Annotated in this window: 216 protein-coding genes and 1 pseudogene (1 of these 217 only partly in view); 116 read left to right on the top strand and 101 right to left on the bottom strand. The window is 65.0% G+C overall.

All coding sequences use genetic code 11. The features are described from left to right. Positions 1 to 451, top strand: partial view of a xanthine phosphoribosyltransferase gene (locus P7A97_RS01085; RefSeq protein WP_277688076.1) — the 3' portion only. It extends 122 nt beyond the left edge of the window; 451 of the gene's 573 nt are visible here — the last part of the coding sequence; the start codon falls outside the window, past its left edge; its stop codon occupies positions 449 to 451. 65 nt (positions 452 to 516) lie between these two features. On the opposite strand, the gene P7A97_RS01080 is transcribed toward P7A97_RS01085, so the two are convergent. The 5 genes from P7A97_RS01080 to dadA form a co-directional block, all read right to left on the bottom strand. Beyond that, positions 517 to 939, bottom strand: coding sequence for a c-type cytochrome (locus P7A97_RS01080; RefSeq protein ID WP_347177302.1), 423 nt, complete (start codon positions 937 to 939; stop codon positions 517 to 519). 131 nt (positions 940 to 1,070) lie between these two features. After that, positions 1,071 to 1,619 carry a cupin domain-containing protein gene (locus P7A97_RS01075; protein ID WP_277688075.1) on the bottom strand — a complete coding sequence of 183 codons (549 nt, stop codon included), beginning with the start codon at positions 1,617 to 1,619 and terminating at the stop codon, positions 1,071 to 1,073. Between the two features lie 105 nt (positions 1,620 to 1,724). After that, complete coding sequence (gene alr / locus P7A97_RS01070; RefSeq protein WP_277688074.1) at positions 1,725 to 2,798, bottom strand: alanine racemase; 1,074 nt, start codon at positions 2,796 to 2,798, stop codon at positions 1,725 to 1,727. A 60-nt stretch (positions 2,799 to 2,858) separates the two neighbouring features. Then, positions 2,859 to 3,209 (bottom strand): RidA family protein, encoded by a 351-nt coding sequence (locus tag P7A97_RS01065; protein ID WP_277688073.1) that lies wholly within the window; start codon positions 3,207 to 3,209, stop codon positions 2,859 to 2,861. Beyond that, positions 3,184 to 4,482 carry a D-amino acid dehydrogenase gene (gene dadA, locus P7A97_RS01060; RefSeq protein ID WP_277688072.1) on the bottom strand — a complete coding sequence of 433 codons (1,299 nt, stop codon included), beginning with the start codon at positions 4,480 to 4,482 and terminating at the stop codon, positions 3,184 to 3,186. Before dadA ends, P7A97_RS01065 begins: the two co-directional genes overlap by 26 nt. Positions 4,483 to 4,803: 321 nt before the next feature. Between dadA and dadR the strand changes: the two genes are divergently transcribed. Then, on the top strand, positions 4,804 to 5,292 hold the full coding sequence (gene dadR, locus P7A97_RS01055; protein WP_277688071.1) for a transcriptional regulator DadR: 489 nt from the start codon (positions 4,804 to 4,806) through the stop codon (positions 5,290 to 5,292). A 14-nt stretch (positions 5,293 to 5,306) separates the two neighbouring features. Here the strand turns inward: dadR and P7A97_RS01050 are convergent, their stop codons facing one another. After that, on the bottom strand, positions 5,307 to 5,660 hold the full coding sequence (locus P7A97_RS01050) for a YkgJ family cysteine cluster protein (RefSeq protein WP_277688070.1): 354 nt from the start codon (positions 5,658 to 5,660) through the stop codon (positions 5,307 to 5,309). A gap of 160 nt (positions 5,661 to 5,820) precedes the next feature. Between P7A97_RS01050 and P7A97_RS01045 the strand changes: the two genes are divergently transcribed. Then, entirely contained in the window at positions 5,821 to 7,143 is a 1,323-nt protein-coding gene (locus P7A97_RS01045) for an FAD-binding oxidoreductase (protein ID WP_277688069.1), read from the top strand. A gap of 3 nt (positions 7,144 to 7,146) precedes the next feature. On the opposite strand, the gene P7A97_RS01040 is transcribed toward P7A97_RS01045, so the two are convergent. Beyond that, positions 7,147 to 7,383, bottom strand: coding sequence for a DUF1127 domain-containing protein (locus P7A97_RS01040; RefSeq protein WP_277688068.1), 237 nt, complete (start codon positions 7,381 to 7,383; stop codon positions 7,147 to 7,149). A 158-nt stretch (positions 7,384 to 7,541) separates the two neighbouring features. Here P7A97_RS01040 and P7A97_RS01035 point away from each other — a divergent pair, with 158 nt between their 5' ends. Further along, on the top strand, positions 7,542 to 8,960 hold the full coding sequence (locus P7A97_RS01035; RefSeq protein WP_277688067.1) for a PLP-dependent aminotransferase family protein: 1,419 nt from the start codon (positions 7,542 to 7,544) through the stop codon (positions 8,958 to 8,960). Here the strand turns inward: P7A97_RS01035 and P7A97_RS01030 are convergent. Next, positions 8,957 to 10,108, bottom strand: a complete 1,152-nt coding sequence (locus P7A97_RS01030) for an MFS transporter (protein ID WP_277688066.1) — start codon at positions 10,106 to 10,108, stop codon at positions 8,957 to 8,959. The two genes, P7A97_RS01035 and P7A97_RS01030, sit on opposite strands and share 4 nt — an antisense overlap. 129 nt (positions 10,109 to 10,237) lie before the next feature. Next, on the bottom strand, positions 10,238 to 11,731 hold the full coding sequence (locus tag P7A97_RS01025; protein ID WP_277688065.1) for an aldehyde dehydrogenase: 1,494 nt from the start codon (positions 11,729 to 11,731) through the stop codon (positions 10,238 to 10,240). A 215-nt stretch (positions 11,732 to 11,946) separates the two neighbouring features. Here P7A97_RS01025 and P7A97_RS01020 point away from each other — a divergent pair, with 215 nt between their 5' ends. After that, positions 11,947 to 12,312: a cupin domain-containing protein gene (locus P7A97_RS01020; protein WP_277688064.1), complete on the top strand. Its 366-nt coding sequence runs from the start codon at positions 11,947 to 11,949 to the stop codon at positions 12,310 to 12,312. Between the two features lie 128 nt (positions 12,313 to 12,440). On the opposite strand, the gene rpmG is transcribed toward P7A97_RS01020, so the two are convergent. Beyond that, positions 12,441 to 12,596, bottom strand: a complete 156-nt coding sequence (gene rpmG, locus P7A97_RS01015) for a 50S ribosomal protein L33 (RefSeq protein WP_021702025.1) — start codon at positions 12,594 to 12,596, stop codon at positions 12,441 to 12,443. A 10-nt stretch (positions 12,597 to 12,606) separates the two neighbouring features. Further along, complete coding sequence (rpmB, locus tag P7A97_RS01010; protein ID WP_039806568.1) at positions 12,607 to 12,843, bottom strand: 50S ribosomal protein L28; 237 nt, start codon at positions 12,841 to 12,843, stop codon at positions 12,607 to 12,609. A gap of 321 nt (positions 12,844 to 13,164) precedes the next feature. On the opposite strand from rpmB, the gene P7A97_RS01005 reads away from it, so the two are divergent. Beyond that, positions 13,165 to 14,739 carry an ABC transporter substrate-binding protein gene (locus tag P7A97_RS01005; RefSeq protein WP_277688063.1) on the top strand — a complete coding sequence of 525 codons (1,575 nt, stop codon included), beginning with the start codon at positions 13,165 to 13,167 and terminating at the stop codon, positions 14,737 to 14,739. Here P7A97_RS01005 and radC read toward each other — a convergent pair. Continuing rightward, positions 14,736 to 15,410 carry a DNA repair protein RadC gene (radC, locus tag P7A97_RS01000; protein WP_277688062.1) on the bottom strand — a complete coding sequence of 225 codons (675 nt, stop codon included), beginning with the start codon at positions 15,408 to 15,410 and terminating at the stop codon, positions 14,736 to 14,738. The genes P7A97_RS01005 and radC overlap by 4 nt on opposite strands. A gap of 137 nt (positions 15,411 to 15,547) precedes the next feature. Between radC and coaBC the strand changes: the two genes are divergently transcribed. The 4 genes from coaBC (at position 15,548) to argB (ending at position 20,785) form a co-directional block, all read left to right on the top strand. After that, complete coding sequence (gene coaBC, locus P7A97_RS00995; protein ID WP_277688061.1) at positions 15,548 to 16,756, top strand: bifunctional phosphopantothenoylcysteine decarboxylase/phosphopantothenate--cysteine ligase CoaBC; 1,209 nt, start codon at positions 15,548 to 15,550, stop codon at positions 16,754 to 16,756. A 23-nt stretch (positions 16,757 to 16,779) separates the two neighbouring features. Further along, positions 16,780 to 17,235 carry a dUTP diphosphatase gene (dut, locus tag P7A97_RS00990; protein WP_277688060.1) on the top strand — a complete coding sequence of 152 codons (456 nt, stop codon included), beginning with the start codon at positions 16,780 to 16,782 and terminating at the stop codon, positions 17,233 to 17,235. A gap of 1,214 nt (positions 17,236 to 18,449) precedes the next feature. Then, positions 18,450 to 19,853 carry a phosphomannomutase/phosphoglucomutase gene (gene algC, locus P7A97_RS00985; RefSeq protein WP_277688364.1) on the top strand — a complete coding sequence of 468 codons (1,404 nt, stop codon included), beginning with the start codon at positions 18,450 to 18,452 and terminating at the stop codon, positions 19,851 to 19,853. A gap of 23 nt (positions 19,854 to 19,876) precedes the next feature. After that, positions 19,877 to 20,785: an acetylglutamate kinase gene (gene argB, locus P7A97_RS00980; RefSeq protein WP_277688059.1), complete on the top strand. Its 909-nt coding sequence runs from the start codon at positions 19,877 to 19,879 to the stop codon at positions 20,783 to 20,785. 21 nt (positions 20,786 to 20,806) lie between these two features. On the opposite strand, the gene P7A97_RS00975 is transcribed toward argB, so the two are convergent. Both P7A97_RS00975 and pyrE read right to left on the bottom strand, forming a co-directional pair. Continuing rightward, complete coding sequence (locus P7A97_RS00975; protein WP_277688058.1) at positions 20,807 to 21,394, bottom strand: DUF4124 domain-containing protein; 588 nt, start codon at positions 21,392 to 21,394, stop codon at positions 20,807 to 20,809. 23 nt (positions 21,395 to 21,417) lie between these two features. Further along, a complete protein-coding gene (gene pyrE, locus P7A97_RS00970) occupies positions 21,418 to 22,059 on the bottom strand; it encodes an orotate phosphoribosyltransferase (RefSeq protein ID WP_277688057.1) in 642 nt (213 codons plus the stop codon). A 92-nt stretch (positions 22,060 to 22,151) separates the two neighbouring features. Here pyrE and P7A97_RS00965 point away from each other — a divergent pair, with 92 nt between their 5' ends. Then, positions 22,152 to 22,931: an exodeoxyribonuclease III gene (locus tag P7A97_RS00965; RefSeq protein WP_277688056.1), complete on the top strand. Its 780-nt coding sequence runs from the start codon at positions 22,152 to 22,154 to the stop codon at positions 22,929 to 22,931. Between the two features lie 19 nt (positions 22,932 to 22,950). Here the strand turns inward: P7A97_RS00965 and P7A97_RS00960 are convergent, their stop codons facing one another. The 3 genes from P7A97_RS00960 to rph are packed head-to-tail and all read right to left on the bottom strand — an operon-like array spanning position 22,951 to position 25,051. Continuing rightward, complete coding sequence (locus P7A97_RS00960; RefSeq protein ID WP_277688054.1) at positions 22,951 to 23,886, bottom strand: DUF808 domain-containing protein; 936 nt, start codon at positions 23,884 to 23,886, stop codon at positions 22,951 to 22,953. Between the two features lie 55 nt (positions 23,887 to 23,941). Beyond that, positions 23,942 to 24,307: a DUF4870 domain-containing protein gene (locus P7A97_RS00955; protein ID WP_277688052.1), complete on the bottom strand. Its 366-nt coding sequence runs from the start codon at positions 24,305 to 24,307 to the stop codon at positions 23,942 to 23,944. A 24-nt stretch (positions 24,308 to 24,331) separates the two neighbouring features. Beyond that, positions 24,332 to 25,051, bottom strand: a complete 720-nt coding sequence (gene rph / locus P7A97_RS00950) for a ribonuclease PH (RefSeq protein ID WP_277688051.1) — start codon at positions 25,049 to 25,051, stop codon at positions 24,332 to 24,334. Between the two features lie 149 nt (positions 25,052 to 25,200). Between rph and P7A97_RS00945 the strand changes: the two genes are divergently transcribed. The 6 genes from P7A97_RS00945 (at position 25,201) to P7A97_RS00920 (ending at position 30,433) form a co-directional block, all read left to right on the top strand. Further along, positions 25,201 to 26,064, top strand: coding sequence for a YicC/YloC family endoribonuclease (locus P7A97_RS00945; RefSeq protein WP_277688049.1), 864 nt, complete (start codon positions 25,201 to 25,203; stop codon positions 26,062 to 26,064). 41 nt (positions 26,065 to 26,105) lie between these two features. Then, positions 26,106 to 26,726, top strand: coding sequence for a guanylate kinase (gene gmk / locus P7A97_RS00940; protein ID WP_277688048.1), 621 nt, complete (start codon positions 26,106 to 26,108; stop codon positions 26,724 to 26,726). 105 nt (positions 26,727 to 26,831) lie between these two features. Beyond that, a complete protein-coding gene (gene rpoZ, locus P7A97_RS00935) occupies positions 26,832 to 27,095 on the top strand; it encodes a DNA-directed RNA polymerase subunit omega (protein ID WP_068825230.1) in 264 nt (87 codons plus the stop codon). Positions 27,096 to 27,158: 63 nt separating this feature from the next. Next, positions 27,159 to 29,267 (top strand): bifunctional GTP diphosphokinase/guanosine-3',5'-bis pyrophosphate 3'-pyrophosphohydrolase, encoded by a 2,109-nt coding sequence (spoT, locus tag P7A97_RS00930; RefSeq protein ID WP_277688047.1) that lies wholly within the window; start codon positions 27,159 to 27,161, stop codon positions 29,265 to 29,267. A 47-nt stretch (positions 29,268 to 29,314) separates the two neighbouring features. Beyond that, entirely contained in the window at positions 29,315 to 29,695 is a 381-nt protein-coding gene (locus P7A97_RS00925; protein WP_277688046.1) for a RidA family protein, read from the top strand. 3 nt (positions 29,696 to 29,698) lie between these two features. Then, on the top strand, positions 29,699 to 30,433 hold the full coding sequence (locus tag P7A97_RS00920; RefSeq protein WP_277688045.1) for a hypothetical protein: 735 nt from the start codon (positions 29,699 to 29,701) through the stop codon (positions 30,431 to 30,433). A 9-nt stretch (positions 30,434 to 30,442) separates the two neighbouring features. Here the strand turns inward: P7A97_RS00920 and P7A97_RS00915 are convergent, their stop codons facing one another. Next, positions 30,443 to 31,018, bottom strand: coding sequence for a DUF6436 domain-containing protein (locus P7A97_RS00915; protein ID WP_277688044.1), 576 nt, complete (start codon positions 31,016 to 31,018; stop codon positions 30,443 to 30,445). A 99-nt stretch (positions 31,019 to 31,117) separates the two neighbouring features. On the opposite strand from P7A97_RS00915, the gene P7A97_RS00910 reads away from it, so the two are divergent. Beyond that, on the top strand, positions 31,118 to 32,056 hold the full coding sequence (locus P7A97_RS00910) for an alpha/beta hydrolase (protein WP_277688363.1): 939 nt from the start codon (positions 31,118 to 31,120) through the stop codon (positions 32,054 to 32,056). Here the strand turns inward: P7A97_RS00910 and P7A97_RS00905 are convergent, their stop codons facing one another. Further along, on the bottom strand, positions 32,057 to 32,824 hold the full coding sequence (locus P7A97_RS00905; RefSeq protein WP_277688043.1) for a DUF2059 domain-containing protein: 768 nt from the start codon (positions 32,822 to 32,824) through the stop codon (positions 32,057 to 32,059). Positions 32,825 to 32,887: 63 nt separating this feature from the next. Here P7A97_RS00905 and P7A97_RS00900 point away from each other — a divergent pair, with 63 nt between their 5' ends. Genes P7A97_RS00900 through P7A97_RS00890 form a run of 3 tightly spaced genes read left to right on the top strand, consistent with a single transcriptional unit; the run spans position 32,888 to position 34,503 of the window. Further along, a complete protein-coding gene (locus tag P7A97_RS00900) occupies positions 32,888 to 33,499 on the top strand; it encodes a 2OG-Fe(II) oxygenase (RefSeq protein WP_277688042.1) in 612 nt (203 codons plus the stop codon). Between the two features lie 2 nt (positions 33,500 to 33,501). Then, the gene (locus P7A97_RS00895) at positions 33,502 to 33,999 is read left to right on the top strand and encodes a DUF523 domain-containing protein (RefSeq protein ID WP_277688041.1); all 498 of its coding nucleotides are present in this window, start codon (positions 33,502 to 33,504) and stop codon (positions 33,997 to 33,999) included. A gap of 60 nt (positions 34,000 to 34,059) precedes the next feature. Continuing rightward, positions 34,060 to 34,503, top strand: a complete 444-nt coding sequence (locus tag P7A97_RS00890) for a DUF4399 domain-containing protein (RefSeq protein WP_277688040.1) — start codon at positions 34,060 to 34,062, stop codon at positions 34,501 to 34,503. A 72-nt stretch (positions 34,504 to 34,575) separates the two neighbouring features. Here P7A97_RS00890 and serA read toward each other — a convergent pair whose 3' ends face one another. After that, on the bottom strand, positions 34,576 to 35,805 hold the full coding sequence (serA, locus tag P7A97_RS00885) for a phosphoglycerate dehydrogenase (RefSeq protein WP_277688039.1): 1,230 nt from the start codon (positions 35,803 to 35,805) through the stop codon (positions 34,576 to 34,578). A gap of 175 nt (positions 35,806 to 35,980) precedes the next feature. Here serA and P7A97_RS00880 point away from each other — a divergent pair, with 175 nt between their 5' ends. The 4 genes from P7A97_RS00880 (at position 35,981) to P7A97_RS00865 (ending at position 40,187) form a co-directional block, all read left to right on the top strand. Further along, entirely contained in the window at positions 35,981 to 37,375 is a 1,395-nt protein-coding gene (locus P7A97_RS00880; protein WP_277688038.1) for an FAD-binding oxidoreductase, read from the top strand. A 139-nt stretch (positions 37,376 to 37,514) separates the two neighbouring features. After that, on the top strand, positions 37,515 to 38,180 hold the full coding sequence (locus P7A97_RS00875; protein WP_277688037.1) for a fumarylacetoacetate hydrolase family protein: 666 nt from the start codon (positions 37,515 to 37,517) through the stop codon (positions 38,178 to 38,180). A 90-nt stretch (positions 38,181 to 38,270) separates the two neighbouring features. After that, complete coding sequence (locus tag P7A97_RS00870) at positions 38,271 to 39,173, top strand: SdiA-regulated domain-containing protein (RefSeq protein ID WP_277688036.1); 903 nt, start codon at positions 38,271 to 38,273, stop codon at positions 39,171 to 39,173. A 90-nt stretch (positions 39,174 to 39,263) separates the two neighbouring features. Next, entirely contained in the window at positions 39,264 to 40,187 is a 924-nt protein-coding gene (locus P7A97_RS00865) for an SdiA-regulated domain-containing protein (RefSeq protein ID WP_277688035.1), read from the top strand. A 2-nt stretch (positions 40,188 to 40,189) separates the two neighbouring features. On the opposite strand, the gene P7A97_RS00860 is transcribed toward P7A97_RS00865, so the two are convergent. Further along, entirely contained in the window at positions 40,190 to 40,522 is a 333-nt protein-coding gene (locus tag P7A97_RS00860; RefSeq protein ID WP_277688034.1) for a YegP family protein, read from the bottom strand. Positions 40,523 to 40,584: 62 nt separating this feature from the next. Beyond that, positions 40,585 to 41,478, bottom strand: a complete 894-nt coding sequence (locus P7A97_RS00855) for a LysR family transcriptional regulator (protein ID WP_277688033.1) — start codon at positions 41,476 to 41,478, stop codon at positions 40,585 to 40,587. Between the two features lie 186 nt (positions 41,479 to 41,664). On the opposite strand from P7A97_RS00855, the gene speB reads away from it, so the two are divergent. From speB to P7A97_RS00830, 5 genes are all read left to right on the top strand, one after another. Further along, positions 41,665 to 42,624, top strand: coding sequence for an agmatinase (gene speB / locus P7A97_RS00850; RefSeq protein ID WP_277688032.1), 960 nt, complete (start codon positions 41,665 to 41,667; stop codon positions 42,622 to 42,624). A gap of 73 nt (positions 42,625 to 42,697) precedes the next feature. Next, the gene (locus tag P7A97_RS00845) at positions 42,698 to 44,092 is read left to right on the top strand and encodes a YjiH family protein (RefSeq protein WP_277688031.1); all 1,395 of its coding nucleotides are present in this window, start codon (positions 42,698 to 42,700) and stop codon (positions 44,090 to 44,092) included. A 63-nt stretch (positions 44,093 to 44,155) separates the two neighbouring features. Next, positions 44,156 to 45,757 carry a 5-guanidino-2-oxopentanoate decarboxylase gene (locus tag P7A97_RS00840; protein ID WP_277688030.1) on the top strand — a complete coding sequence of 534 codons (1,602 nt, stop codon included), beginning with the start codon at positions 44,156 to 44,158 and terminating at the stop codon, positions 45,755 to 45,757. 97 nt (positions 45,758 to 45,854) lie between these two features. Next, the gene (locus tag P7A97_RS00835; RefSeq protein ID WP_277688029.1) at positions 45,855 to 47,195 is read left to right on the top strand and encodes a cytosine permease; all 1,341 of its coding nucleotides are present in this window, start codon (positions 45,855 to 45,857) and stop codon (positions 47,193 to 47,195) included. A 62-nt stretch (positions 47,196 to 47,257) separates the two neighbouring features. Continuing rightward, the gene (locus tag P7A97_RS00830) at positions 47,258 to 47,983 is read left to right on the top strand and encodes an MBL fold metallo-hydrolase (RefSeq protein WP_277688028.1); all 726 of its coding nucleotides are present in this window, start codon (positions 47,258 to 47,260) and stop codon (positions 47,981 to 47,983) included. Between the two features lie 165 nt (positions 47,984 to 48,148). On the opposite strand, the gene rpiA is transcribed toward P7A97_RS00830, so the two are convergent. Next, the gene (gene rpiA, locus P7A97_RS00825) at positions 48,149 to 48,820 is read right to left on the bottom strand and encodes a ribose-5-phosphate isomerase RpiA (protein WP_277688027.1); all 672 of its coding nucleotides are present in this window, start codon (positions 48,818 to 48,820) and stop codon (positions 48,149 to 48,151) included. Positions 48,821 to 48,958: 138 nt separating this feature from the next. Between rpiA and ilvA the strand changes: the two genes are divergently transcribed. From ilvA to P7A97_RS00810, 3 genes are read left to right on the top strand one after another with little or no spacing between them, the layout of a single operon-like run. Beyond that, positions 48,959 to 50,473, top strand: coding sequence for a threonine ammonia-lyase, biosynthetic (ilvA, locus tag P7A97_RS00820; protein ID WP_277688026.1), 1,515 nt, complete (start codon positions 48,959 to 48,961; stop codon positions 50,471 to 50,473). 11 nt (positions 50,474 to 50,484) lie between these two features. Next, positions 50,485 to 50,928, top strand: coding sequence for a DUF2269 family protein (locus tag P7A97_RS00815; protein ID WP_277688025.1), 444 nt, complete (start codon positions 50,485 to 50,487; stop codon positions 50,926 to 50,928). A 31-nt stretch (positions 50,929 to 50,959) separates the two neighbouring features. Beyond that, positions 50,960 to 51,427: a DUF2269 domain-containing protein gene (locus P7A97_RS00810; protein ID WP_277688024.1), complete on the top strand. Its 468-nt coding sequence runs from the start codon at positions 50,960 to 50,962 to the stop codon at positions 51,425 to 51,427. A 1-nt stretch (position 51,428) separates the two neighbouring features. Here the strand turns inward: P7A97_RS00810 and P7A97_RS00805 are convergent, their stop codons facing one another. Then, positions 51,429 to 52,085, bottom strand: coding sequence for an HAD family hydrolase (locus P7A97_RS00805; RefSeq protein WP_277688023.1), 657 nt, complete (start codon positions 52,083 to 52,085; stop codon positions 51,429 to 51,431). A 144-nt stretch (positions 52,086 to 52,229) separates the two neighbouring features. Between P7A97_RS00805 and P7A97_RS00800 the strand changes: the two genes are divergently transcribed. Together P7A97_RS00800 and ptsP are read left to right on the top strand one after the other, a co-directional pair. Then, the gene (locus P7A97_RS00800) at positions 52,230 to 52,709 is read left to right on the top strand and encodes an RNA pyrophosphohydrolase (RefSeq protein ID WP_277688022.1); all 480 of its coding nucleotides are present in this window, start codon (positions 52,230 to 52,232) and stop codon (positions 52,707 to 52,709) included. A gap of 11 nt (positions 52,710 to 52,720) precedes the next feature. Further along, the gene (gene ptsP / locus P7A97_RS00795; protein ID WP_277688021.1) at positions 52,721 to 55,000 is read left to right on the top strand and encodes a phosphoenolpyruvate--protein phosphotransferase; all 2,280 of its coding nucleotides are present in this window, start codon (positions 52,721 to 52,723) and stop codon (positions 54,998 to 55,000) included. Between the two features lie 6 nt (positions 55,001 to 55,006). On the opposite strand, the gene P7A97_RS00790 is transcribed toward ptsP, so the two are convergent. Then, on the bottom strand, positions 55,007 to 56,035 hold the full coding sequence (locus P7A97_RS00790; protein WP_277688020.1) for an AraC family transcriptional regulator: 1,029 nt from the start codon (positions 56,033 to 56,035) through the stop codon (positions 55,007 to 55,009). Positions 56,036 to 56,139: 104 nt separating this feature from the next. Between P7A97_RS00790 and P7A97_RS00785 the strand changes: the two genes are divergently transcribed. Beyond that, entirely contained in the window at positions 56,140 to 58,521 is a 2,382-nt protein-coding gene (locus P7A97_RS00785; RefSeq protein WP_277688019.1) for a penicillin acylase family protein, read from the top strand. Between the two features lie 253 nt (positions 58,522 to 58,774). Further along, positions 58,775 to 61,177, top strand: a complete 2,403-nt coding sequence (locus P7A97_RS00780) for a sugar-binding protein (RefSeq protein ID WP_277688018.1) — start codon at positions 58,775 to 58,777, stop codon at positions 61,175 to 61,177. A 105-nt stretch (positions 61,178 to 61,282) separates the two neighbouring features. Here P7A97_RS00780 and P7A97_RS00775 read toward each other — a convergent pair whose 3' ends face one another. The 8 genes from P7A97_RS00775 to P7A97_RS00740 form a co-directional block, all read right to left on the bottom strand. After that, a complete protein-coding gene (locus P7A97_RS00775) occupies positions 61,283 to 62,161 on the bottom strand; it encodes an ABC transporter permease subunit (RefSeq protein ID WP_277688017.1) in 879 nt (292 codons plus the stop codon). Continuing rightward, complete coding sequence (locus P7A97_RS00770) at positions 62,158 to 63,039, bottom strand: ABC transporter permease subunit (RefSeq protein WP_277688362.1); 882 nt, start codon at positions 63,037 to 63,039, stop codon at positions 62,158 to 62,160. The genes P7A97_RS00775 and P7A97_RS00770 overlap by 4 nt, the downstream gene beginning before the upstream one ends. Before the next feature lie 23 nt (positions 63,040 to 63,062). After that, a complete protein-coding gene (gene potA, locus P7A97_RS00765) occupies positions 63,063 to 64,217 on the bottom strand; it encodes a polyamine ABC transporter ATP-binding protein (RefSeq protein ID WP_277688016.1) in 1,155 nt (384 codons plus the stop codon). Positions 64,218 to 64,332: 115 nt separating this feature from the next. Continuing rightward, on the bottom strand, positions 64,333 to 65,382 hold the full coding sequence (locus P7A97_RS00760) for a polyamine ABC transporter substrate-binding protein (protein WP_277688361.1): 1,050 nt from the start codon (positions 65,380 to 65,382) through the stop codon (positions 64,333 to 64,335). A 260-nt stretch (positions 65,383 to 65,642) separates the two neighbouring features. Then, positions 65,643 to 66,743, bottom strand: a complete 1,101-nt coding sequence (locus tag P7A97_RS00755) for a polyamine ABC transporter substrate-binding protein (protein ID WP_277688015.1) — start codon at positions 66,741 to 66,743, stop codon at positions 65,643 to 65,645. Between the two features lie 119 nt (positions 66,744 to 66,862). Beyond that, the gene (locus P7A97_RS00750; RefSeq protein ID WP_277688014.1) at positions 66,863 to 68,236 is read right to left on the bottom strand and encodes an aspartate aminotransferase family protein; all 1,374 of its coding nucleotides are present in this window, start codon (positions 68,234 to 68,236) and stop codon (positions 66,863 to 66,865) included. 83 nt (positions 68,237 to 68,319) lie between these two features. Next, entirely contained in the window at positions 68,320 to 69,678 is a 1,359-nt protein-coding gene (locus tag P7A97_RS00745; protein ID WP_277688013.1) for a glutamine synthetase family protein, read from the bottom strand. Between the two features lie 87 nt (positions 69,679 to 69,765). Continuing rightward, on the bottom strand, positions 69,766 to 70,518 hold the full coding sequence (locus P7A97_RS00740; protein WP_277688012.1) for a gamma-glutamyl-gamma-aminobutyrate hydrolase family protein: 753 nt from the start codon (positions 70,516 to 70,518) through the stop codon (positions 69,766 to 69,768). A gap of 277 nt (positions 70,519 to 70,795) precedes the next feature. Here P7A97_RS00740 and P7A97_RS00735 point away from each other — a divergent pair, with 277 nt between their 5' ends. The 4 genes from P7A97_RS00735 (at position 70,796) to aguA (ending at position 75,449) form a co-directional block, all read left to right on the top strand. Continuing rightward, positions 70,796 to 72,175, top strand: a complete 1,380-nt coding sequence (locus P7A97_RS00735) for a glutamine synthetase family protein (protein WP_277688011.1) — start codon at positions 70,796 to 70,798, stop codon at positions 72,173 to 72,175. 115 nt (positions 72,176 to 72,290) lie between these two features. Continuing rightward, the gene (locus P7A97_RS00730; RefSeq protein WP_277688010.1) at positions 72,291 to 73,367 is read left to right on the top strand and encodes an extracellular solute-binding protein; all 1,077 of its coding nucleotides are present in this window, start codon (positions 72,291 to 72,293) and stop codon (positions 73,365 to 73,367) included. A gap of 63 nt (positions 73,368 to 73,430) precedes the next feature. Next, on the top strand, positions 73,431 to 74,072 hold the full coding sequence (locus P7A97_RS00725) for a TetR/AcrR family transcriptional regulator (RefSeq protein WP_277688009.1): 642 nt from the start codon (positions 73,431 to 73,433) through the stop codon (positions 74,070 to 74,072). Positions 74,073 to 74,345: 273 nt separating this feature from the next. Further along, positions 74,346 to 75,449, top strand: a complete 1,104-nt coding sequence (aguA, locus tag P7A97_RS00720) for an agmatine deiminase (protein ID WP_277688008.1) — start codon at positions 74,346 to 74,348, stop codon at positions 75,447 to 75,449. A 92-nt stretch (positions 75,450 to 75,541) separates the two neighbouring features. Here aguA and desA read toward each other — a convergent pair whose 3' ends face one another. Further along, the gene (desA, locus tag P7A97_RS00715; RefSeq protein ID WP_277688007.1) at positions 75,542 to 76,726 is read right to left on the bottom strand and encodes a delta-9 fatty acid desaturase DesA; all 1,185 of its coding nucleotides are present in this window, start codon (positions 76,724 to 76,726) and stop codon (positions 75,542 to 75,544) included. A 166-nt stretch (positions 76,727 to 76,892) separates the two neighbouring features. Between desA and dibA the strand changes: the two genes are divergently transcribed. Next, the gene (gene dibA, locus P7A97_RS00710) at positions 76,893 to 79,175 is read left to right on the top strand and encodes a phosphodiesterase DibA (RefSeq protein ID WP_277688006.1); all 2,283 of its coding nucleotides are present in this window, start codon (positions 76,893 to 76,895) and stop codon (positions 79,173 to 79,175) included. A gap of 67 nt (positions 79,176 to 79,242) precedes the next feature. Here dibA and P7A97_RS00705 read toward each other — a convergent pair whose 3' ends face one another. Both P7A97_RS00705 and P7A97_RS00700 read right to left on the bottom strand, forming a co-directional pair. Beyond that, on the bottom strand, positions 79,243 to 79,824 hold the full coding sequence (locus P7A97_RS00705; RefSeq protein ID WP_277688005.1) for an alpha/beta hydrolase: 582 nt from the start codon (positions 79,822 to 79,824) through the stop codon (positions 79,243 to 79,245). A 95-nt stretch (positions 79,825 to 79,919) separates the two neighbouring features. Then, on the bottom strand, positions 79,920 to 80,888 hold the full coding sequence (locus P7A97_RS00700; RefSeq protein WP_277688004.1) for a sensor domain-containing diguanylate cyclase: 969 nt from the start codon (positions 80,886 to 80,888) through the stop codon (positions 79,920 to 79,922). A 286-nt stretch (positions 80,889 to 81,174) separates the two neighbouring features. On the opposite strand from P7A97_RS00700, the gene oscA reads away from it, so the two are divergent. From oscA to P7A97_RS00670, 6 genes are all read left to right on the top strand, one after another. Next, the gene (oscA, locus tag P7A97_RS00695) at positions 81,175 to 81,348 is read left to right on the top strand and encodes a sulfur starvation response protein OscA (protein ID WP_277688003.1); all 174 of its coding nucleotides are present in this window, start codon (positions 81,175 to 81,177) and stop codon (positions 81,346 to 81,348) included. A 105-nt stretch (positions 81,349 to 81,453) separates the two neighbouring features. Further along, positions 81,454 to 82,452, top strand: coding sequence for a sulfate ABC transporter substrate-binding protein (locus tag P7A97_RS00690; RefSeq protein WP_277688002.1), 999 nt, complete (start codon positions 81,454 to 81,456; stop codon positions 82,450 to 82,452). A gap of 153 nt (positions 82,453 to 82,605) precedes the next feature. Further along, positions 82,606 to 83,424 carry a sulfate ABC transporter permease subunit CysT gene (gene cysT, locus P7A97_RS00685; RefSeq protein WP_277688001.1) on the top strand — a complete coding sequence of 273 codons (819 nt, stop codon included), beginning with the start codon at positions 82,606 to 82,608 and terminating at the stop codon, positions 83,422 to 83,424. 10 nt (positions 83,425 to 83,434) lie between these two features. Continuing rightward, positions 83,435 to 84,307, top strand: a complete 873-nt coding sequence (cysW, locus tag P7A97_RS00680) for a sulfate ABC transporter permease subunit CysW (protein WP_277688000.1) — start codon at positions 83,435 to 83,437, stop codon at positions 84,305 to 84,307. A 3-nt stretch (positions 84,308 to 84,310) separates the two neighbouring features. Continuing rightward, positions 84,311 to 85,279, top strand: coding sequence for a sulfate ABC transporter ATP-binding protein (locus P7A97_RS00675; protein ID WP_277687999.1), 969 nt, complete (start codon positions 84,311 to 84,313; stop codon positions 85,277 to 85,279). A 201-nt stretch (positions 85,280 to 85,480) separates the two neighbouring features. After that, on the top strand, positions 85,481 to 86,245 hold the full coding sequence (locus tag P7A97_RS00670) for a hypothetical protein (protein ID WP_277687998.1): 765 nt from the start codon (positions 85,481 to 85,483) through the stop codon (positions 86,243 to 86,245). 52 nt (positions 86,246 to 86,297) lie between these two features. Here P7A97_RS00670 and P7A97_RS00665 read toward each other — a convergent pair whose 3' ends face one another. Both P7A97_RS00665 and P7A97_RS00660 read right to left on the bottom strand, forming a co-directional pair. Continuing rightward, positions 86,298 to 86,891 carry a 2-hydroxychromene-2-carboxylate isomerase gene (locus P7A97_RS00665; RefSeq protein ID WP_277687997.1) on the bottom strand — a complete coding sequence of 198 codons (594 nt, stop codon included), beginning with the start codon at positions 86,889 to 86,891 and terminating at the stop codon, positions 86,298 to 86,300. A gap of 166 nt (positions 86,892 to 87,057) precedes the next feature. Continuing rightward, the gene (locus P7A97_RS00660; RefSeq protein WP_277687996.1) at positions 87,058 to 87,789 is read right to left on the bottom strand and encodes an SDR family oxidoreductase; all 732 of its coding nucleotides are present in this window, start codon (positions 87,787 to 87,789) and stop codon (positions 87,058 to 87,060) included. A 79-nt stretch (positions 87,790 to 87,868) separates the two neighbouring features. Between P7A97_RS00660 and P7A97_RS00655 the strand changes: the two genes are divergently transcribed. Further along, positions 87,869 to 88,420, top strand: a complete 552-nt coding sequence (locus P7A97_RS00655; protein ID WP_277687995.1) for a TetR/AcrR family transcriptional regulator — start codon at positions 87,869 to 87,871, stop codon at positions 88,418 to 88,420. 155 nt (positions 88,421 to 88,575) lie between these two features. Beyond that, positions 88,576 to 89,793: an HDOD domain-containing protein gene (locus P7A97_RS00650; RefSeq protein ID WP_277687994.1), complete on the top strand. Its 1,218-nt coding sequence runs from the start codon at positions 88,576 to 88,578 to the stop codon at positions 89,791 to 89,793. Here P7A97_RS00650 and P7A97_RS00645 read toward each other — a convergent pair. Continuing rightward, complete coding sequence (locus P7A97_RS00645) at positions 89,790 to 90,482, bottom strand: Crp/Fnr family transcriptional regulator (RefSeq protein ID WP_277687993.1); 693 nt, start codon at positions 90,480 to 90,482, stop codon at positions 89,790 to 89,792. The two genes, P7A97_RS00650 and P7A97_RS00645, sit on opposite strands and share 4 nt — an antisense overlap. Positions 90,483 to 90,564: 82 nt before the next feature. Between P7A97_RS00645 and P7A97_RS00640 the strand changes: the two genes are divergently transcribed. The 6 genes from P7A97_RS00640 to P7A97_RS00615 all read left to right on the top strand — a co-directional run bounded on the left by P7A97_RS00640 (position 90,565) and on the right by P7A97_RS00615 (position 96,777). Next, positions 90,565 to 91,089 carry an Mpo1-like protein gene (locus tag P7A97_RS00640; RefSeq protein WP_277687992.1) on the top strand — a complete coding sequence of 175 codons (525 nt, stop codon included), beginning with the start codon at positions 90,565 to 90,567 and terminating at the stop codon, positions 91,087 to 91,089. A gap of 387 nt (positions 91,090 to 91,476) precedes the next feature. Continuing rightward, the gene (locus P7A97_RS00635; protein WP_277687991.1) at positions 91,477 to 92,598 is read left to right on the top strand and encodes a Re/Si-specific NAD(P)(+) transhydrogenase subunit alpha; all 1,122 of its coding nucleotides are present in this window, start codon (positions 91,477 to 91,479) and stop codon (positions 92,596 to 92,598) included. A gap of 11 nt (positions 92,599 to 92,609) precedes the next feature. Next, entirely contained in the window at positions 92,610 to 92,924 is a 315-nt protein-coding gene (locus P7A97_RS00630) for an NAD(P) transhydrogenase subunit alpha (RefSeq protein WP_021700956.1), read from the top strand. A gap of 1 nt (position 92,925) precedes the next feature. Then, a complete protein-coding gene (locus tag P7A97_RS00625) occupies positions 92,926 to 94,374 on the top strand; it encodes an NAD(P)(+) transhydrogenase (Re/Si-specific) subunit beta (RefSeq protein ID WP_277687990.1) in 1,449 nt (482 codons plus the stop codon). 130 nt (positions 94,375 to 94,504) lie between these two features. After that, a complete protein-coding gene (locus P7A97_RS00620; RefSeq protein WP_277687989.1) occupies positions 94,505 to 94,825 on the top strand; it encodes a DUF2388 domain-containing protein in 321 nt (106 codons plus the stop codon). A gap of 2 nt (positions 94,826 to 94,827) precedes the next feature. Next, entirely contained in the window at positions 94,828 to 96,777 is a 1,950-nt protein-coding gene (locus P7A97_RS00615; RefSeq protein ID WP_277687988.1) for a DUF4105 domain-containing protein, read from the top strand. Position 96,778: 1 nt separating this feature from the next. Here the strand turns inward: P7A97_RS00615 and P7A97_RS00610 are convergent. Beyond that, positions 96,779 to 97,180, bottom strand: a pseudogene (locus tag P7A97_RS00610) (GFA family protein). Between the two features lie 55 nt (positions 97,181 to 97,235). Between P7A97_RS00610 and P7A97_RS00605 the strand changes: the two are divergent. Both P7A97_RS00605 and P7A97_RS00600 read left to right on the top strand, forming a co-directional pair. Further along, positions 97,236 to 98,171, top strand: a complete 936-nt coding sequence (locus tag P7A97_RS00605) for an AEC family transporter (protein WP_277687987.1) — start codon at positions 97,236 to 97,238, stop codon at positions 98,169 to 98,171. Between the two features lie 103 nt (positions 98,172 to 98,274). After that, a complete protein-coding gene (locus tag P7A97_RS00600; RefSeq protein ID WP_277687986.1) occupies positions 98,275 to 99,036 on the top strand; it encodes a TerC family protein in 762 nt (253 codons plus the stop codon). 109 nt (positions 99,037 to 99,145) lie between these two features. Here the strand turns inward: P7A97_RS00600 and recD are convergent, their stop codons facing one another. The 3 genes from recD to recC form a co-directional block, all read right to left on the bottom strand. Next, positions 99,146 to 100,975: an exodeoxyribonuclease V subunit alpha gene (gene recD / locus P7A97_RS00595; protein ID WP_277687985.1), complete on the bottom strand. Its 1,830-nt coding sequence runs from the start codon at positions 100,973 to 100,975 to the stop codon at positions 99,146 to 99,148. Positions 100,976 to 101,189: 214 nt separating this feature from the next. Further along, the gene (gene recB, locus P7A97_RS00590; protein ID WP_277687984.1) at positions 101,190 to 104,735 is read right to left on the bottom strand and encodes an exodeoxyribonuclease V subunit beta; all 3,546 of its coding nucleotides are present in this window, start codon (positions 104,733 to 104,735) and stop codon (positions 101,190 to 101,192) included. Continuing rightward, positions 104,732 to 108,070: an exodeoxyribonuclease V subunit gamma gene (recC, locus tag P7A97_RS00585; protein ID WP_277687983.1), complete on the bottom strand. Its 3,339-nt coding sequence runs from the start codon at positions 108,068 to 108,070 to the stop codon at positions 104,732 to 104,734. The genes recB and recC overlap by 4 nt, the downstream gene beginning before the upstream one ends. 191 nt (positions 108,071 to 108,261) lie before the next feature. Between recC and P7A97_RS00580 the strand changes: the two genes are divergently transcribed. Both P7A97_RS00580 and P7A97_RS00575 read left to right on the top strand, forming a co-directional pair. Beyond that, complete coding sequence (locus P7A97_RS00580; protein ID WP_277687982.1) at positions 108,262 to 109,947, top strand: Na/Pi cotransporter family protein; 1,686 nt, start codon at positions 108,262 to 108,264, stop codon at positions 109,945 to 109,947. Positions 109,948 to 110,030: 83 nt separating this feature from the next. Next, positions 110,031 to 111,038, top strand: coding sequence for a DUF5924 family protein (locus P7A97_RS00575; RefSeq protein WP_277687981.1), 1,008 nt, complete (start codon positions 110,031 to 110,033; stop codon positions 111,036 to 111,038). A 154-nt stretch (positions 111,039 to 111,192) separates the two neighbouring features. On the opposite strand, the gene P7A97_RS00570 is transcribed toward P7A97_RS00575, so the two are convergent. Together P7A97_RS00570 and P7A97_RS00565 are read right to left on the bottom strand one after the other, a co-directional pair. Next, positions 111,193 to 112,803, bottom strand: coding sequence for a methyl-accepting chemotaxis protein (locus P7A97_RS00570; protein ID WP_277687980.1), 1,611 nt, complete (start codon positions 112,801 to 112,803; stop codon positions 111,193 to 111,195). A 101-nt stretch (positions 112,804 to 112,904) separates the two neighbouring features. Beyond that, on the bottom strand, positions 112,905 to 114,131 hold the full coding sequence (locus tag P7A97_RS00565) for a spore maturation protein (RefSeq protein ID WP_277687979.1): 1,227 nt from the start codon (positions 114,129 to 114,131) through the stop codon (positions 112,905 to 112,907). A gap of 164 nt (positions 114,132 to 114,295) precedes the next feature. Here P7A97_RS00565 and P7A97_RS00560 point away from each other — a divergent pair, with 164 nt between their 5' ends. Beyond that, positions 114,296 to 114,523: a hypothetical protein gene (locus tag P7A97_RS00560; protein ID WP_277687978.1), complete on the top strand. Its 228-nt coding sequence runs from the start codon at positions 114,296 to 114,298 to the stop codon at positions 114,521 to 114,523. Between the two features lie 74 nt (positions 114,524 to 114,597). Here the strand turns inward: P7A97_RS00560 and P7A97_RS00555 are convergent, their stop codons facing one another. Beyond that, a complete protein-coding gene (locus P7A97_RS00555; RefSeq protein ID WP_277687977.1) occupies positions 114,598 to 115,503 on the bottom strand; it encodes a LysR substrate-binding domain-containing protein in 906 nt (301 codons plus the stop codon). 174 nt (positions 115,504 to 115,677) lie between these two features. Here P7A97_RS00555 and P7A97_RS00550 point away from each other — a divergent pair, with 174 nt between their 5' ends. After that, entirely contained in the window at positions 115,678 to 117,102 is a 1,425-nt protein-coding gene (locus tag P7A97_RS00550) for an aspartate ammonia-lyase (RefSeq protein WP_277687976.1), read from the top strand. A 132-nt stretch (positions 117,103 to 117,234) separates the two neighbouring features. Here the strand turns inward: P7A97_RS00550 and P7A97_RS00545 are convergent, their stop codons facing one another. From P7A97_RS00545 to P7A97_RS00530, 4 genes are read right to left on the bottom strand one after another with little or no spacing between them, the layout of a single operon-like run. Beyond that, positions 117,235 to 117,537, bottom strand: a complete 303-nt coding sequence (locus P7A97_RS00545; RefSeq protein ID WP_277687974.1) for a transcriptional regulator — start codon at positions 117,535 to 117,537, stop codon at positions 117,235 to 117,237. Between the two features lies 1 nt (position 117,538). After that, on the bottom strand, positions 117,539 to 118,477 hold the full coding sequence (locus P7A97_RS00540) for a sodium-dependent bicarbonate transport family permease (RefSeq protein WP_277687973.1): 939 nt from the start codon (positions 118,475 to 118,477) through the stop codon (positions 117,539 to 117,541). Positions 118,478 to 118,529: 52 nt separating this feature from the next. Then, a complete protein-coding gene (gene oadA, locus P7A97_RS00535) occupies positions 118,530 to 120,338 on the bottom strand; it encodes a sodium-extruding oxaloacetate decarboxylase subunit alpha (protein ID WP_277687972.1) in 1,809 nt (602 codons plus the stop codon). Positions 120,339 to 120,354: 16 nt separating this feature from the next. Further along, positions 120,355 to 121,770 carry an acetyl-CoA carboxylase biotin carboxylase subunit gene (locus P7A97_RS00530; RefSeq protein ID WP_277687971.1) on the bottom strand — a complete coding sequence of 472 codons (1,416 nt, stop codon included), beginning with the start codon at positions 121,768 to 121,770 and terminating at the stop codon, positions 120,355 to 120,357. A gap of 189 nt (positions 121,771 to 121,959) precedes the next feature. Between P7A97_RS00530 and P7A97_RS00525 the strand changes: the two genes are divergently transcribed. Continuing rightward, positions 121,960 to 122,907, top strand: a complete 948-nt coding sequence (locus P7A97_RS00525) for a LysR family transcriptional regulator (RefSeq protein ID WP_277687970.1) — start codon at positions 121,960 to 121,962, stop codon at positions 122,905 to 122,907. Here the strand turns inward: P7A97_RS00525 and P7A97_RS00520 are convergent. Both P7A97_RS00520 and hexR read right to left on the bottom strand, forming a co-directional pair. After that, positions 122,904 to 123,104 (bottom strand): transcriptional regulator, encoded by a 201-nt coding sequence (locus P7A97_RS00520; protein WP_277687969.1) that lies wholly within the window; start codon positions 123,102 to 123,104, stop codon positions 122,904 to 122,906. The genes P7A97_RS00525 and P7A97_RS00520 overlap by 4 nt on opposite strands. A gap of 101 nt (positions 123,105 to 123,205) precedes the next feature. Next, complete coding sequence (gene hexR / locus P7A97_RS00515) at positions 123,206 to 124,072, bottom strand: transcriptional regulator HexR (RefSeq protein WP_277687968.1); 867 nt, start codon at positions 124,070 to 124,072, stop codon at positions 123,206 to 123,208. A 117-nt stretch (positions 124,073 to 124,189) separates the two neighbouring features. On the opposite strand from hexR, the gene zwf reads away from it, so the two are divergent. Further along, a complete protein-coding gene (gene zwf / locus P7A97_RS00510; protein ID WP_277687967.1) occupies positions 124,190 to 125,680 on the top strand; it encodes a glucose-6-phosphate dehydrogenase in 1,491 nt (496 codons plus the stop codon). 53 nt (positions 125,681 to 125,733) lie between these two features. Here zwf and P7A97_RS00505 read toward each other — a convergent pair whose 3' ends face one another. Continuing rightward, positions 125,734 to 126,840 (bottom strand): TRAP transporter substrate-binding protein, encoded by a 1,107-nt coding sequence (locus tag P7A97_RS00505; RefSeq protein WP_277687966.1) that lies wholly within the window; start codon positions 126,838 to 126,840, stop codon positions 125,734 to 125,736. Between the two features lie 265 nt (positions 126,841 to 127,105). Here P7A97_RS00505 and P7A97_RS00500 point away from each other — a divergent pair, with 265 nt between their 5' ends. Continuing rightward, positions 127,106 to 127,651: a TRAP transporter small permease subunit gene (locus P7A97_RS00500; protein WP_277687965.1), complete on the top strand. Its 546-nt coding sequence runs from the start codon at positions 127,106 to 127,108 to the stop codon at positions 127,649 to 127,651. Further along, positions 127,644 to 129,020: a TRAP transporter large permease subunit gene (locus P7A97_RS00495; RefSeq protein WP_277687964.1), complete on the top strand. Its 1,377-nt coding sequence runs from the start codon at positions 127,644 to 127,646 to the stop codon at positions 129,018 to 129,020. Before P7A97_RS00500 ends, P7A97_RS00495 begins: the two co-directional genes overlap by 8 nt. Before the next feature lie 50 nt (positions 129,021 to 129,070). Here the strand turns inward: P7A97_RS00495 and P7A97_RS00490 are convergent, their stop codons facing one another. The 10 genes from P7A97_RS00490 to P7A97_RS00445 form a co-directional block, all read right to left on the bottom strand. Beyond that, on the bottom strand, positions 129,071 to 129,604 hold the full coding sequence (locus P7A97_RS00490; protein ID WP_277687963.1) for a DUF3299 domain-containing protein: 534 nt from the start codon (positions 129,602 to 129,604) through the stop codon (positions 129,071 to 129,073). 60 nt (positions 129,605 to 129,664) lie between these two features. Then, on the bottom strand, positions 129,665 to 129,910 hold the full coding sequence (locus tag P7A97_RS00485) for a GlsB/YeaQ/YmgE family stress response membrane protein (RefSeq protein ID WP_277687962.1): 246 nt from the start codon (positions 129,908 to 129,910) through the stop codon (positions 129,665 to 129,667). A gap of 82 nt (positions 129,911 to 129,992) precedes the next feature. Then, complete coding sequence (locus tag P7A97_RS00480; protein WP_277687961.1) at positions 129,993 to 131,075, bottom strand: 5-(carboxyamino)imidazole ribonucleotide synthase; 1,083 nt, start codon at positions 131,073 to 131,075, stop codon at positions 129,993 to 129,995. A 17-nt stretch (positions 131,076 to 131,092) separates the two neighbouring features. Then, a complete protein-coding gene (purE, locus tag P7A97_RS00475) occupies positions 131,093 to 131,584 on the bottom strand; it encodes a 5-(carboxyamino)imidazole ribonucleotide mutase (RefSeq protein ID WP_277687960.1) in 492 nt (163 codons plus the stop codon). 194 nt (positions 131,585 to 131,778) lie between these two features. After that, positions 131,779 to 132,240: an inhibitor of vertebrate lysozyme family protein gene (locus P7A97_RS00470; protein ID WP_277687959.1), complete on the bottom strand. Its 462-nt coding sequence runs from the start codon at positions 132,238 to 132,240 to the stop codon at positions 131,779 to 131,781. A 10-nt stretch (positions 132,241 to 132,250) separates the two neighbouring features. Continuing rightward, positions 132,251 to 132,415, bottom strand: coding sequence for a DUF1328 domain-containing protein (locus tag P7A97_RS00465; RefSeq protein WP_277687958.1), 165 nt, complete (start codon positions 132,413 to 132,415; stop codon positions 132,251 to 132,253). A gap of 10 nt (positions 132,416 to 132,425) precedes the next feature. Then, positions 132,426 to 132,599, bottom strand: coding sequence for a hypothetical protein (locus P7A97_RS00460; protein WP_277687957.1), 174 nt, complete (start codon positions 132,597 to 132,599; stop codon positions 132,426 to 132,428). Positions 132,600 to 132,612: 13 nt separating this feature from the next. Beyond that, positions 132,613 to 132,798, bottom strand: a complete 186-nt coding sequence (locus tag P7A97_RS00455; RefSeq protein ID WP_277687956.1) for a hypothetical protein — start codon at positions 132,796 to 132,798, stop codon at positions 132,613 to 132,615. 50 nt (positions 132,799 to 132,848) lie between these two features. Further along, positions 132,849 to 133,280 carry a PA2169 family four-helix-bundle protein gene (locus P7A97_RS00450; RefSeq protein WP_277687955.1) on the bottom strand — a complete coding sequence of 144 codons (432 nt, stop codon included), beginning with the start codon at positions 133,278 to 133,280 and terminating at the stop codon, positions 132,849 to 132,851. Between the two features lie 65 nt (positions 133,281 to 133,345). Beyond that, complete coding sequence (locus P7A97_RS00445; protein WP_277687954.1) at positions 133,346 to 134,179, bottom strand: BON domain-containing protein; 834 nt, start codon at positions 134,177 to 134,179, stop codon at positions 133,346 to 133,348. Between the two features lie 230 nt (positions 134,180 to 134,409). Between P7A97_RS00445 and algB the strand changes: the two genes are divergently transcribed. Both algB and P7A97_RS00435 read left to right on the top strand, forming a co-directional pair. After that, positions 134,410 to 135,756 carry a sigma-54-dependent response regulator transcription factor AlgB gene (algB, locus tag P7A97_RS00440; RefSeq protein WP_277687953.1) on the top strand — a complete coding sequence of 449 codons (1,347 nt, stop codon included), beginning with the start codon at positions 134,410 to 134,412 and terminating at the stop codon, positions 135,754 to 135,756. After that, positions 135,753 to 137,525, top strand: coding sequence for a KinB sensor domain-containing domain (locus P7A97_RS00435; RefSeq protein WP_277687952.1), 1,773 nt, complete (start codon positions 135,753 to 135,755; stop codon positions 137,523 to 137,525). Before algB ends, P7A97_RS00435 begins: the two co-directional genes overlap by 4 nt. A gap of 214 nt (positions 137,526 to 137,739) precedes the next feature. Here the strand turns inward: P7A97_RS00435 and P7A97_RS00430 are convergent, their stop codons facing one another. From P7A97_RS00430 to P7A97_RS00405, 6 genes are all read right to left on the bottom strand, one after another. Beyond that, positions 137,740 to 137,925, bottom strand: coding sequence for a PA3371 family protein (locus P7A97_RS00430; RefSeq protein ID WP_277687951.1), 186 nt, complete (start codon positions 137,923 to 137,925; stop codon positions 137,740 to 137,742). Positions 137,926 to 137,939: 14 nt separating this feature from the next. Further along, the gene (locus P7A97_RS00425; protein ID WP_277687950.1) at positions 137,940 to 138,230 is read right to left on the bottom strand and encodes a hypothetical protein; all 291 of its coding nucleotides are present in this window, start codon (positions 138,228 to 138,230) and stop codon (positions 137,940 to 137,942) included. Positions 138,231 to 138,401: 171 nt separating this feature from the next. Beyond that, entirely contained in the window at positions 138,402 to 139,589 is a 1,188-nt protein-coding gene (locus tag P7A97_RS00420; protein ID WP_277687949.1) for a hybrid sensor histidine kinase/response regulator, read from the bottom strand. Further along, positions 139,583 to 140,197 carry a chemotaxis protein CheB gene (locus P7A97_RS00415; RefSeq protein WP_277687948.1) on the bottom strand — a complete coding sequence of 205 codons (615 nt, stop codon included), beginning with the start codon at positions 140,195 to 140,197 and terminating at the stop codon, positions 139,583 to 139,585. The genes P7A97_RS00420 and P7A97_RS00415 overlap by 7 nt, the downstream gene beginning before the upstream one ends. Further along, on the bottom strand, positions 140,194 to 141,003 hold the full coding sequence (locus tag P7A97_RS00410; RefSeq protein ID WP_277687947.1) for a protein-glutamate O-methyltransferase CheR: 810 nt from the start codon (positions 141,001 to 141,003) through the stop codon (positions 140,194 to 140,196). Before P7A97_RS00410 ends, P7A97_RS00415 begins: the two co-directional genes overlap by 4 nt. Beyond that, complete coding sequence (locus P7A97_RS00405) at positions 141,004 to 144,501, bottom strand: response regulator (RefSeq protein WP_277687946.1); 3,498 nt, start codon at positions 144,499 to 144,501, stop codon at positions 141,004 to 141,006. It abuts the gene before it with no gap. A gap of 118 nt (positions 144,502 to 144,619) precedes the next feature. Here P7A97_RS00405 and P7A97_RS00400 point away from each other — a divergent pair, with 118 nt between their 5' ends. The 3 genes from P7A97_RS00400 to P7A97_RS00390 all read left to right on the top strand — a co-directional run bounded on the left by P7A97_RS00400 (position 144,620) and on the right by P7A97_RS00390 (position 146,311). Further along, positions 144,620 to 145,015 carry a response regulator gene (locus P7A97_RS00400; RefSeq protein WP_277687945.1) on the top strand — a complete coding sequence of 132 codons (396 nt, stop codon included), beginning with the start codon at positions 144,620 to 144,622 and terminating at the stop codon, positions 145,013 to 145,015. A gap of 147 nt (positions 145,016 to 145,162) precedes the next feature. Beyond that, the gene (locus P7A97_RS00395) at positions 145,163 to 145,819 is read left to right on the top strand and encodes a DUF3313 domain-containing protein (protein WP_277687944.1); all 657 of its coding nucleotides are present in this window, start codon (positions 145,163 to 145,165) and stop codon (positions 145,817 to 145,819) included. Between the two features lie 84 nt (positions 145,820 to 145,903). Then, positions 145,904 to 146,311 carry a DUF1330 domain-containing protein gene (locus P7A97_RS00390; RefSeq protein ID WP_277687943.1) on the top strand — a complete coding sequence of 136 codons (408 nt, stop codon included), beginning with the start codon at positions 145,904 to 145,906 and terminating at the stop codon, positions 146,309 to 146,311. Positions 146,312 to 146,398: 87 nt separating this feature from the next. Here the strand turns inward: P7A97_RS00390 and P7A97_RS00385 are convergent, their stop codons facing one another. Together P7A97_RS00385 and P7A97_RS00380 are read right to left on the bottom strand one after the other, a co-directional pair. After that, the gene (locus tag P7A97_RS00385) at positions 146,399 to 147,178 is read right to left on the bottom strand and encodes an N-acetylmuramoyl-L-alanine amidase (protein ID WP_277687942.1); all 780 of its coding nucleotides are present in this window, start codon (positions 147,176 to 147,178) and stop codon (positions 146,399 to 146,401) included. 16 nt (positions 147,179 to 147,194) lie between these two features. Beyond that, a complete protein-coding gene (locus tag P7A97_RS00380) occupies positions 147,195 to 147,788 on the bottom strand; it encodes a MarC family protein (RefSeq protein WP_277687941.1) in 594 nt (197 codons plus the stop codon). 176 nt (positions 147,789 to 147,964) lie between these two features. Between P7A97_RS00380 and P7A97_RS00375 the strand changes: the two genes are divergently transcribed. Beyond that, positions 147,965 to 149,407, top strand: a complete 1,443-nt coding sequence (locus tag P7A97_RS00375) for a DASH family cryptochrome (RefSeq protein WP_277687940.1) — start codon at positions 147,965 to 147,967, stop codon at positions 149,405 to 149,407. Positions 149,408 to 149,413: 6 nt separating this feature from the next. Here P7A97_RS00375 and P7A97_RS00370 read toward each other — a convergent pair whose 3' ends face one another. The 5 genes from P7A97_RS00370 to P7A97_RS00350 all read right to left on the bottom strand — a co-directional run bounded on the left by P7A97_RS00370 (position 149,414) and on the right by P7A97_RS00350 (position 153,928). After that, positions 149,414 to 151,321, bottom strand: coding sequence for a GGDEF domain-containing protein (locus P7A97_RS00370; RefSeq protein ID WP_277687939.1), 1,908 nt, complete (start codon positions 151,319 to 151,321; stop codon positions 149,414 to 149,416). Between the two features lie 24 nt (positions 151,322 to 151,345). Further along, on the bottom strand, positions 151,346 to 152,191 hold the full coding sequence (locus P7A97_RS00365) for an endonuclease/exonuclease/phosphatase family protein (RefSeq protein ID WP_277687938.1): 846 nt from the start codon (positions 152,189 to 152,191) through the stop codon (positions 151,346 to 151,348). A gap of 10 nt (positions 152,192 to 152,201) precedes the next feature. Continuing rightward, positions 152,202 to 152,831 (bottom strand): thiol:disulfide interchange protein DsbA/DsbL, encoded by a 630-nt coding sequence (locus P7A97_RS00360; protein ID WP_277687937.1) that lies wholly within the window; start codon positions 152,829 to 152,831, stop codon positions 152,202 to 152,204. Between the two features lie 140 nt (positions 152,832 to 152,971). Continuing rightward, a complete protein-coding gene (locus P7A97_RS00355; RefSeq protein ID WP_277687936.1) occupies positions 152,972 to 153,589 on the bottom strand; it encodes a c-type cytochrome in 618 nt (205 codons plus the stop codon). Between the two features lie 45 nt (positions 153,590 to 153,634). Continuing rightward, entirely contained in the window at positions 153,635 to 153,928 is a 294-nt protein-coding gene (locus P7A97_RS00350) for a c-type cytochrome (RefSeq protein ID WP_277687935.1), read from the bottom strand. Positions 153,929 to 154,127: 199 nt separating this feature from the next. Here P7A97_RS00350 and yihA point away from each other — a divergent pair, with 199 nt between their 5' ends. Continuing rightward, on the top strand, positions 154,128 to 154,778 hold the full coding sequence (yihA, locus tag P7A97_RS00345) for a ribosome biogenesis GTP-binding protein YihA/YsxC (RefSeq protein WP_277687934.1): 651 nt from the start codon (positions 154,128 to 154,130) through the stop codon (positions 154,776 to 154,778). A gap of 310 nt (positions 154,779 to 155,088) precedes the next feature. Here the strand turns inward: yihA and polA are convergent, their stop codons facing one another. Next, positions 155,089 to 157,881: a DNA polymerase I gene (polA, locus tag P7A97_RS00340; protein ID WP_277687933.1), complete on the bottom strand. Its 2,793-nt coding sequence runs from the start codon at positions 157,879 to 157,881 to the stop codon at positions 155,089 to 155,091. A 74-nt stretch (positions 157,882 to 157,955) separates the two neighbouring features. Between polA and P7A97_RS00335 the strand changes: the two genes are divergently transcribed. Further along, on the top strand, positions 157,956 to 158,240 hold the full coding sequence (locus P7A97_RS00335) for a DUF2782 domain-containing protein (RefSeq protein ID WP_277687932.1): 285 nt from the start codon (positions 157,956 to 157,958) through the stop codon (positions 158,238 to 158,240). A 6-nt stretch (positions 158,241 to 158,246) separates the two neighbouring features. Continuing rightward, positions 158,247 to 159,197 (top strand): homoserine kinase, encoded by a 951-nt coding sequence (locus P7A97_RS00330; protein WP_277687931.1) that lies wholly within the window; start codon positions 158,247 to 158,249, stop codon positions 159,195 to 159,197. Positions 159,198 to 159,234: 37 nt separating this feature from the next. On the opposite strand, the gene P7A97_RS00325 is transcribed toward P7A97_RS00330, so the two are convergent. Continuing rightward, positions 159,235 to 160,134, bottom strand: a complete 900-nt coding sequence (locus tag P7A97_RS00325) for a zinc ABC transporter substrate-binding protein (protein ID WP_277687930.1) — start codon at positions 160,132 to 160,134, stop codon at positions 159,235 to 159,237. 64 nt (positions 160,135 to 160,198) lie between these two features. Here P7A97_RS00325 and P7A97_RS00320 point away from each other — a divergent pair, with 64 nt between their 5' ends. From P7A97_RS00320 to P7A97_RS00290, 7 genes are all read left to right on the top strand, one after another. Further along, the gene (locus P7A97_RS00320; RefSeq protein WP_277687929.1) at positions 160,199 to 160,699 is read left to right on the top strand and encodes a Fur family transcriptional regulator; all 501 of its coding nucleotides are present in this window, start codon (positions 160,199 to 160,201) and stop codon (positions 160,697 to 160,699) included. Next, entirely contained in the window at positions 160,696 to 161,490 is a 795-nt protein-coding gene (znuC, locus tag P7A97_RS00315) for a zinc ABC transporter ATP-binding protein ZnuC (RefSeq protein WP_277687928.1), read from the top strand. Before P7A97_RS00320 ends, znuC begins: the two co-directional genes overlap by 4 nt. Then, the gene (gene znuB, locus P7A97_RS00310; RefSeq protein WP_277687927.1) at positions 161,490 to 162,278 is read left to right on the top strand and encodes a zinc ABC transporter permease subunit ZnuB; all 789 of its coding nucleotides are present in this window, start codon (positions 161,490 to 161,492) and stop codon (positions 162,276 to 162,278) included. Before znuC ends, znuB begins: the two co-directional genes overlap by 1 nt. A 53-nt stretch (positions 162,279 to 162,331) precedes the next feature. Next, positions 162,332 to 163,198: a hypothetical protein gene (locus P7A97_RS00305; protein WP_277687926.1), complete on the top strand. Its 867-nt coding sequence runs from the start codon at positions 162,332 to 162,334 to the stop codon at positions 163,196 to 163,198. Between the two features lie 220 nt (positions 163,199 to 163,418). Next, positions 163,419 to 164,426, top strand: a complete 1,008-nt coding sequence (locus P7A97_RS00300) for a methionine ABC transporter ATP-binding protein (protein ID WP_277687925.1) — start codon at positions 163,419 to 163,421, stop codon at positions 164,424 to 164,426. Further along, positions 164,426 to 165,094, top strand: a complete 669-nt coding sequence (locus P7A97_RS00295; protein ID WP_277687924.1) for a methionine ABC transporter permease — start codon at positions 164,426 to 164,428, stop codon at positions 165,092 to 165,094. The genes P7A97_RS00300 and P7A97_RS00295 overlap by 1 nt, the downstream gene beginning before the upstream one ends. Positions 165,095 to 165,158: 64 nt before the next feature. Beyond that, positions 165,159 to 165,938 carry a MetQ/NlpA family ABC transporter substrate-binding protein gene (locus tag P7A97_RS00290; RefSeq protein ID WP_277687923.1) on the top strand — a complete coding sequence of 260 codons (780 nt, stop codon included), beginning with the start codon at positions 165,159 to 165,161 and terminating at the stop codon, positions 165,936 to 165,938. A 160-nt stretch (positions 165,939 to 166,098) separates the two neighbouring features. On the opposite strand, the gene P7A97_RS00285 is transcribed toward P7A97_RS00290, so the two are convergent. Further along, positions 166,099 to 166,956, bottom strand: coding sequence for a LysR substrate-binding domain-containing protein (locus tag P7A97_RS00285; protein WP_277687922.1), 858 nt, complete (start codon positions 166,954 to 166,956; stop codon positions 166,099 to 166,101). 94 nt (positions 166,957 to 167,050) lie between these two features. Here P7A97_RS00285 and P7A97_RS00280 point away from each other — a divergent pair, with 94 nt between their 5' ends. Then, complete coding sequence (locus P7A97_RS00280) at positions 167,051 to 167,473, top strand: VOC family protein (RefSeq protein ID WP_277687921.1); 423 nt, start codon at positions 167,051 to 167,053, stop codon at positions 167,471 to 167,473. A 4-nt stretch (positions 167,474 to 167,477) separates the two neighbouring features. Here the strand turns inward: P7A97_RS00280 and P7A97_RS00275 are convergent, their stop codons facing one another. The 5 genes from P7A97_RS00275 to P7A97_RS00255 form a co-directional block, all read right to left on the bottom strand. Continuing rightward, positions 167,478 to 168,113 (bottom strand): SCO family protein, encoded by a 636-nt coding sequence (locus P7A97_RS00275; RefSeq protein ID WP_277687920.1) that lies wholly within the window; start codon positions 168,111 to 168,113, stop codon positions 167,478 to 167,480. A 26-nt stretch (positions 168,114 to 168,139) separates the two neighbouring features. Continuing rightward, the gene (cyoE, locus tag P7A97_RS00270) at positions 168,140 to 169,039 is read right to left on the bottom strand and encodes a heme o synthase (protein ID WP_277687919.1); all 900 of its coding nucleotides are present in this window, start codon (positions 169,037 to 169,039) and stop codon (positions 168,140 to 168,142) included. Between the two features lie 16 nt (positions 169,040 to 169,055). Then, positions 169,056 to 170,108 (bottom strand): COX15/CtaA family protein, encoded by a 1,053-nt coding sequence (locus P7A97_RS00265; RefSeq protein WP_277687918.1) that lies wholly within the window; start codon positions 170,106 to 170,108, stop codon positions 169,056 to 169,058. 114 nt (positions 170,109 to 170,222) lie between these two features. Continuing rightward, positions 170,223 to 170,813 carry a hypothetical protein gene (locus tag P7A97_RS00260; protein WP_277687917.1) on the bottom strand — a complete coding sequence of 197 codons (591 nt, stop codon included), beginning with the start codon at positions 170,811 to 170,813 and terminating at the stop codon, positions 170,223 to 170,225. After that, positions 170,810 to 171,538: an SURF1 family protein gene (locus P7A97_RS00255; protein ID WP_277687916.1), complete on the bottom strand. Its 729-nt coding sequence runs from the start codon at positions 171,536 to 171,538 to the stop codon at positions 170,810 to 170,812. Before P7A97_RS00255 ends, P7A97_RS00260 begins: the two co-directional genes overlap by 4 nt. 77 nt (positions 171,539 to 171,615) lie before the next feature. On the opposite strand from P7A97_RS00255, the gene P7A97_RS00250 reads away from it, so the two are divergent. Beyond that, a complete protein-coding gene (locus tag P7A97_RS00250) occupies positions 171,616 to 171,819 on the top strand; it encodes a twin transmembrane helix small protein (protein WP_277687915.1) in 204 nt (67 codons plus the stop codon). Positions 171,820 to 171,825: 6 nt separating this feature from the next. On the opposite strand, the gene P7A97_RS00245 is transcribed toward P7A97_RS00250, so the two are convergent. Genes P7A97_RS00245 through coxB form a run of 4 tightly spaced genes read right to left on the bottom strand, consistent with a single transcriptional unit; the run spans position 171,826 to position 176,021 of the window. Further along, entirely contained in the window at positions 171,826 to 172,713 is an 888-nt protein-coding gene (locus P7A97_RS00245) for a cytochrome c oxidase subunit 3 (RefSeq protein ID WP_277687914.1), read from the bottom strand. A 12-nt stretch (positions 172,714 to 172,725) separates the two neighbouring features. Beyond that, complete coding sequence (locus tag P7A97_RS00240) at positions 172,726 to 173,280, bottom strand: cytochrome c oxidase assembly protein (RefSeq protein WP_277687913.1); 555 nt, start codon at positions 173,278 to 173,280, stop codon at positions 172,726 to 172,728. Between the two features lie 10 nt (positions 173,281 to 173,290). After that, positions 173,291 to 174,892 (bottom strand): cytochrome c oxidase subunit I, encoded by a 1,602-nt coding sequence (gene ctaD, locus P7A97_RS00235; protein WP_277687912.1) that lies wholly within the window; start codon positions 174,890 to 174,892, stop codon positions 173,291 to 173,293. Position 174,893: 1 nt separating this feature from the next. Next, complete coding sequence (gene coxB / locus P7A97_RS00230; RefSeq protein ID WP_277687911.1) at positions 174,894 to 176,021, bottom strand: cytochrome c oxidase subunit II; 1,128 nt, start codon at positions 176,019 to 176,021, stop codon at positions 174,894 to 174,896. A gap of 371 nt (positions 176,022 to 176,392) precedes the next feature. On the opposite strand from coxB, the gene P7A97_RS00225 reads away from it, so the two are divergent. The 25 genes from P7A97_RS00225 (at position 176,393) to P7A97_RS00105 (ending at position 204,140) form a co-directional block, all read left to right on the top strand. Then, the gene (locus tag P7A97_RS00225; RefSeq protein WP_277687910.1) at positions 176,393 to 177,034 is read left to right on the top strand and encodes a hypothetical protein; all 642 of its coding nucleotides are present in this window, start codon (positions 176,393 to 176,395) and stop codon (positions 177,032 to 177,034) included. A gap of 314 nt (positions 177,035 to 177,348) precedes the next feature. Beyond that, positions 177,349 to 177,852 (top strand): transcription/translation regulatory transformer protein RfaH, encoded by a 504-nt coding sequence (gene rfaH / locus P7A97_RS00220; RefSeq protein WP_277687909.1) that lies wholly within the window; start codon positions 177,349 to 177,351, stop codon positions 177,850 to 177,852. 152 nt (positions 177,853 to 178,004) lie between these two features. After that, positions 178,005 to 178,532, top strand: a complete 528-nt coding sequence (locus P7A97_RS00215) for a hypothetical protein (RefSeq protein WP_277687908.1) — start codon at positions 178,005 to 178,007, stop codon at positions 178,530 to 178,532. Positions 178,533 to 178,564: 32 nt separating this feature from the next. Next, entirely contained in the window at positions 178,565 to 179,716 is a 1,152-nt protein-coding gene (locus P7A97_RS00210) for an outer membrane beta-barrel protein (protein WP_277687907.1), read from the top strand. A gap of 23 nt (positions 179,717 to 179,739) precedes the next feature. Next, a complete protein-coding gene (locus P7A97_RS00205) occupies positions 179,740 to 180,270 on the top strand; it encodes a polysaccharide biosynthesis/export family protein (RefSeq protein WP_277687906.1) in 531 nt (176 codons plus the stop codon). A 3-nt stretch (positions 180,271 to 180,273) separates the two neighbouring features. Next, positions 180,274 to 182,517 carry a polysaccharide biosynthesis tyrosine autokinase gene (locus P7A97_RS00200; protein ID WP_277687905.1) on the top strand — a complete coding sequence of 748 codons (2,244 nt, stop codon included), beginning with the start codon at positions 180,274 to 180,276 and terminating at the stop codon, positions 182,515 to 182,517. Further along, entirely contained in the window at positions 182,517 to 183,254 is a 738-nt protein-coding gene (locus P7A97_RS00195) for a CpsB/CapC family capsule biosynthesis tyrosine phosphatase (protein WP_277687904.1), read from the top strand. Before P7A97_RS00200 ends, P7A97_RS00195 begins: the two co-directional genes overlap by 1 nt. Next, positions 183,212 to 183,991, top strand: a complete 780-nt coding sequence (locus P7A97_RS00190; RefSeq protein ID WP_277687903.1) for a hypothetical protein — start codon at positions 183,212 to 183,214, stop codon at positions 183,989 to 183,991. Before P7A97_RS00195 ends, P7A97_RS00190 begins: the two co-directional genes overlap by 43 nt. Beyond that, positions 183,988 to 185,379 carry an undecaprenyl-phosphate glucose phosphotransferase gene (locus tag P7A97_RS00185; RefSeq protein WP_277687902.1) on the top strand — a complete coding sequence of 464 codons (1,392 nt, stop codon included), beginning with the start codon at positions 183,988 to 183,990 and terminating at the stop codon, positions 185,377 to 185,379. The genes P7A97_RS00190 and P7A97_RS00185 overlap by 4 nt, the downstream gene beginning before the upstream one ends. Positions 185,380 to 185,397: 18 nt before the next feature. Further along, the gene (locus P7A97_RS00180; RefSeq protein ID WP_277687901.1) at positions 185,398 to 186,855 is read left to right on the top strand and encodes a hypothetical protein; all 1,458 of its coding nucleotides are present in this window, start codon (positions 185,398 to 185,400) and stop codon (positions 186,853 to 186,855) included. Continuing rightward, the gene (locus P7A97_RS00175) at positions 186,852 to 188,120 is read left to right on the top strand and encodes an oligosaccharide flippase family protein (protein ID WP_277687900.1); all 1,269 of its coding nucleotides are present in this window, start codon (positions 186,852 to 186,854) and stop codon (positions 188,118 to 188,120) included. The genes P7A97_RS00180 and P7A97_RS00175 overlap by 4 nt, the downstream gene beginning before the upstream one ends. Before the next feature lie 10 nt (positions 188,121 to 188,130). Beyond that, on the top strand, positions 188,131 to 189,048 hold the full coding sequence (locus tag P7A97_RS00170) for a hypothetical protein (protein WP_277687899.1): 918 nt from the start codon (positions 188,131 to 188,133) through the stop codon (positions 189,046 to 189,048). Between the two features lie 76 nt (positions 189,049 to 189,124). Next, positions 189,125 to 190,264, top strand: coding sequence for a glycosyltransferase family 1 protein (locus P7A97_RS00165; RefSeq protein WP_277687898.1), 1,140 nt, complete (start codon positions 189,125 to 189,127; stop codon positions 190,262 to 190,264). A 45-nt stretch (positions 190,265 to 190,309) separates the two neighbouring features. Beyond that, positions 190,310 to 191,608, top strand: a complete 1,299-nt coding sequence (locus P7A97_RS00160; protein WP_277687897.1) for a polysaccharide pyruvyl transferase family protein — start codon at positions 190,310 to 190,312, stop codon at positions 191,606 to 191,608. 14 nt (positions 191,609 to 191,622) lie between these two features. Continuing rightward, positions 191,623 to 192,669 carry a glycosyltransferase family 1 protein gene (locus P7A97_RS00155; protein ID WP_277687896.1) on the top strand — a complete coding sequence of 349 codons (1,047 nt, stop codon included), beginning with the start codon at positions 191,623 to 191,625 and terminating at the stop codon, positions 192,667 to 192,669. Then, on the top strand, positions 192,666 to 193,820 hold the full coding sequence (locus P7A97_RS00150) for a glycosyltransferase (protein WP_277687895.1): 1,155 nt from the start codon (positions 192,666 to 192,668) through the stop codon (positions 193,818 to 193,820). Before P7A97_RS00155 ends, P7A97_RS00150 begins: the two co-directional genes overlap by 4 nt. 21 nt (positions 193,821 to 193,841) lie before the next feature. Further along, on the top strand, positions 193,842 to 195,284 hold the full coding sequence (locus P7A97_RS00145) for a mannose-1-phosphate guanylyltransferase/mannose-6-phosphate isomerase (protein WP_277687894.1): 1,443 nt from the start codon (positions 193,842 to 193,844) through the stop codon (positions 195,282 to 195,284). A 32-nt stretch (positions 195,285 to 195,316) separates the two neighbouring features. Further along, positions 195,317 to 196,336, top strand: coding sequence for an NAD(P)-dependent oxidoreductase (locus tag P7A97_RS00140; protein ID WP_277687893.1), 1,020 nt, complete (start codon positions 195,317 to 195,319; stop codon positions 196,334 to 196,336). A 44-nt stretch (positions 196,337 to 196,380) separates the two neighbouring features. Then, positions 196,381 to 197,397, top strand: a complete 1,017-nt coding sequence (gene galE / locus P7A97_RS00135; RefSeq protein WP_277688360.1) for a UDP-glucose 4-epimerase GalE — start codon at positions 196,381 to 196,383, stop codon at positions 197,395 to 197,397. A 61-nt stretch (positions 197,398 to 197,458) separates the two neighbouring features. Continuing rightward, complete coding sequence (locus tag P7A97_RS00130; RefSeq protein ID WP_277687892.1) at positions 197,459 to 198,463, top strand: acyltransferase; 1,005 nt, start codon at positions 197,459 to 197,461, stop codon at positions 198,461 to 198,463. Between the two features lie 37 nt (positions 198,464 to 198,500). Further along, on the top strand, positions 198,501 to 199,328 hold the full coding sequence (gene galU, locus P7A97_RS00125; protein ID WP_277687891.1) for a UTP--glucose-1-phosphate uridylyltransferase GalU: 828 nt from the start codon (positions 198,501 to 198,503) through the stop codon (positions 199,326 to 199,328). Between the two features lie 47 nt (positions 199,329 to 199,375). Further along, positions 199,376 to 201,412 (top strand): acyltransferase family protein, encoded by a 2,037-nt coding sequence (locus P7A97_RS00120; protein ID WP_277687890.1) that lies wholly within the window; start codon positions 199,376 to 199,378, stop codon positions 201,410 to 201,412. Next, positions 201,409 to 202,596: an acyltransferase gene (locus tag P7A97_RS00115; protein WP_277687889.1), complete on the top strand. Its 1,188-nt coding sequence runs from the start codon at positions 201,409 to 201,411 to the stop codon at positions 202,594 to 202,596. The genes P7A97_RS00120 and P7A97_RS00115 overlap by 4 nt, the downstream gene beginning before the upstream one ends. Continuing rightward, positions 202,593 to 203,735, top strand: a complete 1,143-nt coding sequence (locus P7A97_RS00110; RefSeq protein WP_277687888.1) for a glycosyltransferase — start codon at positions 202,593 to 202,595, stop codon at positions 203,733 to 203,735. Before P7A97_RS00115 ends, P7A97_RS00110 begins: the two co-directional genes overlap by 4 nt. 42 nt (positions 203,736 to 203,777) lie before the next feature. Next, a complete protein-coding gene (locus tag P7A97_RS00105) occupies positions 203,778 to 204,140 on the top strand; it encodes a VanZ family protein (protein WP_277687887.1) in 363 nt (120 codons plus the stop codon). A gap of 3 nt (positions 204,141 to 204,143) precedes the next feature. On the opposite strand, the gene P7A97_RS00100 is transcribed toward P7A97_RS00105, so the two are convergent. The 4 genes from P7A97_RS00100 to P7A97_RS00085 form a co-directional block, all read right to left on the bottom strand. Continuing rightward, positions 204,144 to 205,493, bottom strand: a complete 1,350-nt coding sequence (locus tag P7A97_RS00100; protein WP_277687886.1) for an O-antigen ligase family protein — start codon at positions 205,491 to 205,493, stop codon at positions 204,144 to 204,146. A gap of 266 nt (positions 205,494 to 205,759) precedes the next feature. Continuing rightward, positions 205,760 to 206,485, bottom strand: coding sequence for a carbonic anhydrase (locus P7A97_RS00095; protein ID WP_277687885.1), 726 nt, complete (start codon positions 206,483 to 206,485; stop codon positions 205,760 to 205,762). Between the two features lie 94 nt (positions 206,486 to 206,579). Continuing rightward, positions 206,580 to 207,638 (bottom strand): PA0069 family radical SAM protein, encoded by a 1,059-nt coding sequence (locus P7A97_RS00090; RefSeq protein WP_277687884.1) that lies wholly within the window; start codon positions 207,636 to 207,638, stop codon positions 206,580 to 206,582. 79 nt (positions 207,639 to 207,717) lie between these two features. After that, entirely contained in the window at positions 207,718 to 208,713 is a 996-nt protein-coding gene (locus P7A97_RS00085; RefSeq protein WP_277687883.1) for a bile acid:sodium symporter family protein, read from the bottom strand. Positions 208,714 to 208,793: 80 nt separating this feature from the next. On the opposite strand from P7A97_RS00085, the gene P7A97_RS00080 reads away from it, so the two are divergent. After that, the gene (locus tag P7A97_RS00080) at positions 208,794 to 209,594 is read left to right on the top strand and encodes a helix-turn-helix transcriptional regulator (RefSeq protein WP_277687882.1); all 801 of its coding nucleotides are present in this window, start codon (positions 208,794 to 208,796) and stop codon (positions 209,592 to 209,594) included. A gap of 62 nt (positions 209,595 to 209,656) precedes the next feature. Here the strand turns inward: P7A97_RS00080 and P7A97_RS00075 are convergent, their stop codons facing one another. The 3 genes from P7A97_RS00075 to P7A97_RS00065 all read right to left on the bottom strand — a co-directional run bounded on the left by P7A97_RS00075 (position 209,657) and on the right by P7A97_RS00065 (position 213,762). Next, positions 209,657 to 209,929, bottom strand: coding sequence for a YheV family putative zinc ribbon protein (locus P7A97_RS00075; protein ID WP_277687881.1), 273 nt, complete (start codon positions 209,927 to 209,929; stop codon positions 209,657 to 209,659). Beyond that, complete coding sequence (gene prlC / locus P7A97_RS00070) at positions 209,926 to 211,974, bottom strand: oligopeptidase A (protein WP_277687880.1); 2,049 nt, start codon at positions 211,972 to 211,974, stop codon at positions 209,926 to 209,928. The genes P7A97_RS00075 and prlC overlap by 4 nt, the downstream gene beginning before the upstream one ends. Positions 211,975 to 212,046: 72 nt before the next feature. Further along, positions 212,047 to 213,762, bottom strand: coding sequence for a diguanylate cyclase (locus P7A97_RS00065; RefSeq protein WP_277687879.1), 1,716 nt, complete (start codon positions 213,760 to 213,762; stop codon positions 212,047 to 212,049). 125 nt (positions 213,763 to 213,887) lie between these two features. On the opposite strand from P7A97_RS00065, the gene P7A97_RS00060 reads away from it, so the two are divergent. Together P7A97_RS00060 and P7A97_RS00055 are read left to right on the top strand one after the other, a co-directional pair. Beyond that, positions 213,888 to 214,439, top strand: coding sequence for a gamma carbonic anhydrase family protein (locus tag P7A97_RS00060; protein ID WP_277687878.1), 552 nt, complete (start codon positions 213,888 to 213,890; stop codon positions 214,437 to 214,439). Positions 214,440 to 214,444: 5 nt separating this feature from the next. Further along, the gene (locus tag P7A97_RS00055) at positions 214,445 to 215,089 is read left to right on the top strand and encodes an HAD family hydrolase (protein WP_277688359.1); all 645 of its coding nucleotides are present in this window, start codon (positions 214,445 to 214,447) and stop codon (positions 215,087 to 215,089) included. Here the strand turns inward: P7A97_RS00055 and P7A97_RS00050 are convergent. Both P7A97_RS00050 and P7A97_RS00045 read right to left on the bottom strand, forming a co-directional pair. After that, entirely contained in the window at positions 215,086 to 215,316 is a 231-nt protein-coding gene (locus P7A97_RS00050) for a DUF1161 domain-containing protein (protein ID WP_277687877.1), read from the bottom strand. The genes P7A97_RS00055 and P7A97_RS00050 overlap by 4 nt on opposite strands. 53 nt (positions 215,317 to 215,369) lie before the next feature. Further along, on the bottom strand, positions 215,370 to 216,434 hold the full coding sequence (locus P7A97_RS00045; RefSeq protein WP_277687876.1) for an aminopeptidase: 1,065 nt from the start codon (positions 216,432 to 216,434) through the stop codon (positions 215,370 to 215,372). 59 nt (positions 216,435 to 216,493) lie between these two features. On the opposite strand from P7A97_RS00045, the gene P7A97_RS00040 reads away from it, so the two are divergent. From P7A97_RS00040 to P7A97_RS00030, 3 genes are all read left to right on the top strand, one after another. Continuing rightward, the gene (locus P7A97_RS00040; protein ID WP_277687875.1) at positions 216,494 to 216,910 is read left to right on the top strand and encodes a hypothetical protein; all 417 of its coding nucleotides are present in this window, start codon (positions 216,494 to 216,496) and stop codon (positions 216,908 to 216,910) included. Between the two features lie 40 nt (positions 216,911 to 216,950). Continuing rightward, a complete protein-coding gene (locus P7A97_RS00035; RefSeq protein WP_277687874.1) occupies positions 216,951 to 217,367 on the top strand; it encodes a hypothetical protein in 417 nt (138 codons plus the stop codon). Positions 217,368 to 217,444: 77 nt separating this feature from the next. Beyond that, positions 217,445 to 217,852 carry an SMI1/KNR4 family protein gene (locus P7A97_RS00030; protein ID WP_277687873.1) on the top strand — a complete coding sequence of 136 codons (408 nt, stop codon included), beginning with the start codon at positions 217,445 to 217,447 and terminating at the stop codon, positions 217,850 to 217,852. Between the two features lie 132 nt (positions 217,853 to 217,984). On the opposite strand, the gene P7A97_RS00025 is transcribed toward P7A97_RS00030, so the two are convergent. The 4 genes from P7A97_RS00025 to P7A97_RS00010 form a co-directional block, all read right to left on the bottom strand. Further along, a complete protein-coding gene (locus P7A97_RS00025; protein ID WP_277687872.1) occupies positions 217,985 to 218,665 on the bottom strand; it encodes a HAMP domain-containing sensor histidine kinase in 681 nt (226 codons plus the stop codon). Further along, entirely contained in the window at positions 218,662 to 220,263 is a 1,602-nt protein-coding gene (locus P7A97_RS00020; RefSeq protein ID WP_277687871.1) for a tetratricopeptide repeat-containing response regulator, read from the bottom strand. The genes P7A97_RS00025 and P7A97_RS00020 overlap by 4 nt, the downstream gene beginning before the upstream one ends. A gap of 66 nt (positions 220,264 to 220,329) precedes the next feature. After that, entirely contained in the window at positions 220,330 to 221,016 is a 687-nt protein-coding gene (locus P7A97_RS00015; protein ID WP_277687870.1) for a GntR family transcriptional regulator, read from the bottom strand. Between the two features lie 122 nt (positions 221,017 to 221,138). Continuing rightward, positions 221,139 to 221,909, bottom strand: coding sequence for an SDR family NAD(P)-dependent oxidoreductase (locus P7A97_RS00010; protein ID WP_277687869.1), 771 nt, complete (start codon positions 221,907 to 221,909; stop codon positions 221,139 to 221,141). A 122-nt stretch (positions 221,910 to 222,031) separates the two neighbouring features. Here P7A97_RS00010 and P7A97_RS00005 point away from each other — a divergent pair, with 122 nt between their 5' ends. Next, complete coding sequence (locus tag P7A97_RS00005; protein WP_277687868.1) at positions 222,032 to 223,423, top strand: aspartate aminotransferase family protein; 1,392 nt, start codon at positions 222,032 to 222,034, stop codon at positions 223,421 to 223,423. Positions 223,424 to 223,458 lie beyond the last annotated feature (35 nt).

Raw genomic sequence — 223,458 nt, 5'->3', positions numbered from 1 at the left:
GTTCGCCGAGCGCTACCGCGCCCAGGGCGTGACCAAGATCGTCACCATCGAGGCCTCCGGCATCGCACCGGCGATCATGGCCGGCCTGGAACTGGGCGTACCGGTAATTTTCGCTCGCAAGTTCCAGTCGCTGACGCTGAAGAGCGAACTGCTGATCTCCAAGGTGTTCTCCTTCACCAAGCAGACCGAGAGCACCATTGCCATCTCCGCCAAACACCTGAGCGCGGCAGATCATGTGCTCATCATCGATGACTTCCTTGCCAACGGCCACGCCGCCAAGGCGCTGATCGACCTGATCCAGCAGGCCGGAGCAAGCATCGCGGGTCTCGGCATCGTCATCGAAAAGTCCTTCCAGGACGGCCGCAAGCTGCTGGAAAACGAAGGCTATCGCGTTGAGTCGCTGGCCCGCGTCGCCTCGCTGGAGGGCGGCCAGGTACACTTCCTCGACTGAACCGCCACACGCAGAAACGACAAAGCCGCCCGCAGGCGGCTTTGCAATGAACAGCGCTGGCGCCGTTAGAGTCCCGACATCTTCTTGATGGCGGCCATCAGCTCGTCGTCCGAGCAATCGGCACAGGTGCCTTTCGGCGGCATGGCGTTGATGCCGGAAATAGCCTTGGCCAGCAGGCCATCCAGACCACCCTGCTCGTCGGCGCGCTTCTTCCAGTCGGCAGTATCGCCAACCTTCGGCGCACCCAGCACACCGGCGTTGTGGCAGGCGCCACAGTGAGCGGTGATCACGTCGTCGGCCGACTTGGCACCACCACCAGCGGCAACGGCTACGGCACCGACGCCTTTGCATTCCTCACCCTGGATGCAGACCTCACCCACCGGCTTGATGCGCTCGGCGATGTCGTCGTTGGTCGCAGCCTGAGCGCTCACAGCCCACAGGGCCAATACGGCAGCTTGAGCCGCCAGGATCTTTTTGATCAGAGTCACGGTACACCCTCATTGGCTATTCACGCCCGCGGCCACGGTTTCGCAGGCGGGCGCCAGTATAACGGTTAGGTCGCCAGGCCGAAACAACCCAACTTGTCGCAGGGGCATCGCCTGCGACAGGCGACGTATTGTCAGAAATTGGCCGGCGTGGTGGCACTGATCAGCCGCGCCGGCTTGTCATAGGGATTACGGAAGCGGTGCGGCTTGGTGCTATCAAAGTAATAGCTGTCGCCCGGCTCCAGCACGAACACCTCGCTGCCCACGGTCAGCTCGAGGCGCCCGTCGACCAGCATGCCGGCCTCCTCGCCATCATGATTAAGCATCTCGTCGCCGGTATCGGTGCCCGGCGGATAGATCTCGTCAAGGAAGGTGATCGTGCGATTGGGATGCGCCTTGCCAATCAGCTTCATGGTCACGGCGCCACTGGAAAGGTCGGTCAGCTCGTTGGCCCGATAGACCACTTGAGTCTGGTTGTCCTGCTCCAGGTCAAGTGAGAAAAACTCCACCAGCGACATGGGAATGCCGCCAAGCACCTTTTTCAGCGAGCTGATCGAGGGGCTCACGCTGTTCTTCTCGATCATCGAAATGGTGCTATTGGTGACGCCCGCCCGCTTGGCGAGCTCACGCTGGGATAGGCCTTTGAGTTTGCGTATAGATTGCAGTCGAACACCGACGTCCAATGCGGGAATCCTCCTTGGGGAACAGGCACGGTTGGTTCGCCGTATCATGGCAACAGTGTTCAGTATTTACAACACAACGTCCGCAATTAGCTTGCAGACGGGCCGCTAGCCCCCGGAATAGAGGCGTGGCACCCGCTTCAGATTGCAGAACAACTGGTAGGGGATGCTGCCGCAACCATAAGCCACATCGCTGGCCAGCACCTCACGCCCCCACAATTCGACCCGGCTGCCGAGCCCAGCCTGGGGCAGATCGGTAAGGTCGACGGTGAGCATGTCCATCGATACCCGGCCAATCAGGCGCGTGCGCACACCGTCGACCAGGACAGGCGTGCCAGTCGCAGCATGCCGCGGGTAGCCGTCGGCATAGCCCATGGCGACCACGCCGACGCGGGTTGGGCGCTCGGCGACGAAGCGTGCGCCATAACCCACCGGCTCCCCGGCCGGCAGCTCGCGCACACTGATGATTTTCGACTCAAGGGTCATTACCGGCTTGAGCCGCGCCGCCTGCGCCTGGGGCTGCTCGAAGGGGGTAGCACCGTAGAGCATGATGCCCGGGCGCACCCAGTCACTGGGCACGCTCGGCCAGCCGAGGATGGCCGGCGAGTTGCGCAGGCTGACCTCGGCCTGCAGCTCGCCGCGCGCCTGCTGAAAAATGTCCAGCTGCTCGGCGCTGCGCGGGCAGTCCAGCTCGTCGGCACGGGCGAAATGGCTCATCAGCACGATCTTCTCGACCTTACCACTGGCCTGCAGACGGGCATGAGCGTCGCGGTACTCAGCCGGATGCAGGCCGACACGGTGCATGCCCGAATCCAGCTTGAGCCACACCCGCAACGGGCGCGACAGGCGGGCCTGCTCGATAGCCTCGACCTGCCAGGGCGCGTGCACCACGCACCACAGCTGGTGCTGATCGATCAGGCTCAGTTCGCTGGCTTCGAAGAAGCCTTCGAGCAGCAGGATCGGTGCACGAATGCCGGCATAACGCAGCTCCAGCGCCTCTTCGATGCAGGCCACGGCGAATCCGTCAGCTTCTGCCTCGAGCGCCTGGGCGCAGCGCACCGCGCCGTGGCCATAGGCGTCGGCCTTGACCACCGCCAGGGCCCTGGCGCCGCTGACCTCACGGGCGAGGCGATAGTTGTGACGCAGGGCTTCGAGGTCGATCAGGGCTCGGGCGGGACGCATGGCGGCTACTTCATTCGGTTAAAAAAAGCCCGGCGGGGGTGCCGGGCAAGTCAGGGTTGCTCAGTTCTGCGCGGCGACGACCATCATCTCCACCAGCACGCGCGGGTCGTACAGCTTGGCTTCGACGCAGGCACGGGCCGGGGCTGCGCCCTCGGCGACCCAGGCATCGTAGACCTCGTTCATGCCGGCATAGTCGGCCATGTCCTTGAGGTAGATGGTCACCGACAAGATCTTCGACTTGTCGCTGCCGGCCTCGGCCAGGAAACGGTCGATGTTGGCCAGGGTCTGGCGGGTCTGCTCACGGATATCGCCGTCGTAGTCGTCAGCCAGCTGGCCGGCCAGGTGGACCACGCCGTTGTGGATGACGATTTCGCTGAAGCGCTTCTCAGTGCGCAGGCGCTGGATGGACATGCTTGTGAGTCTCCTTGGTCTTGCCGTAACGGGAAATATCCAGGCCTTCAGCGCTGATCTGCGGGCGCTTGTTGGCCATCAGGTCGGCGAGGAAGCGGCCGGAGCCGCAGGCCATGGTCCAGCCAAGGGTACCGTGCCCGGTATTGAGGAACAGGTTGCGATAGGCGGTACCGCCCACGATCGGCGTGCCGTCCGGGGTGGCCGGTCGCAGGCCGGTCCAGAACTCGGCCTGCTTGAGGTCGCCACCCTGGGGATAGAGATCGCCAGTGATCATCTCCAGGGTTTCGCGACGAGCCGGATTGAGGCTCAGGTCGAAACCGGCGATCTCGGCCATGCCGCCGACACGGATGCGGTTGTCGAAACGGGTGATGGCGACCTTGTAGGTCTCGTCGAGGATGGTCGAGCTCGGTGCCATATCCGGGTTGGTGATCGGCACGGTCAGCGAGTAGCCCTTGAGCGGGTAGACCGGCGCCTTGATGCCCAGCGGCTTGAGCAGTTGCGGGCTGTAGCTACCGAGGGCCAGCACGTAGCGGTCGGCCGTTTCCAGCTTGCCGTCGATCCACACGCCGTTGATACGGTCACCGGCGGCATCCAGACGCTCGATGTTCTGCCCGAAGCGGAACTCGACGCCCAGCGCCTGGGCCATGTCGGCCAGCTTGCGGGTGAACATCTGGCAGTCGCCGGTCTGGTCGTTGGGCAGACGCAACGCGCCGGCCAGCTTATGCTTGACGCTGGCCAGGGCCGGCTCGACACGGGCGATGGCGTCACGATCGAGCAGCTCGAACGGCACGCCGGAGGCTTCCAGCACAGCGATGTCCTTGCCCGCGTTGTCGACCTGAGCCTGGGTGCGGAACAGCTGAGTGGTGCCGAGCTGGCGGCCTTCGTAGGCGATGCCGGTCTCGGCGCGCAGCTCGTCGAGGCAGTCGCGGCTGTACTCGGACAGCCGCACCATGCGCTCCTTGTTCACCGCGTAGCGGGCGGCGGTGCAGTTGCGCAGCATCTGTGCCATCCACAGGTACTGGTCGATATCGGCAGTGGCCTTGATCGCCAGGGGTGCGTGCTTCTGCAGCAGCCACTTGATGGCCTTCAGCGGCACGCCTGGGGCGGCCCAGGGCGAGGCGTAGCCCGGCGACACCTGGCCGGCGTTGGCAAAGCTGGTTTCCAGGGCCGGACCGTTCTGGCGGTCGACCACCACAACCTCGAAGCCGGCACGAGCCAGATAGTAGGCACTGGCGGTACCGATCACACCGCTGCCGAGCACCAGAACACGCATCTTTGCCTCCCCGCCGCAGGCTAGCCTGCGAGCGTTTGTTATTTTGACCATAGATGGGCGAAGTATAGAAACTCGGCGACAGAAATATTCACTATATAAATGTCTAATTTCGGCGTTTGATCTTGATTCAGAGCCATTAAACAGGACTCAAGCAGACGATATGGCTGGAATTAAAGCCTATTGGCAGTGAATTATCCCGCCACTTAACGACACTGAAGAAGGACAGACGGAGCCGATCTGCCGCAGTGTTTTTCGCCATACCCGACGCTATATTGGCCGATGAACTCCGGCGCATGCTGCGCCCAACCAGAGACTTTCCCTATGCGCACCCAACATCAAAGCCGCCGCGAACTGGACAAGATCGACCGCAACATCCTGCGCATCCTGCAGGAGGATGGCCGCATCAGCTTCACCGAACTGGGCGAGCGGGTTGGCCTGTCCACCACGCCCTGCACCGAGCGGGTCCGGCGCCTGGAGCGCGAGGGGATCATCATGGGCTACCACGCCCGCCTCAATCCGCAGCAGCTCAAGGCCAGCCTGCTGGTGTTCGTCGAGATCAGCCTGGACTACAAGTCCGGCGATACCTTCGAGGAGTTCCGCCGCGCCGTACTCAAGCTGCCGCACGTGCTGGAGTGCCACCTGGTGTCCGGCGACTTCGACTATCTGGTAAAGGCGCGCATCAACGAAATGGCCAGCTACCGCAAGCTGCTTGGTGACATCCTGCTCAAGCTGCCACATGTACGTGAGTCGAAGAGCTATATCGTCATGGAGGAAGTGAAGGAGTCGCTGACCCTGCCGCTGCCCGAGTGAGGCTCGCAGCCTGGCTAGACCAGGCGCTGGCGGGTACTGGCAATCAAGCGGTGCACCTGCTGTTCGACCTCAGCCGCCACCGGCTCCTCAGGTCCGCGCCCGCGCGGGCAAGGCAAGCTCGGCGTAGTGCCGAACAGGCGACAGATCAGCGGACGCTCCTCATACACCGTGCATCCCTGCGGCCCGAGGTGCACACAGTTGAATTCGGCCAGCGCAGCATCGTGCTCGGCCTCGCTCTTGACCGGCAGCCGCGCCAGCTCCTCCGCGGAGGCCGTGACCGGACCGCAACAATCGTGACAGCCTGGCTCACAGGCGAAACCCGGGATCTGCCGGCGCAGGTAACTGATCTGGCGATTGATGCAACTCATGTGTAGCTCCGACACGGCTTGTGCACAGTGTATTCGAGGGCTCCAGCGCTCGCCCGCGAGCAGAGGAGGAACAGTTTTTCCCGCCAGCCTCTTGGCGAGCCCCGCGGGCCGCGCTTATCCTGCGTTAAATTTTAACAACACCTCACTCAGGATTTCGCACATGAACGCCCGGCTCAACCAGCCCGTACACAGTGACCAACATGCCGCCTCCTACTACGCGGCCACGGTCAACCGTCAGCTGGCGCAGCCGCCCCTGAGTGGCGAACAGATCGCCGATGTGTGCATCGTCGGTGGCGGTTTCACCGGCCTCAATACCGCCATCGAACTGGCCAAAAAGGGCCTGTCGGTCGTCCTGCTGGAGGCCCACCTGATTGGCTGGGGCGCCAGCGGTCGCAACGGCGGCCAGCTGATTCGCGGCGTCGGCCATGGTGTCGAACAGTTCGAGAATGTGATCGGTAGCGACGGCGTGCGTCAGCTCAAGCTGATGGGCCTGGAGGCAGTGGAGATGGTTCGCCAGCGCGTCGAGGAGTTCCAGATCGACTGCGACCTGACCTGGGGCTACTGCGACCTGGCCAACAAGCCGGCCCACCTGGAAGGCTTCGCCGAAGACAAGGCCGAACTGGAAAGCCTGGGCTATCGCCACGAGTTGCGCCTGCTGCAACCCGGCCAGATGCACGAAGTGGTCGGCTCCAACCAGTACTGCGGCGGCATGATCGACATGGGCTCCGGCCACCTGCACCCGCTCAATCTGGCCCTCGGCGAAGCGACCGCCGCGCTGTCGCTGGGCGTGAAGCTGTTCGAGCATTCGCCTGTCACTCGCATCGACCACGGCCCCGAGGTCAAGGTACATACCGCCCAGGGCGTGGTGCGGGCGAAGAACCTGGTGCTGGCCTGCAATGCCTACCTCAACGGCCTCGACCCGACCCTGGGTGGCAAGGTGCTGCCGGCCGGCAGCTATGTGATCGCCACCGAGCCGCTGGGCGCGGAGCGCGCACGCAAGCTGATCCCGCAGAACATGGCGCTGTGCGACCAGCGTGTGGCACTGGACTATTACCGCCTGTCCGCCGACAACCGCCTGCTGTTCGGCGGTGCCTGCCACTATTCCGGGCGCGATCCGGCAGACATTGCCGCCTATATGCGCCCGAAAATGCTGAAAGTCTTCCCGGAACTGGCCGATGTGCGCATCGACTTCCAGTGGGGCGGCATGATCGGCATCGGCGCCAACCGCCTGCCGCAAATCGGTCGCCTGAAAGACAAGCCCAACGTGTTCCACGCCCAGGCCTACGCCGGCCACGGCGTCAACGCCACCCACCTGGCCGGCAAACTGCTGGCCGAGGCCATTGCCGGCCAGAGCGGCGGCCAGTTCGAACTGTTCGACAAGGTGCCGCACATGACCTTCCCCGGCGGCCGTTACTTCCGCTCGCCACTGCTGGCGCTGGGCATGGGCTGGTATCGCCTCAAGGAAGCACTCGGCCTGGTCTGACGCTCAATCGCGCCACAGGGTCCAGAACGGGCGCTCGGCCTCGCCGAGCGCCTGCGCCCGGGTCAGGCCGATATCGCGCAGCTGCTCGTCGCTCAGGCGCAGCAACTCCCTGCGAGAACTCAGCCGCCGGGAGAAGGCGCGCCAATGCCCCAGCAGCATCAACGCACTGGCCAGCAGGCTCGCCTTGCCTGCGCCAAGCTGCGGCACCAACTCCTCATTACGCTCGTAGGGGGGCGACATGACTCTCTCCTTGCAGCTACCTGGATGGAGAGCCATGATGCAGAACGCTGAAATCAGGATACAGATTCAAGAAATGGTCTTTTCAGCCATACAGATTGCATAGAACCCCATCTGAATCCTGATTTTTCTCTGCATCTGTATGGCCAACGGAACCGGACATGCTTTATCGCCATCTCGCCGAGATACTCGGCGAGCGCATCGAACAGGGGCTGTATCGCCCCGGCGACCGCCTGCCCTCGGTACGCGCCCTCAGCCAGGAGCACGGCGTCAGTCTGAGCACCGTGCAGCAGGCCTATCGCCAACTGGAAGATCAGGGCCTGGTCACACCACGCCCCAAATCCGGCTATTTCGTCCCGGCCAGCCGCCACGCCCCCGCACTGCCCGAGGTCAATCACACCGTGCAGCGCCCGGTCGAGATCTCCCAGTGGGATCAGGTGCTGGAACAGATCGGCAGCGCCCCGGACGAGCGCATGATCCAGCTGGGCCGCGGCCGCCCGGATATCAGCAGTCCGACCCTCAAGCCTCTGCTGCGCGCGCTGTCGCGCCTGAGCCGACGCCAGGACCTGCGCGGCCTGACTTACGGCAGCATCTATGGCGACCGCGGCCTGCGCGAGCAGATCTCGCGCCTGCTGCTGGACTCCGGCTGCCATATCGGTGCCGATGAGATTGTCATCACCACCGGTTGCCACGAAGCGCTGTCGGCGGCGATCCGCGCCATCTGCGAGCCTGGCGACATCGTCGCAGTGGACTCGCCGAGCTTTCACGGGGTGATGCAGGCGCTCAAGGGCTTTGGCATGAAGGCCCTGGAACTGCCCAGCGACCCGCTCACCGGCATCAACCTGCAAGCCCTGCAGCTGGCCCTGGAGCAGTGGCCGATCAAGGCCATCCAGCTCACCCCGACCTGCAACAACCCGCTCGGCTACATCATGCCGGAGGCCAACAAGCGCGCCCTGCTGACCCTGGCCCAACGCTATGACGTGGCGATCATCGAGGACGATGTGTATGGCGAGCTGGCCTACCGCTACCCGCGCCCGCGCACCATCAAGTCGTTCGACGAGGATGGCCGCGTACTGCTGTGCAGCTCCTTTTCCAAGACCCTGGCGCCCGGCCTGCGCATCGGCTGGATCGCCCCCGGCCGCTACCGCGAGCGGGTGCTGCACATGAAGTACATGGGCACCGGCTCCACCGCCCAGCTGCCGCAGCTGGCGCTGGCCGAGTTCATCGCCGGCGGCCACTACGAGCCGCACCTGCGGCGCATGCGCGCGCAGTATCAGCGTGGCCGCGACCTGATGATCGACTGGGTGACCCGCTACTTCCCGAACTCAGTGAAGATCAGCCAGCCGCAGGGCAGCTTCATGCTCTGGCTGGAGCTGCCCGAACACTTCGACAGCCACCGTCTCAACCGCGAGCTGCAGCCACAGGGTGTGCAAGTGGCCACCGGCAGCATCTTTTCCGCCTCCGGCAAGTTCCGTAACTGCCTGCGCCTGAACTACGCCGCGCCGCCCGACGCCAGCATCGAACACGCCGTGCGCCTGGTCGGCGAGACCGCCAGGCGCCTGCTGGAAAAGGCGAACTAGCCGCCCTGCACCTGAGGGTCGGCCGCGATATCGGGCCGTCGATAGGTCAACCAGACAAAAACGGCCGCACCCACCGCCATCAGCAGCGGCAGAGCATGCCCAGTCAGCCACTGGCTCAGCGCCCCGGTGAGCAGCGGGCCAATCAGGCAACCAAGCCCCCAGAGCTGCGAAACATGGGCATTGGCCCGAACCAGCTCATCGTCACGGTACAGCTCGCCAATCAGAATCAGCGACAAGGTGAACAGGCCGCCCGCGCTAGCCCCGAACAGCACCCACAGCGGCCAGATCAGTGGCGTATGCAGCAGCAGTGGTATTGCCAGGCTGGAAACCAGCAGCACCAGGCCGCAACTGCGGAACAGGGTTCGCCGCGACATATGGTCCGCCAGCCAGCCAATCGGCAGTTGCAGTACGGCATCGCCCACCACCACCACACTGACCATCAGCAACGCCACTTCCTGGGTGAAGCCTTCACGCAAGCCGTAGATCGGCAGCAAAGTCAGCATCATCGCCTCGAAGGCCGCGAACAGCATCACCGCCCAGGCGATGGTCGGCAAACGCGTACAAAACCCCCACAGCCCCCGCCCGGAAGCGCTATGTGCATCGACCCGGGGCGCCCCGCTGCGCCCCAGCAGCACCAGGGAACCGAAGATCAGCAGGCCCGTACCCGTCCAGAAACCCAGGTCATTGCCGGTTCCCAGCACACTGAGCAACAGCGGCCCGGAGAGCTGACTCAGCGCATAGCCCGTGCCATACAGCGCCACCAGACGGCCCCGCCACTGTTCCACCGCCAACTGGTTGATCCAGCTTTCGCCAAGGATGAACACCACCGTTAACGCCACACCGAGGAACAGGCGCAGCCCCAGCCAAACCGGGTAGTGCTGCACCAGCGCCAGCAGCGCCACCGACACCGCACCGAGCAGCAGACACAACTGCATCACCAGGGTGGTACCAAAACGCCCAGCCAGGCGCCCCGCCAGCAGGGCGCCGAGCAGTACGCCAATCGCCGGGGTCGCCGCCATGACACCGATCGCGAAGTTGCCATAGCCCCAGCTTTCCAGGCGCAACGACACCAATGGCATGGTCACGCCCAATGCCAGACCGATACTGATCACCGCGGCACAAACCGCGAAATAGGTACCCCAACGCATAGCCAGAATCCTTTGCGGCAAAGCAAAACGGCCGGGCTTCCCCAAGGAAACCCGGCCGCAGGTGTGGCTCACAGGGAGCCGGCCCCGAAGGGCGGACCTTCAGGCGCCGCAGCGCCCGTCAATCGATGCTTACAGCTTGATCCAGGTGGACTTGATCTCGGTGTACTTGTCGAAGGCGTGCAGCGACTTGTCGCGGCCGTTGCCGGACTGCTTGAAGCCGCCGAACGGCGCGGTCATATCGCCCATGTCGTACTGGTTGATCCACACGCTGCCGGCACGCAGGGCCTTGCCAACCAGGTGCGCCTTGGACAGGTTGCTGGTCCACACGCCGGCGGCCAGACCGTAGATGGTGTCGTTGGCGATGGCCACGGCTTCTTCGGTGGTGTCAAAGCCGATGACCGACAGCACCGGGCCGAAGATCTCTTCGCTGGCGATGCGCATGGCGTTGGTCACGCCGTCGAAGATGGTCGGCTCGACGTAGGTCCCGCCGGTCTCTTCCAGCACGCGCTTGCCGCCAGCCACCAGCTTGGCGCCGTCTTCGTGACCGGCCTGGATGTAGGCCAGTACATTGTTCATCTGGGTGGTGTCGACCAGGGCACCGACGTTGGTCGCCGGGTCCAGCGGGTTGCCCGGCTTCCAGGCCTTGATCGCCTCGACCACCATCGGTACGAACTTGTCCTTGATGGAGTTTTCCACCAGCAGGCGCGAGCCGGCGGTGCACACTTCGCCCTGGTTGAAGGCGATGGCGCCAGCGGCGCCTTCGGCAGCGGCCTGCAGGTCCGGGGCGTCGGCGAAGACGATGTTCGGGCTCTTGCCGCCGGCTTCCAGCCACACGCGCTTCATGTTCGATTCGCCGGCGTAGACCATCAGCTGCTTGGCGATCTTGGTCGAACCGGTGAACACCAGGGTGTCGACGTCCATATGCAGAGCCAGGGCCTTGCCCACGGTATGGCCGAAGCCCGGCAGCACGTTGAACACGCCTGCCGGAATGCCAGCCTCGATGGCCAGCTGAGCAATACGGATACCGGTCAGCGGCGACTTCTCGGACGGTTTGAGGATGACCGAGTTGCCGGTGGACAGGGCCGGGCCCAGCTTCCAGCAGGTCATCAGCAGGGGGAAGTTCCACGGCACGATGGCGGCGACCACGCCAACCGGCTCGCGGGTCACCAGACCCAGTTCGTCGTGGGCAGTGGCGGCCACTTCGTCGTAGATCTTGTCGATCGCTTCACCGCTCCAGCGGATGGCACGCGAAGCTGCCGGCACGTCGACGCTCAGCGAGTCGCTGATCGGCTTGCCCATGTCCAGGGTTTCCAGCAGCGCCAGCTCTTCGGCATGCGCGTCGATCAGGTCAGCGAAACGGATCATGATCTCCTTGCGCTTGACCGGCGCCAGGCGCGACCACACGCCGGACTCGAAAGTAGCGCGGGCGTCCTTGACCGCCAGTTCGGCGTCAGCGCTGTCGCAGCTGGCGACCAGACCGAGCAGGCGGCCATCGACCGGGCTGATGCATTCGAAGGTGTCAGCGGCGACCGCCTCGGTGTATTCGCCATGGATGAAGGCACGGCCTTCAATCTGCAGGCTCTTGGCGCGCTGTTCCCAGTCGGCACGGGTCAGGGTGGTCATGCGGGAGATCCTCGGTGAAAGCGTGTGGCAAATAGACAACACGCACTGTCAATTATTCTGCCAGGCCGATAGCCGGCCTTCGTGCAGGCAACACTAAACCAGAGCAGGCTGAATTTTCAATATTTTTGACACAAGCGCCGAAGCGCGCCTTGAATGTTCGTTTTATCAAACATAGACTGCGGCACAAACCTGCCTCACAACAACAGGATATCGCCATGCACATCGACCAGATCGTCGACTTCGCCACCGCCGGCAGCGCGCCGGAGCACTATCGCCCCGCCGCCGAGAAAATCCTCAAGGGCGATCCCGAGCAGAGCGTACGCAACCACTATGGCAGCCCGTGCGGACAGTTCAACGTCGGCATCTGGGAAGGCGCTGTGGGCCAGTGGACCATCAACTACACAGAACACGAGTACTGCGAGATTCTCCAGGGCGTGTCGGTGATTCGCGATGCCGACGGCAATGCCAAGACCGTGCGCGCCGGCGACCGCTTCGTCATCCCTGCCGGCCTCACGGGCACCTGGGAAGTACTGGAGCCTTGCCGCAAGGTCTACGTGATCTTCGAAGCCAAGACCGAGTAACCCCGGAACGTCTTGATCCTGCGTCACCCTGTTGGCCCGCCTATTAGCGGGCCTTTTTTTGCCTTCTCTTTTCCGCAGGCAAGAAAAAACCCGCCGAAGCGGGTTCTCTCGCACAAGGGCTAGATCAATTACTTGATCTTGGCTTCCTTGTAAGTCACGTGCTTACGGACGACCGGATCGTATTTCTTGATCTCGATCTTGTCCGGGGTGGTGCGCTTGTTCTTGTCGGTGGTGTAGAAGTGGCCGGTACCGGCGCTGGACACCAAACGGATCAGTTCACGCATGATTGACTCCTTAAACCTTTTCGCCGCGAGCGCGCAGTTCGGACAGAACTACGTCGATGCCGCGCTTGTCGATGATACGCATGCCCTTGGCGGAAACGCGCAGACGCACGAAGCGCTTCTCGGACTCGACCCAGAAGCGATGGTGCTGCAGGTTCGGCAGGAAACGACGACGGGTTTTGTTGTTTGCGTGGGAAATGTTGTTCCCGGTTACCGGACCCTTACCGGTAACTTGACAGACTCTCGACATGCCTCAGCCCTCTAAACCACATGCCCAACCCGGCATGGGTTGGCCGCTTGAACTCAATAGTCATTTGGCGCTCAGCGCCGCGTTTCTTGGAGGTCTTACCAGCGTTTTGCGTTACCGCAGAGCCGGGCCCCTAGAAAAGAGCGCTGCTTTATACCAGAACACCTACCCCCTAGCAAGGACAGATAGAGAACCGAAAAGGCCTGCGCGCCAGGAGCAGCGTCGTTCCGGCCCGCGGAGAGAAAGACCGCTCGTCGCCGGATTTCATTGTCCGCGCCAGCATCGTGGTCTAGGGTAGGCCTCTCGATGATCGGAGGACTCGCGATGCGCCTAGCCACCCTACCCCTGCTGCTCGCCCCGCTACTGAGCCAGGCCGCCACCCTCAGCGTGTGCAGCGAAGCCAGTCCGGATGGTTTCGACGTGGTGCAGTACAACTCCCTGACCACCACCAACGCCTCGGCCGATGTACTGATGAACCGCCTGGTGGACTACGACGCCACAGCTGGCCAGCTGGCGCCCAGCCTGGCTGAACGCTGGGAAGCCTCCGCCGACGGCCTGAGCTGGACCTTCCAGCTGCGCCCCGGCGTCAAGTTCCAGCGCACTGAATGGTTCACCCCGAGCCGCGAGCTGAATGCCGACGACGTGCTGTTCAGCTTCCAGCGCATGCTCGATGCGAACCACCCCTGGCACAAGGTGGCAACCAGCGGCTACCCGCACGCCCAGTCGATGCAGTGGCCCAGCCTGATCGAGCGCATCGAGGCACCTACACCGATGAGCGTGCGCTTCGTCCTCAAGCACCCCGACGCCACCTTCCTCGCCACCCTGAGTATGGGGTTCGCCTCTATATATTCCGCCGAATACGCCGACCAGCTGCTGGCCGCCGGCACACCGGAAAAGCTCAACAGCCAGCCCGTGGGCACCGGCCCCTTCGTACTCAAGCGCTTCCAGAAGGATGCAGTCATTCGCTACACGGCCAACCCGGACTATTTCGCCGGCAAGCCCGGCGTCGACAACCTGGTGTTCGCCATCACCCCGGACGCCAACGTGCGTCTGCAAAAGATAAAGCGTGGCGAATGCCATATCGCGCTGTCGCCCAAGCCACTGGACGTGCAGGCGGCGCGCCAGGATGACGCCTTGCAGGTCAGAGAGACGCCGGCCTTCATGACCGCCTTCGTCGCCCTCAACAGCCAGCATCCGCCGCTGGATAAGCCGCAGGTGCGCCAGGCGATCAACCTGGCCTTCGACAAGGCCAGCTACCTGCAAGCCGTGTTCGAAGGCAGCGCCAGCGCCGCCAACGGCCCGTACCCACCTAACACCTGGAGCTATGCCAAGGAGCTACCCGGCTACGCCCACGACCCATCCAAGGCCAAAGCGCTGCTAGCCGAAGTCGGCCTCGCGAATGGTTTCAAGACCACCATCTGGACCCGCCCCTCGGGCAGCCTGCTCAACCCCAACCCAACCCTGGGCGCCCAACTGCTGCAGGCCGACTTGGCCAAAGTGGGCATTCAGGCCGAGATCCGCGTGATCGAATGGGGCGAACTGATCCGCCGCGCCAAAGCCGGCGAGCATGACCTGCTGTTCATGGGCTGGGCTGGCGACAATGGCGACCCGGACAATTTCCTCACCCCACAATTCGCCTGCGCCTCGCTGCAGTCCGGTCTGAACTTCGCCCGCTACTGCAACGACAAGCTGGACCAGTTGATCGCCGGGGGTAAACGCACCAGCGACCAGACCCAGCGCACGGCCCTGTATCAGCAGGCCCAGACCATCATCCAGCAGCAGGCATTATGGCTGCCACTGGCCCACCCCACCGCCTTTGTCCTGCTGCGCCAGGGCGTCGAGGGTTACCAGGCCAATCCGTTCGGCCGCCAGGACTTCTCGAAAGTCCGGCTGGACTAGCACCAGCCGTACTCGGCCATGGACAGCGGCTCACCGTCGCCGACGATGAAGTGATCGAGCACCCGCACCTCGATCAGGCCGAGCGCCTCCTTCAGGCGCTCGGTCAGCAAACGATCCGCCTGACTCGGCTCGGCGATCCCGGATGGATGGTTGTGCACCAGAATCGCCGCCGCCGCATTGTGAAAAAGTGCGCGCTTGACCACCTGGCGCGGATAGACGCTGGCACCGTCGATGGAGCCAAAGAACAGCGCTTCGAAGCAGATCACCCGGTGCTTGGCATCGAGAAACAGGCAACCAAACACCTCATGCGGCTCATGGCGAAGGCGCGCCTTGAGGTAGTCGCGCACCGCCTGAGGGCTCTCCAGGGCAGAGTCTCGACGCAGGCGCTCGGCCAGATGACGCCGCGCCATCTCGAGCACCGCCTGCAGCTGGGCAAATTTGGCCGGTCCCAGGCCAAGACGCTGGCTGAAGGAGTCCAGATCCGCTTCCATTAGTGCGCGCAGGCTGCCGAAATCGCTAAGCAGGTGGCGCGCCAGGTCTACCGCACTTTGCCCGGCAACGCCGGTACGCAGGAAAATCGCCAGCAACTCGGCGTCGCTCAGCGTCGCCGCCCCCTGCTCCAATAGCTTTTCCCGCGGACGTTCCGCCGCGGGCCAATCGCGTATGCTCATGACATCTCCCTGTCTGTCGGCCCGCTGTTCCGGCGCAGGCCCTGTGCTATCTTAGCCCGGCTTTTTTGCCGCGATGGCTGGCCTGGGGAGGTGTCGCATCGCGTTGCTATCCACACCACATTATTAAAGGCAGGCCTATGCAGCGGCTGTATCGGAAACGCATCGTCCTGGGCGTCGGCGGCGGCATCGCCGCTTACAAAAGCGCGGAACTGGTTCGCCGCCTGCGCGACCAAGGGGCCGATGTCCACGTGGTCATGACCCGCGGCGGCCGCGAATTCATCACACCGCTGACCCTCCAGGCCCTGTCCGGCCACCCCGTCCACCTCGACCTGCTCGATCCGGCTGCCGAAGCCGCGATGGGCCATATCGAGCTGGCCAAGTGGGCCGATCTGGTACTGATCGCCCCCGCCACCGCTGACATCATGGCGCGCCTGGCTCAGGGCGTGGCCGACGACCTGCTGAGCACCCTGGTACTGGCCACGGACGCCCAGGTCGCCCTGGCGCCAGCGATGAACCAGGCCATGTGGCGCGATGCGGCCACACAAGCCAACGCCGAGACCCTGGCCAAGCGCGGCTACCACCTGTTCGGCCCCGCTGCCGGCAGCCAGGCCTGCGGCGACGTTGGCCCGGGGCGCATGCTGGAGGCCGACGAACTGGCGCAGCGCGCCGCCGACTGCTTCCAGTGGCAAGCGCTGACCGGCAAGCATGTATTGATCACCGCCGGCCCGACCCAGGAAAACATCGACCCGGTGCGCTACATCACCAACCATAGCTCCGGCAAGATGGGCTTCGCCCTGGCCGAGGCCGCCGTTGAAGCGGGCGCCAAGGTGACCCTGGTCACCGGTCCGGTGCACCTGCCGACACCGGATCGGGTCAACCGTATCGATGTGGTCAGCGCCCGCGACATGCTCGCCGCCTGCGAAGCGGCCATGCCCTGCGACCTGCTGATCGCCTCCGCCGCTGTCGCTGACTACCGTCCGGAAGTGGTCGCCCCACAGAAGATGAAGAAAGACCCCACTACAGGTGACGGCCTGTTACTGCAGCTGGTGCGCAACCCGGACATCCTCGCCACCATTGCCGGGCGCGCAGATCGTCCGTTCAGCGTGGGCTTTGCCGCAGAAACCGAGCATCTGCTGGACTATGCTGCGCGCAAGCTGAAGGACAAGAACCTCGACCTGATCGTCGCCAACGACGTGGCCAACCCGACCATCGGCTTTAACAGCGAAGAGAACGCCATCACCGTGATCGACCGCGCGTTGCAAGCCAGCCCCTTCGCCCAGACCAGCAAGAGCAAGATCGCCCGCCAACTGGTGGCATTCATTGCCGAGCGCCTCGCGCGCACCTGATCCACTGACGCCAAAGGCCTTACATGCACGCACTGCAAGCCAAGATTCTCGACCCTCGCCTGGGCAGCGACTTCCCCCTGCCACAGTACGCCACCCCTGGCTCGGCCGGCCTCGACCTGCGCGCCATGCTCAAGGAAGACACCGTACTGGAACCAGGGCAGACCCTGCTGATTCCTACCGGCCTGTCCATCTTCATCGCCGACCCCGGCCTGGCCGCGCTGATCCTGCCGCGCTCGGGACTGGGCCACAAGCATGGCGTGGTACTCGGCAACCTGGTCGGCCTGATCGACTCCGACTACCAGGGCGAGCTGATGGTGTCGTGCTGGAACCGCGGCCAGACTGCCTTCAACATCGCGGTGGGAGAACGCATTGCCCAACTGGTGCTGGTACCGGTGGTGCAGGCACATTTTGAGCTGGTCGAAGAGTTCGACGCCAGCGAGCGCGGTGCCGGCGGATTTGGCCATTCCGGCAGCCACTGAGTCACGGAACGCATTGCCCAGGGAGACCACGCGTGAAACTGTCGAAGCGCAGCAAGGAAAAACAGCAGCCGATTTCCGCCCCGGTAGAGCAGCCAACCAGCAAAACCGGTAATGACCAGCAGGCGCTGTTGCCTGGCACCCTGGCGGCCCTTGGCGGGATAGTGCTTGCCGGGGTACTGCTAGCCATCACCCTCGGTGGCCATGAGCAGCAACAGCAGCAGGCACTGGTGCAGGCCTGGGGCAGCAGCCAGGCCAATGCCCTGCAGCAGGCCCAGCAGCAACTGCAGGCCGACACCCAGGCAGCCGCCAGCAATCCTGCGCTGCTGGCCGCCTTGCAAAGCGCTGATCGCGAGCAAATTGTCGCCGCCGAGCGCAGCCTGCAGCACTGGCAGGGTGTGGTCGACGCCCATTTGAATGGCCCGGGGCGCGCCGTGCTGGACGTCGGCCGCAGCGGGCCGATGAACTTCGCCGCCCTTGACATGCTCCGCCGCCTGGAAAACGGCCAGGCGCCAGCCATGGAGGCTTACAAAATCGGTGAGCGCTGGCTGGTCTACAGCGCCGCGCCCCTGCGCAGCCCGGGCAGCGATCGCGCCCAAGGCACCCTGCTGTTGGTGGTCGACCTGCAACGCCTGCTCAACACCCTGCCTCCACTGCCCGAACAGATCGGCCAAATACGCCTGAGCCAGCAGTTCGCCTCGGCGGCACCGCAAGTCCTGATGCAACAGGGCACTGCCAGTGATGCCACAGCGCAGCGCTTCGATACGGGCAATGCCAACTGGCAACTGGAGTTCACGCCCGGCCCGGAGCTGAGCAGCAGAGCACCCTCGCTCATGATCCTGGCGATCGCCGGCCTGCTGGCACTGGCCGGCGCCCTGCTTGGCCTGATGATGACCCGCAACCACTTGGTCGCCCGCCTGCGCGGCGACGTGCAGCAACTGGCCGGGCTGGTTCAGGAGCTTTCCGTTGGAAAGTCGGTCAAACCCTTCAGTCTGCACTTTGCCGCCCTCGACGGCCTGGCGCAGAACCTGGCGCGCCTGTCGCGCCCCAAACAAGAAGCCTCCAGGCAGGAGGCCGGCAGTCCCACCGCACCTGCCAAACCGGTAACAGCGCCCCAGCCAGCCCCTCTGGCGGACCCGCTGTTCCAGGCCACCGATATCCTCGATATCGACATACTCGACGAAGACCAGGATCTCCTGGGACTGGAGCAAACTTCCATGGATAGCCCCGTTCAGCAACAGACCCCACCGACACTCCCCGCCACCATCTTCCGCGCCTACGACATCCGCGGCGTGGTCGGCGACACCCTGACCACCGAAGCTGCCTACTGGATCGGCCGCGCCATCGGCTCCGAAAGCCTGGCCAAGGGCGAGCCCAATGTGGCCGTTGGCCGCGACGGCCGGCTGTCCGGCCCGGAGCTGGTCCAACAACTGATCCAGGGCCTGCTCGACTGCGGCTGCCAGGTCACCGACATCGGCATGGTGCCGACCCCGGTGCTGTACTTCGCCACCCATGTACTGGAAGGCAAGTCCGGGGTCATGCTCACCGGCAGCCACAACCCGCCGGACTACAACGGCTTCAAGATCGTCATCGCCGGCGACACCCAGGCCAACGAGCAGATCCAGGCCCTCAAGGCGCGCATCGACAACAACGACCTGGCCAGCGGCGTCGGCAACGTGCAGCAACTCGACGTGCTCGACCGCTACTTCAAGCAGATCCGCGATGACATCGCAATTGCAAAGCCGCTGAAGGTTGTCGTCGACTGCGGCAACGGTGTGGCTGGAGTCATCGCACCCAAGCTGATCGAGGCCCTGGGCTGCAGCGTGATCCCGCTGTACTGCGAGGTGGATGGCAACTTCCCCAATCACCATCCGGACCCGGGCAAGCCGGAAAACCTCAAGGACCTGATTGCCCGCGTGCAGAGCGAAGGTGCCGACCTCGGCCTGGCCTTCGATGGCGACGGTGACCGCGTTGGCGTAGTGACCAACAAGGGCAACATGGTCTTCCCGGATCGCCTGATGATGCTGTTCGCCAAGGATGTGGTATCGCGCAATCCTGGCGCCGACATCATCTACGACGTTAAATGCACCCGCCGCCTGGGCGCACTGATCAGCGGCTATGGCGGCCGCCCGGTAATGTGGAAAACCGGCCACTCGCTGATCAAGAAGAAAATGAAGGAAAACGGCGCCCTGCTGGCCGGCGAAATGAGCGGCCACATCTTCTTCAAGGAGCGCTGGTTCGGTTTCGATGACGGCATCTACAGCGCCGCGCGCCTGCTGGAAATTCTCAGCCAGGATCGCCGTGACGCCGAGCATGTGTTCTCCGCCTTCCCGGTGGATATCTCCACACCGGAGATCAACATCACCGTCACCGACGAAAACAAGTTCCGCTTGGTCGAGCGCCTGCAGCGAGACGGTGTCTGGGGCGAAGCCAACCTGACCACCCTGGACGGCGTACGCGTCGACTATCCGAAGGGCTGGGGCCTGGTACGCGCCTCCAACACCACGCCGGTGCTGGTGCTGCGCTTCGAGGCGGAAACCGAGGATGAGCTCAAGCGCATCCAGGAAGTGTTCCGCGCCCAGCTCTATAGCATCGCCCCCGACCTCAACCTGCCGTTCTGATCTGCCCCGGAGCCCGTTTTGCCATGACCCTCAATCGTGATGCCGCCACCAACATCGCCAAAGTGCTGTCCGAAGCGCTGCCCTACATCCGTCGTTTCGTCGGCAAGACCCTGGTGATCAAGTACGGCGGCAACGCCATGGAGAGCGACGAGCTCAAGGAAGGCTTTGCCCGCGACATCGTGCTGATGAAGGCAGTCGGCATCAATCCGGTAGTGGTGCATGGTGGTGGCCCGCAGATCGGCGACCTGCTCAAGCGCCTGTCGATCGAGAGCCACTTCATCGACGGCATGCGCGTCACCGACGCGCAAACCATGGACGTGGTGGAGATGGTGCTCGGCGGCCAGGTCAACAAGGACATCGTCAACCTGATCAACCGCCACGGTGGCAGCGCCATCGGCCTGACCGGCAAGGATGCCGAGCTGATCCGCGCCCGCAAGCTGACCGTCACCCGCCAGACGCCGGAGATGACCCAGCCGGAAATCATCGATATCGGCCATGTCGGCGAAGTCGCCAGCGTCAACACTGACCTGCTCAACATGCTGGTCAAGGGCGACTTCATCCCGGTAATCGCCCCGATTGGCGTAGGTGCGCAAGGCGAGTCGTACAACATCAACGCCGACCTGGTAGCCGGCAAGGTGGCCGAAGCACTGAAAGCGGAGAAGCTGATGCTGCTGACCAACATCGCCGGCCTGATGGACAAGCAGGGTGAAGTCCTGACCGGCCTGACCACCGAGCAGGTCGACGAGCTGATCGCCGACGGCACCATCTACGGCGGCATGCTGCCGAAGATCCGCTGCGCTCTGGAAGCCGTGCAAGGCGGCGTCACCAGCGCACACATCATCGATGGCCGGGTGCCCAATGCAGTGCTACTGGAAATCTTCACCGACAGCGGCGTCGGCACCCTGATCAGCAATCGCAAACGCCACCACTGAGAACGAGAGCGGGGTCGCTGCTCAGCGTCCCCGCAGCTCGATCAGGCGTAAACGATCGGCCTCGAAAGATCGCTCGGCATCCTTGCGGGCCTGCTGATAGCGCTCGATATCCCTCTCCAGCCCCACCTGCTCGGCCTTGATATTGTCAATCTGCACAATCAAGTGCTCCGGAACCTGGCGACCCGCTCGCTCATGCTCGGCGGCCTGGGCCTGCAAGTTGGCCTGCTGCGTGCGCAGCGAACTCAGGTTGCTCCGCGCCACGCCGATCACACCATCCAGCTCGGCCAGCTTGCGGTCACGCGCGCGCTCCACATCGGCAGACTCCGAGTAAATGCGCAGCAACTGCGCATCCGAAGCCGCCTTGGCCTTCTCCTTGGCCATGCGCTCACGCTCTGCCTTGCTGGGCGCCGGGGCAACTTCACGCACCACGCGCCCCTGGTCATCCACCACCTGGTAACCCTTCTCGATGAACTCGGGCGGAACCCCCTGGCGATCCAGCACGGGAACGCCCTTGTCATTCAGGTAGCGATAGTATTCTGCCGCCGTCACAGGCATCACACAGCAGAGGCTCGTGAGCAGCGCCAGGCCAAGGGTGAGGGGTTTGAGCATGAACACATCCTGTTGTTATTCGACTAGATACCGTACTGCGCGCGGTAGGCCTCCACCGCCGGTAGATGCTTCTTCAGTTCACTATCGCCTGCCAGATAGTCCAACACCTGCTCCAGCGAAACAATACTGACTACCGGCATGCCGTAGTCGCGCTCGACTTCCTGGATCGCCGACAGTTCGCCCTGGCCGCGCTCCTGGCGATTGAGCGCGATCAACACGCCCGCCGCTTGCGCACCCTGAGCCTGGATGATCTGCATCACCTCGCGAATCGCAGTGCCGGCGGTGATCACATCGTCGACTATCATCACCCGCCCGGCCAGCGGCGCACCGACCAGAGTGCCGCCCTCGCCATGATCCTTGGCTTCCTTGCGATTGAAGCACCAGGGCAGGTCGCGCTGATGATGTTCAGCCAAGGCCACCGCGGTCGTGGCCGCCAGCGGAATACCTTTGTAGGCCGGGCCAAACAGCACGTCGAAATCGATACCGGCATCAATCAGGGCAGAGGCATAGAAACGCCCCAGCTTGGCCAGCGCCAGGCCACTGTCGAACAGGCCGGCATTGAAGAAATAAGGGCTGGTACGCCCGGACTTGAGAGTGAACTCGCCAAAGCGCAGCACGCCGCGCTCGATGGCAAAACGAATGAACTCGCGTTGATACGCCTGCATGAAAAGCCCCGTACGGCACGGATTTAGCTATGAATTTAGCTAATAGGAATGAGCTCGGGTATCATACACGCACGTGTTTTTGGGGGCCATTTATGCGGATCATCAGTGTGAACGTGAATGGTATTCAGGCCGCAGTCGAGCGAGGCTTACTCAGCTGGCTGCAGGCGCAGAATGCCGACGTGATCTGCCTGCAAGATACAAGAGTCTCCTCCTTCGAACTGGACGATCCAGCCTATCAGCTGGACGGCTACTTTCTCTATGCGGCCGATGCCGAAGTGCCCACCCAAGGTGGTGTGGCGCTCTATTCGCGTCTGCAGCCCAAGGCGGTGATCCATGGCCTTGGCTTCGAGATGGCCGACCGTTACGGGCGTTATCTGCAGGCCGACTTCGACAAGGTAAGTATCGCCACGCTACTGCTGCCCTCGGGCCAGAGCGGCGACGAGAGCCTGAACCACAAGTTCAAGTTCATCGACGACTTCACCGGTTATCTGGACAAGCAGCGCCGCAAGCGCCGCGAGTACATCTACTGCGGCTCACTCTACGTGGCGCACCAGAAGCTGGATGTGAAGAACTGGCGCGATTGCCAGCAACTACCAGGCTTCCTGGCACCTGAGCGTGCCTGGCTGGATGAAGTCATCGGTAACATGGGCTATGTCGACGCCCTGCGCGAAGTCAGCCGCGAAGGCGACCAGTACAGCTGGTGGCCGGACAGCGAGCAGGCGGAGATGCTCAACCTCGGCTGGCGCTTCGACTACCAGTTGCTGACACCTGGCATGCGCCGAGTGGTGCGCAACGCCAAGCTGCCGCGCCAGCCGCGCTTCTCGCAGCACGCGCCGCTGATCGTCGACTACGACTGGCTGCTCAGCATCTGAGCAGCCCCGCCGCAGGGCCTCAGGCGCGAAGTGCGCCCCAGGCCTTGCCGGCGACAGTCACCAGCAGCACCACCAACGCCCCGACCAGCACGCCGAACAAGGCATTGATCAGCGTAGGCGCCAGCACTGCCAGCGCGCCGCCAACCGCAGGCACGGCCGCGGTCGCTTCGGTCCAGTGATGAATCAGCTCGTGGGCGCCCGGAATGCCATGGGTAAGGATGCCGCCGCCGACCATGAACATGGCCGCCGTGCCCACCACCGACAGTAACTTCATCAGCCATGGCGCCAGCCACAGGATGCCGCGCCCCAGCCGCTGCACAGCCGCACCAGCACGCTGACTCAGGTACAGGCCGAAGTCATCCAGCTTGACGATACCGGCAACCAGACCATAAACGCCGACGGTCATCAGCAGGGCGATGCCCGACAGCACGATGACCTGTTGCACAAACGCCTGCTCGGCCACCACTCCCAGGGTGATGGCGATGATCTCGGCAGAGAGAATGAAGTCGGTGCGCACCGCCCCCTTGATCTTGTCCCTCTCGAATGCCTGCACATCCACTGCCGGGTCGGCCAGCGCCTGTACATGCTCGGCATGCTTCTGACGCACCTCTTCCTTGCCATGAAGGAACTTGTGCGCCAGTTTCTCGAAACCCTCGAAGCAGAGGAAAGCACCGCCCAGCATCAGCAACGGCGTGACCAGCCAAGGCGCAAATGCACTGATGAGCAATGCCGCCGGCACCAGAATGGCCTTGTTTAGAAACGACCCCTTGGCCACGGCCCAGACCACCGGCAACTCACGCTCAGCCTTGACCCCGGTGACCTGCTGGGCATTCAGCGCCAAGTCGTCGCCCAGCACTCCGGCCGTTTTCTTCGCCGCCACCTTGGTCATCACCGAAACGTCGTCCAGCACGCTGGCGATGTCATCGAGCAGAGTTAACAGACTGGCTCCAGCCACTTCAGGCTTCCTTGTATGAGTGGTTATGAAAAGGCCCCGCATGCGGGGCCTGACATTATTTGATCAACCGCCAGCACAGCGGGTAGCGGTAGGTTTTGCCCTCGTTGGCCTTGATCCCGCCAATAACGGTCAGTATCAGCGCAGCCAGGCCGAGCAACGGCAGCAGGAGGAAACCGATCACCACCACGGCCAGCAGCATGCACACCAGCACAGCGATGGACACGGTGATGTGGAAATTCAGCGCCTCCTTGCCCTGATCATCGACGAACGGGTCAAGGTCGCGCTTGACCTGCCAGACCACCAGCGGCCCCAGCAAGTTGCCGAAGGGGATCAGTAACCCGGCAAAGGCCGCGAAGTGGCAGAACATTGCCCACTGACGGGCGTCCTGGCTCGGGGTGGGGCTGAGGTTCTGCTCGTCCATGGGGCTCTCCGCGAAAAGTGAAATTCAGTCGGCCAGGCTGGCGCGCTGCAGCTCGAACAGCTCGCGCATGCCCTGCTGGGCCAGCGCCAGCATGGCATTCAGCTCTTCTGGCTGGAAGGGCGCCCCCTCAGCGGTGCCCTGCACCTCGATGAAGCCACCACTGTCAGTCATGACCACGTTGAGGTCGGTCTCGGCAGCAGAGTCCTCGAGATAGTCCAGATCGAGCACCGGCTCGCCCTGATAGATGCCGACAGAGACCGCCGCAACCATCTGCTTGAGCGGCTCGCCCTTGAGCGCACCGCGCTTCTTCAGCACTTTCAGCGCATCGACCACGGCCACCATGGCGCCGGTAATAGAGGCAGTACGGGTGCCACCATCGGCCTGGATCACGTCGCAGTCGACATAGATGGTGTTTTCGCCCAGCTTGCTCATATCCAGCGCAGCGCGCAGCGAGCGACCGATCAGGCGCTGGATTTCCAGGGTGCGCCCGCCCTGCTTGCCCTTGCTTGCCTCGCGCTGGTTACGCTCACCAGTGGCGCGCGGCAGCATGCCGTACTCGGCGGTCAACCAGCCCTGGCCCTGGCCCTTGAGAAAGCGCGGCACACCGGACTCAACACTGGCGGTACAGATCACCTTGGTGTCGCCAAATTCGACCAACACCGAACCTTCGGCGTGCTTGGTGTAGTTGCGGGTGATGCGCACGGAACGCAACTGGGTGGAAGCACGGCCGCTGGGACGTTTCATCTGCTGATACCTGTAGAAAAGCGAAAAACCCGGGCATCGCCGATGCCCGAACGTGCCGGCATTATAGCGCCGCGCCGCTGCAGATTGGGCCGACGGTCGCACTGCGCTACAATCTCGCGCCTCATTCGTCAGTCCACGAGGTTCTCCCCATGGTGCACAGCATGACCGCCTTCGCCCGCGTCGAGGGCGCCGGAGCCAACGGCACCCTGAGCTGGGAACTGCGCTCGGTCAACCATCGCTACCTGGAACCGCATTTGCGTCTGCCCGAAGCTTTCCGCGACCTCGAAGGTGCGGTACGCGAAGCCCTGCGCCAAGGCCTGTCCCGCGGCAAGGTGGAATGCACCCTGCGCTTCAACGAGGAAAATGGCGACAAGAGCCTGCAGGTCGACAGCGCGCGCGCCAGCCAACTGATCAGCGCCGCCGAGCAGGTCGCCGCCCTGATCAAGCACCCCGCCCCGCTCAACCCCCTGGAAGTGCTGGCCTGGCCCGGCGTGCTGGTCGCCGACGCGACCGACCCGCAGGCCCTAAACAATTCCGCACTGAAGCTGTTCGAGCAGGCCCTGAGCGAGCTGAAGAACGGTCGCGGCCGGGAAGGTGCAGAACTGGCCAAGCTGCTGGGCGAGCGCCTGGACAGCATTCAGGAAGAGGTCGCCGCCCTGCGCGTGCTGGTACCCGAGATGCTGGCCAACCAGCGCCAGAAGATCCTCGACCGCTGCGCAGAAATGCAGGCTGAACTGGACCCGCATCGCCTGGAGCAGGAGCTGGTCATGCTGGCGCAGAAGAGCGATGTCGCCGAAGAACTGGATCGCCTGAACACCCACGTCAGTGAAGTGCGCCGCGTGCTCAAGACCGGAGGTGCTGCGGGCCGGCGCCTGGATTTCCTCATGCAGGAACTCAATCGCGAGGCCAACACCCTGGGCTCCAAGGCCTTCGACCCACGCAGCACCCAAGCCGCGGTCAACCTCAAAGTCCTGATCGAGCAGATGCGCGAACAGGTACAGAACATCGAATAAGTCGCCTAGGCTTCGAATAATCGTCTTTTCAGGATGCACTCATGACCGCCACCACCGGCACCCTCTACATCGTTTCCGCCCCGTCCGGCGCCGGCAAGACCAGCCTGGTCAAGGCCCTGATCGACAGCGAACCGCGCATTCGCGTCTCCGTCTCGCACACCACCCGCGCCATGCGCCCGGGCGAGGAGAACGGAGTGAACTATCACTTCGTCAGCCACGAGATTTTCTCCGCCATGATCGAGCGCGGCGAGTTTCTCGAGCACGCCCAGGTGTTCGACAACTTCTACGGCACCTCGCAGAAGTGGGTCGAGCAAACTCTGGCCGAGGGCTTCGACCTGATTCTGGAGATCGACTGGCAAGGCGCCCAGCAGGTACGCAAGCTGATGCCGCTCGCCAAGTCGATCTTCATCCTGCCGCCGACCCAGGAGGCCCTGCGTCACCGCCTGACCAACCGTGGCCAGGACAGCGCGGAGATCATCGAGCGACGCATGCGTGAGGCCGTCAGCGAGATGAGCCACTATGTCGAGTACGACTACCTGGTGATCAACGACGACTTCGCCCATGCCCTGAGCGATCTGAAAGCCATCTTCCGCGCCAACCAACTGCAGGCCCGCGTACAGACGCAACGCCACAGCGGTCTGCTTGGCGAGCTGCTGGTCTGACCGGCCAGCGAAAGGCCTTCCCTTAATGCTGGTGATTTTTTAGACTATTCAGTCCGCTCGCCCATCCGGGCCCAGCTTTATCTGCTATTTGCCACGAGGAACACCATGGCCCGCGTTACCGTTGAAGACTGCCTGGACAACGTCGATAACCGCTTCGAGCTGGTCATGCTGGCCACCAAGCGCTCCCGTCAACTGGCCACCGGCGGCAAAGAGCCCAAGGTCGCCTGGGAAAACGACAAGCCGACCGTGGTTGCCCTGCGCGAAATCGCCGCCGGCCTGGTCGACTCCGAATTCGTCGCCCAGGAAGATCTGGTCGAGGAAGAGCCGCTGTTCGTTTCCTTCGAGGAAGAGGCCAACGAGCCTCTGTAAGCCCATGCCTGGTCGACGTTTGGCGGCACCGGGTCCACATCCAGCACGGCAGGAGGTGCAATCTTGCCGAGCATAGACGGACTCGCCGACAGACTCTCGACCTACCTGGCCGCGGATCAGGTCAACCTGGTTCGCCGCGCCTACTTCTATGCCGAGCAGGCCCATGACGGGCAACGTCGCCGCAGCGGCGAAGCCTACGTCACCCACCCGCTCGCCGTCGCCAGCATCCTTGCCGACATGCACATGGACCATCAGAGCCTGATGGCCGCCATGCTGCATGACGTGATCGAGGACACCGGCATTGCCAAGGAAGCGCTCACCGCGCAGTTCGGCGAAACCGTCTCGGAACTGGTCGACGGGGTCAGCAAGCTGACCCAGATGAACTTCGAGACCAAGGCCGAAGCCCAGGCCGAGAACTTCCAGAAGATGGCCATGGCCATGGCCCGCGATATCCGCGTGATCCTGGTCAAGCTGGCCGACCGCCTGCACAACATGCGTACCCTGGAAGTATTGTCCGGCGAGAAACGCCGGCGCATTGCCAAGGAAACCCTGGAAATCTACGCACCCATCGCCAACCGCCTGGGCATGCACAGCATGCGCGTGGAGTTCGAAGACCTCGGCTTCAAGGCCATGCACCCGATGCGCTCCGAGCGCATCCGCGCCGCCGTACGCCGCGCCCGTGGCAACCGCAAGGAAATCGTCGCCAAGATCGAGGAGTCGATCCACGCCTGCCTGCAGCGCGAAGGCTTGCAGGGCGAAGTGACCGGGCGCGAGAAGCACCTGTACAGCATCTACCAGAAGATGCGCGGCAAGCGTCGGGCGTTCAACGAGATCATGGACGTCTACGCCTTCCGCATCGTGGTCGACAAGGTCGACACCTGCTACCGCGTGCTCGGCGCCGTGCACAACCTGTACAAGCCGCTGCCCGGTCGCTTCAAGGACTACATCGCGATCCCTAAGGCCAACGGCTACCAGTCGCTGCACACCACGTTGTTCGGCATGCACGGCGTACCCATCGAGATCCAGATCCGCACCCGCGAGATGGAAGAGATGGCCAATAACGGTATCGCCGCGCACTGGCTGTACAAATCCGATGCCGACGAAGCGCCCAAGGGCAACCATGCCCGCGCCCGCCAGTGGGTCAAGGGGGTGCTGGAAATGCAGCAGCGCGCCGGCAACTCGCTGGAGTTCATCGAGAGCGTGAAGATCGACCTGTTCCCCGACGAGGTCTACGTCTTCACCCCGAAAGGCAAGATCATGGAGCTGCCCAAAGGCTCCACCGCGGTCGACTTCGCCTACGCCGTGCATACCGACGTCGGCAACAGCTGTATCGCCTGCCGCATCAACCGCCGCCTGGCGCCGCTGTCGCAGGCCCTGGAAAGCGGCTCGACGGTGGAAATCGTCACCGCGCCCGGCGCTCGGTCCAACCCGGCCTGGCTTAATTTCGTGGTCACCGGCAAGGCGCGCACGCACATTCGCCACGCCCTAAAGCTGCAGCGCCGGTCCGAATCGATCAGCCTGGGCGAACGCCTGCTGAACAAGACCCTGACCAGCTTCGACAGCCACCTGGAAAAGATCAGCGCCGAGCGCATCCAGGCCGTGCTGGCCGAATACCGCGTGGACGTGATCGAGGATCTGCTGGAAGACATCGGCCTGGGCAATCGCATGGCCTACGTGGTCGCCCGTCGCCTGCTGGCCGAGAGCAATGATGCCGCGCCCAGCCCGGACGGCCCGCTGGCCATCCGCGGCACCGAGGGCCTGGTGCTGAACTACGCCAAGTGCTGCACACCGATCCCCGGCGACCCCATCGTCGGCCACATCTCGGCCGGCAAGGGCATGGTGGTGCACCTGGAAAGCTGCAAGAACATCGCCGACATCCGCAACAACCCGGAGAAGTGCATCCAGCTCAACTGGGCCAAGGATGTCACCGGCGAGTTCAATGTCGAACTGCGCGTCGAGCTGGAGCACCAGCGCGGCCTGATCGCCGTACTGGCCAGCACGGTGGCCGCCGCCGACGGCAATATCGAGAAGATCGGCATGGATGAGCGCGACGGCCGCATCAGCGTGGTTCAGCTGATCATCAGCGTGCATGACCGCGTGCACCTGGCCCGTGTCATCAAGAAGCTGCGCTCGCTGGCCGGCGTCATCCGCATCACCCGCATGCGCGCCTGAAGCTCGCATCAGCCACAGAACAACAACCCATCGGAATCGGAGTTCCCATGAGCAAGACCGTCATCACTTCGCCCAACGCCCCAGCCGCCATCGGCACCTACTCCCAGGCCATCAAGGCCGGCAACACCGTGTACCTGTCCGGCCAGATCCCGCTGGATCCGAAGACCATGGAACTGGTGCAGGGTTTTGAGGAGCAGACCGTGCAGGTGTTCGAGAACCTCAAAGCCGTGATCGAAGCGGCCGGCGGCTCGTTCAAGGACGTGGTCAAGCTGAATATCTTCCTCACCGACCTGTCCCACTTCGCCAAGGTCAACGAGATCATGGGCCGCTACTTCGAGCAGCCCTATCCGGCCCGTGCCGCCATCGGCGTTGCTGCCCTGCCGCGCGGCTCACTGGTGGAAATGGACGGCATCCTGGTCATCGACTGATCCATGCGCCGTCTTGCCGCCCTGCTCCTGTGTACCGGCCTGCTGACCGGCTGCGCCGGCTCGGGCGGCAACCCCGACGGCACCTGGATCAACCAGCCGATCATCGACGCCGCCCGCCAGGGCGGACCGCTGCGCGAAGCCCTGCTGGCCTATGGCCCGGTACTGGAATGGCGGCTCGACAGCCAACGCAACCTGGCCACCTACAGCAACGGTTTCGAGGCGCCACAAGGGCGCCTGAGCGCCGACGAAGCCGGCCAGCTGACAGTGGACTATCAGGGTGGCGTTCAGGAGCACCTGCAGCTACAGGGCGAGCAACTGATCCAGCAGGCCAGCGAGCAGGGCCCGCAGCAGCAGTTCAGCCGTGCAACCCGCGAGCTTGCCCTCGGTGCGCCGATTGGCAGTCACTTCGAGTGGGCACTGTACGAAGCCTACCTCGGTGGTAAATGGCTGATCCGTGAAGGCAAGGGGCAAGGCGGACTGGTGCTGTTCCACCCGGATGGCAGCCTGGAAGGCCTGCCCGGCGCCGACCGTTATGCCCTGTGCCTGGCCGGTGACTGCGCCTCGATGGCCGGGGAAAACGACAGCCTGTGGCTACAGCTCGGCGAACAGGGCGCACCCTGGATCTTCCAACGCGAGGGCGACCAGTTGCGCATCCTCGAAGCCTTCAACAGCGCCGCACCGGATCAAATCCCGGAATACCGCCCCGGTCGCCAGGCCTGGCTGTTGCAGCGCGACTAAACCGCTGACTCAGCGCTCTTCCGGCGCCCAGTCACAGAAACAGCCCACGGCCAGATTGCTGTCCGCACGCACCGGGCGCCCGGCGGCTAGCGCTTCGAGAATCGGCTCGATGAAACTGTTGCTCGACGTGCACAGCGCACCTTCGCTGTAAGGCCCGAAATAGGCCAGGCGGCCCTGCTGATCCCAGATCGCCACTGCGGGGCTGGCTGGCAGCCGTTCGCTCCCGGGAATACGCTCCAACATCTGCAGCGCCTGCAGGCTCTGCGGCAGCTGGCCCTGAGTGCCCGCCTTGCGCACCGCATAGAACTGCACACCTTGCGGCAGATAGGTCTGCACCAACTCGCCAAGGTGCTGCTGGTTGCCGACGTTGCACGGGCAAGCCGGATCCCAGAAGTGCACCAGGCGGATCGGCCCAGACCCGGCCAGCTCGGCAGGCAGTTGCAACTGACGGCCATCGAACAACTCGGTGCGCGATTCGAAAGGACGGATATAGCGCGCCTGGAACCACCAGAACGCGACCAGCATGGCGCCCAACCAGAAGAGGGCAAGCAGGCTGGCTAACAGAGTCTTGCGCGAGGACGACATGACGACGACACAGCGGAATGGGGCGTATAGCTTGCCACGCCGTGCCCGACAGCTGAATATCGGCGTTCATTCAGCGCAACCGAAAGACCCATGACCGCCATGCCCCAGCCCTTCCAGGCCGAGCGTCTTCGCAGCAGCCTGCGACCCTTGGCCGCAACCGCCAACCTGAGTGCCGAAGGCCTGGCTTACCAGCGCTACTATGGCCTGGATCTGCCACACCACCCGCAGGTACGCAGCCGCCTGGGACGCTTCAGCAGCGGCGGTCTGGAGTTGGCCAGCCAGCTATGGCTGCCGCCCGAACCACAGGCCACACTGATTTTGCTGCATGGCTATTACGACCACATGGGCCTGTACCGCCATGTGATCGACTGGGCGCTGGGCCTGAACCTCGCCGTACTGGCCTTCGATCTGCCCGGCCATGGCCTCTCCGCCGGCCCCAGGGCCAGCATCGATGACTTCGCCGCCTACCAGCAGGCCCTGCAGGATCTGTTCGCCGAGGCCGCGGATCTCGATCTGCCGCAACCCTGGCATCTGTGTGGGCAGAGCACCGGCGGCGGCATCCTCCTCGACTTCCTGCTCAACGGCGAGCCACGCCCCGAGCCAGGCGCCATCGTGTTGCTCGCGCCACTCGTGCGACCGCGAGCCTGGGGCCTGTCCAAGCTCAGCTACCACCTGCTGAGCCCCTTCAAGTCCGCCATTCCTCGGCGCTTTTCGGCCAACTCCACCGACCCGGCCTTCCTCGACTTCCTGCAACACCACGACCCCCTGCAGCCACGCACCCTGCCGACCGCCTGGGTCGGTGCCATGGCGCGCTGGATTCCGCGCATCGAGCGAGCCCAGCGCAGTCCGCTGCAGCCGTTGGTGGTCCAGGGCGAGGAGGATATGACGGTGGACTGGCGCTACAACCTGGCCGTACTAGAGCAGAAGTTCGACCAGCCAAACATCCTGCGCATCCCCGGCGCCCGCCATCACCTGGCCAACGAGCATGAAGAGATCCGCAGGCGCTACTTCACTTTTCTCAGCGAGCATCTGCGCTGATTAGATGCCCTGCTGCGCTGGCGCCAGTTCGCTCGCCCCCTGCCCCGCTGCCAGCGCGGCACGCAGAGCAGCCAGGGCAGCCTGGTAATAAGCTTGACCGCCCGGTGACTGGGCGAAGGTGACCAGCTCCTCCAGCTCCGGATCGGACAGCTCGCGATAGACATACAGCAGGGTGTCGTCGATCTGCCCCTCGATTTCACCGAGCAGGCGTTGGCGCTGGCTCTGCACCAGCATCTGGGTCTGCGCCTCGCCGAACAGGCCTGGCACCATCGAACTCAGGCTGTCCGCTGCCACACCGGCCAGCGCCAGGCTGACCTCCGCCCCCGCCTCGCTGGCCGGCAGCGCCTGAGCCAGATGGCGAATCAGCAGGCGACGGGTGGCATCGGCCTGGCTGGCCGGCAACCCCTGGGCATGGGCGGCCAATTGGTCGCGACGGGTGGCCAGCGTCTCGGCCGCCACCACCTTGCGCCCCACAGGCGACTCGAAGAACTGCAGCGCCGAGCGTGGTTCGGCCAGCTGCATGCGCAGCGCCGCCAGGGCCCGCTGCTCCATGGCCTGGGGTTCGAAGCGACGATTACTGTTATCCACCAGCGCCTGGAACACCGCCGGCGGCAGGCTGCCCTGGTAGCGCTGCTGCGCCACCTGCAGGGCATCACTGAAATGCGCGCGCTGCTCCGGCCAGCCGGCAGCCTGATACAGGCGGGCGTGGTCGTCGGCAAGGGCGGGAAGGCTGCACAGCAGCATAAGCAGGGTGAGAACGGCGCGCATGAAGGACTCCTGTCTGGCGCGGCTATTGTAGGGCGCCGCCGCCGGCACTGATAGAATCCCGCCATGCATAACCACCTCCTCCAGCGGCATCTGCCGCAGATCATTGATGACCTCGCCAATCAGGGCTGGTCGCGGCTGGAAGACTTCCTGCCGCAGACTCTGACCCACGAACTGGCCGAGGAGTGCCGCAAGCGTGCCGAGAAAGGCGCACTGAGCCCAGCCGGCGTCGGCCGCGGACAAGGCCTGGCCGTGCGCGAAGGGGTGCGCGGCGACAGCATTCAGTGGCTGGAGCCCGGCCAAAGCACGGCATGCGATCAGTACCTTGCCGCCATGGACGAGCTGCGCCAGGCCCTCAACCAGGCCTTCTACCTGGGCCTGGATGACTACGAAAGCCACTTTGCCCTGTACCCGCCCGGCAGCTTCTATCAGAAGCACCTGGACCGCTTTCGCGACGACGACCGCCGTACCGTCTCGGCGGTGTTCTACCTCAACGCGAACTGGCAGACCGACGAGGGAGGCGCCCTGCGCATCTACCCCGCGGACCTCGAGCCGCTCGATCTCCCCCCCCAGGGCGGCAACCTGGTGCTGTTCATGTCCGCCGAACTGCCGCACGAAGTACTGCCAGCCAGTCGCGAACGCCTGTCGCTGACCGGCTGGTTCAGACGCAGGGCCTGAACATGGAAAAACTCCTGGTCAGCCGCTGCCTGCTGGGCCATAAGGTGCGCTATGACGGCGGCGCCCACGGCCCCTATGACTTGCTGCAACACTGGCAAGACGAAGGCCGCATCGTGCCATTGTGCCCGGAAGTCGCGGGCGGCTTGCCCACGCCGCGCCCGCCGGCCGAGATCCCCGGTGGCCAGGGTACGCAGGTGCTGGACGGCGCCCGCCCGGTCCTCACCCGCGACGGCGCAAACGTCACTGCTGCCTTCGTCGCTGGCGCCGAGATCGCCCTGCAACTGGTCCAGCAACATGGTCTGCGGGTCGCCGTGCTCAAGGCGCGCAGTCCATCCTGCGGCAATACGCACAACTATGATGGCAGCTTCAGCGGCACGCTGATCGAGGGCGAAGGCGTTACGGCGGCCCTGCTGCGCCGGGCAGGTATCAAGGTATTCAACGAAACCCAACTGGCCGAAGCGGCTGCCGAGCTACAACGCCTGGAACAACGCGACGACTGACCGGGCAACCTGTTCCGGATGGCCTATGTTCAGTGCTGGAACACGCAAAAGGAGTCCAGCATGGTCAACTGCCTGCACAGTCTGGGTCTAGCTGCCTTGTTGTGTGCCGGCACACTGCTGGCTCACGCCGAATCCGCCGCACCGCAATTGCCCGCCCCCGAGGGGGCTGAGGTCTATTTCATTGAGCCCGCAGACGGAGCGACTGTCAGCCAGACCTTCACCGTCAAGTTCGGCCTCAAGGGCATGGGCGTGGCACCAGCTGGAATAGAGGCGCCCCCGGACACGGGCCACCATCACCTGCTGGTGGACGTCGACAATATGCCCCTGCTGGACATGCCGCTGCCGGCCAGCGAGCAGATCCGTCATTTCGGCAAGGGCCAGACCGAGACCGAACTCACCCTGCCGCCCGGCCCCCACACCCTACAGTTGCTGATCGGCGACAAGCACCATGTGCCGATGGAACCGCCCGTAATCTCGGAGAAGATCAGCATCACGGTGCAGTGACCACTGCGTCGACCCATCAGCGACAGGCACAAAAAAGGAGGCATCAGCCTCCCTTTTTCAACACCACCGAGCTTAGAACAGTACGCGGCTACGGATGGTGCCGTTGACGTGCTGCAGCTTCTCCAGCGCCAGATCGGAGTACTCGGCATCGACGTCGATCACCACGTAGCCGACCTTGTCGTTGGTCTGCAGGAACTGGCCGGAGATGTTGATGCCGTTGTCGGCGAACACCTTGTTGATCTCGCTCATCACGCCCGGAATGTTCTGGTGGATGTGCAGCAGACGGTGCTTGCCCGCATGGGCCGGCAGGGCCACTTCCGGGAAGTTCACCGAGGACACCGAGGTGCCGTTGTCGCTGTATTTGACCAGCTTCTCGGCCACTTCCAGGCCGATATTGGCCTGCGCTTCGGCGGTGGAGCCACCGATGTGCGGGGTCAGGATCACGCGATCCAGGCCGCGCAGCGGGCTCTCGAACTCTTCGTCATTGGACTTCGGCTCGACCGGGAACACGTCGATCGCCGCGCCGATCAGGTGCTCGTCCTTGATCGCCTCGGCCAGGGCTTCCAGCACCACCACGGTGCCACGGGCGGCGTTGATCAGGATGCCGCCCTTCTTCATGGCACGGATTTCCTTCTCGCCAATCATCCACTTGGTGCTTTCCAGCTCCGGCACGTGGAGGGAGATGATGTCGACCATGCCCAGCAGTTCGTGCAGGCTGGCGATCTGGGTAGCATTGCCCAGCGGCAGCTTGGTCAGCGGATCGTAGAAGAACACCTGCATGCCCATGGCCTCGGCCATGACCGAGAGCTGGGTGCCGATGGAGCCGTAGCCGACGATACCCAGCTTCTTGCCGCGAATCTCAAAGGAGTTGGCCGCCGACTTGATCCAGCCGCCGCGATGGCAGGAGGCGTTCTTCTCCGGAATGCCGCGCAGCAGCAGGATGGCCTGGGCCAGCACCAGTTCGGCCACCGAACGGGTGTTGGAATAGGGGGCGTTGAATACGGCGATACCACGCTCGCGCGCCGCATTCAGATCGACCTGATTGGTGCCGATGCAGAAGCAACCGACGGCGACCAGCTTCTTGGCGCAATCGAACACTTCCTCGGTCAGCTGGGTGCGCGAGCGAATGCCGATGAAATGCACGTCGGCGATCTTTTCCTTCAGCTCCTCGTCGGACAGGGCGCCCTTGAGGTACTCGATGTTGGTGTAGCCAGCGGCCTTCAGCACGTCGACGGCGTTCTGGTGCACGCCTTCCAGCAGAAGGAACTTGATCTTGCTCTTGTCGAGAGAGGTCTTGCTCATCGGAGTACCTGTGGTCCCACAAAAAGTGTCAGGAAAGTGGCCTTGGCCAGCCCGTAGATCGGCGGGGAGGCACGATCTGCGGGGTGCGTATGCTAACATACGCGCCCCGCGAAACTGCCACCCCTGGGCGATGAAGCGTTCTCAGGGTGACCATGAATTGTTCGAGAGTTCCCAGATGACCAATCCTGCCCTGATCGACGAGCTGAAGACCCTGGTGGAGGCCGGCAAGGTGCTGACCGACGCCGACTCGCTGAACGCCTATGGCAAGGATTGGACCAAGCACTTCGCCCCGGCACCGACCGCCATCGTCTTCCCCAAGACCGTCGAGCAGGTGCAGGCCATCGTGCGCTGGGCCAACGCCCACAAGGTTGCCCTGGTGCCTTCGGGCGGTCGCACAGGTCTGTCCGCCGCCGCCGTCGCCGCCAATGGCGAAGTCGTAGTCGCATTCGACTATATGAACCAGATTCTCGAATTCAACGAATTCGACCGCACCGTGGTGTGCCAGCCGGGCGTGGTCACCAAGCAGTTGCAGCAGTACGCCGAAGACAAGGGCCTGTACTACCCGGTGGACTTCGCCTCCTCCGGCTCCAGCCAGCTGGGCGGCAACATCGGCACCAACGCCGGTGGCATCAAAGTGATCCGCTACGGCATGACCCGTAACTGGGTGGCCGGCCTGAAAGTGGTGACCGGCACCGGCGAGCTGCTGGAGCTGAACCGTGACCTGATCAAGAACGCTACCGGCTACGACATGCGCCAGCTGTTCATCGGCGCCGAAGGCACCCTGGGCTTCGTCGTCGAAGCGACCATGCGCCTGGAACGCGCGCCGAAGAACCTCACCGCCATGGTCCTCGGCACCCCGGACTTCGACTCGATCATGCCGGTGCTGCACGCCTTCCAGAACAAGCTGGACCTGACCGCCTTCGAGTTCTTCTCGGACAAGGCGCTGGCCAAGATCATGGCCCGTGGCGACGTGCCACCGGCCTTCGAGACCGACTGCCCGTTCTATGCCCTGCTGGAATTCGAGGCCACCACCGAGGAAGTCGCCAACCAGGCGCTGGAGACCTTCGAGCACTGTGTCGAGCAGGGCTGGGTACTGGACGGTGTGATGAGCCAGAGCCAGCAGCAGCTGGAGAACCTGTGGAAGCTGCGCGAGTACATCTCCGAGACCATCAGCCACTGGACGCCGTACAAGAACGACATCTCGGTCACCGTCGGCAAGGTGCCAGCCTTCCTGCACGACATCGACCGCATCGTCGAGGCCAACTACCCGGACTTCGAAGTGGTGTGGTTCGGTCATATCGGCGACGGCAACCTGCACCTGAACATCCTCAAGCCGGAGAACCTGTCCAAGGACGAGTTCTTCGCCAAGTGCGCGATCGTCAACCAGTGGGTGTTCGAGACCGTGCAGAAGTACAACGGCTCGATCAGCGCCGAGCACGGCGTGGGCATGACCAAGCGCGATTACCTGCATTACAGCCGCTCGGAAGCCGAGATCGGCTACATGAAGGCGATCAAGGCCGTATTCGATCCGAACGGCATCATGAACCCGGGCAAGATCTTCCCGGTTTGAGCCCTATCCCCCCTCTCCCCTCGGGAGAGGGGCCGGGGGTGAGGGGTTGCCAGGCCACACCGAACCGCCTGCTGCACCCTCACCCTAGCCCTCTCCCAGAGGGAGAGGGAAATCAATGCCCCTATCCGAGGAGCGGTCCATGAGCTATCAGCACCAGTACACCGACGGCACCCCGATCCACTTCCCGCTGGGCAAGGTGGTCTGCGTCGGGCGCAACTACGCCGAGCACGCCGCCGAGCTGAACAACCCGATTCCCACCGAGCCGCTGCTGTTCATCAAGCCGGGCAGCTGCACCGTGCCGATGGCTGGCGGCTTCGCCATCCCGCAGGATCGCGGCGCCGTGCATTTCGAGGCGGAAATTGCCGTGCTGATCGGCAAGCCGCTGTCGAAGAAGCCCAGCGAAGAAGAAGTACTGGACGCCATCTCCGGCTACGCCCCGGCGCTGGACCTGACCCTGCGCGACGTACAGGCCAAACTGAAGGAAAAGGGCCTGCCCTGGGAGCTGGCCAAGAGTTTCGACGGCGCCTACGTGCTGGCGCCCTTCGTCGCCGCCGATGCGGTGGAGGACGTGCGCGACATCGGCATCCGCCTGAGCATCGACGGCCAGGTGCGCCAGGACGGCAATAGCCGCGACATGCTCAACCCCATCGTGCCGCTGATCCGACACATCGCCGCCCATTTCAGCCTGCAACCGGGCGACGTGGTATCCACCGGCACGCCCGCCGGCGTGGGCCCGCTGACCAGCGGCGAAAGCCTGGAAATCGAACTGAGCGGCCTGTCGCGCTTCGCCAGCCGGGTCCTCTGAGTTACCAGCGGCGGGCATACCCGCCGCTCTTCACAGAACTTTCACCCTGACTCAGTAGTCTGAGGGGATCGTTCTTTCGAGCAGTAGTCGATGCCCTCATTTTCCCGCCCCCTCCGCCGCTTCGCGCTGCTGACCACTACCCTGGCCGGCCTGGCCCTGCTCGCTCACTACCAGCACTGGGATGATCGCGCCCAGCTCTGGCTCAAGGAGCGGGACACACCGGCCAGCGCCCGCGCTGCCAGTATCTGGCTGCCCGGCTACACCGCCAGCATCCAGAGCAAACCGCTGGACGGCCTGGAGGAGGACGAAACCTCTGACCTGGCCTACAGCCCGCTGACCGGCACCCTGTTCACCGTCACCGGCAAGCTGCCGATGCTGGTGGAGCTCAGCCGTACCGGCGAGGTCCTGCGGCGCATTGCCCTCAAGGGCTTCTCAAACCCCGAGGGCGTGGCAGTGCTGGAGAACGGCAAGATCGCCGTCGCCGATGAGCGCAAACGCAACCTGTCGATCTTCGAGCTCACCCCGGACACCTTCGAGCTGGATATTGCCGACGGCAACCCCTTCGACCTGGGCTTCCCGGATGCCGGCAACAAGGGCTTCGAAGGCGTGGCCTGGGACCCCGCGCAACAGCGCCTGCTACTGGGCAAAGAACGCAGCCCCGCCATGTTTGGCCTCGGCAGCGACGGCCAGCGCCTGCTGCAGAGCGAGTTGCACCCCCTGCCCAGCTATGGCCTGGGCATGCGTAACCTGTCGGCGCTCAGCGTCGATCCACGCACGGGCCACGTACTCGCCCTTTCGGCCCAGTCCCACCTGCTGCTGGAGTTGGACGAGCAGGGTGAGCCGGTCAGTTTCATCAGCCTGATCGGTGGCCAGAGCGGCCTGGAGCGGCGAATTCCCCGTGCCGAAGGCGTAGCCATGGACGAGGAAGGCACCATCTACATGGTCAGCGAACCCAATCTGTTCTACGTATTTCGCAAGGATTCTCGCGGCTAAACGCCGGCACTGCGGTCCGGCGCGCGCAACTTAAGCTTTAATTCAGCCAGGCATGTTTCCATGCCGCCTCCCCCATCATGGAAACTCATCATGCGGCGCCTGATCCGTCCCCGTGTGCTCCTGTCGGCTGTAGTGCTGCTTCTGCTATCGCTCGCCGCCATCGCGGCCCAGCAGTTTCGCCTGTTCGAGCGCGGCTGGTTCCTGGTGCAGGAATGGCGCCATGCCAGCGAGTGGCGCGAGCAATCGGCCTGGCTGCCGGACTATGTCGCCACCCTGCAGGCCCAGCCGATAGAGGGGCTGGACGATGATGTCTCGGCCCTGACCTACGACCCGGACCGGCGCAGCCTGTTTACCGTGACCAACCAGAAGCCGCATATCGTCGAACTGTCCCTCGATGGCCGGGTGCTGCGAAAAGTGCCCCTGGTGGGCTTCGGCGACCCGGAGGCTATCGAATACATCAGCCGCGGGATCTACGTGATCACCGACGAGCGCCTGCAGCGCCTGGTCAAGGTACGCCTGGATGACGACACCCTCTTCGTCGACGCCGCCGAGTCGCAGCAACTGTCGCTCGGCATCGGCCTCAACGGCAACAAGGGCTTCGAGGGTCTGGCCTACGACAGCCAGCGACAGCGCCTGTTCGTGGCCAAGGAGCGCGACCCGGTGAGCATCTACGAGATCCATGGCTTCCCCCACACCAATCCAGACAAACCCTTCGCCGTGCATGTGGTGGACGACCCGGAGCGCGATGCCCGACTGTTCGTGCGTGACCTATCCAGCCTGCAATACGACGAGCGCAGCGGACACCTGATGGCCCTGTCGGACGAATCGCGCCTGGTATTGGAGCTAAATGCCGATGGGCGGCCGATCAGCGCATTGTCGCTGCTCGGTGGCCGCCAGGGGCTGGAAAAGAGTGTGCCGCAGGCCGAAGGCGTGGCCATGGACGAGCAGGGCCGGCTCTACCTGGTGAGCGAGCCGAACCTGTTCTACGTCTTCGAGAAACAACCCGCCGAATAGCCTCAGCTCTCGTCTTGCAGCGCCGCCTGCGGCGCATTCTTCTTCACCGACTCGGTACCGGCCACGGCACCGGCCTCGCTGGCATACAACTGGCTCTGGCCGACCACCTGGCCGTTGGTGGCCTTGAGCACGAAGTGAAACTTGCCGCCGGCCGCGGCCTTGACCTCGAAGGCCCCGTCGCGCTGCGAGTTCTTACGCACGGACTCGATGCCATTCAGCGCCGAGTCCTTGGCCTTGTACAGCTCACTGGTGAGGATGATCTCGCCGTTGCCAGCGAGCAGGTTGAAGTGGAATTGGCCGTCTTTGGCAGTTTTCAGGTGAAATTTACTGGCCATGGTCTGACTCCTGTCGTGGGGAAGGTTCACCAAGCCTAGACGCTGACAGCCAATCCGCTTGCTCAGGTGGGGTTCAGCTGCCCGCGCAACAGATCGCGGAAACTCTGGATCAGCGGTTCGCGCGACCGCCCGCGGCGCAGCGCCAGACTGAACGGTGCCTGGTAGCCGAAGGTGGTCGGCAGCAGCACCTTGAGTCGCCCCTGCTCGACCCAGGACTGCGCATAGTGCTCCGGCAGATAGCCGATGTAGGCGCCGGACAGCACCAGAATCAGCTGCGCCTCCATCGACTCCACCGTCGCGGCGCTGTGCTTGAAACCATGCCGGGCCAGTTCGTTCTGGCTCCAGTAGCCGCGCCCGACCATGCGCTGCTGGGTGATCACCTCCGCCGGTATGCGGCGCTGGCCGAACAATGGATGGCGGTCGCTGCAGTACAGCCAGTGCTGCTCGCGGTACAACGCCTGATAGACCAGGCCATTGGTGCGTGTGTAGAAGGCGCCGATGGCCAGATCCAGGCGATTCTCCAGCACCCCCAGCTGCAACTCGGCCGGGCTCTGCACCGCCAGGTGCAGGTGCACGGCAGGATGCTCCTCGCTGTACACGCCGATCACTTCCGCCAACGGCAGCGCTGGATCGCCCACGGTGGAATCCAATACACCGAGGTTCAGGGTGCCGCGCAGCTCACCCTTGAGCGCCGCCGAATAGCGCTCGAAACCTTCCAGTTCAGCGAGCAGGCGCAAGCACTCCTGATGGAACAGCTCGCCCTTGCTGGTCAGGCTGAAGCCGCCACGACCGCGGTGGCAAAGCACCAGGCCCAGCTGGCTTTCCAGCTGGCTCATGTAGGTGCTGATCGCCGAGGTGGACAGGTTGAGCTCCTGCTGGGCAGCGGCGAAGCCCTGGCAGCGCACCACGCTGGCGAAGATGCGCAGCAGCTTGAGATCGGGCAAGGCTAGGGTCATGGGCACAGTCCATTCGATTAGGCGCCCATCCTAAGGCGGCGACGATTAGTTTAGAAATTCATGAAGTAATTATTTCGCCACAGCGATTCTTTTTGTCGCCCCAGCGCAGAAGAATCGGGCCCACGCTTCGCCCGGGACGCTCGACCGCCCCGGGTTCATTACAAGACAACACCGTGAGGCCCACCCATGGACAAGATCCTGCACCAGCCCCTGGGCGGCAATGAAATGCCCCGCTTCGGCGGCATCGCCACCATGATGCGCCTGCCGCATATCCAGACCACCGAGGAAAAACGCCAGCTCGATGCCGCCTTCGTCGGCGTGCCGCTGGACATCGGCACCTCGCTGCGCTCCGGCACCCGCTTCGGCCCGCGCGAGATCCGCGCCCAGTCGGTGATGATCCGCCCCTACAACATGGCCACCGGCGCCGCGCCGTTCGACTCGATCAACGTGGCCGACATTGGCGACGTGGCGATCAACACCTTCAACCTGCTCGACGCCGTGCGCATCATCGAAGAGGCCTACGACGAGATCGTCGAGCTCGGCATCAAGCCGCTGACCCTGGGTGGCGACCACACCATCACCCTGCCGATCCTGCGTGCCCTGCACAAGAAGTACGGCAAGATCGGCCTGGTGCATATCGACGCCCACGCCGATGTGAACGACCACATGTTCGGCGAGAAGATCGCCCACGGCACCACCTTCCGCCGAGCCCAGGAAGAGGGCCTGCTGGACAGCCAGCGCGTGGTGCAGATCGGCCTGCGCGCCCAGGGCTACACCGCCGAGGACTTCAACTGGAGCCGCAAGCAGGGCTTCCGCGTGGTGCAGGCCGAAGAGTGCTGGCACAAGTCGCTGGAGCCGCTGATGGCCGAAGTGCGCGAGAAGGTCGGCGGCGGCCCGGTGTACCTGTCGTTCGACATCGACGGCATCGACCCGGCCTGGGCGCCGGGCACCGGCACCCCGGAGATCGGCGGCCTGACCACCATCCAGGCGATGGAGATCATCCGCGGCTGCCAGGGCCTGGACATCATCGGTGGCGATCTGGTCGAGGTCTCGCCGCCCTACGACACCACCGGCAACACCTCGCTGCTGGGCGCCAACCTGCTCTACGAAATGCTCTGCGTGCTGCCGGGCGTGCAGCGCCGCTAGGCGCCGCCCCGGCCTTTTATCCGATCCGGGCGTCCAGGCGCCCGGGCACTACAACAATAAATAGGGTGCCAAGATGAACCACGAAGAATCCATGCCGCTGCTGGATGACCAGCCGCCCCGTGCAACCCGCTTCAACCTGCGCCAGCTGCTGATCTTCCTGATCCCCTCGCTGCTCGGCGTACTGCTGTTCCTCACCCCCATCGTCTACGAAGACAAGGTCACCATCGGCCTCGGCGTGATGGCCGATGCGCTCAAGGCGTCGCTGGCCGCCCAGTTGCCGGCCATCGCCACCGGCCTGTTGCTGTTCTCCGCCGTCTGCGGCCTGTTCGGCAGCCTGTTCAAGCCGCGCTGGATCAGCGAGCGCCCGGCGCTGCGCGAGTTGTTCGTGCTGCATCCTCTCTGGCTCGGCCTGCGCGTGCTCGGCGCGCTGTTCGCCGCCATGACCTTCTGGCAGTTCGGCCCGGAGTGGATCTGGAACGCCAACACCGGCGGCGTGGTGCTGAAAGACCTGGCGCCGGTGCTGATCACCTTCTTCCTGGTCGCCGGCCTGGTGCTGCCGCTGCTGACCGACTACGGCCTGATGGAGTTCATCGGCACCCTGGTGCGCAACGCATTCCGCAAGGTGTTCGGCCTGCCGGGCCGCTCGGCCATCGACGCCATCGCTTCCTGGCTCGGCTCGGGCACCGTCGGCGTGCTGATCACCGCCCAGCAGTACCAGAAAGGCTTCTACAGCGCGCGTGAGGCGGCGGTGATCGCCACCAACTTCTCCATCGCCTCGATCGCCTTCAGCCTGCTGATCACCAGCTTCATGAAGCTCGACCACCTGTTCGTGCCCTTCTACCTGACCGTGGTAGTCGCCGGCCTGGCCGCCGCCATCATCACCCCGCGCATCCCGCCGCTGTCGTGGAAGAAGGACGACTACATGCCCGGCGTCGGCAAGCAGATCAGCGAAGACGTGCCGGCCGGCACCTCGCTGCTGCGCTGGGGCCTGAGCCAGGCCGTGACCCGCGCCAACGCCAATCCCTCGCCGCTGCAGATGGTGCGCATCGGCGTACACAACGTGGTCGACATCTGGCTTGGCCTGTTGCCGCTGGTGATGGCCATCGGCACCCTGTCGCTGGCCATCGCCGAGTTCACCCCGATCTTCAACTGGCTGTCCTACCCGATCGTGCCGCTGCTCGAAGCGCTGCAGCTGCCGGAAGCCGCCAAGGCCGCACCGGCCATCCTGGTGGGCTTCGCCGACATGTTCCTGCCCGCCGTGCTGGGCAAGGGTATCGAGAGCGAGCTGACCCGCTTCGTGGTGGCCTGTGTGTCGCTGACCCAGCTGATCTACATGTCCGAGGTCGGCGTGCTGATCATCAAGGCCAAGCTGCCGCTGAACATTCTCGAACTGTTCGTCATCTTCATCATCCGTACCCTGATCACCCTGCCGATCATCGCGCTGATGGCGCACTGGATCGTCGGTTAAGGCATACCGCCGGCCCCTCTCCCCACGGGAGAGGGGCCTTGGCGTTCACTACAGGATTTCAGCATGACCACCTGCGGCGAATTCCTCGTCAAACAACTGGAAGCCTGGGGCGTCGACACCGTGTTCGGCATCCCCGGCGTGCACACCGTCGAGCTCTATCGCGGTCTGCCGGGCAGCAGCATCCGTCACATCACCCCGCGCCATGAACAGGGTGCCGGCTTTATGGCCGACGGCTACGCGCGCGCCAGCGGCAAGCCGGGCGTGTGCTTCATCATCACCGGCCCGGGCATGACCAATATCCTCACCGCCATGGGCCAGTCCTACGCCGATTCGATCCCCATGCTGGTGATCTCCAGCGTCAACGAGCGCAACCGTCTGGGCCTGGGCAAGGGCTACCTGCACGAGCTGCCGGACCAGCGCGCCATGGTCGCCGGCGTCAGCGCCTTCAGCCACACCCTGATGAGCGTCGAGGAGCTGCCGGCGGTGCTGGCCCGCGCCTTCGCCGTGTTCGACAGTGAGCGCCCGCGTCCGGTGCATATCGAGCTGCCGCTGGACATCATCACCGCCCCGGCGGGGCATATGCAGGTGCAGCCGCGCGTGCAGCTGGCGCGCCCGGCGCCGGCCCGCTCGCCACTGCATGAAGCGGCAGCCAAGCTGGCCAGGGCCGAGAAGCCATTGCTATTGCTCGGTGGCGGTTGCGTCGAGGCACAGGCCGAAGCCCGTGCCCTGGCCGCCGCGCTGGACGCACCGACCGCGCTGACCATCAACGCCAAGGGCCTGCTGCCGCCCGGCCACCCACTGCTGCTGGGCAGCAACCAGTCGCTGGTGCCGGTGCGCGAACTGGCGCTGGACGCCGACGTGGTGCTGGCGATCGGCACCGAGCTGGGCGAAACCGACTACGACGTGGTGTTCGACGGCAACTTCAAGCTCGGCGGCGAACTGATCCGCATCGACATCGACCCGCAGCAGCTGATGCGCAACCATGCGCCGAGCATCGCCATTCACAGCGATGCGCGTAGCGCCATGCGCGGTCTGCTGGAGCTGCTGCCGGCGCGCAGCGCCAACCCGGACAGCCCTGGCGCACAACGCACCGGCGCCGTGCAGGCGCAGCTGGCCGAAGGCTTCAGCGGCTGGACGCACTACCGCGCACTGTTCGATACCGTCCTGCAGACCTTGCCGGAGGCCCGCTTCGTCGGCGACTCGACGCAGACCGTGTACAGCGGCAACCACCTGGTCGAACTGGATGGCGCGCGGCGCTGGTTCAACTCGTCCACCGGCTACGGCACCCTCGGTTACGGCCTGCCGGCGGCCATCGGTGCCAAGCTGGCCGAACCGGCGCGCCCGGTGGTGTGCCTGATCGGCGACGGCGGCATCCAGTTCACCCTGCCAGAGCTGGCCAGCGCAGTGGAAGCCGGCGTCGGCATCGTCATATTGCTGTGGAACAACAGCGGCTACGGCGAGATCAAGCGCTACATGGAGCGCCGCGACATCACCCCGATTGGCGTGGACATCTACACCCCGGACCTGATCGCCATCGCCCGTGGCTATGGCTGCGTCGCCGAACGTGCGCGTGACCATGCGCACCTGGCCGAGCTGCTGACCAGCGCACCGCATGATCGCCCCCTGGTCATCGAGGTGCTTGAGCAGGCGCCGTTCCACCCGTAATACCCACCGGCTCGCCTTCGTGCGGGCCGGGGCATAACAACAAGCACCACCTCACTGACTGCCGATCCATACCAATAACCAAACGGGGAGTCACAGCATGCTCGACAAACTGACCCAACACTTTGGCCAGGATGGCCTCGCCGCCACCGACGCCAGCCACCGCAGCCTCGGCCTCGGTGGCACCACCGCCCTGTGGCTGGGTGCCAACGTAGTGGTCACCACCATCCTCACCGGCATGCTGCTGGTGCCGGACCTGCCGTTCCTGCAGGCCATGCTGATCGTGTTGTGCGGCTCGGCCATCGGCATCCTGCCGCTGGTCTTGGTCGGCCTGATGGGCCAGCGCACCGGCCTCACCACCATGGTCCTGGCCCGCGGCAGCTACGGCGTGCACGGCGCCAAACTGCCCTCGCTGGTCAACCTGCTGACCCTGCTGGCCTGGAGCTGGATCCAGGCGCTGCTGGCGGGCATGAGCCTCAACTATGCGGTGGAACACGTCACCGGCTACAGCAACCTGCCGCTGTTCACCATCCTCTGCGAAACCCTGGTGCTGCTGATCGCCCTGCGCGGCCACCTGGGCATCGAGCGCGTCGAGCGCTGGGCCGCCATCGGCATGCTGCTGCTCGCCGGCGCGGTGTTCTACGTGATGGGGCAGAAGTTCGAGTTCACCAGCCTGCTGAGCATGCCGGTGGAGCCGCGCAACGAGATCACCCCTGGCATCGCTTTCGACATCGTCATCGCCACTGCCTTCTCCTGGATTCCGCTGGCCGCCGACTACAACCGCAACTGCCGCAGCCAGGGCGTCGCGGCGGTCGGCACCTGGGTCGGCTACGTCGCCGCCACCCTGCTGGCCATGGGCCTGGGCGCCACCGTCTCCGGCTTCTCGGTGCTCGGCGGCATGGAGCAGACCTACGACCCGGCGGTGCTGCTGGCCGGCTTCGGCTTCGGCCTACCGGCGGCCATCGTGGTGTTCCTCTCGGTGATGACCACCAACGTGATGTGCGTGTACAGCGCCAGCCTGTCGTACCTGAACATGCGCCCAAAGACCCCGTTCTGGAAGCCGGCCCTGGTGATCGGCGTGCTGTCGGTGGCCGGCTCGCAGATCCCCGGCATCCTCGACAACTTCCAGAGCTTCCTGCTGGTGATCGGCAGCGTCTTCATCCCGGCCTTCGCCGTGCTGATCGCCGACTTCTTCCTGATTCAGCGCGGCCAGTACGCGGTCGACGACCTGCTCAGCGAGGACGGCGGTCGCTACCGCTATGTCGCTGGCTTCAACCCGGCGGCCTTCGCCGCCTATGGTCTGGGTGCGGTGCTGGCCTACTACTGGGGCTGGGTCTCGCCGCTGGCCTGGGGCGCCTCGCTGCCGGTGTTCCTCATCACTGCCGCCAGCTACACCGTGCTGCGCCGCTGGGTACTGGTGCCGCGCGCGCGCCTGGCCTGATCGCCCATCCCAGTAGAGACTACAGAGGCCGCCACAAGGCGGCCTCTGTGCAAGGAGCTGCCATGAAGATCGTCAGTAAAGACCGCTGGTTCGAGGTGCAGCGTCTGGAAGACGGCGTGCGCCTGATCCACGAGCCCTACATACGGCCCTTCTATCGCTGCAACCTGTGGCATATCAGCGGGCGCGAACGCGACGTGCTGGTCGACTCCGGCTCCGGCCTGGTCAGCCTGCGCGAACAGCTGCCGTGGCTGACCGACAAGCCGCTGCTAGCCGTGGCCAGCCACACCCACTTCGATCATATCGCCGGCCACCACGAATTCGCCGAACGCCTGTGTCATCCGGCCGAGGCCGATATCCTCGCCGCGCCGAACGGCGACAACACCCTGGCCGCCGCCTTCGTCGGCGACGAGATGTTCGAGGCGCATCCGGACTGCCCGCTGTGCTACGCCGAATACCGGGTGAAGGCCGCACCAGCCACACGCCTGATCGAGGAAGGCGATGTGCTCGATCTCGGCGACCGCGTGCTGCAGGTGCTGCACACCCCCGGCCATTCACCTGGCGGCATCAGCCTGTGGGAAGCCGCCACGCAGACCCTGTTCAGCGGCGACATCGTCTATGACGGCCCGCTGATCGAAGACGCCTACCACTCCAACCTGGCCGACTACGCCGCCAGCCTCGAACGCCTGCGCCGCCTGCCGGTACGCAGGGTGCACGGCGGCCACTTCGCCAGCTTCTCCGGCGAGCGCCTGCGTGAGCTGATCGACCGCTGGTTCGTCGAGCATCCCTGACCAGCCAAACGCCGCGATAACTCCAGGCAACACCACCCGTAGGAGGGGCCTTGGCCGCGACCCACGCCACACGAAGCTCTCCCGGTCGCGGCCAAGGCCCCTCCTACAGAATGCTTGCAGGCACAAAAAACCCGGCCGAGGCCGGGTTCCTTTTGCTCGGGGCGATCAGACCTTCAGCGTCTTCACGCCCTCGGCGGTGCCGAGCAGCAGCAGGTCGGCCGGGCGCGCGGCGAACAGGCCGTTGGTGACCACACCGACGATGGCGTTGATATCCGCCTCCAGCTTCACCGGATCAACGATGCTCATGTTGTGCACGTCGAGGATGATGTTGCCGTTGTCGGTGACCACGCCCTCGCGATAGACCGGGTCGCCGCCCAGCTTCACCAACTGGCGGGCCACGTGGCTACGGGCCATGGGAATCACTTCCACCGGCAGCGGGAAGGCGCCGAGTACCGGCACCAGCTTGCTGCCGTCGGCGATGCAGATAAAGGTCTTGGCCACCGCCGCGACGATCTTCTCGCGGGTCAGCGCGGCGCCGCCGCCCTTGATCAGGTTGAGGTGCTCGTCACTCTCGTCGGCGCCGTCGATGTAGAACTCCAGGCCGTCCACGGCGTTGAGGTCATACACCGGGATGCCATGGCCCTTGAGGCGCGCGGCGGTGGCTTCCGAGCTGGCCACGGCGCCATCGAAAGCCATCTTGTGCTGAGCCAGGGCGTCGATGAAGCAATTGGCGGTGGAGCCGGTGCCGACGCCGATCACGCTCTTGCTGTCGAGAAAGGGAAGGATATGGTCGACGGCGGCCTGGGCCACGGCCTGCTTGAGCTGATCCTGGGTCATTGCGGTTCTGCGCCTGGGAGGAAACGGAGCCGCGAATTATAGCCGCACGGCGGGCAAAAACCCCGCATTCTCTGTGGTCGCACGGCGAATCGCTGGGGTAGACTGGCCCGTCCCGCCTTACCTGCAAAGATCGCCCGAATGCTCGAACAGTACGTCAAGAAGACCCTGACCTCGCGCGTCTACGACGTCGCGGTGGAAACCCCGCTGCAACCTGCCCGCCAGCTCACCGAGCGCCTGGGCAACCAGATTCTGCTCAAGCGCGAGGATCTGCAGCCGGTGTACTCGTTCAAGATTCGCGGCGCCTACAACAAGCTGGCCCAGCTCACTGCCGAAGAGCTGGAGCGCGGCGTGGTCACCGCCTCGGCCGGCAACCACGCCCAGGGCCTGGCCCTGGCCGCCAAGCACCTGGGCGTGAAGGCGACCATCGTCATGCCGCGTACCACCCCGGAACTCAAGGTGCAGGGCGTACGGTCGCGCGGCGGCAAGGTGGTGCTGCACGGCGACGCCTTCCCCGAGGCGCTGGCGCACTCGTTGAAGCTGGTGGAAGAGAAGGGCTACACCTACATCCACCCCTATGACGACCCGCTGGTGATCGCCGGGCAGGGCACCGCGGCCATGGAAATCCTGCGCCAGCAGCCGGGCCAGCTGGACGCCATCTTCGTGCCGGTCGGAGGCGGCGGCCTGATCGCCGGCATCGCCGCCTACGTGAAGTACCTGCGCCCGGAGATCAAGGTCATCGGCGTCGAACCGGAAGACTCCAACTGTCTGCAGGCCGCCATGGCCGCCGGCGAGCGCGTGGTGCTGCCCACCGTAGGCCTGTTCGCCGACGGCGTGGCCGTGGCGCAGATCGGCCAGCACACCTTCGATATCTGCAAGGACCATGTCGACGAGGTGATCACCGTCAGCACCGACGAGATCTGCGCGGCGATCAAGGACATCTACGACGACACCCGCTCGATCACCGAGCCAGCCGGCGCATTGTCCGTGGCCGGCATCAAGAAATACGTGGAGCGCGAAGGCGTTCAGGGCCAGGTACTGGTCGGCATCGACTCCGGCGCCAACGTCAACTTCGACCGCCTGCGCCATGTGGCCGAACGCGCCGAACTGGGCGAGAAGCGCGAGGCGATCATCGCCGTGACCATCCCCGAGCGCCCGGGCAGTTTCAAGGCCTTCTGCGAGGCCATCGGCAAGCGCCAGATCACCGAGTTCAACTACCGCTACCACACCGACCGCGAAGCACACATCTTCGTCGGCGTGCAGACCCACCCGGAAAACGACCCGCGCGCCGCACTGGTTGAAAGCCTGCGCGAACAGGGTTTCCCGGTGCTCGACCTGACCGACAACGAACTGGCCAAGCTGCATATCCGTCACACCGTGGGTGGCCACTCCGCGGCGGTGGCCGATGAAGTGGTGTTCCGCTTCGAGTTCCCCGAGCGACCGGGCGCGCTGTTCAACTTCCTCAACCGCCTGGGTGGGCGCTGGAACATCACCATGTTCCACTACCGCAACCACGGCGCCGCCGACGGCCGCGTGCTGGCTGCGCTGCAGGTGCCGGCGGACGAACGCGGGCAGATTCCCGCGGCCTTCGACGCCATCGGCTACCCCTACTGGGACGAGAGCGACAATCCCGCCTACAAACTGTTCCTCGGATAAGGAATGCAGTGATGGAACATTACCAACTGCTGAAGTACGCCCACCTGATTCCCGCCGTGCTGATCCTGGCGGGTTTCATCGCCCACGCCTTTATGCTGTGGAAAGCACATCGCTCGGGCGATGCTGCCGTGCTCAGTCGCAAGCTGCGCATCACCCGCCTGTACAGCATGCCGGCCATCGGCCTGCTGACCCTGAGCCTGCCGGTCAGCGGCTGGTGGCTGGTGCATACCGTCGGCCTGTCGCTGGGCGCCAGCTGGTTGCTGTTCAGCGCCAAGCTGTTTGGCCTGCTGATGCTGTTCGGCCTGCTCCTGCACCACCGCCTGGGTGCCTGGCAGCAAGCTGTCGCCGCCGGCGATGTGCCGGTAAAACTGCTGCGCTTCGTGCTGGCCTACGCCGGGCTGATGTTCGTGCTGCTGCTGGCGATCTTCGCGCTGATGGGGGCCAAGCCGGCCTGATGATGTTTTCCCCGTTTCGCGAGCAGCAGCCATGAGCCTGTACCTGCTGCTCAAGACCCTGCACATCCTCTCCGCCACCCTGCTGTTCGGCTTCGGCCTGGGCTCGGCCTACTACGCCCTGCGCGCCTGGCGCAGCGGTAACCTGCAGGTAATCGCCACAACCTTCCGCCACCTAGTCACGGCCGACTGGCTGTTCATCGCCACCACCGCCGTGTTCCAACCCCTCAGCGGGCTGGCCCTGGCCAAGGTCGCTGGCTGGCCGCTGAATCAGCTGTGGCTGCTGTGGAGCGTCGGGCTGTTCGTCTTCGCCGGGCTGTGCTGGCTGCCGGTGCTGTGGCTGCAGATCCTGGTGCGCAATATGGCGGCCAAGGCGCTGCGCGACGGCACGGAGCTGCCGCCACGCGCCCACCTCTATATGCGTATCTGGTTCGTCCTGGGCTGGCCGGCCTTTATCGCCTTCATCGCCATCTTCTGGCTGATGGTGGCCAAGCCGCTCTGAATCAGTCGCGCAAGCTGATCACTGGCCAGCCGCGCTCCAGCGCCGTGGCACGCAGCGTGTCGTCCGGGTCGACGGCTACCGGGTTGGCCACGGCCTCCAGCAGCGGCAGGTCGTTGCGCGAATCGCTGTAGAAATAGGCGCCATCCAGGTTGTGGCCCGTCTCGGCCAGCCACTCGTTGAGACGCGTCACCTTGCCGCCCTGGTAGCAGGGCACACCGGCGACCTGGCCGGTGTAGCGACCATCCTGCATGCCGCATTCGGTGGCGATCAGCGTCTCCACGCCCAAACGCTGGGCAATCGGCGCGGTGACGAAGCGGTTGGTGGCGGTGATGATCACCAGCTTGTCGCTGGCCTCACGGTGCTGCGCCAGTAACGCCTCGCCCTTGGCCAGGATGATCGGTTCGATCACATCGCGCATGAACTCCGCCTGCCACTGCGCCAGTTCGGCAGCGTCGGTGCGGCTGAGAATGGCCTGGGTGAAGCTCTGGTAAGCCACCACATCGAGCTTGCCGGCACAGTAGTCGGCGTAGAAGGCATCGTTGCGCGCGCGGTATTCGACGGCATCGACGCGGCCCGTTTCGCAGAGGAATTCGCCCCAGCTGTGGTCGCTGTCACCGGCGAGCAGGGTGTTGTCGAGGTCGAAAAGGGCGAGTCGCACGTCGGGATACCTGAATCGCTAGGCCAAAAGGGCCGCCAGAATAGCCTTTTTCGCTGCCACTGCCCACGGCCAGGGCCGCGCGTTTGCTGCGCTGGAGAGCTTTGTGGAACAATGCCGGGACTTGCGTTTTCGAGGTGCTCTGCCGTGATCGACTCCGATGGATTCCGCCCCAATGTCGGCATCATTCTGACCAATGATGTCGGCCAGGTGCTGTGGGCGCGGCGGATCAACCAGGACGCCTGGCAGTTCCCCCAGGGCGGTATCAACCCGCAGGAGTCGCCCGAGCAGGCGCTGTACCGCGAGCTCAACGAAGAAGTGGGACTGGAGCAGCAGGATGTGAAGATTCTTGCCTGCACCCGCGGCTGGTTGCGCTATCGTCTGCCGCAACGTCTGGTCCGCACACACAGTCAGCCGCTGTGCATCGGCCAGAAACAGAAATGGTTCCTCCTGCGCCTGACCGGCGCGGAGGAGCGGGTACGCATGGACGTCACCGGCAAGCCGGAGTTCGATGGCTGGCGCTGGGTCAGCTACTGGTACCCGCTCAACCAGGTAGTCAGCTTCAAGCGCGAGGTCTACCGTCGCGCCCTCAAGGAACTCGCCCCGCGCCTGTTGGCGCGCGACTGACGGAAGCAAGCATGCTCAACACGCTGCGCAAGATCGTTCAGGAAGTAAACGCCGCCAAGGATCTCAAGGCGGCGCTGACGATCATCGTGCAGCGGGTCAAGGAGGCCATGGGCAGCCAGGTCTGCTCGGTCTACCTGCTCGACCCCGAGAGCAACCGCTTCGTGCTGATGGCCACCGACGGTCTCAACAAGCGCTCCATCGGCAAGGTCAGCATGGCGCCCAACGAGGGCCTGGTCGGCCTGGTCGGCACCCGCGAGGAGCCGCTCAACCTCGAACACGCCTCCGAACACCCGCGTTACCGCTACTTCAAGGAAACCGGCGAGGAACGCTACGCCTCCTTCCTCGGCGCACCGATCATCCACCACCGCCGGGTGATGGGCGTCCTGGTGGTGCAGCAGAAGGAACGCCGCCAGTTCGACGAGGGCGAGGAAGCCTTCCTGGTCACCATGAGCGCCCAGCTCGCCGGCGTCATCGCCCATGCCGAGGCCACCGGCTCGATCCGCGGCCTGGGCAAGCAGGGCAAGGGTATCCAGGAGGCCCGTTTCGTCGGTGTACCGGGCGCGCCTGGCGCCGCCGTCGGTACGGCCGTAGTGGTACTGCCGCCGGCCGACCTCAACGTGGTTCCGGACAAACCGATCGACGATATCGCGGCCGAGCTGGAACTGTTCGGCAAGGCCCTGGACTGGGTGCGCGAGGACATGCAGGAGCTGTCCGCAAAACTCGCCAACCAGCTGCGCAAGGAAGAACTGGCGCTGTTCGACGTCTACCTGATGATGCTCGACGACAACGCCCTCGGCAGCGAAGTGCGCAAGGTCATCAAGACCGGCCAGTGGGCCCAGGGCGCGCTGCGCCAGGTAGTCACCGAGCACGTCAAACGCTTTGAGCTGATGGACGACGCCTACCTGCGCGAGCGTGCCAGCGATGTGCGCGACCTCGGCCGGCGCCTGCTCGCCTACCTGCAGGAAGAACGCAAGCAGAGCCTGGTCTACCCGGACAACAGCATTCTGGTCAGCGAGGAGCTTTCGCCGGCCATGCTCGGCCAGGTGCCGGAAGGCAAGCTGGCCGGCCTGGTCTCGGTACAAGGCTCGGGCAACTCGCATGTAGCGATCCTGGCCCGCGCCATGGGCATTCCCACCGTCATGGGCGTGGTCGACCTGCCCTACTCCAAGGTCGATGGCATCCAGCTGATCGTCGACGGTTACCACGGTGAAGTCTTCACCAACCCCAGCGAAGTGCTGCGCAAGCAGTACGCCGAAGTGGTCGAGGAAGAGCGCCAGCTGGCCCAGGGCCTCGACGCCCTGCGCGAACTGCCGTGCGAGACGCTGGACGGCCAACGTATGCCGCTGTGGGTCAATACCGGCCTGCTGGCCGATGTGAAACGCGCCCAGGAGCGCGGCGCCGAAGGCGTCGGCCTGTACCGCACGGAAGTGCCGTTCATGAACGGCGAGCGCTTCCCCAGCGAAAAGGAGCAGCTGGCCACCTACCGCGAGCAGCTACAGGCCTTCCACCCGCTGCCGGTGACCATGCGCACCCTGGATATCGGCGGTGACAAGTCCCTGCCCTATTTCCCGATCAAGGAAGACAACCCCTTCCTCGGCTGGCGCGGCATCCGCGTCACCCTCGACCACCCGGAAATCTTCCTGGTCCAGGTACGCGCCATGCTCAAGGCCAGCGAGGGCCTGAACAACCTGCGCATCCTCCTGCCGATGATCTCCGGGCTGCAGGAGCTGGAAGAATCCCTGCACCTGATCCACCGTGCCTGGGGCGAAGTGCGCGACGAAGGCGTCGACGTGCCCATGCCACCCGTGGGCGTGATGATCGAGATTCCCGCCGCCGTCTACCAGATCCGCGAAATGGCGCATCAGGTCGACTTCCTTTCGGTCGGCTCGAACGACCTGACCCAGTACCTGCTGGCGGTGGATCGCAACAACCCGCGGGTCGCCGACCTCTACGACTTCCTCCACCCGGCGGTCCTCGGCGCGCTGCGCCTGATCGTCGACGGCGCCCATGCCGAAGGCAAACCAGTGAGCATCTGCGGCGAGATGGCGGGCGACCCGGCCATGGCCGTGCTGCTGCTGGCCATGGGCTTCGACAGCCTGTCGATGAACGCCACTAACCTGCCCAAGGTGAAGTGGCTGCTGCGCCAGATCAGCTCGACCAAGGCCCGCGAGCTGCTCGACCAGCTGATGCGCATCGACAACCCGCAAGTGATCCACAGCGCCCTGCACCTGGCCCTTCGCAACCTCGGCCTGGGCCGGGTGATCAACCCGGCGGCGACCATCCAGAGCTGAGCTGGCTCAGCCAGACGCCAGCCGATTGCGGTAAGCATCCGGGGCGACGCCAAACCAGCGCTTGAACGCCCGATAGAACGGCGACAGCTCGGCGAAGCCACAGGCCCGTGCCACTTCGCGGATGGACTCGCCGGCCTGCAACAGCTCCTGCGCCCTCATCTGCTGCACTGCCTCGCGCACCTGGCGCAGGTGGCTGCCCTGGGCGGCCAGGCCACGTTGCAGGGCGACCGGCTCCAAGCCAAGCTCGGCGGCGCAGGCGCGCAGCGAGCAATCGGCCTGGCCCAGCCGCAGGTTTAGCAGGTAACGCAGACGATTGAGCAGGTCATTCTCCACCAGCGCCGCCAGCTGCGTTTCGGCATGCTGCCAGAGCAGGCGGTGCAGCTCGGGGTTTGAGTTGCGCGACGGACGCTTGAGCAGGCTGACGGAAAACCACAGTGCATCGTGCGCGCAGGCAAACTGCGGCTGCAGGCCGAACAGCCGGCGATGCTCGGTCAGCTTGCGCGGCCTGGCATGGCGGAAGTCCACGGCCAGCGGACGAAACTCATCGTCACTGATCAGCCGTAGCAGCTTGATAAACAGCAGCGCCAGGCACTCCATCTGCTGGCGCAGCGGGCCGAAACCCCGGTAGTTGATATCCAGCACCAGGCAGGCGCGCTCGCCCTCAACACGCATCTGGGCCGCAAAGCCACCGGCAAGAATGTGCTGGAAACGCAGGAAGCTGCGCAACGCCTGCTCCAGGTCGCGGCTGGCCAGCAGCAGATAGCCGACCACGTCGAGCAGGCGCGGCTTCATCACCTCGCCCAGGTGCAGGCCGATATCGGCATCGCCGGTCAGGGCATCGGCGGCCAGCCAGAACAACGGCGCCTCGTCGTGACTCAGGCGCCCCTCACTGGGCGGCGGCACCAGCCGTCGATGCTGGTTGGCGCCGCGGTAGATCACCGCCGGCTCGTGACCGAGCTCGTTCAACGCCTCGTACAGCAGGCGCCGCAGGGTGGCGGACTGGCTCAGTGGGGCGCTATTGGCAGACAGACTCATGAAAGCTCCTCGATTGACCGAAGAATTCCAGCCATGCAGCCAACGGTCAATGCCGGTGACCGAAGCACTGCTCAGAATGGCCGCATAACAACAAGGAGTGCTTCATGAAACGCAGCCTGACTGTCCTGGCCATCGCGGTGGCCGCCGTCGCCGCCGGCGCCACCTGGTACGCCCACAGCAAGAACCCATTGCGCGACGGCGATCTGCCCCTGGCCGGGCTGCAAGCACCGGTCGAGGTGCGCTACGACGAGCGCGGCGTGCCGCATATCCAGGCGCAGAACGAGATCGATATGTACCGCGCCCTGGGCTTCGTTCACGCCCAGGACCGCCTGTTCCAGATGGAGATGCTGCGCCGCCTGGCGCGCGGCGAGCTGGCCGAGGTGCTGGGCGCCAAGCTGGTCGACACCGACCGCCTGTTCCGCACCCTGGGTATTCGCGAGCACGCCGACCGCTACGCCAAGACCCTCGACCGCAACAGCCCGGCGGTCAAGGCACTGCAGGCTTACCTGGACGGTATCAACCAGTACCAGGCCAGCCGCCCGGCGCCGGTCGAGTTCGACCTGCTGCGCATCGCCAAGCGCCCCTTCACCGTCGAGGACACCGTCTCGGTGGCCGGCTACATGGCCTACAGCTTCGCCGCCGCCTTCCGTACCGAGCCGGTGCTGACCTATGTGCGCGACCAGCTCGGCAGCGACTACCTCAAGGTCTTCGACCTCGCCTGGCACCCCGAGGGTGCCGTGGCCCAACGCCTGGGCGCGGACGACTGGCGCGGCCTCAACAGGCTGGCAGCATTGAGCCAGCAGGCGCTGGTCGACGCCGGCCTGCCGCAGTTCGAAGGCAGCAACGCCTGGGCCATTTCCGGCAGCCGCACCGCCAGCGGCAAGCCGCTGCTGGCCGGCGACCCGCATATCCGCTTCGCCGTGCCGGCGGTGTGGTACGAGGCGCACCTGAGCTACCCCGGCTTCGAGCTATATGGTCACCACCAGGCGCTCAACCCCTACGCCTCGCTCGGCCACAACACGCAGTTCGCCTGGAGCCTGACCATGTTCCAGAACGACGACCTCGACCTCATCGCCGAGAAGGTCAATCCGGAAAACCCCAACCAGGTGTGGATCGACGGCCAGTGGGCCGAGCTGCAAAGCCGCGAGGAAACCATCCAGGTCAAGGACGGCGAACCGGTCAAGCTGACCCTGCGCCGTTCGCCCCACGGCCCCATCGTCAACGACGCCCTCGGCGCCAATGCCGGCAAGACGCCGATTGCCATGTGGTGGGCCTTCCTGGAAACCGAGAACCCGATCCTCGATGCCTTCTACCAGCTGGGCCGCGCCGACAGCCTGGACAAGGCCCGCACCGCCGTGGAGAAGATCGAAGCCCCCGGGCTCAACGTGATCTACGCCAACGCCAGCGGCGACATCGGCTGGTGGGCCGCCGCCAAGCTGCCGCAGCGTCCAGAAGGCGTGAACCCCAGCTTTATTCTGGATGGCGCCAGCGGCGAGGCGGCCAAGCACGGTTTCCTGCCCTTCAGCGCCAACCCACAGGAAGAAAACCCGGCGCGCGGCTACATCATCTCCGCCAACTACCAGCCGCAATCGCCGACAGGCGTGGCGATTCCCGGCTACTACAACCTGGCCGACCGCGGCGCGCGCCTGAATGAGCGCCTGGCCGAGCCGGGCGTGCAATGGGACACCCACAACAACCAGGCCCTGCAGCTGGACGACGGCACCGGCTACGGCCCGCGCCTGCTCGCACCGATCCTCGACGACCTGCGCAGCGCAGCGGCGGACGACAGCGAGCGCGCCCTGGTTGAGCAACTGGCCAACTGGAACGGCGGCCACCCGCTGGACTCCATCGCCGCCACCCTGTTCAACCAGCTCACCTATGAGCTGGCCAACCAGGCCATGCGCGACGAACTGGGCGACGCCTTCTTCGACAGCCTGCTGCAGACCCGTGTGCTCGACGTGGCCCTGCCGCGCCTGACTGCCGATGCCGACGCGGCCTGGTGGGACAAGCGCGGTACTGCCGCGCAGGAAAGCCGCCGCGACACCGTCGCCGCCGCCTGGCGCCAGAGCATTGCACACCTGCAACAGACCTTCGGCAGCGACAGCAGCGAGTGGCAATGGGGCCAGGGTCATACCCTCAGCCACCAGCACCCGCTGGGCGCACAGAAGCCACTGGACCTGCTGTTCAACGTCGGCCCCTTCGCTGCCCCCGGCGGCCATGAAGTACCGAACAACCTCTCGCACCGCGTCGGCCCGGCGCCCTGGTCGGTGCTCTACGGCCCCTCGACCCGCCGCCTGATCGACCTGGCCGACGCCAGCAAAGGCCTGGGCAGCAACCCGGTCGGCCAGAGCGGCGTGCCCTTCGACGTGCACTACGCGGACCAGGCCGAGGCCTATATCAACGGGCAGTACGTGCCCATGCACCTGAGCGAAGAGGATGTGCGGGCCAATACCCGCTCGACCCTGAGCCTGCAACCGGCGGATTGAAAAACCCGTAACGAGCCTGGCCTACGGGCCACTCGGAAACAGCGCCGCGATTTCGCACAGGAGTCGCGGCGTTTTTGGCTGCGAGCACGGCAAGGCGCGACTTCTGCCCGCCCGCGGCATCATCCGGTAACCGCTCACACGCCCCCCGCAGTCGTGAAATCGCGCTTTGCTATGCTCTGGAAGACGCGCAGATGCGAACCCGACTGATGCGACAAGAGCAAGAAGGGAGGTTGCCTTGGGCCGGTGCAAGGGATTGCCCCTGTGGCTGTTAGTGGCGCTGCTATGGACTGGCCAACACACCGGCGCCCAGGAAATTCTGGGCGATCAGGACGCGGAAGCCACCGAGGCAGCGTCAGCCGACAGCGCAGCGATGGCCACCCCACAGATTCCGCGGCAATTGATTTATATCCGGCTCGACGCGCCGCTCATTGACGGCGACCTCTCAGATGCCTTCTGGCACAGCCTCGACGACATCCCCATCCAGTACGAAGTGTTCCCGGTGCGGCTGCGCAAGGCCGGCGTGGCCACCCGCGTGCGGGTCGGGCTGACCGACACCCACCTCTACGTTTCCTTTGATGCCTCAGATCCGGAGATCGACAAACTGCGCTCTGCCGTGCGTGAGCGCGACGGTCTGAAAGAGGACGATTACGTGGCGTTGGTGCTGGACCCGGCGGGGCAGGGCCTGCGCAAGTACGAGTTCAGGGTGAACCCGCACGGCAGTCAATCCGACGTGCTGCAGGACAGCATCAGTGATCGCTATCTGTACGACTGGGACGCCCAATGGGAAGCCGCCGCACAGATTGACGAAACCGGCTTCCGGGTAGAAATGGCGATCCCGCGTGAGCAGTTGCGCCTGCTGCCGAGCGCGCCGACGCATCCCCAGGAATTGTTGCTGCTGTTCAAGCGCCACCATCCGCGCCAGGTCGAGCGTACGCTGGCCGGCGCCGTCAAACTGGTGCTGGCCGGGGAACCGGTAAAGACCGCCGCCCCTGCCAGCAGCAGCCAGCGCCTGACCGTGACGCCCCACTATGTCTATAACCGCGATGAAGAGCGCGATATCGGCGCACGCTTTGCGCAGGTGGACGAGCAGCCGCTGCACGCCGCCGGCGCCTACCTGAACTACCGGATCGCCGCCGACCGCCAGTTTCTGATGACGGTAAACCCCAACTACGCGGACGTGGAATCGGACATCGCCCGCGACAGCATCAACGACCCCTTTGACCCCTACGAGCCGGAAAAGCGCGAGCTGTTTGTCGATGCCCGCGAATACTTCCGCACCCTCAACGAGGTGGTCTATACACGCAATATCGTGCAGCCGGACGTGGGCCTGGCCCACCTGTGGAGCAGCCCGACGGCCACCAGCGGAGTGCTTGCTGCGGTAGACCAGCAAACGCAGATCTATATGCCCGACAACCTCGGCTCGGATATCGTCAGCCTGGTCGATAGCAGCCGCTCGGCGGCGTTCAACTACGAAACTCAATCCGATAAACACAGCCTGGGCGTGTTGAGCACCCTGCGCAGCGCCGACGACTACCACAACGCGGTATTCAGCCTGAACGGCACCGGCAATCTGGGTATCGACGACAAGGTACGCGGGCAACTGATGGTGTCGGATACGCAGTACCCGCAGCGTTTCGCCGAAGACCTCTGCAACAGCGCCGGCTGTACCGAGGCCGCCCCCGAGCCGGAATGCGAGCTGGGCGACTGCGCCACCACGCCCTACGTCAGGCGTGCCGATTTCGACGACAGCCTGCACGGCTACAACCTGCAGCTGCGCTACAACCACGACGGCCCGGAATCTCTCTACTGGGCACGCTACTACGATGTATCTCCGGACTTCCGTGCCGACCTGGGCTTTGTCCGCCGCGTAGACTTCCGCGCACTCAACCTGGCCTACGGTCGCAAGTGGTACTTCCAGGCCAAAGAGGATGATGAAAGCCAGTCGCGCATCCGCACTTACCTGATTGGCGGGCATATGCGCTCACACTCCGATGACCAGCCACTGGAAACCACCGTCGGCCTATGGGGCGAGTTCCGTGGCAGCTACCAAACCATTGCCCGGCTGGGCTGGCAGCAGCGCAACCGTGCCGTAAACCGCATTGATCAGGGCGACCTGTCGGCCGGCGACAACGCCCCGCGCTTCGACGAGCACTACTGGCAGTGGTTTTTCCAGACATCGCCCTACGCGCCCTGGACCCTGCACCTGGATGGCCGCTGGGGCTCCATCGCCGACCCCGACAACCTGGTGTTGGGGAAGATGCGCGAGATCAAGCCCAAGCTGCACTACACCACCGGCGCCCTGGACCTGATGGCGGACTTCACCCTGCGCCACTTCGATACCCATGGCGAGCGGCTCTACAAGGAACAGTTCTTTTCCCTTACCGCGCTCTATCACGCCCCCAACGGCCTGACCCACCGCCTGCTCTGGCTCAACGACCTGACCACGCGCGATAACGAGCGCTGGCGCGGCAGCGAACTGGCTCGCGAAACCAGCCAGACCCTGGAGTACACGCAGATCTTCTCACCGCGCCCGGAATGGCAACTGATGTGGGGGCTGCGCCTGGTGAAAGACTATGCGTCGGATATCGACAAGAGAGACCTCACCGAACGCGAGATCTACTTCAAGGTGCAGCGGGAATTCACCTTGTTTGATTAGCAGAAGCCGCTCTGGCCGCAGCATCTACGATGCGGGCAGGGCCTGAGCACCAGGCCAGAAAGCAAAAGGGCCACCGAAGTGGCCCTTTCATTCGTCTCGGCTACCTCACGCAGCCTGAGCCGGTTTCCAGTTTGAGCTGGAAGCTTCTTCGGCCATCGACTCCATGGCTTGCTGGATGGCGCGCTTGCGGCGCTCTTCGGCCTTGTGGGCGAAGTACCAGGCGAAGAAGGTGAAGATCGACACGGTCAGGATGATCAGACTGGCGATCGCGTTGATCTCCGGCTTCACACCCAGGCGTACGGCGGAGAACACTTCCATCGGCAGGGTGGTCGAGCCCGGACCGGAGACGAAGCTGGCCAGCACCAGGTCGTCCAGCGACAGGGCGAAGGACATCATGCCGCCGGCTGCCAGGGACGGGGCGATCATCGGGATGGTGATCAGGAAGAACACCTTCCACGGCTTGGCACCCAGGTCCATGGCCGCTTCCTCGATGGACAGGTCCAGCTCACGCAGACGCGACGACACCACCACGGCCACGTAGGCCGAGCAGAAGGTGGTGTGGGCGATCCAGATGGTCACCAGACCACGCTCCTGCGGCCAGCCGATCAGCTGGGCCATGGCCACGAACAGCAGCAGCAGGGACAGACCGGTGATCACCTCGGGCATGACCAGCGGCGCGGTAACCAGGCCACCAAACAGGGTACGCCCCTTGAAGCGGGTCACCCGGGTCAACACGAAGGCGGCCAGGGTGCCCAGCGCCACCGCGGCAATCGCGGTGTACAGGGCGATCTCCAGCGAGCGCATCACCGAACCCATCAGCTGACTGTTGTCGAGCAGGCCGACGTACCACTTCACCGACCAGCCGCCCCACACGGTCACCAGCTTGGAGGCGTTGAACGAGTAGATGACCATGATCAGCATGGGCAGGTAGATGAAGGCCAGGCCGACCCACAGCATCACGGTAGAGAAACTCCAGCGTTTCATGCGCGGCCCTCCATCTCTTTCGCTTGGTTACGGTTGAACCAGATGATCGGGCCCATGAGGATGAGCAGCATGATCACCGCCAGGGCGGAGGCCACCGGCCAGTCACGGTTGTTGAAGAACTCCTGCCACAGCACCTTGCCGATCATCAGGGTCTCCGGACCGCCCAGCAGTTCGGGGATGACGAACTCACCCACCGCCGGGATGAACACCAGCATGCAACCGGCGATGATGCCGTTCTTCGACAGCGGCACGGTGATCTTCCAGAAGTTGTTGAAGTTGCTCGACCCCAGATCGGACGCCGCTTCCAGCAGGCTGTGATCGTGCTTCACCAGATTGGCGTAGAGCGGCAGGATCATGAACGGCAGGTACGAGTAGACGATGCCGATGTAGACCGCCAGGTTGGTGTTGAGGATCTGCAGCGGCGCGTCGATCACACCGATGGTCTGCAGGAAGCTGTTGAGCAGGCCGTTGTTGCTGAGGATGCCCATCCAGGCGTAGACACGAATCAGGATCGCGGTCCAGGTGGGCATCATGATCAGCAGCAGCAGCACGGTCTGTGCTTCCTTGCTGGCGCGGGCGATGGAGTAGGCCATCGGATAGCCGATCAGCAGGCACAGCAGGGTGCTGATGAAGGCCATCTTCAACGAGCCGAGGTAGGCCGCCAGATACAGTTCGTCTTCGCTGAGGAAGACGTAGTTGCCCAGGTTGAGGACGATCGACAGCTGGTTATCCGCCCAGCTGTAAATCTCGGTGTAGGGTGGAATGGCCACGTCCGCTTCGGCGAAGCTGATCTTCAGAACGATGAAGAACGGCAGCAGGAAGAACAGGAACAGCCAGAAGAACGGCACCCCGATAACGGCATGCCGCCCGGTGGGCAGGTAGCGTTTCAGTTTGCCGATTTTCATGATTGCAGTACCACGCCGCTGTCGTCTTCCCAGTACACCACCACGGCGTCATCCCAGGTCGGACGCTTGCCGCGACGCTCGGCGTTGGCGATGAAGCACTGCACGATCTGCCCGGAGGTGAGCTTGACGTAGTAGACCGAGTGGCCACCAAGGTAGGCGATGTCATGCACGGTGCCGTTGCACCAGTTGTAGTTGGGGTGCTCGTGGTCATCCGGCAGTGCGGTGGCCATCAGCAGCTTCTCGGGACGCAGGGCGTAGCTGACGGCCTTGGTCTCGGCACGGGTGCTGACGCCGTGGCCGATGTAGATCGGCTTGTCCAGTTGCGGGCAGGTAATGACGGCGTGGTCGGCCTCGTCGGTGGTGATCTCACCATCGAACAGGTTGACGCTACCGATGAACTCGCAGACCAGACGGCTGGCCGGGGTCTCGTAAATGTCGATCGGGCTGCCGGTCTGGGCGATCCAGCCCAGGTGCATGATGGAGATACGCTGGGCCATGGTCATGGCCTCTTCCTGGTCGTGGGTCACCATCACGCAGGTCACACCCACGCGCTCGATGATCTCGACTAGCTCAAGCTGCATCTGCGAGCGCAGTTTCTTGTCCAGCGCGCCCATCGGTTCGTCGAGCAGCAGCAGCTTGGGACGCTTGGCCAGCGAGCGGGCCAGGGCCACGCGCTGACGCTGACCACCGGACAGCTGGTGCGGCTTGCGCTTGGCGTACTGGGTCATGTGCACCAGCTTGAGCATTTCCGCCACGCGCTCGTCGATCTCGGCCTGCGGCAGCTTGTCCTGCTTGAGGCCGAAGGCGATGTTCTGCGCCACGGTCATGTGCGGGAACAGCGCGTAGGACTGGAACATCATGTTGATCGGGCGTTCGTACGGCGGCATGTCGGTGATATCCACGCCATCGAGGAAAATGCGCCCTTCAGTCGGCCGCTCGAAGCCGGCAAGCATGCGCAGCAGGGTCGACTTGCCGGAGCCGGAGCCGCCGAGCAGAGCGAAGATCTCACCCTTGTTGATGGTCAGCGAGACATCGTCGACGGCAATGGTTTCGTCGAACTTCTTTGTCACGCGATCAATCTTGACCAACACCTCTTTGGGTTGCTGGCTGCCCTCAAGGGCTTTCTTGTAGGCGCTGGAGGCGACTGCCATTTCCAAAAACTCCCGGGAAAAAGTGGGCCATGGGGCCCGAATTAAATCTGCTGCGCCTGGCACAGCGGGCCCGTACGACAGGCCCGACCTGCCGTACGGTTTGCTTCAACTGCGTTTACTTGCCTGACTTGATCTTGGTCCAGCTGCGGGTCATCTGGCGCATGATCTTCGGCGGCAACTCGGTCGAAATGTAGAGTTTGCTCATGACTTCCGGGCTTGGATAGATGGACGGGTCGTTACGCACTTCCTGGTCCATCAGCTTGTCGGAAGCCGGGTTGGGGTTGGCGTAGCCCACGTAGTCGCTGATCGGCGCAATGACGGCCGGGTCCAGCACGTAGTTCATGAAGGCATGGGCTTCCTTGGGATTCGGTGCATCGGCCGGGATGGCCATCAGGTCGAACCACAGGTTGGCGCCTTCCTTCGGAATGCTGTAGGCGATTTCGATGCCCTTGCCCGCCTCTTCGGCACGCGCAGCAGCCTGGAACACGTCGCCGGAGTAGCCGAAGGCGATACAGATGTTGCCGTTGGCCAGATCACCGATGTACTTGGAGGAATGGAAGTAGGTCACGTAGGGACGCAGTTCCATCAGCTTGGCCTCGGCCTTCTTGTAGTCGTCCGGGTTGGTGCTGCGCGGATCGAGACCCAGGTAGTTGAGCACGGAAGGATACATCTCGTCCGGCGAGTCCATGAAGGCGACGCCGCAGCTGTTCAGCTTCTTCAGGTTCTCCGGCTCGAACAGCACGGCCCAGGAGTCGACCTCGTCGATCCCCAGTGCAGCCTTGACCTTCTCGACGTTGTAGCCGATGCCGTTGGTGCCCCACAGGTAGGGAACGGCGTAGAGGTTGCCCGGATCATTGGTTTCCAGCTGCTTGAGCAGCTCCGGATCCAGGTTCTTCCAGTTGGGCAGCAGCGAGCGGTCGAGTTTCTGGAACGCGCCAGCCTTGATCTGCTTACCGAGGAAATGGTTGGACGGCACCACGATGTCGTAGCCGCTACGGCCCGCCAGCAGTTTGCCTTCCAGAGTTTCGTTGGAGTCGAAGACGTCGTAGCTCGGCTTGATGCCAGTGGCCTTCTCGAAGTCCTCAAGGGTGGTTTCGCCGATGTAGTCACTCCAGTTGTAGATATGCACGGTCGGAGCCGCTTGAACGGCGCCTGCCATGCCCATCACGACTGCAGCGGAGATCAGGGTCTTGCGGAAGGAAATTCGCACACGTCAGTCCTCTTTCTTGTTGATCTTGCTGGCCGCACCGCGCGACCAGGGGTAGTGATAAGTTCGCTGCCACTCCCTGACATCCATGCCTTTCTCCCAGCCGAACGCGCACGGAGCTGTGTGGGGCTCGTGTGTAACGGTAGTTGAAGAGGGCATCAGTGCCTCCTGGCAGGGCTCCGGCGGGAGCACCCGCCGGAGGGTGTCGCTGCTGTTGGTTACTTGCCGGACTTGATGGTGGTCCAGCTACGGGTCATCGCGCGCTGCACCTTGGCCGGCAGATCCGGGAAGGCGTAGAGCTTGGCCATGGTCTCGTCGCTCGGGTAGATGCCCGGGTCGTTGCGGATCGCCTCGTCAACCAGCGGGGTGGCCGCCGAGTTGCCGCTGGGGAACTGCACGTAGTTGACGATTTCCGCCACCACTTCCGGCTTCATCAGGTAGTCCATGAAGACGTAGGCCGCATCGACGTTCTCGGCATCCTTCGGCATGGCGATCATGTCGAAGAAGGTACCGGCGCCTTCCTTGGGAATGTTGTAGGACACGGTCACGCCTGCAGCGGCCTCTTCGGCACGCGACTTGGCCTGATACACGTCACCCGAGTAGCCGACAGCCACGCACAGGTTGCCGTTGGCAAGGTCGGAGATGTACTTGGAGCTGTGGAAGTAGGTCACGTGCGGACGAATCTTGAGGAACAGTGCCTCGGCTTCCTTGAGCTCTTTCGGGTCTTCGCTGGTCGGGCTGTAACCCAGATACTGCAGGGCGATCGGCAGGATCTCGGTCGGCGAGTCGAGGAAGGACACACCGCACGACTTCAGCTTCTCGATGTTTTCCGGCTTGAACAGCAGGTCCCAGGAATCGACCGGGGCGTTCTCGCCCAGTGCGGCCTTGACCTTTTCCGGGTTGAAGCCGATGCCGATTGAGCCCCACAGGTAGGGGAAGGAGTACTGGTTGCCCGGGTCGCTGACTTCCAGGGTCTTCAGCAGGTCGGCGTTGAGGTTCTTCCAGTTCGGCAGCTTGGACTTGTCCAGCGGCTGGTAGACACCGGCCTTGATCTGCTTGGCCAGGAAGTTGTTGGACGGCACGACGATGTCGTAGCCGGACTTGCCCGCCAGGAGCTTGGCCTCGAGCGTTTCGTTGGAGTCGAAGACGTCATAGACGACCTTGATGCCGGTTTCCTTGGTGAACTTATCGATGGTGTCCGGGGCGATATAGTCCGACCAGTTGTAAACGTGCAGTACCTTGTCATCAGCCTGCGCCATGCCGGCCACGGCGCCTGCCAGAGTCATGGCAAGCAGTGTTTTACCGAAGGTCTTGATCATGCGGGTTAGCTCCATTGTCATTTGAAGTATCCGGGGCTGCGTCGCCTGGGCGACACACCCTCCGGTGAGCCTGGCCAACGCTCGTGCAGTCTGGCAAGGTCCGAGCCGTGGCTCAAGCCTTACACCAGCACCGCGCGGGCGGTTAGATCGAGGCACTTGCGCGCCTTTTCCACCAGTTCGTCGATCTCGGTTTTGCTGATCACCAAAGGCGGCGCGATGATCATGGTGTCGCCTACGGCGCGCATGATCAGTCCGTTCTCGAAACAGTGGGTGCGGCAGATCATGCCGACGCCCATGTCGCTCGGGAAACGCTCGCGGGTCTGCTTGTCCTTCGCCAATTCGATGGCGCCGAGCATGCCCACACCGCGGACTTCGCCCACCAGCGGATGATCCGCCAGCTCACGCAAACGACTCTGCAAATAGGGTGCCGTTTCCGTTTTGACGCGTTCGATAATGTGCTCGTCGCGCAGGATGCGCAGGTTTTCCAGGCCCACTGCCGCTGCTACCGGGTGGCCCGAGTAGGTGAAACCGTGGTTGAAGTCGCCGGCGGCGTTGATCACCTGGAATACCTTGTCGCTGACGATCAGGCCACCCATGGGCACGTAGCCGCTGGTCATGCCCTTGGCGATGGTGATCAGGTCCGGTTTGTTGCCGTAGTACTCACTGGCGAACCATTCGCCGGTACGGCCGAAGCCGCAGATCACTTCGTCCGCGACGAACAGGATGTCGTACTTGGCGAGGATCTCGCGGATGCGCGGCCAGTATGTCTCCGGCGGCACGATCACACCGCCGGCGCCCTGAATCGGCTCGGCGATGAAGGCGGCGACGTTCTCTTCGCCCACTTCGAGGATCTTCTGCTCCAGCTGGTCGGCGGCCCAGATGCCGAACTCGTCCGGCGTCATGTCACCACCCTCGGCGAACCAGTAGGGCTGCGGGATGTGCACGATACCCGGGATCGGCAGGTCGCCCTGCTCATGCATATAGGTCATGCCGCCGAGGCTGGCGCCGGCCACGGTGGAGCCGTGGTAGCCGTTCTTGCGGCTGATGATGACCTTCTTGCTCGGCTGCCCCTTGCTCGCCCAGTAGTGGCGAACCATGCGCAGCATGGTGTCGTTGCCTTCCGAACCGGAGCCGGTGAAGAACACATGGTTCATGCCGGCCGGCGCCACGTCGGCGATGGCCTTGGCGAACTCCAGCGCCGGCGGGTGGGCAGTCTGGAAGAAGGTGTTGTAAAACGGCAGCTCGCGCATCTGCGCGGCGGCGGCCTGCACCAGCTCCTCGCGGCCGTAGCCAACGGCCACGCACCACAGGCCGGCCATGCCGTCGAGGATCTTATGGCCTTCGCTGTCCCACAGATAGACACCGTCCGCCTTGGTAATGATGCGCGGGCCCTTCTCGTGCAGCTGCTGGTAATCGCTGAACGGCGCGAGGTGGTGCTCACGGCTCATGGCCTGCCACTCGCGGGTTTTCGGGTTGGTCACTGCACTGTTCATAACAACACCTTTTATTACGCGGGCCGCCGGCGGCGACCCGATGAAATCTGTGGCAACGGGCGCGGCAGCCGCGCCCGCTCCAGTCACACCGACAGCAGCAGGAATTCACGCTCCCAGGAGCTAATCACCCGCTTGTAGTTCTCGTGCTCGGCGCGTTTGACCGCGACGTAGCCACGGATGAACTTCTCGCCCAGGTACTTCTCGGCGTCCTTGCAGGCTTCCATGCGCTCCAGCGCGCTCTCGATGGTCACCGGCAGACGCAGGTTGCGACGCTCGTAGCCACGCCCCTTGACCGGCGCGCCCGGGTTGATGCCTTCGACCATGCCCATGTAGCCGCACAGCAGGGTGGCGGCCAGGACCAGATAGGGGTTGGCATCGGCGCCGGCCAGGCGATTTTCCACGCGGCGGTTCTGCGGCCCGGCCTCCGGTACACGCAGGCCCACCGTGCGGTTCTCCTCGCCCCACTCGACGTTTACCGGCGCCGAGGTATCGGGCAGGAAGCGGCGGAACGAGTTGACGTTCGGCGCAAACAGCGGCAACAGCTCGGGGATGTACTTCTGCAAGCCACCGATGTGGTGCATGAACAGCGTGCTCATGGTGCCGTCTTCGTTGGAGAAGATGTTCTTGCCGGTCTTGATGTCCACCACGCTCTGGTGGATGTGCATGGCGCTGCCTGGCTGATCGGTGATCGGCTTGGCCATAAAGGTCGCGGCCACGTCGTGCTTGAGCGCGGCCTCGCGCATGGTGCGCTTGAACACCAGAATCTGGTCGGCGAGGTGCAGGGCGTCGCCGTGACGGAAGTTGATTTCCATCTGCGCCGGGCCTTCCTCGTGGATCAGCGTGTCCAGATCCAGGCCCTGCAGTTCGCACCAGTCGTACATATCTTCGAACAGCGGGTCGAACTCGTTGGCCGCGTCGATGGAGAAGCTCTGCCGGCCGGTTTCCGGGCGACCGGAGCGACCCACCGGGGCTTCCAGCGGGAAATCAGGGTCGGCGCAACGCTTGGTCAGGTAGAACTCCATCTCCGGGGCGACAATCGGCCGCCAGCCCTTGTCGGCGTACATCTTCAGGATTTTTTTGAGGATGTTGCGCGGCGACAGCTCGATCGGGTTGCCCTGCTTGTCGAAGGTGTCGTGGATCACCATCGCAGTCGGCTCAAGGGCCCAGGGCACGGAGAACACGGCGTTCTCGTCGGGGCGGCAGAACATGTCGATGTCCGCCTCGTCGAGCAGGTCGTAATAAATGTCGTCCTCGACGTAGTCGCCGGTTACGGTCTGCAGCAGGACGCTCTCGGGGAGGCGCATGCCCTTCTCGTCAAGGAACTTGTTGGTCGGCGAAATCTTGCCACGCGCGATGCCGGTAAGATCGCTGATCAAGCATTCAACTTCGGTGATTTTGCGTTCTTTCAGCCAGCTGGTGAGCTGGTCGAGCTTGCTAGTCATAAAGACCTCAGGGTTGTAGAGCGGCTACTGCGGACCGGTTAAAGCCTAGCGAAACCTCCCAGCTTCGCCGACCGGTTGCTCACCTACTCAGCGTTGTCCCGCCTTCTTCCTGCATGCCTCACCAAAGGCCTGGAAGATGGCGAGATAATTCGGGTTGGAGCTTACCTGCCACTCGGGGTGCCATTGCACCCCCAGTGCGAAGCCTGGCGCATTCTCGACAGAGAAGGCTTCGACCAACCCGTCAGGCGCCAGTGCTTCTACGCGAAGGCCCGGCGCCAGACGCTGCACGCCCTGGCCATGAATGGAATTGACTTGAATCTCGTCCGGCAAGCCGATGCCGGCGAGCACCCCTCCCGCCTGCACACGCACGGCGTGACGGGGGGCATATTGAACGTCAACCGGCTCATCCGCCGGCTCACGGTGGTCCATCATCCCGGCCACTTCCTGCACCCGCTGGTGCAGGCTGCCACCAAAGGCCACATTGATTTCCTGGAAGCCGCGGCAAATGCCCAGCACCGGAATACCGGCGTCTATGGCCTTGCGAATCAGCGGCAGGGTGGTGGCGTCACGGCAACTGTCGTGTTGCGTGCCCGCCACGCTGGCGGGGCCACTATAATGATGGGGCTCGACGTTGGACGGCGAGCCGGTGAACAGCAAGCCATCGACGCTGGCCAGCAGGGTGTCCTGATCGATCAGCTCACCCAGTGCAGGTATCACCAGGGGCAGCCCCCCAGCACCGACCGCCACGGCGCGGACATATTTGTCGCCAACGATGTGGTTGGGGTGCAGGCCCACCTGCTTGGTGCAGGCGGTAACGCCGATGATCGGCAGGCGCGACATGGAACACCTGTTTTATTGCTGTTGTTAGGTTGAGGTCGAGATTAGCCTTGTTCAATTTTTTACACAATAGGGCTGTAAAAAATTGAACACAGGCCACTGAGCACCCCGCACCACAAGGCCAGGCAGGCAGTCCAAGGGGGCCTAAATGCCCCAAAACTGGCCTTTACGCCCCATAACAGGGCAAAATGGCAGACTATTGACAGTACAGGGTGTTTGAGATTGACTCACGGCTGTACGAATGAATGATTGAAATTTTTAACAATAAAGGTGTTGCATCATGTCGGTACCCCCGCGTGCCGTTCAGCTCAACGAAGCTAACGCGTTCCTCAAGGAACATCCCGAGGTCCAGTTCGTTGACCTTCTGATTGCAGATATGAATGGCGTCGTGCGCGGCAAGCGCATCGAACGCAACAGTCTCCACAAGGTATACGAGAAAGGCATCAACCTCCCCGCCTCGCTCTTCGCCCTCGACATCAATGGCGCCACCGTCGAAAGCACCGGCCTCGGCCTGGACATTGGCGACGCCGACCGCATCTGCTTCCCCATTCCCAACACCCTGTGCAACGAGCCCTGGCAGAAGCGCCCCACCGCTCAGCTGCTGATGACCATGCACGAACTCGACGGCAAGCCGTTCTTCGCCGACCCGCGTGAGGTACTGCGCCAGGTGGTGCAGAAGTTCGATGACATGGGCCTGAAGATCTGTGCCGCCTTCGAACTCGAGTTCTACCTGATCGACCAGGAGAACGTGAACGGCCGCCCGCAACCGCCGCGCTCGCCGATTTCCGGCAAGCGTCCGCAGTCGACCCAGGTATACCTGATCGACGATCTCGACGAATACGTCGACTGTCTGCAGGACATGCTCGAAGCGGCCAAGGAACAGGGCATTCCGGCTGACGCCATCGTCAAGGAAAGCGCCCCGGCGCAGTTCGAGGTCAACCTGCATCACGTCGAGGACGCGATCAAGGCCTGCGACTACGCCCTGCTGCTCAAGCGTCTGGTCAAGAACATCGCCTACGACCATGAGATGGACACCACCTTCATGGCCAAGCCCTACCCGGGCCAGGCGGGCAACGGCCTGCACGTGCACATCTCGCTGCTCGACAAGAAGACCGGCAAGAACATCTTCGCCAGCGAAGATCCGCTGCAGAACGACGCCCTGCGTCATGCCGTGGGTGGCGTGCTGGAGACCCTGCCGGCCTCCATGGCCTTCCTCTGCCCCAACGTCAACTCGTACCGCCGCTTCGGTGCCAACTTCTATGTGCCAAATGCACCGAGCTGGGCCCTGGACAACCGCACCGTGGCCGTACGCGTGCCCACCGGCAGCCCGGACGCCGTGCGCATCGAACACCGCGTGGCCGGCGCCGACGCCAACCCCTATCTGATGATGGCCTCCATCCTCGCCGGGGTGCACCACGGCCTGACCCAGAAGATCGAGCCGGGCGAGCCCATCGAAGGCAACGCCTACGAGCAGCTGGAGCCGAGCCTGCCGAACAACCTGCGCGACGCCCTGCGCGAGCTGGACGACAGCGAAGTGCTGAACAAGTACATCAGCCCGGACTACATCGACATCTTCGTCGCCTGCAAGGAAGCCGAGCTGCAAGAGTTCGAGACCACCATCTCCGACCTCGAATACAACTGGTACCTGCATACCGTGTAAGCAACACCCAGACGCCGGCCCTTGTGCCGGCGTCTCTTTTTCTGCTGCCCACCTGATTCGTCGCCCACGCCGCCGGCGTCGGCGCAGCCATGCACACGCATTCGAGGAGGTCGTCATGTTTCGTATTCTTGCTCCCCTGCTGCTGGCCCTGAGCCCAGGCCTGGCAACTGCCGCCGACAGCATCCGGGTGTACAACTGGAACGACTACATCGCACCCCAGGTGCTCGACGACTTCACCAAGGCCACTGGCATCCAGGTGGAATACCGCACCTTCAGCACCGACGAGGAACTGGACCGCGCCCTGGCCAGCGGCGAGAGCATCGACATCGCCGTCCCCTCCCATGACGAACTCCCAGCCCTGATAGCCGCCGGCAAGTTGCAGCCGCTGGACCTGCAGCGCCTGCCCAATCGCAAACATCTGGATCGGCAGATGCTCAGCAAACTGGCCGCCGTCGATCCGCAGAACCGCTATGCCGTGCCCTACCTGTGGGGCGCCGTGGGTCTGGCGATCAACACGCCGCAGGCCGAGGCCGCCTATGGTGGCGCACTGCCGCACAGCTGGAGCCTGCTGTTCGACAGCAACCAGAGCGCCAAGCTGGCGCAGTGCGGCATCAGCGTGCTGGATGCCCCGGACGAGCTGCTCTACAACCTGCTCAACTTCCAGGGCCGCAGCCTGGCCAACACCTCACCGGGCCGTGTGCAGCGTGCTGCCAGCGTGCTTGAGGGCCTGCGCCCGAACGTGCGCTACATCGACAGCGAGCGCTACATCGACGACCTCAACCAGGGCAATCTGTGCATGGCCGTGGCCTGGATCGGCGATGCGCTTGGCGCCAGCGATGCCGGCCAGCCGGTCGAGTTCGTTGTGCCGGACGAAGGCTCCACCCTGTTCATCGACAACCTGGTGATCCCTGCCAGTGCGCGCCGTGCCGACCTCGCGCACCAGTTCATCGACTACCTGCTGCAACCGCAAGTGGCCGCGCTGATCACCAGCGAAACGCTGTATCCCAACGCCAACGCCGACGCCCAGCAGTTCCTTGAGCCCAAGCTGCGCGAGCAGTTGGGCCGCGATCTGGAATCGGCCAAGAGCCGCCTGTTCGCCCTCACGCCGCTGTCAGACAAGATCAAGGTTGCCCGCGACGAAGTCTGGAACAGCTTCCTCGAAGGCCCGGCGGCAACCGCCACCGCCCAGTGACAGCGCTTGCCCTGGCCTGTCCGGCTGGCGTCCAATAGCGCCTTCCCCGGACAGGAGACCGGCATGAGCCGCACCGCCAGCCCCCGCAAACCGCGCGCCAGCAGCCAGGCGCGTATCGCCCAGATTCTCGCCGCGGCTCGCGAGCTGCTGCGCGAGCAGGGCTTCAGCGGCCTGACCATGTACGCGGTGGCCGAACGCGCCGAGATCCCGCCGTCGTCCGTTTACCACTTCTTCGCCAGCGTGCCGGCGCTGCTCGAAGCCCTCACCGCCGATATCCACGCTGCCTTTCGCGACTGCCTGCTGCAGCCGGTGGATCACCAGGCGCTGCGTCACTGGCATGACCTGTCGCGCATCGTCGAACAGCGCATGCTGGCCATCTACGCCGACGACAGTGCCGCGCGCCAGCTGATCCTGGCCCAGCACGGCCTGGCCGAAGTCACTCAGGCCGACCGACAGCACGACCTGGAGCTGGGCCGCCTGATGCAACAGCTGTTCGAGCGCCACTTCCCGCTGCCACAGCTGCCGGACGACATCGACGTGTTCGCCCTGGCCATGGAGCTGGGCGACCGCGTCTACGCCCGCTCGGTGCAGCTGCACGGCGAAATTACCCCGCGCCTGGCCGAGGAGGGCATGCGCGTGTTCGACGCCTACCTGGGCCTGTACCTGCCCCTCGGCCTGCCCAAACGTGCAACTCCGCTCGACTGACCGATCTCTATCGGACTACGGCCTCGCAGCGATCACCCAATACGCATAAGTCGAATAATTATCTGCAAAAATAATGATTCCTTGCTTTATGAATCTTAATATCGCTTTATAAATCGATTTTTATCGGATATAAAAAGTCTCGACGCTTCCCAAGAGCGACGAACAGGAGATTAGGAAGTCGCGACCTATACTGGCGACGACGCTCCAAATCCGTACTTCGCGAACCGGCGGTCTGTGCCGCTGCGTTCTGGCTGCCCGAATCTGGTGACCCTCATGAGCACGCTGAACACCACCCCCCGCGCCGATGGCTTCCGTATGCCCGCCGAATGGGAACCTCACACCCAGACCTGGATGGTTTGGCCCGAACGCCCGGACAACTGGCGCCTGGGCGGCAAGCCGGCACAGGCCGCCTTCAGCGCCGTGGCCGAGGCCATCGCCCGCTTCGAGCCGGTCACCGTGTGTGTCTCCGCCGCCCAGTTCGAGAACGCACGCGCGCGCCTGAGCGAGGCCGTCCGCGTGATCGAGATCAGCACCGACGACGCCTGGGTACGCGACACCGGGCCGACCTTCGTGATCAACGATGCCGGTGACGTACGTGGCGTCGACTGGAGCTTCAATGCCTGGGGCGGCCTCGATGGCGGTCTGTATTTCCCCTGGCTGCGCGACGATCAGGTAGCGGCCAAGATCCTCCAGGTCGAACGCTGCGCGCGCTACCGCACCGAAGGCTTCGTGCTGGAAGGCGGCTCCATTCACGTCGATGGCGAAGGCACGCTGATCACCACCGAGGAATGCCTGCTCAATCGCAACCGCAACCCGCACCTGAGCCGTGAGCAGATCGAGGCAACCCTGCGCGATCACCTGGCCATCGACACGGTGATCTGGCTGCCGGACGGCCTGTACAACGACGAGACCAACGGCCACGTCGACAACTTCTGCTGCTACGTGCGCCCCGGCGAAGTGCTGCTGGCCTGGACCGACGACCCGCAAAACCCCAACTACCCGCGCTGCCAGGCGGCCATGCAGGTGCTGGAAAACGCGCGTGATGCCAAGGGCCGCCAGCTGGTGGTCCACAAGATGCCGATTCCCGGCCCGCTGCATGCGACCGAGGAAGAATGCGCCGGCGTCGACCTGGTGGCAGGCAGCCAGGAGCGTGATCCGTCGATCCGCCTGGCCGGCTCCTACGTCAACTTCCTGATCGTCAACGGCGGCATCATCGCGCCGAAGTTCGACGACCCCATGGATGCCGAGGCCGAGGCCATCCTCCGCCGCGTGTTCCCCGAGCACGAAGTGGTGATGGTGCCAGGCCGCGAGATCCTCCTTGGCGGCGGCAACATCCACTGCATCACCCAGCAGCAGCCGGCGCCACAACGGCGCTGATTGCTCGGCGGCAGAAAGGGCCCGCTCCGGCGGGCTTTTTCATGGGCAAAGAAAAGCCCGCCAGTGCGGCGGGCTTTTCGTCAGCTATCGACTCAGGCGGTAGCCGGACGCAGCGAGTAGGTCTTCAGCTGTTCGGCAAACTCACGCAGGGACTGGATACCGCTGGCTTCGGCCTCATGCACCCACTGCTTGATCGCTTCGAGCATGTCGTGGCCATTGCTGCTGGTCTTGACCCAGATCTGCTGCAGGGCGATGCGCTTCTCGTAGATCACCTTGAGCGCCTGGCTCTGCGCCAGCAGCTCGCTGATGCGGGCATGGTGCTGCTCGTCGAGCAGGCTGGTCTCGCGCGACAGCAGGCGCTTGGCGCGGCGGAACAGGTGGCGCACCGATTCGTCGGCCTTGGCCAGCTCCTGCTGCACCAGCGGTTTGATCACCAGCTTGCGGTACTGCGCCATGATCTGGAAACGGTTGTTGAGGATGGCCATGGCGGTGTCCATGTCCAGGCTGTGCTTGCCCTCGACGCGGTGGGCGATGGGCGCCACGCGCTGCACCTTGGCCATGCCGAGGAAGCTGAACAGCTGGATCCAGGCCCAGCCCATGTCGAACTCCCACTTCTTCACCGACAGCTTGGCGCTGTTCGGGTAGGTGTGGTGGTTGTTGTGCAGCTCTTCACCGCCGATCAGGATGCCCCAGGGCACCAGGTTGGTGGCAGCATCGCGGCACTCGAAGTTGCGGTAGCCGACGGCATGGCCGAGGCCGTTGATCACGCCCGCCGCCCAGACCGGAATCCACATCATCTGGATCGCCCACACGGTCATGCCGAGCACACCGAACAGGGCCAGGTCGATGATCGCCATGAGGATGATGCCGCCCATGGGATGGCGGCTGTAGACATTGCGCTCGATCCAGTCATCCGGGCAGTTCTTGCCATAGATGCGCAGGGTTTCTTCGTTCTTCGCCTCTTCCTGGTACAGCTCCGCGCCCCTGCGCAGCACGGTGCCCAGGCCCTTGATCACCGGGCTGTGCGGGTCATCGACGGTTTCGCACTTGGCGTGGTGCTTGCGGTGGATGGCGGTCCACTCGCGGGTGTTCTGGCCGGTGGTCAGCCACAGCCAGAAGCGGAAAAAATGCTTGAGTGCCGGATGCAGCTCCAGCGAGCGGTGCGCCGAATAACGGTGCAGATAGACGGTGACGCTGACGATGGTGATGTGGGTCAGCACCAGGGTCACGGCGATGAGCTGCCAGACCGAGAGATCGAGTAAACCGTTGTACCACATGGATGGTGTTGCCTCGCAAAAAGGGAGAACGACTGTAAACCCAGCCTCCGGGCATTATCCCCAAGCGGGTGGAGAATGCCAGCGCAGCGTTAGACAAGAATGCACTGCTAGTCGACTTATCTATAATGTGCGGCATTTCGCACATCTCGCCACGGCCGGCCCCGCAATGAAATTCCAGCGCAGACCGCTACAGTTCAGTCTGTTTTACCTGATAGCCGCCGCGCTCTGGATTCTCGGCAGTGACACCCTCCTACTGGGGCTCGGCTTCGACCGCGACACGCTGAGCCGCTACCAGAGTCTCAAAGGCTTCGCCTTCGTGCTGCTCAGCGCCCTGGTGCTGTATGCCGTGCTGATGCGCCACTGGCGCGAGCAATGGCAAGTGCGACGCGAGCTGAAGGAAAGCGAGGAGCGCCTGGCCCTGGCCCTGGATTCGGCCCAGGAAGGCCTCTGGGATTGGGACATCAAAGGGCAGAAGGTGTTCTACTCGGCGGGCTACTGCGCCCTGCTCGGCTACAGCCCGGAGACGTTCGGCCAGGGCCAACAGGCTTGGGTCACGCGCCTGCACCCAGAGGACCGCACGCTGGCCGAGGAGCGCCTGCGCGCCCTGCTCGAGGAGCGCAGCCCCCACTACGAAAGCATCTTCCGCCTGCGCCACCGCGATGGCGAATACCGTTGGCTACACTCGCGCGGCCAGCTGCTGCTCGATGAACAGGGCCACCCCGAGCGCTTCATCGGCATCTCCAGCGACATCACCCAGCGCCGCGCCGACGAGGACAGCCTGCGTCAGGCCGCCGCCGTGTTCGACAGCACCCTGGAAGGGGTGCTGGTCACCGACCGCGACAAACGCATCGTGCACGTCAACCCGGCCTTCTCGCGGATTACCGGCTATGCCGTCGAAGACGTGCTGGGCCGCTCGCCCGACCTGTTCAAGTCCGGCCATCACGATGCTGACTTCTACCGCAGCCTGTGGCACGCCCTGGAGCAGCGCGGCTCGTGGAGTGGGGAGATCTGGAACCGGCGCAAAAGCGGCGAAATCTTCCCCATGTGGCAATGCATCCGCGTCATCCATGACGAGAATGGCAACCTCAGCCACTACGTGGCGGTGTTCTCCGATATCAGTGCGATCAAGCGCTCGCAACGCGAACTGGACTACCTGGCCCACCATGATCCGCTGACCACCCTGCCCAACCGCCTGCTGTTCGGCGAGCGCATCGAGCAGGCGTTGCAGCGTGCCCATCAAGACGGACTGCACGGTGCCCTACTACTGATCGATCTTGACCATTTCAAGATCATCAACGAGAGCCTCGGTCACAGCACCGGCGACCGTCTGCTCAAGTTGATTGGCGCGCGCCTGGGCGAAAGCCTGAGCGGCAAGCTGACCCTGGCACGCCTTGGCGGCGACGAGTTCGGCCTGCTCAGCAGTGAGTGCGCCCAGGCCGATCAGGCCTCGCAGCTGGCCCAGCGCGTACAGGACTGCCTGGCGCAGCCCTTCGTCGTCGACGGCGAGACCCTGTTCGTCAGCGCCAGTATCGGCATCAGCCTGTTCCCCGAAGACGGCGACTCGGTCGAGCAGCTGCTACGCAACGCCGACTCGGCACTGTTCCGCGCCAAAAACAGTGGGCGCCAGACGTTCAGCTTCTACAGCCAGGAGATGACCGCCCAGGCACGCCTGCGTGTCACGCTCGAGGCTGAGCTGCGCCAGGCCCTGCAGCACGAGCAGCTGCGCGTGTATTACCAGCCGATCCACCGCCTGGACGACGGCGCCATGCTCGGCGTCGAGGCCCTGGTGCGCTGGCAGCATCCGCAACGCGGCCTGGTGCCGCCCGGCGAGTTCATTCCGATGGCCGAGGACAGTGGCCTGATCGGTGCCATCGACGCCTGGGTGCTGGAGCAGGCCTGTGCGCAGATGGTGCGCTGGCAAACCGAGGGTGTACCGCTGGAGTTCGTCGCGGTGAACGTCTCCAGCCGCCTCTTCAGTCGGGGTGAGCTGGATCAGCGCGTGGAGCGGGTGCTGCGTGAAACCGGGCTGGAGCCTGCCTGCCTGGAGCTGGAAGTGACTGAAAGCGCGGTGATGGACGACCCCGATCGCGCCCTGCAGCTGCTGCAACGCCTGCAGGCGCTGGGCGTGCACCTGGCCATCGACGACTTCGGCACCGGCTACTCCTCGCTGGCGCGCCTCAAGCGCCTGCCGGTGCACAAGCTCAAGCTCGACCAGAGCTTCGTCCGCGGCCTGCCGCAGGACGGCGAGGATGCCGCCATTGCCCGCGCGGTGGTCAGCCTCGGCCAGAGTCTGGACCTGCGCGTGCTGGCCGAGGGCATCGAGACCGAGGCCCAGGCCGCTTACCTGCTGGGCATCGGCTGCAGCCTGGGACAAGGCTACTGGTTCGGTCGCCCGCAACCGGCCGATGAGGCAAGCGCCGCTTATCTGCGCCAGCTGGCCCAGACCTAGCGCATTGCGCGCCTGTCCGGGACGACACAGGCCGGGCCGAGCCCCCACGACAGGGCGATGAGCGCCGTTATGCGCGCCGCCGTGCGTGCTGCTCGATCTGCTGCTGCAAGCGATACAGGTAGGCGAAGCCCTGTTCCCAGCGGCAGTGACCGGAAGCCACGTTGATATGCCCGGCACCCGGCAGAATCAGCGCCTCAGCGCCCCAGTCGCGCGCCATCTGCGAGGCGCGTTCGGCACTGGCGGCCGGGTCGTTATCCGAGCCCACCAACAGACTGGGAAAGGGCAACCCATCACGGGGAATCGGCGCAAAACCGCGCAGGGCTTCCGGGCAATTGGCCCGCTCGACATCTGCAGGAGCCACCAGCAGCGCACCGCGCACCTTGTCCAGTGCGCTCGCCGAGGCCTGCGCGGCCCAGCGCGCCAGCGTGATGCAGCCCAGGCTGTGGGCCACCAGGATCAGCGGGGCCGGGGCCGTCGCAACACGCTGCTCAAGGGCTGCTACCCAACGCTCGGCATCGGGCCATAGCCAGTCGGCCTGCTCGACTCGGCTGGCATTTGGCAGGCTGCGCTGCCAGTGGCTCTGCCAGTGTTCGTCTGGCGAGCCCTGCCAGCCCGGCAGGATCAGGTAGTGCGTGGTCTGGCGGGACATGACGAGCCTCCTGGGAATGTCGGAGGCCAGTCTAAGCAGCGACTCAATCAATGGTAAGGAATAAGAATTTATTTGCTTATTCCATTTATAAAATTTCAGCCCAGCACGATGCAGTCCTTGCCCTGGCGCTTGGCCTGATACATCGCCGCGTCGGCACGGGCGTAGAGATCATCCAGGGTGTCGCCGTCGCCGAGGCAGGTCAGCCCCTGGCTGATGGTGACACCGAAGCTGTCGTCACCACTAGGAAACTGCAGGCGCTGCACTTCGCGTTGCAGGCGCTGCGCCACTTGCTGCGCCTGCTGCAGATCGCAGGCGGGAAACACCGCAGCAAACTCCTCACCGCCGATCCGCCCGAACAGATCGTCGCGACGCACCACATAGGCGCCGCAATGGGCCACCCGTTGCAGCACGCGGTCGCCGACCTGATGGCCATGGCCGTCGTTGATCTTCTTGAAGTCGTCAATGTCCAGCAGCAGGAAGGATAGCGGCTGGCCGCTGTCGCGCGCCTCGGCAAACAGCTCGGCGGCGCGCTCGAAGAAGTGCCGACGGTTGCTCGCGCCGGTCAGCACGTCGCTGGTGGCCAGGCGCTGCAGCTCGCTCTGCATGACTTTCTTCTCGGTGATGTCCTCGGCGATGCCGACCACCAGGGCGCGGCCGCCGAACAGCGCTGGCGAGCTGATGAAGCATTTGTCGCTGAGCCAGCGCACCTGACCGTCACCGCGGATGATGCGGTATTCGCGCTCCTCCACCGCACCGACCTGCATGACCGAGCGCAGACTCTGTTCGGCGTACTCCATGTCATCCGGGTAGATGCTGTTGCGCCACTCGCCGTAATCCGCCAGCAGCAGGGCAGCACTGCGCCCGAAGATGCGCTCGTACGCCGGGCTGACGTACACCATCTGCTGCTGGTCCCAGTCGAACGCCCAGAGCACGGCATTGACGCTGGCCAGCAGGCTGCCGACCAGCTGCTCGCGTTCGCGCAAGCGCTCCACCTCGCCACGGCAATGCAGCAGGCTGAGCGTCAGCTGCTCTACCTCGCTGGCGACCTGGCTCTGGTCTTCCATAACCTGACCTCTTCAATTCTTGACCGATCGTTCGAGCTTAAGCCTGCCACCGACTCCTGACGATGACCGGCCAGAGCCAATGTGACGGATGGCGTGAATTTCCAACAACGCCCTTCTGCCAGGGAACTCGACCACGACGGCGCGGTATCCATAGCGGCCGACAACCGCGCCCAAACACCTCAAATGACAAAAAGATATATAAAAATTCTTAAACGGTATTTTTAAGAATAAAAGATCGCTCCGTAATATCCGCTCCACGCCAGACCGGCGTTCAAGGAGCCGCCCCATGCACGCCCCACACACCAGCGATGCCGATCAGGCCAGCATCCTGCGGGAAATCCACAGCGCCCTGCGCGAGCTGCGCTTCGGCTCGGTGGAGATCACCGTACACAACGGCCAGGTCGTGCAGATCGAGCGCAAGGAAAAATTCCGTCTGCCGCCAACCACCAAACAACCCTGACCACCCCAGGCCCGACCGGATCACCGGAGGGCGTGAGCAACCCCAGAAGCGCGCTACCGAGCCCGCCAACGCCACGCCATCACTGCATCCCAAGGAGCCACAACCATGTCCGTTCGCACCTTCGCCCTGGCCGCCCTCGCCAGCGCCCTGTTCGCCAGCCCGGCGTTCGCCACCACGCAGATCCTCAACGTCTCCTACGACCCCACTCGCGAGCTGTACAGCGAGTTCAACACCGCCTTCAACCAGCACTGGACCGCCCAGGGCAAGGAAGCGGTGAAGATCCAGCAGTCCCACGGCGGCTCGGGCAAGCAGGCCCGCGCGGTGATCGACGGCCTGCGCGCCGACGTGGTGACCCTGGCCCTGGCCGGCGACATCGACGAGCTGCACAAGCTGGGCAAGCTGATCCCGGAAAACTGGCAGGAGCGTCTGCCGCAATCCAGCACGCCCTACACCTCGACCATCGTGTTCCTGGTGCGCAAGGGCAACCCGGAAGGCATCAAGGACTGGGATGACCTGGTCAAGCCGGGCGTGGAAGTGATCACCCCCAACCCGAAGACCTCCGGCGGCGCACGCTGGAACTTCCTGGCCGCCTGGGCCTATGCCCAGCAGCAGTACGGCAGCGAGGCCAAGGCTCAAGAGTTCGTACAGAAGCTGTACAAAAACGTCCCGGTGCTGGACACCGGCGCCCGTGGCTCGACCATCACCTTCGTCAACAACCAGATCGGCGACGTGCTGCTGGCCTGGGAGAACGAGGCCTTCCTGGCCCTGAAGGAGCAGGGTGGCGACCAGTTCGAAATCGTTGCGCCCTCGCTGTCCATCCTCGCCGAGCCGCCGGTGGCCGTGGTCGACAAGAACGTCGACCGGAAGGGCACCCGCGAAGTCGCCACCGCTTACCTGCAATACCTGTACAGCGAGGAAGGCCAGCGCATCGCCGCGAAGAACTTCTACCGCCCGCGTGATGCCAAGGTGGCCGCGGAGTTTGCCCAGCAGTTCCCGCAGCTGAAGCTGGTGACCATCGACAAGGACTTCGGCGGCTGGAAATCCGCCCAGCCCAAGTTCTTTAACGACGGTGGCATCTTCGACCAGATCTACCAGGCCCAGTGACGCTACTGCGCTCGGTCATACTGCGTTGAAAGCCGGCTCGGGCATGCTCATTTACCACCCGTAAACTCCGCTGCCCTCGCCGGCCTTCGCCTTGTCTGACCTTCGCTCGCAACGCGTCATTTCTTCGTCGCCAAACCAGCCAAGGCCAAAATCATGTCCCGTCGCATTTCCCCCGTCATACCCGGCTTCGGGCTGACGCTGGGCTACACCCTGGTGTACCTCAGCCTGTTGGTGCTGATTCCCCTGGGTGCCATGTTCGTGCACGCCGCCCAACTCAGTTGGGCCGAATTCTGGGCCATCATCAGCGCACCGCGGGTGCTGGCCGCCCTCAAGCTGAGCTTCGCCACTGCCTTCGCCGCCGCCCTGCTCAACGGCGTGATCGGTACCCTGCTGGCCTGGGTGCTGGTGCGCTACCGCTTCCCCGGGCGCAAGATCATCGATGCGATGATCGACCTGCCCTTCGCCCTGCCCACCGCCGTGGCCGGCATAGCCCTCACCGCGCTGTACGCCCCGGCCGGTCTGGTCGGCCAGTTCGCCAGCGAGCTGGGCTTCAAGATCGCCTACACCCCGCTGGGCATCACCCTGGCGCTGACCTTCGTCACCCTGCCCTTCGTGGTGCGCACCCTGCAACCGGTGCTGGCGGACATTCCGCGCGAGGTCGAGGAGGCCGCCGCCTGCCTGGGCGCCAGGCCCTTCCAGGTGTTCCGCCATGTGCTGCTACCGGCCCTGCTGCCGGCCTGGCTGACCGGCTTCGCCCTGGCCTTCGCCCGTGGCGTCGGCGAGTACGGGTCCGTCATTTTTATAGCCGGCAATATGCCGATGAAGACCGAGATCCTGCCACTGCTGATCATGGTCAAGCTCGACCAGTACGACTACACCGGCGCCACCGCGATCGGCGTGCTGATGCTGGTGGTGTCCTTCATCCTGCTGCTGCTGATCAACCTGCTGCAGCGCCGCATCGAACGCCCCTAAGGAGGCCGCCATGAGTAGCACCGTTCTGTCGTCCTCCACCCTGGCCAACGACCGGCGCCGCGGCAGCCCGCTCGGTCGCCGCGCGCTGATCGCCGGCGCCTGGCTGGTCTTCGCCCTGTTCCTCCTGCTGCCGCTGTTCGTGGTGCTCAGCGAAGCGCTCAAGCTCGGTTTCGGCACCTTCTTCAGCGCCCTGCTGGAGCCGGACGCGATTGCCGCGCTGCAGCTGACCCTGCTCGCCGTGGGCATCGCCGTGCCGCTCAACCTGGTGTTCGGCGTGGCCGCCGCCTGGTGCGTGAGCAAGTACGAGTTCCGCGGCAAGAGCCTGCTGGTGACCCTGATCGACCTGCCGTTCTCCGTCTCGCCGGTGATCGCCGGCCTGATCTACGTGCTGCTGTTCGGCGCCCAGGGCTTCTTCGGGCAGTGGCTGCAGGAACGCGACATCCAGATCATCTTCGCCCTACCCGGCATCGTCCTGGCGACCATCTTCGTCACCGTGCCCTTCGTCGCACGCGAGCTGATCCCACTGATGCAGGAACAGGGCACCCAGGAGGAAGAAGCAGCTCGCCTGCTCGGCGCCAGCGGCTGGCAGATGTTCTGGCACGTGACCCTGCCCAACATCAAATGGGGCCTGATCTACGGCGTGGTGCTGTGCGCCGCGCGGGCCATGGGCGAGTTCGGTGCGGTGTCGGTGGTGTCCGGGCATATCCGTGGCTACACCAACACCCTGCCGCTGCACGTCGAGATTCTCTACAACGAATACAACCATGTCGCCGCCTTCAGCGTGGCCAGCCTGTTGCTGGCCCTGGCCCTGATCATTCTGCTGCTCAAGCAGTGGAGCGAATCCCGTCTGTCCCGCCTACGTCACAGCGACGCGGAGGAATAAGCCATGTCCATCGAAATCCGTAACGTCAGCAAGACCTTCGGCGCCTTCCGCGCGCTCAACGACATCAACCTGGATATCCACAGCGGCGAGCTGGTGGCCCTGCTCGGCCCGTCCGGCTGCGGCAAGACCAGCCTGCTGCGCATCATCGCCGGCCTGGAGACGCCGGATGCCGGCAGCATCCAGTTCCACGGCGAGGACGTGTCCAACCACGATGTGCGCGATCGCAACGTCGGCTTCGTGTTCCAGCACTACGCGCTGTTCCGCCACATGACGGTCTTCGACAACGTCGCCTTCGGCCTGCGCATGAAGCCCAAGGGCGAGCGCCCGAGCGAGGCGGAGATCGCCGAACGGGTGCACGAGCTGCTCGGCATGGTGCAGCTCGACTGGCTGGCCGACCGCTACCCGGAGCAGCTGTCCGGCGGCCAGCGCCAGCGTATCGCCCTGGCTCGCGCCCTGGCGGTGAAACCCAAGGTGCTGCTGCTCGACGAGCCCTTCGGTGCCCTCGACGCCAAGGTGCGCAAGGAACTGCGCCGCAGGCTGGCACGCCTGCATGAGGAAGTGCACTTGACCAGCGTATTCGTCACCCACGACCAGGAAGAGGCCATGGAAGTGGCCGACCGCATCGTGGTGATGAACAAGGGCAGCATCGAGCAGATCGGCTCGCCGGCCGAGGTCTACGAGCAGCCGGCCAGCGACTTCGTCTACCACTTCCTCGGCGACGCCAACCGCCTGCACCTGGGCGACGACCAGCACCTGCTGTTCCGCCCGCACGAGGTGTCGCTGTCGCGCCTGGCCATCGACGAACACCGCGCGGCGCAGGTGCGCGACATCCGCCCTCTCGGCGCCATCACCCGGGTGACGCTCAAGGTCGAGGGCCAGGACGAACTGATCGAGGCGGAGGTGATCAAGGATCACGCCAGCCTGAGCGGCCTGGCACGCGGCACAACGCTGTATTTCCGCCCGCAGCTCTGAAGGAGGCTAGGCGACCGGCCAGCCCGGCCGCCTAGCACAGATCGGCGTGTGCCATCCGGACGGCGTCAAAATTGCGATTAAATTCACTCTTTTGGCTCATCCTTTGCTATCAGGATGCGCAGTAGGCTGTTGTTACTGCGTCGGGACCTGAACGGCACCCTCCGCATCCGCGCCGAGAAAAATAATAAGGAGCGACCGGGGATGAAACGTAACCCTTTGATTAAGCTGTATTTTTCATTGGCTTTTGGGCTGCTGACAGCCTTTTCCGCGGTGGCCCAGGCCGCCGCCATGACCGCTGCCGAGCAAGTACAGATCTATGCCTCCCGAGCGACCAGCAGCCTGCTGCTGCTGCGCGGCGAAGGCTTCCAGGAAGCCCATAAGGCACGCCTGGAGCAAGATATCGCCGAACTGGAAACCGCCGCGCAAAACGCCATGAGCGCCAGTTCGGAAATACCCGGCCTGACCACCAAACTTGTTACCCAGTTACGCCTGGGTGTTTCCTTTGGCCCCAACGAAGAAGATATGCCCTGGGCTTACCCCCAGGATCTCGCCCAGGCACTCCGTGAAGTATTGAGCACTGCCCGCAGCGTGCCGAATGCCGATCCGGCGGGCGAACTGCCGGCCAAGGTTGAATACCTCGGCGTGCAGTACCTGAGCCGCTCCTACATCGGCAGCTTCGAAACCGCCCGCGAACAGACTGAAAACTACATCGGCCAAGACGAGCGCCAGCTCGTCCCGCAAATCGACGCCGAGCTGAGCCAGCTGAACAGCAAGGGCAATAGCTCGGTGGCCAAGCTGAAGACCCGCTGGAAATTCCTGCGCGCCGCCCTGATCGACATGAACAGCGGCAGCAACGCCCTGGCCAGTGCCTCGGGTCGCGCCTTCGCGCCCACCACGGTGGATCGTCACACCCGCTCGCTGACCGACCAGTGGATCAGCCTGGGCCAGGTCGCCGGAGCGCCATAGGCCACTGTGCGCAAAAAGCCGGGCACTGCCCGGCTTTTTCTTGCCCGCTCGATCAGGCCTGTAACGCCTCGCGTACAAAGTCCAGGCGGTCCTGGCCGAAGAACAGCTCGTTGCCGACGAACATGCTCGGCGCACCGAATACGCCACGCTTGACCGCCTCGTCGGTATTGGCCTTGAGCTGATCCTTGATCGCCTGTTCGCTGCTCAGTGCCAGCAACTGCTGCGGCTCGAAACCGCCCTTGGCCAGCACCTCGCCCAGCACCGCCAGATCACCCAGATTCTTCGCCTGTACCCACAGGGCCTCGAAGATCAGCGCGAGAAATGCCTCGAAGCGCTCCGGCATACGCTCCTGCACCGCTACCGCAGCACGCATCAGGCCCAGGGTGTTGATCGGGAAGTGCGGGTTGAACTGCATCGGCACCTGGTAGCGCCGGGCGAAACGGGCCAGGTCCTGGAGCATGAAACGCCCCTTGGCCGGGATGGTCACCGGCGAAGCACCGCCCGTGGCCTGGAACACCCCGCCGAGCAGCATCGGCTTGTACACCAGGGTCGCACCTTCCTCGGCGCAGAGCTGCGGCAACTGGGTCCAGGCCAGGTAGGTGGTGGGGCTGCCGAAATCGAAATAAAACTCGACGGTTTTGCTCATGAATGACTTCTCTCTTTTTGATTGTTCTAACGAAGTTTCGCGACCCTGCGAGCGGCGTTCAGGCTAGGCGGCGCAGCGGGGAGAAAGCGCAGTTGGCTACTGCCAATGAGCATTTCGCACCGCTGTGCCAACGACGCCTGGGCGCCGCGCAGCGGGTCGGTGCGCGTTACCACTTCTCCATCCAGGGGCGCAGATCCAGCTCGAAGGTCCAGGCATCGCGCGGCTGGGCATGCAGGAACCAGTAGTTGTCGGCGATATGCTCGGGATCGAGGATGCCGTCCTGCTCCTTGCGCGCGTACATCTCGGGAAAGCTGTCGCGGATAAAGGCGGTGTCGATGGCGCCGTCCACCACCACATGGGCGACATGGATATTCCGCGGCCCCAGCTCGCGCGCCATGCTCTGCGCCAGGGCACGCACGCCGTGCTTGGCGCCGGCGAAGGCGGCGAAATTGGCGGCACCGCGCAGGCCGGCGGTGGCCCCGGTGAACAGAATGGTGCCGCGCCCGCGCACGACCATGCGCCGCGCCACCGCCTGGGCAGTGAGAAAGGCGGAGAAGCAGGCCATCTCCCAGATCTTGAAGTACTTGCGCGCCGTCTCGTCGAGGATGCTGCATGGCACATTGGCGCCAATATTGAAGACGAAGGCCTCGATCGGGCCGATATCGCGCTCGATCGTCTCGACCAGTTCAGCCACCGCCTCCTCCTTGCGTGCATCGGAGGCAAAGCCATGAGCCTCGCCGCCCGCCGCGCGGATCTCATCGACCAGCGGCTGCAACTTGTCGGCACTGCGCCGGGTCACGCAGGCCACATACCCCTCGCGGGCAAAACGCTTGGCGATGGCACCGCCGGTCGCGTCACCCGCACCAATGACCAGCACCACTTTCTTGTCGTTGCTCATGCGCCACCTTTACTAAACGATCACTTAGTAAACGAACGTTATGCTACGCTTCCAACACCCGTCAAGCAGAGAGTCCGTCATGCGCTATTCCGCCGAACACAAGGCCCAGACCCGCGAGAAGCTGCTGACCAGCAGCGGCGCACTGGCCAAGCGCGGCGGCTTCGCCGGCACCGGCGTGGACGGCCTGATGAAAGCCATCGGCCTGACCGGCGGCGCCTTCTATGGCCACTTTGCCTCCAAGGATGAACTCTTCGCCGCCATCGTCGAGCGCGAGCTGAGCCAAAGCCTGACGTTGCTCGGCAGCGAGGATGCCAGTCGCGACAAGCTGAAGCGCTGCCTGGATCTGTATCTGAGCCTGCAGCATGTGGAACAACCGGACAGCGGCTGCGCCATCCCCACCCTGGGGGCCGAAATCGCCCGCGCCGACAGCAGCGTGCGCGAACGCGCCGAGCATTGGCTGGTACGCCTGCAACAGGCCTGGGCCAAGGAGTTGGCCGATCCGCAACTGGCCTGGGCGATCCTTGCCCAATGTGTCGGTGCACTGGTCGTGGCCCGTATGCTGGCAAGCCCACCGCGACAAGCCGAGGTGCTGACCGCCAGCAGAGCGATGATCGACCGCAGCCTGGATTGACTCAGGGCAATGCCGGCCTGCAGTTATCGGGCTAGCGTTGCATCCAGCGCTAGATGACTCGCTGGTCGTCGGCATTATCTGGATAAAAATCGGGCAAACCGTAGAATGCGCGCCGCCATATTGGCGCCATTACTTTGCCACTATTCGAGTCATCCATGTCCGCCTCGGCCGTCAGCCCTGAAATCCTCATTGCCGAAGCAGACCCCTGGACTGCCGAACTGCTGACCCAGCTCGTGCTGGATGTGCGCAGTGATGCACGCGTCCAGCGCCTGGATGACGGCACAGCCGCGCTCGCCAGTTGCAGGCGCCGCCTCCCCGACCTGGTGATTGCCGATGGTGAGCTGCCCGGTGTCGACGGTATCGAGCTGTTGCGCCAACTGCGGCGCCACCCGAGAACCCCTGCCCTGCCCTGCATCCTGATCAGCCGCCGGGTCGACACCCAAAGTGTGCGGGCAGTGCTGCCCCTCGCCCCGACCGCCTACCTGGCCCGCCCCTTCAACGCCGAACTGTTGCGCCAGAAGATTGCCAGCCTGTTACCGGCGGCCAATGCGGCCAACCTCCCGGCCAGCAAAGCCCTGCCGGCAGCCAGCCTGGAGCAGTACCTCGACGATGTACGCGAAGAAGGCCAGGGTGCGCCACTGTTGAGCGAGGTACGCGACGCGGTCAGCGCCTGCCTGCAAGCCGCCAACAGCGACTTGGGCAGCCTGGCCCGCGACTTTGCCCGCGACCCGCAAATCACCGCACGCCTGATCGCCGCCGCCAACAGCGCGGCCGAACAGCGCAGCGGCATCTGCCAGACCCTGCCCCAGGCCATGCAACGCCTGGGCATCGCCCACAGCCTCAATCTGGTGCTGGGGCTGGCCGTACAGCGCAACGCCCGCCTGCAGGACCCGCGCCTACGCGAAGCAGCGACCCAGGCCGGCGACCGGGCCCAGCAATGCGCGGAGCTGGCCCACTGGCTGGCTGCACAACTGCGCCTCGACCATGAGCTGTGCTACACCGCCGGCCTATTGCACAACATCGGCGAACTGGCGCTGCTGCGCAGCCTGCAGGACTGGCTGAACCTGGGCGGGGAGCTGAGCGACGAACAGATCGCTGCCTGCCTGAACAAGCGCGCCTCAGGCTTCGGCTCGGCCTTGCGCATGCGCTGGCGCCTGCCACTGGGCCTGCGCGAGCTGATCGCCGCGTTCTACCAGCTCGGCAGCGGCGTATTCAGCCGCGAAGCCCTGGTACTCAACCTCAGCGCGGCCCTGCTGGAGCTGCCTGCTGACGGCAACCCGCAGGCACTGATCGAGTCGCGTCCTGCCCGCCTGCTGCGTCTACGCAGCGAGCTGCTGCATGGAGTGCCGACGCACTTGCGGCGTTCGGCCTAGCCGGCTTCTGCGGCCTGGCGCAGGCCAGCGAGGTCGGCGATCTCGATTTCGCCATAGGTCAGGCGCACCACGCCGCGCACCTGCAACTCCTTGAGGATCTGATTGGTCGTCTGCCGCGACAGCCCGAGCATCAGCGCCAGCTGCTCCTGAGCCAGGTGCAGTGTCTGCCGCGGTCCAATCTCGCCATACCCCTCCGCCATCAGCAGCAAACGCTGCGCCAGGCGTTGGGCGGCGGGCAGCAGACTCATCTGCTCTAGGGCGATAAAGGTCAGGCGCAGCTTTTGACTCATCAACAAGGCGAAATCTCGCCAGTAGCCGGGTTCGCGCTCCAGCAACTCCAGCAGAGCAGCCTGCGGCACCTGCAGTAGACGGGTCGGACCTTCCGCATAGGCGTCATGGGTACGCGGCTGGCCATCGAACAGGGAAATCTCGCCAAACCAGTAGGGCGCCTCGACCAGGGTCAGCAAGGCTTCCTTGCCGTCCCGACCGACCGCGCCGACCCGCATCATTCCCTCCAGCACGGCGTACAGGCCGCAGGGCGGGTCACCTCGACAGAACAGACGCTGGCCCGGCTCAAGCCGGAGCAGGCGCGCCTTGTCCAGCAGGGCGGCACGCAAAGCCGGCGGCAGGTGGCTGAACCACTGGCCGCTTTGCAGCAGGGTTAGATAGGTGGCGGGATTATCGGGCATGGGCTTTGTCGCCTAACTGACAGTCGTGTATCGGCTGCTGCCGCGATCATGCCAGCAACCTGCCTTGCTGAGGACCATAACAATGAAAACCCTCGTCGATCATCTCGCCCAATACGCCGAATACCACCGCGACCGGCGCAATATCCTCAGCCACTTCATCGGCATTCCGATGATCGTGGTCGCCGTCGCCATCCTGCTGTCGCGCCCAGGCTGGGACCTCGCCGGCCTGTGGGGCTCGCCGGCACTGCTCACGGCGCTGGCCGCCAGCACCTTCTACCTGCGCCTGGACCTGCACTTCGGCCTGCTCATGGCGGCCCTGTTGGCGCTGTGTCTGTGGGCCGGTGCCACGCTGGCCCAGCAATCCACCCTGGTCTGGCTAGGTAGCGGCCTCGGCCTGTTCGTGGTCGGCTGGATCATCCAGTTCATCGGCCACTACTACGAAGGGCGCAAACCCGCCTTCGTCGATGACCTGATGGGCCTGGTAGTCGGCCCGTTGTTCGTGGTCGCCGAACTGGGCTTCCTGCTCGGCCTGCGCCCGGATGTGCAGGAAGCCGTGGAAAAGCGCGCCGGCCCGACCTGCATTCGCCCGCGCAAGGCGCTGGCATGAAATGCCCTGCCGGCAGCAGGTAGTGCCTCTGCCGGCATCACTACAAGAACGACTCCGTCTGTCGACTTTGCGACATCCGCCTGCGTATTGGCTGTGACTGACAAACGGTCATTCAGCTCCCTGATAACCCGCAATCCCTTTGTTCATCCGCAATTTAGCGCCATCCCAGCGCTGACGGCACTTTGCAGGGCGCGTGACAATTATTTGGTCACCGCGTGACTTGTAGTTATTCCACGGTGCCGCTTCATAAATTCTTGATGCCCCTGCCAATCGCCTGCACAATGCCGCGCCCGCCCTGTTGTGGGGCGGTTTGTGCTGATCCCCTTTTTGCCCGCGTACCAGCGTAGTAGGCGGGTTCACCTAAAAGATCACGCAGGAGATTATGAAGTGCACATCGGTGTTCCTCTCGAGACCCACGCCGGGGAGACGCGGGTTGCCGCGACGCCCGAGACCGTCAAGAAACTGGTTGGCCAAGGCCACCAGGTGACCGTCCAGGCGGGTGCCGGCGTCAGCGCCAGCATCCCTGATAGCGCCTTTGAAGCCGCCGGCGCGGCCATCGGCAACGAGTCCGCCGCCTTCGGTGCCGACCTGGTGCTGAAAGTGGTCGCCCCGACCGAAGCCGAACTGGCCCACATGAAGTCCGGCGCTGTGCTGGTCGGCATGCTCAACCCGTTCTGCAACGACACCATCGCGCGCATGAATGCCCGCGGCATCACCGCCTTCGCCCTGGAGGCCGCGCCGCGTACCTCCCGCGCGCAGAGCCTGGACGTGCTGAGTTCGCAGGCCAACATCGCCGGCTACAAGGCCGTGATGCTCGCCGCCAACCACTATCCGCGCTTCATGCCGATGCTGATGACCGCCGCCGGTACCGTGAAGGCCGCCCGCGTGCTGATCCTCGGCGCCGGTGTCGCTGGCCTGCAGGCCATCGCCACGGCCAAGCGCCTGGGTGCGGTGATCGAGGCCTCGGACGTGCGCCCTGCCGTGAAGGAGCAGATCGAGTCGCTCGGCGCCAAGTTCGTCGACGTGCCGTTCGAGACCGATGAAGAGCGCGAGTGCGCCCAGGGTGTCGGCGGTTACGCCCGCCCGATGCCGCAATCCTGGATGGAGCGCCAGGCCAAGGCCGTGCACGAGCGCGCCAAGCAGGCCGATATCGTCATCACCACCGCGCTGATCCCGGGCCGCAAGGCGCCGACCCTGCTGCATGAGGCCACCGTTGCCGAGATGAAGCCGGGCTCCGTGGTCATCGACCTGGCCGCGGCCCAAGGTGGCAACTGCCCGCTGACCGAGGCCGACCAGGTCGTGGTCAAGCACGGCGTGACCCTCGTCGGCCACACCAACCTGGCCGCGCTGGTACCGGCGGATGCCTCCGCCCTGTACGCCCGCAACCTGCTGGATTTCCTCAAGCTCGTGATCGACAAGGAAGCCCAGTTCCAGCTCAACCTCGAAGACGACATCGTCGCCGCCTGCCTGATGTGCAAGGGCGGTGAAGTCGTGCGCAAGAACGGTTAAGGAGTCGCGAGATGGAACTGATCTCCCCCAGCATCTACAACCTGATCATCTTCGTGCTGGCCATCTACGTGGGCTACCACGTGGTGTGGAACGTTACCCCGGCCCTGCACACCCCGCTGATGGCGGTGACCAACGCGATCTCCGCGATCGTCATCGTCGGCGCCATGCTGGCCGCCGCCCTGACCGTGACCCCGCTGGGCAAGGCCATGGGCACCCTCGCCGTGGCCCTGGCCGCGGTCAACGTGTTCGGTGGCTTCCTGGTCACCCGCCGCATGCTGGAAATGTTCAAGAAGAAGGCGCCCAAAGCCAAGGCGGAGGGCAAATAAGATGAGCATGAACCTGATCACCCTGCTGTACCTCGTCGCCTCGGTGTGCTTCATCCAGGCACTCAAGGGCCTCTCCCACCCGACCACCTCGCGCCAGGGCAATGCCTTCGGCATGGTCGGCATGGCCATCGCCGTGGTCACCACCATCTTCCTGGTGTTCAAACTGGGCGCGGAAATGGCCGAAGGCGGCGCCGCCACTGGCCTCGCCTACGTACTGGTTGGCCTGCTGGTCGGCGGCACCGCCGGCTCGATCATGGCCAAGCGCGTGGAAATGACCAAGATGCCGGAACTGGTCGCCTTCATGCACAGCATGATCGGCCTGGCCGCAGTCTTCATCGCCATCGCCGCAGTCGTCGAGCCGCAGTCGCTGGGCATCGTCGCCAACCTGGGTGATGCCATCCCGGCCGGCAACCGCCTGGAGCTGTTCCTCGGCGCGGCCATCGGTGCCATCACCTTCTCCGGTTCGGTGATCGCCTTCGGCAAGCTGTCGGGCAAGTACAAGTTCCGCCTGTTCCAGGGCGCCCCGGTAGTGTTCAAAGGCCAGCACATGGTCAACCTGGTCATCGGCCTGGCGATCCTGGCCCTGGGCCTGTACTTCACCTTCACCGGCAACATCACCGCCTTCGCCATCCTGGTGGCGCTGGCCTTCGTCATCGGCGTGCTGATCATCATCCCGATCGGCGGCGCCGACATGCCGGTGGTGGTGTCGATGCTCAACAGCTACTCGGGCTGGGCAGCGGCCGGTATCGGCTTCTCGCTGAACAACTCGATGCTGATCGTCGCCGGTTCGCTGGTCGGTTCCTCGGGTGCCATCCTCTCGTACATCATGTGCAAGGCGATGAACCGCTCGTTCTTCAACGTCATCCTCGGCGGCTTCGGTGCCGACGCTGATGCCGGCGGCCCGGCCGGCGCCCAGCAGGAGCGCAACGTGAAGTCGGGCTCCTCCGACGACGCCGCCTTCCTGCTGACCAACGCCGACACCGTGGTCATCGTCCCGGGCTACGGCCTGGCCGTGGCCCGTGCCCAGCACGCGCTGATGGAACTGGCCGAGAAGCTGACCCATCGCGGCGTAACCGTGAAGTACGCGATCCACCCGGTGGCCGGCCGTATGCCGGGCCACATGAACGTCCTGCTGGCCGAGGCCGAAGTGCCTTACGAGCAGGTGTTCGAGATGGAAGACATCAACTCCGAGTTCGGTCAGACCGACGTGGTCCTGGTGCTCGGCGCCAACGACGTGGTCAACCCGGCGGCGAAGAACGATCCGAAGTCGCCGATCGCCGGCATGCCGATCCTCGAGGCCTACAAGGCCAAGACCATCATCGTCAACAAGCGCTCCATGGCCAGCGGCTACGCCGGCCTGGACAACGAACTGTTCTACATGGACAAGACCATGATGGTGTTCGGCGACGCGAAGAAGGTCATCGAGGACATGGTGAAGGCGGTCGAGTAAGGCGCTTTCTCCAAGCCAATAGAAAAACCCGGCCTTGTGCCGGGTTTTTTGTGCTCCATGCGATAGCCCCTTGAACTGGGCTCGTCTATTTTCGTCCAATACACACTTTGATTCTGCTCCCGGAGCCCCCATGCGCCGCCTGCTGTCCGCTGTTGTCCTCTCGTCTCTCTGCTTCGCCGCCACCATCCAAGCCCAAACCCTGGTCGCCACCAGCAATATCCTCGTCCGCGCTCTGGATCGCAGCCTCGACTTCACCTCCGACACCACGACTTCAGTACGCGATATGAAAGTCGTGCGCGCCGCTCGTGACGAGGCGGCCAGCTTCGTGGCCAGCGAGGGCGACCTGCGCGGCGCTCAGCTGGAGGCTGCCTTCGGCACCTTGCGCGAGCGTCTGCCGGAAGCGCGCCAGGCATCCGACTTGCAACTGGCCGAAGCCATTCTCGCGCTGTGATCATGCGCGCCGCGTGGCTGGCGGCACTGCTCCTGCTGGGCGGGACAGCCACGGCCGAGCTGCGCCTGACGCTGGATAGCAGCACCCTGAGCCCGAGCGAGCAGCAGGCCAGCCGGGCCCTGCTCGACCAGGCCATGGCCCATCTGCCGCCGAGCTTCATCCAGCGCCTGGATCGTGAAGTGACGGTAAGCTGGTCTGACGATCTGCCTGCCGAAGCCTACGGCCGCATCACCCGCCTCGACGCGCTCAGCCTCAACGCCCGCTTGCTTCCACGCTTGCTCGACCCGGCCCAGGCGCGAGCCGACAACGGCCGCAGCCACGGCAACCTGCAACGCGAGATGCTGGCCACCGTGCTGCATGAACTGACCCACCTGTACGACCGTGCACGCCTCTGGCCGCAGGCCGAGCGGCGCCTGCAACAACGCTGCAAGCTCGACCTGGCACGCAGCGGCCCGGTCGGCCTGCGCGACGAGTGCAGGGGGCAGGCAGAACGCCGCTTCAGCCTCAGCGACGACCCGCGTCTGCTTGACCTGGCCGGCTGGCAGCAGGCCGTGGGCAAGCGCGGCGCCCGTGAATCGGATAACGGCCAGGTGGCGCGCAGTCCGGACAACTATGAGCTGAGCAACCCGCGTGAATTCCTCGCGGTGAACATGGAGTACTTCCTGCTCGACCCCAGCTATGCCTGCCGCCGCCCCAGCCTGCAGCGCTACCTGCGCCAGCACTTCGCCTGGCAACCTGCCGAGCAGAACACCTGCCCCGACAGCTACCCCTACCTCAACGCCGGACGCGACTTCGCCCGCCAGCCGCTGGGCCAGCTCGACCCCGAGCAGGTCTATGAAGTCGACTACCTGCTCGCCGAAGCCAACGACCAATGGGCCAGCCGCTGGGGCCACAGCATGCTGCGCCTGGTCATCTGCGCCCCAGGCAAACCGCGCGGCCCGGCCTGTCGTCTGGACCTGAGCCATCACCTGGTGCTGTCCTACCGCGCCTTTGTCGGCGACGTGCAGCTGTCCAGCTGGGACGGCCTGACCGGCGTCTACCCTTCCCGGCTGTTCATCCTGCCGCTGGAACAGGTGATTGAGGAGTACACCAAGATCGAGCTGCGCAGCCTGGCCTCAGTTCCACTGAAGCTGAGCCGCGATGAACTCGAGCAACTGGTCGCGCGCGCTGCCGAGCAGCACTGGAGCTATGACGGCGACTACTGGTTCCTGTCCAACAACTGCGCGGTGGAAACGCTCAAGCTGCTGCGTAGCGGCAGCGGCCAGCGTCAGCTGCAGGCGCTGGACAGCATCATGCCCAACGGCCTGCTCGCCCTGCTCGCCGGGCGCGGTCTGGCCGACATGAGCGTGCTCGATGATCGCCGTGAGGCACTGCGTCTGGGCTATCACTTCGACTCCTTCCGCGAGCGCTACCAGGCCATGTTCGCCATCCTGCGCGAACGCCTGCCAATCACCCAGGAGCGGGTGGAGGACTGGCTGGATCTACCGGCCAAACAGCGCCAGGCCTGGATCGAGCCAGCCGATCTGCGCGCCAGCGCCGCCCTGCTGCTGCTCGAACAGGCTGCCCTGCGCCGCCAGCTGTTGCAGGCCCAGGAACAACTCAAGCAGCGCTACCTGAGTGCCCGCAATGACGCCCAGGATCAACGCTTCAGCGAGGCCGATGCCACCCTGCGCGAAATCCTCGCCAACAGCGGCTTCCTCAGCCGCCCGGCCGAACTGCTCGACGCCGGTTACGGTCTGCCGCAACCCGGCGAATGGCAGCGCCTGGAAGCCGAAAGCACGGCCCGCCAGGCACGCCTGCGCCAACTCAGCGACAGCCTCGATCAGGAGGTGCGCACCTTGCTGGAGCCTGCACTGCTGGCCGAGGTCGAAGCCAGCGAGGCCAACCTGAAAAGCCTGGGCGCGCACCTGCGCCAGCTACACGATGCCAGCGGCGGATTGCGCCTGCCCTGAGTCATAACGCTTCCTCGTCCTCTGCCGGCAACTGCGGATCGAGCTGCAACCAGGGCAAGCGGCTGCTGACCCAGATATGCCGGTCGGCAGGTGCCTGCTCGGGGTGATCGAGGCTCGCCACGGTAACATCCAGGCTGTCCGAACTGAGACGGGTGAACAGCGCCAGATGACAGCCGCAATCGCTGCAGAAGTAGCGGGTACAGCTGGCCGATGAGGCATATGCGGCCGCCGTGCCACGCAGCCACTGAAAGCTGGCGAGCGGCACCGTCATCTAGGTGGTCACGATGCCGCCGGTGGTGCGCCGACAGATCGAGCAGTGACAGTGGGCAATGTCCTGCACGGGAGCATCGATGCGGTAACGCAAACGGCCACAGTGGCAGCCGCCGGCAATGGATTCGACCATAGTCGTCCTCCTGATCAGCTTTTCACCCTAGCGCGGCATCGGCGTTTTGCCCAAGATGCCTGTTTTGCGCCTGGAAAACGCCGTGACCACTCTCCTGCAAGCCCTCTGGCCCCTGTTCGCCCTGATCATTGCCGGTTACGCCCTGCGCCGCTGGCAGTTTCCCGGCGAAGCCTTCTGGCCCGAGGCCGAGCGCCTCAACTACTTCATCCTGTTTCCCGCCCTGCTGTTCAACAGCCTGGCCACCGCGCCGCTGGAAAACCCGGCACTGCCGCAACTGGCCCTGGCGGTGTTCTGCGCCCTCGGTGCCAGCTGGCTCGGCCTGTTGCTACTGCGCCGCCTGCGCGGCTGGCCGGCGGCGCGTTTCGGCGCATTCAGTCAGGGCATCCTGCGTTTCAATACCTATCTGGGCCTGGCCGCCATCGGCAGCCTGCATGGCCAGCCCGGCCTGGTACTGGCCGCCCTGCTGCTGGCGCTGATGGTGCCGACGGTGAACGTGCTGTCGGTGTGGTCGCTGTCGGCGGACCGCGGCGTCAGCGCCCGCGGTCTGCTGCTGCCGGTGCTGAAGAACCCGCTGATCCTCGCCTGCCTGGCCGGCGTCCTGGTCAACTTGAGCGGCCTCGGCCTGCCCGGCGGCAGCGACCGCCTGCTCGGTCTGCTGGCTGCGGCCAGCCTGCCGCTCGGCCTGCTCTGCGTCGGCGCCGCGCTGCGCCCACAGGAGCTGCGCGGGGAAAAGGCCGCGCTGACCTGGAACTGCGCCCTGCGCCTGCTGGCCATGCCCGCCCTGGCCTTCGCCGTCGCCCGCCTGCTGCAGCTGCCACCGCTGGAAAGCAGCGTGTTGATCCTGTTCTTCGCCCTGCCCACCGCGCCCACCGCCTACGTGCTGACCCGCCAGCTCGGCGGCGACAGCCACCTGATGGCCGGGATCATCACCCTGCAAACCCTGCTGGCCGCAGCCAGCCTGCCTTTGGTGATGAGCCTGCTGAGCCATTGAGCACGGCGACCTGACGCTGGTCGGTTTCGACGTTTTTTTCACAAATCAGACGCTAGAATCGCGCGCCGCTCACGGCGCGTGCCCCTCACACCAAGGAATCCCTATGGAATGGCTGACCAACCCGGAAATCTGGGTTGCCTTTCTGACCCTGACCGCCCTGGAAATCGTCCTCGGCATCGACAACATCATCATGATCGCCATCCTGGTCGGGCGCATGCCGCCGCACCTGCAGGCGCGCACCCGTCTGTTCGGCCTGGCCCTGGCGATGATCACCCGCATCCTTCTGCTGCTGTCGATCACCTGGATCATGCGCCTGACCAATGACTTGTTCGAGCTGTTCGGCCAGGGTATCTCCGGGCGTGACCTGATCCTGTTCTTCGGCGGCCTGTTCCTGCTGTGGAAGAGCACCACCGAGATGTACCACAGCCTGGAAGGCGAGGACGAAACCGAGCAGACGCCGGGCAACACCGCCGCGCGAAACTTCATCGGCACCATCATCCAGATCGCCATCATCGACATCGTGTTCAGCCTCGACTCGGTGATCACCGCCGTCGGCATGGTCGACCAGGTGCCGGTCATGGTCGCCGCAATCATCGTCGCCGTGCTGGTGATGATGCTGGCCGCCGGCACCATCAGCGACTTCATCGACAAGCACCCGTCGCTGAAGATGCTGGCCCTGGCCTTCCTCGTGGTGGTCGGCACCGTGCTGATCGCCGAAGCCTTCGAAGTGCATGTGCCAAAAGGCTACGTCTACTTCGCCATGGCCTTCTCCCTGGGCGTCGAAGCGCTGAATATCCGCATGCGCATCGCCCGCGGCCGCAAGGAAGACCCGGTCAAGCTGCGCAAGGATATTCCGGGCGAATAAGCCGAAACGCGCGCAAAAGAAAACGGGGCCAAATGGCCCCGTTTTTCATTCCCTACCCCGAAGTAGCCCGGACTGTAGCCCGGACTTCAGTCCGGGAGAGAGGGCATCGTCAAAACAGACTGAGCTGATCCGTTGCTGTCACTGCTGCCGGTGGTTGTGACCGCTCGCACGGCCCCGCCCCCAACCGTTCGGCCAACCCCGCCGCGCGCTCGGCCCTGGTATTCACCGCCTCGGCCAGACGCGCCGGCAGGCCCCAGATTTCCACTTTCTGCTTGGCGCGGGTGATACCGGTGTAGAACAGCGCGCGGGTCAGCAGTGGGCTGGGGCTTTCCGGCAGAACCAGCAGCACTTCGGCGAACTCCGAGCCCTGGCTCTTGTGCACGGTCATGGCGAAGGCGCTGTCGTGGCTGGGCAGGCGCGCCGGGGCGAAGGCGCGGAAGCCGTCTTCGCCCTCGAAATAGACGCGCAGGCCATACTCGGAAGCGAGGCAGATGCCAATATCGCCGTTGAACAGACCGAGGGCATAGTCGTTCTGCCGCACCATCACCGCACGGCCGGGATACCAGCGCTCGCGCTCGGGCAACGAATAGCGGCGTTTGATCCGCGCTTCCAGCGCCTCGTTGATCCCGCTCACGCCCCAGGGGCCTTCGCGCTGGGCGGTGAGCGCGCGGAAGGCGTTGAAGGCGGCGAAGGCTTCGCTTGGATCGCCTTTGCGGGCGGCCTTGAGATAGGGCGCATAACCCTGCTCCAAGCGCTCCAGCAGCGCGGCCTGGCTCGGCTCGGCTTGCCAGGCCAGATCCGCGCGGTTCTCGCGCAGCAGATTGAGCGTGCCGGCGGCATCGCCAGCATTACTCCGGCGCGCCAGCTCGCCGATGCCGCTGTCACCGGCGAAACGATGGCTGTGGCTCAGCAGCACCACGGCATCACCCAGCGCCGAGCGTGGCGCTTCGATCGGCACCGCCTGCCCGGTGATGCGCTGCAGCTCGGCGGCCGCTTCAGCATCGAAGCCACGCCCCTCACACAGCTCGGCAAACACCGCGCCAGCCTCCACGGCGGCCAACTGATCCTTGTCGCCGAGCAGGATCAGCCGCGCCTGCGGCGGCAGGGCAGCGACCAACTTGGCCATCAGCGCCAGGTCGACCATCGACGCCTCGTCCACCACCAGCACGTCCAGTGCCAGTGGCCGCGCCGCGTCGTGGCGCACCGCCGGACTGTCGCCACGGCTGCCGAGCAGGCGGTGCAGGGTGCGCGCCTCTTCGGGCAGCAGCGCCTTGAGTTCGTCGGCCAGTGGCAGGCTGGCCTTGGCATTGCGGATCGCCTCGGCCATGCGTGCCGCCGCCTTGCCGGTCGGTGCGGCCAGGCCGATGGCCAGCCTGTCACCACCAGGTTGCTCCAAGAGCGCGGCGAGCAGGCGCACCACGGTAGTGGTCTTGCCGGTGCCGGGGCCGCCGGAGATCACCGCCAGACGCCGGCGTACCGCCTGCGCGGCGGCCAGGCGCTGCCAGTCGGGCTGTTGCGTGTTGAACGAAAACAGCCGCGTCAGGCTTTCGCTCAGCACGGCCTCATCCACCTCGGGGCGCTCGGCGGACATCGCCAGCAGGCGCTCGGCCAGGCGCTGCTCGTAGGCCTGATAGCGCGCCAGGTACAGGCGCTCGCCTTCGACAATCAGCGGAGCAAAGTCACCCGGTGCGCCAACCAGGGTGGAGGCGCGCAGCAGGCCATGCAGCTCGGCCAAAGGCGGCAGGGCGAAATCGAACTCCGGCCAGGGCCTGCGCCCTGCCACCCGCGCCAGCGGCAGGCACACATCGCCCGCGGCCAGAGCCTCGCTGCACAGGGCGGCGCAGGCCAGCACGGCCTCGTCGGCCCGGGGATCGAGACGCTGCAGGCTGGCCAGCAGGGCGCGCTGCAGAGGACCGAAGGGCAAATCGGAAAAGATCATGCGACCTCCAAACCAGGAAGCCATTGTGGGTGCGGCTGGGCGGCACACCACTTCAGCCGCGAAACCAGCCTCATCGCGGCTGAAGCCGCTCCCACTGGAGCCCCTGCGTCATAGCCGGAAGCTCTGTAGGAGCGGGCTTGCCCGCGAAACTCTGGGATTGCCTGAGTCGCGGCCAAGGCCCCTCCTAGGGCGTTGTTGCCAGCCATACAGCCCATCAGTGGCCCTCCGCAAACAGCCGATCCAGCGCATCCAGCAGCCCATCGGACGGCCGCGCGAAGTACACCCCGGCCTGCGGCATGCCGCGCAGGAACAGGTACCAGGCGCCGCCCAGCTGCTCGTCGGCAAAATCGGCCAGACGCGTGCGCAGGAAGCGGCGCAGCGCCACCAGGTAGATCAGGTACTGCAGGTGATAGTGCTCGCCGGCGATGGCTTGCTCCAGGCGCTCGGCGCCATAGTGGGCAGCGCTCGGGCCGAGCCAGTTGGACTTGTAGTCGAGGATGTACCAGCGCCCGGCGTGCTCGAAGGTCAGGTCGATAAAGCCCTTGAGGAAGCCCTTCAGCTCATCGAACTGCAGACGCTCGGCAGCCTGGCGCATGGCCGGCGGCAGGCCGTAGGCCGGGTCGGCCAGCAGCTCGCGCAGGCGCTGCACATCCAGGCGCTCGACCGGAAAGGTGAAGCCCAGCTCGGGCAGCCGGCGATTGGCCTGCAGCGCCGACAGGCGCAGGCCCTGGCCGTCCAGATCGGTATCGAGCACCGCCTGCAGTTGCTGCGTGGCGATCTCGCTCCACAGCTCGGCGTCGATGCCGTGCGCCTGCAACGCCGCCGGCACCAGCTGCGCCAGCTCGCCCTTGTCGCGCATCCAGTCTTCGAGAATGGCGTGCAGGCAGGTACCGGCGCGGGCGCCACGGGGGAAGGCAAAGAAGCCGCTGCCCGGCTCGCTGGCATCGACCAGCGCCAGGCTGTCGCGGTCCGGTGCCTCCATATGCATGCCGGCGGCCAGCCCGGAGAAGCTGCCGATACGCCAGGCGCTGCCCAGGCTGCGATTGAACACCTGTTGCATCTGAGGGGGTTCGGCACGCCCTGCGCCGGTGCTGCTGGCTTCGACGTCAAGCAACGTCAGGCGCGCAATGCGTCCCGCGCTGGCGGCCGCCAGCTGGTCCAATTCGGCGGCCAGGGCCGGGCCTTCGCGGTTCGACAGGTGCTGCGCCAGCTCGGCCAGGGCATCGCCGCCAGGCAGCTCGCGACCGTGCAGCAGCCAGGCCAGGGCGCTGCTGTGCAGGCCCTCGTCGGGCAGCGAACCGTCCTTCTTCGGCTTCGGCAGGGCCGCCGGGCCCCAGTGCAGCCACAGGCGATCACGGGCACGGGTCAGCGCCACATAGGTCAGCCGCAGCTTCTCGGCGAAGCTTTCACGCCGCGCCGCCTGCAGGCGCTCGTCCAAACGGTCGCTGCCGAGGTCGAGCAGCGGCTGGCCGTGCTCGTCGTGGCAGCGTGCGCTGTCGGTATGCTGGCCGAGCAGACGCCCGTCCCACAGGAAGGGGCAGAACACCAGCGGGTACTCCAGGCCCTTGGAGGTGTGGATGGTGACGATCTGCACCCGCTCGGCATCGCTCTCCAGGCGCAGCAGGGCGTCCTCGCCGGCGCCTTCGCTGCCGCGCTGGGCCTGGAACCAGGCCAGCAACGGCTCCAGCCCCGGGCGTTGCAGACTCTCGGCCTGCAGCAGCTCACCCAGGTGCAGCAGGTTGGTCAGCCGCCGCTCGCCGTCGATGCCGGCCAGCAGGCGCTCAGCTACCCGCTCCTGATCCAGCCAGGCTCTAAAGACGCGCATAAAACCCTGCTGCTGCCACAGCTGGTGGTACTGCTCGGCGGCCGCGCGCTCGCGGTCCCATTCCTGCTCGACTTCCTGGCAACGGGCAATCTGCGCGGCGTCGCGCCCCAGCAAACGGGTGGCCAGGGCATAGCGCAGCACGCCCTCACGACCGGGCTCGGCATAGGCCGCCAGCACCGCCGCCAACTCGGCGGCCTCCTCGCTGTGCCAGACGCTGTCGCGGCCACGGCGCACGCTGGGCACGCCACGTGCGGCCAGCTCGGCGGCGATGCTGGCGGCCTCACGGTGGTTGCTGACCAGAACCGCGATATCGCCGCCTTTCAGCTGCTTTATGTCGCCATCGTCTTCGAAATAAGCATTTCCACTCGCACTGGCCGCCAACAGCCCGGCAATCCGCCGCGCCGTGTCCAGCGCCGCCAGCTCGCCAGCCCTGGCCTTGTTCAGGCTCTCGTCACCCAGCCAGACCAGGCCCAGCGGCGCCGTGCCACCCTGCTCGGGCAGCACCAGCGTGGCTCGCGATTTCTTGCCGGCGCTGACCGGCGGGTAGCTCAGCCCTTCCTCGGCGAACGGCTGCGGACGATCGAACAGCTGGTTCAGCGCGGCAATCAGCTCGGGCGTGGAGCGGTAGTTGAACGGCAGGTCGTACTGCCGCTCGGCGTCGTCGCGAGCCTGTAGATAAGTCGCCAGATCGGCGCCGCGAAACGCATAGATGGCCTGTTTGGGATCACCAACAAAACAGAGGTCGCCGCCGTCGCGGTACACACGATCAAAGATCGCGTACTGAATCGGGTCGGTGTCCTGGAACTCGTCGATCAGCGCCAGCGGGTACTGCTCGCGCAGGCGCGCGGCCAGGTCGTCGCCCGCCGCACTGAGCAGCGCCTCATTCAGGTTGTTGAGCAGGTCGTCGAAGGCCAGCAGGCGCTGCGCCGCCTTGCGCTTGGGCAACTCGACGTTGAGGCGGTCGAGCAGTTCGACCTGCAGGGCGATCAGCTTCTGCTTGCCCGCCGGCAAGGCCGCCGCCAGCGCCTCGCCGAGTGCATCCAGCGCCTCGGCCACGGCGCTGTGCGGCGCCTCGAAGTTCTTCTTGGTGGCCTTGAGCAGCGCCGCCGCGCCCAGCTTGGCCAAGCCGTCCGGCACCTCGAACAGCGCCGCCGGATCAGCGAAGTAGCTGTCCAGCTCGGCCGACCACAACGGCAGCTTGGCCAGCTTGTGTGTGCTCTGGCTCAGGCCGCCGTGCTCGCGCAGCACCTCGACCCAGGCGTAGCCCTCGCCCCGCCACAGCTCGGCAGCGGCCTGCCAGGCGGCGCTGGCGGCCTGCAGCTCGGCCTCGCCGACCGGCTCGCGCGGCTCGACGCGCAGGTAGGGTTTGCCCAGATGGCTGCGCAGGGCCTGGCGCAGGGTCGCCGGGGTGATGCGTTGCTTGGCCAGGAAGCGTGCCCAGGCCGGATCGGCCTCGGCCAATACATGACGCCAGGCGTCGCCGAGCAGGGCGTCGAGCACCTCGCGGTCGTCCTGGGTCAGCTCGGCATCGAAATCACCGCCAGCCTCGAAGGCCGAGTCCTGCAGGGCGCGCTGGCAGAAGCCGTGGATGGTGAAGATGGCCGCCTCGTCGAAGCCGTGCACGGCCAGCAGCAGGCGCCGCCGTGCCGCTTCGCCGGGATGGCGGCGGTGCAGCTCAACAAGGAAGCCGTCATCGCTCTCGCCACCTTCATACAGCGCCAGCAGCTCGGCCAGCCGGGCGCGGATACGCTCGCGCAGCTCGGCGGTGGCCGCCGTGGTGTAGGTGACGACCAGGATCTGCCCGACCGACAGCTCGCGCTCCAACAGCAGGCGCGCGTACAGCGCGGTCAGGGTCCAGGTCTTGCCGGTGCCGGCGCTGGCCTCGATCAGCGAGCGGCCAGCGAAGGACGAGTCGTGCAGGTTCAGGTCACTCATTCGCCCTCCTCATTGCTGGCCAGGGCCTTGAGCGCCGGGCCGAGCAACTGTTCGGCCAGCGCCTCGAAGCGGGCGTCGAGCGGCTCGCGCTCGCGGAAGGCCAGGGCGTACCAGGGGTCCTGGCACTCGCCGGGCAAGGGACTGAACTCGGCGCCTTGCCAGGCGGCCAGGGCCTTGTCGCGGGCGGCGTCGATGGGTTCCTTGCGGCTCTTGGCGCTGGGCGTGACCAGTGCCTTGGCGAACTCGTAGCTGCTGCGGGTGATAAACGGCGACGGCTCACACAAGGCTTCTCGATAGGCGGCCAGCCAGGGTTCGAGCAGCGCGCGAGGGTCCTGCAACGGACCCAGCTGCCAGTCGCCGGCCGGCGACACCAGCAGGCTCTCGCGGGCGATATCAGCAGTAGCGGCGACGTTGAGCAGCAGATGGCGCAGCCAGAAGCCGGGCAGGTCGCGGGCGTCCGGCGCACGCAGGCGCCAGTCGAACAGACCACAGGAAGTCACCCCATCCAGCCAGCCGTGCAGGCGCACGCCGGCCAGCTCGATATCCACCAGCAGCGGTTGCGGCGCTTCCTCCGGGCGCGCCTCGAACAGCCTTGGCGCGAACGCGCGCACCGGGCCGCGCTGCTTGCCCCACAGGGCCAGGCCCAGCTCGCCGGGTGGTAGCCAGCCGGCGGCACGCGCCACACGGCGTTCCTGCTCCTCGCTCCAGCCACGCTCGACCGCCTGCAGGGCCAGCTGGCGCAAACCCTGGTAGGAGGAGCGCTCCAGACTGAAGGGCTCGTCGGCGGCGATACCTTCCTCGGCGTCGGCCAGACGCAGTCCCAGACGCTGCTCCAGCAGGAAGCGCGCCGGGTGGCGGAAGCAGTAGAGCAACTGGCTGGGCTCGATGGTCAGCCAATCTTGGTTCGGTTCCGGCAAGCGCTGGATAAAGGCTGGCGCCTCGGCCGGGGCGGCGGCCAGGCGCTGGGCGGCGCGGAACCAGCTGGCGGCGAAGCCTCGCCGCGCGCCCGCCTGCTCGAAGTTGCCGGGGGCGAAGGGCTGCAGCGGGTGGTCGATGGTGATGCGGGCGCTGGCCCGCTTTTGCGGGATCGGCTGGGCAGCATCCCGCTTCAGCCGCGAGTCGGCCGCCGTAGAAGCATCGCGGCTAAAGCCGCTCCCACAGGGGGGCACTGCCACCGCAGTCAGATCCACCGCTTCCAGCAACTCGCTGACCAGCACCGAGGGCGGCAGCTCGGCGTTGTCGCGCGGGTCGCGGCCGACATAGCTGAGGTACAGGCCGTCGCGGGCGCTGAGCAGGGTCTCGAGAAACAGGTAGCGGTCGTCCAGGCGCCGGGCGCGGTCGCCGCGCCGCGGGCGCTTGGCGATCAGGTCGAAGCCGGCGGCCGGGGTGCGCCGTGGCAGGGCACCGTCATCCAGGCCGAGCAGGCAGACGTGGCGGAACGGCAGGCTGCGCATCGGCACCATGGTGCAGAAGGTCACTGCACCGGTGAGAAAGCCCGAGGCGCCGCTGCCGCTGTCCAGCGCCGCGCCGAGCTGCTGGCGCACCAGGGCCAGTTCCACCGGGCGGGTGATGGCCGAGTCCTCGGCCTGGCGCGCCAGCGCGGCGCAAGCCTGGCTGAGCAACAGCAGGGTGTCGCCGGCCTCGCGCTCGTCGAACAACGCATCGATCAGACCCTGCAGGTCCAGCGCCCAGTCGGCCAGCGGGCGGGCGCGCTGCAGGCGCTCGGCCAGACTGGCAAGCAGCTCGACGAAAGCACACAGGCGCCCGAGCAGCTGCGCACGCGCGCCTTCCAGGGCATCCAGTGGCCAGCTGTCACCGAGCAGGGGCAGGCCGTCACCGGCCAGTTGCGGTGGCGCGGCGAAACCGAGCAGCAGGCGGTCCAGGCCCTGGCGCCAGGTGAAGGCCTCGTCGGCCGGCAAATCGAGCGCCGCCCGATGGCTGCCGTCGCGGCCCCAGCGCACACCGGCCTGGCGCAGCCAGTCGCGCAGCAGCGGCAGGTCCTCAGGCTCGATACCGGCGCGGCGGGCGATGGCCGGCTGCTCCAGCCAGGCGAGGATCTCCTCGGCGGCGAAGCGGCTTTCCGGCAGGCTGAGCAGACCGAGGAAGGCCTCGATCAGCGGCGTCTCGGCGCGCAGGCTGCGGTCGGCCAGGCTGTAGGGCACATACGGCGCGCCTTCACGGCGGGCGAAGACGGCTTCGATATAGGGCGCGTAGCGCTCGATGTCCGGGGTCAGCACCACCACCTGATCCGGGCTCAGGCTCGGGTCGGCGACGAAGCGTGCCAGCAGCTGGTCATGCAGGATTTCCACCTCGCGCAGCGGCGAGTGGGCGATGTGCAGTTCTAGCGAGCGGTCGTCTTCGCGCAGCATCAGGCGCTCATCGGGCGTACGGGTGCGCAGGCGCAGGATGTCGTTCTGCAGCGCATGCAGCAGGCTGTCGTCGGCCAGTTCGTTGTCTTGTGGGTAGATGCCGTGCTCCTCGGCGATCTGCCCGAGCAGGCTGTCGAAAAAGTCGCGACCCTGCTTGCCCAGGCTGGCCAGCAGCGGGTGGCCGACGTCGAGATACCAGTCATCCGGGCTGACCTCGGACTGCGCCAGCTCGCGCACGTCGCGGATCTCGCCCCAGGCCTCGCGACAGGGGTTAAGCGCAAAGATCACCACATCCGTATGCCGCGCCAGCCCTTCCAGCACACGCAGGTGATGAGGCGGCAGCGAGCTGATGCCGAACACCAGCAGGCGCTCGGGCAGACCGGCGATGGGCTGATCGCCGTGCAGGCGCGCCAGCAGCTCGCCGAGCAGGCGTGCACGGTGCGGGTGGCCGTCCTTGGTCAGCTCGGCCCAGAGCAGCGCCTGCCAGCCTTCGTCAGGCCCGAGGTCGCAGGACTCGCCACGCTCCCAGGCGGCCAGCCAGTCATCGCGATACAGCAGATACTGGTCGAACACGTCGGCGATCTTCGCCGCCAGGGCCAGGCGCCGGCGTTCGTCGCCGCCCTGCAGATAGCGTTCGAGCCGCTCGGCACGGGCCAGGTTGGCCGGCTCGCACAGCCAGTCGTACAGGCGCCAGGTCATGGCCTGCGGATTGAACGCGGACTGCTCCGGCAACGCGCCCAGCACCTCGCGCGCCAGGCCCCAGACGAAGCTGGACGGCAACTGCACATCGAGGTGCATGGCGATGCCCTGCTCGCGGGCCAGCTGCAGGGTCAGCCAGCGGCCGATACCCTGGCTCGGCACCACGATCCGCGCCGGCGCCAGCACATCCGCCTGCGGCTGGGCGAGTAGCGCGCAGGCCAGTTGGCCGAGGGTTTCCAGATCGGGGGCGTGGTACAGGCTGAGCATGGGCGGGCATCCGTTCGATGGGCGCTAGGGTAGCAGCCTGCCGGAGCGACGCGACAGCTCATGACGCATAGCCGCCACAGACAACGTGGCTGGCGCCGGCGCCCAACAGCGACCAAGCTGAATAACAGCAGCACCGGGAACGGTGCCCATGAACAACGAGCGAGCCCCGATCGCGTTCAGGAGGCTGCGCCATGCTGACCTTGCTCAACTTGTTGTCCGCCATCGCCCTGCTGGTGTGGGGCACCCATATCGTGCGCACCGGCATCCTGCGGGTGTACGGCTCGCAGCTGCGGCGCATCCTCAGCCACAGCGTGCGCAAACGGCCGCAGGCCTTCGCCGCCGGCATCGGCGTCACCGCCCTGGTGCAGAGCAGCAACGCCACCGCCCTGCTGGTGACCTCCTTCGTCGCCCAGGGCCTAATGGCGCTGCCGCCGGCACTGGCGATCATGCTCGGCGCCGATGTCGGCACGGCGTTGATGGCGCGGGTGCTGACCTTCGACCTGTCCTGGCTGTCGCCGTTGCTGATCTTCGCCGGGGTGATCCTGTTTCTCTCGCGCAAGCAGACCCGCGCCGGGCAGATCGGCCGGGTAGCCATCGGCCTCGGCCTGCTGATCCTCGCCCTGCAGCTGATCGTCGAGGCCGCGCGGCCGATCGCCGAATCCAACAGCATCGAGGCGCTGTTCGCCTCGCTGACCGGCGACCTGCTGCTCGACGCCCTGGTTGGTGCGCTGTTCGCCATCGTCACCTACTCCAGCCTGGCCGCCGTGCTGCTCACCGCGACCCTGGCCGGCAGCAGCATGATCAGCCTGCCGGTGGCCATCGGCCTGGTCATCGGTGCCAACATCGGCAGCGGCATCCTGGCCCTGCTGAGCAGCGGCATGCAGTCCGCCGCCGGGCGCCAGGTGGCCCTCGGCAGCCTGCTGTACAAGCTGCTCGGCCTGCTCCTGGTGCTGCCGCTGATGCAGCCACTGGTGGACTGGATGGCCAGCCTGAAGCTGGACGCCGCCACTCTGGTGATTGTCTTTCACCTGGCCTACAACAGCCTGCGCTGCCTGCTGTTGTTGCCCACGGTGAACTGGATGGCGCGACTGTGCCGCCTGCTGCTGCCCGAACGGCCGCGTGAGGACAGTGCGGCCCAGCCGCGCCATCTGGACCGCACCGCCCTGGGCACCCCCAGCCTGGCACTGGCCAACGCAGTGCGTGAAACCCTGCGCATCGGTGATATCGTCGAGCGCATGCTGCAACAGCTGCTGGAGGTGCTGCGCGAGGGGTCGTCCCAGGCGCTGCAGCAGATACACAACCTCGACGACGACCTCGACACCCTGCACAGCGCCCTCAAGCTGTACTTGGCACAGATGCCGCGTGACGACCTGCCGCAGCACGACAGCCGGCGCTGGGCGGAAATCATCGAGCTGGCGGTCAACCTGCAGCATGCCGGCGACCTGATTGAGCGCATGGCCAGCCGCCTGGGCAGCCACAAACGCGAGCGCCTGAGTTTTTCCGACAGTGGCCTGGAAGAGCTGGTCGCCCTGCACGGCCTGCTGCTGGCCAATCTGCGTCTGGGCCTCAACGTGTTTCTCGGCGGCAATCGCGACAACGCCCGCCGCCTGCTGGAAGAAAAACACCGTTTCCGCCGCGAGGAGCGCAAGTTGGCCCACGCCCATGTAGGTCGCCTGGGCCAACAGGTGGTGCAGAGCCTCGAGACCAGCGACCTGCACCTGCAGCTGATCGCCGACATGAAGCGCCTCAACACGCTGTTCTGCAGCAGCGCCTATGCCCTGCTCGACGAAAATGCCGCTGGTGCTGAACAAGCAGCCAGCGCAGGGGCCGATAGCGCTGCCGCTGACCAGGAGGGCGCCACACCGACCCGCCACTGAGTCGGCCCCTGCACGTCGGGCAGCAGTTGACCCGTCGGGCGCACATGCGATCATGCGCGCCCGTCCCCGCAGCGCCTCGCCTCATGCCCCACTGGAAACCCCACCTGCTGCGCCTGGTCGCCCTGCTGCAGCGCTACCCCGGCCTGGTCGCCCTGTTCGGCTTCTGCTCCGGCGTGGCCAGTTTCATCCTGGTGGATCGCCAGGCCGGCGTCGGCCAGGTCATCGCCGTGCTGATGCTGCTGAGCTGGCTGGTGCTCCTGCTCGAAGGTCTGCTGACCCGTGGCGCGGCGCGCTGGCTGGGCCTGGAAGTGCCGCCCGTGCTGGTGCGCTACCTGACCCAGATGATCCACCAGGAAAGTCTGTTCTTTGCCCTGCCCTTCTTCTTCCTCACCACCGCTTGGAACAGCGGCCAGGCGCTGGTTACCGGCCTGCTCGGCGCCGCCGCGCTGCTGGCGATCATCGACCCTCTGTATTACCGCTGGCTGGCCAAGCGCCGCTGGCTGTACCTGAGCTATCACGTGCTGGCGCTGTTCGCCGTGCTGCTGGTGGCGCTGCCGCTGATCGTCCACCTGACCACCGCCGAGAGCTATCGGTTGGCCCTTGCCATCGCCCTGCTGCTGGCCGCACCCAGCCTGGCCGGCAGCCTGCGCATGCAACGCTGGTGGCGCTGGCCGCTGCTGGCCGGCCTGTTGGTGACGCTCGGCGGCGGCGCCTGGCTGGCTCGCCCCTGGGTGCCGCCAGCGACCCTGTGGCTGAGCGAGGTGGCGGTCACCAATCAGCTGCAGGCGCGCAGCCCCGGGCGCAGCCTGCAGACGGTGACCAGCCGCCAGCTGCGCGATGTCGGCCTGTATGCCTACACCGCCATCAGCGCCCCACGCGGGCTGAACGAGCGCATCTACCATGTCTGGCGCCATGATGGCCGCGAGATGGACCGCATCGCCCTGGACATCCACGGCGGGCGCAAGGCCGGCTACCGCGCCTGGACGCACAAGCGCAACTTCCCGGCCGACGCCCTGGGGCGCTGGCAGGTGCAGGTGGTGACCGAGAATGGCCAGCAAATTGGCGTGCTGCGTTTTGTGGTGACGGAGTAGCCACCTGCGCTCTAGTGGGAAGTAGGGGCTCTTGTGGGAGCGGCTTTAGCCGCGATGCTTTTTCTGTCAGCCCCAATCGTGGCTAAAGCCACTCCCACAGAGCCGGGCCTGCCGCAGCCAAGGCGGAGTGGCAGCTCCTACAGGAGCACCCTGCTCACAACCGAAAGCGCTGCACCATGCCGTTCAGGTCACTGGCCAGGCGTGCCAGCTGGTCGCTGGCCACCGAGGTTTCGTGGGCGCCGGTGGCGTTCTGCTCGGCGATGTCGCGGATGGCCACCAGGTTGCGGTCCACTTCGCGGGCTACCTGAGCCTGTTCCTCGGCGGCGCTGGCGATCACCAGGTTCATCTCGTTGATCTGGCTGACCCGCTCGGCGATCAGCACCAGCGCGCTGTCCGCCTCGCTGGCCATTTCGCTGCTGCGGCTGGCGTAGCGGCTGCTTTCATCCATGGCTTCCACCGACTCCTGGCTGGCGCCCTGGATGGCGCTGATCATGCGCTCGATCTCCTGGGTCGAACTCTGCGTACGCTGCGCCAGCGCACGCACCTCGTCGGCCACCACGGCAAAGCCGCGGCCCTGGTCGCCGGCGCGCGCCGCTTCGATGGCGGCGTTGAGGGCCAGCAGGTTGGTCTGTTCGGCGATGGTGCGGATCACCTCCAGCACCCGGCCGATGGCGATGGCCTCGTCGGCCAGACGGCCGATGGTGCCGGAGGTGATTTGCAGGCGCTCGCTGAGCTGCTCGATGGTGCTGCGCGTGCTGCTGACCTGCTGACGGCCCGCCTCGGCGGTCTGTTCCGCCTCGCGCGAGGAGTCCGAGGTGTGGTTGGCGTTGCGCGCCACCTCGTCCACCGCCGCCGACATTTCGGTCACGGCCGTGGCCGCCATCTGGATCTCGTCGTTCTGCCGGGTGATGCCCTTGGACGACTCCTCGGTGACCGCATGCAGCTGTTCCGCCGCCGAGGCCAGTTGGGTCGCCGAGCCCTGGATGTTCTGCAAGGTATCGCGCAGGGTCTTCTGCATATCGGCCAGAGAATGCTGGACCTGGGTCACTTCGTCAGCCCCCTCGGCGGGTACTGGCTGGCTGAGGTCGCCGCTGGCGATGCGCTTGGCCGACTCGCTCAACTGGGCCAGCGGCTGGGTGATGCTACGGCTGAGCATCCAGGCCGCCAGCACGGTAAACAGCACCGCCGCGCCGAGAATCAGGCTGAACAGCCAGGTGGCGCCATCGGCATTCCGTTCTGCCCGCGCGCCGGCATCGGCGGCACCACGGTTGTTCAGATCGATCAGCTTATCCAGTGCCGCAATCAACTCGGCGAAGCGCGCCGCCGAGTTCTCGGCGGCGGCCTGATCCAGCTGGCCGGCACGAACACTCTCCACCACCTTGGCCAGGGAGGCCTCGTAGGCCTGACTGCGCGCATGGTAATCACCGAACAGGCGGCGATCCTCGTCGGAAATGATGGTGTCTTCGTAGTTCTTGTCGTAACCGGCCACCCGCTCGCGGATCGCCGTGGCCGTGGCGCTCAGCTGCTGATCGCGCTCCGGATGAGCCATCAGCTCATACTCGGTGAGGCGCAGCGCCTGCCGCTCGGACTTGATCTTGGCCATCAGGTCGAGGCCAAGCATCCACACGTCCTTCACCTCCAGCAGGTCGCCGCGCAGGCTGGACAGCTGGCTGAGGGCGACGCCGCCGGTGCAGAGCAGAATCAGGGTAAGCACCCCGAAGCCGATGAGATTACGCATACCAACGCTGACCGAACGCAGAAGCATGATCGACTCCGGGGTTATGGGGGGAGTACAGGGTTAACGTCAGTATCGATCAGTTATTTAGGGGCGGCGGTAAACTTCTCTCGCCTTCGCCACCCCACGACTCAACCGAAGAACCAGTAGCACACGCCAATCGCCGCCAGCACCCCGGCCAGGTCGGCCAGCAGGGCGCAGCCCACGGCGTGGCGCGCGCGCTGGATGCCGACCGCGCCGAAGTACACGGCCAGCACGTAGAAGGTGGTCTCGGTGCTGCCCTGCACGGTGGCGGCAAGCAGCGCCGGGAAACTGTCCACACCCTGGCTTTGCATGGTTTCGATCAGCATGGCGCGCGCCGCACTGCCGGAGAACGGTTTGACCAGCGCGGTGGGCAGGGCGTCGACGAAACGGTTGTCCCAGCCCAGCCAGTCGACCAGCGCGCGAATGCCGTCGAGGCCGAAGTCCAGGGCGCCGGAAGCGCGCAACACGCCGATGGCGCAGAGCATCGCCACCAGGTACGGCAGCAGGTTCTTGGCCACGTCGAAGCCTTCCTTGGCGCCTTCGACGAAGGTTTCGTACACCGGCACCTTGCGCAGCCAGCCGACCAGCAGGAACAGCAGGATCAGGCCGAACAGGGTCAGGTTGCCGAGCAGCGCCGACAGCTCCTTGAGCGCCACCGCGCCGAGGCTGGCCAGCAGCGCCATGAAACCACCCAGCAGCAGCGCACCGGGAACCAGGTAGGCCAGCACTACCGGGTCCCACAGGCGCAGGCGCTGCATCAGCGCCACCGACAGCAGGCCGGCCAGGGTCGAGGCGCTGGTGGCCAGGAGGATCGGCAGGAACACCAGGGTCGGGTCCTCGGCGCCCTGCTGCACCCGGTACATGAAGATCGACACCGGCAGCAGGGTCAGCGACGAGGCGTTGAGCACGAGGAAGAGGATCTGCGCGTTGCTCGCCACCGTGGCGCTGGGGTTGAGCTCCTGCAGCGCCTTCATGGCCTTGAGGCCGATCGGCGTGGCGGCATTGTCCAGGCCCAGGCCGTTGGCGGCGAAGTTGAGGGTGATCAGGCCGAGGGCGGGGTGGCCGCGCGGCACCTCGGGCATCAGGCGGGCGAACAGCGGGCCGAGGGCGCGACCGAGCAGGTCGACCAGGCCGGCCTTTTCGGCGATGCGCAGAAAGCCCAGCCACAGGGTCAGGGTGCCGAACAGCACCACCATCAGCTCGACCGACAGCTTGGCCATGGCGAACAGGCTTTCCACCATGGCCGCCCACACGGCCGGGTCACCGCCCAGCCAGCGCACCCCGGCGGCCAGCGCCGCCACCACGAAAAAACCCAGCCACAGGCCGTTGAGCATGCCGCACCCCCGCTTCAGTTGCGGGGGATGATAACCCTTGGCGCGCGCCGCCAGGCAAAGCATCAGGAGAGCAAAGCGAGAACTCCACCACCTTGCCAATGCGCCAGGCCGCGTACAATCCGCGCCCTTCCCTTCAACCCTGCCAGATTGAAAAGGATTTCAAGATGCGCCGTACCACCAGCCTCACCCCTCTACTGCTTGCACTTGCCAGCCTCGGCGGCTGCGCCAACCTGACCGAGCGCGACAACTCGCCAGCCCAGGCCGTCTACGCCCCGGAAGACACACCCAGCGCCTTGCCGATGGAAGCCGCTGACGGCACGGTGTTCTGCTACGAAATCATCGTCTGCCCACTGGTCACGAGCGCCGACCTGCCAGCCAACGAGATCCGCTGACCCCAGCGCCGCAGGGCAGCACCTGGCAGGTCGCCGAAAAGCCACACAGCACCGGCCAGGCTTTCTACAACCGGCTAGTCCCGCCCCACCCCACCTTCCAGCTTGCGCCAGAGCAGGCGTAGCGCCGCCTTGCGCGACAGCACCCAGCGGTACACGCGGATCTCCAGTGGAATCTGCCAGCTCTCCGCGCCACACACCGCCAGCTCGCCGCGCGCCAGCTCGGCAGTCACCGACAGCCGCGGCACCCAGGCCACGCCGAGCCCCTGCAGGGCCATGGTCTTGAGGCTGTCGGCCATGGCCGTTTCGTACACCGTGGTCGAGCGCAGCGCGCGCTGGCGCAGCAGCTGGTTGACCGAGCGCCCGAGGAAGGTGCCACTGCTATAGGCCAGCAAGGGGACGCTCTGCCCGCCGTCGAGGTCGTATAGCGGCGCACCCTCCTCACCGACGGCGCAGACCGGCAGCATGGCCGTGCTGCCCAGGTGCATCGAGGGAAAGATGTCCGCCGGCAGCTGCAGCGCCGCATCCGGGTCGTAGAACGCCAGCAGCAGGTCGCAACTGCCCTCGCGCAGCAGGTGCACCGCGTCACCGACGTTGGCCGCCACCAGGCGGGTCGACAGCGGCAGACCATCACGGCGCAGGCGCGCGATCCATTCGGGGAAGAAGCCGAGGGTCAGGGAATGCGCAGCAGCGATCTGCAGCACCTCGCCCTGCTGCCCCTCCAGATGGTGCAGATGGCGCACGGCCTCGCTCAGCTGCTCGACCACGTTACGCGCGGTGACCAGGAACAACTGCCCAGCCTCGGTCAGCTCCACCGGCGTGCGGGTGCGATTGATCAGGGTCAGCCCCAGGGCTTCCTCCAGGCTGCGAATGCGCCGGCTGAAGGCCGGCTGGGTGACGAAGCGCTTCACCGCCGCCTGGGAAAAACTGCGGGTAGCGGCCAGCGCGACGAAGTCCTCCAGCCATTTGCTTTCCAGATTCATGCAGTAGCGCCTTCGTTAAATATTCTGCACACACGATTGAGCATTCGAGTCACATCTACGTTATGCCGATTGTGCATAGGTCAGCCACCAACAGCATTGGCCTAAAAACGGCTACAGGCCGCACTATACACACCCATCGCGGCAATCGCCGTATTCCCCGAGAAAACTCTCATCATGTCCGCTGCTGCATCTACCCGCATCGAAAAAGACCTGCTTGGCACCCTCGAAGTCCCCGCCGAAGCCTATTACGGCATCCAGACCCTGCGAGCCGTGCAGAATTTTCGACTGTCCGGCGTAACGCTGTCCCACTACCCGAAACTGGTCATCGCCTTGGCCATGGTCAAGCAGGCCGCCGCCGACGCCAACCGCGAGCTGGGCCACCTGCCCGCCGCCAAGCACACGGCGATCAGCACCGCCTGCGCGCGCATCATCCAGGGTGAGTTCCACGAGCAGTTCGTGGTCGACATGATCCAGGGCGGCGCCGGCACCTCGACCAACATGAATGCCAACGAGGTGATCGCCAACATTGCCCTGGAGGCCATGGGGCATGAGAAGGGCGAGTACAAGCACCTGCACCCGAACAACGACGTGAACATGGCGCAGTCGACCAACGACGCCTACCCGACCGCCATCCGCCTGGGCTTGCTGCTCGGCCACGACAGCCTGCTCAACGCCCTGGACAAGCTGATCAACTCACTGGCCGCCAAGGGCCTGGAGTTCGGCCATGTGCTGAAGATGGGTCGTACCCAGCTGCAGGACGCCGTGCCGATGACCCTCGGCCAGGAGTTCCGCGCCTTCGCCACCACCCTCGGCGAGGACCTGCAGCACCTCAAGCTGCTCGCTCCGACCCTGCTGCACGAGGTCAACCTGGGCGGCACCGCGATCGGCACCGGCATCAACGCCGACCCGAAATACCAGCAGCTGGCCGTGCAGCGCCTGGCCATCATCAGCGGCCACCCGCTGAAACCGGCCGCCGACCTGATCGAAGCCACCAGCGACATGGGCGCCTTCGTGCTGTTCTCCGGCATGCTCAAGCGCACCGCGGTCAAGCTGTCCAAACTGTGCAACGACCTGCGCCTGCTCTCCAGCGGCCCGCGCACCGGTATCAACGAGATCAACCTGCCGCCGCGCCAGCCGGGCAGCTCGATCATGCCGGGCAAGGTCAACCCGGTGATCCCGGAAGCGGTCAACCAGGTGGCCTTTGAAGTGATCGGCAACGACCTGGCCCTGACCCTCGCCGCCGAAGGTGGCCAGCTGCAGCTGAACGTGATGGAGCCGCTGATCGCCTACAAGATCTTCGACTCGATCCGCCTTCTGACCCGCGCCATGGACATGCTGCGCGAGCTGTGCATCGACGGCATCACCGCCAACGAAGCCCACTGCCGCGCCCTGATGGAGAACTCCATCGGCCTGATCACCGCGCTCAACCCCTACATCGGCTACGAGAACGCCACCCGCATCGCCAAGACCGCGCTGGACAGCGGCCGCGGCGTGCTGGAGCTGGTACGCGAAGAGCAACTGCTGGACGAGGCCACGCTGGCCGACATCCTGCGCCCGGAAAACATGATCGCCCCGCGCCTGGTGCCGCTCAGCGCCTGACCCGGCGATCTACCGGAAACAGTTCATAGACGAGGCTCTCACCGGCCTCACCACTCTGGGATGGCTTCGGCCATCCCTTTTTTTGCCTGCGGCCTGGCGGCAGGCGAAATCACCTGCCCGGATTCATCCTCTCTAGAACTTCTCCGCGCGCAGCACCTGCACTTCGGCCAGGTAGCAGACCATGGCATAGTGGGCGTAGTAGCGCTGCTGCAGGTGCTCGGCGATACGCTCGGCCAGCTCGCGGGTACAGATCACCTCCAGGCGGATATTGCCTTCAGTGTCCCAGCCAGCGCTGCGCACACCACGAGCGCCGCGACCGCGAGCATCGGAGATGGTCCAGCCGGGGGCACCAAGGGTTTCCAGGTCGGCCTCCAGTTTCTTCTCCAACGCCGCTTCGCCAATGACGGTGAGCAGGGTGCGGGTATGCGTATTCATCTCAGAGCCCCCAGGCGATCAGTTGCTCGGCCAGCGCCAGATACAGCGGTATACCGATGAGGATATTGAAGGGAAAGGTGATGCCCAGTGAGGCGGTCAGCGACAGCGAAGGGTTGGCCTCGGGCAAGGCCAGGCGCAAGGCCGCCGGCACGGCGATATAGGACGCCGAGGCCGCCAGGGTAGCGAGCATCGCCGTACCGCCCAGGCTCAGGCCCATGAAACGCGCCAGCAGCGCGCCGATCAACGCACCGAGCAGCGGCATCAACAGGGCGAACGCGGCCAGGCGCAGGCCAAACTGTTTCAGCGCACCGAGCTGGCCGGACGCGATCAGGCCCATTTCCAGCAGGAAGAACGCCAGCACTGGCTTGAACATGCTGGTGTACAGCGGTTCCAGCGGCTTGATCGCCTCCTTGCCGGCGATGGCGCCGATCACCAGGCCGCCGAGCAGCAGCATGATGCTCTTGCCCAGGAAGATCTCTCGCCCCAGCTCGCGCCACTGAGTATCGCGGCTGATGCCCTTGGCCAGGACGATGCCGACCAGGATCGCCGGAATTTCCAGAATCGCCACGAACAACGGCATGTAGCTCTCGAACGCGACCTCGCGCGAGGCCAGAAAGGCCACCACCACAGCGAAGGTACCGGCACTGACCGAGCCATAGTGCGCCGCCACCGCCGCCGCATTGACCCGATCGAAGCGCAGCCCGCGCAGCAGGACGAAAGCCAGCAGCGGCAAGCCCATGCCCAGCAGTAATACCAGGCCGGCCTGGCCCAGCAGCTGGGTACTGGCCTGCTCGGCCAGTTCCACCCCGCCATGCAGGCCGATGGCCAGGAGCAGGATGATCGACAGGGTTTCGTAAAGCGCCGCCGGCAACTTCAACTCGCTCTTCAGCAGGCCAGCCACCAGGCCGAAGACGAAGAACAACACCACCGGATCCAACACACACCTCCTTTCTTGCGGGCAAAAAAAAGGGGCGCTTGTGCGCCCCAGGGACTTAACCTTCGATTTCGACTAAGACTTCGCCGGGGTTGACCCGGTCACCCTTGGCCACATGCACGGCCTTGACCGTACCGGCAATCGGCGCCTGCACCTCGGTTTCCATCTTCATCGCCTCGGTGATCAGCACGGCCTGGCCGGCCTTGACCTTGTCACCCTCTTTGACCAGCACGTCGACGATATTGCCCGGCATGGTGGTCGACACGTCGCCCGGTGCGCTGGCGCTCTTGCGCTTGCCACCGCTGCCGGCGACGAAATCGTTGAGTGGCTCGAACACCACCTCTTCCGGCATGCCGTCGATGGACAGGTAGAAGTGGCGCTTGCCATCGCCCTTCACGCCCACGCCGGTGATGTCCACGCGGTAGCTCTCGCCGTGCACGTCGACCACGAACTCGGTCGGTACGCCCTCGCCACCGGCCGGAGCCGCTCCGCCAGCCTGCGGAATCGGCAGCAGCACTTCGGGGGTCAGGGTGCCGGCCTCGCGCTCTTCGAGGAACTTGCGCCCGATGTCGGGGAACATGGCGAAGGTCAGCACGTCCTCCTCGGACTTGGCCAGCGCGCCGATCTCGCTGCGCAGGCGGTCCAGCTCAGGCTTGAGCAGGTCGGCCGGGCGCACGTCAATCACGTCCTCGCTGCCGATGGCCTGCTTGCGCAGCTCCTCGTTGACCTTGCCCGGCGCCTTGCCGTAACGCCCCTGCAGGTAGAGCTTCACCTCGTTGGTGATGGTCTTGTAGCGCTCACCGGCCAGCACGTTGAAGAACGCCTGGGTGCCGACGATCTGCGAGGTCGGCGTCACCAGCGGCGGGAAGCCGAGGTCTTCGCGCACCCGCGGGATTTCCGCCAGCACTTCGTTCATGCGGTTGAGCGCGCCCTGCTCCTTGAGTTGGTTGGCCAGGTTGGAAATCATCCCGCCCGGCACCTGGTTGACCTGCACGCGGGTGTCGACGCCGGTGAATTCGCTCTCGAACTGGTGGTACTTCTTGCGCACGGCGTGGAAGTACATGCCGATTTCCTGGATCAGCTCCAGGTCCAGGCCGGTGTCGTAGGGCGTGCCGCGCAGCGCGGCGACCATCGACTCGGTGCCTGGGTGGCTGGTGCCCCAGGCGAAGCTGGAGATCGCCGTGTCGATGCGGTCTGCACCGTTTTCCACGGCCTTGAGCTGGCACATGCTGGCCACGCCGGCGGTGTCGTGCGAGTGCACCACCACTTCCAGCGGCAGGGCATCCTTCAGCGCCTTGACCAGATCGCCGGTGGCGTAGGGGGTGAGCAGCCCGGCCATGTCCTTGATGGCGATGGAGTCGACGCCCATGGCGGCCATCTGCTTGGCCTGCTCGACGAAGGCGTCGATGGTGTGCACCGGGCTGGTGGTGTAGGCGATGGTGCCCTGGGCGTGCTTGCCGGCGGCCTTCACCGCCTCGATGGCCACGCGCAGGTTACGCACGTCGTTCATCGCGTCGAAGATACGGAATACGTCGATGCCGTTGACCGCCGCCTTGGCGACGAAGGCGCGCACCACGTCGTCGCTGTAGTGACGGTAGCCGAGCAGGTTCTGCCCGCGCAGGAGCATCTGCAGACGGGTGTTCGGCAGCGCGGCCTTGAGCTTGCGCAGACGCTCCCACGGGTCTTCCTTGAGGAAGCGCACGCAGGCGTCGAAGGTGGCGCCGCCCCAGACTTCCAGCGACCAGTAGCCGACTTTGTCCAGCTTGTCGCAGATCGGCAGCATGTCTTCGGTGCGCATGCGCGTGGCGATGATCGACTGATGGGCATCGCGCAGGATGGTGTCGGTAACGCTGATTTTCTTGCTCATGGTGTAAATCCTTCCCCTACAGGCCGGCGTGGGCGGCAATGGCGGTGGCGATGGCGATGGCCAGGTGCGACGGGTTGCGTTTGATCGAGTACTGGGTCAGCTCCGGGTGGCTCTCGACGAAGCTGGTGTTGAACTCGGCGCTGCGGAACTCGGGGTTGCGCAGGATTTCCTGGTAGTAGGGCGCGGTGGTGCGCACGCCCTGCACGCGCATGTCATCGAGGGCGCGCAGGCCGCGATCCATCGCCTCTTCCCAGGTCAGCGCCCAGACGATCAGCTTCAGGCACATCGAGTCGTAGTAGGGCGGAATGGTGTAGCCGGTATAGATCGCCGTATCGGTACGCACGCCGGGGCCGCCGGGAGCGTAGTAGCGGGTGATCTTGCCGAAGGACGGCAGGAAGTTGTTCTTCGGGTCCTCGGCGTTGATGCGGAACTGCAGGGCATAGCCGCGGTGGATGATGTCTTCCTGCTTGACCGACAGCTCCAGGCCGGAGGCGATGCGGATCTGCTCGCGGACGATGTCGATGCCGGTGATTTCCTCGGTGATGGTGTGCTCCACCTGCACCCGGGTGTTCATCTCCATGAAGTACACCTCGCCCTCGGCGAGCAGGAACTCCACAGTGCCGGCGTTCTCGTAGCCCACCGCCTTGGCCGCGCGTACGGCCAGGTCGCCGATATAGGCGCGCTGTTCGGGGGTCAGCTGCGGGCTGGGGGCGATTTCGATCAGCTTCTGGTTGCGGCGCTGGATCGAGCAGTCACGCTCGAACAGGTGCACGGTATTGCCGAAGCTGTCGGCGAGGATCTGCGCCTCGATGTGCTTGGGATTGACGATGCATTTTTCCAGGAAGACCTCCGCGCTGCCGAAGGCCTTGGTCGCCTCGGAGATCACCCGCGGAAAGTTCTGCTCCAGCTCCTCGCGGCTGTTGCAGCGGCGGATGCCGCGCCCGCCACCACCGGAGGTGGCCTTGAGCATCACCGGATAACCGATGCGGTCACCCTCGCGCAGCGCCTCGTGGATGTCCGCCACGTTGCCTTCGGTACCCGGGGTGCAGGGCACGCCAGCAGCCATCATGCTGCGCCGCGCCTCGGTCTTGTCGCCCATGCGGCGGATCACTTCGGCCGAGGGGCCGATGAACTTGATCCCGCGCTCGGCGCAGATCTCGGCCAGTTCGGCGTTTTCGGAGAGAAAGCCGTAGCCCGGATGCAGGGCATCGCAGCCGGTTTCCACCGCCAGGTTCACCAGCTTGCGCGGGTTCAGGTAGCCGGCCAGCGGGTCGTCACCGATGCTGTGCGCCTCGTCGGCACGCTTGACGTGCAGGGCGTGGCGATCCGCCTCGGAGTAGATGGCCACCGAGCGGATGCCCATCTCGGCACAGGCACGCACGATGCGCACGGCAATTTCGCCGCGGTTGGCGATGAGTATTTTCTTGATCACGAGCCAGGCTCCTCGATCACGTGAACAAAGGGCCGCTTGGATGCGGTCTATGGATGACCGCCCGGGCCGCAGCGGTCTTGCCTCAAAGCTAGCGCCGATAGTGGATTAACCAAAATGAATATTTGTTGGGTTATCCATTAGTAAAGACTTATAGTCATTTGAAAAGGAACCGCAAGAGAGCTGTAATAAATGCGTAAGTCATTGATGCGAATGACCTTTCGCCAGCTGCAAATTTTTCGTGCCGTATGCGAAAGCCGCTCCTACAGCCGCGCCGCGGAAGAAATGGCGCTGACCCAACCGGCCGTCAGCCTGCAGATCCGTCAGCTGGAAGAGCTGGTCGGCCAGCCTCTGTTCGATTACGTGGCCAAGAAGCTGCACCTGACCCCCGCCGCCGAAGCCCTGCTGCGCGCCAGCGAAGACGTGTTCGGGCGCCTGGAGGCTCTGGACATGCAGCTCTCCGACCTACAGGGCTCGCTGCAAGGCCAGCTCAGCCTGGCCGTGGAGTCCAGCGCCAAGTACCTGGTGCCCCACTTGTTCGCCGCCTTCCGCGAACAGCATCCGGAGGTCAGCCTGCAGCTGGTGGTGGTCAACCATGCCCAGGCGGTACGCCGCCTGTCGGTGAGCCGTGACGACCTGCTGATCATGTCGCAACCGCCGGGCGATCAGGCTCTGGACTTCTTCCCCTTCCTGACCAATTCGATCATCGCCGTAGCACCGCCGAATCATGCGCTGTGCTCGGTGGAGAAACTGCGCCTGACCGACCTCAGCGGCTTCCCCTTGCTCCTGCGCGAAGCCGGCTCCGGTACCCGCCGCGCGACCGAGGAATACTGCTACCAGAAGCGCGCGCATTTCCCCCAGACCCTGGAGGTTGGCTCCTGCGAGGCCCAGGTTGAAGCGGTCATCGCCGGCCTCGGCATTGCTCTGCTTCCGCGCCATGCCGTGCGCCTGGAACTGGGCCAGGGCCTGTTGCGCGAACTGCCGGTAGAAGAGTTGCCACTGCAGCGCAGCTGGTGCGTGGTACACGCACGCGGCAAACGCCTGTCGCCGGTGGCGCAGGCGTTCCGCGACTTCATTCGCAACGAACGGGTGCAGATTACCGCGCTGGAACAGCGCTTCAGCGAAGCAACCGGCGCTTAGGCCGCACGCGGTTCGCTGGCGCGCTTGGCAAACCGGTAACTGGCGGGAATCAGGTCAGGGAAGTCGTCGAGGTCATGCTGCAGGCGACGCTGCTCGGCGTAGTCTTCGATGGCCCGGCGGAAGGCCATGCGGCGCTGGTCTTCCAGCTTGCGGCGGGTCTTGCTGTCGAGAACGGGTTCGGCGTGATGCAGATTCATCGCGAGGCTCCTGGTCCGGTGACGAGAGCCCAGCGTGCCGGTGCGGCGTGACGCTAGCGCGGCGGCGCGGTGAATTTTCCATGAACGCCCGGTGACACCGCTCAGTCTTCCGCGCTGCGCACCGACTTGGGCGACAGGCGCAGACTGCGCAGGCTGCGCTTGACGCTCTTGAGGTGGTTGACCAGGTCCGGACCACGGGCCATGGCCACGCCCATGGCCAGCACGTCGATCACCACCAGATGGGCGATGCGCGAGGTCAGCGGGGTATAGATCTCGGTGTCTTCCTGCACATCAATGGCCAGGTTGACGTCGGCCAGGTCAGCCAGCGGGGTCTGTCCCGGGCACAGGGTGATCAGCGTGGCGCCGGACTCGCGCACCAGGTTGGCGGTGATCAGCAGATCCTTGGAGCGCCCGGACTGGGAGATGCAGATGGCCACGTCGGTCGGCTTGAGCGTGACCGCGCTCATCGCCTGCATGTGCGGGTCGGAATAAGCCGCGGCGGTCAGCAGCAGGCGGAAGAACTTGTGCTGCGCGTCGGCGGCCACCGCGCCGGAGGCACCGAAACCATAGAATTCGATGCGCCGCGCATTGGCGATGGCGTTGATGGCCTTCTCCAGCGCCTGCGGGTCGAGGCGCTCGCGCACTTCCATCAGGGTGTGCAGGGTGGTGTCGAAGATCTTCAGGCTGAAGTCGCTCACCGAGTCGTTCTCGCTGATCGAGAACTGACCGAAGCTGGCACCGGCCGCCAGGCTCTGCGCCAGCTTCAGCTTGAGGTCCTGGAAGCCGCTGCAGCCGATGGCACGGCAGAAGCGCACGATGGTCGGCTCGCTGATGCCGACCTCCTGAGCCAGGTCGGCCATGGAGCTGTGCATCACCGCCGAAGGATCCTGCAGGACGTGTTCGGCCACTTTCAGTTCGGACTTGCGAAGCAGGTTTCGCGACTGGGCAATATGCTGCAGAAGATTCACAGGCAGGACTCTGAATAGGTGGCGGGTGAGAAACATCAGCAGCCGGCGACAGCCTGACTCGCAGTGCCTTCTCCCGGCCTGTTATGATCGATTGTAGTGACCGTGTAGTTATACTACATGAACAGCCACCCCGCACAGGCAAACACGGCCGGAGTCTTCTCGTTGAATAGCCCCTGCGACATGCTGGTCTTCGGCGGTACCGGTGATCTGGCCCTGCACAAGCTGCTACCAGCCCTCTATCACCTGCACCGCGACGGTCGCCTGGGCACCGAGATGCGCATCATCGCCGTGGCCCGCAACCCGCTGGAGCGTAGCGCCTACCAGGCCCTGGCCGAGCGCCGGGTACGCGCCCAGGTCGCCCGCAGCGACTTCGACAACGACACCTGGTCCAGCTTCGCCGCACGCCTCGACTACCTGTCCCTGGATCTGTCGCAGAGCGCCGAATTCGGTCGCCTCGGCAAGTTTCTCGCGGCCCGCGGCTGCAACCGCGGACGCATCTACTACCTGGCCACCGCACCCAATCTGTTCGAAGCCATCGCCGAACACCTGGCCATCGCCGGGCTGGCCGGCAGCGACACGCGCATCGTGCTGGAAAAACCGATCGGCCATTCGCTGGAGTCGGCCCAGGAGATCAACGCCACCATCGGCGCAGTGTTCAGCGAGGCCCAGGTGTTTCGCATCGACCACTACCTGGGCAAGGAGACGGTGCAGAACCTGATGGCCCTGCGCTTCGCCAATGCCCTGTTCGAGCCCATCTGGCGCGCCGGGCACATCGACCACGTGCAGATCAGCGTCAACGAGACCCTCGGCGTGGAAAATCGCGGCGCCTACTACGACCAGGCCGGCGCCATGCGCGACATGGTGCAGAACCACCTGCTGCAGTTGCTCTGCCTGGTCAGCATGGAGGCGCCGGTACGCTTCGATGCCGAATCGGTGCGCAACGAGAAGGTGAAGATCCTCGAAGCGCTCAAGCCCATCGCCGGCCTCGACGTGCACGACAAGACCGTGCGCGGCCAGTACGTCGCCGGCAAGATCGGCGGGCAGGAAGTACCGGCCTACTACTTCGAGAAACATGTCGACAACGACAGCGATACCGAGACCTTCGTCGCCATTCAGGCGGAGATCGACAACTGGCGCTGGGCCGGCGTGCCTTTCTACCTGCGCACCGGCAAGCGCATGGCCAAGAAGCGCTCGGAGATCGTCATCCAGTTCAAGCCGGTGCCGCATCGCCTGTTCGACAGCAGCCAGGCCAACCGCCTGGTCATCAGCCTGCAGCCGGAAGAGCGCATCACCCTGCAGCTGATGGGCAAGAGCCCGGGCAAGGGCATGCGCCTGACGCCGATGGAGCTGGATCTCAACCTGGCCCAGGTATTCCCGCAGAAGCGCCGCTGGGATGCCTACGAGCGCCTGCTGCTGGACGTGATCGAGGGCGACTCGACGCTGTTCATGCGCCGCGACGAAGTCGAGGCAGCCTGGGCCTGGGTCGATCCGATCATCAAGGGCTGGCAGAACAACTACCAGGACCCGCGCCCCTACCCCGCCGGCAGCGACGGCCCGGAGCAGGCCAGCACCCTGCTGGAGCTGGCCGGGCGCGCGTGGGAAGACTGAAACAAAAAGGCCGGTGAATCATTTCACCGGCCTTCGTTCAACCGCACTGCCAATTAGCCGCGAATCTTGTAGATATCCTCTTCGGACACCTTGGCGTACTCCTGCAGGCGCTTGAAGTAAGCGGTCTGCGCTTCGTACACCTTGCTTGCGGCCGGATCGGCGGCAGCGGCCGCGGTGACCACTTCGGCGGCAACACCCTTGAGCTTGGCCAGCACCTCGTCCGGCAGGCGGCGCACTTCCACGCCCTCTTGCTTGAGGGTTTCCAGCGCTTCCATGTTGCGCGCGTTGTAGTCGTCGAGCATGTCGCCGTTCACGTCACGGGCGGCGGCGCGAACAATGGCCTGCAGGTCGGCCGGCAGGGTTTCCCAGGCCTTCAGGTTGACGTCCAGCTCAAAGGTTACGTTCGGCTCCTGCCAGCCCGGGGTGTAGTAGTACTTGGCAGCTTTATGCAGACCCAGGGCCAGGTCGTTGTACGGGCCGATCCACTCGGTGGCGTCGATGGCGCCGGTCTGCAGGGCGGTGAAGATCTCGCCGGCCGGCAGGTTGACCACGGTGCCGCCCATCTTGGTCAGCACTTCGCCGCCCAGGCCCGGGGTACGCATCTTCAGGCCTTCGAAGTCGGCCGGGGAGTTGATTTCCTTGTTGAACCAGCCGGCGGTCTGCACACCGGTGGAGCCGCACAGGATCGGCAGCACGCCGAACGGCTTGTACACCTCCTCCCACAGCTGCATGCCGCCGCCCTTGAACAGCCAGGCATTCATCTCGGCAGCATTGGGGCCGAACGGCAGGGCGCAGAAGAACTGGGCGGCCGGCACCTTGCCCTTCCAGTAGTAGGGCGCGCCGTGCCCCATCTCGGCGGTGCCGCGGGACACCGCGTCGAAGACTTCCAGAGCCGGCACCAGCTCGCCGGCGGCATAGACCTTGACGGTCAGACGGCCGCCGCTCATCTCGTTGACCAGCTTGGCGAAACGCTCGGCGCCCACGCCCACGCCAGGGAAGTTCTTCGGCCAGGAAGTGACCATTTTCCAGGTGAAGGTCTCTCCACCGCCACTGCCACCCTTCTGCGGTTCGCAGTTCGCCTCGGGCTGCTTGCTGCAGCCGGCCAGCGCGGTGGCAGCCAGGCCGACACCGGCGGCGGCGATGATGTCACGACGTTTCATGCAAGACTCCTTATTGTTGTAGGAACCCCGCCCATGGACAGCGCAAGGTTCAATTGGTCAGACCAGAGGATCACCCGGGCCAGACTGAGCCCCATCACATTAGGGCCTGCCGACGTTCAAGCCTAGCCGCTTCGACTAAAGTTGTAGGTGGATTGCTGGGCTATCCACAGCCTGCGAGAATCGCGAGCCTGCGCCGAAGAGCGCAGCCTCTCGCGCCGCCACAAGCGGTCGCTGCCTTGCCAACACATTACAAGAAGGACCCACGATGTCCGCCTCCACTCCCCCGCTTCTCGGCTTCGCCAACGCGCTCAGCGCGGCGAATGCCTGGCTGGGCCGGGCCTGCGCCTGGCTGACCCTGTTCCTCGTCATCGGCACTGCCGTAGTCGTGGTTCTGCGCTACGGCTTCGGCATTGGCGCCACCGCCCTGCAGGAAGCCGTGATGTACGCGCACGCCATGGTGTTCATGGGCGCCGCGGCCTGGACCCTACAGCGCGGCGGCCATGTGCGCGTGGACATCTTCTACCAGAAGTTTTCCGGCCGTAAGCAGGCCCTGGTGGAGATCCTCGGCAACATCCTGTTCCTCCTGCCGTTCTGCCTGTTCCTCGGCTGGAACAGCTGGGACTATGTCAGCGCGTCCTGGTCGACCCTGGAGAAATCCGGCGAAAGCGGCGGCCTGCCGCTGGTGTACCTGCAGAAGACCATCATCCTGGTACTGGTCTTCAGTCTGGTGCTGCAAAGCGTGGCAGAACTGATCAAGTACGCCCATGTCCTGACCGGCAAGATTCCCGCGCCGGAGGTGAAGCATGGCTGAGTTGATGGCGATTCTGCTGTTCGTCAGTATCTGCCTGGCCCTGATGGGCGGCTTCCCGGTGGCCTTCACCCTGGGCGGTGTCTCGCTGCTATTCGCCGGTATCGGCATTGCCACCGGCACCTTCGACGGCGGTTACCTGCACGCCCTGCCCAACCGCCTGTTCGGCATCATGAACAACCAGACCATGCTGGCCGTGCCGCTGTTCGTGTTCATGGGCGTGATGCTGGAGAAATCCAGGGTGGCGGAAGACCTGCTGGAGTCCATGTCGCGCCTGTTCGGCACCCTGCGCGGCGGCCTGGCGATCTCCGTGTGCGTGGTCGGCGCCCTGCTCGCCGCCAGCACCGGCATCGTCGGCGCCACCGTGGTGACCATGGGCCTGCTGGCCCTGCCGACCATGCTGCGCCGTGGCTACGACCCGGCCATCGCCACCGGCACCCTGGCCGCCACCGGCACCCTGGGGCAGATCATCCCGCCGTCGATCGTACTGGTCCTGCTCGGCGACGTGATGTCCAGCGCCTATTCGCAGGCGCAGCTGAAGATGGGCATCTTCTCGCCGAAGACCGTGTCGGTCGGCGACCTGTTCGTCGGCGCGCTGATTCCTGGTCTGCTGCTGGTCGGCCTGTACATCCTCTACCTGATCTTCATCGCCATCACCCAGCCGAAGAAGTTGCCGGCCCTGCCGCAGGAAGAGCTGGGCCCGATCGAATGGGGCAAGCTGTTCGCCGCGCTGATTCCGCCGCTGCTGCTGATCGGCGCCGTACTCGGCTCGATCCTCGCCGGCTACGCCACCCCCACCGAGGCTGCAGCCCTGGGCGCGGTCGGCGCCATGCTGCTGGCCCTGAGCAAGCGCAAGCTGAACTTCAGCCAGCTCAAGGACGTGGCCTACGGCACCACCGAAATCAGCGCCATGGTGTTCCTGATCCTGATCGGCGCCTCGCTGTTCTCCCTGGTGTTCCGCGGCTTCGGCGGCGAAGTGCTGATCGAGGACGTGTTCTCCCAGCTGCCGGGCGGCGTACTGGGTGCGTTCTTCCTGGTGATGCTGGTGATCTTCCTGCTCGGCTTCATCCTCGACTTCATCGAGATCACCTTCGTGGTGGTACCGATCGTCGGTCCGGTGCTGCTGGCCATGGGCCTCGATCCGATCTGGCTGGGCGTAATGATCGCGCTGAACCTGCAGACCTCCTTCCTCACCCCGCCCTTCGGCTTCGCCCTGTTCTACCTGCGCGGCGTGACCCCGGCGAGCATCGCCACCAGCACCATCTACAAGGGGGTAGTGCCGTTCATTGCCATCCAGGTGCTGCTGCTGGTGATCGCCTACATCTGGCCGGAGCTGATCACCTGGCTGCCGGAGCAGGTCTACGGCAAGTGATGCCACTGCCCTGAGCGCACAAGGCCCGTTCCACACGGGCCTTGTCGTTTCTACAGGTCAGCCTCATCGACCAGCCGGGCCGTAGCAGCGTCGAGGGCATAGGCAGCCTGGGCCAGATCGTTGTCCACGGCTTCGATATGCAGGGTGCCGCTCACCCACAGCGGTGCGTAGATGTCCTCCAAGGCAATGCCCTGGGGATAGCGCACCAGCACGATCTGGTTCGGCGGCGGTGGCGGGACGTGGATGCAGGCACCTGGGTAAGGCACCAGGAAGAACAGCGTGCTGCGCCCCTGGGCATCACTTTCCAGCGGTACCGGGTAGCCGCCCAGGCGGATGGCCTTGCCGTCCAGCGCTGCCACGGTCTTGGCCGAATACATCACCGCCGGCAGATCCTGATCCTGCTGCTTGAGCCCACCCTTGCTGTCGAAGGTACCGGCCAGCTCGGGGGAGTCATGGCTGATCTCCGGCATGGCCTCCAGTGCCTGCTGATCCTCCAGTGGCATCAGCTCCAGCCAGTCGGTTTCAGCCAGTTCGGCGTGGCTCAACAGGGGCAACAACATCAGGCACAGCAACAGGCGACGCATGGCGGGCTCTCGTGACGGGAAAGCCGCTAAGACTAACGCCGCCGCGGCGCGGTTCCCACCTCAGCCTTTCTTGAGGGCACCGTAGATCACCAGGAGGATCACCGCGCCGATCACCGCCCCGATGAAACCGGCAGCCTGGCCGACCTGGTAGATGCCCAGCGCCTGACCACCGTAGGTCGCGGCGATGGAACCACCAATACCCAGCAGGATGGTCATCACCCAGCCCATGCTGTCGTCGCCCGGCTTAAGGAAGCGCGCGATCAATCCAACGATCAAACCGATGAAGATGGTGCCGATGATGCCCATTGGGAAGCTCCTTTCGCAGGGTCAGAAACGAACAAGGCGTGCCTCAGCACGCCTTGTTGTGACCAGAGCATAGCCCAGCGGTTCAGCCCTTGATCAGTGCCTCGACCTCGGCGATACGCGCCTTCAGAGTCGCCATGTCCTTGCTGCGAATCGTGGCGTGACCGACCTTGCGTCCGGCCTTGAAGGCCTTGCCGTAGTGGTGCAAGTGACAATCGGCGATGGCGGTTACCTGGCTCACCTCGGGCACGCTGCCGAGGAAGTTGAGCATGGCGCTCTCACCCACCTTCGCGGTCGAGCCCAGCGGCAGGCCGGCGACGGCGCGCAGGTGGTTCTCGAACTGGCTGCACTCGGCGCCTTCGATGGTCCAGTGCCCGGAGTTGTGCACGCGCGGGGCGATCTCGTTGGCCTTGAGGCCGCCGTCGACTTCGAAGAACTCGAAGGCCAGCACGCCGACATAGTCGAGCTTGCTCAGCACGCGGCCAACGTAGTCTTCGGCCAGTGCTTGCAACGGGTGGTCGGTGCTGGTGATGGACAGGGCCAGCACGCCGCTGTCGTGACGGTTGTGCACCAGCGGGTAGAAACGCGTCTCGCCGTCACGGCCGCGCACGGCCACCAGCGACACCTCGCCGGTGAAGGGCACGAAGCCTTCGAGAATGCACGGCACGCTGCCCAGCTCGGCGAAGGCGCCGACCACGTCTTCCGCCTTGCGCAGGACCTTCTGGCCCTTGCCGTCGTAACCCAGGGTGCGGGTCTTCATCACGGCCGGCAGACCGATGGCGGCGACAGCGGCATCGAGATCGGCCTGCGACTGGATATCGGCAAAGTCCGGAGTCGGGATGCCGAGATCCTTGAACATCGACTTCTCGAACCAGCGGTCACGGGCAATGCGCAGCGCTTCGGCGCTCGGATAGACCGGTACGAACTGCGAGAGGAAGGCCACGGTTTCAGCCGGCACGCTCTCGAACTCGAAGGTCACCAGGTCGACTTCGTCGGCCAGCTGGCGCAGGTGGTCCTGGTCGCCGTAATCGGCGCGGATGTGCTCGCCGAGCGCCTGGGCACAGGCATCCGGCGCCGGGTCAAGGAAGGCGAAGTCCATACCCAGCGGAGTGCCCGCCAGGGCCATCATGCGGCCCAGCTGGCCGCCACCGATTACACCGATCTTCATTGCGGGAAGTCTCTTGTTCAGGCTTCGCGGGGGTCCGGATTGTCCAGCACGGTCTGCGTCTGCTCGTCGCGGAACTGCTTGAGCTTGGCATGGAACTGCGGATGCTGGTGACCAAGAATGCTGGCGGCCAGCAGCGCGGCGTTGACCGCACCGGCCTTGCCGATGGCCAGGGTGGCGACCGGAATGCCGGCCGGCATCTGCACAATCGACAGCAGCGAGTCGACGCCGGAGAGCACGGCGGACTGCACCGGCACGCCGAGTACCGGCAGATGCGTCTTGGCCGCGCACATGCCCGGCAGGTGGGCGGCGCCACCGGCACCGGCGATGATGACCTGGATGCCGCGTTCCTCGGCCTGTTCGGCGTACTGGAACAGCAGATCCGGCGTGCGGTGGGCGGAAACCACCTTCACCTCGTAGGGGATGCCGAGCTTCTCCAGCATCTCCGCGGTATGGCTCAGGGTGCTCCAGTCGGACTTGGAACCCATGATCACGCCAACCAGTGCGCTCATCGTTGTGCCTCTTGTTCGGGCGCCTGGCGGCGCGACAAAAACCAACAAGCCACGCATTGGGCGTGGCTTGTCATGATTGGATCAGGCCTCTGGGGCCCCGAAGGCGGCGCATTATACCGGAAAGCCACGGCTCACGCGCCTATGGCGTGACCGTCCGTCTGTGTCAGAACGCAACCAGGGCAGAAGCGCCCGGTTCAGTACCAGTCCGGCTCAGCGGCCAGCTGCTCCAGCAACAGCTGACGCATGTCCTCATCCGGCTCACCGAGCCAGCGCTGACGGTCGTGCTGAGCAGGCGCTGCATCGACCGGCAGGGCTTGCGGCAGCTGCACCCAGAGGGCGTAGGCCTGCTGCTTGTCCCAGCTAAATGCAACGAACAGACGTTGGTGAAAGCAGTCGTAGCCATCGCACAGACGACCGACCAGGTACTGCTCACCATCGCTTTCCAGGGTCTGCATGGGCTGGCCCTGACCGTCCAGGTTGATGACCCAGTCGGGCAGGCGCTCCTCATCTTCGAGCACCGCCTGCCAGGTGTCCTGGTATTGCGGGTCACTGCGCAGGATCTGCTCCACGCGCATCTCAGCGCCGCTGCTGGTGGCCTGCGCGGTGCAGGCCAGGGTCAGCAGGGCGGCGGCCAACAGAGTGTGGCGGGATGTCATGGGCTCCTCCTCAGCTGCGAGGGCGGCGGCCCAGGATGAACGACAGGACGAACATCACCAGGAACACCAGGAACAGGATCTTGGCGATGCCGGCGGCAGTGCCAGCGATACCACCAAAGCCGAAAACGGCGGCAATGATGGCAACGATCAGGAAGGTAATGGACCAGCTAAGCATGGCGACTCTCCTACGCAGTCAACGGCTGCGGATGACGGTTGAGGCTGACGGACGCGGGTTGCGCCGACATGTCCTCGGTTTCGATCAGGCGGCTCTGCAGCAGGGCCTGACCAACCAGCAGGGCACTGATCAGACTGGCCAGGGCCAGCAAGGCGATCACACCCAGAACAAGCAGGGCATACATGACAGGGACCTCCTCAAAACACCCAGTGCACGGTGCGCCGGGCCTGCAGCGGATCGGCCCGTACAGCCAGCGGCGGAAATGGCTGCGGCTGGATCGCCTCTTGCTGACGCAGGCTGGACGAGGTCGGCCAGCTCAGGCCGGTAACCAGACCGAGCACCAGCAACAAGGCCGCGGGCGTCAACAGATGCAGGGCGTTCATGACGGTTTCTCCTGGCGTGCGGGCCGCCCATGCGGCGACCCGCCGTGGGCTCAGATCGTGCGCTTCACACCGCGCATGCGGTCGTGGCAGGCGCGCACCTTGGGCATCTCGCTCACCAGCAGCGGCTTGAGCTGCGCATCGGCGCTTTGCAGGGCGTCCTCGAAGGCGTGCAGGATGCGGTCCTCGGCCTCCTCCAACTGCGCCACGTAAGTGGCCGCCTCGTCGCTGACCAGGGTGGCCTTGGTATCGGCATAGACCTGGCGCAGCTTGCCAAGCAGGGTGCCGCCAGTGGCGGGCTGCTCGTGGTTGGCGGCGACACGGGCGGACAGCGCCTGAATCACCTCGACCTTGGCCCGCGACATCTCGCCGAACAGGCTCTTCAGGTGCTGGTCCTTGACCTCGCGGCTGGCGTGCTCATAGAAACGCTGGCCGTCTCGGGTGATCTCGATCAGTTCGTTGAGCTGAGCTGTTTGCTGGGTCATGGTTTTCTCCTTGTTGCGGCGTCACACGCCGGTTGGGGCGCCGGCGAAGTGCCGGCGCCGGGGAGTCAGCCGTCGATGCGCAGGGCGTCGGCATCAACGCCGCGCACACCGCGGATATTGCGGGCAGTCTCGATGGCCAGTTCCTTCTCGGCCGCGCTGAGCACGCTGCCACCGAGTTCGACCATGCCGGCCTTGGTCTCGACCGAGATATCCAGGCCATCGAGCTGGCGGTCATACAGGTAGCTGGACTTCACCTTGCTGGTGATCCAGGCATCGCTGATGGCGCGCGTGGTGTCTTCGGCCGCCTGCTGGGCCTGGGCGGCGGTGCTGTCGGCCTCACTCACGCTAAGGTGGTTGTTGACCCGCTCCACACCCTCGGTGTTTTGCGCCAGATGGCCAGCCAGCTCCTTGGCCTCGGCCGAGCGAGCGTTACCCTTGAGGGTGACCACGCCGTTCTGGGTGTCGACATCGATGTCCAGGCCCTCGGTATTGCTGTTCCACAGCAGCTTGGACTTGACCATGGCGGTCAGGGTGGCGTCATCGAATTGCTGGGCCAGGCTGCTTTCCTGCTGGCGCGGCTGGGTGTCGGGGTCCACCAGCAGACGGTTGTCCACCTTCTTCACGCCCTCGGTGCCGAGAGCCAGCTGGCCAGCCAGGTCGCGATCGATGTCGCTCTCCACCTTGCCGGTCAGCACGGCCACGCCGTTCTCCACATCCACATCGATGCTGAACGGGCTGAGATGGCGGTTGAGTGCGATCGCCGTCCAGATCGAGCCTTCCTGGCGCGCCTCACTGAGCTGGCGACCGAGATCACCCTCGGCGGCCTGGGCGGCCAGAGGTGAGAGGCCGAGCACACCGGCGGTCAGGGTGGCCAGGGCGAGTTTCTTCATCTGATACATGGCGGTTCCTCCAAATACGTGTCCGTTGCAGCCGCCGTGGCGACCGCTGGAGGAGATATCGCAAGCCCTGTGCCAGCCCTGGAGAATATTTTTTATTCTTATAAATCATATATTTAGCAGATACACATAGACGCCCACCGCTTGCATTGTGCAAGGTCGCCTGAAAATCACCGTGCAACTTGCACGACATTGCGCTGACTAAGCTGCACAGCAATAACGGAGAGCCAACGATGCCCAATAGCCCGAACAACAGTGGACGCATCCTGCTGGTGGACGATGAAGCCGCCATCCTGCGCACCTTCCGCTATTGCCTAGAAGACAGCGGCTATCAGGTGGCCACCGCCAGCAGTGCGGCCCAGGCCGAAACACTGCTGCAGCGCCAGGTGTTCGACCTGTGCTTCCTCGACCTGCGCCTGGGCGAAGACGATGGCCTGGAAGTGCTGCAACGCCTGCGCGTGCAGGCCCCCTGGATGCGCGTGGTGATCGTCACCGCCCACTCGGCGGTGGACAGCGCGGTAGACGCCATTCAGGCCGGCGCCGCCGACTATCTGGTCAAGCCGTGCAGCCCTGAGCAGCTGCGCCTGGCGGCCGCCAAACAACTGGAAGTGCGCCAGCTGGCCGCGCGCCTGGAAGCCCTGGAAGGCCAGATGAAACGCACCCAGGACGGCCTCGATTCGCACAGTCCGGCCTTCATGGCCGTATTGGAGACGGCCCGCCAAGTGGCAGCCACCGATGCCAACATCCTCATCCTCGGCGAATCCGGTACCGGCAAGGGCGAACTGGCCCGGGCCATTCACGGCTGGAGCCGACGCGCACGCAAACCCTTCGCCACCATCAACTGCCCGTCACTGACGACCGAGCTGATGGAAAGCGAACTGTTCGGCCACAGCCGCGGCGCCTTCACCGGCGCCAGCGAAAGCACCCTGGGCCGAGTCAGCCAGGCCGACGGTGGCACCCTGTTCCTCGACGAAATCGGCGACTTCCCGCTGCCGCTGCAACCCAAGCTGCTGCGCTTCATTCAGGACAAGGAATACGAACGGGTTGGCGACCCGGTGACGCGCCAGGCCGATGTACGCATTCTCGCCGCCACCAACCTCGATCTCGATGACATGGTGCGCGAGGGGCGTTTTCGCGAAGACCTGCTGTACCGCCTCAACGTCATTACCCTCAAACTGCCCCCCCTGCGTGAACGCCGGGAGGATGTCATGACCCTGGCCGAGCGTTTTCTCGCGCACTTTGTCAGCGAGTACGGGCGCCCGGCGCGCGCCTTCAGCAGTGAAGCCCTGGCCACCCTGCAGGACTATCACTGGCCCGGCAACGTGCGCGAACTGCGCAACGTGATCGAGCGGGCCAGTATCATCTGCCCCGGCACAGAAATCGAACCGACGCACCTCGGCCTCACGCCCAGCACCACGGACAACGCCGCCAGGGTCGGGGCCGCCTTGAGCCTGGAGGAGCTGGAGAAGGCCCATATCGCCGCCATGCTGGCCACCAGCCCGACCCTGGAACAGGCCGCCAGCACCCTGGGCATCGACGTCTCCACCCTGTACCGCAAACGCAAGCAGTACGGCCTATGAAACTGCGCAGCCGGCTGTTCATCAGCAGCAGCGCACTCATGACCCTGGCCCTGCTCGGCCTGCTGCTGGGCATGGCCAGCACCCTGCTGCTGACCCGCGAGCAGAACCAGGCCATGACCCGCAACCTGGAGATCATCGATGCCAGCCTCGGCATGCGCCAGGAGATGGGCAGCCAGGTCATCCTGCTGCTGCGTGACCGCCTGGATCGCCAGGCGCTGGAGGCCTCCGACCAGCGCTTCCGTCAGTGGCTGCAACGGGCGGCGGCGGGCGCCATCGATGACAGCGATCTGCAGGCGGTGACCGAGATCGAGCGTGCCTACAGCCACTTCGACCATTTCCTCGACAGCCCGCTGCAAATACGCCGCGACCTGCTCAATGACGACACCTTCGCCCTGGCCCTGCAGGCCTTGCGTGATCGTATCAATGCCGTGCAGACCCGCTATGTGCAGAGCGTGGAGCAGGAACAGCAGCAGGCCCGCGAGCGGGCCTGGCTGGTGGCCGGCCTGCTTGGCCTGATCAGCCTGGCGCTGCTGGTAACCGGTTTTCTGACGGCGCATGGCGTAGCCCAGCGCTTCGGCCGACCGCTCGAAGCGCTGGCCGCCGCCGCCGACCAGATTGGTCAGGGTGACTTCCAAATCGCCCTGCCGCAGACCCGCGAAGCCGAACTGGCTTCGCTGACCCAGCGCTTTGCCCAGATGGCCGAGGCGCTGAGGCAGTTCCGCGCCAGCCGGGTCGCAGAGCTGATCGCCAGCCAGCGGCGCCTGCAGGCGGTACTCGACAGCATCGATCACGGCTTGCTGATCATCGGCTGTGATGGCCGCCTGGAACATGGCAATCCCGTGGCACAGCGGCAATTCGGCTGGAACGAAGTGCCCACGGGACAAGCGTTGCCGCAACTGCTGGGACATGCCCCGCTGGCCGAGCAGCTGAGCCAGGCACTGGCGGGTGAGACCCCACGGCAGGGCGAAGACCTAGTGATCGACAGCGACGGCGAACAGCGCCTGCTCAGCTACAGCCTGACCCCGGTGCAGGATGAAGAGCGCGGCATCCTCGGGGCCGTCATGGTGCTGCGTGATGTCACCGCCCAGCGCGCCTTCGAGCGCGTGCGCGGGGAGTTCGTACTGCGCGCCTCGCATGAGCTGCGCACGCCGGTTACCGGCATCCACATGGCGTTCAGTCTGCTGCGTGAGCGGCTCGTCCTGCCCGAAGAGGGCCGCGAGCAGGATCTGATGCGCACGGTCGACGAGGAAATCCGCCGCCTGGTGCAGCTGATCGACGACCTGCTCAACTTCTCGCGCTACCAGAATGGCCTGCAGATCCTGCGGCGCGAGCCTTGCGACCTGGCCGAGCTGCTTGAACAGGCCCGTGAGCGTTTTGCCCTGGAAGCCGCAGAGCGCCAGGTGACACTCAGCGCCGCCAGCGAGCAGCCACTGCCGCGCCTGAGCCTCGATGCGGGGCAGATCGCCAGGGTGCTGGATAACCTGATCAGCAACGCCCTGCGCCACAGCGAACCGGGTGATGAGGTGCAGCTGCAGGCAAAACGCCAGGGTGAGCGCGTGATCATCAGCGTACAGGACCAGGGCCAGGGCATCCCCTTCAGCCAGCAGACCCGCATCTTCGAGCCCTTTGTCCAGGTCGGCCCGCGCAAGGGCGGTGTCGGCCTGGGCCTGGCCCTGTCGCGGGAGATCGTGCAATTGCACAGCGGCCTGCTCGGTGTGCACTCACGACCGGGCCAGGGCGCGAACTTCTACCTCAGCCTGCCGGTATGAGGCTTCCGTTAACCTGCAACGCGCAGACAGCGTAGGTTGGGCTGAGGTGCGCTGCGCCGAAGCCCAACAACGGAGCCGCCTGGTCACCCGGCGGGTTCCGCCACGCTCAACCTAGGCGACCCCAACCTACACCACGTCACCCCCTTGCATGCCCATGGCCTCGGGCAGCCAACGCAAAAAAGCCGCCCGTAGGCGGCCTTGATGTGATCGCTGCTCAGCGCAGGACCGGGTCGAACTTGTAGCGGCGCCCTATCAGCAGCGCCAGCACGGAGGCCACGGCAGCCACAGAGGCCAGACACTTGAGCAGCATCGCCACGGTGACATCCAGTTGGGGATACAGCCACAGCACGGCCAGGCTAAGCAGGGTCGTGATCAGCATGCAAACGGCACTTCGGGACATGACAGGCTCCTTGCTCAGAACACCCAACGCGGTGTGTGGTCGAGGGATTGGGGCTGACGCACAGCCGTTTCGGTGTCTGGCTCGGAGATGCGCAGCCAGTGGCCGTCCTGGCGCGTGGCATCAAAGGCCTGACGATGCAGACTGGCAAACGGCTGTAGGGCGTCCGCATCGCGCTTCTCGACGAGCAGGTGAGCCGGCACACGGAAGTCGGCAGCTCGGCCATTCGCCTCGATGGAATCATTGGCGTAAGCGCCGCTGACCAGCAATGCAGCAGCACAAAACAGGCTCAGGGGGGCGGTGTACATGGCGCTTCTCCATCAGCAGTCAGTCGGGCTTACAACCTGACTTTTGCAGCGACCATGCCAACCCAAAATCAATATTTATTTCTTATAAATCAATAACTTAATAAATACTCGCGGAGCACCTTTCGTGCATTCTGCAAGATCGTGCATTTCGCATGATTGCAAAATGCACGATCACCTGCCGCACGGCAGAATCACGCTGAAACACGAGCCCTCGCCCAACTGGCTGCTCAGCTCGATGCGCCCGCCGTGGGCCTGGACGATCTGCTCGCTGATGAACAGGCCCAACCCCAACCCCTGGGGTACGCCGTTGTCAGCGACCCGCTCGAACTGCTCGAACACGCGCCGCTGATCCGCCGCAGAAATGCCCATCCCCTGATCGCGCACGTCGACACGCGCCTCCTGCGCCTGGCAGTAAACGCTGACCTCCACCGGCTTGCCCGCGCCATAGCGCAGGGCATTGGTCAGCAGGTTAGCCAGCACCTGCTCGATGCGAAACTCGTCCATCCGCACCGGCGCCGGCCCCTCGACACTGAGCGCCACCCGGCTGTCGGCATGGGCGAACTGAGGGCTCAGGTTCTCCACCACGCGCCCGGCCAGCACGCCCAGGTCGCTGGGCTGGGGACGGATCGACAACTTGCCGGTGCGGATGCGTGACACATCCAGCATGTCGTCGATCAGTCGGGTCATGTTGAGGATCTGCCGTTCGTCGCGCTCGGTCATCTCGCGCAGCTTGTCCGGGCTGAAGGCATCGAGGTTGTTCTGCTGCAGACGCAACTTGCGCAACTGCACTTCCAGGGTCAGGCCATTGAGCGGCGTGCGCAGCTCGTGGGAGACCACGGACATGAACACGTCACGCATCTGTACCGCGCGCTGCAGTTCGGCCTGGGTTTCACGCAGCTCGTCGAGCAGCGCTTCCTGTTCACGGCGCGCCGCCTCCAGCGCATCGAGCTGGCGGTTGAGCGCCTTGCGCTGGCGATACAGCTCGACGAATACCGACACCTTGCTGCGCACTTCGTGGGGCGACAGCGGCTTGTGCAGGAAGTCCACCGCACCGCTCTCGTAGCCCTTGAAGGCGTAGTTGAGCTCGCGCCCGGCAGCGCTGACGAAGATGATCGGGATCTGCTTGGTCTTGTCCGTGCCGCGCATCAGCTCGGCCAGCTCGAAGCCGTTCATGCCCGGCATCTGCACATCCAGAATGGCCAGGGCGAACTCGTGTTCGAGCAACAGCGACAGCGCCTCGTCGCCACTACGGGCCTGGTACACGGTACGCTCCTGATCCTGAATCAGCTTCTCCAGGGCCAGCAGGTTCTCCGGCCGGTCGTCGACGATCAGCAGCTTGGCTTCAATCTTCCTTAACATGATGGGGCATCCAGTTCGGCCAGCAGACTGTGCATGGCAGCCAGGGGCAGGAGAAAATCCGGTTGCAGCAGCGCCAGGGCCGCCTCGGGCATGGTCGGCACCTGCGCCTCGGCGGGGCTCTGCACCAGGGTCAGGCCACCGGCGCGCTGCACGGCCAGCAGACCCGCGGCGCCGTCTTCGTTGGCCCCCGTGAGCAGGGCAGCCGCCAGACCTGCGCCATAGGCGTCGGCGGCAGACTCAAAGAGAATATCGATGGAGGGCCGGGAAAAATGCCGCGGCTCTTCGCGGCTCAGGGAAAAGCTGTGGTCACGCTCGATCGACAGGTGATAACCGGCAGGCGCGACATAGACCACACCCGCTCGCAGCCGCTCCTTGTCCTCGGCCTCCTTGGCCGGCAGGGCCAGGCGCCGGGCCAGCAGCTCGGCCAACAGACTGTCACGGCTGTCCGGCACATGCAGCAGGCACACGATGGGCAAGCCATAGTCGCCGGGCAGGTCCACCAGTAAACGAAGCAGGGCCTCCACCCCGCCCGCCGATGCCCCGATCAGCAGCGCTTCGGGGGCCGGGCGGGCCTGCCCGCGCACGATGATTCGCCGTGGCCCGTTCATCGTTTGCGAAAAATCCGTTCCTGGCGCACCAGCGGCTCGAACTGCTGGGCATAGGCGGAGAAATCCAGACTCTCCTTGCTGCCCAGGCCGAGAAAGCCGCGGTGGCAGAGGGAGTCGTGGAACAGGCCGAGCGCGCGATCCTGGAGCTCGCGATTGAAATAGATCAGCACATTGCGACAGGACACCAGCTGGGTCTCGGCGAACACGCTGTCGGTGGCCAGGCTATGGTCGGCAAAAACCACGTTGCGACGCAGCATCTTGTCGAACAGCACGCGGTCGTAGGCCGCCGAGTAGTAGTCGGAGAAGGCCCGCTGGCCGCCGGACTTCTGGTAGTTCTCGGTGTAGGTACGCAGGTTGCTGAGCGCGAAGATGCCCTGCTCGGCCTTCTCCAGCGAGTGCGGGTTGATGTCGGTGGCGTAGATCATGCTGCGTTCCAGCAAGCCTTCCTCATGCAGCAGGATGGCCAGCGAGTAGACCTCCTCGCCGGTGCTGCAACCGGCTACCCAGATCTTCAGCGACGGGTAGGTGTGCAGCAGCGGCACCACCTGCTCGCGCAGGGCGAGGAAGTAGCCGGGGTCACGAAACATTTCGCTGACCGGAATGGTGAGGAACTGCAGCAGCTGCATGAAAGCCTGCGGGTCGTGCAGGATGCGCTCCTGCAGCGCGGAGATGGTCGCGCAATCGAGCTGCTGCTGGGCCTGGCGCACCCGGCGCTTGAGCGAAGCGCCGGAGTAATTGCGGAAGTCGTAGTTGTAGCGCAGGTAGATGGCCTCGATCAGCAGGCGCAGCTCGATCTGGTCAGGCATTCACAGGCGCTCCAGCTTGGGCATCCACACGCGGATCAGCGAGAACAGCCGATCCAGCTCGATGGGCTTGGCCAGGTAGTCGTTGGCGCCCGCCCGCAAGCAGCGTTCCTGATCGTCCTTCATCGCCTTGGCGGTCACTGCAATGATCGGCAGGTTCTGCCAGCGCGCCTCCTGGCGGATCTTCCGTGTCGCCTCGTAGCCGTCCATCTCCGGCATCATCACATCCATCAACACCAGGTCGATGTCGTCCACCTCGCGCAGCTTGGCCAGCGCCTCGATACCGTTGCGCGCGACCTCGACCACAGCGCCCTTCTGCTCCAGCGCGCTGGACAGGGCGAAGATGTTGCGCACGTCATCGTCCACCAGCAGCAGGCGGCGCCCCTCGAACAGCTTGTCGCGGTTACGCGCGGTCTTGAGCATGCGCTGACGCTCGCCGGACAGCTCCGCCTCGACCTTGTGCAGGAACAGGGTGACCTCGTCGAGCAGACGCTCTGGCGAGCGTGCGCCCTTGATGATGATCGAGCGCGAGTACTTGAGCAGCTCGGCTTCCTCGTCGCGGCTCAGGTTGCGCCCGGTGTAGACGATCACCGGAGGGAAGGAGCAGATGTCCTCCCTGGCCATGCGCCGCAACAGCTCGTTGCCCTGCATGTCGGGCAGCTTGAGGTCGATGATCATGCAGTCGAACACGGTGTCGCGCAGCTTCTCCAGCGCATCGCTGGCCAGCTCGACGGCGGTGATCTCGACATCGTCATCGCCGATCAGGCGGGCGATGCTGTCGCGCTGCAGCGGGTCATCCTCGACCAGCAGCACGCGCTTGACCTGCTGGTTGAGCTTGGCTTCGAGCCTGCCGAACACCTCCTTGAGCTGCTCGCGACTGGTCGGCTTGAGGGCATAGCCCACCGCGCCCAGGTGCAGGGCCGCTTCGCTGTGATCGTCCACGGACACCACATGCACCGGGATATGCCGGGTCACGGCCTCATCCTTCAGGCGCTGCAACACACCCAGCCCGGAACCGTCCGGCAGGCGCATATCGAGCAGGATGGCGTCGGGACGGAACTGCCGGGCCAGCTCCAGCCCCTCGTCGGCGCTGGCGGCGACCAGGCAGGCGTAGCCCAGCTCGTGAGCCAGGTCGAACAGGATGCGGGCGAAGCGCGACTCGTCCTCGACGACCAGCACGCAACGGCCACCCCGCTCACCGAGCTGCTCGCGGTCATCGGCAAAGGCCGCCAGCGGACGTGGCGAGGGTACAGCCGGCGCGGCTGCCGGCAAGGGCGCCGGAGCGGCAACAGGCAGCGGCCGGGCTGTCGGCGCCGGCGCCTCGGTGAACTGTTCAGGCAACAGCAATGTGAAGACGCTGCCCTGGCCCTGCTGGCTGCTCACCGAGAGGCTACCGCCGAGCAGCCCGGCCAGGTCACGGGAAATGGACAGGCCAAGGCCCGTACCGCCGTAGCGGCGATTGCTGGTGCCGTCCGCCTGACGGAACGCCTCGAAGATCACGGCCTGCTGATCCTCGGCGATACCAATGCCGGTATCGCGAACCGTGAAGGCCAGGGTCTGCTCATCGTGGCGCGCGACGCTGAGGCTGACGCTGCCGCGCTCGGTAAACTTGAAGGCGTTGGACAGCAGGTTGCGCAGTATCTGTTCCAGGCGCTGGCGGTCCGTGAACAGCTGCTCCGGCAGCCCGGCAGGCTGCTCGACGACAAACTCCAGACCACGCTCGCCGGCCAGCGGCACGAATACGTCACGCAGGCCTTCGAGCAGGCTGCTCAGCGGCGTGCGCTCGGGGCGCACCTCCAGCTTGCCGGCTTCGACCTTGGCAATGTCGAGAATGTCGTTGATCAGATTGAGCAGGTCGTTGCCGGCCGAATAGATCGATTCGGCGAACTTCACCTGCTCGGCATCCAGGTTGCCCTGCGGGTTTTCGGCCAGCAGCTTGGCCAGGATCAGCGAGCTGTTGAGCGGCGTGCGCAACTCGTGGCTCATGTTGGCAAGGAATTCCGACTTGTAGCTGCTGGCGCGCTGTAGCTCTTGCGCACGTTCCTCCAGCTGGATCTGGATGCGCCCGAGGGACGTATTGCGCTGGTCCAGCTCGTCACGCTGATCAGCCAGCGTCTGCGCCTGCTCGGCCAGCTTCTCGTTGGTCTGCTCCAGTTCGGCCTGCTGGGTTTCCAGGTGTGCCTGCGACTCCTTGAGCACCCGCGCCTGCTGCTCCAGCTCCTCGTTGGCGGCACGCAGCTCTTCCTGCTGGGTCTGCAGCTCCTCGTTGAGCTGCTGGGTCTCGCCCAGCACCTCCTGCAGACGCTGGCGGTAGACGGCGGTTTCCAGAGAAATGCCGAGGCTGCCGGCAATGGCTTCGAGGAACTCGCGATCGCGGGCCTCCAGCGGACGCATGAAGGCCAGCTCCAGCACGCCATTGACACGATCATCCGCCTGCAGCGGCACCAGCATCACACTGACCGGCAGCCCTTCGCCCAGTCCGGAGGCAACCTTGAGGTAGTCCGCCGGCAGTTGCTCCAGCTGCACCAGGCGACGACTCTGTGCCGCCTGACCCACCAGGCCCTCACGGCTGTAGAACTCACGCCCCCGCGCCTCATCGGCAGCGCTGAAGCCATACCCGGCAATGCGCTGCAGATCACCACTCTGGGACTGGCGCAGATACAGCGCGGCCACCACGCAGCCGAGGTAGTCGGCGATAAACGCCAGTGAGCGGTCAGCCAGTTCCTGCACGCGGCTTTGTCCAAGCAGGCGCTCCGCCAGCTGGGTCTGACCACCCTGCAACCAGGCACGCTGGCGTTGCTCGTCGGCATAGAGGGCCTGCTTGGCCATGGCCTGCGAGTAGACCGCCGACAGGTTGAGCAGCTCGCGGCGACCAAACAGCGCCAGCAGGCCGCTGAACAGGATGCTGATCAGCAGATAGGCGCCCGTACCCCAGGTGGCGATGTTGTTGGCGTCGCGGTTGCGCTCCTGGCGCAGGTCACGCTCGCTGGAGATAAAGGCATCCAGCTCGCTGCGGATACCGTCAGTCAGGTTCTTGCCCTGCCCGCGCCCCACGGCCTCCAGGTAGTTTTCACCCTCTCGGCGCGCCGCAATGACCTGCTGAGCGTACTCGTCCCACTGTTCCTGCAGTGCCAGTATGCGCTGCGTGCGCTGCACCTGGGCCGGGTTATCGGCAACCTGAGTTCCAAGCTCCTCGATCAGCGCGCGGAACTTGCCACGCGCCAGGTCGTAGGGCTCCAGAAAGTCTTCGTTGCCGCTGAGCAGGAAGCCGCGCATGCCGGTTTCCATGTCCAGGCTCAATTTGTAGATCTCGCTGGCACGGTTGAGCGCCTGATCGGAGTGCTCGACCCACTTGATCACATTCAGCAGATAGCCAATCACCACGGCAAAAAACAGCGCACTGATCAGCCCCAACCCCAGGGGAATGCTGACATTGCGGTTGAGAATCCGACGGAAACCGTCCTCGTCCATTACAGCCTTGCTCGATTCTTGTACGTCCATTCGTGACTGGCTCACTGCTAATGTGGCGGGCGCGCGTGGCAAACTGACCGCATGATGCAATCAAAGTTTGCCAAACTTAGCCGCGCTTTACTGCCATAACCACAACGTTGAGAGCACGATGTCCACCGACGAGCCCCCTATCCGCAAATGCGTCCTGCTGGTCGAAGACGACGACATTGTCCGCATGCTCACGGTCGAGATACTGGAAGAGTTCGGTTATCGCGTGCAGGCCATGAGCGATGCGCCGAGTGCCTTGCAGCTGTTGCAGCAAGGCGAGCCCGTCGACCTGCTGATGACCGACGTCGGTTTGCCCGGCCTCAGTGGCCGGGAGCTGGTGCAGGCCACCCGCGAACTGCGACCCACCCTGCCGGTGCTGTTCGCCAGCGGCTATGGCGAACAGGCCATCGTCGATGAAGCGCGCCAGCGCCACCCAAACGCCCGCACCGAAAGCATCGTAAAACCCTATGACCTGAACCAGCTGGCGGACTGCCTGGGCCTGCTCGCCAACGCCTAGGCCACAACCGCACAGACGCCCGGAACAAGGCTGCGGCGAGGCTCTAGCACCTGATTTTCGGCGCGTCGACTGTCAGAAAAAATACATGTGGCAGATTGCGGCAAGCCAACTAGGCTGAGATTTCCTATTACCAAAGGAAATTTCAGTATGCGTCGCTCATTTCTGTTTGGTTTAACCATGTCCGCCGGGCTGGCCCTTACGGGTTGTGCCAGCGACATTACCCAGCCTGAGCAATATTCCGGCTTCCTGGGTGAATACACGCAATTACAGCCCACCACCTCCGCCAGCGGCGTCCCGGTTCTGCGCTGGGTATCGCCCGACTACCAGGGCGACCACTACACCTCGGTGTACATCGAAAAGCCGGTGTTCTACCCGACGCCTACCCCGAGCGAGCAGGTCAGCCAGGAAGCCCTGAACCAGGTCGCTACCTATCTGCACAGCGCCATGAAGCGCGAACTGGCCCAACGCATGACCGTGGTCGAAACGCCCAACACGGACACCCTGGTACTGCGCAGCGCCATTACTGCGGTAACGGCGGAGACCGAAGGCCTCAAGCCCTATGAAGTCATTCCCATCGCCCTGGTCATCGCAGCCACCAGCACTGCCGTCGGTACACGCGACCGCAACACCGATATCTACGTCGAACTGGAGGCGCTGGATGGGCGCACCAGCCAGCCGATGATACGCGTGGTGCGCAAAGGCCACGGCCTCGACCTGGAAAACCGCGACAGCCAGCTGAGCCTGGCCGACCTGCAGCCCGCTCTGGATGTATGGGCAAAGGACGCCAGCGCCTTCAAGCCCTGATGGTCAACCATCAGGCTGGTGGATGAGGATTGACCAACGCGGCCTGGCTCAACAGTCTGGCCGCTTGACCTCATGGAGACCGCCATGCCCAGCCTCAATCCCAGCCCCGCACAACTCGCCGAGTTCGCCGCCCGGATGCCCGCCGGTCAGCCGATCATGATGCTCAACCTGCTGCGCTACAACGCCACCGCCAGCTATCCGGCCGGCAGCGAACACGCTGCCTGTACCGGTCGCGAGGCTTACAAGCGCTACAGTCGCACGGCCATCGCCAAGGTGCAGGCCGTCGGTGGCCGGGTGGAGTTCATGGCGCCCGTGCAGGTGGCGCTGATCGCCCCGGCCGGCGAAGCCTGGGACGACATGCTGCTGGTGCGCTACCCCTCGCCGGAAGCCTTCCTGAGCATGCTCAACGACCCCGAGTACCAGGCCGCCACCGTGCATCGCACCGCGGCCCTGTTCGACTCGCGCCTGATCGGCACCACCCCGCCCGCCTGAGATTGCCGCTCACCCTCGGGCAAAACTGCCGCGCCACCTGCGCGGCAGAGGCAGCAGTGCGCGCCTCAGGTATCGCTCAGCGCGCCCTCAGGAAGCGTTATTGAGCACCACGAGGATGGCCGCGCTCTCGGCATCCGCATCGCCGTCGTAGCGGGCCGGCCGATATTTCATCTGGAAGGCAGCCAGCACCCGGCGTGTGGCCTTGTCCCATTCGCCGGTCTGCGGCGTCGGGTAACCGAGCTGCGCCAGTTGCGCCTGGAACCAGGCGGCATCGGGCAGGGCCGTGGCCAGGCGCTGCTGTTCACGAGCCACCGCGGCGGCCTCCGGCCAGCGGATCAGCCCGGCATCGGCCAGGCGCTTCCAGGGGAACAGCGGGCCGGGGTCGACCTTACGCTGCGGGGCGATATCGCTGTGGCCGATGATGCTGTCGAACGGCAGATCGTGGCGCTTGACCAGGTCCTTGAGCAACACGATCAGCGCCTCGATCTGCGCTTCGCTGTAGGGCTGCCAGTAGCGCCCGCTGGGGCCGTCGAAATAGCCCTGATTGACCAGTTCGATGCCGAGGGTACTGGCGTTGAGCCAGGTACGCCCTTGCCACTCGCTGACGCCGGCGTGCCAGGCTCGACGGTTTTCATCCACCAGGCGGTAGACGGTGGCCGGCGAGTCGCCGATCAGGTAGTGGGCACTGACCTCGCCCTGGGTCAGCAGTTGCAGCGAACGCTGCAGGTCGGCAGAGGTGTAGTGCACCACGATGTACTGCACGCGGCTGCTCTGGCCCTGGGCCTGGTAGCGGTCGTCGATGCGCAGACCGCTGCCGGTACAGCCGGCAAGGAACAGGGCACAAAGGGTGAGGGTGGCAAGTCTCATTGGTCTGTACACAGGCTCAAGGGGTGATATGCAGGATGCTCTGCAGGTTATCCAGCAGCATGTCGACGCTGAGCATGATCAGCAGCATGCCGGTCAGCCGCTCCACGGCGGTGAGGCCGCGCGGGCCGAGGAATTTCTGTAGCCAGGAAGCCTGCAACAGGATACTGGCGGTGGCCAGCCAGGCCAGACCGACAGCCAGGTAAAGCTCCCAGATCGGTCCTTCGAAGGTGCTGCGCAAGGTCATCAGCACCGCCAGGGCCGAAGGCCCGGCCACCGCCGGGGTGGCCAGTGGTACCAGCAGCGGCTCGCCATCCGGCAGGTCGCCCAGCACGCCCTCGGGCTTGGGGAAGATCAGGCGCATGGCAATTACGAACAGGATGATGCCACCGGCAATCGCCGTGGCTTCGCGCGACAGACCCAGGCCACTGAGAATCTTCTCGCCGAAGGTCAGAAAGATCATCAGCAGCGCCAGCGCCAGCAACAGCTCACGCAGCGCCACGCGCATGCGCCGCTCGGGGGCGACGTTTTTCAGGGCGGCGAGGTAGATGGCGATGTTGCCGAACGGGTCGGTGACCAGAAAAACCAGAACGGCGATGCTGAAGATGTCCATGCGGGGCTCCTTGGAAGGTGCGCACAGTTTATCCGGCGCCGGCGCTGTCGTCTGTCCGCCGCAACACCGAGGCAATATGTGACACAGATCACACAAGAGCAGCCCTACCAGACACGGGGCCGGCCGCCGGGGACAAACGGCCATGCGCGGTGGTCACAGCAGCGTATCGTGATGACATGCTCAACGAGGATGACGCCATGCGCCGCGTGCTGCTCTGGTTCAAACAGGATCTGCGCCTCGACGACCACCCTGCCGTACAGGCCGCCCTGGATGCTGATCGTATCGTGCCGCTCTATGTCTTCGACCCGGCACAACTGCAGCCGGGCCCGCTGGGCAGCAGTCGCCTGGGCGTGCACCGCGCGCGCTTTTTGATGGAAAGCCTGGCAGCCCTCGACGGCGAATTGCGCCAACGCGGCTCCGGCCTGCTGGTACTGCAGGGCCGCGCCGAACAGCTGATTCCACGCCTGGTCGAACAGCTCGACCTGGACGAAGTGCTGACCCTGGATGAAATCGCCCCCGAGGAGCGCGCCCAGCTCGCCAGCCTGCGCACCACGCTGGGGGCTGACAAATTGCGCGCACTGCCGGCCAACCACCTGCTCCAGGCCAGCGAGCTGCCCTGCACGCCCGACAAGCTGCCCAGCGTGTTCAGCCAGTTCTACGCACTGGTCGAGCAGCGCCTGCCGATCTTCCAGCCGCGCCCGGCCCCCGCACGCCTGGCGGCCCTGCCGGACAATGCCAACGCCTATTTCGCCGCCCTGCCCAGCCTCTCCCAACTCGGCCTGGGCGAGCCGCTAAGCATGGCCAGCAGTGCCTTCCCTTTCTCCGGCGGCGAACCGGCCGGGCAGGCGCGCCTGCGCGACTACCTGTGGCAGACCCAGAATGTGCGCCATTACCAGGACACCCGTAACGACCTGATCGGCAGCGAATATTCGTCCAAATTCTCACCCTGGCTGGCCAATGGCAGCCTGTCGCCACGCCGGGTGATGGCCGAACTGCGCCGCCACGAGGCCCAGTACGGCAGCAATGAATCGACCCGCAGCCTGTGGCGGCAGCTGCTGTGGCGTGACTTCTTCCGCTGGACACTGCTACGCCACGGCACCGCGCTGTTCCGCCGCGACGCTCTCAAGGCCACGGCACGCACGCCAGACCAGCTTGATGCGCGTTTCGAGCGCTGGTGCCAGGGCCGCACCGGCATGCCGCTGGTGGATGCCAACATGCGTGAGCTGGCCAGCACCGGCTTCATCTCCAACCGCGGCCGCCAGGTGGTCGCCAGCTACCTGGTCGGCGACCTGCAGCAGGACTGGCGGCATGGCGCCGCCTGGTTCGAAGAGCACCTGCTGGACTATGACCCGGCGAGCAACTGGGGGAACTGGGCCTACCTCGCCGGCGTGGCCAGCGCCCCGCGCGGCCGCGAGCTGTTCAATGCCCTGCGCCAGGCCCGCCAATACGACCCGACGGGTGCTTACGTCAGCCTCTGGCTACCTGAGCTGCAGGGGGTACCCGCGCACCTGCGGCACACGCCTTTCCTGCTGTCGCACCTGCAACTCGATGCCATGGGCTACCCCCGCCTGGAGCAGGTACCGGAGCACTGGAAACCCTATCTACCCAGCGCCGCCTGAGGCCGCTTAGCCCAACACGATGCGGTTGCGTCCTTCGCGCTTGGCGCGATAAAGCGCCTGGTCAGCCCGGGCGAAAGCCGCCTCGCTGGACTCGCCGGAGGCAAAGGCCGTTAGTCCCGCAGACAGGGTGATGGACATGGGCTCGCCGCGAAAATGGAAGGGGCAGGCCTCGATGGCTGTGCGCAGCGTCTCCAGCAGCTGCTCTCCGCCTTCCAGCGGTGTGCTCGGCACCAGCAGGACGAATTCCTCGCCACCATAGCGCGCGAGGAAGTCAGTCTTGCGCAGGCGTTTGTTCAGCTCGCCGGCGATGATCTTCAGCACTTTGTCTCCGGCGAGGTGACCATAGTCATCATTGATCCGCTTGAAATGGTCGATATCCAGCACCGCCAACAACAGATCACCGCCATAGCGACGCCAGCGCGCCAGCTCCAGCTCCAGCCGCTCACTCCAGCCCGCGCGGTTGGGCAGACCGGTCAGCGGGTCGGTAAGGGCTTTCTGCCTTTGTTCTTCCAGATGTTCACGAAAGCCTTGGGCCTCCTGCTCCATCTCGGTCACACGCTGCGCCAGGGCCTGCAACCGTTTGGCCACTTCTTCCTCACGCCCCTCTCGGGCGCGCTGGTGCTCAGTGACCGTGCTGAGCAGACCTTCCAGACGACGCTCCAGCGCCTGCTTGAGACTGGGCAGGTCTACCGCATCCTGTACGCTGGCCTGCAGGTCACTGACCTGTTCACGCAGCTCCTGGTTGAAGCTGCGGGCACTTTCCACCGACTCGCTGTAACCCTCGTGGGCTTCGCTCAGGGTGTGGATAAATGCCGCCAGGCGCTCATTGAGCAACTTGAGATAACCGGCGAACTCACGCTGGCCGCTGTCGGTTACCGCCAGCACCAAGACCGCCAGATCATCCAGTACGGGTACCAGCTCATACCAGTTGAGGCCACCCTTGAGCCGCTCACGCAGGGCATCACCCTGGGGCAGGTGATGTGCCGGCAGATCAAGCTCGTCGAGCAGTCGCGTCAGGCTCTCGGCCACATGCGGCGCCACTGCGCTGTAGCCGGGTTCGGGCCGGTCCGGCAGGGCAAAGTCAGGATCGCCCTCGCCGGTCAGCATGCGCGCATCCAGTGGCAGGCTGTCCAGTGTCGGCGCTTTGGCCAGCGGCGCAGGCGCCACGGCGGCGACCTGCACGAAGGACGCCTGCGCCGCCGCCGTGGTCGCGCGAATCAGAGACTCACTGGCCGGCTCCTGCGTGGTCGAGGCAGCCGGAGTCGGAGTCGGAGTCGGAGTCGGAGTCGGAGTCGGAGTCTCTGGAGCAGACGCGTCCTCAGCCTGATGCGCAACAGCCGCAGCCGGGGCCTGATGCTGAACGGGCTCGCTTTCCTGGTGTTCCTCTGCCCGCTCGCGGCTGCCGAACAGTCGCTGCAACAGGCCTGGTTGCGCCACCACCTCACCAGCGAGCACCGCCAGGGTCTTCTCCTGCAGACTGCCGAGTTCGGCCAGCAACGCCGGCACTTCACGGGACTGGCTGGCGCGCTCGTCGATACGCTTGGCGAACTGCTTGAGTGCCCGACGCACTTCGCGTGGTGGCTCCATGGCCAGCAGTTGCTGGGTCAGGCTGGTAAACCCGGCAACGCTCTGCTCCACGCGTTGCTGGCGACGTGTCTCCGAGTCCAGCACGGCACGCTCCAGGCGTGGGATCAAGGCAGCCAAACCGGCATCCATCTTGTCTCCGCGAATCAGCTCGCGCAGCTCCTGCATGCACTGATCCACTGCCTTGTCGCTGCCTTCGGCCGCCAATGAGCTGCGCACCAGGCCACGGCGCAACAGGTCGAGACGCTGGCTCCACAGCTTCTCCTGTTGCTCCTGCTGTTCCAGGCTTTTGAGGTATTTGGCTTTCCAGCGCTGGGCTTCATCGGTCATGGTGGCGATCCAGTGGCAAAGCCACTACAGCATAGGCAGAGTCAGAGCACTCGGCAGGCGAATGTCCACCGCGACCGGCAGATGATCGGAAATCGGCTGACTGAGCACCTCGAAGCGCTCCAGGGCCAGTTCGGGGCTCAGCAGAATATGATCCAGACAGCGCTGCGGGCGCCAGCTGGGAAAAGTCGCCTCAACCTGCGGGGCGAGCAGGCCGAGGTCACGCAGTGGCGAATGCTGCAACAGGTCGACGGCGTGGGTATTCATATCCCCCATCAGCACCACATGGCGGTGCCCCTCGATCAGCTCGCGCACATAGGCCAGCTGCCGGGTACGCACCCGCGCGCCCAGGGCCAGGTGCATGTTGATCACCACCAGAGCGTCGGCGCCCTCGCCAAACCGCAGCAGCACCGCACCACGACCGGCAGGGCCGGGGAGCGGATGGTCTTCCAGATGGCTTGGGCGCAAGCGGCTGAGTACACCGTTGCTGTGCTGGGCGAAGCGACCGAGATTACGGTTGAGCTGCTGGTACCAGTAGGGGAAATCGCCGAGCTCGGCAAGATGCTCGACCTGGTTGACGTAGCCGGAGCGCAGGCTGCCACCATCGACCTCCTGCAAGGCCACCAGATCGTAGTCGCCGAGCAACGCGCCGATGCGCTGCAGGTTACCGTTGCGCCCCCTGTGCGGCAGCAGGTGCTGCCAGCTACGGGTCAGGTAATGGTGATAGCGCGCGGTGCTGATACCAACCTGGATATTGAAGCTGAGTAAGCGCAGCAGCCCAGCATCCTGGCGCACACCGGAGTCCTGGCAGTGGCCGTTGACCTGCGTTTGACGCAGGCCGGCGACACGCCTGGTGCTCCAGCGGCGCAACATGGCGATGAACTCAGTTGGCGCTGCGTTCTTTGTCGATCAGGAAATCAGCCACATCCAGCGCCTGCTCAGGGCCACCCGAGCTACCGATATCGAAACGGTATTTACCGTTGACGATGAGCACCGGCACTCCCTTGATCTGGTAGGCCACAGCCAGCTTCTTGGCCTTGGCCACCTGACCTTTCACCGCAAAAGAGTTGTAGGTGCTGAGGAACTTGTCCTTGTCCACGCCCTGGCCGGCGAGGAACTCCGCCATTTCCTCGGGAGTCGCCAGCTTGCGCTTTTCCTGATGGATGGCCTTGAACACCGCATCATGCACCTGCTGTTCGACCCCCATGGATTCGAGCGTGATGAACAGCTGACCATGGATATCCCAAACTCCGCCAAACATGGCGGGAACACGCACGAAGTTCACGTCCTCCGGCAGCTTGTCGACCCACGGATTGAGCGTCGGCTCAAACTGATAGCAATGCGGGCAGCCATACCAGAACAGCTCTACCACTTCGATCTTACCTGGCTGCGATACCGGCACCGGGTTGCTGAGTTCTTCGTATTGGCGGCCGGCCTCGATACTCTCGGCCTGGGCGAAGGCACCGAACAAACTGAGAGAGGCAAAGGCAGCGCCGAGAATCAGGTTACGCATGCAAAACTCCTTGGCATTGGGAACCGCTCAGGGCGGACGCCGATTCGACCGACGCCGCGCTGGCAGGTTCCGGCATTGTAGCGGCAGCGCCAAAGAAAAAGGGTGGCCATGGCCACCCTTTTAGTTCAGCGCAGTAAGACTCAGTGCAGACCCTGAATGTAGCTGGAAACAGCCTGGATATCCTTGTTGCTCAGCTTCGCAGCGATGGCGCGCATGATCATGCTGTCGCCGTCGTTGGTGCGGTTGCCCTCGCGGAAATCAGTCAGCTGCTTAGCCACGTACTGCGCATGCTGACCACCCAGGTGCGGGAAGCCGGCAGGCGCGTTACCAGCACCTTCAGGGGAGTGGCAACCGGTACAGGCCGGCATGCCCTCCTCAATTTTACCGCCGCGGAACAGGGCCTCACCGGCAGCCACCAGCTTCGGATCGGCAGCACCGACGCTCATCTTCTGGCTGGCGTAGTAAGCAGCGATGTCGGCCATGTCCTGATCGCTGAGCGGGTCCAGAATGCCGGTCATTTCCAACACGGTACGCTTGCCGCCCTTGATGTCATGCAGCTGCTTGAGCAAGTAACGCTCGCCCTGACCAGCCAGCTTCGGGAAGTTTGGCGCGGCACTGTTGCCATCCGCACCGTGGCAGGCGCCACAGACCGCAGTCTTGGCCTGGCCGGCCTCGGCATCACCGACGAGCGGGCCGGCGGCATGCGCTGCAGCGGAGACACCCAGGGTCAACAGCAGGCTCACGAGTACTTTGTTCATCAGCTAATCCAATAACGGCTAAGTGTATTAAGAGTTTTTACGGGACTACTCGCTCATCACCTTGATGACAGCCTGGTAGTCCTCGGCACTGCAGTCCATGCACAAACCACGGGGTGGCATGGCATTCAAACCGTTGGTGACGCTCTGCACCAGTGCATCCATACCTTTGGCCAGCCTGGGCTCCCAGGCTGCCTTGTCGCCACGCTTGGGCGCCATCGGCAATTGACCATTGTGGCAGGCCGCACAGGCCTTGGCATATACCGCTTCCGGATCCTGCGCCGCCTGAACGGCATTCGACAAGCACAGCAGCATTGCGCTGGTGACCAGCATTCTTTTCATAGCCAACCTCATCAGGGAGGGAACGGCCTGCGTCTGGTCGCGCAGTGGTTGTGACTCGTTCCCAGGAGAAGGACAAAGCGCACACAAAATCTGCGGCATTATATACTGGCGACGCTGAAACGGAAGCGACAGCATGCCGCGGCCCCTTGCCGCACTTGGCGCGCAAGGCTTCCAGCCCCTGTCCCAAAGCGGATTCCCCATGTCAATAAAGAACCCCATCCTCGGGCTGTGCCAGCAGGCCAGCTTCATGATCAGCGCCGCCAAGGTCGAGCAGTGCCCCGACGATCTAGGCCTGGAAGTGGCCTTCGCCGGCCGCTCCAACGCCGGTAAGTCCAGCGCGCTGAACACCCTGACCCACGCCAGCCTGGCGCGCACCTCGAAGACCCCGGGGCGCACCCAGCTGCTCAACTTCTTCCGCCTGGACGATGAGCGGCGCCTGGTCGACCTGCCCGGCTACGGCTACGCCAAGGTGCCGATTCCGCTCAAACAGCACTGGCAAAAGCACCTGGAGGCCTACCTGGGCAGCCGCGAAAGCCTCTGTGGCCTGGTGCTGATGATGGACATCCGCCATCCGCTGACCGAGTTCGACTGCATGATGCTGGACTGGGCCAAGGCCAGTGGCATGCCGCTGCATATCCTGCTGACCAAGGCCGACAAACTGGCCTTTGGCGCGGCGAAGAACGCCCTGCTCAAGGTGCGCCAGGAAATCCGCAAGGAATGGGGCGACGAAACGGCCAGCATCCAGCTGTTCTCCGCGCCAAAGCGTATGGGCGTGGAGGAAGCGCAGTTGGTACTGGCGCAATGGCTGGGCCTGGTCGAGGGCGAGGCAGAGGAAAGCGAAGAAGGCTGAGCCGCAAGCAGAAAATTGCCAGGAGGCATTTTCGACGGTGCTGGCGACAGTCCAGAGGGCTTTCGCCAGACAAAAAAAACCCCGGACTTCGTATGGGGAGGGAGAAGACCGGGGTTCAATTCTGAACCGCTAGGGCGGGGTTCAGAGTTCTGCCAACACTAAAACACAGCTAGGAGCAATGAAGGGCGTCGTGCCATTCATCAACTCTGACCGGCACCCCTGGCGGAGAGTTCAGTTTTTTTTAAATCGCATTGCGATAAAAAACAGAACCCCCTGACGCGCCCAGCATAAGACGCGTATTTACTGGGCATCAGTGCGCCTCGTCCCAGTTATCACCTACCCCGGCCTCGACCAGCAGCGGCACATCCAGCTCGGCGGCGCCACTCATCAACGGCAGAAGGCCGGCCTTGAGGGCCTCGACCTGATCCTCGCGCACCTCCAGCACCAGTTCGTCGTGCACCTGCAGGATGACTTTCACGTCCAGCCCGGACTGCGGTAGCCACTGATCCACGGCAATCATCGCGCGTTTCATGATGTCCGCTGCGGTGCCCTGCATCGGCGCGTTGATTGCGGTGCGCTCGGCCCCCTTGCGCAGGGACGGGTTCTTCGCATGAATGTCCGGCAGGTACAGGCGACGCCCAAACAAAGTCTCGACGTAGCCCTGCTGGCTGGCCTGCTCGCGGGTGCGCTCCATGTAGGCCAGCACGCCGGGATAGCGGGCAAAGTAGGTGTCGATATAGGCCTGCGCCTGCTTGCGCTCGCAACCAATCTGCTTGGCCAGGCCAAAGGCGCTCATGCCGTAGATCAGGCCGAAGTTGATGGCCTTGGCGCTGCGGCGCTGGTCACCGGTGACCTCCTCCAGCGCCACACCGAACACCTCGGCAGCGGTCGCCTTGTGCACGTCACGGTCATGGCGGAAGGCGTCCAGCAGGCCTTCGTCCTTGGCCAGGTGCGCCATGATGCGCAGCTCGATCTGCGAGTAGTCGGCCGCCAGCAGCTTGTAGCCCTTGGGCGCGACGAAGGCCTGACGGATGCGCCTTCCCTCGGCAGTGCGGATCGGAATGTTCTGCAGGTTCGGATCGGTTGAAGACAAACGCCCGGTGGCCGCTACCGCCTGGTGGTAGCTTGTGTGTATACGTCCGGTACGTGGGTTGATCTGCTCCGGCAACCGGTCGGTGTAGGTGCTCTTCAGCTTGCTCAGGCTGCGGTACTCCATCAGCAGCTTGGGCAGGGCGTGATCCTGCTCGGCCAGTTCGGCCAGCACCGCTTCGGCGGTAGAGGGCTGACCGGTGGCAGTCTTGCTCAGCACCGGCAGGCCGAGTTTGTCGTAGAGGATGGCGCCGAGTTGTTTGGGCGAGCCGAGATTGAACTCCTGGCCAGCCAGCTCGAAAGCCTGCCGCTCCAGCGCCACCAGGCGCTCCCCCAGCTCGATGCTGTGCTGGCCGAGCAGCTTGGCGTCAACCAGCGCGCCGTTGCGCTCGATACGCGCCAGCACCGGCACCAGCGGCATTTCAATCTCCTTGAGCACCTTGACCAGCGAAGGCGTGGCTTCGAGCTTGGCCCACAAAGCCTGGTGCAAACGCAGGGTCACATCGGCGTCTTCCGCCGCATAAGGGCCGGCCTGTTCGAGGGCAATCTGATCGAAGGTCAGCTGCTTGGCGCCCTTGCCGGCGATGTCCTCGAAGCGGATGGTGCTGTGGTCAAGGTACTTCATCGCCAGGCTGTCCATGTCATGGCGGGTCGCCGTGGAGTCCAGCACATAGGATTCAAGCATGGTGTCGAAGGCCAGGCCCTGCACCGCGATGGGCGTCGAGGCATGCGCCAGCACATTCATGTCGTACTTGCCGTGCTGACCAACCTTGGCCTTGGCCGGGTCTTCGAGGATCGGCTTGAGCGCCTTGAGCACTGCGTCGCGATCCAGCTGCGCCGGCACGCCCATATAGCTGTGCGCCAGCGGCACATAGGCCGCCTCGCCAGCGGTCACGGCGAAGGACACACCCACTACCTCGGCCCGCTGCGGATCGAGGCTGGTGGTTTCGGTGTCGAAGGCGATCAGTTCGGCAGCCTGCAACTTGCCCAGCCAGGCATCAAACTGCGCCTGATCCAACACGGTTTCGTAGTGCGTTTCGGCCAGCGGCGCGTCGGCCGCGACTTCCGCGGCGGCCTCTGGCTGATCGAACAGCCCACCCGTGGGCGCCGGCACCGTGGCCGGGCGCGCCCTGGGTTTCTCGCGTTGCAGCTCGTCCAGCCAGCCCTTGAATTCCAGCTCGCTGTACAACTCGACCAGCGCCGCACGGTCAGCCTCGCCGGGGTGCAGGTCGTCGACGCCGACGTCCAGCTCGACATCGGTCTTGATGGTTGCCAGCTGATAGGAAAGGAAGGCCATGTCCTTGTGCTCGGCCAGCTTGGCCGGCAGGGTCTTGGCGCCGCGAATCGGCAGTTCGGGGACCTTGTCCAGGTTGGCGTAGAGCACGTCGAGACCACCGCCGACACCCACCAGCAGGCCCAGTGCAGTCTTCTCGCCGACGCCCGGCACGCCGGGGATGTTGTCGACCTTGTCACCCATCAGCGCCAGGTAGTCGATGATCAACTCCGGGCCGACACCGAACTTCTCGCGCACGCCCTCGATGTCATAAACGCTGCCGGTCATGGTGTTGACCAGGGTGACGTGCGTGCAGACCAACTGGGCCATGTCCTTGTCGCCGGTGGAAATCACCACGTCGCGGCCCAACGCGGCAGCCTGCCGGGCCAGGGTGCCGATCACGTCGTCGGCCTCCACGCCTTCCACGCACAGCAGCGGGTAGCCGAGGGCGCGCACGGCGGCGTGCAGCGGCTCGACCTGGCCGCGCAGCTCCTCGGGCATCGGCGGGCGATTGGCCTTGTATTCGGCGAACATGGCATCACGGAAGGTGCCGCCCTTGGCGTCGAATACCACGGCAAAGGGGCTATCCGGATACTGCTTGCGCAGGCTCTTGAGCATGTTCAGCACGCCTTTCACCGCGCCGGTCTGCAGGCCTTTGGAGTTGGCCAGCGGCGGCAGGGCATGAAAGGCGCGGTACAGGTAGGAGGAACCGTCGACCAGAACGAGAGGGGCATTGGACATGCTTGGGATCAACCTTTTGCCGGGTGCGAGCGCTAGAATGGCTGCATCAACCTGAAGAAAGGGACAAGGTTACCATGCGCATGCTCACCCGCCTGACCCTGGCCGCCCTGCTGGCCGCCAGCCCGATGCTCGCCCTGGCCGAAGACGAGGTCACCGGCGATCCGGACGTCACCATCCGCCAGGATGGCGACAAGACCATCACCGAATACCGCCAGAACGGCTTCCTCTACGCCATCAAGGTCACGCCGAAAAACGGCAAGCCGTACTTCCTGGTGCGCGCCGATGGCAGCGAAGGCAACTTCATCCGCTCCGACCAGCCGGACATGCTCATCCCGGCCTGGGAAATCTTCAGCTGGTAAACCACGATGTCCGTATTCACCCCGCTCGAACGCCATGAACTGGAAGTCTTCCTGGAGCCCTACGGGCTCGGCCGTCTGAAGGACTTCCAGGGCATCGCCGCCGGCAGCGAGAACAGCAACTTCTTCATCAGCCTGGAAGGCGGCGAGTTCGTCCTCACCCTGGTCGAGCGCGGCCCGCGTGGCGACTTGCCGTTCTTCGTCGCCCTGCTCGAACGCCTGCACCAGGCCGGCCTGCCGGTGCCCTATGGCGTCGCCACCCGTGACGGCGAAGTGCTGCGCGAACTGGCCGAGAAGCCGGCGCTGTTGCAACCGCGTCTGGCCGGCAAGCACGTCAGCCAGCCCAACACCCACCACTGCGCGGAAATCGGCGCCTGGCTGGCACGCCTGCACCTGGCTACCCGCGACGAGCCGCTGGAGCGGCGCAGCGACCGTGGTCTCGACTGGATGCTGGAAGAAGGCCCGGTGCTGGCCCTAGAACTGCACGATGAACAGCTGCCACTGCTGCGCGACAGCCTGCAGGAAGTCGACGAGCTGAAAGCGCGCATCCTCTCCCTGCCCCGGGCCAACCTGCACGCCGACCTGTTCCTCGACAACGCACTGTTCGACGGCAACCACCTGACCGGAGTCATCGACTTCTACAACGCCTGCTCCGGGCCGATGCTCTACGACCTGGCAATCACCCTCAATGACTGGTGCTCGCTGGCCGACCAGCGCCTCGATGTGCCGCGCGCCCAGGCGCTGCTCGGCGCCTATGCCGCGCTACGCCCCTTTAGCCGTGCCGAAGCCGAACTGTGGCCGGCCATGCTGCGCATTGCCTGCCTGCGCTTCTGGCTCTCCAGACTGATCGCTGCCCGGCGCTTCCAGGGCCGCGACGTACTGGTCAAGGATCCGGCCGAGTTCCAGCGACGCCTGGCCCAGCGTCAGCAGGTCAGCCTGCCACTGCCGTTCGCGCTGTAACGGCTACCGACGAGCAGAAAGGCCTGGCGATACCCGCCTAGAGACTTTCCAGACAGCCGGCCAGGCCACCGGCGAGATCGCGCAGCAGTTGCTCGTAGCTCAACGCCTTGGCGCCCAGGGCGTCCAGCTCGGCCAGCCTTACCGGCAACCCGGCTGAGAGGGTTTCAGCCAGACGCGGGCGCAGCGGCGGCTCACTGAATACGCAGGCAGGGCCGGCAGCCTGCAACTGCTCGCGCATCGCCGCCACCTGCCGCGCACCGGGCTGCACCTCGCTGGCGGCACTGAACACGCCGGCATGCTGCAGGCCGTAGGCACTCTCGAAATAATCGAAGGCCTGATGGAAGACGAAGAACGGCTTGCTTGCCAAAGGCACCAGACGCGCCTTCAGTTCGGTGTCGAGGCGCGCGAGACGCTGCTCGAATGCCGCCAGGTTGGTCTGATAGCGCGCTGCATTGGCTGGGTCGGCGGTAACCAGGTCATCCGCCATGCGGGTGGCGATCACTCGGGCGTTGGCCGGCAGCAGCCAGAGGTGCGCGTCCAGGCTGCCGGGGCGATGGTCATGGTCATGCGCATCGTGGTCATGTTCGTGGGCATGCTCAGCGCCCTCTCCGAAGTGACGCAGAGTCAGGCCCGGCAGCGCCTGCACGGCGACAGTCGGTTTGTCGCGGCCGTCGAGCACCCGTGGCAGGAAGCCCTCCATGTCCGGGCCGATCCAGTACAGCAAGTCGGCGCTCTGGACCTGACGCACGTCGGACGGACGCAAGGCGAAATGGTGCGGCGAGGCGCCGGGCGGCAGCAGTACCGCAGGCTGACCGAGGCCATCCTGCACCGCGGCGGCGATCAGCTGAAGCGGCTTGATGCTGGTGAGAACCCGTACCTCGGCCTGAGCGGCCAGACTGAGCAGGGAAAAAACGACAACGGCGGCGAAACGGAACACGACGGCAAGACTCACTGGGCAAAAGGGTAATAGAATAACGTCTCTGCATCCGGACGTCCTCGTCATGTTCAAGCCGCTGACCAATAACACGCCCCTCGCCTGTCTGCCTCACGATCATTCGCGCTGTGTCGCCGATGCGCTGACCGAGGCCGAACAGATCTGCGCCAGACAGGGCACGCGCCTGACCGCGCTGCGCAAGCGTGTGTTGGAGCTGGTCTGGGCCAGCCATAAGCCACTCGGCGCCTACGACATCCTGGGCGTGCTGAGCGAAGAAGACGGCCGCCGGGCCGCGCCGCCCACCGTCTACCGCGCGCTGGATTTCCTCCTGGAAAACGGCCTGGTGCATCGCATCGCATCACTCAACGCCTTTATTGGCTGCGTCCATCCGGAACATGCACATCAGGGCCAGTTCCTCATCTGCAAGAGCTGTCACGCTGCCATCGAACTGGAACAGCCAGCCATCAGCCAAGCCATCATCAGCAGCGCCAAGGACGTCGGCTTCGCCGTTGAAAGCCAGACCGTCGAGGTCATTGGCCTCTGTGCCGGCTGCCGGAAGTCGACATGAGCGATACCTTGATCCAACTGCAGGATGTCGGCGTGGCATTCTCCGGCCAGCCGGTGTTACAGCAGGTGCAACTGGCCCTGCACGCCGGCGAGATCGTGACCTTGATCGGGCCCAACGGCGCCGGCAAGACCACCCTGGTACGCACCGTGCTCGGCCTGCTCAAGCCGGACAGCGGCACGGTGCGGCGCAAGCCGCGCCTGCGTATTGGCTACATGCCGCAGAAGCTGCATGTCGATGCGACGCTGCCGCTCTCGGTGCTGCGCTTCCTGCGCCTGGTGCCGGGCGTCGACCGCGCCGCAGCGCAGGCCGCGTTGAGTGAAGTCGGAGCGGAACAGGTGATCGACAGCCCGCTGCAGAGCATTTCCGGTGGCGAACTGCAGCGCGTGCTGCTGGCCCGCGCCCTGCTGCGCGAGCCCGAACTGCTGGTGCTCGACGAGCCGGTGCAGGGCGTCGATGTCGCCGGCCAGGCCGAGCTGTACCGCCTGATCACCCAGCTGCGCGACCGCCACGGCTGTGGCGTGCTGATGGTGTCCCACGACCTGCATCTGGTGATGAGCGCCACTGACCAGGTGGTCTGCCTCAACCGCCACGTGTGCTGCTCCGGCCACCCCGAGCAGGTCAGCAACGACCCGGCCTTCGTCGAGCTGTTCGGCCAGGACGCCAAGAGCCTGGCCATCTACCACCACCATCACGACCACAGCCACGACCTGCATGGCGAAGTGGTCGAACAACGCGCCGGCCTCACAATCCATGGTCCGGCCCACGTTCATGGCCCTGGTTGCAAACATTGATGCCCGATTTTCTGCTTAACGCCCTGCTCGCCGGCCTGGCCCTGGCGCTGGTCGCCGGCCCTCTCGGCTCCTTCGTGGTGTGGCGGCGCATGGCCTATTTTGGCGACACCCTGTCCCACGCCGCACTGCTCGGCGTGGCCCTGGGCTTTCTCCTCGACCTCAGTCCGACCCTGGCGGTGACCGCCGGCTGCCTGCTGCTGGCCGTGCTGCTGGTGACCCTGCAACAGCGCCAGCCGCTGGCCTCGGACACCCTGCTCGGCATCCTCGCGCCCACCACCCTGTCGCTCGGCCTGGTGGTACTGAGCTTCATGGACGAGGTACGCATCGACCTGATGGCCTATCTGTTCGGCGACCTGCTGGCGGTCAGCAGTGCTGATCTGGCCTGGATTCTCGGCGGCAGCGCCCTGGTGCTGGCCCTGCTGCTGCCGCTGTGGCGGCGCCTGCTGGCGATCACCGTGCATGAGGAACTGGCGCGGGTCGAAGGCCTGCCCGTGGCCGGCCTGCGCCTTGCACTGATGCTGCTGATCGCCGTGGTGATCGCAGTGGCCATGAAGATCGTCGGCGTGCTGCTGATCACCTCGCTGTTGATCATCCCGGCCGCCGCCGCCCAGCGCCACGCGCGCACTCCAGAGCAGATGGCCATCGGCGCCAGCCTGCTCGGCATGCTCGCCGTGTGCGGGGGGTTGACCCTGTCCTGGTACCAGGACACCCCCGCCGGGCCTTCTATCGTGGTATCCGCCGCGTCGATTTTCCTCATAGGCTTTGCCCTGCCTCGTCGGGCTCGTTAGGATTGGGCGTTTTTTGCCCAAACCAAAACACAACAGAACCGACGAGTCACAAAATGAACAACAATAAAAGCCGCTATCTCGCCGGACTCGCCCTCGGACTGCTGGCAAACGCAGCCCAGGCCGAATATTGGACGGTCGATGAGCAGGTCAAGAACTTCAATGACGTTTCCGCACATATCCTGCGTGGCGACTTGCCGGCTGCCGAAAGCAAGCTGAACAGCATCAGCCAGAACATCGACCCGAGCGATGTGCGCATCGGCCAATACCGTCGTGAGCTGGCCAACATCTATCTGCAACGGGGGCAGCAACAGTTAGCGAGCGGTAACACCGCTGCGGCAGCCGCCACCCTCACTCAGGGCGAGCAGCACCTGGTCGCGGCGTCTCCCGCGTTGAAAGCGCAGTACCAGTCCAGCCTCGACGCCGCAACCGCCGAGAGCCGCCTGGCTGCTGCCGAGGCCGAGGCGAAGGCCAAGGCGGCACTGGCTCGCCAGGAAGCCGAGCGTGCCCGCCAGCAGCAACTGGCGGAAGCCAAAGCCGCCGCCGAGCGCCAGGCCCGTGCCCAGCAGCAGGTACAGCCCGTCGTCGTACCGGCTCCGGTAGCCGAACCAGCAGTCGCAGCCGCGCCACGCGCCCGTCTGATCGACCCGGCGGCAACCAGCAGCAGCGTGCCCATGCCGATGCTCGACGCCAATGACCGCGACAGCCTGCGCGATCTGCTCGATCAGGTCGCAGCCGATGTGGTGGCGTTCGACTGTGCGGTACGCCTGGAAGTGCGCGAGGCCAAGGATTACCCCTTTGTCGCCGCCCTGCTGTCGGCGCGAATCAAAAAGCTTGATCCCGGTTTCTCTCCGCAGTTCTCCCCTGTACTCAAGCCCGACCAGGAACCACGCCTGGTACTGAGCCCACAAAGCAACGGTTGAGCCCGGTGATACAGGGGCGGGGCAACCTCGATAGAACGAAGGTTGCACCCGCCCTGCTTGCTTATAGCTTTATGGATTAAATTCAGGCCAATAAAGACTAAGAGCGCATAAACAAAACCGTTAAAATGCGCGGCTTTCGGCCAACCGCCTAGGCTAGATGGAGTCGTCGCCTCCGACCGGGTTGCGACAGTAACTCCCACGTACCCACAAGGTTCGCGCAGTGATCGAGTTCCACCACGTCAACAAATCCTACCGGGTCGCCGGCCGCGAAGTGCCGGCCCTGCGCGCCACCAGCCTGCGTATCGAGCGCGGCCAGGTGTTTGGCCTGATCGGCCACTCCGGCGCCGGCAAGAGCACCCTGCTGCGCCTGATCAACCGCCTGGAAGAACCCAGCGGCGGGCGTATCGTGGTCGACGGCGAAGAGGTCACCGCCCTCGACGCCGACGGCCTGCGCCGCTTCCGCCGCCAGGTCGGCATGATCTTCCAGCACTTCAACCTGCTGTCGTCAAAGACCGTCGCCGCCAACGTGGCCATGCCGCTGGAGCTGGCCGGCGAGCTGAGCCGTGCGCAAATCGCCCAGCGCGTCGCCGAACTGCTGGCCCGCGTCGGCCTGAGCGAGCACGCCAACAAGTACCCGGCGCAGCTGTCCGGCGGGCAGAAGCAGCGTGTCGGCATCGCCCGCGCGCTGTCGACCCACCCGAAAATCCTGCTCTGTGACGAGGCCACCAGCGCCCTCGACCCGCAGACCACCGGCCAGGTGCTGCAACTGCTGGCCGAGATCAACCGCGAGCTGGGCCTGACCATCGTGCTGATCACCCACGAGATGGACGTGATCCGCCGGGTCTGCGACCAAGTGGCGGTGATGGACGGCGGGGTGATCGTCGAGCAAGGGGCGGTGGCCCAGGTGTTCCTCCATCCGCAGCACCCGACCAGCAAGCGTTTCGTCCAGGAAGACGAGCACATCGACGAGAACGAGCAGCGCGACGATTTCGCCCATGTCGAGGGCCGCATTCTGCGCCTGACCTTCCAGGGCGAGGCGACCTACGCACCGTTGCTGGGTACCGTCGCGCGTGAAACCGGGGTCGACTACAGCATCCTCGCCGGACGCATCGACCGCATCAAGGACACCCCCTACGGCCAGCTGACCCTGGCCCTGACCGGTGGCGATATCGACGCCGCGCTGGCGCGCTTCCAGGCCGCCGATGTGCACCTGGAGGTACTGCGCTGATGCTCGAACAACTGCTCCCCAACGTCGACTGGCAGGAAATCGGCTACGCCAGCCTCGACACCCTCAACATGCTCGGTGGCGCCACCCTGTTCACCGTGCTGCTCGGCCTGCCGCTCGGTGTGCTGCTGTTCCTCACCGGGCCGCGGCAGATGTTCGAGCAGAAGGCGCTGTACGCAGTGCTGTCGCTGCTGGTCAACGTACTGCGCTCGGTGCCGTTCGTGATCCTGCTGATCCTGATGATCCCGCTGACGGTGCTGATCACCGGCACCTCGCTGGGCGTAGCCGGTGCGATTCCGCCGCTGGTGGTGGGCGCCACACCGTTCTTCGCCCGCCTGGTGGAGACCGCCCTGCGCGAGGTCGACCGCGGCATCATCGAGGCGACCCAGGCAATGGGCGCCAGCACTCTGCAGATCATCTTCCGTGCGCTGCTGCCGGAGGCCCTGCCGGGCCTGATCGCCGCCGCCACCGTGACCGCCATCACCCTGGTGTCTTACACCGCCATGAGCGGCCTGATCGGCGGCGGCGGCCTCGGCGACCTGGCCGTGCGCTACGGCTACCAGCGCTACCAGCCGGACGTGATGGCTGTCACCGTGATCCTGCTGCTGATCCTGGTACAGGTGCTGCAGATGGTCGGCGATCGTCTGGTCGTGCATTTTTCCCGTAAGTAACCCTAGAACAGCGGGCGACCGGCTACCCGTCGGACCCTGCGCCCTATCCCACAAGGAGCTGAACATGAAGAAACTGCTGACTGCCCTGGCCGCCTCGGCCGCCCTCACCGCCGCTGCCGCCCAGGCCGGCGAGATCAGCGTCGCCGCCACCGCCGTGCCGCACGCGGAGCTGCTCGAATTCGTCAAACCGGCCCTGGCCAAGGAAGGCGTCGAGCTGAAGATCAAGGTCTTCACCGACTACGTGCAGCCCAACGTGCAGGTCGCCGAAGACCGCCTGGACGCCAACTTCTTCCAGCACCAGCCCTACCTGAACGAATTCAACGCCTCGCGCGGTACCGACCTGGTGAGCATCGCCGGCGTCCACGTCGAGCCCTTCGGTGCCTACTCCAGCAAGATCAAGAGCCTGACAGAGCTGGCCGATGGCGCCCAGGTGGTGATCCCCAACGACGCCACCAACGGCGGCCGCGCCCTGCTGCTGCTGCAGAAGACCGGCCTGATCAAGCTCAAGGACGCCACCAGCATCACCGCCACCGTCAAGGACATCGTCGAGAACCCGAAGAACATCAAGGTGCGTGAGCTGGAAGCCGCGACCCTGCCGCGCGTGCTGAACCAGGTCGACCTGGCCCTGATCAACACCAACTACGCCCTGGAAGCCGGTCTGAACCCGACCAAGGACGCCCTGGTGATCGAAGGTGATGACTCGCCGTACGTGAACATCCTGGTCACCACCAGCGCGAAGAAGGACAACGCCGACCTGCAGAGGCTGGCCAAGGCCCTGCACAGCGACGCGGTCAAGCAGTTCATCGTCGAGAAGTACAAAGGTGCCGTGGTACCGGCGTTCTGATCGCAACTCAGTTGAGTCAAAAAAGCCCGCCCAGAGCGGGCTTTTTTGTATCCGTGGGAGCGGCTTTAGCCACGATAAGCAGACCCAGCACCCTCATTCTCGGCTAAAGCCGCTCCCAAAAAACTCCATCGCCAACATCAAGGAGCTGTCGCCAATAGCGCTAAAGGTTTACGGCTCCCAGGCACTCCAGCAGGCAATCCAGCGCCGGCTGGCGCTGGGCACGACGCACCAGGGCGATCAGCTCGCGGTGGAAGGTCAGCTCGCCCAGTTCGATGACCCGCACCCGCGCACCATGCTCGCGCCACAGCCCAGCCAGCGGGATCAGCGAAACCCCCAATCCAGCCTCGACCATGCGCACGATCGCTTCCAGCTCGTCCAGCTCCAGTGCTTCATCGACCTGCACACGCTGCGTGCGGAGGAAACGCTCGACCTGGCGACCGCCGAACGAGCTACGGTCGTAACGGACGAAAGGCTGGCTGGCTAGCAGCTGCAACGGCGCGTCGCCGGCCATCGACTCGGGCACGATTAACACGAAGGGCTCGCGCGCCAGCGGCAGCTGCTGCAGCTCCTTGGGCAACTCGAAGGGCGGCTTGATCAGCAGGGCCAGATCCAACTCGCCGGCATCGACCCGACTGAGCAGATCCAGCGACACGCCGGGCACCAGCTTCAGCTCCACCGCCGGCGCCTGCTGGCGAAAGCGCGGCAGCACCTGTGGCAGCAATCCGGTCTGTACGCTGGCAATGGCACCAACGCGCAGCTCACCGCGCAGCTCGCCCGCCGGACTGGCCATCTCGGCATATAGCGCCAGCATCTGCTCGGCCAGCGGCAGGGCGTGACGGCCGGCGGCATTGAGCACGGCGCTGCGCCCGCTGCGGTCGAACAGGCGCTGCCCAAGGGCCTGTTCCAGCACACGCATCTGCGCGCTGACCGCCGACTGGGTGAGGCCGACCCGCTGGCCGGCGGCGGCGAAGGTGCCATGCCGAGCCACGGCAACGAAGGTTTTCAGTTCGCGCAGCATTGATCGAAATCCTTTGAGCTCGACAGCAAGGATATTCGCTTTTGCATAGAAATTATTGCGGCCAACATGCTGAAAAACCCGTGAGGACTCCCTGATGCCGGCTCCCTTTCACCTCGCCATACCCGTCTACGATCTGCCCGCTGCCCGTCATTTCTACGGCGAGGTGTTCGGCTGCGCCGAAGGCCGCAGCAGCGAGCACTGGGTGGATTTCGACTTCTTCGGCCACCAACTGGTGATCCATGAAGCACCGATAATGGCCCACCAGGAGGCCGCACACAGTAATCCGGTGGACGGCCACGACGTGCCGGTGCCGCATTTCGGCGTGGTGCTGGGCTGGGATGAGTGGGAGACGCTGGCCGAACGCCTGCGCCAGCGCGAGACGGCCTTCGTGATCGAACCCTATGTGCGCTTCCGGGGCCAGGTCGGCGAGCAGGCCACCCTGTTCCTGCTCGACCCCTGCGGCAACGCCCTGGAGTTCAAGGCGTTCAGGGATATCGGTCAGCTGTTCGCCAAATAGCCGCTCAGTCGAGCTTGAACAGGCTCGGTAGCTGGGCGGCCAGCTTGTCGTTGTTCAACGGCGCGCGGATGAAACCCCGCTGGGTGCCGTCCGGGCCGATGATCACCAGATTGCCGCTGTGGTCGACGGTGTAGTTCTCCTGGCTGGTATCGGCCGGGATGAAGGGAATGCTGACGCCATTGGCCAGTTTCTGGATGTCGTCCTGGGCGCCAGTCAGGCCCTGGAAGCCGGCGTCGAAGAAGCCGAGGTACTTGTTCAGCTGCTCGGGGGTGTCGCGGTGCGGGTCGACCGTCACCAACACCACGCGCAGCCGATCCTTGGTCTCGGCCGGCAGCATGCCCTGTAGCTGGCGCAGCTGGGCCAGGGTAGCCGGACAGATATCCGGGCAGAAGGTGTAGCCGAAGAACAGCAGGCTCCACTTGTCCTTGAGGTTATCCACCGCCACCGTCTGGCCGTCCTGGTTGATCAGCGACAGCGCCGGCAGGGTGCGACTCTGCGGCAGCAGGACGATGCCGGCATCGAGCATGGCCACCTTGTCGGTGCCGTCGCCCTTGCTGTTAAGCACCTTGTTGACGGTCAGGCCCAGCACCAGGGCGACGAAGGCGGCGAGAACGATAACGGTCTTCTGGGTACGGCTCATGCAATCTCTCTTGGACAGGGCTAGCGCTACAGGTTGAGCAGCAGGTAATGATCGGCCAGCAGGGCGATGAACAGCAGAAACAGGTACCAGATACTGTACTTGAAGGTGTTGATCGCCGCGTGCGGCCGGCTGTCACGGTACAGCACCCAGGCCCAGAACATGAAGCGCCCGCCCAGCACCAGTGCGGCCGCCAGATAGAGCGGCCCACTCATGTGGATGGCATAGGGCAACAGGGTCACCGCCAGCATCACCGCGGTGTACAGCAGGATGTGTACCTTGGTGTAGTGCTCGCCATGAGTGACCGGCAGCATGGGGATGTCGGCCTTGGCATATTCGGCCTTGCGGTGGATGGCCAGGGCCCAGAAGTGCGGCGGCGTCCAGGCGAAGATGATCAGCACCAGCAGCAGCGGCTCGGCGCTGACATGGCCGGTCACCGCCACCCAGCCGAGCAGCGGTGGCGCAGCGCCCGCCAGGCCGCCGATGACGATGTTCTGTGGCGTGGCACGCTTGAGGAAGCCGGTGTAGAGCACGGCGTAGCCAAGCAGCGAGGCGAGGGTCAGCCAGGCCGCCAGCTCGTTGGTGAAGGCCAGCAGCAAGGCCATGCCGGCCACGGCCAGCGCCAGGGCAAAACTCAGCGCAGCGGGCACCGAGACCCGTCCGGCAGTGACGGGGCGCTTGTGGGTACGTGCCATGATCGAGTCAATGCGCCGGTCAACTACATGGTTGACCGCCGCCGCCGCACCGGCACACAGGCCGATGCCAAGGTTGCCGAATAGCAGCACGGTCCAGGGCACGCCGGCGCGAGTGGCGAGGAACATGCCGACCAGCGAGGTGATCAGCATCAGTAGCACGACTCGCGGCTTGGTCAGCTCGAGGTAGTCGCGCCAGCTGGCGCTCTCGGAATGGACACGCGACAGAGTAGCCATGATGTCTCTCCTCTTTTTATTTACCCGCCGCTGCCAGAGCACGCACGGGTGCCTGCGATTGCGGCACCCGGACCTGACCTGTACTGCGCAGGCGATAGTTGATCAGTACCAGCACCAGCAACAACGCGGCGCCACCGGCGTTATGCGCCACCGCCACCGCCAGCGGCAGATGCAGCAGCACGTTGCTCACGCCCAGGCTGACCTGCACGGCCAGCGCCAGCAGCAGCAAGCCGGCCAGGCGACCGAGGCCGGCGACACGCAGGCGCCAGGCCAGTAGCAGCAGAACCAGGCTGAGCCCCACGGCGCCGAGCCGGTGAGTCATGTGAATGGCGGTACGCGCATCGCTGTCCAGCTGGCCGCCGAGGTAGTTGGGGCCGATGTGCTGGGTCAGATGGAAGCCGTTGGCGAAGTCCATCGCCGGCCACCACTCGCCGTGGCAGGTCGGCAGGTCGACGCACGCCACTGCCGCGTAGTTGGAGCTGACCCAGCCGCCCAGGGCGATCTGACACGCGACCAGAAGCAGGGCTAGACCGGCGAGTGCCCGCAGATGCCGCGACACCGCCGGCAGAGCCGGCAGCGCAGCGGACAGACGCAGGCACAGGAGGAATAACAGCGACAGGGTGGCGAAGCCTCCGAGCAGGTGGGCAGTGACCACCTGCGGCCAGAGCTGCAGGGTCACCGTCCACATGCCGAAGGCGGCCTGGGCGATCACCACGCCGAGCAACAGCAGCGGTAATTTCAGCGGCTGGCCATCTTGCCCACGGCGGCGCAGGGCGTGCACGGCCAGGCCGAGGATGACCAGGCCGAGGCTGCCGGCGAAGTAGCGGTGGACCATCTCGTTCCAGCCTTTCTCCACTTCCACCGGTGCTTCGGGGAAACGCGCCTCGGCGATAGCCTGCTTGTGCTCGCTCATTGGCACGCCGATGAAACCGTAGCAGCCCGGCCAGTCAGGGCAACCGAGGCCCGCGTGGGTTAGCCGGGTATAGGCGCCTAACAGCACCACGACAACCGCCAGGGCCGTGGCAAAAAGGGCCAGGCGGTAGCCGGGCAGAGACTTGCGTTCACTCATCCGGGGCCTCTCTTGTTCTTCTTATACCGAAAGCAGAGCCTGTTCATGGTCTTGCGCGCTAGAGCCTGCTTCCCAAACAGCCTGGCCGAAGCGCAGCTGGCCATGGACAGGCTCTCAACCGATTTGCGAGAGCTTTAGCAGCAGGCGCAGATCGGTGAGGATGTCCTTGCCTTTGACCTTGGCGTCGTAACGCAGTACCAGGTTGCCGTGCGGGTCGACGATCCACAGCTGGGCCCCCTCGCTCGAAGGCACCTGTTGCCGATAGGCCATGTCATCCAGTCTGTAACGCCCGAGCTGCGGATATTCGCGCTGCAATTGCTGGTCATAGGCGTCGCTCAGAGGCCGAGCCACCGCCAGACCATGAACGGCACGCGAGGCATCGCGATTGAGGCCGATATGAATCTGCCGGGCGGCATACACCAACTGGCGGCATTCCTCGGCGCAGTCGCCGGGTGCGGTGACCAGCAACTGCCAACGCCCCTCGTCAGCGCCTTGCACGCCGATATCCACCAGCTGGGTGCCATCGCCGACAAGCGTGCCGTGGTAGTTGCGTCCATCCGGCACCCAGAAACGCCACTGGTACATGAAGGTGGCAAGCACCATCGGGCCGATGGCCAGCAGCAGCAACATGATCAGCTGCAGGCGACCGCGACGCCGCTTTACAACGGCCTGGTTGGGCAGTTCTGGAGTCAGGGTGGTGTTCATGGCTGCTCTCCTGCAGGAACGACTCGCGAGCGGGCGTTGTGCCAGCCGAGATAGAGGTAAAGACAGAACAGGGCCGCCGCCAGGGCGAACCACTGCACGGCATAGCCGCTGTGTTTTTCCGGGCCCATGGCCACCAGCGGCCACTGTGCTTCATACGCTGCCGGGCCCGGCTCAAGACGCACCTCGTAAGCCAGACCACCACGGCCCAACTCGCGCCACAGCCGCTCCGGCTCCACGGCGGTAATCAGCCGCGGCCAGTCGCCGCTGTGCGGATCGGCCTGCAGCTGGAAGGCACTGCCCAGCGGCACATAGACCCGCGCCTGCAGGGCCAGCGGTTGCTCAGGCGTGGTGAACTGAGGGGGCGTACGCCGATCCGGCCAGGGTAGCCAGCCGCGATTGACCAGCAGCCACAGACCGCTGCCCTGGTCGTAGAAGGGTTGCAGCAACTCGACGCCGACCTGGCCGTCGCGCATGCGGTTGTCCAGCAGCAAGCTGTGGCGATCGTCGAACTGGCCGTGCAAGCGAATACGCAGGTGAGCCAGATCGTTGCGTCGCTCCAGCTCGGTCACGGTGATGGGCTCGGCCTGGCGCCGAGCCTCGAACTCGGCCAGCAGCACGCGTTTCTCCTCGGCCCGCGACAACTGCCAGAAGCCCAGGCTGACCAGTAGCGGCAGCAACAGGACAACCACCAGGCTGGGCAGCCAGCCGGGACGAAAGCCGTTCATAGGCTGTTTCCGAGTACCGGCAATGGGCTGGCTATACTGCAACGACACATCAATTCCCCCATCCCCCGGAGTCACGCATGCTCAAGGCCGCGATCATCCTCCTGCTGCTGGCCACAATGGTCAGCCTGTTCAGTGGCCTGTTCTTCCTGGTCAAGGACGAGGGCCACGGCTCGCGAGTGGTCAATTCGCTGAGCGTACGGGTCACGCTGACCGCCATCACCGTGGCGTTGATCGCCTGGGGCTTCTACAGCGGCCAGCTGGTCAGTCACGTGACCTGGTAAACCACCTCAGAGTACGTAGACGAAGATAAACAGCCCAAGCCAGACCACATCGACGAAGTGCCAGTACCAGCTGGCCGCCTCGAAGCCGAAGTGCTTCTCGGAATCGAAGTGGCCCTTGTGGATACGCACCAGCATCACCGTCAGGATCAGCGCGCCCATGGTCACGTGCGCACCATGAAAGCCGGTGAGCATGAAGAAGGTGGCGCCGTAGATCCCCGACCCCAGGGTCAGCCCGAGCTCGGTGTAGGCCTCGATGTATTCCTCGACCTGCAGCACCAGGAACGCCACGCCGAGGAGGATGGTCAGGGCCAGCCACAGCTTGAGCGGCCCGCGCTTGTCCTTCTTCAGCGCATGGTGGGCGAAGGTCACGGTGAAGCTGGAGGTCACCAGCAGGATGGTGTTGATCAGCGGCAGGTGCCACGGATCGATCACCGCCGTCGGTGGCGGGAACAGCTTTGAGTCCGGGTTATTGAGCAGCGGCCAGCTGTACTCGAAGCCCTCCCACAGCATGTTGGTCACGCCTTTGTCGCCTTCGCCACCGAGCCAGGGACCGGCCCACATGCGGATGTAGAACAGCGCGCCGAAGAAGGCGGCGAAGAACATCACCTCAGAGAAGATGAACCAGCTCATGCCCCAGCGGAACGAACGGTCCATCTGCGGGCTGTACAGGCCGGCGCGGCTTTCCTTGATCACATTGCCGAACCAGCCGAACAGCATGTAGGCGAGGATCAGGCCGCCGACGAAGAAGATCAGCGGGCCGTTGGAGTCGGCACGCTCGGCCTTCATGTCGTTGAACCAGGTGGCGACCCCGTACACCGACACCAGCATGCCGAGGGTAGCGATGATCGGCCATTTGCTCTGGGCCGGGACGTAGTAGTTCTCGTGACTCGACATTTGTTGTTCTCCTTATGGAGCCTGGGTCACCTGCGCCACGGGTGGCTTGCGCGCAGTGATATCGAACAGGGTGTAGGCCAGGGTCAGGTGCTTCACTTCCTTGGGTAGATCTCGATCGACGATGAAGCGTACGGGCATCTCGATGCGCTCGCCGGGTTGCAGCACCTGCTGGGTGAAGCAGAAGCACTCGGTCTTGTGGAAGAACGCCGCTGCCTTGGACGGTGCCACGCTGGGGATGGCCTGGGCGGTCATCGGCTTGTCGGTCGGGTTGTAGGCGATGAACAGCATCTCGTTGCTGGCCCCGGCCTGCACCGTCAACTCATCGGCTTGTGGGCCGAACTCCCAGACCATGTCGGCCGCGTTGGTGGCGAGGAACTGCACGCGCACCTGGCGCGCCTCGTCCACCGCCTGCTCGCCCTGGTAGGCCCCGGCGGTCTTGCCGTTGATGCCGAAGGCCTGGCACATCACGTCGTAGATCGGCACCAGGGCGAAACCGAAGGCGAACATGCAGGCCACCACCAGCAGCAGGCGGGTAACCAGACGTCCGGTGCTCAGGTTGTCGCTCATGAGCGGGCTCCTACTTCACTTCCGGTGGCGTACTGAAGGTGTGATAAGGCGCCGGTGACGGCACCGTCCACTCCAGACCGTCGGCACCGTCCCACGGCTTGTCGCCCGCGGGCTTGCCGCCGCGAATGCACTTGATGACGATGAACAGGAAGAGGAACTGGGTGGCCCCGAAGGTGAAGGCGCCGATCGAGGAGATCATGTTGAAGTCGGCGAACTGCAGGTTGTAGTCGGGAATCCGCCGCGGCATGCCGGCCAGCCCCACGAAGTGCATGGGGAAGAACGCCAGGTTCATGCCGACGAAACTCATCCAGAAATGCAGCTTGGCCAAAGTTTCGTCGTACATGTGGCCGGTCCACTTGGGCAACCAGTAGTAGGCCGAGGCGAAGATGCCGAAGATCGCACCGGGTACCAGCACGTAGTGGAAGTGCGCCACCACGAAGTAGGTGTCGTGGTACTGGAAGTCCGCCGGGGCGATGGCCAGCATCAGGCCAGAGAAGCCACCGATGGTGAACAGGATGACGAAGGCCACGGCAAACAGCATCGGCGCCTCGAATGTCATCGAGCCCTGCCACATGGTGCTCACCCAGTTGAACACCTTCACCCCGGTGGGCACGGCGATCAGCATGGTGGCGTACATGAAGAACAGTTCGCCGGTGAGCGGAATGCCGACGGTGAACATGTGGTGCGCCCAGACGATGAACGACAGGAAGGCGATCGAGGCGGTGGCATAGACCATCGAGGTGTAACCGAACAGCGGCTTGCGCGCGAAGGCCGGAATGATCGAGCTGACGGCACCGAAGGCCGGCAGGATCATGATGTACACCTCGGGGTGGCCGAAGAACCAGAACACGTGCTGGAACAGCACCGGATCACCGCCACCAGCCGCGTTGAAGAAGCTGGTGCCGAAGTGGATGTCCATCAGCATCATGGTCACGCAACCGGCCAGCACCGGCATCACCGCGATCAAGAGGAAAGCGGTGATCAGCCAGGTCCAGACAAACAGCGGCATCTTCATCAGGGTCATGCCAGGGGCGCGCAGGTTGAGAATGGTGGCGATCACGTTGATCGCCCCCATGATCGAGCTGATGCCCATCAGGTGTACGGCAAAGATGAAGAAGGTCACCGACTCCGGCGCGTAGGTGGTCGACAGCGGCGCGTAGAAGGTCCAACCAAAGTTCGGTCCACCGCCCTCCATGAACAGCGTGCTGACGAGCAGGCCGAAGGCCGCCGGCAGCAGCCAGAAGCTGAAGTTGTTCATCCGCGGCAGGGCCATGTCCGGTGCGCCGACCATCAGCGGAATCATCCAGTTGGCCAGACCGACGAAGGCCGGCATCACTGCACCGAACACCATGATCAGGCCGTGCATGGTGGTCATCTGGTTGAAAAATTCCGGCTGCACGATCTGCAGGCCCGGCTGGAACAGCTCGGCGCGGATGACCATGGCCATCGAGCCGCCGAGCAGGAACATGGCAAAGCTGAACCACAGGTACATCGAGCCGATGTCCTTGTGGTTGGTGGTCAGCACCCAGCGCATCAGGCCCTTGGCCGGACCGTGGTGATGGTCATGCCCGGCATGACCATGCTCTTTGTGCGAGTCGATCACTGCGCTCATGTCACTTCTCCTCGGCCTGCTTGAGCTCAAGCACTTCTTTCGGCGTCACCATGTCGTTCATGGCGTTACCCCAGGCATTGCGCTCGTAGGTGATGACGGCGGCGATATCCACTTCCGACAGTTGCTTGCCGAAGGCCGCCATGGAGGTGCCCGGCTTGCCGTGGAAGACGATATCCAGGTGCCCCTCTTTCGGCCCGATGGCAATCGGTGAGCCCTTGAGCGCCGGGAACATCGGCGGCATGCCCTGGCCCTCGGCCTGGTGGCAGGCGGCGCAGCTGGTTTTGTAGACTTTCTCGCCACGCTCGACCAACTCTTCCAGCGTCCACTCCTTGCTGGTCAGCTCCTTGAGTTTGGCGGCCTCTTCCTTGCGTAAGGCCAGCCATTCGGCGAAGTCTTCCTTGCTCTTGGCCTCCACCACCACCGGCATGAAACCGTGGTCCTTGCCGCACAGCTCGGTGCACTGGCCACGGTAGATGCCCGGCTCGTCGATGCGCGTCCAGGATTCGTTGACGAAGCCGGGAATGGCGTCCTTCTTCACCGCCAGCGCCGGTACCCACCAGGAGTGAATCACGTCAGCCGCGGTAATCAGGAAGCGCACCTTGGTGCCGACCGGCACCACCAGCGGCTCATCCACCTCCAGCAGGTAGTGCTCGTCCTTCTCAGCCTTGTTGTGGATCTGCTCGCTGGGCGTGGCCAGGTTGCTGAAGTATTCGACGTCCTGACCCAGATACTTGTAGTGCCACTTCCACTGGTAGCCGGTGATCTGGATATCCAGCTCGGACTCGGAGGTGTCGTAAATATCGATCAGCGTCTTGGTGGCCGGGATGGCCATGACCACCAGGATGGCGAAGGGGACGACGGTCCAGAGAATCTCGACCGTGGTGCTCTCATGGAAATGGGCCGGTTCCTGGCCGGTGGAGCGGCGGTGGATCAGCATCGACCAGAACATCACGCCGAATACCACCACGCCGATCACCACACAGATCCAGAAGATGATCATGTGCAGATCGAAGACGGTACGGCTGACCTCGGTGACTCCGGGCGCCATGTTCACCGTCCAGGCGGCGTGCGCCGAGCCGAATACCAGCCACAGCATGAAGCCCATCCAAACGCGTGGATGTCGCATCATCACGGGTTCCCCTCATTGTTCTTGTTATCCCGCCGGTCAAGCCTGCGGCTTAGGGATCGACCTTGCCGATACTGCTGGCCACCACTGTCGAAACCTCTCCGTGCCGTAGCCCGTCCGGTTCCATCAGGTAACGCCTTGCGAGTTCGAGTATAGACAGGGGAAGAGAGTGCACAACGCAGTCAGAAAAATAACGCCCGATTTCCGCTACCGCCTGCAGCCCTTGATTGACGCGGGCTGGACCGTATCAGGCGCTCTTTCATATAGCCCTTGCTCATAAACATTAACTAAATATGACAATCCGATCTTAGTCGTAGACCATGACCGACTAAGGTGAAGTCTCGCTTGCCTCATGTCCTTGTTTAGGAGCCGTCATGAACACACCCGCGCTGCGCCAGCAGATCCGTCTTGCCCTGGAGCAGGAAGCCGCCACGGGGCAGCTTGCACGTCAGCTGGAACAGCAGCTGAGCGGCCTGCACCCCAGCATCCAGTTGCCTGCCAGCGACGCCCATGGCGTACTGCAACGCTTCGTCAGGGCTTACGTCGAGCAGGTTCCTGATGTGCTCGATGCCGCCAATAGCGTCGCCCGTGATGCGGGGATCGAGGCGCAGGTGAAACCGGTGCTGAAACTGGCCGAGCAGTTTTTCCTCAGCCCACCGCCTCTCATGGAAGGTCACCATGGCCTGGATGCCCTGCTCGACGAGGCCTACCTGGCCCATCGCCTGGTGGAGGAGGTCAACGACCGCTACATCGCACACCTCGGCCAGCCGCTGATTCCGCTGGACACCACCGTGGCCAACGTAATCGCCCACCAACTGATCGGCGAGCCCTTCGCCAACCAGTTGGACGAAGCCGTCCACCATGCCCTGGACGGCATGCTGAACGAGAAGGTGTTCCGACAGGACTCCGTCCAGGAATACCGCGCCCGCCTGAGCAGCCCGAAAACCCTGGCTGCCTGGCAGAACTGGCCCTGCCTGTCGCGGCAGCTGGGTGTGGAGCTGGGGCTGCCGGCCTGAGCCGCCGCGCCGCTTGCCCAACCCCGAGGCACGCCGCACCTGACTGGTGCGGCAAGCCAAACGAAGCACCCTCCACCTGAGTCCCCGCTACTTCCCCGCACTACCAAGCTATGTTGCTGATTTTGATCGGTAACTGTCGCCAAGCCTTCACATTTCTCTGGCAGCCTCGCGTACAGCAGCTCAGATCAAAGCAACTATCTGCGAGTTGGTACGCTCTGTGCTGAACCCCCTATGCCCGCTCAGTGGATGAGACGGACAACCGGATTGCGACCAACAGCAAGCCTGCAACCGCGAGGGTGCAAAGGAGCAACAGGATGGAGACGGGAAGCTCACGCAGTACCTTCTGGTATCTGCTGCAATGCAAGCCACGCCAGGATGGTCGGGCTGCCCTCAATTTGCAGAATCAGGGTTATCAAGTCTTTAACCCGCAGATTCGTCGCGAGTCGACAGGGGCGACGCGCCGGCCGGAAGCCACCGAGCCGCTGTTCCCAGGCTATCTCTTCATTCGCCTGGCCGAGCAGGATAACTGGGCGCCGTTGCGCTCGACACGAGGCGTCAGCCGGGTGGTGAGCTTCAACAACATCCCGGCCAGGGTGACGGACGAAATGATCGCCGGTATCGAGGAGCGTTGCCGGCAGCCGCTCGTTCGCAAACCTCACGCAGCGGGCGACCGGGTGCTCATCACCCAAGGCCCGCTGCAGATGCTGGAAGGCATCTTCCTGTCCATGAACGGACAGCAGCGCGTACTGATTCTGTTGCAGTTGCTGAATCGCAAACAGCCGGTGCAGTTACCGATAGACCACATAAGAAGCGCCTGATCGCTTCACCCAAAGCCTGTGGATGTCAGCAGTCGTAGTTCCCGAAGGCTAGCAGTGAGCCCCCATAGCAGGGGCGACGCAGTAGCACATTAACCGCTTTCACTTGCCAGCTTCGTTCTCAGGGGACTGACGATCAACCTTGGGGCGGTAGCGTGCCTGAAAGCCAACGGGCCAGACGCCTGAAGGAGCTGTATTCCATGCGCACACTGATCCTCTCCCTCTCTCTCGCGGCAGTCACGCCACCCCTGGCTGCAGACCCGCAGACCACCCAGGCGCTCATCGCCGCAGGCGTGACCATGACGCCCGAGCACGCACAGGCGATCGACGGGGCCACACCCGAGCAGCTGTTGCAGGTCATCGCCGAGCTGGTGGCTGCCACGCCGGCCAAGGCCGCCCTGGTCGCCGAGGTGCTCATCACCCGCCAGCCCGAGCAGGCCGCGGCGATCACCCGGACGCTGGGCCTGGCAGCCCCCGCTCAGCGCAATGCCATCTTCATTGCCGCGCTGCTGGCCGCCCCCGAGCAATCCGCCCTGATTGCCGAAACCCTCTCCGAACTGGCGCCCACCGCCACCGGTGACGAGGCGCCCACCTTTGCCGCACTGGCAGGGGCGCCCTCGGGCGCCGAATCTGGCACCGGTGGCAGCAGCGGCGACGCGCGCCTGGCCGCCAGCCCCAACTGATCTTTCTGTCAGACGCCAGCTAAGGATTCGCCATGCGTCTCTGCGGTCTACTCACGGCCTGCGCCATCGGCAGTACCACGCCCGCCTGGGCCATTACCCCGAAGAACTTCGATGTCCACGGCCTGGACTTCGTCCCCACCCTGGAGGTGCAGGAGAGCTACGACGACAACTTCCGCGCGCTCAGCGAGGATGTCGAGTCGTCCTGGATCACCACCCTGAAACCGGCCTTCAGCCTCACCGCCGAAGACCGCAACAGCGCCTACCGGTTGAGCTACCAGGCCGTCAGCGAGCACTACCATAGCGCCGCGGATGCCAGTAACACCGATCACGATGCCAAGCTGGAAAGCATCCTCGCCTTCGACGCGCGCCAGCGCCTGCACCTGGAAGCCGGTTACAAGCGTCAGGAAGACACCGCCTCCACCGCGGTCAACCGCGAAAACGACAAGTACCACAGCAGCCGTTTTTCCGGGCGCTACGACTACGGTGCCCGGACCGCGATCAACCAGCTCAGCCTGGCCGTCAGCCAGGAGCGCCTGCGCTACGACAACAGCGGCGAGATCAATGCCGACAAGGACCGCGACACCCTGGCCCTGACCGGCACCTGGACGCACGCCCTAGGCGGCAGCACCCGGGCCCTGCTGGAGCTGCGCCACAGCGATTTCGACTACACCCTGGCCGACAGCCGGCGCAACAGCACCAACCAGGCATTGCTGGCCGGTGCCACCTGGGAAGCCACGGCCCGCACCACCGGCAAGGTCCGCATCGGCTACGAGCAGAAGGACTTCGATGATCCGCGGGTCGACGACCTCGACAGCCCCATGTGGGAAGTCGGTCTGGACTGGGCGCCGCGCACCTACTCCGTGTTCACCCTCAATGCCCGCCGGGCCTTCGACGAAGGCGACGACGGCTCCGATGCGGTGAAAACCACCAGCACCGAGCTGCTCTGGCGGCACGAATGGACCAGCCGCCTGAGCAGTAACCTCAGCTTCGGTCTCAGCCGCCAGGTCTACGAGGGCCAGGAGCGCGACGACGACATCAGCAGCGCCAGCCTCAGCCTGACCTATGCCGTGCGCCGCTGGCTCGACATCAGCCTCGGCTACCGCTACCGCAAGAACGATTCCTCGGTCGAGCTGGAAAGCTACGAGCGCAACATCTACCTGCTCAGTCTCACCGGCAGCTTCTAGTGCCGATAGCCCGCGAGAACGACATGTCACTTCCACGCCTGTTTCTTCTGCTCGGCCTGCTGCTGGCCCAGCCGCTGCTGGCCGATAACGCGAGCCGCTACCACCTGGCCTCCGGCGATGTGATCCGCATCAACGTGTTCGGCGAGCCCGACCTCAGCTTTGCCGAAATCCGCCTCAACGACACCGGCACCTTCTCCTACCCCTTCATCGGACAAGTGCAGGCACGCGGCAAAACCGCGGGCGAAGTCGAACGCCTGATCACCGAACAGCTGCGCGACGGCTATCTGGTCGACCCCAAGGTCACGCTCAGCGTCATCACTTACCGCGAGTTCTACATCAGCGGTGAAGTGCAGAAGCCTGGCGGCTACCCCTACCAGCCCGGCCTCACGCTGGACCGCGCCATTGCCCTGGCCGGCGGTATGACCGAGCGCGCCTCGACCAACCGCGTGACCATCACACGCAGCAGCGGCGAATCGCGCCAGATCGAGAAAGCCAATCTCGATACCGCCATCCTGCCGGGCGACACCATCACCATCGACCAGGGTTTCTTCTGACTCATGGACCATAGCCGCAGCCTCATCATCGATCGCACACTGGCGAACCGCGCCACGCCCGAGGACGACGACAGCATCGACCTGCTCAGGTTGTGGCGTACCGTCTGGCGGGCGAAGTGGAACATTGGCGCCTTTGTCGTCACCGTCACCATGCTCGCCGTGCTGCTGGTGCTCAACATGACGCCGCAGTACCAAGCCGGCGCCACCCTGCTGATCGAAGAGCGCAACCCCAAGGTGCTGTCGTTCCAGCAGATGTACGACTCCGCTGCCAGCGGCGGCAGCGAATACCTGCTGACGCAGCTCGGCCTGCTGCAATCACGGGCCCTGGCCGAACGCGTGGTCGACAAGCTGGACCTGGACCAGCACCCGCTGTTCGATCCGCGGCAGCAGCCGCAACCGGCATTCGACCCGCGCGCCTGGCTCAAGAGCGCGCAGCTGTCCCAGCTGCTCCCCGGCGCCACGCCGCAAGAGCTGGAGCCGGAACCGACTATCAGCGACGAAATGGCCTTCACTGCCGCCACTTACGCGCTGAGGCAACGGATCAACGTCAACGCCGTCGGCAAAAGCCAGCTGATCTCGGTGGGCGTCGAACTGCCGGACGCGCAACTGGCGGCTCAGGTCGCCAACGCCCTGGCCGAAAGCTTCATCGAAAGCCAGCTGGAGGCCAGCATGAATACAGCGCTGGCCACGGCCGGCTGGATGAACAACCGCCTGGAAGAGCTGCGGGAAAAACTGCAGAACGCGGAGAACGCACTGCAGGCCTATCGCGAGCAGGAAGGCCTGGTGGATGTCGACGGCGTGTCCACCATCAGCGCCAACGAACTGGCCCTGACCAGCAATCGCATGATCGATGCCCGGCGCCAGCGGGCCGAGGCGGAAAGCCAGTACCGTCAGGTGCAATCCCTGGCGCGCGGTGACCTGGACCGAGCGGCCAGTGAGCCCGCCGTGCTGGGCAACCCGCTGATCCAGCAGTTCAAGGCCGATCAGGCACGGGCACAGGCCAAGGTCGAGGAGCTGTCGCGGCGCTACGGCGAGAAGCACCCGACCATGCTCGCCGCGCGTTCGGAGCTGGCCGCGGCCACCTCAAGCCTGCGCGAGCAGGTCAAGCAGGTGGTGGCCGGTATTGAACGCAACTACCAGCTGGCGGTGGCCAACGAGAATTCCCTGCGCCAGTCCTATGACCGCAACAAGGTGCAGATCCAGGAAATCTCCCGCAAGGAATTCAAGCTGCGCGAGCTGCAGCGCGACGTCGACAGCAACCGCACCCTCTATGAAACCTTCCTCACCCGCCTGAAGGAAACCGCGGCCACCTCGGACATCGACTCGGCCAATGCGCGCATCATCGACCACGCCATGCCGCCACTGCGCCCGGCCAAGCCGCGCAAGAGCCTGATCGTAGCGATCGCCATCGTTCTCGCCAGCATCGTCGGCGTCGGCCTGACCCTGCTGCTCGAAGCCCTGAACAACACCTTCAAGTCCCCGGAGGACGTCGAGACCAAACTCAACGCACCGGTACTTGGCATCGTGCCGCTGGTGCCAAGAAAGCATCGCCACAAGGTGATGCACCTGTTCGAGCAGGACGCCGACAAATACTTCTGCGAGTCGATCCGCACCCTGCGCACCAGCCTGGTGCTGTCGGCCATGGACACGCCACGGCCCATCGTGCTGGTGACCTCCAGCCTGCCCGACGAGGGCAAGAGCACCGTGGCCACCAACCTGGCCAGTTCCATGGCGCACCTGGAAAGCGTGCTGCTGGTCGACGCCGACCTGCGTCGCCCAACCCTGGCGCGCAACTTCGACCTGCCGGTCGGCACCCCCGGCCTGGCCAACCTGATCGCCGGCACGGCAACCCTGGACGAATGCCTCAAGCGCATCGGCAACATCGACGTCCTGCCCGCCGGCATGGTGCCGCCCAACCCGCTGGAGCTGCTGTCCTCGCCACGCCTGGCGCAGCTGCTGGAAACCCTCAAGGGGCGTTACCAGCGCATCATCATCGATTCACCACCGACCCAGGCGGTCAGCGACACCCTGCTGCTGGCCACCCACTCCAGCGCGCTGATCTATGTCATTCGCGCGCACAGCACGCCGATACCGCTGGTGCAAAAAGGCGTCGGTCAGCTGCTGCAGAACAACGCCCCGGTGACCGGCATGGTGCTCAACCAGGTCAATCTGAAATCCGCCGGCAAATACAACTACGACTACGCCAAGCACTACAGCGCCTACGCCGCCAGCGCGCCGAGCAACTGATGATCGACCTGCACACGCACCTGCTGCCCGGGCTCGACGATGGCGCGCCGGATCTTGCCAGCGCGCTGGAGATGGCACGCTTCGCCGCGGCCTGCGGCACCACCCACCTGATGTGCACGCCGCACCTGCACCTGGGTCGCTACGACAACTGCGCCGCCGGCATAGCCGCGACGCTGGCGCGCTTTACCGACGCCCTGGCCGACGCCGGCATCGCCCTGCAGGTCAGCGCCGCAGCCGAGGTCCGTTTCGACAGCGAACTGATGCCCCTCGCCCTGGCCGGCAAGCTGCCTTGCCTGGGGTACTGGCAGGGTCGCCAACTGCTCCTGCTGGAACTGCCGCACAGCCATGTGCCGGCCGGCACCATCCAGCTGGCGCGCTGGCTCATGGAGCATGGCCTGCAGCCGATGATCGCCCACCCCGAGCGCAACAAGGGCCTGATGAGCCGGCCGGAGCAGCTGCGACCGCTGCTGCAACTGGGCTGTCCGCTGCAGGTCACCGCCGGCTCGCTGACCGGCCGCTTCGGTGAGAGGGCCCAGGCGCTGGCCGAACGCCTGCTGCTGGAAGGCCAGATCACCGTACTGGCCAGCGATGCCCACAACCTCACGGTACGCCCGCCCAACCTGCTGCCCGGACTGACCGCCGCCATCCAGCTGGTGGGCGAGCCGGCGGCCCGGCGCCTGGTCGAGGACAACCCATGGCGAATCACCGAGACGCATTTCAGCCAGAGCGCCGCCTGAGTACCACGCCGAGCTACGTCCGCCACGTCAGGCCGCCCATTCCCGCCTCGCCCCTGCAGCGTCTGGTGCTGGTGGCGGTGGCCGCGCTGGCACTGGCGATGCTGGCACTGGCGCTGCGCATGCTCGACGCGACGCTTGCCGCAAGCCGCAGCGAGCAGTACCTGCAGCACTGGCAGCGGCAGGCTCGCGAGCCCGCGGCGCAGGCCTGGCAGGCGGCCTTCAGCGCCGCCCAACGGGCCGTGGAGCGCTATCCGGTGGCCAGCGGTCGCTACCTGGACCGCCTCGGCCAGGTACAGGCCTGGCGTCACATGCAACAACCCGTCGGCGCCCTGCTGGCCGCCGAGTCACGCCGCGCCGCCCTGGAGGCCTACCAGCGCGCGCTGGCAGTCAGGCCGACCTGGCCCAACACCTGGGCCCGTGTGGCCCACACCTACTACGCCCTGGGCGACACGTCGGCGTCCTTCGTCCAGGCACAGGAGCAAGCCAATCGGTTGGGCCCCTACCGCCCGGCCGTGCAGGGAGAGCTTGCCAGCATCGGCCTGCGCAACTGGCCGCAGCTGAGCGCTACACAACGCGTCACCACCCTCGAATCGGCGCACCGGGTTCTCAACGGGCGCACCGATGCAGCTCGAGATCTACTCGATCTGGCCCAGACCCTGGGCCTGCAGGACGTGCTCTGTCACGGCGCCCCGCCTGCGGCGGCCGCGCTGTGCAAATACCGAGGTATACGCATATGACGTCGCAACACAGCATCCTCATGGCCAATCGACGCGGACTGACCTTCTGGGGGCAGTGGCTCGCCGCCATGCTCATGACCAACCTGGTGCTCGGCGCTCTGGTGATGTGGCGCTTTGCCGAGCTGCCCAGCGAGTATCGCCTGCTCAGCGTACTGACCATCCTGGGTTCAGTGCCCTGCTACGGCCTGCTGCATGTCTACCACAAGCGCAACGGCATGCTGTCCGGCCTCGCCCGGCTGCTGGCCGCATGGGTGCTGCTGCTCGGCGGCCTGCTGATCATGAGCTATGCGACCAAGACCACCGACAACTACTCCCGCGAACTGATGTTCACCTGGGCCGTGCTCGGCTTCCTGGTGCAGGCCTGTACCTACCTGCCGCTGCACATGCTCACCCGCCTGCATTCACGCAGGCTGCGCAAGGACCGCCGCTCGGTGATCGTCGGCACCGGCGGGCTGGCCCAGGAGCTGGCGAAGAAGCTGACCCACCCCAATCGCGTGCCGCTGGTCGGGCTGATCGCCACCGAGCCGGGACAGGACCGCGGCGAAAGCGAACTGCCGGTACTGGGCAGCCTGGTCAACCTGCGCGCGATCATTGCCCGCCAGCAGATCCGCCGGGTCTACATCGCCCTGCCGCTCGACGAGATCAGCCATATCGAAGGCATCTATATCGACCTGCTCGACATGGGCGTGGACGTGGTCTGGATTCCCGACTTCGGCAGTATGCTGCTGCTCAACCAGTCGGTGGCCGAGATCGAGCACATGCCGGCGATCTATCTCAACGAGAGCCCGCTCAGCTCGCACCCGGCCGCACTGTTCGCCAAGGAAGCCATGGAACGCAGCCTGGCGCTGCTCGCCATCATCCTGCTCAGCCCGGTGATGATCGCCACCGCGATCGCGGTACGCCGCTCCTCGCCTGGCCCGATCCTGTTCAAGCAGGAGCGGCACGGCTGGAACGGTGAAGTCATCAAGGTCTGGAAATTCCGCTCGATGCGCCTGCACGACGACAGCGAGGTCAAGCAGGCCACCCGCCACGATGATCGTGTTACCCCGGTCGGTCGCTTCATCCGCCGCACCTCGATCGACGAGCTGCCGCAGCTGTTCAACGTGCTGTTCGGCGAGATGGCCCTGGTCGGCCCCCGCCCGCACGCGGTAACCCACAACATGTATTACACCGACAAGATTCGCGCCTACATGGCCCGCCACCGGATCAAGCCCGGCATCACCGGCCTGGCGCAGATCACCGGCCACCGCGGCGAGACCGAGACCGTCGACAAGATGCAGCAGCGGGTCAACCAGGACCTCAACTACATCAACCAGTGGTCGCTGTGGCTGGACATCAAGATCCTGATCAAGACGCCGTTCAGCCTGCTGTCGAAAAACATCTACTGAGCGCACGGACGCCACCTCATGGATGCCTTGCCCATCGTCGCCTTCTGGGCCCTTGCACTCTACGGTCTGCTCGGCAAACCCACGGTGTTGCTGTACCTGTTCTTCGGCTCGATGCCGTTTGGTGCATTTGCCGTGGTGCCGCCGCAGCTCACCTCCGGGCTGACGCTGACGCCGACCCCCATGGTGGTGGTGCTGATCATCCTGCGCACCCTGGGCAGCCTGGTGGGCATGCGTTTCTTCCTGCAGTCGGCATTGAGCCCGCGACGCGCGCTGCTGCTGTTCCTGTTCTGGATCGTGGCGCTGTTCACCACGCTGTTCATGCCGTTTCTGTTCTACGGCGAAGTCAACGTGATTCCCATGCGCCGGCTGCTGCCCACCGATGGCATTCCGCTGGAGCCCGGCGCGCAGAATTTCTCCCAGATGATCTACCTGAGCCTCTCGATTCTCGCCGTGTTCGCCTTTACCCGCCTGCTGCTCCGGGCCGATGCCCTGCAGACCGCACTCCGGGCCATGTGCCTGGGCGCGGCACTGGTGGTGCTCACCGGGCTGCTCGACTACGCCAGCCTGTATGTCCCCATCAGCCCGCTGCTCGAGCCTTTCCGCACGGCGAGCTACGTCCTGATGACCGAGGTGGAGATGTTCGGCGGCAAGCGCGTGGTGGGCCTGATGCCGGAGGCCTCGACCTACGGCAGCCTGTGCATCACCTTCCTCGGGCTGATGTACTTCCTGCGCCACACGATGGCCGACCGCTTTCTGCGCGAGAAGGCGGCACCGGCGCTGGTGGCACTGCTGCTGATGTCCGTCTGGCTGTCGACCTCGTCTTCGGCCCTGGTCGGGCTCGGCGTGTTCGGTCTGGTGGCGCTGGCCGAGTGGGCCTGGCGCAAAAGCCATGCCCAGGCCCTGGGCAATCGCGGGCTGGGTTTCGAATTCTGGGGGGCGCTGGCGGCGCTGTTCGTGCTCGGCATGGTGGTGGCATTGCAGCCGGGGCTGCTCGACCCCGCCGTCCAAAAGCTCAATGAAATGGTGTTCAACAAGACCCAGACGTCCTCGTACGAGGAGCGCACCATGTGGACTGCAGTCGGCTGGAAAGCACTGGCCGATACCTACGGACTGGGCGTTGGCGTCGGCTCGTCGCGCACGTCCAGTTTCGTCGCGGCCGTGTTCAGCAATACCGGTGTACTGGGCGGCGTGCTGTTCTTCACCTTTGTCGCCCAGGTCTTGCTACGGCCACTGCCGCGTGATGCCGAGCGCCTCAGTCGCTCGCTCATGGTGGGCGTGCGCTGCTGCTTCCTGCCGGCCTTCATCGTCGCCCTGCTGGCCGGCACCTCAGCGGATTTCGGCAGCACCAATGCCTTTCTCTTCGGCATGGCGCTCGCGGTGACGATTCACTGCGCACGGCTTCATCGCCTGCGCATCGCCGAGCATCTGGCGCACATCACTCGCCCGCGCACGCACGCCCTGGGTGTCGCACCATGACCAGCCAGCCCAAACTGCGCCCCAGCACCGGCTCGCGCATGGACTTCATCTTCGTCTATGCCGCCTACGTGCTGCGCTATGTCTATCTGCTGCTGCTGATTCCCTTCTACGGCCGCGTGCTGGGCGTCGAAGGCTACGGCGTGGTGCTGGCCGCCATGTCGCTGATGACCATCTGCTGGCGCTTCGTCGAGTGGGGCTTTTCCCAGGTCGGCATTCGCGAACTGGCCACCGCCGGGCCGGAACGCTACGCGCAGCTCTACGGTCAGCACCTCAGCGCACGCGGGCTGCTCTCGCTGCTGGCGGTGCTGGGCGGCGGCGCGGCCATCCTGCTGTCGCCGACGCTGGCGGCACACCCGGTGGCCGGCATCGCCAGCGTGGCACTGGGGGTGGTCTGCGCCTACAACCTGGGCTGGTACTTCGTCGGCACCGGTCGTCCGCGCATGGGCGTCAAGCCCGAGGTGCTGGGCTTCGTCATCAGCCTGACGCTGGTGTTTAGCCTGGTACAGGACGAAGACGACGCCGACCTGGCAATACTCGCGCTGCTGTGCTCCGGGGTGGTGTGCCTGGCAGTAGCCCATGGCTGGGTGCGCCAGGAAGTGCGCGGCGCCCGGCTGTCGGTGAGCAAGGGTTTCGAGCTGATCCGCTCTTCCGGCGCCGTCTTTCTGTTCACCGGCACCTCGGCATTGCTGGTGTCCTCGTCCACCTACCTGCTGAGCATTCTTTCCACGCCGGCCGAGGTGGGTACCTTCGGCGCCGCCGAGCGCCTGGTGGCGGTCGGCCTGAGCGTGATGGGGCCGGCCGGGCAGATCTTCCTGCCGCGTATCACCGCATTGCTGGCCGACGATGTCGACGCCGCCTATCGCCTCATCCGCAAGGCCAGCCTGCTGCTGCTCGGTATCGGTTTTGCCGGCCTCGCCGGCAGCCTGCTGCTGGGGCACTGGGTGATTCCGCTGATCTTCGGCCCCGGCTTCGAGAACAGCGTACGCATGCTGCATTACCTGGCACTGCTGTTCCCGCTGGGCGCGGCCAACCTGCTGCTGAGCAGCTACATCCTCATTCCGCTGCGCAAGGACGGCCTGCTGGCCAAGGTCGTGCTGCTCGGCGCGGGCATCAGCCTGCTGCTGGCCTTCCCGCTCGGCAGCCAGTACGCCGGGATGGGCATGGTGGTGGCACGGGTGGTGGGTGACTCAATCGTGTTCCTCGGCCTGCTCGGCTGCTGCTGGAAACTGGGCATCCTCGCCCGCCTGTTCAACCTCAGACACTGACGGACTCTCCATGAAGGCATTCATCGTCATCGCAACCAAAGGGCGTGCCAAAGAGACCTACGTATTGCTCGACTACCTGCAGCGGCAGACGGCAAGCCCCGTCCACGTCGTGGTAGTCGGCAGCGAAGAACGCGACGTCGAAGGGCTGAGCGAGCATCCCAGCGTCGCTACGGGCGACACCAGCATCCTGCTCGCCCGCGCCGGCCTGACCCTTCAGCGCAATGCCGGCCTCGAGGCGCTGCGCGAGCACACCGCGGGCCTGGCCGCCGAGGACTGGTTCGTCACCTTCTACGACGACGATTTCCGCCCGGCCGACGACTGGCTGGCCAGCGCGGCCGTGGCCATGCAGGCGGATCGGCAGCTGGTGGGCATCACCGGCAACGTGCTGGCCGACGGCGTGGGCAGCGAGTTCGGCGTCTCGGAAGCCGATGCCCTCGCCTACCTGGCGGGCAGCAAGCCGCCCGAGCCGCACTGGTCCAGCGCCACCAGCATCAAGCCGCAGACCGGTCTGTACGGCTGCAACATGGCGTATCGCGGCACGGTCGCCCGCGCCCTGCGCTTCGACGAGAACCTGCCGATGTACGGCTGGCAGGAGGACTTCGACTATTCCAGCCGCGCCCGCCAGTTCGGCCACCTGATCCTGCTGCCCACCTGCAAGGGCGTCCATCTGGGCGTGAGTACCGGCCGCACCAGCGGCGTGCGCTTCGGCTATTCGCAGATCGCCAACCCGATCTTCCTGCTGCGCAAGGGCACCATGAGCTGGCAATCGGCGCTGCGCCTGATGACCCGCAACGTGCTGGCCAATCTGGTCAAGACCCTGCTGCGGGTGCAGATCAAGGACTTCCCCGGGCGCCTGCGCGGCAACCTGATTGCCAGCCGCGACCTGCTCAGCGGCAACCTCCACCCGCTGCGCGCCCATGACATCTGACCCACCCCACACCCAACGGTCGCCTGTGTCCCCGACCTCCGGGGATGCCCGCACCGCTCATCCCAAGGAGACAGGTATGGCGAGAGGCACAGCGTCACCAATGGACTGCACCAGCAACATTGGTATCGATGGCGATGCCTTGCGTAAACCGCTTTCCGGCGTTGGCCAGTACGTGTTCAATCTCTGCCGAGAGCTCGACGAGTTGCTGCCCAGAGCGCACTTCTTCGTCTATACGCGCCTGGCACCGGAGCAGATCGCGCTGCCGTCGGAGCGTTGGACGGTGCGCCGGGAACATGTTGCCCTGCTGCGCAAGCTGCCATCGTTCATCTGGCTGAAGACCCGTGGCGCCAGGCTGGCACGCCAGGACCGCCTGGACGTGTTCTGGGCGGGCCGCACCATCCACCCCGGGCGCGGCAGTGCCCTGCGCATCGCCGCCACCGTGCACGACCTGAATCATCACCTGGTACCTGGCACCATGGAGCGCGCCACCCGCTACTCGCACTTCGCCTGGTTCGACCGCGACGTGCGCAGCGCCGATATCGTCATGACCAACTCCAAGGGCACCTCGGATCGCTTGTCGCACTGGGTGGGCAGGGCCGCCGACCAGGTGATCTACCCCGGCGTACGCAGTGACTTCAGCCCGCTGGATAGCACCCTGCGCCAGTGCGCCGAAGATGCCCTTCGGCCGCTGGGCATCGTGCCGCCGTACATCCTCGCCGTGTCGACACTGGAGCCGCGCAAGAACATCGGCGCGCTGGTGGAGGCCTTCATCAACCTGCGCCGACGTGGCGCCCTGGAGCAGCACAAGCTGGTGCTGGTGGGGGCGCGCGGCTGGCAGAACCAGAGCCTGGCCAAAACCATCGAAGCCAATGCCGCGCTCGGCATCGTCCTGCCGGGCTATGTGCCGGACGACATGATGCCCGGCGTGTTCTCCCTCGCCGACGTGCTGGTCATGCCATCGCTCTACGAAGGGTTCGGCATGCCGGTGCTGGAAGCCCGCGCCGTGGGCACCCCGGTCATCGTTTCCGACATTCCCGAACTCAGGGAGGCGGCGGGCGGTCAGGCCCGTGCCCTGGCGACCAGCGCGGCGGAAATCGAAAACGCCTTGCTCAAGCACCTGTTGCCACCGCACGGGCCAATGCCTGCCGTGCGGGGCGAGATCCAGAGCTGGCGCAGCTCGGCGATTCTCATGTCCCACCTGTTGGTCACGGCCTGAACGCCTGATCTGTCGACCCTCCACACTCGCCTTCCGGACATTCCCATGCTCAAGCCCGCACTCAAGTACGTTTGGCGCAACTTCGGCATTCGCGACAAATACCTGGACGTGAAGTACCAGGCCCTGTTGAAGGAGTGGCACCTCGACAAGACCGCTCCCGCCTGGCCACGCCCCGAGGGCGATCCGGTGGTGCTGATCATTCCGCCGGACCCGGCGCTGCTGATTGCCTCCAAGGGCGACGAGGCGATGATCAGCGTGACGCTGGCGCATTTCCGCAACCAATGGCCGAACGTGCGCTTCCTGGTTGCCACCGCCGGCGACGAAGCCGATGCCAACGCCCGCCGCCTGGATACCGAACCGGTGCGCGTGCTGGACGAGCCGCTGAGCCTGCGCCAGTCCCTCGCGCTGCTGCAGGGGCGCAACCTGCGTGCCTGCGTCACCATCGGCGCGGACGTGCTGGACGGCAGCTACAGCCAGGCCTTTTCCGGCAAGTTGCTGATGCTCACCGGCATGCTCGCGCGGCGCGGGGTGGAGACCATCGTCACCGGTTTCAGCGTCAGTGAGCGGCCCTATCCCAAGCTCAGGTTCCTGCTCGACGAATTCAGCGACAACGTGGTGTTCAACCTGCGCGACCCGGTGTCCTTCAGCCGCTTCAAAATGCTCACCGGCGCCAGGGCCAGCCTGGTGGCCGACGTCGCCTTCCTCCTGCAGCCGCAGCATGACAGCGAAGCGGCGCGCGCGGCGCGACTCTGGTGCAACGGCCAGCATGCCGCCGGGCGCAAGGTCATCGGCCTCAACCTGCACCCGCTGCTGCTCGACCTCAAGGAACGCCACAACATTCACCGGGTGGTGGCGAACTTCATTCAGGTCGCCAAAGGCATGATTCACCGCCACGACGTCAGCGTCGTGCTGCTCGACCATGACTTTCGCGGCGACTCCGCCGACTACCACTGCCTCGACCAGGTCGAACTGGAGCTGCGCGAGGAGCTGCCGGAGCGCGTGTTTCGCTCGCCGGACCGCCTGAGCGCGGCCGAGCTGAAGGCCGTGGCCAGCTACCTGGACGGCATTGTCAGCGGCCGCATGCACCTGATGATCGCCTCCTGCGGCGCCGGCACGCCGGTCTTCGGCATCGAGTACAAGGGCAAGATGGGCGGCCTGATGAAGCACTTCCAGCTCGACGTGGCCCACCTCTCCAACGCCGCCGAGATCATGGACGTGCCTGAGGCGTTCAGCTTCAAGCTGGATCGCTTCCTCGACAACCTCGACCTCTGCCGGCAGCAGCTGCTGGACAACAGCGCCGAGATTCATCGCCTCGCCTCGCTCAACTTCGCCCACCTCAGCTGACAGGATGTTTGCCTGTGGTCTACGTCAACGCCCGTTTCCTGACCCAAGCCCTCACCGGCGTGCAGCGCTATTCGCTGGAGATCAGCCTGGCGCTGCGCGAGCTGGTGCCGGCGATCCGCTTCGTCGCCCCGCACAACATCGTCCAGCACGAGATGGCCGCGGCGCTTGGCGTGGAGTGCATCGGCACACGCACCGGCCATGCCTGGGAGCAGATCGACCTGCCGCGGTTTCTGCGCCGGCAGGGCTCGCCACTGCTGGTCAACCTGGCCAACACCGCGCCGCTGCTGTACCGCAACAAGATCACCACGCTGCACGACATCGCCTTCGAGCGCTTTCCCGAGAACTTCTCCTGGAAGTTCCGCCTCGCCTATCAGCTGGCCACGCCCCTGACCGTGCGCCACTCGCTGAAGGTGCTCACCGTCAGCGAGTTCTCCAAGAAGGAGATCTGCGACCTCTACGGCACCGCGCCGGGCAAGGTGGTGGTGGTGCCCAACGCGGTCTCGGCGGCCTTTCGCCCGCGGCAGAGCGCGGCCGCCGAGCCCTACGTGCTGGCAGTGTCGTCGATCAACCGGCAGAAGAACTTCCACGGCCTGGTCGACGCCTTCAGTCGCATGGAGCGCACCAGTCACAAGCTCTACATCGTCGGCTCGCTGAACCGCAACTTCGCCGACCCCGAGCTGCTGCACAAGATCGAGGCCGACCGCCGCATCAAGCTGCTCGGCCGGGTCACCGACGAGGAGCTGATCACCCTCTACAGCAATGCCAGCGCCTTCGCCTATCCATCGTTCTACGAAGGCTTCGGCCTGCCGCCGCTGGAGGCCCAGGCCTGCGGCTGCCCGGTGCTGGTGGCCGATGCCGCCAGCCTGCCGGAAGTGTGCGGCGATTCGGCGCTGTACTGCTCGCCGGCCGATACCGACGACATCGCCCGACAGATTGACCGCCTCATCTCCAACCCGGACCTCGCCCAGGCCCTGCGCGAGAAAGGCCACGCCAACATCACGCGCTACAGCTGGGAAAAGTCCGCCACTCGCCTGCTTCAGGTCATACGGGAGCTCCAATGAAAGTCGCGATCATTCACTACTGGTGGCTCAGCAACCGCGGCGGCGAAGCCGTGTGCGCGGCGCTCGCCGAGCTGTTTCCCGATGCCGATCTGTACCTGCACGTGTGCAACGAGGAGGTGGTGCGCCAGGCCCTGCCGGACAACTTTCGCGGCAGCATTCGCACGACCTTCATCGCGCGCCTGCCCGGTGCCCGCAAGCATTACCAGAAGTACCTGCCGTTCATGCCGCTGGCCCTGGAGCAGCTCGACCTCAGCGCCTACGACCTGATCCTCAGCAGCGAATCCGGCCCGGCCAAGGGCGTGATCACCCGCCCGGATGCCACCCACATCTGCTACTGCCACTCGCCCATGCGCTACGTCTGGGACATGTACCACGAGTACCTGGCCACCGCGGGGCGCCTGGTGCGCACCCTGTTCCCGCTGGTCGCCCACTGGCTGCGGGTGTGGGACCGCCAGTCGGCGGACCGGGTCGATCACTTCATCGCCAACTCCAGCTTCGTCGCCTCGCGCATCCACAAGTTCTACCGCCGCGAGGCCGAGGTGATCTTCCCGCCGGTGAACACCGGCGAGTTCAGCCCACAGGAAGACCGTGGCGACTTCTACCTGTGCCTCGGCCAGCTGGTGGCCTACAAGCGTGCCGATCTGGCGGTGGAGGCCTTCAACGAACTGGGGCTGCCACTGATCGTGGTCGGCGAGGGCGAGCTGTTCGAGCGCCTGCAGAAAACCGCCAAGGCCAACGTGACCCTGATGGGGCGCCAGCCCTTTGCGGTGATCCAGGACCTGCTGCAGCGCTGCAAGGGCCTGATCTTTCCCGGCATGGAGGACTTCGGCATCGTCCCGGTCGAGGCCATGGCCGCCGGCGCACCGGTGATCGCCTATGCCAAGGGCGGCGCCCTGGAAACGGTGATCCACGGCCGCACCGGCATTCTCTTCAACGAGCAGAGCCGCGAGGCGCTGATCCAGGCCGTGCGCCAGCTGGAAGCCGGCGTTTTCCATTTCAGCCCGCAACTGCTGCACGAACACGCCGCCACCTTCGCCAAACCCCTTTTCAAACAGCGGATCAAGACCTTCATCGACGAGGCTCTGAGCAGTACTACCGCCCCGACCCACCGCCCGCACCACCTTCTCGCCAGCGCGCGTACTGCCGACTAACCGAAACCTGGAGGTTCAACCATGTTGCTTCCCATCGTCATGGCGGGAGGGTCCGGCTCGCGCCTGTGGCCGCTGTCGCGCCAACTCAACCCCAAGCAGTTCCTGGCTCTGGCCGACGGCCAGCTCTCCATGTTGCAGGCCACGCTCCAGCGTCTCGACGGGCTGGAGACCGCCCAGCCGATGCTGATCTGCAACGAGCAGCATCGCTTCCTCGCCGCCGAACAGCTGCGCCAGCTGGGCCTGGACAACTTCACCATTCTGCTCGAACCGGTGGGGCGCAACACCGCGCCGGCCCTGGCCCTGGCCGCCCTGCAGGCGGTCGAGGCAGTGGACGATCCGCTGCTGCTGGTACTGGCCGCCGATCATCTGATCCAGGACACCGGCGCCTTCCGCGCCAGCATCGAGCAGGCGGTGCCGCTGGCCGTGGACGGCAAGCTGGTCACCTTCGGCATCGTCCCCAGCCATGCGGAAACCGGTTACGGCTACATCAAGCGGGGCGCCGCGCTGGGCAGCGGCTTCAGCGTCAGTCGCTTCGTCGAGAAGCCGGATGCCGCCACCGCCAACGGCTACCTGGAAAGTGGCGAGTACTACTGGAACAGCGGCATGTTCCTGTTCCGCGCCAGCCGCTACCTGCAGGAGCTGGAGCGCTTCCAGCCGGAAATCCTGCACGCCTGCCGCAAGGCGCTGATCGGCAGCCAGCGCGATCTCGACTTCATCCGTATCGACAGCGTCGCCTTTGCCACCTGCCCGGATGACTCCATCGACTACGCCGTGATGGAGCGCACCGCCGAGGCCGCCATGGTGCCGCTGGACGCCGGCTGGAGCGATGTCGGTTCCTGGTCGGCGTTGTGGGAAGTCGGCGCCAAGGACGCCGACGGCAACCTGCTCAAGGGTGATGTGCTGGCCCACGACAGCCACAACACCTACGTGCATGCCGACAGCCGCCTGGTCACCACCCTGGGCGTCGACGACCTGGTGATCGTCGAAACCAAGGACGCCCTGCTGGTGGCGCACCGCGACAAGGTGCAGGAGGTGAAGAAGATCGTCGATCGCCTGCGCCAGGACGGCCGCAACGAGCCGATCAACCACCGCGAGGTGTATCGCCCCTGGGGCCTGTATGACTCGATCGACAACGGCACCCGCTACCAGGTCAAGCACATCACCGTGAAGCCGGGGGCCAAGCTGTCCGTGCAGATGCACCACCATCGCGCCGAACACTGGATCGTGGTCAGTGGTACGGCCAAGGTCACCAACGGCGAGAGCACCATTCTGCTCACCGAGAACCAGTCGACCTACATCCCGGTAGGCCAGGTGCACGCCCTGGAGAACCCCGGGGTGATTCCCCTGGAGCTGATCGAAGTGCAGTCCGGCAGCTACCTGGGCGAGGACGACATCGTGCGCTTCGAAGACCGCTATGGCCGGGTCGCCGCGAACCCCGCTCCGGCCGAGACCATCAAGGCCTGAGCGGATCCTGGGTTCACTGGAGGAATGGAATCATGAGCTGTGCCGTGATCTTTGGAGGTTCGGGCTTCATCGGCGTGTTCTTCGCCCGCCAGCTGCTGGGCGAGGGCCGCTTCGACAGGATCTATCTGTACGACCGCGAACAGGTGGCGGACAAGCCATTTCCCTACCGCCGCCGGCTGGTGCAGGAGGAGCCGCGCATCGTCGAGGTGCGCGGCGACGTGCGCCAGCCCATCGACTGGCAACCGAGCGAGACGGTCGCGCTGATCGCCAACTTCGCCGCGGTGCACCGCGAACCGGGGCATGAGGATTTCGAGTACTACGAAACCAACCTGCTGGGTGCCGAACACGTCTGCGCCTGGGCCGAGCGCGTTGGCTGCGAGGACCTGATCTTCACCAGCTCCATCTCGCCCTACGGCCCGAGCGAGCAGGAAAAGGACGAAACCACCCTGCCGGTACCCGCCACCGCCTACGGTGGCTCCAAGCTGGCCGCCGAGAAGATCCACCAGGCCTGGCTGGCCGCCGACCGGGAACGCCGCCATCTGGTGATCGTGCGCCCTGGCGTGGTGTTTGGCGCCGGCGAGGGCGGCAACGTATCGCGCCTGGTGCGGGCCGTGCTGCGGCGCTACTTCTTCTACATGGGCAACCGCGACACCCGCAAGGCCGGCACCTACGTGAAGGAGCTGTGTGCCGCCATGTCCTGGGTCCTGCAGCAGCAGAAGGAACAGGGCCGCCACCTGTCGCTGTTCAACATGACCATGAATCCCGGACCCTCCATCGAAGAGTACGTCGAGGCCGTGTGTGCGGTGGCCGGGGTACAGCGCTCGGTGCCGGCGATTCCCTACCCGCTGCTGCTGACGGTGGCCTACAGCATCGACCTGGTGGCCAAGCCCCTGGGCATCAAGCACCCCTTCAGCCCGGTGCGCATCCGCAAGCTGGTGCGCTCCAACAACATCCTCCCCGGCTTTCTCGTGGCGCAGGGCTACCCCTATCAGTACAGCCTGTCTTCCGCCCTGGCCGACTGGAAAACCAGCTGCCCCGAAGAATGGCGCTAAGGCGCCGTCCGCTCCCTCCACCACCACGGACTTCGATCATGAGCATGCAGATTCTCGTGACGGGTGCGGCCGGCTATATCGGCTCGCACACCGCCCTCGCCCTGCTCGAGGCAGGCTACGAGGTACTGGCCTACGACAACCTGAGCAACAGCTGCGCCGAGTCGCTGCGCCGGGTCGAGCAGATCAGCGGCAAGCGCATCACCTTCATCGAGGGCGACATCCGCGATCGTGAGCGGCTCGATGCCCTGTTCGTCGAGCACCGGATCGGCGCGGTGCTGCACTTCGCCGGTCTCAAGGCGGTCGGTGAAAGCGTGCGCATGCCGCTGGAGTACTACCAGAACAACGTCGCCGGCAGCCTGACCCTGTTCCAGGCCATGGCCCATGCCGGCGTGTTCCGCCTGGTGTTCAGTTCATCGGCCACGGTCTACGGCGAGCCTGAGCAGATGCCGATCCGCGAGGACTTTCCCACCGGCCAGCCCACCAACCCCTATGGTCGCTCCAAGCTGATGGTGGAGAACCTGCTGCGCGATCTCGCGACCGCCGACCCGCGCTGGAGCATCGCCCTGCTGCGCTACTTCAACCCCATCGGCGCCCATGCCAGTGGCCTGCTCGGCGAAGCGCCGAACGGCATCCCCAACAACCTGCTGCCCTACCTCAGCCAGGTGGCCATCGGCAAACTGCAGACCCTGTCGGTGTTCGGCGCCGACTACCCAACCCCGGACGGCACCGGCGTGCGCGACTACATCCATGTGGTCGACCTGGCCGATGGCCACATCAAGGCGCTGGAGGCGCTGGGCGAGAAGCCGGGCATCCATATCTGGAATCTGGGCACCGGTACCGGCTACAGCGTGCTGCAGATCATCCGGGCCTTCGAACAGGCCAGCGGCAAGGCCGTGCCCTATCAGGTGGTCGAGCGGCGCTCGGGCGACATCGCCGAGTGCTGGGCCGACCCGTCCAAGGCCGCGCAGGAGCTGCAGTGGCAGGCCAAGCGCGACCTGACCCAGATGATGGCCGACACCTGGCGCTGGCAAACCAGCAACCCCGAGGGCTACGCCTCCTGACGCCCACGCCGTCGCCCCGCCGGGGCGGCGCCCCGTCTCACCTCCATGACGAAGCCCGCGCATGCTAGACAACGTCAACTGGATCAGGGGCATCGCTGCCGCCATGATCGTCTTCATTCACATGGCCGACGATTTCGACTATCAGCTGAACGACTCGCAGAGGCTTCTGCTCGACCTCCTGGTCAAGAGCTCGACCTGCATCTTCGTTGCGATCTCGGGCTTCTTCTTTCAGCTCAACAGCGGTAAGTACCGCTATGGCAGCTACCTAGCGAAAAAGCTCAACAACGTCATCATTCCCTATGTCCTCATCTCGCTGCCGGCGGTCGCACTATTCCTGCTGAAACTGAAGACCGAGCACGTGTGGATCGACATACAGACGTTCTACACCTGGCCCATGCTAGCCCAGTTTGTCTTTCTGCTAGCCACTGGCGCCCACCTCGGACCGCTCTGGTTCATCCCGGCGCTGGCGCTGATCTACCTCTGCGCACCCCTGCTGTACTGGCTTTCCCGCAGGCGCGGATTCCCACTGATCGCCCTGCTGGGCATCTACCTGTTCGTCGCCACCGACCGCCCCGAGAACAATGCCAATCCCGTCATGGCGGCCGTCCACTTCATCCCCATCTATCTGCTGGGCATGCTGTTCTGCCAGTACCGCACCGCCATCCAGCAGCGTACCAGGCTGTACGCCTGGATCTTCGCCTTGCTGCTGCTCGCCCTGTCGCTGATGGCCGCCTACGACAAGAGCTACTTTGGCCTGCAAAAGTTCTGCGTGTTCGCCCTCCTCTACCTCGTGCTACTGCGCCAGCAGGAGTGGTTCTATCGGAACCCTTGGCTGGCGGACACCCTGTCGCTGGTCGGGGTGTACAGCTTCACCCTGTATTTCCTTCACGGCTACTTCGCCGGACGCTACCGGATGTTCGGTGAATACCTGCAGCCGGACACCTTCCCGCTCTATCTGTTGCAGCGCCTGCTGCTGACCCTGGCCACCATCGCCATCTGCATCGGCATCACCTATTGCGTCAAACGCGTCGCCAAGCAGCACAGCCGCCTCCTGATCGGCTCCTGACTCACCTGTCTCCCCTTTGCAACCCGAGGTGCTCACCATGATCCGCAAATGCCTGTTTCCCGCCGCCGGCTATGGCACCCGCTTCCTGCCCGCCACCAAGGCGATGCCCAAGGAAATGCTGCCCATCGTCAACAAACCGCTGATCCAGTACGGCGTCGAGGAAGCCCGCGACGCCGGCATGCAACAGATGGCCATCGTCACCGGGCGCGGCAAGCGCGCGCTCGAGGACCACTTCGACATCAGCTATGAGCTGGAGCACCAGATCCGCGGGACCGACAAGGAGCACTTTCTCGAAAGCACCCGCCAGCTGATCGAGCACTGCACCTTCTCCTACACCCGCCAGGTGGCCATGAAGGGACTGGGCCACGCCATTCTCTGCGGTGCGCCACTGATCGGCGACGAGCCCTTTGCCGTGGTGCTGGCCGACGACCTGTGCCTGAACACCGGCGGGGACGGCGTGCTGACGCAGATGGTCAAGCTGTTCAACCAGTTCCGCTGCTCGATCGTGGCCATTCAGGAGGTCCCGGCCGATCAGACCCACAAGTACGGCGTCATCGCCGGCGAGATGATCCGCGACGACCTGTATCGGGTGCACAGCATGGTGGAGAAGCCCAAGCCGGACGAAGCACCCAGCAACCTGGCGATCATCGGCCGCTACATCCTCACGCCGGACATCTTCGGCCTGATCGCCGACACCGAGCCGGGCAAGAATGGCGAGATCCAGATCACCGACGCCCTGCTCAAGCAGGCGCAGAACGGCTGCGTCCTGGCCTATCGGTTCAAGGGCCGGCGCTTCGACTGCGGCACCGCCGAAGGCTTCGTCGAGGCCACCAATTTCTGCTTCGAGGCCTTCCACGGCAAATAGGCCGTGAGTATCCGCCTTCGTCCCTTTGTCCACCTCGACGCCACCCCATGAACGCCTCCCCCATGCGCTTTCGCGCGGATATCAACGGCCTGCGGGCCTGGGCAGTGGCGGTGGTCGTGCTGTTCCATTTCGACGTCCCCGGGTTCTCCGGGGGCTTCGTCGGTGTCGACGTGTTCTTCGTGATCTCGGGGTTCCTGATGACCGGGATCATCGTGCGCGGTCTGCGCCAGCACGAGCGCCCCTTCTCTCTGCTGGCTTTCTACCTGGCGCGAGCCCGGCGCATCCTGCCGGCACTGGCGGTGCTCTGCGCCACCCTGCTGCTGCTCGGCTGGCCCTGGCTGCCGGCCACGGAGTACGCCGCACTGGGCCAGCAGGCCGTCGCCGCGCTGGGGTTCTTCTCCAACATCCTGTTCTGGCGGGAGGCGGGCTATTTCACCCGTGACGCCCACGACAACTGGCTGCTGCACACCTGGTCGCTGTCGGTGGAATGGCAGTGCTACCTGATACTGCCCGTGCTGCTCTGGATTACCTGGCGCGTGCTGCCGCGCCGGCAGGCTCTGGTGACGGTCCTCGCCCTCGGCTGCCTGCTGTCGCTGCTGCTCAGCGGGCTGGCGACGCCGGTCAAGACCAGTGCGGCGTTCTACCTGCTGCCCACCCGCGTGTGGGAGTTGCTGGCCGGCGGACTGGTCTACCTGCTGGCGACGCCGCTGAGGCTGGCCGCAGCATGGCGGACGGGCCTGGAAGCACTTGGCCTGGGGCTGATCCTGGCCGCCACCCTGGGCTTTTCCGCCGACACCCTGTGGCCGGGCTGGGCGGCGCTGGTGCCGGTCAGCGGCACCCTGCTGGTGCTGATCGCCGCGCGCCCGCACTCACGCTGGACCGGCAACCGCCTGGCGCAGTGGCTCGGCCGCTGTTCCTACTCGGTCTACCTGTGGCACTGGCCGCTGGCGGTGGTGTTGCGCTACCTGGAGCTGTCCGGGCAAGCGGCGGCGATACTGGTCGGCCTGGCGCTCAGCCTGGCCCTGGGGTGGGCGTCCTATCGCCTGGTCGAGCAGCCGTCGCGGGTGATGCTGCAGCGCCTGCCGCCGCTGCCGGCCACGTCCGCCCTGGTGGCGGCGACGCTGCTGGTGGTCCTGCCGGGCCTGCTGATTCAGCTGCGCCAGGGCGTGCCCGGACGTGTCCCGGCAGAGGTGGACGCGGTCTTCGCGGCGACCCGGGATGCCAACCCGCGTCGCGACGAATGCCTGCGCAATGAATTCAGCCAGGTGCCGGAATGCACCTACGGCGGCGAGCGGCTCGGCGTGATCGTTATCGGCGACAGCCATGCCGGCGCCCTGGTGCGCGCGGTGGAACAGGCGCTACCGACCTCCAGCCTGCATGTACTGGACTGGACCATGAGCAACTGCCCGACCATTGCCGGGATTCATGCGGTCGACCAGCTGGGCTACCGCTGCGGCGAATTCGTCGAGGGCAAGGCGGCGACCGACGATCCCGCACTGGGCACGGCACCGCTGCTGATCATCAACCGTACGTCCTACTACCTGTTCGGGCCCAACGAGCCGGACCGCACCCGTGAGGTAGCCGTGCCCTACCTGTACTTCACCACACCGTTCGCCACCCGCAGCCCGGCCTATCTGCAGGCCATGCGTGACGGCATCATCGAAACCGCCTGCCGCTTCGCCCGCCAGCGCCCGGTCTACCTGCTGCGCCCCACGCCCGAGCTGCGCCTGGACGTACCGCGCACCATGGGCCGCGCGCTGCTGCGCGGGGAGACAGTGCAGGTGAGCATCAGCCAGGCCGAGTACCACCAGCGCAACCACTTCGCCTGGCAGACCCAGAACCTGGCCGCCGAGCGTTGCGGGGTGCGGATTCTCGACCCGCTGCCGTACCTGTGCCCGGGTGACAGCTGCGCCGGGGATCGCGACGGGCTGCCGCTCTACACCGATGACGACCACCTCAATGCCCGCGGCGGCGAGCTGCTGGTTCCGCTGTTTCGCGACATGTTCGAGACCACCTCGGCGCCCGCGCCACAGAGGGCTGCGGGCGAACTGCACGCGCACTATCAACCGGGTAAGCAGCGATGATGCCGCACCGCTTCTACTCCCTCGACCTGCTGCGCGGGCTGGCCGCCCTCGTGGTGGTGTTCTGGCACTGGCAGCACTTCTTCTTCGACGGCAGCACCTTCGTGCCCTACGACCTGCAGGCCCAGCCGTTCTACGCGCTGTTCTTCTTCGCCTACCAGGCCGGCTGGCTGGCGGTGGACCTGTTCTTTTCGCTGTCCGGCTTCGTGTTCTTCTGGCTCTATGCCGACGCCGTGGCGGACCGCCGCGTCGGCGCCTGGCAGTTCTTCGTGCTGCGCTTTTCCCGGCTGTACCCGCTGCACCTGGTGAGCTTCCTGCTGGTGCTGGTCATGCAGCACTGGCTGCTGGCGAGCAGTGGCGACTACTTCGTGACGCCCTACAACGACGCCTATCACGCCCTGCTCAACCTGCTGCTGGTGTCGGGTTGGGGCCTGGAGCAGGGCCCCTCGTTCAACGGCCCGATCTGGTCGGTGTCGCTCGAGGTATTGATGTACCTGCTGTTCTTCATCACCTGTCGGGTGTTCGGCCTGCGCCTGGGATTGAACATCGCCCTGGTGCTGGCCGGCTTGGCGCTGATGACCGTGCACCCCATTCTCGGCAGAGGGCTGTTCTCGTTCTTCCTGGGCGGCCTGCTGTTCCAGCTCTATCGCGAACTGCACCGGCGCCAGTGGGTGCGGCCCATCGCGCCGTTCGTCATCGGCGCCGCTGCGCTGCTCTGGCTCGCGACCCTCAGCGAAGTGCACCGGCCCTGGCTGCTGCCCTGGCTGCAAGCCCAGCTGGGCAGCTACCTACCGCCGTCGCTGGCCCAGCAGCTGCCGGCCATCCTGCTCAAGCTGAGTCGGCTGCTGGTGGTGGGCCTGCTGTTTCCGCTGACCATTCTGGCGCTGGTGCTCGGCGAAACCCTGCGTGGCCATCTCGGTCGACGCCTGGCCAGCATCGGCGACCTGACCTACGCCATCTACCTGCTGCACTTCCCGCTGCAGCTGGCGCTGTTCATCGCCGTGCGGCAGCTGGGCATCGCCTCCGACCTCTTCTACGAGCCGTGGGCACTGCTGCTGTTCTTCGCCCTGCTGCTCGCCCTGTGCCTGCCGACCTATCGCTACTTCGAGCGGCCCGCCCAGGATGCCCTGCGCAAGCTGCTGCTCCAGCAACCCCGCGTCCAGTTCCCGATCGAGGTGAAACGATGACCCGCCGCCCCGCGGTTTTTGTCCTGCTGGCGCATGGCTTCGGCGCCGCCCGGTGGAACCGGCTGTACAAGGCCGGCAAGATCATTGGCCTGAACGAGGAATACGCTTACGGCTATCACCATGCGGAGAAATACGGTGTCGCCGTCACCTATTCGGAAGATGCCGACGAAGGGCTGTTCGCCAAGGTGGTACGCCTGGGAATAGGCGCGCTACTGGGATTCGACCTGGTGCACGCCTGGCGCAATCGCCGCGCTTTCTTCGCCGCCGAAGTGGTCTGGACCCATACGGAAAGCCAGAGCCTTGCCGCCACCCTGCTCTGCCGCCTGTACCCGCGCCGGCAAGCGCCACGCCTGATCCTGCAATCGGTGTGGCTATGCGACCGCTGGGACAGCTTCGGCAAGCTGCGCCGCTGGTGCTACCGGACGCTGCTGCAGCGGGCCGACATCCTGACCTTCCTGTCGCCGCTCAATCAGGCCAGGGCGCAGGAGATCTTTCCGGGCAAGCGCTGCGAACTGGTGCGCTTCGGCATCGCCACCGGAGGCCTGCGCGCGCCCAAGGCACCGGCCGCTGGCAGCAGACTGCAGCTGCTCTCCCTCGGTAATGACCGTCACCGCGACTGGCCCACGCTGGTGGCCGCCGTGCACGGCCAAGCACAGCTAGAGCTCACCATCGTCTCCGCCACGATCAATCAAAGCCTGGTGGCCAACATGGAGAACTGCCGGGTAGTCAAAGCCCGGCATAACGATGAGCTGGAAGCGCTGTTCGCCCAAGCCGATCTGGTGATCGTACCGCTGGTGGACAACCTGCACGCCTCCGGCATCACCGTGGTGGAGGAAGCCGTGATCAAGGGCTGCCCGGTGATTGTCAGTGACACCGGCGGCCTGCGCGCCTACTTCGCTGACGACGATGTCCGCTACGTGCCCCCTCACGATCCGCTGGCATTGCGCCAGGCCATTGAAACGCTGGCCCGCGACACGGAAGGAGCGCTGGCCATGGCGCGCTCGGCGCAGAGCAAAATCGGCTGTCCGGGCCTGAGCGCCGAGTCCTTCGCCCGGCAGCACGCCGAGCTGAGCCTGGCATTGCTGGCCGATGCCGGGCAAGCCAGCACAGCGCACACCTCACAGCAAACGGCCATGTGAGGGCCATACTCTGATCTGTCGTCACCCCGCCAGGAATTCTGGATGAGCCGCTATCTCGCTTTGCTCTGCTTCCTTTGCGTGCTCGGCGTCACCCTGATACTGGGGCTGCGCAGCGATCCCGTACCACAGCTGTTCGAGCATCAGGACTGGCTGCATCACCTCGCTGCCTTCGCCGCGCTGGCCTGCAGCGCACGCCTGGCTTTCGTGCGCAGCCACCTGTGCTGGGTCGGGCTCTACTGCCTCCTGCTGTCACTGGGTATCGAACTGGCCCAGGGCCTGCTGCCGCGGCGCACACCCGCGCTTGATGACATGCTGGCCAATGTCGCCGGCGTTTGTCTGGGGCTGCTGACCGCCAGCCTGATCCGGCGCCTGCAGCGCCCAGCCGCGCTGCAGATGCTGCGCTGAACCTCAGCGGGGCTGCGCCCGACGCTCGCGAAAGTGTTCGCTGGCCAGCACCGCCAGCGCGCAGCACACCACGAAGGTGGCGGCGTTGGCCGGGATCTGCAGGTTGAAGTCGACGAACGCATGCAGCAGCAAAGCGATCAGCGCCAGCAACACGCCCGCACCGACGCCGCTGCGGTAGGTCGACTCGCGCATCCACATGGCCCGCACCGCATGGAACAGGGCCAGCAGGACGAAGGCCGCCAGCGGCAGGCTGCCCAGCACGCCGTACTCGATCAGGAACTGCAGGTAATCGTTGTGCGCGTGGTCGAACGCCGCGTCGATCTGCGCGCTGGCCACCCGCGGAAACACCACCTCGAAGCTCCCCGCCCCGTGACCGTCCCACCAGCGCTCGTGCAGCAACTGGATGGCGTCCTCATAAACCTGCGCACGCAGGTCGTTGGCTTCCAGCACCACGCCCTGGCTGCTCAGGTCGGCCTGCAGCTGCGTGCTGCTCAGACGATCCGCCAGCTTCTCCAGGCCGAAGTACTGGCTGATGATCAGCAGGTCGATAAGGATCAGGCTGGCCAGAATCAGGCCGTTGCGCAGGCGATGCTGACGATTGAGCAGCAGGAACAGGCCGCCGACCAGCAGCAGGCTGGTAAAGAACGCCGTATTGCCCATCCGCGAATGGCTCATCACCAGGGCGATGACCATCACCACCAGCGCCAGGCGCAGGCGTGCCTTGGGGCCCAGCAGCATTTCCAGCAGGTTGACCCAGCTGAACGGGCGCTCGTCACGCAGCGCCAGGAGCAGGCCGATCCCGGCGGCCATGGTCAGCTCCAGGTAGCCGGCCAGGTGATTGCGGTTGATGAAGGTACCGGTCGCATGGCCGATATAGGCCGTCTTGCTCTGCAGAAAGCCCCACTCCACCCCGGACAGGGTCATGGCCGCACCGTAGAAAGCCTGCAGCGTGCCACTGACCACCAGGCAGCCGAGCAGCAGGGTCAGGCGCCTACGGGTGCGGAACAGGTCAACCACCAGCAGGAACAGCAAGCCATAGGCTAGGCCGAGCATCAGCGCCTCGAAGCTCGCCGCCAGATCGGCCGTCCGCCCGCTCAGGCACTGGATCAGCACCCACACCTGGCTCAGCAGCAGCAGCCCCAGCATCGGCAGGCCCGCCTTGAGGGTCGGCCCGACGGCGCGGTTGCGGCGGTAGCGATTGATCGCCCAGCCCAGGCCGAGCACGGCACAGAACAACACCAGCAGGGCGATGGACCAGTCGCGATTGCTGCCCTGGGGCAGCGGTATCCAGAGCAGCAGAACCAGCACACCGGCCATCAGGGCGCGTTCGAGACTGGGCAATGAACAGGTCATGAGCATTCCTTGCTGGAGAAAAGACTGTTCGCGCTGCGACATGTGGCAGGCCGCTCTATTGAGGCATGCTTGTCCTGCAAATTCGTTGCAGGCACGTGCAGCCCTTACCTTGCAATGATCAGACCGCACGCCCCCGGCGGCCTGGCGCCACGGTGCCCCCTGCAGGCGCGGCGCCAGGCTCTGCACAAAAGCGGCGCAGCACAATGCAAAACGCCCCGAACCTGACGGTCGGGGCGTTTTGCATTTCAGCGGCCGGGCGCGGGGCGTCAGCGCGTGGTGTAGCGCGCCTTGGGCGTGGCCATCGGCACCACGTCCCCGTCCAGCGGCAGGAAGGTACCGCGCTCGGCGTCGTAGGCGCGAATGGCGCTAGTCTCGATGTCGTAGACCCAGCCATGGATGAACAGCTGGCCGCTGGCCACGCGCGCCGCCACCGACGGGTGGGTGCACAGGTGGTTGAGCTGGGCCACCACGTTTTCCTCGGTGAGGATGCCCAGGCGGTCGTGGCCCTCACAGCCACAATTCGCCTCGACCACCTTGAGCGCCACTTCGCTGTGGCGCAGCCAGGCTTTTACCGTGGGCATGCTTTCCAGGCTCTCGGGAGCCAGCACCGCTTTCATCGCGCCGCAATCGGAGTGGCCGCAGACGATGATGTGCTGCACGCCCAGGGCCAGCACCGCGTATTCGATGGCGGTGGAGACGCCACCCATCATCTGCCCGTAGGCCGGCACCACGTTGCCGACGTTGCGGCTGACGAACAGGTCGCCCGGCGCGCTCTGGGTGATCAGCTCGGGCACGATGCGCGAATCGGCGCAGGTGATGAACATGGCACGCGGGTTCTGCGCGGTGGCCAGCGCCTTGAACAGCTCTTCCTGCTGCGGGAAGACTTCGTGACGGAAACGTTTGAAGCCGCCGACGATGGCGCTCAACGCCTCATCGGCGCTCTCCGGCGCGGTGCGCGCCTGCAGGGGAATGGCGTTGTGCTTGTAGGGCATTGCTTCTACCTCGTGCTGATACTGTCGCGCGGCTGCGAAGACGGAGATTATCGACCTGCCATGCGGACAGCCGCCAGCCTCGAAGAGTCACAAATTAGAGTAAGGACAGTTGCTGGCCCGGTGCAGTGAACTGGCTGCAATCCAGCTGGAAACGACGCCGATCCAGGCCAAACCGCTTGCGCGCCAGGGCAAAACGCTGCGCCAGGAGGTCGGCAAAGGCGCCCTCCCCGCGCATGCGGCTGCCGAAGCGGCTGTCGTAGCTCTTGCCGCCCCGCGACTGGCGAATCAGGCTCATCACATGCTCGGCGCGCTCGGGAAAATGCGCAGCCAGCCATTCCTCGAACAGCTCGGCGATTTCCAGCGGCAGGCGCAGCAGCACATAACCGGCCGAGCGCGCGCCGGCCTCGCTGGCCGCTTGGAGAATTCGCTCCAGCTCCATGTCGTTGATCATCGGAATCACCGGCGCGACCATCACCGCCACCGGCACGCCGGCCTTGTCCAGCTCGCGCAGGGTGCGCAGGCGAGCGCCTGGCGAGGCGGCGCGCGGCTCCATGATGCGTTTCAGCTCGTCATCCAGAGTGGTGATACTCAGCGCCACTTTCACCAGATTGTGCGCAGCCAGCTGCTGTAGCAGGTCGAGGTCGCGCAACACCAGCGAACTCTTGGTGATGAGGTGCACGGGGTGACGAAAGCGCAGGAGGATCTCCAGGGCCTGGCGGGTCAGGCGCTGCTCGCGCTCGATAGGCTGGTAGGCATCGGTGTTGATGCCCAGGGCGATGGGCTGGGGCACATAGCCCGGCTTGCTCAGTTCCTCTTCCAGACGCTCGGCCAGGTTGGTCTTGGCGATCAGCCGGGTCTCGAAGTCGATGCCCGGCGACAGGTCCCAGTAGGCATGGCTGGGCCGGGCAAAGCAGTAGATACAACCATGCTCGCAGCCGCGATAGGGATTCACCGACAGGTCGAAGCCGACATCCGGCGAGTTGTTGCGGCTGATCACCGTCTTTGCCCGCTCGACCCGCACCTCGGTGGCGCGACAGGGCGGCGTCTCTTCCTGGAACCAGCCGTCATCTTCGACCTGACTGCGGGTCGGGGCAAAGCGGTTGTGCGGATTGCTGGCGGTGCCGCGACCACGGGGCGGCGAGTTGAACGACATGGCAGGCGCTCCAAATACTGTATATATAAACAGTATTTGGCTTGACCCGAAAACGCCAGCGGTATTCGTCGCCCCAAGGCTAGGGATCGACGCGGCCCATCAGTTCGCTGACCGATTCCGGCCGGTTGGCAAAGCGCTGCGCCAGCACCGCGCAGACCATCAGCTGGATCTGGTGAAACAGCATCAGCGGCAGGATCAGCAGGCCGATGCTGCTGCCGGCGAACAGCACCTGGGCCATCGGCACACCGGTGGCCAGGCTCTTCTTCGAGCCGCAGAACAGAATGGTGATGCGGTCCTCCTGGTTGAAACCGCACAACCGCGCGGCCCCGTAAGAGAGGGCCAGCGCCAGGGCCAGCAGCACGCAGCAGGCCAGCACCAGCCCGGCCAGCGCCGGCAACGGCACCTGCTGCCAGAGCCCTTCGACCACCGCCGCGCTGAAGGCGCCGTAGACCACCAGCAGGATCGAGCTCTGGTCGACATAGCGCAGCCAGTGCTTGTTGCGCCCCACCCAATCGCCGATCCAGCGCCGGGCGATCTGCCCGGCGATGAATGGCAGCAGCAATTGCACGGTGATCTTGCCGATGGCGTCCAGGGTCGAGCCGCCGTCGCCCTGTACATCCAGCAGCAGAGCCACCAGCAAGGGCGTGAGGAAGATGCCGAACAGGCTGGAAGCGGCGGCGCTGCAGATCGCCGCGGCGACATTGCCGCGCGCCAGCGAGGTGAAGGCAATGGCCGACTGCACCGTGGCGGGCAGTGCGCAGAGGTAGAGCATGCCCAGGTACAGCGCGTCGCCGGTCAGCGGCGCCAGCAGCGGCTTGAGCGCCATCCCGAGCAACGGAAAGACGACGAAGGTGCAACTGAACACCAGCAAGTGCAGACGCCAGTGGCTGGCCCCGGCGATGATCTGCTCGCGCGACAGCTTGGCACCATGCAGGAAGAACAGCAGACCGATGGCCAGGTTGGTCAGCCAGCCAAACGCCACGGCCATCTGGCCGCTGACCGGCAGCAGGCTGGCCAGCAGGACCATGGCGATCAGCGCCTGGGTAAAACCATCGGGGAGGAAACGACGCAGCATGATGGGACTCGGCTTGCGGTGGCGGGAGTGGGCAACTTATCGTGAACGCCGATTTCCGACTAACGCCAACAAGCCAGCCAATGTCGACTAACGGACAAATCGACACCGTGCAACGCACAGTTCCCGAACTGACGCAGCTGCCCAGGCCGCTGTATGGCCGCGTCGAGTCGCTGCCCAACCGTGCGCTGACCTTCGTCCACAGCCATCCCTGGGTACAGCTGTCCTACGCCATCGCCGGCGTGCTGGAGGTGCAGACCGTCGGCGCCCGCTACGTCGCCCCGCCGCAGCGGGCGGTGTGGGTGCCGGCGGGTGTCGAACACCGCGTGTTCAGCTCGCCGCGCACCGAGATGCGCAGCCTGTATATCGACTGTCGGGTCGTGCCCTGGGGCGCGGAACAGTGCCAGGTGCTGGCGGTCAGCCCGCTGCTGCGCGAGCTGATCAATGGCTTCAGCCGCTTTCCGGCCGAGTACGACGAACAGGGAGCCGCGGGAAGACTCAGCGCCGTGCTGCTCGATCAACTGCAGGCGGCCGAGGTGATGCCGCTGTCCCTGCCATTGCCGCGTGACGCGCGCCTGCGCCTGATCTGCGCGGGACTGGGCGAGACCACGCAACAGCACCTGAGCCTGGCTGACTGGAGCCAGCAGCTGGGGGTTTCCGAGCGGACCCTGAGCCGCCTGTTCCTGCGTGAAACCGGGCTGACCTTTCGCGCCTGGCGCCAGCGTCAGCGCCTGCTCGATGCGCTGACGCCGCTGGAACAGGGCGAGCGGGTCACCGACGTGGCGCTGGCCTGCGGCTACGACTCGCTGTCGGCCTTTATCGCCGCGTTCCGCATGCAGTTCGGCGCCACGCCCGGGGAGTTCTTCCGCCCGCTCAGACCGTAGCCCGGATGCAATCCGGGGAATGCTCGACACATCACCACGCGGATTGCATCCGGGCTAGGTTGTCACTCGCCGGGCTTTTTCAGCTTGGGGTTGGGAAAGAACTGCACCGTCTGCCCCTTGCTCGGCGCCGCCGGCTTGGCTGCGGCCTGATTGACCCGCGTACCCAGCTCCCGAGGCACCGACTGGCCCTGGGCGTTGAGGGTGTCGGCATAGCCACAGGCCACGCACTCGCGGTTGGGCACGCCATCGACGTTCCACATCTTGATGGTGTCCTGGCCGCTGCACGCCGGGCACACGGCGCCAGCGATGAAGCGCTTGGGCGTCACCTCGCTCATGCCGCCTCCGCGCTCAGGCCGAGGTGGCGCAGCAGCGCGTCGATACTCGGCTCGCGGCCACGGAAGTCGACGAACAGCACCATCGGCTCCTGCGAGCCGCCACGAGCCAGCACCGCCTCACGGAAGGCGCGGCCGGTCTCGGCGTTGAACACGCCCTCCTCCTCGAACTTGGAGAAGGCGTCGGCGCTCAGCACTTCAGCCCACTTGTAGCTGTAGTAACCGGCCGCATAACCGCCGGCGAAGATGTGCGCGAAGCCGTTGGCGAAACGGTTGTAGGCCGGCGGGCGCAGCACCGACACCTCGTCACGCACGCCTTCGAGCACGTCCAGCACGCTGCGGCCATCGCCGTGGCTGGCGTGCAGCTCGAAGTCGAACAGGCTGAATTCCAGCTGGCGCACCATCATCAGGCCGGACTGGAAGTTCTTCGCCGCCAACATCTTGTCGAGCATGGCCTGGGGCAGCGCCTCGCCGGTTTCGTAGTGGCCGGAGATCAGCGCCAGGCCGTCCGGCTCCCAGCACCAGTTCTCCATGAACTGGCTGGGCAGCTCCACCGCGTCCCAGGCCACACCGTTGATACCCGAAGCGCCGGCATGCTCGACGCGGGTCAGCAGGTGGTGCAGGCCGTGGCCGAATTCGTGGAACAGGGTGGTGACTTCGTCGTGGGTCAACAGCGCCGGCTTGCCGCCGACGGCTGGCGTGAAGTTGCACACCAGGTTGGCCACCGGGCTGATCAGCTGGCCAGCCGCATCGCGACGCTTGTCGCGAGCACCGTCCATCCAGGCGCCGCCGCGCTTGTTGGCACGGGCGTAGAGGTCGAAGAAGAAGCGGCCAACGTGCTGGCCGTTCTCGCGGATCTCGAACAGGCGCACGTCCGGATGCCAGCTGTCGAAACCGGACAGCTCCTGGATCTGGATGCCGTAGAGCTTCTCGACGATGGCGAACAGACCGCTGAGGACCTTGTCGATCGGGAACCAGGCACGCACCTGCTCCTGGGAGATGCTGTAGCGCTGCTCACGGAGCTTCTCGCTGTAGTAGCCGACGTCCCAGCTCTGCAGGTCGTCCAGGCCCTGCTCGGCGGCGAAGGCCTTGAGCTCGGCCAGGTCCTGTTCAGCAAAGGGCTTGCTGCGCACGGCCAGGTCACGCAGGAAATGCAGCACCTGCTCGGTGGATTCGGCCATCTTGCTGGCCAGCGACAGCTCGCTGTAGTTGGCGAAGCCGAGCAGCCTGGCCAGCTCCTGACGCAGGTCGAGGATCTCGGCCATCACCGGCGTGTTGTCGTTCTGCCCGGCGTTCGGCCCCTGGTCGGAGGCGCGGGTGCAGTAGGCGGCGTACACCTCTTCGCGCAGGGCGCGGTCGTCGGCGTAGGTCATCACCGCGAAGTAGCTGGGGAATTCCAGGGTGATCAGCCAGCCGTCCAAACCCTTGGCCTCGGCGGCCTGGGCCATCTGTGCCTTGGCCGAGTCGGTCAGGCCGGCCAGGGCCGCTTCGTCGCTGACGTGCTTGGTCCAGGCCTGGGTGGCGTCGAGCAGCTGGTTGGAGAACTTGCTGGTCAGCTCGGAGAGCTTCATCTGGATCTCGCCGTAGCGCTTCTGCTGCTCGGCCGGCAGGTCGATGCCGGAGAGGCGGAAGTCGCGCAGGGCGTGTTCGAGGATGGTCTTCTGCGCCACGTCGAAACCAGCCGCCTCGGGGCTGGCGGCCAGTGCCTCGTAAGCCTGGAACAGCGGCTTGTTCTGGCCCATTTCGGTCCAGAACTCGGACAGCTTGGGCAGGCAGGCCTCGTAGGCGGCGCGCAGTTCGGCGTTGTTGCACACGGCATTGAGGTGGCTGACCGGGCTCCAGGCGCGGCCCAGGCGGGCGTTCAGCTCGTCCAGCGCCAGCACCAGGCCGCTCCAGCTCGGGCTGGTGCGCTGGGCGTCCAGCAGGGCAGCAATGGCCGCACGGCTGTCGGCGAGGATCTGGTCGACGGCGGGCTCGACGTGCTCGGGCTTGATCTGGGAGTACGGCGGCAGGTCGAAGTCTTGCAGCAGGGGATTGTTCGCGGTCACGGGCGGCACCTTGGCGTCACGGAATGCCGGCCATAGTAATACAAGCGTCGCACCCTGCCGCAGCAAAGCGCTCTATGGCGATGATAAATCCGGCGCCCAGTGCATCACCCGGTCACGTCCACCGCTCTTGGCCGCATACAGCGCACTGTCGGCAGCGGCAAACAGTTGCTCGGGCGAGTCGAACGGCCCTTCGCCCAGGCTGGCGATGCCGATGCTCAGGGTCAGCGGCGCATCACTGCGGCTGGCCTGGCGCAGTTCGCGGCGCAGGCGCTCGGCCAGCACCTCGGCGGCCTCGGCCTGGGTGCCCGGCATGATCACGGCGAACTCCTCCCCCCCGTAACGGCAGGCGGTATAGGGCCGGCGCACCTCGATCTGCAGCAGCCGCGCCACCTCCTGCAGCACGCGGTCACCAGCCTGGTGGCCGAAGTCATCGTTGAAACGCTTGAAGTGGTCGATGTCCAGCAACAGCAGGCTCAGCGGCTGGTCGTATTCGCGGTACTGCTGGAAGTGCTCGCGCATGCGCTCATCGAACTGGCGGCGGTTGGCCAGGCCGGTGAGGGCATCGCGGTAGCTGTCGCGGTGCAGGTCGCGCACCCGGGCGCCGAGGGCCAGGGACAGCAGCAGCATTTCGATCAGCGAACCGATCTGGAAGGCGTTCTGGGTCAGCCAGTTGTGCGGCAGCAGGCCGAAGGTCTTCAGCATGTACACCGTCACGCCCGTCAGCAGCGCACTCCAGGCCATCAGGTAATAACGCGACGGGCGGCTGCCGGAGACGAACGAGGCAATGCCCAGCAACAGCAGGTGCAGGGTGACGACCAGGGTGACGTAGGAGAACGGCTGGATCAGCTGGGCATAGGTGAACAGCGGGATGGCCAGCAAAAGCAGCAGACAGACGCCCTGCAGGCCTCGCGCGATCAGATCCAGGCGCGGCGCACGGCTGCGGGTAGCGAGGATGGTGCGGGTGAACTTCAGGCTGCCGAACAGCGACAGGCCGAGCAGCACCAGCAGGCTGTCGTTGGCCAGCTGCGGGCTGCCCGGCCAGAAGAACTGGTAGGTCAGGCCGTTGTGCACGGCCATGTACAGGCCATAGCAGCAGACATAGAACAGGTAGAACAGGAAGGCGCGGTCGCGCACCGCCAGGAACATGAACAGGTTGTACAGCACCAGCGCCAGGAAGCCACCGTAGTAGCAGCCGTAGGCCAGCTGTTCCAGGCTGATGCGCTCGACCAGCGCCTGCGGCGAATACAGGCTGAGGGCGATATTGACCGGGCCACCGGAGGCATAGCGCAGGTAGTAGGTGCGCTGGCTGTTGGCCGGCAGGTCGAGCACGAAAAGGAAGTCACGGTGCTGCACTTCGCGGCTGACGAAGGGGGTGCGATCGCCGGTACGACGCACCTGCCAGTTGCCCTGGTCATCCTGTGACCAGAATTCCAGCCAGTCGATCAGCGGGTAGTCCTGGCGCAGCAGCACTTCCTGATGCCGATCGTGCGGGTTGCTCAGGCGCAGACGCACCCACCAAGCCGAGGAGCTGAAACCGAAATTGGCCGACTCGGCCGTGTTGTCCTGAAACGCCAGCGACTGCACCTGTTCCAGGGTCAGCGTGCCCTGCGGGTCTTCCAGCAACTGCAGGTGCGGTGACAGGTTACCGCCATCCAGAATCGCCCCTTGCAACGCCAATGGCTCGGCACGGGCCAGCCCCGCCAGCAGGCAAAGGCACAACAGCCACCCCAGACGCGGCTTCAACAGGCAGAACATCAGCAAACCTCCCGCCTGGCTGGCGGTTGTCATTATGGTTCCCGCAAACGGCGGGGGAACTGCCGCGGATTCTGCCAGCCGAAATAGCGCTGTGCCATCACCGGGCGGCGAACGGTGGCGGTTACAATTGCGAGCCTAGTCAATCGAGGAGAGTCGCGGTGAGCATTCGCACCTATCAACAGATCACCCCGCAACTGGGCCCGCGCGCCTTTGTCGATGCCAGCGCCGTGGTGATCGGCGACGTGGTGCTGGGCGAGGACGCCTCGGTGTGGCCGATGGCCGTGGTGCGCGGCGACATGCACCGCATCCGCATCGGCGCGCGCAGCAGCGTGCAGGACGGCAGCGTGCTGCACATCACCCACGCCGGGCCCTTCAACCCGGACGGCTACCCGCTGCTGATCGGCGACGAAGTCACCATCGGCCACAACGTCACCCTGCACGGCTGCACCCTGGGCAACCGCATCCTGGTCGGCATGGGCAGCATCGTCATGGACGGTGCCGTGGTGGAAGACGAGGTGGTGATCGGCGCCGGCTCCCTGGTGCCGCCGGGCAAGGTGCTGCAGAGCGGCTACCTGTACGTCGGCAGTCCGGTGAAGCAGGCCCGCGCCCTGACCGACAAGGAGCGCGCCTTCTTCAGCTACAGCGCAGCCAACTACGTGAAGCTGAAAGACCTGCACCTGGCCGAAGGCTACGACGCCAGCGATAAGTGAGCGACATGCACTACCGCAGGATTCTGTTCGACCTCGACGGCACCCTGACCGACCCGCGCGAGGGCATCACCCGCTCGGTACAGCATGCGCTGGCCCAGTTGGACATCCACGAACCCGACCTGGCGGCGCTGGAGCACTTCATCGGCCCGCCGCTGCTGCAGTGCTTCATGAGCACCTACCAGCTCAGCGAGGAACAAGGCTGGCAGGCGGTGAACCACTATCGCGAGCGCTTCAAGGTTACCGGCCTGTACGAGAATCGTGCGTTCGACGGCATCGACGCCCTGCTCGCCCGCCTGGTCGACCAGGGGCGTACCCTGTACATCGCCACCAGCAAGCCGACCGTGTTCGCCCGCGAGATTGCCCGCCACTTTGGCTTCGACCGGCATTTCAAGGTGATCTACGGCAGCGAACTGGACGGCACACGCACCGACAAGGTCGAGCTGATCGCCCACCTGCTGCGGGAAGAAGGCCTGAACCCCGCGGACTGCCTGATGATCGGCGACCGCAAGCACGACCTGATCGGCGCCCACCGCAACGGCCTGCACGCAGCCGGCGTCGGCTATGGCTTCGGCAGCCGCGAGGAGCTGCTGGGCGAGGCCCCGGCCTACTACTTCGCCAGCCTGCCGGAGTTGGCCCGGGCCTTCGGCTAGCCGTTGCGCTGGTAGATGATCTTCTTGCTGCCACCCTCGCAACTGCCGACCACCATGCCGGGGTCTTCGACCTCGGCGTTCGGCACGATTTCCAGGGTGTAGCTGGCAACGCCGGCGGCCTGGATCTTCACCTCGATTTCCTCTTTCAGCTCCTCGCAAGGCTTGGGCGCCGCCAGGGCCGCACTGCTGAACAGACAGGCCGCCGACAGGGTTATCCACCGTTTCATCGCTCACCTCCCGATCAACACATCCCATCTGACCTCCCTGACGGGAGTCGGTTCTAGCGACTCGCGGCCAGCGCCCGAAGCGCCCTGTCACGTTCTTCGGCCGGCAGTTCAGCCAACTCCGCGGCTCGCTGATAAAAACGCGACCAATCGCCGTCGGCCTGCTCGAACAGCCCGGCGAAGGCGTCTACCCACTGGTCATAGAGGCCAAAGGGCAGCAACCGGGCGTTGTTCAGCGGCGCGTTGATCCAGGCGTCGTACCGCGTGTCGCCCTGCCACTGGCTGTCGCGCAGTGCCACGTAGTCCTGGCGCAGACGGGAAAACTCGGCGGCTTTGCCCTGACGCTTTTGCTCATCACTGACGACGCTGCCATAGAGGACTTGCAGGCGTTCGCGGCTGGCCAGGATCAGTTCGGTGAACTGCCGACGCTGGCGTTCCTCGTCCGCCGCCAGTGGCGCCAGACCACGCGCGGTACGCCACTGGCGCAGGCCCTGGCGCTCGACGAAGCTGGCAAAGGACTCGTTGAACGCGGTGTCGTCGGCCACATACAGCTGTTGATGGGCCAGTTCATGGAAGATCACCGCCGCCAAGCGCTCATCGCCCCAGCGCAGCATGGTGTTGAGGATAGGGTCAGCGAACCAGCCCAGGGTGGAATAGGCCTCGATGCCGGCGACGTAGGTATCCAGGCCCCGCTCCTGCAGCAAGGCAGCCGAACCACGGGCACGCCCCTGCTGGTAGAAGCCGCGATAGGCCACGCAGCCGGCAATGGGGAAACAGTGGGTCAACGGCGCCAGCGACAGCTCCGGCGTGGCGAACACATTCCACACCACATAGGGCCGTTCGAGGTCGGCATACAGGCGGTAGCTGCGATTATCCGGCAGCTGCAGCGTGCGGCTGGCGAAGTCCCGCGCCTGCTGGGCCAGGGCCAGGCGGCGCTTGAGTTCGGCATCACGCGTCGGGTCGGCCAGCAGCTTATCTACCGGCTCGCGGGCAGACAGCAGGGCCAACTGACCTTGGCCGAGCTGGGCGTAATAGTCGAGGCTGGCACAACCGTTCAGCAGCAGGCCGAGCAGTAACGGAACCAGCCGCCAGCGACAGAGGTCGAGTAGGGCAATAGACATGCTCGCGAGCCTAGGCAGTACCTCCGCACTTGTCGATGCCCACGCTCAGGAAGCCCGTCATGCGTCTCTCTCTTATGCTCTGCCTGTTGCTCCCCCTCAGCGGCTGCGCCCAGCTCTGGCTGCGTCATGATCCGAGCATGGCCTGGCTCGACCTCGCCCCGGCCCAGGGCCAGCGACTGGGCATCGCCCAAGTGGACGGCCACGACCTGGGCGATGCCGACTATGTACAGCTGTCACCCGAACACCACGAAGTGCAGGTGCGCCTGCACTTCGAAGTGGCGGCGGAGAATGTCGGTACGCCAGGCCAGCCTCTGCCACGCACCTGCCTGCTGAACCTGCAGTACGCCGGTTTCGCCGCCGGCCAGCGCTACCGCCTGGAGACCGGCAGCCACGGCTTCCGCCCCTGGGCCAAGCTGCGCGACCAGCACGGCTACACCCTGGCCACCGCCCGTGAAGGGCGCTGCGGCGATGTCTGATCGGCGCTATGCTGGCCACTCTGCCCGGAGGAACGTCCTCATGCGCCTACCACTCCTGATCGCCACGCTCGCCCTCGGCGCCTGTGCCAGTCCGCTGCCGCAGCCCGACCCACAACAAGCCTGGGTCGACCTGCAGATTCGCGCCGGCTACACCCTGATGGCCCATCGCCTGGACAACCAGCGCTGGGACGATGGCCGCTACTTCCAGGTCAGCCCCGGCGCCCATGACCTCGACGTCCGCTTCCAGTTCGAGGTCGCCGGCGGCGGCAGCGATTTCAGCAGCGAGCCGGTCACCATGACCTGTCACCTGCGCTTCAGTTACGCCGATTTTGCCGCCGGCCAGCGTTACCGCATCGAGGCCCGCCCCCTGCAGTACAAAGCCCAGGGCTGGCTGTACGACACCGCTGGCCAGGTGCTGACGCGGGCCAAGGTACAGCGTTGCAACACCTTCGGTTGAGCGGCGCGCCGCGACAGGGTAAAAAGCGCCTCCCTCGGCTACCCTCTCAGCCGTGATCAGCCTGCCAGGAGCCACCCGTGGAAGAAGTCATCGAACAACTGCGCGAACTCAACGAGCCGGTACCGGTGCCGCTGGAGCTGCCGGACGAGGAAACCCTGGTGGAGATCCAGGAGCAGATCCTCATCCACCTGCCCTTTGAACTGCGCGAATTCCTGCTCAAGGTCAGCGACGTGGTCTACGGCCGTCTCGAGCCGGTGACCGCCACGGACCCGCAATCTCACACCTACCTGCCGGAAGTCGCCTCGGTGGCCTGGGACCTGGGCCTGCCCCGCGATCTGGTGCCGCTGTGCCAGGACGGTCGCGACTACTACGCCGTGGATGTGGAAGGCCAGGTGGTGTTGTGGGACGGCGACGAGGGCGAGCTGACCGACGAGAGCTGGGACTCGGTCTGGCACTGGGTACGCGACGTCTGGCTGGGCGAGTAGGCGCACGTCGCGCGCATGGGTACGCCGCAGCCTGGGGCGCTCCCCGGCTGTTTCGCGGCTAAAGCCGCTCCCACAAAAAGAGCAGTGCGTAGGGCGGGGCTTGTTACACGCGGCCACTTCTAGGCCAGCCGATCAGGGCAGGTAGATCCGGAACTCGCCACCGCCCAGCGGCCCGCCATTGCCCAGTTCGATGCGCCCACAGCGCTCGCCGCGGCGATGCAGCTCGGCGATGCGCGCGGCGAAGTACAGGCCCAGGCCGGTACTGCCGCTACTCTGGTTAAGGCCGAGGACATAGTCGCCCTGCTGCTCGATCATCGCCTGCGGGTAGCCAGCACCATCGTCGTTGACGCACAGCAGCAGTTCGCCGCCTTCCTCACGCGCGCTGATCAGCAGGGCGCTGCGGGCGTAGCGGATGGAGTTGGCGATGACGTTGGCCAGCACCGAGCCGATCAGCTCCTGGTCGAAGAAACCCATCAGGTCGAAGCTCTCCACCTCGCCGCGGGCGGCAATGCCACGGCTGTCGAGCACATCCTGGTGGCGCGCCAGCTGGGCGCCGATGAAATCGTCCAGCTCGTGGTGGGCAGGAAACAGCGGCAGCTGATTGACCCCCAGCTTGTACAGGCCGAGCAGCTGCACCAGCATGCCGTTGAGGCGGGCGAACTCGTACTCGATCACCCCGCGCTCGGCGCCACCCTGCAGCTCGGCCGGCAGCTGCGCCAGCCAGCGCGCGTGCGACTGGCCGAGCAGGGCCAGGGAGTTCTTCATGTCGTGCACGGTGGAGGCGATGACGGTGGCGATATCCAGCCCACTCATGCGCCGAACGCTCGCTGGCGCAGCTGCTGGTAGCGCTCGTAGCGCGGGTCGCTGGCGGGAATCATATGCACCGCATCGAGGCAGGCGCGGCACTCGGCACGGGCGTCGTCGGCCATCGGCTCGCCCAGGCGCAGCAGGGCCTGAGCGACATTGAGGGCGATGCTGATGTTCTTCGGCTGCAGGGCCAGGGCCCGGCGAAACAGTTCCAGGGCATCGGCGGCGCGCCCCAGCTGATAGGCACGCACGCCCTGGCGATTGAGCTCCACCGCCTCCTTGGCGCCGCCGAGAATGGCCGGATCGTCGGTCAGCCGGGCCACCCCGCGCAGCACGTTGGCATCGTCGCCGTAGATTTCCACGCAGCTCTTCAGCAGTTGCTGGCTGGCGGCCTGCTGGCCGAGCGCCTGCAGCTGCGCGGCCACGCTCAGCGCGGCTTCGGCGGAAAAGAATTCGCCCAGGCTGTCCAGCTCTGCCGCGGCCTGCCCGGCCAGTTCGGCGGCACGTGCGTTGTCGCCGTTCTTCTGCGCCGTGTTGGCCTGCATCAGGCGGCTGCGCACCCGCACCGCACGATCCTCGGCGTAGTGGCTGTCCAGCTCGGCCAGGGCCTGGTTGATCTCGGCCTGGGCGCGCTTGTCCAGCGGCTCGTCGCCGGACTCGGACAGCAGCGCCTGGCTCAGGCCGAGGTAGCTCTCCGGGGTCTTGAAGCGCGAGTTGCGCCCCTGCTCCACCGCGCTGCGATAGGCCTTGCTGGCGCTCTGAAAGTCCTGGTTGTCCATGGCCAGCTTGCCCAGCTGCGCCTGCCGGCGGATGGCCAGCGGCGACAGGCGTACCGCATCCTCCAGCACGCCCTGCGCGCGCTTGCCCTCGCCCTGGGCAGCCAGCACGGCGGCCAGACCGTCGTACAGCCCCGGCTGCATGGGAAAGGCCTGCAGCGCCTTCTCGTACAGCTGCCGGGCGTGCTCGTGCTCGCCGCGGCGCAGCAGCAGGCCACCGAGCGCCTGGTAGGCCCAGGGAATCGCCCGCTCAGCCAGCACGGCATTGAGCAGGCGTTCCAGCTCTTCGTCACGGCCCAGCTCGCGCAGGGCACCGGCCTTGTAGCGCTGGCACAGCGGCAGCAGGCGCTTGTCCTGCTGCGCCAGGCGCTCGCAGGCATTCAGCACCTCGCCGGGAATGCGCTTGTCCAGCGCCTGCAACACCGGCCTGAGCAGGTTCTTGCGCTCCACCAGCTTGTCCAGGCGCTGGGCCAGGCTGGCGCGGTTGAAGGGTTTGGTCAGGTAGGCATCCGGTTCATGCTCCAGGGCGCTGAGCACCATGGCCTGGCTGCTCTCGGCAGTGACCATGACGAAGATGCACTGATGGCTGATCAGGCGCAGGGTGAGCAACTCCTCCAGCACCTGCTGGCCGTTCTTGCCGGTGCCCAGGTTGTAGTCGTGGAGGATGATGTCGTAGCGCTTCTGCCGGCACAGGGCGATGGCTTCCTCGCCACGGTTGGCGGTGTCCACGTCACGCGCACCCATCTCGCGCAGCATGGCCTTGACCGAGCTGAGGAAGTCGTTGAAGTCGTCGACGACCAGAAAGCGCTGCTGGCTGTAGTCCTGCATCGAATGCCCCGGGTGCGAAAAGTCGTTTCAGTGTATGCCAGGAAAAACCTTCGCACCGGCAGCCCACTACGCCGGCGGACTCAGCACCGGCTGCGCCCGCCGCCCCGGCGCACTTTCCAGCTCCAGCAGGTTGAGCAGGAAACGCGCGAAGTAGAGCAGGTCCTGCTCCATGGCCTGACGCGCGGCCTTGGCATCACCAGCCTCGATGGCGGCAAAGGCTTCCTCGTGGAAGTCGTTGAGCCGTAGCGACAGGTCGGCGCCGGTGAACAGACGATTGAAGAACGGGCCGATCTGCAGCCACAGCGACTCGATGGAGCGCAGCAGCACCGGGTTGCCGCAGGCGCCATACAACTGCAGGTGGAACTGGCTGTTGGCGTCCAGATAGGTCTGCACGTCACGCTGCTCGATGGCCTCGTCCATGCGCGCCACGCAGTCGCGCAACTCGGCCAGGTCGGCGGCTTTCAGGTTGGGCGTGGCCAGCTCCACAGCCAGGCCCTCCAGGCCCAGGCGTACCTGGAAGATGTTCTGGTAGCGCTCGCGGGTCATCGCCGGCACCCGCACCGAGCGTTGCGGCTCGCCTTCCAGCGCACCCTCGGCCACCAGGCGCTGCAGTGCGGCGCGCACCGGCATCGGGCTGGTGCCCCACTCGGCGGCGAGGTCGCGGATCTTCAGCCGCTGGCCAGGCTGGAAACGCCCGGCCAGCAGGCCTTCACGAATACGTTGGTAGAGCTGTTCCTGCAGATTGTCGGCCATCGTCAGTCACCCATGAACCGGTGGTGCAGGGAGTTGAGCGAGGGTCAGCGAGCAATTGCGCATGAAGGATTCCTTTGGCTTAAGAAGGCCGCTCCAGAACGGCGCAGGGGGATTCTAATAGCTCACGGCGTCTTGTTCTCTATCAGGCAATTACCGCCATCCACGACGAGGACCTCGCCGGTGATATAGCTGGCCTCGCGCGAGGCGAGAAAGGCCACTGCCGCAGCCACTTCTTCCGGACGCCCGGCACGGCCTAGCGGCGTGTACTCGGCGGCCTGCTTCTCTTCCTCGGTGGAGGAACCGGTGGCGATCCAGCCCGGCGCCACGCTGTTGACCGTGATGCCCTGCCTGGCCACTTCCAGCGCTAGGCCCATGGACAGGCCGAGCATCCCCGCCTTGGCCGCACTGTAGGCCGCCTCGCCGGGATTGCTGCCGCGCGTGCCGGTGGTGGAGCTGATATTGACTATGCGCCCGTAGCCACGGGCACGCATGCCCGGCAGCACGCCACGGGTGAGCAGGAAGGCCGTGCCCAGGTTGCGCGCGATGGACAGGTTCCAGGTGGCCAGATCCATGTCCGCCAGTTCGGCGAACGGCTCCGGGCTGCCCTGCATGGCCATGCCGGCGTTGTTCACCAGAATGTCGAGCCGTTCCCACTGCGCCTCGGCCCAGGCCACCAGCGCGGCGACCTGGTGCTCATCGGTCAGGTCGGCAGCGTAACCCCGTGCTTCAATACCTGCAGCGCAGAGTTCGGCGACCCGCTGTTCGATGCGCGCACTGCTGGCCGTGACCAGCACGCGGGCACCGGCCTGGCCCAGGCGCCGGGCAATGGCCATGCCGATGCCGCTCTCGCTGCCCGCGCCGCTGATCAGTGCCACCTGTTCGTTGAACTGCATCCGGCTGATCCTTGTGATCACAAAATTGATTTAAATCTAATACCAATCACCCATTAATGCATCTATTGCCATTTTTGTGATCACAAAATAGCATGTGCAGAAATTCGAACGAGGTGTGCAACATGACAGCCAGCGGTATCAGCCCATCCGCCGTGGAAACCTTCTTCGCCCGCGAGCGCGAACTGTTCCTGGCCCGTAATCCGAAGTCCGTGGCGCTCGCCGAGCGCGCGCGTCACTCCCTGTACGGCGGCGTGCCGATGCACTGGATGGCCGACTGGTCGACCCCGGTGCCGCTGTTCGTCGAACGTGCCAAGGGCGCGCGTTTCTACGACGTCGACGGCCACGAGCACATCGACTTCTGCCTGGGCGACACCGGCACCATGTTCGGCCATTCGCCGGACCCGATTGCCAAGGCCATCGCCGAACAGGGCAACAACGGCCTGACCACCATGCTGCCGGGCGAGGACGCCGTGGTCTGCGGCGAACTGCTGGCCGCGCGCTTCGGCCTGCCATTCTGGCAGGTCACCGCCACCGCCACCGACTCCAACCGCTACGTACTGCGCTGGGCGCGCGAGATCACCCAGCGCAAGACCCTGCTGGTGTTCGACGGCTGCTACCACGGCACCGTCGACGACGTAATGGTGCGCTACCGCGACGGCGAAACCGTGCCGCGCTCCGGCCTGGTCGGCCAGGCCTACGACCTGACCCAGTACAGCCGCTCGATCCCGTTCAACGATGTTGAAGCGCTGGAAGCGGCGCTGGCTGAGGGTGATGTCTGCGCCCTGCTGTGCGAGCCGGCGATGACCAACATCGGCATGGTCCTGCCCGAGCCGGGCTTTATGCAGAAGTGCCGGGAACTCACACGTAAATATGGTTCGTTGCTGATCATCGACGAGACCCACACCATCTCTACCGACATCGGCGGCTGCACCAAACTGTGGAACCTCGACCCGGACTTCTTCGTGGTCGGCAAGCCGATCGCCGGCGGCGTGCCCTGCGGCATCTTCGGCTGCAGCGCCGAGATGGCCGAAGCCATGAGCGCCGCGCGCAAACGCGCCAGCGAGAACAGCCATGGCCACGGCCACAGCGGCATGGGCACCACCCTGTCGGCCAACGCCCTGGCCATGCACTGCATGCGCGCCAACCTGGAACAGGTGATGACCCCGGCGGCCTACGCGCACATGCTGCCACTGGCCAAGCGCCTGGCCGATGGATTCCGCAGCCTGATCAGCAAGCACGACCTCAAGTGGTCGGTGACCGAGCTGGGCGCGCGCAGCGAGTTCCAGTTCTGCCCGGTGTCGCCGAAGACCGGTGCCGAAGCCGAGGCCGCCTTCCACGATGAGCTGCAGATGGCCATCCACCTGTACCTGATCAACCGCGGCATCCTGATCACCCCGTTCCACAACATGACCCTGTGCTGCCCGAGCACCACCGAGGCCGATGTGGACAAGCTGATCAGCATGCTCGACCAGGCCATCAGCGAACTGCTGGCCATCCCCGGCGCCCGCCTTTAACTCCCTCTCCCGTTTACGGGAGAGGGCTGGGGAGA

Origin of the sequence: Pseudomonas sp. GOM6 (genome assembly GCF_029537485.1) — a bacterium.
Classification (GTDB): domain Bacteria; phylum Pseudomonadota; class Gammaproteobacteria; order Pseudomonadales; family Pseudomonadaceae; genus Aquipseudomonas.
Note: the sequence above shows the minus strand (reverse complement) of the source record. Positions and strands in the feature narration are given on the sequence as shown.

Excerpts from the sequence above, each read along its gene's own strand:
- alr (WP_277688074.1), bottom strand. The coding sequence starts at position 2,798 with ATGCGTCCCGCCCGAGCCCTGATCGACCTCGAAGCCCTGCGTCACAAC.
- P7A97_RS01065 (WP_277688073.1), bottom strand. The coding sequence starts at position 3,209 with ATGTCCATCCAGCGCCTGCGCACTGAGAAGCGCTTCAGCGAAATCGTC.
- dadA (WP_277688072.1), bottom strand. The coding sequence starts at position 4,482 with ATGCGTGTTCTGGTGCTCGGCAGCGGTGTGATCGGTACCGCCAGTGCC.
- dadR (WP_277688071.1), top strand. The coding sequence starts at position 4,804 with ATGCGCACCCAACATCAAAGCCGCCGCGAACTGGACAAGATCGACCGC.
- P7A97_RS01050 (WP_277688070.1), bottom strand. The coding sequence starts at position 5,660 with ATGAGTTGCATCAATCGCCAGATCAGTTACCTGCGCCGGCAGATCCCG.
- P7A97_RS01045 (WP_277688069.1), top strand. The coding sequence starts at position 5,821 with ATGAACGCCCGGCTCAACCAGCCCGTACACAGTGACCAACATGCCGCC.
- P7A97_RS01040 (WP_277688068.1), bottom strand. The coding sequence starts at position 7,383 with ATGTCGCCCCCCTACGAGCGTAATGAGGAGTTGGTGCCGCAGCTTGGC.
- P7A97_RS01035 (WP_277688067.1), top strand. The coding sequence starts at position 7,542 with ATGCTTTATCGCCATCTCGCCGAGATACTCGGCGAGCGCATCGAACAG.
- P7A97_RS01030 (WP_277688066.1), bottom strand. The coding sequence starts at position 10,108 with ATGCGTTGGGGTACCTATTTCGCGGTTTGTGCCGCGGTGATCAGTATC.
- P7A97_RS01025 (WP_277688065.1), bottom strand. The coding sequence starts at position 11,731 with ATGACCACCCTGACCCGTGCCGACTGGGAACAGCGCGCCAAGAGCCTG.
- P7A97_RS01020 (WP_277688064.1), top strand. The coding sequence starts at position 11,947 with ATGCACATCGACCAGATCGTCGACTTCGCCACCGCCGGCAGCGCGCCG.
- rpmG (WP_021702025.1), bottom strand. The coding sequence starts at position 12,596 with ATGCGTGAACTGATCCGTTTGGTGTCCAGCGCCGGTACCGGCCACTTC.
- rpmB (WP_039806568.1), bottom strand. The coding sequence starts at position 12,843 with ATGTCGAGAGTCTGTCAAGTTACCGGTAAGGGTCCGGTAACCGGGAAC.
- P7A97_RS01005 (WP_277688063.1), top strand. The coding sequence starts at position 13,165 with ATGCGCCTAGCCACCCTACCCCTGCTGCTCGCCCCGCTACTGAGCCAG.
- radC (WP_277688062.1), bottom strand. The coding sequence starts at position 15,410 with ATGAGCATACGCGATTGGCCCGCGGCGGAACGTCCGCGGGAAAAGCTA.
- coaBC (WP_277688061.1), top strand. The coding sequence starts at position 15,548 with ATGCAGCGGCTGTATCGGAAACGCATCGTCCTGGGCGTCGGCGGCGGC.
- dut (WP_277688060.1), top strand. The coding sequence starts at position 16,780 with ATGCACGCACTGCAAGCCAAGATTCTCGACCCTCGCCTGGGCAGCGAC.
- algC (WP_277688364.1), top strand. The coding sequence starts at position 18,450 with ATGGATAGCCCCGTTCAGCAACAGACCCCACCGACACTCCCCGCCACC.
- argB (WP_277688059.1), top strand. The coding sequence starts at position 19,877 with ATGACCCTCAATCGTGATGCCGCCACCAACATCGCCAAAGTGCTGTCC.
- P7A97_RS00975 (WP_277688058.1), bottom strand. The coding sequence starts at position 21,394 with ATGCTCAAACCCCTCACCCTTGGCCTGGCGCTGCTCACGAGCCTCTGC.
- pyrE (WP_277688057.1), bottom strand. The coding sequence starts at position 22,059 with ATGCAGGCGTATCAACGCGAGTTCATTCGTTTTGCCATCGAGCGCGGC.
- P7A97_RS00965 (WP_277688056.1), top strand. The coding sequence starts at position 22,152 with ATGCGGATCATCAGTGTGAACGTGAATGGTATTCAGGCCGCAGTCGAG.
- P7A97_RS00955 (WP_277688052.1), bottom strand. The coding sequence starts at position 24,307 with ATGGACGAGCAGAACCTCAGCCCCACCCCGAGCCAGGACGCCCGTCAG.
- rph (WP_277688051.1), bottom strand. The coding sequence starts at position 25,051 with ATGAAACGTCCCAGCGGCCGTGCTTCCACCCAGTTGCGTTCCGTGCGC.
- P7A97_RS00945 (WP_277688049.1), top strand. The coding sequence starts at position 25,201 with ATGGTGCACAGCATGACCGCCTTCGCCCGCGTCGAGGGCGCCGGAGCC.
- gmk (WP_277688048.1), top strand. The coding sequence starts at position 26,106 with ATGACCGCCACCACCGGCACCCTCTACATCGTTTCCGCCCCGTCCGGC.
- rpoZ (WP_068825230.1), top strand. The coding sequence starts at position 26,832 with ATGGCCCGCGTTACCGTTGAAGACTGCCTGGACAACGTCGATAACCGC.
- P7A97_RS00925 (WP_277688046.1), top strand. The coding sequence starts at position 29,315 with ATGAGCAAGACCGTCATCACTTCGCCCAACGCCCCAGCCGCCATCGGC.
- P7A97_RS00920 (WP_277688045.1), top strand. The coding sequence starts at position 29,699 with ATGCGCCGTCTTGCCGCCCTGCTCCTGTGTACCGGCCTGCTGACCGGC.
- P7A97_RS00915 (WP_277688044.1), bottom strand. The coding sequence starts at position 31,018 with ATGTCGTCCTCGCGCAAGACTCTGTTAGCCAGCCTGCTTGCCCTCTTC.
- P7A97_RS00910 (WP_277688363.1), top strand. The coding sequence starts at position 31,118 with ATGCCCCAGCCCTTCCAGGCCGAGCGTCTTCGCAGCAGCCTGCGACCC.
- P7A97_RS00905 (WP_277688043.1), bottom strand. The coding sequence starts at position 32,824 with ATGCGCGCCGTTCTCACCCTGCTTATGCTGCTGTGCAGCCTTCCCGCC.
- P7A97_RS00900 (WP_277688042.1), top strand. The coding sequence starts at position 32,888 with ATGCATAACCACCTCCTCCAGCGGCATCTGCCGCAGATCATTGATGAC.
- P7A97_RS00895 (WP_277688041.1), top strand. The coding sequence starts at position 33,502 with ATGGAAAAACTCCTGGTCAGCCGCTGCCTGCTGGGCCATAAGGTGCGC.
- P7A97_RS00890 (WP_277688040.1), top strand. The coding sequence starts at position 34,060 with ATGGTCAACTGCCTGCACAGTCTGGGTCTAGCTGCCTTGTTGTGTGCC.
- serA (WP_277688039.1), bottom strand. The coding sequence starts at position 35,805 with ATGAGCAAGACCTCTCTCGACAAGAGCAAGATCAAGTTCCTTCTGCTG.
- P7A97_RS00880 (WP_277688038.1), top strand. The coding sequence starts at position 35,981 with ATGACCAATCCTGCCCTGATCGACGAGCTGAAGACCCTGGTGGAGGCC.
- P7A97_RS00875 (WP_277688037.1), top strand. The coding sequence starts at position 37,515 with ATGAGCTATCAGCACCAGTACACCGACGGCACCCCGATCCACTTCCCG.
- P7A97_RS00870 (WP_277688036.1), top strand. The coding sequence starts at position 38,271 with ATGCCCTCATTTTCCCGCCCCCTCCGCCGCTTCGCGCTGCTGACCACT.
- P7A97_RS00865 (WP_277688035.1), top strand. The coding sequence starts at position 39,264 with ATGCGGCGCCTGATCCGTCCCCGTGTGCTCCTGTCGGCTGTAGTGCTG.
- P7A97_RS00860 (WP_277688034.1), bottom strand. The coding sequence starts at position 40,522 with ATGGCCAGTAAATTTCACCTGAAAACTGCCAAAGACGGCCAATTCCAC.
- P7A97_RS00855 (WP_277688033.1), bottom strand. The coding sequence starts at position 41,478 with ATGACCCTAGCCTTGCCCGATCTCAAGCTGCTGCGCATCTTCGCCAGC.
- speB (WP_277688032.1), top strand. The coding sequence starts at position 41,665 with ATGGACAAGATCCTGCACCAGCCCCTGGGCGGCAATGAAATGCCCCGC.
- P7A97_RS00845 (WP_277688031.1), top strand. The coding sequence starts at position 42,698 with ATGAACCACGAAGAATCCATGCCGCTGCTGGATGACCAGCCGCCCCGT.
- P7A97_RS00840 (WP_277688030.1), top strand. The coding sequence starts at position 44,156 with ATGACCACCTGCGGCGAATTCCTCGTCAAACAACTGGAAGCCTGGGGC.
- P7A97_RS00835 (WP_277688029.1), top strand. The coding sequence starts at position 45,855 with ATGCTCGACAAACTGACCCAACACTTTGGCCAGGATGGCCTCGCCGCC.
- P7A97_RS00830 (WP_277688028.1), top strand. The coding sequence starts at position 47,258 with ATGAAGATCGTCAGTAAAGACCGCTGGTTCGAGGTGCAGCGTCTGGAA.
- rpiA (WP_277688027.1), bottom strand. The coding sequence starts at position 48,820 with ATGACCCAGGATCAGCTCAAGCAGGCCGTGGCCCAGGCCGCCGTCGAC.
- ilvA (WP_277688026.1), top strand. The coding sequence starts at position 48,959 with ATGCTCGAACAGTACGTCAAGAAGACCCTGACCTCGCGCGTCTACGAC.
- P7A97_RS00815 (WP_277688025.1), top strand. The coding sequence starts at position 50,485 with ATGGAACATTACCAACTGCTGAAGTACGCCCACCTGATTCCCGCCGTG.
- P7A97_RS00810 (WP_277688024.1), top strand. The coding sequence starts at position 50,960 with ATGAGCCTGTACCTGCTGCTCAAGACCCTGCACATCCTCTCCGCCACC.
- ptsP (WP_277688021.1), top strand. The coding sequence starts at position 52,721 with ATGCTCAACACGCTGCGCAAGATCGTTCAGGAAGTAAACGCCGCCAAG.
- P7A97_RS00790 (WP_277688020.1), bottom strand. The coding sequence starts at position 56,035 with ATGAGTCTGTCTGCCAATAGCGCCCCACTGAGCCAGTCCGCCACCCTG.
- P7A97_RS00785 (WP_277688019.1), top strand. The coding sequence starts at position 56,140 with ATGAAACGCAGCCTGACTGTCCTGGCCATCGCGGTGGCCGCCGTCGCC.
- P7A97_RS00775 (WP_277688017.1), bottom strand. The coding sequence starts at position 62,161 with ATGAAACGCTGGAGTTTCTCTACCGTGATGCTGTGGGTCGGCCTGGCC.
- potA (WP_277688016.1), bottom strand. The coding sequence starts at position 64,217 with ATGGCAGTCGCCTCCAGCGCCTACAAGAAAGCCCTTGAGGGCAGCCAG.
- P7A97_RS00760 (WP_277688361.1), bottom strand. The coding sequence starts at position 65,382 with ATGGGCATGGCAGGCGCCGTTCAAGCGGCTCCGACCGTGCATATCTAC.
- P7A97_RS00755 (WP_277688015.1), bottom strand. The coding sequence starts at position 66,743 with ATGATCAAGACCTTCGGTAAAACACTGCTTGCCATGACTCTGGCAGGC.
- P7A97_RS00750 (WP_277688014.1), bottom strand. The coding sequence starts at position 68,236 with ATGAACAGTGCAGTGACCAACCCGAAAACCCGCGAGTGGCAGGCCATG.
- P7A97_RS00745 (WP_277688013.1), bottom strand. The coding sequence starts at position 69,678 with ATGACTAGCAAGCTCGACCAGCTCACCAGCTGGCTGAAAGAACGCAAA.
- P7A97_RS00740 (WP_277688012.1), bottom strand. The coding sequence starts at position 70,518 with ATGTCGCGCCTGCCGATCATCGGCGTTACCGCCTGCACCAAGCAGGTG.
- P7A97_RS00735 (WP_277688011.1), top strand. The coding sequence starts at position 70,796 with ATGTCGGTACCCCCGCGTGCCGTTCAGCTCAACGAAGCTAACGCGTTC.
- P7A97_RS00730 (WP_277688010.1), top strand. The coding sequence starts at position 72,291 with ATGTTTCGTATTCTTGCTCCCCTGCTGCTGGCCCTGAGCCCAGGCCTG.
- P7A97_RS00725 (WP_277688009.1), top strand. The coding sequence starts at position 73,431 with ATGAGCCGCACCGCCAGCCCCCGCAAACCGCGCGCCAGCAGCCAGGCG.
- aguA (WP_277688008.1), top strand. The coding sequence starts at position 74,346 with ATGAGCACGCTGAACACCACCCCCCGCGCCGATGGCTTCCGTATGCCC.
- desA (WP_277688007.1), bottom strand. The coding sequence starts at position 76,726 with ATGTGGTACAACGGTTTACTCGATCTCTCGGTCTGGCAGCTCATCGCC.
- dibA (WP_277688006.1), top strand. The coding sequence starts at position 76,893 with ATGAAATTCCAGCGCAGACCGCTACAGTTCAGTCTGTTTTACCTGATA.
- P7A97_RS00705 (WP_277688005.1), bottom strand. The coding sequence starts at position 79,824 with ATGTCCCGCCAGACCACGCACTACCTGATCCTGCCGGGCTGGCAGGGC.
- P7A97_RS00700 (WP_277688004.1), bottom strand. The coding sequence starts at position 80,888 with ATGGAAGACCAGAGCCAGGTCGCCAGCGAGGTAGAGCAGCTGACGCTC.
- oscA (WP_277688003.1), top strand. The coding sequence starts at position 81,175 with ATGCACGCCCCACACACCAGCGATGCCGATCAGGCCAGCATCCTGCGG.
- P7A97_RS00690 (WP_277688002.1), top strand. The coding sequence starts at position 81,454 with ATGTCCGTTCGCACCTTCGCCCTGGCCGCCCTCGCCAGCGCCCTGTTC.
- cysT (WP_277688001.1), top strand. The coding sequence starts at position 82,606 with ATGTCCCGTCGCATTTCCCCCGTCATACCCGGCTTCGGGCTGACGCTG.
- cysW (WP_277688000.1), top strand. The coding sequence starts at position 83,435 with ATGAGTAGCACCGTTCTGTCGTCCTCCACCCTGGCCAACGACCGGCGC.
- P7A97_RS00675 (WP_277687999.1), top strand. The coding sequence starts at position 84,311 with ATGTCCATCGAAATCCGTAACGTCAGCAAGACCTTCGGCGCCTTCCGC.
- P7A97_RS00670 (WP_277687998.1), top strand. The coding sequence starts at position 85,481 with ATGAAACGTAACCCTTTGATTAAGCTGTATTTTTCATTGGCTTTTGGG.
- P7A97_RS00665 (WP_277687997.1), bottom strand. The coding sequence starts at position 86,891 with ATGAGCAAAACCGTCGAGTTTTATTTCGATTTCGGCAGCCCCACCACC.
- P7A97_RS00660 (WP_277687996.1), bottom strand. The coding sequence starts at position 87,789 with ATGAGCAACGACAAGAAAGTGGTGCTGGTCATTGGTGCGGGTGACGCG.
- P7A97_RS00655 (WP_277687995.1), top strand. The coding sequence starts at position 87,869 with ATGCGCTATTCCGCCGAACACAAGGCCCAGACCCGCGAGAAGCTGCTG.
- P7A97_RS00650 (WP_277687994.1), top strand. The coding sequence starts at position 88,576 with ATGTCCGCCTCGGCCGTCAGCCCTGAAATCCTCATTGCCGAAGCAGAC.
- P7A97_RS00645 (WP_277687993.1), bottom strand. The coding sequence starts at position 90,482 with ATGCCCGATAATCCCGCCACCTATCTAACCCTGCTGCAAAGCGGCCAG.
- P7A97_RS00640 (WP_277687992.1), top strand. The coding sequence starts at position 90,565 with ATGAAAACCCTCGTCGATCATCTCGCCCAATACGCCGAATACCACCGC.
- P7A97_RS00630 (WP_021700956.1), top strand. The coding sequence starts at position 92,610 with ATGGAACTGATCTCCCCCAGCATCTACAACCTGATCATCTTCGTGCTG.
- P7A97_RS00625 (WP_277687990.1), top strand. The coding sequence starts at position 92,926 with ATGAGCATGAACCTGATCACCCTGCTGTACCTCGTCGCCTCGGTGTGC.
- P7A97_RS00620 (WP_277687989.1), top strand. The coding sequence starts at position 94,505 with ATGCGCCGCCTGCTGTCCGCTGTTGTCCTCTCGTCTCTCTGCTTCGCC.
- P7A97_RS00615 (WP_277687988.1), top strand. The coding sequence starts at position 94,828 with ATGCGCGCCGCGTGGCTGGCGGCACTGCTCCTGCTGGGCGGGACAGCC.
- P7A97_RS00605 (WP_277687987.1), top strand. The coding sequence starts at position 97,236 with ATGCCTGTTTTGCGCCTGGAAAACGCCGTGACCACTCTCCTGCAAGCC.
- P7A97_RS00600 (WP_277687986.1), top strand. The coding sequence starts at position 98,275 with ATGGAATGGCTGACCAACCCGGAAATCTGGGTTGCCTTTCTGACCCTG.
- recD (WP_277687985.1), bottom strand. The coding sequence starts at position 100,975 with ATGATCTTTTCCGATTTGCCCTTCGGTCCTCTGCAGCGCGCCCTGCTG.
- recB (WP_277687984.1), bottom strand. The coding sequence starts at position 104,735 with ATGAGTGACCTGAACCTGCACGACTCGTCCTTCGCTGGCCGCTCGCTG.
- recC (WP_277687983.1), bottom strand. The coding sequence starts at position 108,070 with ATGCTCAGCCTGTACCACGCCCCCGATCTGGAAACCCTCGGCCAACTG.
- P7A97_RS00580 (WP_277687982.1), top strand. The coding sequence starts at position 108,262 with ATGCTGACCTTGCTCAACTTGTTGTCCGCCATCGCCCTGCTGGTGTGG.
- P7A97_RS00575 (WP_277687981.1), top strand. The coding sequence starts at position 110,031 with ATGCCCCACTGGAAACCCCACCTGCTGCGCCTGGTCGCCCTGCTGCAG.
- P7A97_RS00570 (WP_277687980.1), bottom strand. The coding sequence starts at position 112,803 with ATGCTTCTGCGTTCGGTCAGCGTTGGTATGCGTAATCTCATCGGCTTC.
- P7A97_RS00565 (WP_277687979.1), bottom strand. The coding sequence starts at position 114,131 with ATGCTCAACGGCCTGTGGCTGGGTTTTTTCGTGGTGGCGGCGCTGGCC.
- P7A97_RS00560 (WP_277687978.1), top strand. The coding sequence starts at position 114,296 with ATGCGCCGTACCACCAGCCTCACCCCTCTACTGCTTGCACTTGCCAGC.
- P7A97_RS00555 (WP_277687977.1), bottom strand. The coding sequence starts at position 115,503 with ATGAATCTGGAAAGCAAATGGCTGGAGGACTTCGTCGCGCTGGCCGCT.
- P7A97_RS00550 (WP_277687976.1), top strand. The coding sequence starts at position 115,678 with ATGTCCGCTGCTGCATCTACCCGCATCGAAAAAGACCTGCTTGGCACC.
- P7A97_RS00545 (WP_277687974.1), bottom strand. The coding sequence starts at position 117,537 with ATGAATACGCATACCCGCACCCTGCTCACCGTCATTGGCGAAGCGGCG.
- oadA (WP_277687972.1), bottom strand. The coding sequence starts at position 120,338 with ATGAGCAAGAAAATCAGCGTTACCGACACCATCCTGCGCGATGCCCAT.
- P7A97_RS00525 (WP_277687970.1), top strand. The coding sequence starts at position 121,960 with ATGCGTAAGTCATTGATGCGAATGACCTTTCGCCAGCTGCAAATTTTT.
- P7A97_RS00520 (WP_277687969.1), bottom strand. The coding sequence starts at position 123,104 with ATGAATCTGCATCACGCCGAACCCGTTCTCGACAGCAAGACCCGCCGC.
- zwf (WP_277687967.1), top strand. The coding sequence starts at position 124,190 with ATGAACAGCCACCCCGCACAGGCAAACACGGCCGGAGTCTTCTCGTTG.
- P7A97_RS00505 (WP_277687966.1), bottom strand. The coding sequence starts at position 126,840 with ATGAAACGTCGTGACATCATCGCCGCCGCCGGTGTCGGCCTGGCTGCC.
- P7A97_RS00500 (WP_277687965.1), top strand. The coding sequence starts at position 127,106 with ATGTCCGCCTCCACTCCCCCGCTTCTCGGCTTCGCCAACGCGCTCAGC.
- P7A97_RS00495 (WP_277687964.1), top strand. The coding sequence starts at position 127,644 with ATGGCTGAGTTGATGGCGATTCTGCTGTTCGTCAGTATCTGCCTGGCC.
- P7A97_RS00490 (WP_277687963.1), bottom strand. The coding sequence starts at position 129,604 with ATGCGTCGCCTGTTGCTGTGCCTGATGTTGTTGCCCCTGTTGAGCCAC.
- P7A97_RS00485 (WP_277687962.1), bottom strand. The coding sequence starts at position 129,910 with ATGGGCATCATCGGCACCATCTTCATCGGTTTGATCGTTGGATTGATC.
- P7A97_RS00480 (WP_277687961.1), bottom strand. The coding sequence starts at position 131,075 with ATGAAGATCGGTGTAATCGGTGGCGGCCAGCTGGGCCGCATGATGGCC.
- purE (WP_277687960.1), bottom strand. The coding sequence starts at position 131,584 with ATGAGCGCACTGGTTGGCGTGATCATGGGTTCCAAGTCCGACTGGAGC.
- P7A97_RS00470 (WP_277687959.1), bottom strand. The coding sequence starts at position 132,240 with ATGACATCCCGCCACACTCTGTTGGCCGCCGCCCTGCTGACCCTGGCC.
- P7A97_RS00465 (WP_277687958.1), bottom strand. The coding sequence starts at position 132,415 with ATGCTTAGCTGGTCCATTACCTTCCTGATCGTTGCCATCATTGCCGCC.
- P7A97_RS00460 (WP_277687957.1), bottom strand. The coding sequence starts at position 132,599 with ATGTATGCCCTGCTTGTTCTGGGTGTGATCGCCTTGCTGGCCCTGGCC.
- P7A97_RS00455 (WP_277687956.1), bottom strand. The coding sequence starts at position 132,798 with ATGAACGCCCTGCATCTGTTGACGCCCGCGGCCTTGTTGCTGGTGCTC.
- P7A97_RS00450 (WP_277687955.1), bottom strand. The coding sequence starts at position 133,280 with ATGACCCAGCAAACAGCTCAGCTCAACGAACTGATCGAGATCACCCGA.
- P7A97_RS00445 (WP_277687954.1), bottom strand. The coding sequence starts at position 134,179 with ATGTATCAGATGAAGAAACTCGCCCTGGCCACCCTGACCGCCGGTGTG.
- algB (WP_277687953.1), top strand. The coding sequence starts at position 134,410 with ATGCCCAATAGCCCGAACAACAGTGGACGCATCCTGCTGGTGGACGAT.
- P7A97_RS00435 (WP_277687952.1), top strand. The coding sequence starts at position 135,753 with ATGAAACTGCGCAGCCGGCTGTTCATCAGCAGCAGCGCACTCATGACC.
- P7A97_RS00430 (WP_277687951.1), bottom strand. The coding sequence starts at position 137,925 with ATGTCCCGAAGTGCCGTTTGCATGCTGATCACGACCCTGCTTAGCCTG.
- P7A97_RS00425 (WP_277687950.1), bottom strand. The coding sequence starts at position 138,230 with ATGTACACCGCCCCCCTGAGCCTGTTTTGTGCTGCTGCATTGCTGGTC.
- P7A97_RS00420 (WP_277687949.1), bottom strand. The coding sequence starts at position 139,589 with ATGTTAAGGAAGATTGAAGCCAAGCTGCTGATCGTCGACGACCGGCCG.
- P7A97_RS00415 (WP_277687948.1), bottom strand. The coding sequence starts at position 140,197 with ATGAACGGGCCACGGCGAATCATCGTGCGCGGGCAGGCCCGCCCGGCC.
- P7A97_RS00410 (WP_277687947.1), bottom strand. The coding sequence starts at position 141,003 with ATGCCTGACCAGATCGAGCTGCGCCTGCTGATCGAGGCCATCTACCTG.
- P7A97_RS00405 (WP_277687946.1), bottom strand. The coding sequence starts at position 144,501 with ATGGACGTACAAGAATCGAGCAAGGCTGTAATGGACGAGGACGGTTTC.
- P7A97_RS00400 (WP_277687945.1), top strand. The coding sequence starts at position 144,620 with ATGTCCACCGACGAGCCCCCTATCCGCAAATGCGTCCTGCTGGTCGAA.
- P7A97_RS00395 (WP_277687944.1), top strand. The coding sequence starts at position 145,163 with ATGCGTCGCTCATTTCTGTTTGGTTTAACCATGTCCGCCGGGCTGGCC.
- P7A97_RS00390 (WP_277687943.1), top strand. The coding sequence starts at position 145,904 with ATGCCCAGCCTCAATCCCAGCCCCGCACAACTCGCCGAGTTCGCCGCC.
- P7A97_RS00385 (WP_277687942.1), bottom strand. The coding sequence starts at position 147,178 with ATGAGACTTGCCACCCTCACCCTTTGTGCCCTGTTCCTTGCCGGCTGT.
- P7A97_RS00380 (WP_277687941.1), bottom strand. The coding sequence starts at position 147,788 with ATGGACATCTTCAGCATCGCCGTTCTGGTTTTTCTGGTCACCGACCCG.
- P7A97_RS00375 (WP_277687940.1), top strand. The coding sequence starts at position 147,965 with ATGCTCAACGAGGATGACGCCATGCGCCGCGTGCTGCTCTGGTTCAAA.
- P7A97_RS00370 (WP_277687939.1), bottom strand. The coding sequence starts at position 151,321 with ATGACCGATGAAGCCCAGCGCTGGAAAGCCAAATACCTCAAAAGCCTG.
- P7A97_RS00365 (WP_277687938.1), bottom strand. The coding sequence starts at position 152,191 with ATGTTGCGCCGCTGGAGCACCAGGCGTGTCGCCGGCCTGCGTCAAACG.
- P7A97_RS00360 (WP_277687937.1), bottom strand. The coding sequence starts at position 152,831 with ATGCGTAACCTGATTCTCGGCGCTGCCTTTGCCTCTCTCAGTTTGTTC.
- P7A97_RS00355 (WP_277687936.1), bottom strand. The coding sequence starts at position 153,589 with ATGAACAAAGTACTCGTGAGCCTGCTGTTGACCCTGGGTGTCTCCGCT.
- P7A97_RS00350 (WP_277687935.1), bottom strand. The coding sequence starts at position 153,928 with ATGAAAAGAATGCTGGTCACCAGCGCAATGCTGCTGTGCTTGTCGAAT.
- yihA (WP_277687934.1), top strand. The coding sequence starts at position 154,128 with ATGTCAATAAAGAACCCCATCCTCGGGCTGTGCCAGCAGGCCAGCTTC.
- polA (WP_277687933.1), bottom strand. The coding sequence starts at position 157,881 with ATGTCCAATGCCCCTCTCGTTCTGGTCGACGGTTCCTCCTACCTGTAC.
- P7A97_RS00335 (WP_277687932.1), top strand. The coding sequence starts at position 157,956 with ATGCGCATGCTCACCCGCCTGACCCTGGCCGCCCTGCTGGCCGCCAGC.
- P7A97_RS00330 (WP_277687931.1), top strand. The coding sequence starts at position 158,247 with ATGTCCGTATTCACCCCGCTCGAACGCCATGAACTGGAAGTCTTCCTG.
- P7A97_RS00320 (WP_277687929.1), top strand. The coding sequence starts at position 160,199 with ATGTTCAAGCCGCTGACCAATAACACGCCCCTCGCCTGTCTGCCTCAC.
- znuC (WP_277687928.1), top strand. The coding sequence starts at position 160,696 with ATGAGCGATACCTTGATCCAACTGCAGGATGTCGGCGTGGCATTCTCC.
- znuB (WP_277687927.1), top strand. The coding sequence starts at position 161,490 with ATGCCCGATTTTCTGCTTAACGCCCTGCTCGCCGGCCTGGCCCTGGCG.
- P7A97_RS00305 (WP_277687926.1), top strand. The coding sequence starts at position 162,332 with ATGAACAACAATAAAAGCCGCTATCTCGCCGGACTCGCCCTCGGACTG.
- P7A97_RS00295 (WP_277687924.1), top strand. The coding sequence starts at position 164,426 with ATGCTCGAACAACTGCTCCCCAACGTCGACTGGCAGGAAATCGGCTAC.
- P7A97_RS00290 (WP_277687923.1), top strand. The coding sequence starts at position 165,159 with ATGAAGAAACTGCTGACTGCCCTGGCCGCCTCGGCCGCCCTCACCGCC.
- P7A97_RS00285 (WP_277687922.1), bottom strand. The coding sequence starts at position 166,956 with ATGCTGCGCGAACTGAAAACCTTCGTTGCCGTGGCTCGGCATGGCACC.
- P7A97_RS00280 (WP_277687921.1), top strand. The coding sequence starts at position 167,051 with ATGCCGGCTCCCTTTCACCTCGCCATACCCGTCTACGATCTGCCCGCT.
- P7A97_RS00275 (WP_277687920.1), bottom strand. The coding sequence starts at position 168,113 with ATGAGCCGTACCCAGAAGACCGTTATCGTTCTCGCCGCCTTCGTCGCC.
- cyoE (WP_277687919.1), bottom strand. The coding sequence starts at position 169,039 with ATGGCTACTCTGTCGCGTGTCCATTCCGAGAGCGCCAGCTGGCGCGAC.
- P7A97_RS00265 (WP_277687918.1), bottom strand. The coding sequence starts at position 170,108 with ATGAGTGAACGCAAGTCTCTGCCCGGCTACCGCCTGGCCCTTTTTGCC.
- P7A97_RS00260 (WP_277687917.1), bottom strand. The coding sequence starts at position 170,813 with ATGAACACCACCCTGACTCCAGAACTGCCCAACCAGGCCGTTGTAAAG.
- P7A97_RS00255 (WP_277687916.1), bottom strand. The coding sequence starts at position 171,538 with ATGAACGGCTTTCGTCCCGGCTGGCTGCCCAGCCTGGTGGTTGTCCTG.
- P7A97_RS00250 (WP_277687915.1), top strand. The coding sequence starts at position 171,616 with ATGCTCAAGGCCGCGATCATCCTCCTGCTGCTGGCCACAATGGTCAGC.
- P7A97_RS00245 (WP_277687914.1), bottom strand. The coding sequence starts at position 172,713 with ATGTCGAGTCACGAGAACTACTACGTCCCGGCCCAGAGCAAATGGCCG.
- P7A97_RS00240 (WP_277687913.1), bottom strand. The coding sequence starts at position 173,280 with ATGAGCGACAACCTGAGCACCGGACGTCTGGTTACCCGCCTGCTGCTG.
- ctaD (WP_277687912.1), bottom strand. The coding sequence starts at position 174,892 with ATGAGCGCAGTGATCGACTCGCACAAAGAGCATGGTCATGCCGGGCAT.
- coxB (WP_277687911.1), bottom strand. The coding sequence starts at position 176,021 with ATGATGCGACATCCACGCGTTTGGATGGGCTTCATGCTGTGGCTGGTA.
- P7A97_RS00225 (WP_277687910.1), top strand. The coding sequence starts at position 176,393 with ATGAACACACCCGCGCTGCGCCAGCAGATCCGTCTTGCCCTGGAGCAG.
- rfaH (WP_277687909.1), top strand. The coding sequence starts at position 177,349 with ATGGAGACGGGAAGCTCACGCAGTACCTTCTGGTATCTGCTGCAATGC.
- P7A97_RS00210 (WP_277687907.1), top strand. The coding sequence starts at position 178,565 with ATGCGTCTCTGCGGTCTACTCACGGCCTGCGCCATCGGCAGTACCACG.
- P7A97_RS00205 (WP_277687906.1), top strand. The coding sequence starts at position 179,740 with ATGTCACTTCCACGCCTGTTTCTTCTGCTCGGCCTGCTGCTGGCCCAG.
- P7A97_RS00200 (WP_277687905.1), top strand. The coding sequence starts at position 180,274 with ATGGACCATAGCCGCAGCCTCATCATCGATCGCACACTGGCGAACCGC.
- P7A97_RS00195 (WP_277687904.1), top strand. The coding sequence starts at position 182,517 with ATGATCGACCTGCACACGCACCTGCTGCCCGGGCTCGACGATGGCGCG.
- P7A97_RS00190 (WP_277687903.1), top strand. The coding sequence starts at position 183,212 with ATGGCGAATCACCGAGACGCATTTCAGCCAGAGCGCCGCCTGAGTACC.
- P7A97_RS00185 (WP_277687902.1), top strand. The coding sequence starts at position 183,988 with ATGACGTCGCAACACAGCATCCTCATGGCCAATCGACGCGGACTGACC.
- P7A97_RS00180 (WP_277687901.1), top strand. The coding sequence starts at position 185,398 with ATGGATGCCTTGCCCATCGTCGCCTTCTGGGCCCTTGCACTCTACGGT.
- P7A97_RS00175 (WP_277687900.1), top strand. The coding sequence starts at position 186,852 with ATGACCAGCCAGCCCAAACTGCGCCCCAGCACCGGCTCGCGCATGGAC.
- P7A97_RS00170 (WP_277687899.1), top strand. The coding sequence starts at position 188,131 with ATGAAGGCATTCATCGTCATCGCAACCAAAGGGCGTGCCAAAGAGACC.
- P7A97_RS00165 (WP_277687898.1), top strand. The coding sequence starts at position 189,125 with ATGGCGAGAGGCACAGCGTCACCAATGGACTGCACCAGCAACATTGGT.
- P7A97_RS00160 (WP_277687897.1), top strand. The coding sequence starts at position 190,310 with ATGCTCAAGCCCGCACTCAAGTACGTTTGGCGCAACTTCGGCATTCGC.
- P7A97_RS00150 (WP_277687895.1), top strand. The coding sequence starts at position 192,666 with ATGAAAGTCGCGATCATTCACTACTGGTGGCTCAGCAACCGCGGCGGC.
- P7A97_RS00145 (WP_277687894.1), top strand. The coding sequence starts at position 193,842 with ATGTTGCTTCCCATCGTCATGGCGGGAGGGTCCGGCTCGCGCCTGTGG.
- P7A97_RS00140 (WP_277687893.1), top strand. The coding sequence starts at position 195,317 with ATGAGCTGTGCCGTGATCTTTGGAGGTTCGGGCTTCATCGGCGTGTTC.
- galE (WP_277688360.1), top strand. The coding sequence starts at position 196,381 with ATGCAGATTCTCGTGACGGGTGCGGCCGGCTATATCGGCTCGCACACC.
- P7A97_RS00130 (WP_277687892.1), top strand. The coding sequence starts at position 197,459 with ATGCTAGACAACGTCAACTGGATCAGGGGCATCGCTGCCGCCATGATC.
- galU (WP_277687891.1), top strand. The coding sequence starts at position 198,501 with ATGATCCGCAAATGCCTGTTTCCCGCCGCCGGCTATGGCACCCGCTTC.
- P7A97_RS00120 (WP_277687890.1), top strand. The coding sequence starts at position 199,376 with ATGAACGCCTCCCCCATGCGCTTTCGCGCGGATATCAACGGCCTGCGG.
- P7A97_RS00115 (WP_277687889.1), top strand. The coding sequence starts at position 201,409 with ATGATGCCGCACCGCTTCTACTCCCTCGACCTGCTGCGCGGGCTGGCC.
- P7A97_RS00110 (WP_277687888.1), top strand. The coding sequence starts at position 202,593 with ATGACCCGCCGCCCCGCGGTTTTTGTCCTGCTGGCGCATGGCTTCGGC.
- P7A97_RS00105 (WP_277687887.1), top strand. The coding sequence starts at position 203,778 with ATGAGCCGCTATCTCGCTTTGCTCTGCTTCCTTTGCGTGCTCGGCGTC.
- P7A97_RS00100 (WP_277687886.1), bottom strand. The coding sequence starts at position 205,493 with ATGACCTGTTCATTGCCCAGTCTCGAACGCGCCCTGATGGCCGGTGTG.
- P7A97_RS00095 (WP_277687885.1), bottom strand. The coding sequence starts at position 206,485 with ATGCCCTACAAGCACAACGCCATTCCCCTGCAGGCGCGCACCGCGCCG.
- P7A97_RS00090 (WP_277687884.1), bottom strand. The coding sequence starts at position 207,638 with ATGTCGTTCAACTCGCCGCCCCGTGGTCGCGGCACCGCCAGCAATCCG.
- P7A97_RS00085 (WP_277687883.1), bottom strand. The coding sequence starts at position 208,713 with ATGCTGCGTCGTTTCCTCCCCGATGGTTTTACCCAGGCGCTGATCGCC.
- P7A97_RS00080 (WP_277687882.1), top strand. The coding sequence starts at position 208,794 with ATGTCGACTAACGGACAAATCGACACCGTGCAACGCACAGTTCCCGAA.
- P7A97_RS00075 (WP_277687881.1), bottom strand. The coding sequence starts at position 209,929 with ATGAGCGAGGTGACGCCCAAGCGCTTCATCGCTGGCGCCGTGTGCCCG.
- P7A97_RS00065 (WP_277687879.1), bottom strand. The coding sequence starts at position 213,762 with ATGACAACCGCCAGCCAGGCGGGAGGTTTGCTGATGTTCTGCCTGTTG.
- P7A97_RS00055 (WP_277688359.1), top strand. The coding sequence starts at position 214,445 with ATGCACTACCGCAGGATTCTGTTCGACCTCGACGGCACCCTGACCGAC.
- P7A97_RS00050 (WP_277687877.1), bottom strand. The coding sequence starts at position 215,316 with ATGAAACGGTGGATAACCCTGTCGGCGGCCTGTCTGTTCAGCAGTGCG.
- P7A97_RS00045 (WP_277687876.1), bottom strand. The coding sequence starts at position 216,434 with ATGTCTATTGCCCTACTCGACCTCTGTCGCTGGCGGCTGGTTCCGTTA.
- P7A97_RS00040 (WP_277687875.1), top strand. The coding sequence starts at position 216,494 with ATGCGTCTCTCTCTTATGCTCTGCCTGTTGCTCCCCCTCAGCGGCTGC.
- P7A97_RS00035 (WP_277687874.1), top strand. The coding sequence starts at position 216,951 with ATGCGCCTACCACTCCTGATCGCCACGCTCGCCCTCGGCGCCTGTGCC.
- P7A97_RS00025 (WP_277687872.1), bottom strand. The coding sequence starts at position 218,665 with ATGAGTGGGCTGGATATCGCCACCGTCATCGCCTCCACCGTGCACGAC.
- P7A97_RS00020 (WP_277687871.1), bottom strand. The coding sequence starts at position 220,263 with ATGCAGGACTACAGCCAGCAGCGCTTTCTGGTCGTCGACGACTTCAAC.
- P7A97_RS00015 (WP_277687870.1), bottom strand. The coding sequence starts at position 221,016 with ATGGCCGACAATCTGCAGGAACAGCTCTACCAACGTATTCGTGAAGGC.
- P7A97_RS00010 (WP_277687869.1), bottom strand. The coding sequence starts at position 221,909 with ATGCAGTTCAACGAACAGGTGGCACTGATCAGCGGCGCGGGCAGCGAG.
- P7A97_RS00005 (WP_277687868.1), top strand. The coding sequence starts at position 222,032 with ATGACAGCCAGCGGTATCAGCCCATCCGCCGTGGAAACCTTCTTCGCC.